The organism is Oceanimonas marisflavi, from assembly GCF_003049725.1.
Lineage (GTDB): Bacteria > Pseudomonadota > Gammaproteobacteria > Enterobacterales > Aeromonadaceae > Oceanimonas > Oceanimonas marisflavi.
This window is the reverse complement of record NZ_QAGM01000002.1, coordinates 57,546-231,773: the sequence shown is the minus strand read 5'-3', so window position 1 is coordinate 231,773 and position 174,228 is coordinate 57,546. Positions and strand designations below refer to the sequence as shown.

Annotated in this window: 154 protein-coding genes and 4 tRNA genes (1 of these 158 cut by a window edge); 104 read left to right on the top strand and 54 right to left on the bottom strand. The window is 60.3% G+C overall.

Features of this window, described 5'->3' with window-relative positions:
- The coding region (locus DA373_RS16610; RefSeq protein ID WP_157953674.1) for a transposase at positions 1-179 on the bottom strand (179 nt) is incomplete at its 3' end.
- A gap of 378 nt (positions 180-557) precedes the next feature.
- Between DA373_RS16610 and parE the strand changes: the two genes are divergently transcribed.
- Positions 558-2,453, top strand: coding sequence for a DNA topoisomerase IV subunit B (gene parE, locus DA373_RS02665; protein ID WP_107850807.1), 1,896 nt, complete (start codon positions 558-560; stop codon positions 2,451-2,453).
- A gap of 13 nt (positions 2,454-2,466) precedes the next feature.
- Entirely contained in the window at positions 2,467-4,713 is a 2,247-nt protein-coding gene (parC, locus tag DA373_RS02660; protein WP_107850806.1) for a DNA topoisomerase IV subunit A, read from the top strand.
- A 60-nt stretch (positions 4,714-4,773) separates the two neighbouring features.
- On the opposite strand, the gene mutT is transcribed toward parC, so the two are convergent.
- From mutT to DA373_RS02615, 9 genes are all read right to left on the bottom strand, one after another.
- Complete coding sequence (gene mutT / locus DA373_RS02655; RefSeq protein WP_107850805.1) at positions 4,774-5,187, bottom strand: 8-oxo-dGTP diphosphatase MutT; 414 nt, start codon at positions 5,185-5,187, stop codon at positions 4,774-4,776.
- Positions 5,177-5,368: a DNA gyrase inhibitor YacG gene (gene yacG, locus DA373_RS02650; RefSeq protein WP_107850804.1), complete on the bottom strand. Its 192-nt coding sequence runs from the start codon at positions 5,366-5,368 to the stop codon at positions 5,177-5,179. The genes mutT and yacG overlap by 11 nt, the downstream gene beginning before the upstream one ends.
- Entirely contained in the window at positions 5,365-6,099 is a 735-nt protein-coding gene (gene zapD, locus DA373_RS02645) for a cell division protein ZapD (protein ID WP_107850803.1), read from the bottom strand. The genes yacG and zapD overlap by 4 nt, the downstream gene beginning before the upstream one ends.
- Before the next feature lie 49 nt (positions 6,100-6,148).
- The gene (hemW, locus tag DA373_RS02640; protein WP_107850802.1) at positions 6,149-7,294 is read right to left on the bottom strand and encodes a radical SAM family heme chaperone HemW; all 1,146 of its coding nucleotides are present in this window, start codon (positions 7,292-7,294) and stop codon (positions 6,149-6,151) included.
- Positions 7,288-7,926 (bottom strand): XTP/dITP diphosphatase, encoded by a 639-nt coding sequence (locus DA373_RS02635; protein ID WP_107850801.1) that lies wholly within the window; start codon positions 7,924-7,926, stop codon positions 7,288-7,290. Before DA373_RS02635 ends, hemW begins: the two co-directional genes overlap by 7 nt.
- 93 nt (positions 7,927-8,019) lie before the next feature.
- Complete coding sequence (locus DA373_RS02630) at positions 8,020-8,433, bottom strand: DUF4426 domain-containing protein (RefSeq protein WP_107850800.1); 414 nt, start codon at positions 8,431-8,433, stop codon at positions 8,020-8,022.
- An 89-nt stretch (positions 8,434-8,522) separates the two neighbouring features.
- Entirely contained in the window at positions 8,523-9,074 is a 552-nt protein-coding gene (locus DA373_RS02625) for a YggT family protein (protein ID WP_107850799.1), read from the bottom strand.
- A gap of 9 nt (positions 9,075-9,083) precedes the next feature.
- Positions 9,084-9,908 carry a pyrroline-5-carboxylate reductase gene (gene proC, locus DA373_RS02620; protein WP_107850798.1) on the bottom strand — a complete coding sequence of 275 codons (825 nt, stop codon included), beginning with the start codon at positions 9,906-9,908 and terminating at the stop codon, positions 9,084-9,086.
- 10 nt (positions 9,909-9,918) lie between these two features.
- A complete protein-coding gene (locus DA373_RS02615; protein ID WP_107850797.1) occupies positions 9,919-10,611 on the bottom strand; it encodes a YggS family pyridoxal phosphate-dependent enzyme in 693 nt (230 codons plus the stop codon).
- A gap of 40 nt (positions 10,612-10,651) precedes the next feature.
- Here DA373_RS02615 and DA373_RS02610 point away from each other — a divergent pair, with 40 nt between their 5' ends.
- From DA373_RS02610 to yaaA, 3 genes are read left to right on the top strand one after another with little or no spacing between them, the layout of a single operon-like run.
- Positions 10,652-11,686: a type IV pilus twitching motility protein PilT gene (locus DA373_RS02610; RefSeq protein WP_107850796.1), complete on the top strand. Its 1,035-nt coding sequence runs from the start codon at positions 10,652-10,654 to the stop codon at positions 11,684-11,686.
- A gap of 26 nt (positions 11,687-11,712) precedes the next feature.
- Positions 11,713-12,822 carry a PilT/PilU family type 4a pilus ATPase gene (locus DA373_RS02605; RefSeq protein ID WP_107850795.1) on the top strand — a complete coding sequence of 370 codons (1,110 nt, stop codon included), beginning with the start codon at positions 11,713-11,715 and terminating at the stop codon, positions 12,820-12,822.
- Between the two features lie 7 nt (positions 12,823-12,829).
- Positions 12,830-13,609 carry a peroxide stress protein YaaA gene (gene yaaA / locus DA373_RS02600; RefSeq protein WP_107850794.1) on the top strand — a complete coding sequence of 260 codons (780 nt, stop codon included), beginning with the start codon at positions 12,830-12,832 and terminating at the stop codon, positions 13,607-13,609.
- Between the two features lie 379 nt (positions 13,610-13,988).
- Here the strand turns inward: yaaA and srmB are convergent, their stop codons facing one another.
- Positions 13,989-15,284, bottom strand: coding sequence for an ATP-dependent RNA helicase SrmB (gene srmB / locus DA373_RS02590; RefSeq protein WP_107850792.1), 1,296 nt, complete (start codon positions 15,282-15,284; stop codon positions 13,989-13,991).
- A 70-nt stretch (positions 15,285-15,354) separates the two neighbouring features.
- Here srmB and DA373_RS02585 point away from each other — a divergent pair, with 70 nt between their 5' ends.
- Both DA373_RS02585 and brnQ read left to right on the top strand, forming a co-directional pair.
- A complete protein-coding gene (locus DA373_RS02585) occupies positions 15,355-16,062 on the top strand; it encodes a tRNA1(Val) (adenine(37)-N6)-methyltransferase (RefSeq protein ID WP_107850791.1) in 708 nt (235 codons plus the stop codon).
- A 194-nt stretch (positions 16,063-16,256) separates the two neighbouring features.
- A complete protein-coding gene (gene brnQ, locus DA373_RS02580) occupies positions 16,257-17,531 on the top strand; it encodes a branched-chain amino acid transport system II carrier protein (protein WP_198650218.1) in 1,275 nt (424 codons plus the stop codon).
- Positions 17,532-17,715: 184 nt separating this feature from the next.
- Here the strand turns inward: brnQ and fldB are convergent, their stop codons facing one another.
- The gene (fldB, locus tag DA373_RS02575; RefSeq protein ID WP_107850790.1) at positions 17,716-18,231 is read right to left on the bottom strand and encodes a flavodoxin FldB; all 516 of its coding nucleotides are present in this window, start codon (positions 18,229-18,231) and stop codon (positions 17,716-17,718) included.
- A 74-nt stretch (positions 18,232-18,305) separates the two neighbouring features.
- Between fldB and xerD the strand changes: the two genes are divergently transcribed.
- Both xerD and recJ read left to right on the top strand, forming a co-directional pair.
- Positions 18,306-19,193 (top strand): site-specific tyrosine recombinase XerD, encoded by an 888-nt coding sequence (gene xerD / locus DA373_RS02570; RefSeq protein WP_107850789.1) that lies wholly within the window; start codon positions 18,306-18,308, stop codon positions 19,191-19,193.
- A 378-nt stretch (positions 19,194-19,571) separates the two neighbouring features.
- Complete coding sequence (gene recJ / locus DA373_RS02565) at positions 19,572-21,308, top strand: single-stranded-DNA-specific exonuclease RecJ (protein ID WP_107850788.1); 1,737 nt, start codon at positions 19,572-19,574, stop codon at positions 21,306-21,308.
- A gap of 9 nt (positions 21,309-21,317) precedes the next feature.
- Here recJ and DA373_RS02560 read toward each other — a convergent pair whose 3' ends face one another.
- The 4 genes from DA373_RS02560 to DA373_RS02545 form a co-directional block, all read right to left on the bottom strand.
- Positions 21,318-22,070: an amino acid ABC transporter ATP-binding protein gene (locus DA373_RS02560; RefSeq protein ID WP_456299510.1), complete on the bottom strand. Its 753-nt coding sequence runs from the start codon at positions 22,068-22,070 to the stop codon at positions 21,318-21,320.
- A gap of 12 nt (positions 22,071-22,082) precedes the next feature.
- On the bottom strand, positions 22,083-23,183 hold the full coding sequence (locus DA373_RS02555; protein WP_107850787.1) for an amino acid ABC transporter permease: 1,101 nt from the start codon (positions 23,181-23,183) through the stop codon (positions 22,083-22,085).
- 1 nt (position 23,184) lies between these two features.
- Positions 23,185-24,369, bottom strand: coding sequence for an amino acid ABC transporter permease (locus DA373_RS02550; RefSeq protein WP_107850786.1), 1,185 nt, complete (start codon positions 24,367-24,369; stop codon positions 23,185-23,187).
- A gap of 70 nt (positions 24,370-24,439) precedes the next feature.
- The gene (locus DA373_RS02545; RefSeq protein ID WP_107850818.1) at positions 24,440-25,453 is read right to left on the bottom strand and encodes an amino acid ABC transporter substrate-binding protein; all 1,014 of its coding nucleotides are present in this window, start codon (positions 25,451-25,453) and stop codon (positions 24,440-24,442) included.
- A 272-nt stretch (positions 25,454-25,725) separates the two neighbouring features.
- On the opposite strand from DA373_RS02545, the gene prfB reads away from it, so the two are divergent.
- The 3 genes from prfB to trmB all read left to right on the top strand — a co-directional run bounded on the left by prfB (position 25,726) and on the right by trmB (position 29,324).
- Positions 25,726-26,824, top strand: a protein-coding gene (gene prfB / locus DA373_RS02540) for a peptide chain release factor 2 (RefSeq protein WP_107850785.1) whose coding sequence is annotated in 2 segments (ribosomal slippage) — positions 25,726-25,800 and positions 25,802-26,824 — 1,098 coding nt in all. Because the reading frame shifts where the segments join, the coding sequence is not laid out codon by codon here.
- Between the two features lie 168 nt (positions 26,825-26,992).
- A complete protein-coding gene (gene lysS / locus DA373_RS02535) occupies positions 26,993-28,480 on the top strand; it encodes a lysine--tRNA ligase (RefSeq protein ID WP_107850784.1) in 1,488 nt (495 codons plus the stop codon).
- 127 nt (positions 28,481-28,607) lie between these two features.
- Positions 28,608-29,324, top strand: coding sequence for a tRNA (guanosine(46)-N7)-methyltransferase TrmB (trmB, locus tag DA373_RS02530; RefSeq protein WP_107850783.1), 717 nt, complete (start codon positions 28,608-28,610; stop codon positions 29,322-29,324).
- 137 nt (positions 29,325-29,461) lie between these two features.
- On the opposite strand, the gene coaE is transcribed toward trmB, so the two are convergent.
- From coaE to DA373_RS02495, 7 genes are all read right to left on the bottom strand, one after another.
- Complete coding sequence (gene coaE / locus DA373_RS02525) at positions 29,462-30,067, bottom strand: dephospho-CoA kinase (RefSeq protein WP_107850782.1); 606 nt, start codon at positions 30,065-30,067, stop codon at positions 29,462-29,464.
- Positions 30,064-30,918 (bottom strand): prepilin peptidase, encoded by an 855-nt coding sequence (locus DA373_RS02520; RefSeq protein ID WP_107850781.1) that lies wholly within the window; start codon positions 30,916-30,918, stop codon positions 30,064-30,066. Before DA373_RS02520 ends, coaE begins: the two co-directional genes overlap by 4 nt.
- Positions 30,919-31,270: 352 nt before the next feature.
- Complete coding sequence (locus tag DA373_RS02515) at positions 31,271-32,497, bottom strand: type II secretion system F family protein (RefSeq protein WP_107850780.1); 1,227 nt, start codon at positions 32,495-32,497, stop codon at positions 31,271-31,273.
- A 26-nt stretch (positions 32,498-32,523) separates the two neighbouring features.
- Positions 32,524-34,236 carry a type IV-A pilus assembly ATPase PilB gene (gene pilB / locus DA373_RS02510; RefSeq protein ID WP_107850779.1) on the bottom strand — a complete coding sequence of 571 codons (1,713 nt, stop codon included), beginning with the start codon at positions 34,234-34,236 and terminating at the stop codon, positions 32,524-32,526.
- A gap of 8 nt (positions 34,237-34,244) precedes the next feature.
- On the bottom strand, positions 34,245-34,661 hold the full coding sequence (locus tag DA373_RS02505) for a pilin (protein WP_107850778.1): 417 nt from the start codon (positions 34,659-34,661) through the stop codon (positions 34,245-34,247).
- A 301-nt stretch (positions 34,662-34,962) separates the two neighbouring features.
- Positions 34,963-35,817, bottom strand: a complete 855-nt coding sequence (gene nadC, locus DA373_RS02500) for a carboxylating nicotinate-nucleotide diphosphorylase (RefSeq protein WP_107850777.1) — start codon at positions 35,815-35,817, stop codon at positions 34,963-34,965.
- 50 nt (positions 35,818-35,867) lie between these two features.
- A complete protein-coding gene (locus tag DA373_RS02495; RefSeq protein ID WP_107850776.1) occupies positions 35,868-36,386 on the bottom strand; it encodes a retropepsin-like aspartic protease family protein in 519 nt (172 codons plus the stop codon).
- 73 nt (positions 36,387-36,459) lie between these two features.
- Here DA373_RS02495 and ampD point away from each other — a divergent pair, with 73 nt between their 5' ends.
- The 7 genes from ampD to acnB all read left to right on the top strand — a co-directional run bounded on the left by ampD (position 36,460) and on the right by acnB (position 49,575).
- Positions 36,460-37,002, top strand: a complete 543-nt coding sequence (ampD, locus tag DA373_RS02490) for a 1,6-anhydro-N-acetylmuramyl-L-alanine amidase AmpD (RefSeq protein WP_107850775.1) — start codon at positions 36,460-36,462, stop codon at positions 37,000-37,002.
- A 390-nt stretch (positions 37,003-37,392) separates the two neighbouring features.
- Positions 37,393-38,154: a pyruvate dehydrogenase complex transcriptional repressor PdhR gene (gene pdhR / locus DA373_RS02485; protein ID WP_107850774.1), complete on the top strand. Its 762-nt coding sequence runs from the start codon at positions 37,393-37,395 to the stop codon at positions 38,152-38,154.
- A 62-nt stretch (positions 38,155-38,216) separates the two neighbouring features.
- Positions 38,217-40,877 (top strand): pyruvate dehydrogenase (acetyl-transferring), homodimeric type, encoded by a 2,661-nt coding sequence (gene aceE / locus DA373_RS02480; RefSeq protein WP_107850773.1) that lies wholly within the window; start codon positions 38,217-38,219, stop codon positions 40,875-40,877.
- Between the two features lie 10 nt (positions 40,878-40,887).
- Positions 40,888-42,783, top strand: coding sequence for a pyruvate dehydrogenase complex dihydrolipoyllysine-residue acetyltransferase (gene aceF, locus DA373_RS02475; protein WP_107850772.1), 1,896 nt, complete (start codon positions 40,888-40,890; stop codon positions 42,781-42,783).
- Between the two features lie 152 nt (positions 42,784-42,935).
- Positions 42,936-44,363: a dihydrolipoyl dehydrogenase gene (gene lpdA, locus DA373_RS02470; protein ID WP_107850771.1), complete on the top strand. Its 1,428-nt coding sequence runs from the start codon at positions 42,936-42,938 to the stop codon at positions 44,361-44,363.
- 159 nt (positions 44,364-44,522) lie between these two features.
- Positions 44,523-46,763, top strand: coding sequence for a patatin-like phospholipase family protein (locus DA373_RS02465; protein WP_107850770.1), 2,241 nt, complete (start codon positions 44,523-44,525; stop codon positions 46,761-46,763).
- 214 nt (positions 46,764-46,977) lie between these two features.
- The gene (gene acnB / locus DA373_RS02460; protein ID WP_107850769.1) at positions 46,978-49,575 is read left to right on the top strand and encodes a bifunctional aconitate hydratase 2/2-methylisocitrate dehydratase; all 2,598 of its coding nucleotides are present in this window, start codon (positions 46,978-46,980) and stop codon (positions 49,573-49,575) included.
- A gap of 242 nt (positions 49,576-49,817) precedes the next feature.
- Here the strand turns inward: acnB and DA373_RS02455 are convergent, their stop codons facing one another.
- On the bottom strand, positions 49,818-51,212 hold the full coding sequence (locus DA373_RS02455; RefSeq protein WP_107850768.1) for a uracil-xanthine permease family protein: 1,395 nt from the start codon (positions 51,210-51,212) through the stop codon (positions 49,818-49,820).
- Positions 51,213-51,490: 278 nt separating this feature from the next.
- Here DA373_RS02455 and DA373_RS02450 point away from each other — a divergent pair, with 278 nt between their 5' ends.
- Complete coding sequence (locus tag DA373_RS02450; RefSeq protein ID WP_107850767.1) at positions 51,491-52,528, top strand: sterol desaturase family protein; 1,038 nt, start codon at positions 51,491-51,493, stop codon at positions 52,526-52,528.
- Positions 52,529-52,556: 28 nt separating this feature from the next.
- Positions 52,557-52,916: a YacL family protein gene (locus tag DA373_RS02445; protein ID WP_107850766.1), complete on the top strand. Its 360-nt coding sequence runs from the start codon at positions 52,557-52,559 to the stop codon at positions 52,914-52,916.
- 93 nt (positions 52,917-53,009) lie between these two features.
- Here the strand turns inward: DA373_RS02445 and arfB are convergent, their stop codons facing one another.
- Positions 53,010-53,426 (bottom strand): alternative ribosome rescue aminoacyl-tRNA hydrolase ArfB, encoded by a 417-nt coding sequence (gene arfB / locus DA373_RS02440; protein ID WP_107850765.1) that lies wholly within the window; start codon positions 53,424-53,426, stop codon positions 53,010-53,012.
- A gap of 176 nt (positions 53,427-53,602) precedes the next feature.
- Between arfB and DA373_RS02435 the strand changes: the two genes are divergently transcribed.
- The 6 genes from DA373_RS02435 (at position 53,603) to DA373_RS02410 (ending at position 60,147) form a co-directional block, all read left to right on the top strand.
- Positions 53,603-53,941, top strand: a complete 339-nt coding sequence (locus tag DA373_RS02435; RefSeq protein WP_107850764.1) for a P-II family nitrogen regulator — start codon at positions 53,603-53,605, stop codon at positions 53,939-53,941.
- Between the two features lie 13 nt (positions 53,942-53,954).
- Positions 53,955-55,181, top strand: a complete 1,227-nt coding sequence (locus DA373_RS02430) for an ammonium transporter (protein ID WP_107850763.1) — start codon at positions 53,955-53,957, stop codon at positions 55,179-55,181.
- A gap of 254 nt (positions 55,182-55,435) precedes the next feature.
- Entirely contained in the window at positions 55,436-56,449 is a 1,014-nt protein-coding gene (locus DA373_RS02425) for a Fe(3+) ABC transporter substrate-binding protein (RefSeq protein ID WP_107850762.1), read from the top strand.
- A 36-nt stretch (positions 56,450-56,485) separates the two neighbouring features.
- On the top strand, positions 56,486-58,108 hold the full coding sequence (locus DA373_RS02420) for an ABC transporter permease (protein WP_107850761.1): 1,623 nt from the start codon (positions 56,486-56,488) through the stop codon (positions 58,106-58,108).
- Positions 58,108-59,172, top strand: a complete 1,065-nt coding sequence (locus tag DA373_RS02415; protein ID WP_107850760.1) for an ABC transporter ATP-binding protein — start codon at positions 58,108-58,110, stop codon at positions 59,170-59,172. Before DA373_RS02420 ends, DA373_RS02415 begins: the two co-directional genes overlap by 1 nt.
- Positions 59,173-59,244: 72 nt before the next feature.
- Positions 59,245-60,147, top strand: a complete 903-nt coding sequence (locus DA373_RS02410; protein WP_107850759.1) for a Dyp-type peroxidase — start codon at positions 59,245-59,247, stop codon at positions 60,145-60,147.
- Positions 60,148-60,251: 104 nt separating this feature from the next.
- On the opposite strand, the gene argR is transcribed toward DA373_RS02410, so the two are convergent.
- Positions 60,252-60,752: a transcriptional regulator ArgR gene (gene argR, locus DA373_RS02405; RefSeq protein WP_408635739.1), complete on the bottom strand. Its 501-nt coding sequence runs from the start codon at positions 60,750-60,752 to the stop codon at positions 60,252-60,254.
- 133 nt (positions 60,753-60,885) lie between these two features.
- Between argR and DA373_RS02400 the strand changes: the two genes are divergently transcribed.
- The 5 genes from DA373_RS02400 (at position 60,886) to mdh (ending at position 64,761) form a co-directional block, all read left to right on the top strand.
- A complete protein-coding gene (locus DA373_RS02400) occupies positions 60,886-61,623 on the top strand; it encodes an ATP-binding cassette domain-containing protein (RefSeq protein WP_107850758.1) in 738 nt (245 codons plus the stop codon).
- Between the two features lie 15 nt (positions 61,624-61,638).
- Positions 61,639-62,379 (top strand): transporter substrate-binding domain-containing protein, encoded by a 741-nt coding sequence (locus DA373_RS02395; protein WP_107850757.1) that lies wholly within the window; start codon positions 61,639-61,641, stop codon positions 62,377-62,379.
- Positions 62,379-63,026 carry an arginine ABC transporter permease ArtQ gene (artQ, locus tag DA373_RS02390; protein ID WP_107850756.1) on the top strand — a complete coding sequence of 216 codons (648 nt, stop codon included), beginning with the start codon at positions 62,379-62,381 and terminating at the stop codon, positions 63,024-63,026. Before DA373_RS02395 ends, artQ begins: the two co-directional genes overlap by 1 nt.
- The gene (artM, locus tag DA373_RS02385) at positions 63,019-63,696 is read left to right on the top strand and encodes an arginine ABC transporter permease ArtM (RefSeq protein WP_107850755.1); all 678 of its coding nucleotides are present in this window, start codon (positions 63,019-63,021) and stop codon (positions 63,694-63,696) included. The genes artQ and artM overlap by 8 nt, the downstream gene beginning before the upstream one ends.
- A gap of 126 nt (positions 63,697-63,822) precedes the next feature.
- Positions 63,823-64,761, top strand: a complete 939-nt coding sequence (mdh, locus tag DA373_RS02380) for a malate dehydrogenase (RefSeq protein ID WP_107850754.1) — start codon at positions 63,823-63,825, stop codon at positions 64,759-64,761.
- A 429-nt stretch (positions 64,762-65,190) separates the two neighbouring features.
- Here mdh and DA373_RS02375 read toward each other — a convergent pair whose 3' ends face one another.
- From DA373_RS02375 to DA373_RS02355, 5 genes are read right to left on the bottom strand one after another with little or no spacing between them, the layout of a single operon-like run.
- Positions 65,191-66,093: a hydroxymethylglutaryl-CoA lyase gene (locus DA373_RS02375; RefSeq protein ID WP_107850753.1), complete on the bottom strand. Its 903-nt coding sequence runs from the start codon at positions 66,091-66,093 to the stop codon at positions 65,191-65,193.
- Entirely contained in the window at positions 66,086-68,053 is a 1,968-nt protein-coding gene (locus tag DA373_RS02370) for an acetyl/propionyl/methylcrotonyl-CoA carboxylase subunit alpha (protein ID WP_107850752.1), read from the bottom strand. The genes DA373_RS02375 and DA373_RS02370 overlap by 8 nt, the downstream gene beginning before the upstream one ends.
- The gene (locus DA373_RS02365; protein ID WP_107850751.1) at positions 68,047-68,838 is read right to left on the bottom strand and encodes an enoyl-CoA hydratase-related protein; all 792 of its coding nucleotides are present in this window, start codon (positions 68,836-68,838) and stop codon (positions 68,047-68,049) included. The genes DA373_RS02370 and DA373_RS02365 overlap by 7 nt, the downstream gene beginning before the upstream one ends.
- 8 nt (positions 68,839-68,846) lie before the next feature.
- Positions 68,847-70,451, bottom strand: a complete 1,605-nt coding sequence (locus DA373_RS02360) for a carboxyl transferase domain-containing protein (protein WP_107850750.1) — start codon at positions 70,449-70,451, stop codon at positions 68,847-68,849.
- A 9-nt stretch (positions 70,452-70,460) separates the two neighbouring features.
- Positions 70,461-71,624: an isovaleryl-CoA dehydrogenase gene (locus tag DA373_RS02355; RefSeq protein WP_107850749.1), complete on the bottom strand. Its 1,164-nt coding sequence runs from the start codon at positions 71,622-71,624 to the stop codon at positions 70,461-70,463.
- A 109-nt stretch (positions 71,625-71,733) separates the two neighbouring features.
- On the opposite strand from DA373_RS02355, the gene DA373_RS02350 reads away from it, so the two are divergent.
- The 7 genes from DA373_RS02350 (at position 71,734) to DA373_RS02320 (ending at position 79,998) form a co-directional block, all read left to right on the top strand.
- Positions 71,734-72,921: an acetyl-CoA C-acyltransferase gene (locus DA373_RS02350; protein WP_107850748.1), complete on the top strand. Its 1,188-nt coding sequence runs from the start codon at positions 71,734-71,736 to the stop codon at positions 72,919-72,921.
- Positions 72,922-72,930: 9 nt separating this feature from the next.
- Positions 72,931-74,424 (top strand): CoA-acylating methylmalonate-semialdehyde dehydrogenase, encoded by a 1,494-nt coding sequence (locus DA373_RS02345; RefSeq protein WP_107850747.1) that lies wholly within the window; start codon positions 72,931-72,933, stop codon positions 74,422-74,424.
- Between the two features lie 524 nt (positions 74,425-74,948).
- Entirely contained in the window at positions 74,949-76,100 is a 1,152-nt protein-coding gene (locus DA373_RS02340; RefSeq protein ID WP_107850746.1) for an acyl-CoA dehydrogenase family protein, read from the top strand.
- Positions 76,101-76,437: 337 nt separating this feature from the next.
- Complete coding sequence (locus DA373_RS02335) at positions 76,438-77,205, top strand: enoyl-CoA hydratase (RefSeq protein ID WP_269801404.1); 768 nt, start codon at positions 76,438-76,440, stop codon at positions 77,203-77,205.
- An 8-nt stretch (positions 77,206-77,213) separates the two neighbouring features.
- Entirely contained in the window at positions 77,214-78,326 is a 1,113-nt protein-coding gene (locus tag DA373_RS02330; protein WP_107850744.1) for an enoyl-CoA hydratase/isomerase family protein, read from the top strand.
- A 10-nt stretch (positions 78,327-78,336) separates the two neighbouring features.
- Positions 78,337-79,236 carry a 3-hydroxyisobutyrate dehydrogenase gene (gene mmsB, locus DA373_RS02325; protein ID WP_107850743.1) on the top strand — a complete coding sequence of 300 codons (900 nt, stop codon included), beginning with the start codon at positions 78,337-78,339 and terminating at the stop codon, positions 79,234-79,236.
- The gene (locus tag DA373_RS02320; RefSeq protein WP_107850742.1) at positions 79,237-79,998 is read left to right on the top strand and encodes an SDR family oxidoreductase; all 762 of its coding nucleotides are present in this window, start codon (positions 79,237-79,239) and stop codon (positions 79,996-79,998) included.
- Between the two features lie 211 nt (positions 79,999-80,209).
- On the opposite strand, the gene DA373_RS02315 is transcribed toward DA373_RS02320, so the two are convergent.
- Positions 80,210-81,853 carry an electron transfer flavoprotein-ubiquinone oxidoreductase gene (locus DA373_RS02315; protein ID WP_107850741.1) on the bottom strand — a complete coding sequence of 548 codons (1,644 nt, stop codon included), beginning with the start codon at positions 81,851-81,853 and terminating at the stop codon, positions 80,210-80,212.
- A gap of 130 nt (positions 81,854-81,983) precedes the next feature.
- Between DA373_RS02315 and DA373_RS02310 the strand changes: the two genes are divergently transcribed.
- Together DA373_RS02310 and DA373_RS02305 are read left to right on the top strand one after the other, a co-directional pair.
- Positions 81,984-82,736, top strand: coding sequence for an electron transfer flavoprotein subunit beta/FixA family protein (locus tag DA373_RS02310; RefSeq protein ID WP_107850740.1), 753 nt, complete (start codon positions 81,984-81,986; stop codon positions 82,734-82,736).
- The gene (locus tag DA373_RS02305) at positions 82,733-83,662 is read left to right on the top strand and encodes an electron transfer flavoprotein subunit alpha/FixB family protein (RefSeq protein ID WP_107850739.1); all 930 of its coding nucleotides are present in this window, start codon (positions 82,733-82,735) and stop codon (positions 83,660-83,662) included. Before DA373_RS02310 ends, DA373_RS02305 begins: the two co-directional genes overlap by 4 nt.
- Positions 83,663-83,845: 183 nt before the next feature.
- On the opposite strand, the gene tenA is transcribed toward DA373_RS02305, so the two are convergent.
- On the bottom strand, positions 83,846-84,514 hold the full coding sequence (gene tenA, locus DA373_RS02295; RefSeq protein ID WP_107850738.1) for a thiaminase II: 669 nt from the start codon (positions 84,512-84,514) through the stop codon (positions 83,846-83,848).
- Positions 84,515-84,816: 302 nt separating this feature from the next.
- Here tenA and pyrG point away from each other — a divergent pair, with 302 nt between their 5' ends.
- From pyrG to rpoS, 11 genes are all read left to right on the top strand, one after another.
- The gene (pyrG, locus tag DA373_RS02290) at positions 84,817-86,454 is read left to right on the top strand and encodes a glutamine hydrolyzing CTP synthase (RefSeq protein ID WP_107850737.1); all 1,638 of its coding nucleotides are present in this window, start codon (positions 84,817-84,819) and stop codon (positions 86,452-86,454) included.
- Positions 86,455-86,541: 87 nt separating this feature from the next.
- Entirely contained in the window at positions 86,542-87,837 is a 1,296-nt protein-coding gene (eno, locus tag DA373_RS02285; protein WP_107850736.1) for a phosphopyruvate hydratase, read from the top strand.
- Positions 87,838-88,113: 276 nt separating this feature from the next.
- Positions 88,114-88,404, top strand: coding sequence for a cell division protein FtsB (gene ftsB / locus DA373_RS02280; RefSeq protein WP_107850735.1), 291 nt, complete (start codon positions 88,114-88,116; stop codon positions 88,402-88,404).
- Entirely contained in the window at positions 88,401-89,093 is a 693-nt protein-coding gene (gene ispD / locus DA373_RS02275) for a 2-C-methyl-D-erythritol 4-phosphate cytidylyltransferase (RefSeq protein ID WP_107850734.1), read from the top strand. The genes ftsB and ispD overlap by 4 nt, the downstream gene beginning before the upstream one ends.
- Entirely contained in the window at positions 89,090-89,566 is a 477-nt protein-coding gene (gene ispF, locus DA373_RS02270) for a 2-C-methyl-D-erythritol 2,4-cyclodiphosphate synthase (RefSeq protein ID WP_107850733.1), read from the top strand. The genes ispD and ispF overlap by 4 nt, the downstream gene beginning before the upstream one ends.
- On the top strand, positions 89,563-90,606 hold the full coding sequence (gene truD / locus DA373_RS02265) for a tRNA pseudouridine(13) synthase TruD (protein WP_107850732.1): 1,044 nt from the start codon (positions 89,563-89,565) through the stop codon (positions 90,604-90,606). The genes ispF and truD overlap by 4 nt, the downstream gene beginning before the upstream one ends.
- Positions 90,587-91,333, top strand: a complete 747-nt coding sequence (gene surE / locus DA373_RS02260; protein WP_107850731.1) for a 5'/3'-nucleotidase SurE — start codon at positions 90,587-90,589, stop codon at positions 91,331-91,333. Before truD ends, surE begins: the two co-directional genes overlap by 20 nt.
- Positions 91,334-91,337: 4 nt before the next feature.
- Positions 91,338-91,967 carry a protein-L-isoaspartate(D-aspartate) O-methyltransferase gene (locus DA373_RS02255; protein WP_269801403.1) on the top strand — a complete coding sequence of 210 codons (630 nt, stop codon included), beginning with the start codon at positions 91,338-91,340 and terminating at the stop codon, positions 91,965-91,967.
- Complete coding sequence (locus DA373_RS02250; protein WP_107850729.1) at positions 91,964-92,545, top strand: YqaA family protein; 582 nt, start codon at positions 91,964-91,966, stop codon at positions 92,543-92,545. Before DA373_RS02255 ends, DA373_RS02250 begins: the two co-directional genes overlap by 4 nt.
- 203 nt (positions 92,546-92,748) lie before the next feature.
- On the top strand, positions 92,749-93,528 hold the full coding sequence (locus tag DA373_RS02245; RefSeq protein WP_232821168.1) for a peptidoglycan DD-metalloendopeptidase family protein: 780 nt from the start codon (positions 92,749-92,751) through the stop codon (positions 93,526-93,528).
- A 42-nt stretch (positions 93,529-93,570) separates the two neighbouring features.
- Positions 93,571-94,545, top strand: coding sequence for an RNA polymerase sigma factor RpoS (rpoS, locus tag DA373_RS02240; RefSeq protein WP_107850727.1), 975 nt, complete (start codon positions 93,571-93,573; stop codon positions 94,543-94,545).
- A gap of 202 nt (positions 94,546-94,747) precedes the next feature.
- On the opposite strand, the gene mutS is transcribed toward rpoS, so the two are convergent.
- From mutS to DA373_RS02215, 5 genes are all read right to left on the bottom strand, one after another.
- Positions 94,748-97,318, bottom strand: a complete 2,571-nt coding sequence (gene mutS / locus DA373_RS02235) for a DNA mismatch repair protein MutS (protein ID WP_107850817.1) — start codon at positions 97,316-97,318, stop codon at positions 94,748-94,750.
- A 166-nt stretch (positions 97,319-97,484) separates the two neighbouring features.
- Positions 97,485-97,859, bottom strand: coding sequence for a RidA family protein (locus tag DA373_RS02230; RefSeq protein WP_107850726.1), 375 nt, complete (start codon positions 97,857-97,859; stop codon positions 97,485-97,487).
- A gap of 93 nt (positions 97,860-97,952) precedes the next feature.
- Complete coding sequence (locus DA373_RS02225) at positions 97,953-99,515, bottom strand: BCCT family transporter (RefSeq protein WP_107850725.1); 1,563 nt, start codon at positions 99,513-99,515, stop codon at positions 97,953-97,955.
- A gap of 55 nt (positions 99,516-99,570) precedes the next feature.
- Complete coding sequence (locus DA373_RS02220) at positions 99,571-100,581, bottom strand: dipeptidase (protein WP_107850724.1); 1,011 nt, start codon at positions 100,579-100,581, stop codon at positions 99,571-99,573.
- 13 nt (positions 100,582-100,594) lie between these two features.
- The gene (locus DA373_RS02215) at positions 100,595-102,037 is read right to left on the bottom strand and encodes an aldehyde dehydrogenase family protein (protein WP_107850723.1); all 1,443 of its coding nucleotides are present in this window, start codon (positions 102,035-102,037) and stop codon (positions 100,595-100,597) included.
- A 94-nt stretch (positions 102,038-102,131) separates the two neighbouring features.
- On the opposite strand from DA373_RS02215, the gene DA373_RS02210 reads away from it, so the two are divergent.
- The 16 genes from DA373_RS02210 (at position 102,132) to DA373_RS02135 (ending at position 116,313) form a co-directional block, all read left to right on the top strand.
- Complete coding sequence (locus DA373_RS02210) at positions 102,132-103,022, top strand: LysR family transcriptional regulator (RefSeq protein WP_107850722.1); 891 nt, start codon at positions 102,132-102,134, stop codon at positions 103,020-103,022.
- 349 nt (positions 103,023-103,371) lie between these two features.
- Positions 103,372-105,093: a hypothetical protein gene (locus tag DA373_RS02205; protein WP_107850721.1), complete on the top strand. Its 1,722-nt coding sequence runs from the start codon at positions 103,372-103,374 to the stop codon at positions 105,091-105,093.
- Positions 105,093-105,842 (top strand): DUF3726 domain-containing protein, encoded by a 750-nt coding sequence (locus tag DA373_RS02200; RefSeq protein ID WP_107850720.1) that lies wholly within the window; start codon positions 105,093-105,095, stop codon positions 105,840-105,842. Before DA373_RS02205 ends, DA373_RS02200 begins: the two co-directional genes overlap by 1 nt.
- 80 nt (positions 105,843-105,922) lie before the next feature.
- Positions 105,923-106,657: a sulfite exporter TauE/SafE family protein gene (locus DA373_RS02195; protein WP_107850719.1), complete on the top strand. Its 735-nt coding sequence runs from the start codon at positions 105,923-105,925 to the stop codon at positions 106,655-106,657.
- A gap of 53 nt (positions 106,658-106,710) precedes the next feature.
- On the top strand, positions 106,711-107,217 hold the full coding sequence (locus tag DA373_RS02190; RefSeq protein ID WP_408635736.1) for a CinA family protein: 507 nt from the start codon (positions 106,711-106,713) through the stop codon (positions 107,215-107,217).
- Positions 107,218-107,291: 74 nt separating this feature from the next.
- Positions 107,292-108,362, top strand: coding sequence for a recombinase RecA (gene recA, locus DA373_RS02185; protein ID WP_107850717.1), 1,071 nt, complete (start codon positions 107,292-107,294; stop codon positions 108,360-108,362).
- A 204-nt stretch (positions 108,363-108,566) separates the two neighbouring features.
- Positions 108,567-109,031, top strand: a complete 465-nt coding sequence (locus DA373_RS02180; protein ID WP_107850716.1) for a regulatory protein RecX — start codon at positions 108,567-108,569, stop codon at positions 109,029-109,031.
- 102 nt (positions 109,032-109,133) lie between these two features.
- On the top strand, positions 109,134-111,761 hold the full coding sequence (gene alaS / locus DA373_RS02175) for an alanine--tRNA ligase (RefSeq protein ID WP_107850715.1): 2,628 nt from the start codon (positions 109,134-109,136) through the stop codon (positions 111,759-111,761).
- A gap of 263 nt (positions 111,762-112,024) precedes the next feature.
- Positions 112,025-112,216: a carbon storage regulator CsrA gene (csrA, locus tag DA373_RS02170; protein WP_019933193.1), complete on the top strand. Its 192-nt coding sequence runs from the start codon at positions 112,025-112,027 to the stop codon at positions 112,214-112,216.
- Positions 112,217-112,356: 140 nt separating this feature from the next.
- Positions 112,357-112,449: transfer RNA gene (locus DA373_RS02165), tRNA-Ser, on the top strand.
- Positions 112,450-112,459: 10 nt separating this feature from the next.
- Positions 112,460-112,536, top strand: a tRNA-Arg gene (locus DA373_RS02160).
- Between the two features lie 25 nt (positions 112,537-112,561).
- Positions 112,562-112,638, top strand: a tRNA-Arg gene (locus tag DA373_RS02155).
- A gap of 25 nt (positions 112,639-112,663) precedes the next feature.
- Positions 112,664-112,740, top strand: a tRNA-Arg gene (locus DA373_RS02150).
- Between the two features lie 333 nt (positions 112,741-113,073).
- Positions 113,074-113,322, top strand: coding sequence for an OadG family protein (locus DA373_RS02145; RefSeq protein WP_107850816.1), 249 nt, complete (start codon positions 113,074-113,076; stop codon positions 113,320-113,322).
- Positions 113,323-113,372: 50 nt separating this feature from the next.
- Positions 113,373-115,172 carry a sodium-extruding oxaloacetate decarboxylase subunit alpha gene (gene oadA, locus DA373_RS02140; protein WP_107850714.1) on the top strand — a complete coding sequence of 600 codons (1,800 nt, stop codon included), beginning with the start codon at positions 113,373-113,375 and terminating at the stop codon, positions 115,170-115,172.
- A gap of 10 nt (positions 115,173-115,182) precedes the next feature.
- Positions 115,183-116,313 carry a sodium ion-translocating decarboxylase subunit beta gene (locus tag DA373_RS02135; protein ID WP_107850713.1) on the top strand — a complete coding sequence of 377 codons (1,131 nt, stop codon included), beginning with the start codon at positions 115,183-115,185 and terminating at the stop codon, positions 116,311-116,313.
- A 369-nt stretch (positions 116,314-116,682) separates the two neighbouring features.
- Here DA373_RS02135 and DA373_RS02130 read toward each other — a convergent pair whose 3' ends face one another.
- Entirely contained in the window at positions 116,683-117,546 is an 864-nt protein-coding gene (locus DA373_RS02130; RefSeq protein ID WP_107850712.1) for a Tim44 domain-containing protein, read from the bottom strand.
- A gap of 169 nt (positions 117,547-117,715) precedes the next feature.
- Here DA373_RS02130 and dnaB point away from each other — a divergent pair, with 169 nt between their 5' ends.
- On the top strand, positions 117,716-119,110 hold the full coding sequence (dnaB, locus tag DA373_RS02125; protein ID WP_107850711.1) for a replicative DNA helicase: 1,395 nt from the start codon (positions 117,716-117,718) through the stop codon (positions 119,108-119,110).
- Between the two features lie 9 nt (positions 119,111-119,119).
- Entirely contained in the window at positions 119,120-120,208 is a 1,089-nt protein-coding gene (alr, locus tag DA373_RS02120; RefSeq protein ID WP_107850710.1) for an alanine racemase, read from the top strand.
- Positions 120,209-120,263: 55 nt separating this feature from the next.
- Here alr and DA373_RS02115 read toward each other — a convergent pair whose 3' ends face one another.
- A complete protein-coding gene (locus DA373_RS02115) occupies positions 120,264-120,470 on the bottom strand; it encodes a hypothetical protein (RefSeq protein ID WP_107850709.1) in 207 nt (68 codons plus the stop codon).
- Positions 120,471-120,509: 39 nt separating this feature from the next.
- On the bottom strand, positions 120,510-120,959 hold the full coding sequence (locus DA373_RS02110) for a transcriptional repressor (protein ID WP_107850708.1): 450 nt from the start codon (positions 120,957-120,959) through the stop codon (positions 120,510-120,512).
- A gap of 132 nt (positions 120,960-121,091) precedes the next feature.
- Here DA373_RS02110 and dusA point away from each other — a divergent pair, with 132 nt between their 5' ends.
- The 4 genes from dusA (at position 121,092) to oxyR (ending at position 124,331) form a co-directional block, all read left to right on the top strand.
- The gene (dusA, locus tag DA373_RS02105) at positions 121,092-122,081 is read left to right on the top strand and encodes a tRNA dihydrouridine(20/20a) synthase DusA (protein WP_107850707.1); all 990 of its coding nucleotides are present in this window, start codon (positions 121,092-121,094) and stop codon (positions 122,079-122,081) included.
- A gap of 30 nt (positions 122,082-122,111) precedes the next feature.
- Positions 122,112-122,348 carry a YdcH family protein gene (locus tag DA373_RS02100; protein WP_107850706.1) on the top strand — a complete coding sequence of 79 codons (237 nt, stop codon included), beginning with the start codon at positions 122,112-122,114 and terminating at the stop codon, positions 122,346-122,348.
- Positions 122,349-122,495: 147 nt separating this feature from the next.
- On the top strand, positions 122,496-123,224 hold the full coding sequence (locus tag DA373_RS16605) for a glutathione peroxidase (RefSeq protein WP_107850705.1): 729 nt from the start codon (positions 122,496-122,498) through the stop codon (positions 123,222-123,224).
- 213 nt (positions 123,225-123,437) lie between these two features.
- A complete protein-coding gene (gene oxyR / locus DA373_RS02090; protein WP_107850704.1) occupies positions 123,438-124,331 on the top strand; it encodes a DNA-binding transcriptional regulator OxyR in 894 nt (297 codons plus the stop codon).
- Between the two features lie 106 nt (positions 124,332-124,437).
- Here the strand turns inward: oxyR and DA373_RS02085 are convergent, their stop codons facing one another.
- Positions 124,438-126,819: a penicillin-binding protein 1A gene (locus DA373_RS02085; protein ID WP_107850703.1), complete on the bottom strand. Its 2,382-nt coding sequence runs from the start codon at positions 126,817-126,819 to the stop codon at positions 124,438-124,440.
- Positions 126,820-127,020: 201 nt separating this feature from the next.
- Here DA373_RS02085 and pilM point away from each other — a divergent pair, with 201 nt between their 5' ends.
- The 9 genes from pilM (at position 127,021) to DA373_RS02040 (ending at position 135,720) form a co-directional block, all read left to right on the top strand.
- Entirely contained in the window at positions 127,021-128,043 is a 1,023-nt protein-coding gene (gene pilM / locus DA373_RS02080) for a type IV pilus assembly protein PilM (protein WP_107850702.1), read from the top strand.
- Positions 128,031-128,585 carry a PilN domain-containing protein gene (locus tag DA373_RS02075; protein WP_107850701.1) on the top strand — a complete coding sequence of 185 codons (555 nt, stop codon included), beginning with the start codon at positions 128,031-128,033 and terminating at the stop codon, positions 128,583-128,585. The genes pilM and DA373_RS02075 overlap by 13 nt, the downstream gene beginning before the upstream one ends.
- On the top strand, positions 128,582-129,163 hold the full coding sequence (locus DA373_RS02070) for a type IV pilus inner membrane component PilO (protein WP_107850700.1): 582 nt from the start codon (positions 128,582-128,584) through the stop codon (positions 129,161-129,163). Before DA373_RS02075 ends, DA373_RS02070 begins: the two co-directional genes overlap by 4 nt.
- Positions 129,163-129,675: a pilus assembly protein PilP gene (locus tag DA373_RS02065; protein WP_107850699.1), complete on the top strand. Its 513-nt coding sequence runs from the start codon at positions 129,163-129,165 to the stop codon at positions 129,673-129,675. The genes DA373_RS02070 and DA373_RS02065 overlap by 1 nt, the downstream gene beginning before the upstream one ends.
- A 43-nt stretch (positions 129,676-129,718) precedes the next feature.
- Positions 129,719-131,752 (top strand): type IV pilus secretin PilQ, encoded by a 2,034-nt coding sequence (locus tag DA373_RS02060; protein ID WP_107850698.1) that lies wholly within the window; start codon positions 129,719-129,721, stop codon positions 131,750-131,752.
- 156 nt (positions 131,753-131,908) lie between these two features.
- On the top strand, positions 131,909-132,427 hold the full coding sequence (gene aroK, locus DA373_RS02055) for a shikimate kinase AroK (protein WP_107850697.1): 519 nt from the start codon (positions 131,909-131,911) through the stop codon (positions 132,425-132,427).
- Positions 132,428-132,442: 15 nt separating this feature from the next.
- The gene (gene aroB / locus DA373_RS02050; RefSeq protein ID WP_107850696.1) at positions 132,443-133,510 is read left to right on the top strand and encodes a 3-dehydroquinate synthase; all 1,068 of its coding nucleotides are present in this window, start codon (positions 132,443-132,445) and stop codon (positions 133,508-133,510) included.
- Positions 133,511-133,516: 6 nt separating this feature from the next.
- On the top strand, positions 133,517-134,830 hold the full coding sequence (locus DA373_RS02045; RefSeq protein WP_107850695.1) for an SPOR domain-containing protein: 1,314 nt from the start codon (positions 133,517-133,519) through the stop codon (positions 134,828-134,830).
- 62 nt (positions 134,831-134,892) lie between these two features.
- On the top strand, positions 134,893-135,720 hold the full coding sequence (locus tag DA373_RS02040) for a Dam family site-specific DNA-(adenine-N6)-methyltransferase (RefSeq protein WP_107850694.1): 828 nt from the start codon (positions 134,893-134,895) through the stop codon (positions 135,718-135,720).
- A gap of 41 nt (positions 135,721-135,761) precedes the next feature.
- Here the strand turns inward: DA373_RS02040 and DA373_RS02035 are convergent, their stop codons facing one another.
- The gene (locus tag DA373_RS02035) at positions 135,762-135,947 is read right to left on the bottom strand and encodes a DUF2970 domain-containing protein (protein WP_107850693.1); all 186 of its coding nucleotides are present in this window, start codon (positions 135,945-135,947) and stop codon (positions 135,762-135,764) included.
- 234 nt (positions 135,948-136,181) lie between these two features.
- Here DA373_RS02035 and rpe point away from each other — a divergent pair, with 234 nt between their 5' ends.
- The 4 genes from rpe to DA373_RS02015 all read left to right on the top strand — a co-directional run bounded on the left by rpe (position 136,182) and on the right by DA373_RS02015 (position 138,870).
- A complete protein-coding gene (rpe, locus tag DA373_RS02030; RefSeq protein WP_107850692.1) occupies positions 136,182-136,856 on the top strand; it encodes a ribulose-phosphate 3-epimerase in 675 nt (224 codons plus the stop codon).
- A complete protein-coding gene (locus DA373_RS02025) occupies positions 136,849-137,517 on the top strand; it encodes a phosphoglycolate phosphatase (protein ID WP_107850815.1) in 669 nt (222 codons plus the stop codon). The genes rpe and DA373_RS02025 overlap by 8 nt, the downstream gene beginning before the upstream one ends.
- 23 nt (positions 137,518-137,540) lie before the next feature.
- Entirely contained in the window at positions 137,541-138,548 is a 1,008-nt protein-coding gene (gene trpS, locus DA373_RS02020) for a tryptophan--tRNA ligase (protein ID WP_107850691.1), read from the top strand.
- A 109-nt stretch (positions 138,549-138,657) separates the two neighbouring features.
- Positions 138,658-138,870: a hypothetical protein gene (locus DA373_RS02015; protein ID WP_107850690.1), complete on the top strand. Its 213-nt coding sequence runs from the start codon at positions 138,658-138,660 to the stop codon at positions 138,868-138,870.
- Positions 138,871-139,007: 137 nt separating this feature from the next.
- On the opposite strand, the gene DA373_RS02010 is transcribed toward DA373_RS02015, so the two are convergent.
- The 3 genes from DA373_RS02010 to DA373_RS02000 are packed head-to-tail and all read right to left on the bottom strand — an operon-like array spanning position 139,008 to position 143,105.
- Entirely contained in the window at positions 139,008-140,957 is a 1,950-nt protein-coding gene (locus DA373_RS02010) for an acetoacetate--CoA ligase (protein WP_107850689.1), read from the bottom strand.
- Positions 140,954-141,946, bottom strand: a complete 993-nt coding sequence (locus DA373_RS02005) for a fumarylacetoacetate hydrolase family protein (RefSeq protein ID WP_107850814.1) — start codon at positions 141,944-141,946, stop codon at positions 140,954-140,956. The genes DA373_RS02010 and DA373_RS02005 overlap by 4 nt, the downstream gene beginning before the upstream one ends.
- A gap of 28 nt (positions 141,947-141,974) precedes the next feature.
- Positions 141,975-143,105: a homogentisate 1,2-dioxygenase gene (locus tag DA373_RS02000; RefSeq protein WP_107850688.1), complete on the bottom strand. Its 1,131-nt coding sequence runs from the start codon at positions 143,103-143,105 to the stop codon at positions 141,975-141,977.
- Positions 143,106-143,244: 139 nt separating this feature from the next.
- Here DA373_RS02000 and DA373_RS01995 point away from each other — a divergent pair, with 139 nt between their 5' ends.
- The 5 genes from DA373_RS01995 to bfr (DA373_RS01975) all read left to right on the top strand — a co-directional run bounded on the left by DA373_RS01995 (position 143,245) and on the right by bfr (DA373_RS01975) (position 146,689).
- Positions 143,245-143,706, top strand: coding sequence for a MarR family winged helix-turn-helix transcriptional regulator (locus tag DA373_RS01995; RefSeq protein WP_107850687.1), 462 nt, complete (start codon positions 143,245-143,247; stop codon positions 143,704-143,706).
- 46 nt (positions 143,707-143,752) lie between these two features.
- Positions 143,753-144,145, top strand: a complete 393-nt coding sequence (locus tag DA373_RS01990) for a SpoIIAA family protein (RefSeq protein WP_107850686.1) — start codon at positions 143,753-143,755, stop codon at positions 144,143-144,145.
- A 90-nt stretch (positions 144,146-144,235) separates the two neighbouring features.
- Complete coding sequence (locus DA373_RS01985; protein ID WP_107850685.1) at positions 144,236-145,396, top strand: CehA/McbA family metallohydrolase domain-containing protein; 1,161 nt, start codon at positions 144,236-144,238, stop codon at positions 145,394-145,396.
- 345 nt (positions 145,397-145,741) lie between these two features.
- Positions 145,742-146,206 (top strand): bacterioferritin, encoded by a 465-nt coding sequence (gene bfr / locus DA373_RS01980; RefSeq protein WP_107850684.1) that lies wholly within the window; start codon positions 145,742-145,744, stop codon positions 146,204-146,206.
- Between the two features lie 12 nt (positions 146,207-146,218).
- Positions 146,219-146,689 (top strand): bacterioferritin, encoded by a 471-nt coding sequence (bfr, locus tag DA373_RS01975; protein WP_107850683.1) that lies wholly within the window; start codon positions 146,219-146,221, stop codon positions 146,687-146,689.
- A gap of 205 nt (positions 146,690-146,894) precedes the next feature.
- Here the strand turns inward: bfr (DA373_RS01975) and putP are convergent, their stop codons facing one another.
- The 3 genes from putP to DA373_RS01960 form a co-directional block, all read right to left on the bottom strand.
- Entirely contained in the window at positions 146,895-148,391 is a 1,497-nt protein-coding gene (putP, locus tag DA373_RS01970; protein WP_107850682.1) for a sodium/proline symporter PutP, read from the bottom strand.
- A 161-nt stretch (positions 148,392-148,552) separates the two neighbouring features.
- A complete protein-coding gene (locus DA373_RS01965; RefSeq protein ID WP_107850681.1) occupies positions 148,553-149,323 on the bottom strand; it encodes a helix-turn-helix domain-containing protein in 771 nt (256 codons plus the stop codon).
- 105 nt (positions 149,324-149,428) lie between these two features.
- The gene (locus tag DA373_RS01960) at positions 149,429-150,298 is read right to left on the bottom strand and encodes a LysR family transcriptional regulator (protein WP_107850680.1); all 870 of its coding nucleotides are present in this window, start codon (positions 150,296-150,298) and stop codon (positions 149,429-149,431) included.
- Between the two features lie 247 nt (positions 150,299-150,545).
- Here DA373_RS01960 and DA373_RS01955 point away from each other — a divergent pair, with 247 nt between their 5' ends.
- Together DA373_RS01955 and fghA are read left to right on the top strand one after the other, a co-directional pair.
- Positions 150,546-151,670, top strand: coding sequence for an S-(hydroxymethyl)glutathione dehydrogenase/class III alcohol dehydrogenase (locus tag DA373_RS01955; protein ID WP_107850679.1), 1,125 nt, complete (start codon positions 150,546-150,548; stop codon positions 151,668-151,670).
- A 178-nt stretch (positions 151,671-151,848) separates the two neighbouring features.
- Positions 151,849-152,685 carry an S-formylglutathione hydrolase gene (fghA, locus tag DA373_RS01950; RefSeq protein ID WP_107850678.1) on the top strand — a complete coding sequence of 279 codons (837 nt, stop codon included), beginning with the start codon at positions 151,849-151,851 and terminating at the stop codon, positions 152,683-152,685.
- Positions 152,686-152,791: 106 nt separating this feature from the next.
- Here fghA and cysQ read toward each other — a convergent pair whose 3' ends face one another.
- The gene (gene cysQ / locus DA373_RS01945) at positions 152,792-153,589 is read right to left on the bottom strand and encodes a 3'(2'),5'-bisphosphate nucleotidase CysQ (protein WP_107850677.1); all 798 of its coding nucleotides are present in this window, start codon (positions 153,587-153,589) and stop codon (positions 152,792-152,794) included.
- A 148-nt stretch (positions 153,590-153,737) separates the two neighbouring features.
- On the opposite strand from cysQ, the gene DA373_RS01940 reads away from it, so the two are divergent.
- Genes DA373_RS01940 through DA373_RS01930 form a run of 3 tightly spaced genes read left to right on the top strand, consistent with a single transcriptional unit; the run spans position 153,738 to position 156,708 of the window.
- Positions 153,738-154,694: an HlyD family secretion protein gene (locus DA373_RS01940; protein WP_157953673.1), complete on the top strand. Its 957-nt coding sequence runs from the start codon at positions 153,738-153,740 to the stop codon at positions 154,692-154,694.
- Positions 154,691-155,617 carry an ABC transporter ATP-binding protein gene (locus tag DA373_RS01935; RefSeq protein ID WP_107850675.1) on the top strand — a complete coding sequence of 309 codons (927 nt, stop codon included), beginning with the start codon at positions 154,691-154,693 and terminating at the stop codon, positions 155,615-155,617. The genes DA373_RS01940 and DA373_RS01935 overlap by 4 nt, the downstream gene beginning before the upstream one ends.
- Entirely contained in the window at positions 155,614-156,708 is a 1,095-nt protein-coding gene (locus DA373_RS01930; protein WP_107850674.1) for an ABC transporter permease, read from the top strand. Before DA373_RS01935 ends, DA373_RS01930 begins: the two co-directional genes overlap by 4 nt.
- On the opposite strand, the gene yjeH is transcribed toward DA373_RS01930, so the two are convergent.
- Positions 156,653-157,957, bottom strand: a complete 1,305-nt coding sequence (gene yjeH, locus DA373_RS01925; RefSeq protein ID WP_232821167.1) for an L-methionine/branched-chain amino acid transporter — start codon at positions 157,955-157,957, stop codon at positions 156,653-156,655. The two genes, DA373_RS01930 and yjeH, sit on opposite strands and share 56 nt — an antisense overlap.
- A 139-nt stretch (positions 157,958-158,096) precedes the next feature.
- Between yjeH and DA373_RS01920 the strand changes: the two genes are divergently transcribed.
- From DA373_RS01920 to DA373_RS01890, 6 genes are all read left to right on the top strand, one after another.
- Positions 158,097-158,522 (top strand): Lrp/AsnC family transcriptional regulator, encoded by a 426-nt coding sequence (locus DA373_RS01920; protein ID WP_107850673.1) that lies wholly within the window; start codon positions 158,097-158,099, stop codon positions 158,520-158,522.
- Between the two features lie 9 nt (positions 158,523-158,531).
- Positions 158,532-160,538: a UvrD-helicase domain-containing protein gene (locus tag DA373_RS01915; protein WP_107850672.1), complete on the top strand. Its 2,007-nt coding sequence runs from the start codon at positions 158,532-158,534 to the stop codon at positions 160,536-160,538.
- A 121-nt stretch (positions 160,539-160,659) separates the two neighbouring features.
- Positions 160,660-161,520, top strand: coding sequence for an SH3 domain-containing protein (locus DA373_RS01910; protein ID WP_107850671.1), 861 nt, complete (start codon positions 160,660-160,662; stop codon positions 161,518-161,520).
- Between the two features lie 23 nt (positions 161,521-161,543).
- Positions 161,544-165,614 carry a peptidoglycan-binding domain-containing protein gene (locus DA373_RS01905; RefSeq protein WP_157953672.1) on the top strand — a complete coding sequence of 1,357 codons (4,071 nt, stop codon included), beginning with the start codon at positions 161,544-161,546 and terminating at the stop codon, positions 165,612-165,614.
- A gap of 118 nt (positions 165,615-165,732) precedes the next feature.
- Positions 165,733-168,495, top strand: a complete 2,763-nt coding sequence (locus DA373_RS16260; protein ID WP_157953671.1) for a hypothetical protein — start codon at positions 165,733-165,735, stop codon at positions 168,493-168,495.
- A 147-nt stretch (positions 168,496-168,642) separates the two neighbouring features.
- Positions 168,643-169,338, top strand: a complete 696-nt coding sequence (locus DA373_RS01890; protein WP_198650209.1) for a GntR family transcriptional regulator — start codon at positions 168,643-168,645, stop codon at positions 169,336-169,338.
- A gap of 27 nt (positions 169,339-169,365) precedes the next feature.
- On the opposite strand, the gene DA373_RS01885 is transcribed toward DA373_RS01890, so the two are convergent.
- Genes DA373_RS01885 through DA373_RS01875 form a run of 3 tightly spaced genes read right to left on the bottom strand, consistent with a single transcriptional unit; the run spans position 169,366 to position 172,939 of the window.
- Positions 169,366-170,145 carry an ABC transporter substrate-binding protein gene (locus tag DA373_RS01885; RefSeq protein WP_107850666.1) on the bottom strand — a complete coding sequence of 260 codons (780 nt, stop codon included), beginning with the start codon at positions 170,143-170,145 and terminating at the stop codon, positions 169,366-169,368.
- A gap of 59 nt (positions 170,146-170,204) precedes the next feature.
- Positions 170,205-171,677: a chlorohydrolase family protein gene (locus DA373_RS01880; RefSeq protein ID WP_198650208.1), complete on the bottom strand. Its 1,473-nt coding sequence runs from the start codon at positions 171,675-171,677 to the stop codon at positions 170,205-170,207.
- A gap of 56 nt (positions 171,678-171,733) precedes the next feature.
- Positions 171,734-172,939 carry an amidohydrolase family protein gene (locus DA373_RS01875; protein ID WP_107850665.1) on the bottom strand — a complete coding sequence of 402 codons (1,206 nt, stop codon included), beginning with the start codon at positions 172,937-172,939 and terminating at the stop codon, positions 171,734-171,736.
- Between the two features lie 280 nt (positions 172,940-173,219).
- Here DA373_RS01875 and DA373_RS01870 point away from each other — a divergent pair, with 280 nt between their 5' ends.
- On the top strand, positions 173,220-174,228 hold the 5' portion of the coding sequence (locus DA373_RS01870; RefSeq protein ID WP_198650207.1) for an ABC transporter substrate-binding protein. The gene runs 587 nt beyond the window's last position; the window shows 1,009 of its 1,596 coding nt (coding positions 1-1,009); it begins with the start codon at positions 173,220-173,222; its stop codon lies beyond the right edge, outside the window.

Below are 174,228 nucleotides of genomic sequence, written 5' to 3'. Positions count from 1 at the left end.
TCTGCTGGCTTGTCCGGCATGGGTATTCTCTGCGCTCCATCAATGGCTTGCTTACGCCAATCATACAGGGTCCACTTCGATATTCCCTCATCACGAGCCAGCTGAGCAATGGAAGGACAATCCGGAGGCAGCATCTTCCGGATCATGGCGTTTCTACGTTCTTCAGGGTACTGATTCATTCATGTCTACTTATCGCCCCTCCGTCTATGGTATTGGGTTTTAAAGAGGCGACAACTATCCTGACACGGGGGGGTTGTGAATGAGCGTAGCGAATTCCAACACCAGGCCGGCTGCGGAATGTTGGGATTCGCTGCGCTCATCGCCAACCTACGGCCCTTCACAGCCAGCTCCGGAATTGCATGAAGCAGCAGCAGGATTACCGGAGCCGACCGTCACCTGCCAGGGAGGGCAGGTGCCGAGCGTCCCGGGGAGGGGCCTGAAGCGTGTCGGCGCAGGTAATCCTGCTGATGCTTCGCGTGGCGGTTTTGCTTCCCGCTTCCCGCAATGGGCTGCGAGTAGTAAGATCTGCGGATAATCCCTGATTACCGAAGGTCAATATGACATCGAGTCAATATACTGCCGACGCCATTGAGGTGCTCAATGGTCTGGAGCCGGTGCGACGTCGCCCCGGCATGTATACGGACACCGCCCGCCCCAACCACCTTGGCCAGGAAGTCATCGACAACAGCGTGGACGAAGCCCTGGCCGGCCATGCCCGCAAGGTGGAAGTGATCCTGCATGAGGATCAGTCCCTTGAGGTGATCGACGACGGCCGCGGCATGCCGGTGGACATTCACCCGGAAGAAGGCATTTCCGGGGTGGAGCTGATCTTCAGCAAGCTGCATGCCGGCGGCAAGTTCTCCAACAAGAACTACCAGTTCTCCGGCGGTCTGCACGGAGTAGGGATCTCCGTGGTCAACGCCCTGAGTACTAGGGTGGACGTGACCGTGCGCCGGGGCGGCCAGGTGTATGAAATGGCCTTTGAAAACGGCAACAAGGTCAATGAACTCACCGTGACCGGCACCTGCGGCCAGCGCAACACCGGCACCCGGGTGCGGTTCTGGCCCGATGGCAGCTACTTTGACTCGCCCAGATTTTCCGCCACCCGGCTCCGGCACCTGCTGCGAGCCAAGGCGGTACTGTGCCCCGGGCTGACCATTCGCTTTGACGACAAGGTCAACAAGGAATCCCTGGAGTGGTGCTACGAGGATGGTCTCAAGGACTATCTGGTGGAAGCGGTCAAGGACTATCCCTGCCTGCCGGAAGCGCCCTTTACCGGCAGCTTCTCCGCCGAGCATTCGGCGGCGGACTGGGCCCTGTGCTGGCTGCCGGAAGGGGGCGAAACTCTGGGGGAAAGCTACGTCAACCTGATCCCCACGGCCCAAGGCGGCACCCACGTTAACGGTCTGCGCCAGGGGCTACTGGATGCCATGCGCGAATTCTGCGAATTCCGCAACCTGCTGCCCCGGGGCGTGAAACTGACCCCGGACGATATCTGGGAGCGCTGCGCCTATATTCTGTCGGTGAAAATTCAGGATCCCCAGTTTGCCGGCCAGACCAAGGAGCGGCTGTCGTCGCGCCAGTGCGCGGCCTTTGTCTCCGGGGTGGTGAAGGACGCCTTCAGCCTGTGGCTGAACCAGCATATCGAGCTGGCCGAGCAACTGGCCGAGCTGTGCATCAGCAGCGCCCAGCGCCGGCTGCGCCAGGCCAAAAAGGTGGTGCGCAAGAAGGTCACTCAGGGCCCGGCGCTGCCCGGCAAGCTCACCGACTGCGCCTGCTCCGATCCGCTGCAGGGCGAGCTGTTTCTGGTGGAAGGGGACTCGGCCGGCGGCAGCGCCAAACAGGCTCGGGACCGGGAATTTCAGGCCATTATGCCTCTGCGTGGGAAAATTCTTAATACCTGGGAAGTGGAGTCCGGCCAGGTGCTGGCTTCTCAGGAGGTGCACGACATCTCGGTGGCCATCGGCCTGGATCCGGACTCGGACGACCTGTCCGGTCTGCGCTATGGCAAGGTGTGCATTCTCGCCGACGCCGACTCCGACGGTCTGCACATCGCCACCCTGCTGTGCGCCCTGTTTGTGCGTCACTTTCGCCATCTGGTGGCGGCGGGACATGTATTTGTGGCCATGCCGCCGCTTTACCGCATCGATGTGGGCAAGGAAGTGTTCTACGCCCTGGATGAAGACGAGCGCGACGGCGTGCTCGAGCGCATTCGTGCCGAGAAGAAAAAGGGCAAGGTGCAGGTCACCCGCTTTAAAGGTCTGGGTGAGATGAACCCCAAGCAGCTGCGGGAAACCACCCTGGATCCCAACACCCGCCGTCTGGTGCAGCTGACCGTGGACGACGCCGAGGCTACCGAAAAGCTGATGGACATGCTGTTGTCCAAAAAGCGCGCCGGCGATCGCCGGGAATGGCTGGAAACCAAGGGCAATATGGTCGACCCCCTGGCCTGAGGATAACAATACAATGAGCAATCAAGACTTTACCATGGAAGGGGTGGAGCGCCAGCCGCTGCACACCTTTACCGAGCAGGCCTACCTCAACTACTCCATGTACGTGATCATGGACCGGGCCCTGCCGCACATCGGCGACGGCCTCAAGCCGGTACAGCGCCGTATTATCTACGCCATGAGCGAGCTGGGGCTGTCGGCCCTGTCCAAGCACAAGAAATCCGCCCGTACCGTGGGTGATGTGCTGGGTAAATACCATCCTCACGGCGACTCCGCCTGTTACGAGGCCATGGTGCTGATGGCCCAGCCCTTCTCCTACCGCTATCCGCTGGTGGATGGCCAGGGCAACTGGGGCGCGCCGGACGATCCCAAGTCCTTCGCCGCCATGCGCTATACCGAGGCGCGGCTGTCGCGCTTCTCCGAGCTGCTGCTGAGCGAACTGGGGCAGGGCACGGTGGAGTGGATCCCGAACTTCGACGGCACCATGAAAGAGCCGCGCATGCTGCCGGCCCGGTTGCCGCATATTCTGCTGAACGGCGTCACCGGCATTGCCGTGGGCATGGCCACCGACATTCCGCCCCACAACGCCCGGGAGCTGGCCAGTGCCTGTGTGCACCTGCTGGACCACCCCAAGGCCACGGTCACCGAGCTGATGGAACACGTGGCCGGACCCGATTATCCGACCCGGGCCGAGATCATTACCCCCAGAGCCGATATTCAGAAAATCTATGAAACCGGCAAGGGCAGCATCAAAATGCGCGCCGTCTACCATCAGGAGCAGGGCGATATCGTTATTACCGCGCTGCCCCATCAGGCCAGCGGAGCCAAGATCCTGGAGCAGATCGCCGGCCAGATGCAGGCCAAGAAGCTGCCCATGGTGGCGGATCTGCGGGACGAGTCGGATCACGAGAACCCGACCCGGCTGGTGATCATTCCCCGCTCCAACCGGGTGGATGTAGAGCAGCTGATGCAGCACCTGTTCGCCAGCACGGATCTGGAGAAGAACTACCGGGTCAATCTCAATATGCTGGGGCTGGATAACCGGCCTCAGGTGAAAACCCTGGATCGCATTCTGGGTGAATGGCTGCAGTTCCGCCGGGAAACCGTGCGCAACCGGCTGCAGCACCGGCTCGACAAGGTGGAAGCCCGGCTGCATATTCTGGCCGGCCTGCTGATCGCCTTCCTCAATATCGATGAGGTGATCGAGATCATTCGCAGCGAGGACGAGCCCAAGCCGGTGCTGATGGCCCGTTTTGGTCTGACCGAAACCCAGGCCGAGGCCATTCTCGAGCTGAAGCTGCGCCACCTGGCCAAACTGGAGGAAATGAAGATCCGTGGCGAGCAGGATGAACTCAGCAAGGAGCGGGACAAGCTGGCGCAGATTCTGGGATCCGAGCGCCGCCTCAGCACCCTGCTCAAGAAAGAGATCCTGGCCGATGCCGAGAAATACGGCGACGACCGTCGTTCTCCCCTGGTGGAGCGGCAGGAAGCCAAAGCCCTGAGTGAAAAAGAACTGATCCCCAGTGAGCCGGTGACCATAGTGCTGTCGGAAAAAGGCTGGATCCGCTCCGCCAAGGGCCATGAGGTGGACGGCGCCGGGCTCAGCTACAAGGCCGGCGACGGCTTTCTCGATGCCGCCCCCGGGCGCAGCAACCAGATGGCGGTGTTCCTGTCGAACACAGGCCGGGCCTATGGCCTGGACGCCCACAGTCTGCCCTCGGCCCGGGGCCAGGGCGAGCCGCTGACCGGCCGCTGCAGCCTGAGTCCGGGAGAGCAGGCCCGCTTTGTGCTGGCCGGCGAGGAGGAGCGGCTCTACCTGCTGGCGTCCGACGCCGGTTACGGTTTTGTGTGCCGTTACGGCGACATGGTGAGCCGCAACAAGAATGGCAAGGCCCTGCTCACCGTGCCCGCCGGCGGCGAGGTGATAAAGCCGGTGCCGGTTTCACAGGTGGACAGCGAGCTGTGCCTGGTGGTGACCAACGAGGGCCGCATGCTGCTGTTTCCGCTGAAGGACCTGCCCATGCTGGCCAAGGGCAAGGGCAACAAGCTGATCGGCATTACCGGGGCCAAGGTGCAGGCCCGGGAAGACTACATCAAGCAACTGGCGGTGGTGCCGGAAGGGGCTAGCGTGACCCTGCACGCCGGCAAGCGCAAGCTGACCCTGAAGCCCGCCGATCTGGCCCATTACCAGGGTGAGCGCGGTCGCCGCGGCGCCCTTCTGCCCCGCGGCCTGCAACGGGTGGACAGCCTGGAGATTGAATAAAAAACGTGAGGGGTGAGGTGAAAGGAGTGAGGTGAAGTGATTCCCCTCACTCCTCACCCTTTACCCCTCACTATTGTTCTGCAGTTTTTCCACTATCGGGCTGTTGGCGGCGGGAAAGTCGTAGTGGTGCAGCTCTGGCACCGGCACCCAGCGGCTGGGCTGGCCCTCGCGGCCGTGGGGCTCGCCGGTAAAGGCGCTGACCTTGCGAATATCCAGGGTGACCTGCTTGTCGCCATAGTCGTGCTCAATGCGCATAAAGGGCGCGCACCGGGTAACCTGTATGCCTATTTCCTCTTCCAGCTCCCGGGCCAGGGCCTGAGCCACGGTTTCACCGCTTTCTACCTTGCCGCCGGGAAACTCCCATTTAAAGGCCTGATGCTGGCTCTCGCCCCGGCGGCAGACAAAAATCTCGCCGGCGGCATTTTCAATCACGCCTACCGCCACCAGCACCGACTTTTTAACCTCAGTACTCATTTTCACCGTCCTGCTCCGGCAACCAGGCGGGCTCGCCGGGTATGCGTTTTTCCTCATCGGCCCATTCCCCCAGATCGATCAGCTGGCAGCGCTTGCTGCAAAAGGGACGAAAGGGGCTTTGCTCCCCCCATTCCACGGCGGTGCCGCAGGTGGGGCAGGGGACGGTTGTTATTGTGCTCATTTAATGCTCGCCAGTTCAAAGTCGATGTTGCCGATCTCGGTGTTGCCCACCGGCATAAAACGAATGGTAAAACGGTATTTATTGCCACTGACCACGGGATAAACGGGCTGTTCAATGGGCAGGCGCAGCCGGATCATGTCGGTGTGCTCGGCGCTGTCCTGAAAAAAACCGGCGTTGGCCTGCTGGGGGTGAAACTGACTGCTTTCCCGCCACAGGGTCAGCAGCAGGCTGAGGCCTTCCTTCAGCAAGGCAAGCTGCTCGACCCAGACATCCAGATCCCGCTGTTGCCGCTCTGCCGGCTGGTTAAGCCAGTGATGTAGCTGAGGCACATCAAAGGGGCAGAGACCACCGGGAATGGCAAAGCGGCTGCGTACCGCCGAAAGCAGCTTGTCTTCCCGCAGGGTCTGTCCCAGTCGGGCGCTGCGAGGCAACTGCTGGCTGATCGAGATCAGCTTTTGGGAAAATTGTTGCAGAGCCGCCGCATCCACCCCGGGTACTCGAGCCCAGGCTTCCAGCTTTTGGTTCTGCTGCTCCAGATCTTTCGCCAGATCGGCGCGCAGATCGCAGCGTTCCAGCAACTCCAGGGTGTCGAGCAGGGCCTTGAACAGGGCGGTGGCCTGACCGGGGGCATTCAGCGCCCGGCACTGTTCAATCTGTTTCAGCAGCTCACTCAGCCGCAGGTAGTTGCGGCACTTTTCATTGAGGGGAAATTCGTAAATCAGTGATGACATAACCTGCTTGGCCTGTGGTTAGGCAGTAATAACAGCAAGTGTAACTGCTTCACTCCTCAAGAAACAAATCGAGCAGGCGGTTAAGAAAACGCCGCCCCAGCGGCGTAACCTGCCAGTGGGTGCCGGTATCCTGCAGCAGCTCCAGCCGTTGCGCCTCGGCCAGCGGGGCGCTCAGCCGTTCAAGGGGCTGGCCGGTGAGGGCGGTGAAATCACACTTGGGAATGGGCTCGAACAGCCGCAGCCGGTTCATGAAGTATTCCAGCGACAGATCCTGTGCCGCTATGTGCCAGTGCTGATCCAGATAGGGGCGGGCCGGCTCCAGATAGCCACGAGGGTGCCTGACCTTGACGGTGCGCAGAATGCGTCCTTCCAGCGGCAGGGTGATTTTGCCGTGGGCACCGCAGCCGATGCCGAGGTAGTCGCCAAAACGCCAGTAGTTAAGGTTGTGTTTTGCCTCAAACCCCGGGCGGGCGTAGGCGGAGACCTCATATTGCTGATAGCCGTGAGCCAGCAGCAATTCGTGGCCGCGCTCATAAATTTCCGCCAGGATATCGTCTTCCGGCAGGGCCGGTGGGCGCGAGGCAAAGGGGGTATTGGGCTCTATGGTGAGCTGATACCAGGACAGGTGCGGTGGCGCCAGGGCCAGGGCCTGCTCGAGATCAAACAGGGCGTCTTCAAGGCGCTGCTCCGGCAGGCCGTGCATCAGATCGATATTAAAACTGTTGAGCCCGACGCTGGCGGCTTCTGTTGCGGCAAAGCGGGCCTGGTCGGGGTCGTGAATACGGCCCAACCGTTCCAGCTTGTCGTTCTGAAAGCTCTGCACGCCGATGGAAATACGGTTGACCCCGGCCTCGCGAAAGCCGCCAAAGCGGCCCGCTTCCACCGTGCCCGGATTGGCCTCGAGAGTGATTTCGATACCGTCTTCAAAGGGCAGGCGTTCCCGCACGCCGGCCAGCAACCGGCCGATGGCCTCGGGGCTCAGCAGGCTGGGAGTGCCGCCGCCGATAAAAATGCTGTGCAGCTTGCGCCCCTGGGCAAAGTGCAGGTCGGCGTCCAGATCCGCCAGCAGGGCGTCTATATACTCCTGCTCGGGAATCTCGGCCTTCAGGGCATGGGAGTTAAAGTCGCAGTAGGGGCACTTCTGCACGCACCAGGGAATATGTATGTACAGGCTCAGGGGCGGCAGGGTCAGCATTGATACGCTTCTTGCAGCAGTTGCAGCAGCTGTTGCAGGGCCTGGCCCCGGTGGCTCAGACGATTCTTCTCGGCGGGCGTCAGCTCGGCGGAAGTCTTGCCCGCTTCCGGTACCCAAAAGACCGGATCATAGCCAAAGCCCTGTTCGCCCCGGGGCGCCGTGGTGATTTCGCCCTGCCAGCGGCCGGCGCAGATCAGCGGCGTGGGGTCATCGGCGTGGCGCATATACACCAGCACGCACCAGAAGGTGGCCTGGCGTTTTTCTGCCGGCACGTCCTGCATTTGCTCCAGCAGCAGCTCGAGGTTTTGCTGATCCGTGGCATTCGGGCCGGCAAAGCGGGCGGAATAAACCCCGGGGCGGCCGTCGAGAGCCTGAACGGCCAGACCGGAGTCGTCGGCAATGGCGGGCAGGCCGGTCACTTTGGCGGCGTGGCGGGCCTTGATGATGGCGTTTTCCACAAAGGTGGTGCCGGTTTCATCGGCATCGGTCACGCCCAGCTCGGTCTGGGGCACCACGCTCATGCCCAGTCCGCCCAGCAGGGTCTGCAGTTCGGCTACTTTTTTGGCGTTGCCGGAGGCCAGTACGATTTGTTGGGTCACCTTTCGCTCCTGTGGATTACCGCGAGCGGGCATGATACCACCGTGACCGGGATAAGTGAGGGGGGAGGGGAAAGGGGGGAGGAGTAAAAAATGAGGTTTGTCTCCTCACCCCTCACCCTCGACACCTCACTCTGTGTAGAAGGTATGCCGGAAAGTCAGTTCGCCGCCCTGTTTGGGGCCACGAATATCGATGGTGAACAGCACGTTGTCTTCATTACGGTAGGGATACTGGGCGATGTAATAAACCGCGTCCCCTTCGCGAATGGTCTGAAACTCCAGCCGGCGCACATTGCCGAGCAGGTTCTTGCCTTCGCCGTTCAGGGCCACCTGTACCGACTTGCCCTCGGCATCGAGCACGGCAATATTGAGCAGGCCATTGTAACGACTGCGTTCAATATTATTGCTCTGAGCCACTTCCGGGGAAAGAAAGGTGGAAGGAAAGGCGCTGTAGTGCACCGTCCAGTCGCCGATGCGGGTTTCCTCGGCCGAAGCCTGAAAGGTAAACAGCAGGGCCAGTGCGGTGATGATTGCTTTGAACATAACGATTCCTTTTTCCTGTGGCGGTTACCAAAAGTTTAGGTCAGGAGCGCCGCCGCTCTCCAGCCGCGCACCCCGATTGCCTCGATGAATTAAAGCTGCCACCACAGCGGACCAAACAGATCACCCATCAGCCAGTTCAGGGCCTGAAGGGCGATAAAGGCCACCAGAATGCTCAGATCCAGTCCGCCCATGGGCGGAATAAAACGGCGCAGGGGAGCCAGCAGGGGCTCGGTGAGCTGGTACATAACATATTCAATCTGGCTTCGGCCCTGGCTCACCCAGCTCATCAGGGCGCGAATGATCAATATCCAGAACAGCATGACCCCGGCCTTTTTCAGCACGGTGATCAGCCCCACCAGTACCACTGTGCTCCAGTCGGCATACAGCAGGTTCATCGCCTTGAACAGGGCAAGCTTGACCGTGGCCACCACCAGCGCCAGCAGTAACGCCGCCATGTCGATACCGAAAAAGCCCGGGATCAGCCGGCGCAGGGGCTTGAGTACCGGGTTGGTGGCCTTGACCACGAACTGGCTGAAGGGGTTGTAGAAATCAGCCCTGGCCAGCTGCAGCCAGATGCGCAACAGCACCACCATGAGGTAAAGATCGAAAACGGTGTTGATCAGATAATAAGCGGTGTTCATGGTGCGTCCTTAAAGCTGGCTTTCCAGTTCCCGGGCCCGGGCCACGGCGGCGGCCATGGCGTCCGCCACCAGCCGGCCGAGGCCATTGTCGTTAAAGCTGCGAATGGCCTCGGCGGTGGTGCCGCCCCTGGAGGTAACCTGTTCACGCAGCTGCCCCAGAGACAGCTGCGGATTGGCGGCCACCATGTTGGCGGCGCCCAGCGCGGTCTGCTGCACCAGCAGGCGGGCCTCATCGGCGGTAAAGCCGTTGTTTTCCGCTTCTCTGGCCATGGCTTCCATAAACAGGAAGAAGTAGGCGGGCGCACTGCCGGCGGCGGCGATCACCTGATTGATGCCGTCTTCCTCGGCTACCCACAGCGCCTTGCCCACCGCTTCCATCATGTGCTGGCAGTAGTCCCGGTCGCTCTGTTCCACATGGGCTCTGGCGTAGAGGCCGGTCATGCCCAGGCCCAGCAACGACGGGGTGTTGGGCATGGTGCGCACAATGCGGTTATGGCCACCGGCCATTTCTTCCAGCCGGGCCACACTGATGCCGGCGGCAATGGAGATCAGCAGCTTGTCGTCAAAGTCGGCGCCGGCGGCGCGCAACTCGCTCAGCATGGTCGCCATCATCTGGGGTTTGACCGCCAGCACTACTGCTTCGGCCCGGGTGGCGGCCTCGAGATTGCTCTGAGTGGTGGCAATGCCGAAGTCGGCGGCAAGCGCATCCAGCTTGGGCCGGGACGGATTGGCGGCAATAATATGGTCGGCGGGGTAGCCGGACTGGATCAGCCCGGAAATCAGGCTGCGCGACATGTTACCCGCGCCGATAAAGGCGAGTTTTCTGTGTTCCATCAATGATCACTCAAGGGTTGCGGGAGCCGAAAATGGCAGTGCCCACCCGTACCAGGGTTGAGCCACAGGCCACAGCCAGTTCCAGATCGTTGCTCATCCCCATTGACAGGGTGTCCATCTGGGGGTGTTTTTTCTTCATTCTATCAAAGAGATGCTTCAACTCTAGTAATTGTACCCGCAGAGTGTCGGAATTGTCGGTTGCCTCCGGAATTGCCATCAGGCCGCGCAGACACAGTCTGGGCAGAGCCGCCACCTCATCGGCCAGGGCTTCGGCCTCGGCGGGCGACAGCCCCGACTTGCTGGCTTCGCCGCTGATGTTAACCTGCAGGCAGATATTGAGTGGATGCATATGAGGCGGGCGTTGATCATTGAGACGTTGTGCTATCTTAAGCCGGTCAACGGTCTGCACCCAGTCGAAGTGCTCGGCCACCGGCCGGCTCTTGTTGGACTGCAACGGCCCGATAAGGTGCCAGACAATATCGGGGCAGCGCTTTTTCAGGGTGGTGATTTTGTCGACCGCCTCCTGCACATAATTCTCGCCAAACCAGCGCTGACCGGCGGCAAAGGCGGCTTCCACATCGCCGGCCGGTTTGGTTTTGCTGACCGCCAGCAGGGTGATATCGTGAGGAGAGCGGCCGGCCTGGCTGGCGGCATCGGCCATGCGGGCGTGAACGTCTTGCAAATGCTGTGCGATAGTACTCATATGAATAAATTCGTTTAAGGCTCAAGCGACGGGGAATAATATGGATATTACGGAATTACTGGCGTTCAGTGTAAAGCATAACGCATCGGATCTGCACCTCTCTGCCGGCGTGCAGCCGTTGCTGCGGGTGGATGGGGAAGTACGCAAGATCAATCTGCCGGTGCTGGAGCACCGGGAAGTGCACCAGCTGGTATACGACATCATGAACGATCGCCAGCGCAAGGAGCTGGAAGAAAATCTGGAAGCCGATTTTTCCTTTGAGTTGCCCGGGCTGGCGCGCTTTCGTGTGAATGCCTATCACCAGGCCCGGGGAGCAGCAGCGGTATTCCGGGTGATCCCCAGCGAGGTATGGACCCTGGATCAACTGAACGCCCCGGAGATCTTTGAGCGCATCGCCGAATATCCCCGTGGCCTGGTGCTGGTCACCGGCCCCACCGGCTCGGGCAAGTCCACCACCCTGGCCGCCATGATCAACCACATTAACGACAGCGCCAACAAGCACATTCTCACCATTGAAGATCCCATCGAGTTTGTGCATGAAAACAAGAAATGTCTGGTGAACCAGCGGGAAGTGCACCGGGATACCCTGTCTTTTAATAACGCCCTGCGCTCGGCGCTGCGGGAAGATCCCGACATTATTCTGGTGGGGGAACTGCGGGATCTGGAAACCATTCGTCTGGCCCTGACCGCCGCCGAAACCGGCCATCTGGTGTTTGGCACCCTGCACACCTCGTCGGCGGCCAAGACCATTGACCGTATTGTTGACGTCTTTCCCGGCGCCGAAAAGGACATGGTTCGCTCCATGCTGTCGGAGTCGCTCAAGGCGGTGATCTCCCAGACCCTGCTGAAAAAAACCGGCGGTGGCCGGGTGGCGGCCCACGAGATCATGCTGGGCACCCCGGCCATCCGTAACCTGATCCGGGAAGACAAGGTGGCGCAGATGTATTCGGTGATCCAGACCGGCATGTCCCACGGCATGCAGACCATGGATCAATCCCTGAAACGGCTGGTCACCAGCGGCCAGGTGTCTCCCGCCGATGCCAGGCTCAAGGCGGTGGATCCACAGAGTATCTGATTTTTTATTCAGCAGCGGAGAAAGCAATGGAGCTGGCTTCATTACTGGGAAAAATGTGCGAGCTCAAGGGTTCGGACATGTACATCTCGGTGGGCGTGGCGCCCACCATCAAGTCTCAGGGCAAAATGTTGCCCGTCGGCACACATCCCCTGACCGAGCAGGAGGCACTGGCGCTGGTGGAGTCCAGCATGACCGAAGAGTGGAGGGAGCGCTATCACCGGGAGAAAGAGGCCAACTTCGCCATTCACGACGGTGAACACGGCCGCTTCCGGGTCAGTGCCTTCTGGCAGCAGGACAAGGCGGGCATGGTGCTCAGACGCATCGAGAGCCGCATTCCCACCTTTGAAGAGCTGTATCTGCCCGAGGTGCTGCGTGAGGTGGCCATGGCCAAGAAGGGACTGGTGTTGTTTGTCGGGGGCACCGGCTCGGGCAAGTCCACTACCCAGGCGGCCATGATCGGCCATCGCAACCGCCATGCCGGCGGCCATATTCTCACCATTGAAGATCCGGTGGAATTTGTGCATCAGCACGATCAGTCAATCATTACCCAGCGGGAAGTGGGCATCGACACCGAATCCTTTGATGCCGCCCTGAAAAGCTCGTTGCGTCAGGCGCCTGACGTGATCCTGATCGGTGAAATCCGCTCCGAGGAGACCATGGGCTATGCGCTGGCGTTCGCCGAAACCGGCCATCTGTGCATGGCCACGCTGCACGCCAACAACGCCAATCAGGCCATTGACCGCATCATGCATCTGGTGCCGGAAAACAAGCACCGCCAGCTGCAGTTTGATCTGTCGTTCAACCTCAAGGCCATTGTGGCCCAGCAGCTCATACCCACCCGGGATGGCAACCAGCGCCGGGGCGCCATTGAAATATTGCTGAACACGCCCACGGTGGCGGATGTGATCCGCCAGGGTGACATGCACCGGCTCAAGGACATCATGGCCAGGTCCCGGGAAGTGGGTATGCAAACCTTTGACCAGGCGCTGTTTGATCTCTACAGCCAGCAGCATATAGGCTACACCGAAGCCCTGGCCTATGCCGACTCCCCCAACGATCTGCGGCTGATGATCAAGCTGCAGGGCGGCGGCGGGCTCGACTCCGGCCTGTTTGACAACGTAACCATCGAATCCTGAGGATCCTATGCTGATAGTGGTGTCTCCCGCCAAGACCCTGGACTACGACACGCCGCCGGTGATCGCCGACTACACTCAGCCCGAGCTGCTGGAACATTCGGCCGAGCTGATTGAGCGGGCCCGGAAACTGACCCCGGCGGAGATCGGTAAACTGATGAAGATCAGTGACAAGCTGGCGGGGCTGAACGCCGCCCGCTTTGCCGACTGGCAACCTGAATTTACGCCTGATAATGCCAAGCAGGCGCTGCTGGCCTTTAAGGGGGATGTGTATACCGGGCTCGACGCCGAAACCCTGAGCCGGGACGACTTTGCCTTTGCGCAACAGCATCTGCGCATGCTGTCGGGCCTGTATGGGGTGTTGCGGCCGCTGGATCTGATGCAGCCTTACCGCCTGGAAATGGGCACGAAGCTCGATAACGCCAGAGGCAAGGATCTGTATGCGTTCTGGGGCAATATCATCACCGATGCCCTGAACAAGGCCATGGCGGAACAGGGCGACAATGTGCTGGTAAACCTGGCGTCCAACGAGTACTTCAAGGCGGTGAAGCCAAAGCAGCTGGAAGGGCAGATAGTGACGCCTGTGTTCAGGGACTGCAAAAACGGCCAGTACAAGGTCATCAGTTTTTACGCCAAAAAGGCACGGGGCATGATGGCCCGTTACATCATTGAAAACCGCCTGAGCGAAGTCAGTCAGCTGACCACCTTTGATGTGGACGGTTACTACTTCGTTGAAAGCGAGTCGACCGCTACCGAGCTGGTGTTCAGGCGGGAAGAGCAAAATGTCTGAAAAAAGTGAAAAAGGGCGGGAACCTTTCCCTGCTGCCGCCTCTCTATAAGGATGTGTCTACTGAGTTTCAGCAATTCCCTTTTTGACTCTCTCTTTTGTTTCCGGCCCTCTGGGCCGGTTTTTTTTATTGCCACTCCGGGGCCGGATCGTCTTGGCGACGGCCGTATGACTGGCGCCGGTCAGGCTTTTCCGGCTCCCAGCGTACTTTGGCCCGGCGGTCGACAATGTCACGGCGCTCTGTCATGCGCCGTTCCTGTACGCGCGCTGTTTCATTGTCCGGCGCTTGTGTCTGTGAATGTGCCATCGTCCTCGACTCCTTTCGTAAACAGGGTTACCGCCAGTATAGCGGGTGACGACAAGCGGCATGAACGGAGCGGACTTATTCCTTGTCCTGCTTGTTCTTCAGCCAGCGCGGCTGGCCCTTGGCCTTTTGGTCGCGCAGACGGCTTTTCTTCTTGGGTTGAGTGGCCTTTTTGCCCTTGCCGTCGGACTCTTTCTTCTTGCGCACCGTGACCGCCGCTTCCTTGTGTTTGGGACGCAGCTCATCGATGATGCGGCGCTTGAGCCTCTGATCGGTATAACGCTCCACCTTCGCCACCATGTCCATGTCGTGGGCTTCCACCAGGCTGATGGCAATGCCCTTGCGGCCGGCGCGGCCGGTGCGGCCGATGCGGTGCACATAGACATCGGCGGTGCGCGGCATGTCGTAGTTGATCACATGGCTGACCTCGGGCAGGTCGATGCCCCGGGCGGCCACGTCGGTGGCCACCAGAATGTTGACCTTGCCGTTGCGAAAGCGGCGCAGGGCCTCAAAACGCTTGTCCTGATCCATCTCGCCGCGCAGCCAGGCGTTGTCCAGCCCTTCCTGCTGCAGCCGGCTGGCCAGCTCCATCAGCCGGTCCCGGGTTTTGACAAAGACGATGCTGCGGGTCACATCGGGCTGGCGCAGCAGGTGCAGCAGCAGGGCGAACTTGTGCTCGGCATCGTCGGCCAGGTGCAGCCACTGGTTGATCTTCTTGCGCTCGCTGCGGGGCGGCTCGGCAGACAGCTCCACCGGCTCCTTGAGAATATCGGCGGCAAACTTCATCAGGCCCCGGCCTTCCAGGGTGGCGGAAAACAGCATGGTCTGGCGACGCCAGCGGGCCTCGGCGGCAATGCGGTCCACATCCTGAATAAAGCCCATGTCGAGCATGCGATCGGCTTCGTCCAGGATCAGCATTTCAATATCGCGGCTGTCAAAGGACTCTTCGTCTATGTATTGCAGCAGCCGGCCGGGGGTGGCCACCACGATGTCGGTGGTCTTGGTCAGGGCCGGCAGGTGCTTTTCGGCATTGACGCCGCCGGTGATGGTTTCCACCCGCAGGCCGGTATCTTTCAGCAGGGCCTTGGCGTCGTCGGCAATCTGTTTGGCCAGCTCCCGGGTGGGCGTGAGCACCAGCACCCGGGCCGGACCGGCCTGGCGACGGGGAAAGTCGAGCAGGTGCTGGCAGGCGGGCAGCAGAAAGGCCGCGGTCTTGCCGGTGCCGGTGGGGGCCGAGGCCATAATGTCCCGGCCGCTCATGGCTTCGGGTATGACCTGGCTCTGAATGGTGGTGGGTCTGGCATAGCCCATGCGGGCCAGGGCGCGAACCAGAATGGGGTCCAGCTCCAGTTGCTCAAAGGTCATACTGCTCATGTTCAATTCCGTCAGCCAAAATGGCCGAGTATTATAGGCGAACTTCCACCAAAATACTCACGGGATCACCATGGCCGGGCGCGGTTTTACCTTTAAGCAATTTCATATCAACCACGACCGTTGTGCCATGAAGGTGGGCACAGACGGCATTTTGCTCGGCGCCTGGGCGCCCCTGCAGCAGGCGAAACGCGTTCTGGACGTGGGTACCGGCTCCGGACTGGTGGCCTTGATGCTGGCCCAGCGGGCCGGTGACGGCGTGCATATTACCGGCCTGGAGCTGGATGAGGCGGCGGCGATTCAGGCCGCCGACAATGTGGCGGCCTCGCCCTGGCCCGGGCAGATAAGCATAGCCCGGGGCGCCCTGCAGCGGTTTGAGGCCTCGCCCTTTGATCTTGTCGTGTCCAACCCGCCCTATTTCACACCGGGGCAGACCTTTGACTGCGCCGCCCGGGCCAGCGCCCGCCACGGCGGCAGCCTGAGCCTGGCCGATCTGTTTGTTCACTGCAGCCGGTTGCTGAGCGAAAACGGACAGATCTGTCTGGTGCTGCCCTGGCAGGCGAGGGATGAGGCGCTGGCACAGGCAGACTCAAATGGCTTGTTTTTGCTGGAACAGCAGAAGGTGATCACGAAAGAGGGCAAAACCCCGGCGCGTTTTTTGCTGCGCTTTGGCAGGATCAAAAACTGTGTAATAGAAGATGAAATTGTCATAAATACTGCAGAAGGCGAATACGGCAACATATACAAAGGTATGGTGTCGCCCTTCTATCTTAAGATGTAAATTTTGCATTGAAGATAATTTTCACATCATTATGCTACTGCTCAGCTCGGGCGCTGTCAGTTTTTAGTATTTTACAAACCGTAAACGGCAGCGCATCGTCTTGTTAATTTCGTTAGTTTCCAAACGAAACTTTCGCCATGCGCTTTGCCGCCACGAGGTTTGCCTTGAAAAAACCACTGTCCACTTTTGATGTTATGGGCCTTGGCTTCATGACATTCGCCTTCTTTCTGGGGGCCGGAAACATCATCTTTCCGCCTCTGGCCGGCTTTCTGGCCGGTGAACACATGACCAGCGCCATGTTCGGCTTTCTGACCACGGCGGTGGGCCTGCCTCTGGCCGGGCTGGTGGCCGCGGCCCTGGCCGGTGGCGGCCTGCCCGCCATGGGGCGCTTTCTGCCTCCTCTGGTGATCACCCTGATGGGCAGCGCCATCTTTATTATTATCGGGCCGGCCTTTGCCGCTCCCCGTACCGGCCTGGTGGCCTATGAAATGGGCCTGAAGCCCTTTCTCGACAACCCCGGCCAGGGGGCGTTGACCCTCTATACCCTCGGGTTTTTTGGTGTGGCGCTGCTGCTTTCCTTAAGTCAGGGCCGGCTGCTGGAGGCGGTGGGCAAGCTGCTGACCCCTCTGTTGCTGATCCTGCTGGTGGCCCTGGCCATTGCGGTGTTTGTGAACCCGCAGGGCACCCAGCCGGCGGTAACCGAAGCCTATATGGCCCAGCCGTTTGTGAAGGGCTTTATCGAGGGCTACAACACCATGGACACCTTTGCGTCCCTGCTGTTTGCCATGCTGATCCTGGATGTGCTGCGCAAGAAGGGGGTGACCGATGCCCGCGCCCAGTCTCGCTATCTGATGGCCGCGGCGCTGATCGCCGCCGCCGGCCTGGGCTTTGTTTATATCTCCCTGTTTGTGCTGGGTGGCACCAGCCAGGGGGTGGTGCCGAATGCCAGCAATGGCGGCGAGATCATCAGCGCCTATGTGCTGTCGCTGTTCGGCGAGCCGGGACTGTGGATTTTGTCGGCCATCGTGACCCTGGCCTGTCTGACCACGGCGGTGGGGCTGGTGTCCTCCTGTGCCGATTATTTCCATAACCTGACCGGCAAGGGCAGCTACAAGAGCTGGGTGGTGGGCATTGCCACCGCCTGCATGCTGGTGGCCAACGTGGGTCTGAACACCCTGATCAGTGTGTCTGTGCCCATTCTGGTGGCCCTGTATCCGGTGGCCATTGCCCTGGTGGTGGCCACCTACCTGCAGCCGCTGATGCGCGCACCTGTGTTTGCCTTTCGTCTGATCATGAGCGTGGCCTTTTTCTTTGGTCTGCTCGACGGCATGCAGGCCGCCGGCCTCGATATGAGCCTGCTCGACTTTCTGCCCCTGTTCGGCGTCGGCATGGCCTGGACCCTGCCCACCGCCCTGGCCGCGGTGATTGGCCTGGTGGCGGGCAAGGGCAGACAAGCAGCCACCGCCTGAGCACCATTCGGTGAATACAAAAAAGCGGCTTGAAAGCCGCTTTTTTCGTGGAGCGCAGGCTGCCAGCCTGCATTAGCGCCGCCGGCGCTTCAAAAAGAGGGTACCTACAGCCGCAGCCGGCTTCACGTTGCGATTCGCTGCGCTCATCGGCAACCACGCGCTGAGCGAAAAATGAAGAAGGCGCTCAGAGCGCGGCAATCTCGTCCAGTATCTGCGCCACCCAGGTTTCGATACGGGTGTCGGTGTCGTCATACTGGTTGGCTTCGTCCAGGGACAGGCCCACAAAGTATTTGCCGTCCTCGGTGAGTGCCTTTGACGCCTCAAACTCATAGCCTTGGTTGGGCCAGTAGCCCACCACGCTGGCGCCCCGGGCGACCACCCGGTCGTGCAGCATGCCCAGTGCATCCTGAAACCATTCGCCGTAGCCCAGCTGATCGCCCATGCCGAACAGCGCCACCACGTGGCCGTCCAGATCCAGGCTGTCGATATCGTCCCAGTGGGATTCCCAGTCTTCCTGCAGTTCGCCAAAATCCCAGGTGGAAATGCCGAAGATCAGAATGGGGTAGTCCTGGGCACGCGCCAGGGGCACATCCCTGATATTATGCAGATCAACCAGCTCGGCACCGAGCTGGTCGCGGATTTTTTCGGCCGCGATCTCGGTGTAGCAGGTGGTCGAGCCGTAAAACAAACCGATATTCATGGGGCTCCGTTCGTTTTTTACAGAATGGCGCCATCATAACAGAAGCCGCCTGCCGGGCGGAGTAGGGAGTCAACATGAGTCATCCGCTGGTCGAGCAGTTTATCGATGCCCTCTGGCTGGAAAAGGGGCTGTCCGACAATACCCTGTCTTCCTACCGCAGTGATCTGAGCCACTTTGCCGCCTGGCTGGACGGCGAGGGCGGCAGCCTGCTGGCGGTGGACAGCCTGACCCTGCAGCAATACCTGGCTCATCGCATTGATCTCGGCTTCAAGGCCAGCAGCACGGCGCGCATGCTGAGCGTGCTGCGGCGGTTTTTTCAGTATCTGCACCGGGAGCAGCTGCGCACCGACGATCCCAGCGCGCTGATCGCCGGCCCCAAGTTGCCCAAACGGTTGCCGAAAGATCTGAGCGAGCAGCAGGTATCGGCCCTGCTCGATGCCCCCGAGCCGGACGATCCGCTGGAGCTGCGCGACAAGGCCATGCTGGAGCTGCTCTATGCCTCCGGCCTGCGGGTGACCGAGCTGGTGAGTCTGTCGATGGAAAGCGTGAGCCTGCGTCAGGGCCTGGTGCGGGTGACCGGCAAGGGCAACAAGGAGCGGCTGGTGCCCATGGGGGAAGAAGCCCTGTACTGGGTAAGCCGGTTCCTGAAGGAAGGGCGGGCGGCGCTGCTGGGAGAGCAGGCGTCGGACGTGGTGTTTCCGTCGCGCCGGGCCCGGCAGATGACCCGCCAGACCTTCTGGCACCGCATCAAGCATTACGCCCTGCGCGCCGGCATCACCCAGGAGCTGTCGCCCCACACCCTGCGCCACGCCTTTGCCACCCACCTGCTCAACCACGGCGCCGATCTGCGGGTGGTGCAGATGCTGCTGGGCCACTCGGACTTGTCCACCACCCAGATCTACACCCATGTGGCCACCCACCGCCTCAACGCCCTGCATGAGGAGCATCACCCTCGGGGATGACCCCTTCGGGGGAGCTTTAAGCCGTAAGCTGTCAGCTTTAAGTGGTGCCGCCTGCAGATGCAGCGTTGTGTCTGCTGGCTCATATAGTGACTGACAGTCGGTAAGCCGTAGATACTCTGTTTTGACGTAAATTCAAGCTTGGATGTGCTCTTCGCTCATTCGCAACCTACTCACTTCGGGGAGCCGTCAGCCGTAAGCCTGTAGCCCCACTTCAGTGGGGCAAGATGATCATCATCCGGCACAGTTGCCCCAATAAATTGGGGCCTACCAAAACAACATTCAGCTTACAGCTCCGCCGAAGACGGTCGGCGGTCATCGTTGCAAATTTCACCGTGCCCGGTTAGTGTTGTCCGCCTGTTTAAACAGCCAGTATTTTCCATGCCTGCTTCTTCTCCTCTGCCCATTCGCCGGCGTGAGCCGGTGGCTCATCGGCTGCCTTCCGATCTGTCTCCCATACTGCAGCGGCTCTACGCCAGCCGGGGTCTGACGTCGCCCGAACAGCTGAATCTGCAGGCGGGTGCCCTGCACAAGCCGGCGTTCAGGGGCATGAACGAAGCGGTACGGCTGCTGGTGCAGGCCCTGAGTGAGCAGCGCAGCATTTTGATCGTGGGCGATTTCGACTGCGACGGCGCCACCAGCTCGGCGCTGATGGTGCACGGCCTGCGGGCCATGGGCGCACAGCGGGTCAGCTATCTGGTGCCCAACCGCTTTGATTACGGTTATGGCCTGAGCCCGCAGGTGGTGGAAGAAGCGGTGGATCTCGGGGCCGAGCTGCTGATCACCGTGGACAACGGCATTTCCAGCATCAGCGGCGTGGCGGCGGCCAAGGCCGCCGGCATGCAGGTCATCGTCACCGACCATCACCTGCCCGGCGACGAAGTTCCCGAGGCCGATGCCATCGTCAATCCCAACCAGCGGGGCTGCGACTTTCCCTCCAAGAACCTGGCCGGGGTGGGCGTGGCCTTTTACCTGCTGCTGGCGCTGCGTTCGGCCCTGAGCGAGCAGGGCTGGTTTGAGCAGCAGGGCATTCGTCCGCCCAATATGGCGGATTACCTGGATCTGGTGGCGCTGGGCACGGTGGCCGATGTGGTGGCGCTCGACGGCAATAACCGGGTGCTGGTGCATCAGGGCCTGCAGCGCATGCGCGCCGGCCGGCTGCGCCCCGGCATTCAGGCCTTAATCGATATTTCCGGGCGCAATCAGCAGCGGCTGGTGGCGTCCGATCTGGGCTTTGCCCTGGGGCCGAGGCTTAATGCCGTGGGCCGGCTCGACGATATGTCCATGGGAGTGGCCTGCCTGCTGTGTGACGATATCAACGAAGCCCGGCGGCTGGCGGCCCAAATGGACGAGCTCAACCGGGAGCGCAAGGCCATTGAGACCAGCATGCAGCAGGAAGCCCTGGCCACGCTGGCGAAAGTGCGCATCAGCGACGGTGCGCTGCCGTCCGGGCTGGTGCTGTACCAGGACGACTGGCATCAGGGGGTGGTGGGGCTGGTGGCCTCGCGCATCAAGGAGCAGTATTACCGGCCGGTGATCGCCTTTGCCGAGGCCGGCGACGACGAGCTCAAGGGCTCGGGCCGCTCCATTCCCGGGGTGCATTTGCGGGATCTGCTGGAGGCGGTCAACAGTCGTCACCCGGGTCTTATTACCAAGTTTGGCGGCCACGCCATGGCCGCCGGTCTGTCGATAACCAAAAGCGCACTGGCGCCGTTCAAGGCTGCCTTTGAGCAAACGGTGGAGGAGTGGGTCAGCCCCGAGCTGCTTACCGGCGAGATCCTCAGCGACGGCGAGCTCACCGCTGCCGAGCTGACCCTGGAGTTGGCGGAGCAGCTGCGCTTTGCCGGGCCCTGGGGGCAGGCCTTTCCCGAGCCCTTGTTCGACGGCGAGTTTCGCATTATTCAGCAGCGGCTGGTGGGGGACAAGCACCTCAAGCTGGTGCTGAGTCCGGACGAGGGGCGCACCGTCATTGACGCCATTGCCTTTAATGTGGATCTGGGCACCTGGCCCAACGCCGCCATTCAGAAGGTGCAGCTGGTGTACAAGCTGGATGTGAACGAGTGGAAAGGGCGGCGCCAGCTGCAACTGCTGGTGGAGCGGCTGTCGCCGTTGTCGTGACAACAGGCATCAGTTGCCCAGGATCTGGCTGAGGAACAGTTTGGTGCGCTCCGACTGGGGATGATGGAAGAAGGTCTCGGGATCGTTTTCCTCGATGATCTGGCCCTCGTCCATAAAGATCACCCGGTCGGCCACGGTGCGGGCAAAGCCCATTTCGTGGGTCACGCACATCATGGTCATGCCCTCTTCCGCCAGCTCTATCATCACGTCCAGCACTTCCTTGATCATCTCCGGATCCAGCGCCGAGGTGGGCTCGTCAAACAGCATGATCTCCGGGTTCATGCACAGACTGCGGGCAATGGCTACCCGCTGCTGCTGACCGCCGGACAGCTGCCCCGGATACTTCTTGGCCTGGCTTTCAATCTTGACCCGGGTCAGCAGTTTCATGGCCACCTCTTCCGCCTGCCGCTTGGGGGTCTTGCGCACCCAAATCTGCGCCAGGGTGCAGTTTTCCAGCACCGTCAGATGGGGAAACAGATTGAAGTGCTGAAACACCATGCCCACTTCCCGGCGAATGGTTTCGATGTTTTTGACATCATTGGTGAGCGGGGTGCCGCGCACGATAATGTCACCCTGCTGGTGTTCCTCCAGCCGGTTGATGCAGCGGATAAGGGTGGACTTGCCCGAGCCCGAGGGCCCGCAAATCACGATGCGTTCCCCCTTGGCCACGGTCAGATCGATATCGCGCAGCACGTGAAAATCCCCATACCACTTGTTCACGCCGCGCAGGGTCACCATGGCTTCCTGTTGTTGTGCTTCCATGTACTTGCTCCACTAACGTTTCTTGTGACCGGTATGCAGCTTGCGTTCCAGATACTGGCTGTATTTCGACATGCCATAGCAGAACACCCAGAACACCAGGCCGGCAAACACATAACCTTCGGTGGCATAGCCCAGCCAGTCAGGATCCGCCAGCCCCGCCTGCACAATGGCCAGCAGATCGAACAGGCCGATGATCAGCACCAGGCTGGTGTCCTTGAACAGGGCGATAAAGGTGTTGACGATGCCCGGAATCATCATCTTCAGCGCCTGGGGCAGCACGATCAGCATCATGGTTTTCCAGTAGTTCAGCCCCAGTGCCGCGGCCGCCTCGTTCTGGCCCTTGGGAATGGCCTGCAGGCCGCCGCGCACCACCTCCGCCATATAGGCGGACTGAAAGAAGATAATGCCGATCATGGCCCGCACCAGCTTGTCGAGAGTCAGCTCCTCGGGCACGAACAGGGGCAGCATGACCGACGACATAAACAGCACGGTGATCAGCGGCACCCCCCGCCAGAACTCGATAAACACCACCGACAGGCTGCGCACTATGGGCATGTGCGAGCGCCGGCCCAGGGCCAGCAGGGTGCCGATGGGCAGGGCCGCGGTAATGCCCACCACCGCCAGGATCAGGGTCAGGGTCAGACCGCCCCAGTTGTGGGTGGGCACCTCGGTCAGACCAAACCAGCCGCCATAGAGCAGTACCCAGGCAATAACCGGAAACACCAGCACCATAAAGGGCGCCAGCCACAGCTTGCCCGGCAGCCGGGGCAGGGCCAGCCACAGCAACTGCACCACAAACAGCAAAAAGGTCAGGTTGATGCGCCACAGCTCGTCACCGGGGTAAAAACCATAGGTGAACTGCTGCAGCCGGTTGGTGATAAATACCCAGCAGGCGCCGCCGCTGGTGCAGGCGTCCCGGCTGCTGCCGGTCCAGTCGGCACTGATGAAGGCCCAGTCGATAATGGGCACCAGGATCAGGTAGAGGGCATACAGCCCCAGCAGGGTCACCGCCGTGTTCAGCGGGCCGGAAAACAGGTTGGCTCTCAGCCAGCCGGTCAGTCCCTTGCGCGAAACGGGGGCCGGGCGCTCCGGTGTCAGGGTGTCTTTGAACATGCTATCTCTCCACCAGCGCCATATGGCTGTTGAACCAGTTCATAAAGAAGGACACCGACAGGCTGATGCTGAGGTACACCAGCATGGTGATGGCGATCACCTCGATGGCCTGGCCGGTCTGGTTGAGGGTGGTGCCGGCAAATACCGACACCAGATCCGGATAACCGATGGCGGTGGCCAGGGACGAGTTCTTGGTCAGGTTGAGATACTGGCTGGTGAGCGGCGGTATGATCACCCGCAGCGCCTGGGGAATGATCACCAGCCGCAGGGTCAGGCTGTCCTTGATGCCCAGAGCGTGGGCCGCTTCGGTCTGACCGTGGGAAATGGCCTGAATGCCGGAGCGCACGATCTCGGCGATAAAGGCGGCGGTATACACAGTAAGCGACAGCCACAGCGCCAGAAACTCGGGAATAATGGTCATGCCGCCGCGAAAGTTGAAGCCGCGCAGCTCGGGATAGTTCCACTCCAGCGGGGCGCCCAGCGCCAGAAAGGTGAGCAGGGGCAGGGCAATGACCAGCCCGAACGACATCCACCAGACGGGCAGGCGCCTGCCGGTGGCGTCCTGACGGCGGTGATTGAAGCGCACCAGCCAGAACGCCACGCCCAGGGCCAGCAGCAGCGCCAGCCAGACCCAGTGAAAGCCACCGCCCGGCACGGGCTCGGGCAGATACAGGCCGCGCACGTTGAGAAAGAGGCTGTCATTGAAATTGAGGCTGTCGCGGGGGCCGGGCAGGGTGCGCAGCACCGCGAAATACCAGAAAAACATCTGCAGCAGCAGGGGCAGGTTGCGGAACAGCTCCACATAGGCCGACGCCAGCCGGGCGATCAGCCAGTTGGGAGACAGCCGGGCCACGCCGATGACAAAGCCCAGCAGGGTGGCGCCGATAATGCCGAGAAAGGACACCAGCAGGGTGTTGAGCAGCCCGACCACAAAGGTGCGGCCATAGGTGTCGGTCTCGGCATAGGGAATGAGAGACTGGGCAATGGCAAAGCCGGCGGGATCGTCGAGAAAGCCAAAGCCGGTGGTAATGCCCCGGGTGCTGAGGTTATGAAGGGTGTTATTGACAATAAAGGCGATAAAGGCGGCCACGGCACCCAGCAGCAGCAGCTGAAACAGCAGCGCCCGTTTGGCCGGATCGCGCCAGAACTTGACCGGAGGAGCGGAGTGGTGGGCCGGTAATGACATGGGCTTTATCCTTTCGGTGAGCTGAACAGGGGCTCGTCATCGGGCTGCCCGCAGGCAGCCCGGACAGACATCAGCGTACCGGCGGGGCGTATTGCAGGCCGCCTTCGGTCCACAGGGCGTTAAGGCCCCGGTCGATTTTCAGGGGCGAACCCTGGCCCACGTTGGCGTCAAAGACTTCGCCGTAGTTGCCCACCAGCTTGATGATGCGATAGGCCCAGTCCTTGTCCAGCCCCATGCCCTTGCCAAAATCGGCTTCCAGGCCCAGCAGGCGGCGAACATCCGGGGTTTCGCTGCTCTTCATGCTGTCCACATTGGCTTTGGTAATGCCCAGCTCCTCGGCGTTGACCATGGCGAAATGGGTCCACTTCACAACGTTAAACCACTGATCATCCCCCTGACGCACGGAAGGACCCAGGGGCTCCTTGGAAATGACCTCGGGCAGGGCCACGGCCTCATCGGGTTTGGACAGCTTGATACGCAGGGCATAAAGCTGGGACAAGTCCGAGGTGAGCACGTCGCAGCGCCCTGCCTCCAGCCCCTGCACGGTCTGCTCCGAGGTGTCGAACACCACGGCGCTGTAACCCATGCCGTTGCGGCGGAAGTAGTCGGCCACGTTCAGCTCGGTGGTGGTGCCCGACTGAATGCAGATGGCGGCGCCATCCAGCTCCTTGGCGCTGGTTACGCCCAGGCTTTTGTTGATCAGAAAACCCTGGCCGTCGTAATAGTTGATGCCGGTGAAATTGACACCCAGCTCGGTATCCCGGCTGGAGGTCCAGGTGGTATTGCGCGACAGCACGTCAATCTCTCCCGACTGCAGCGCGGTCAGCCGCTCCTTGGCGTTGAGCGGAATAAACTGCACCTTGCCGGCGTCGTTGAACACGGCGGCGGCAATGCCCCGGCACAGATCCACGTCCAGCCCTTTCCATTCTCCTTTGGCGTCTGGGTTGGAGAAGCCCGGCAGGCCGCTGTTAACACCGCACTTGAGCACTCCCCGTTGCTTTACGTCGTCCAGGGTGGCGGCCTGCAGGGGGCCAGCCATCAGGGTGCCGGCTATCAGAAGGGCTGCTGTTCCTTTGCCTGTCATAATCACGTCCTCTTGAATGGCGATGGGCAATAGCGTTATTCATTTGGGGCATAAAACAACGATGCCATTTAGAGTATTAGCACAAAGATTGACAGTGGCGGCTGGCAGGGAGGAATAAAGTCGTGGCCGGCAAGGATCGGCTGAGTAAGCTGGCTTTCCACTAAAATGAATGTGCATTGCTGCGTTCGGGGCCGGCTTTGGGTAGAATAACCGCCTCATTTTGGCGATGCGCCAAAACCACTCACATCAGTAAACAGAGAGTCTGTCAGTCCATGTTTGAAACAAACCCTGTGTACAACAAACTTAAGGAGCTGTCTGAACGGGCGCAGCTTCTTAGGGGGTACCTTTGACTATGACGCCAAAAAAGAGCGTCTGGAAGAAGTAAACGCCGAGCTGGAACAGCCGGATGTATGGAGCCAGCCCGAGCGCGCCCAGGCACTGGGTAAGGAAAGATCCGCCCTGGAAACCGTGGTGAACACCCTGGAAGAAATGGACCAGGGCATTGCCGACATTGGCGAGCTGGTTGAGCTGGCGGTAGAAGAAGAAGACGAAGACACCTTCGAGGAAGCCAAAGCCGACCTTTCCGGCCTTGAGAAAAAACTCGAGGATCTGGAATTTCGCCGCATGTTCTCCGGCGAGCAGGACGCCTCCGACTGCTACCTGGATCTGCAGGCCGGCTCCGGCGGCACCGAGGCCCAGGACTGGTGCAACATGGTGCTGCGCATGTACCTGCGCTGGGGTGAAGCCCGCGGCTTCAAGACCGAGATCATCGAACTGTCCGAAGGCGAAGTGGCCGGCATCAAGTCCGCCACCGTGCGCTTTACCGGTGAGTACGCCTTTGGCTGGCTGCGCACCGAGTCCGGCGTGCACCGTCTGGTGCGTAAATCTCCGTTCGACTCCGGCGGCCGACGCCACACCTCGTTCTGCTCCGCCTTTGTCTATCCGGAAATCGACGACGATATCGAAATCGAGATCAACCCGGCGGATCTGCGCATCGACACCTACCGCGCTTCCGGCGCCGGTGGTCAGCACGTTAACCGGACCGACTCGGCGGTGCGTATTACCCATGAGCCCACCGGCATAGTGGTGCAGTGCCAGAACGACCGCTCCCAGCACAAGAACCGCGATCAGGCGATGAAGCAGCTGAAAGCCAAGCTCTATGAGCTGGAGCTGCAAAAGCAGAATGCCGAAAAGCAGGCGCTGGAAGACAGCAAGTCCGACATCGGCTGGGGCAGCCAGATCCGCTCCTACGTGCTGGACGACGCCCGCATCAAGGATCTGCGCACCGGCGTGGAAACCCGCAATACCCAGGCGGTGCTGGACGGCGGCCTGGACAAGTTTATTGAAGCCAGCCTCAAGTCCGGGCTGTAACTTTTTTCAGTGCCGCTCAGCCAGGGGCTGGGTGCGGCCTAAGCCAACCGTCGATGGCAGGGATGCCATCGTCGAGCATACAGGGATGTACTTGCTGCGTGTTGGCGTGGTTGCTCCGGCCCCTGGCGGGCAGAGGGGCTCCAAACAAGATTCAAACAAGGCTTAATCATGACGACAGAGCAGCAACTAGACGAGAACAAGCTCATTGCCGAGCGCCGGGCCAAGCTCGAGCAGATCCGCAAGGACTGCCCGGCCAACGGTCACCCCAACGATTTTCGCCGTGAACACCTGGCCGCCGATCTGCAGGCCGAATTCGGTGAGCACGATAAAGAGACCCTGGAATCCCTGGGCAAGGTGGCCTCGGTGGCCGGCCGCATCATGGCCAAGCGCGGCCCCTTCCTGGCCCTGCAGGACATGTCCGGCCGCATTCAGGCCTACGCCACCAAGGATGCCCAGAAGCTGATCAAGGATCAGTACAACGGCCTCGACATCGGTGACATCATCGGCGTGACCGGCACCCTGCACAAGTCCGGCAAGGGCGACCTCTACGTCAACATGGACAGCTTTCAGCTGCTGACCAAGGCCCTGCGCCCGCTGCCGGAAAAATTCCACGGTCTGTCCGATCAGGAAACCCGCTACCGTCAGCGCTATCTGGACCTGATCACCAACGAAGACTCCCGCAAAACCTTTGTGGTGCGCTCCAAGGTCATGGCCGCCATTCGCAGCTTTATGAACAACCACGGCTTTATGGAAGTGGAAACCCCCATGATGCAGGTAATTCCGGGAGGCGCCTCGGCCCGTCCGTTTATTACCCATCACAATGCGCTGGATCTGGACATGTATCTGCGTATCGCCCCCGAGCTGTACCTCAAGCGGCTGGTGGTGGGCGGTTTCGAGAAGGTGTTCGAGATCAACCGCAACTTCCGTAACGAAGGCCTGTCGCCCCGGCACAACCCCGAGTTCACCATGATGGAGTTCTACTGGGCCTACGCCGACTACCGCGACCTGATGGACTTCACCGAGGAAATGCTGCGCACCGTGACCACCGAAGTGCTGGGCAGCGCCGAGGTGCAGTACGGCGAAGAGACCTTTGACTTTGGCAAGCCGTTCGCGCGCCTGAGCATGAAGGACGCCATTCTCAAGTACAACCCTGAGGTGACCCTGGATCAGCTGGCCACTTACGAGTCTGCCTGCGAAGTGGCCAAGGATCTCAAGATCAAGGTGGAGAAGACCTGGGGTTTGGGCCGGGTGATCACCGAGATCTTTGAAGAGACCGCCGAGCACCGTCTGATCCAGCCGACCTTCATCACCGAATACCCGGCGGAAGTGTCGCCCCTGGCCCGCCGTAACGATAACGATTCAAGCATTACCGATCGCTTTGAGTTCTTTATCGGCGGCCGCGAGATCGCCAACGGCTTCTCCGAGCTGAACGACGCCGAAGATCAGGCCCAGCGTTTCCGCGATCAGGTGGAGCAGAAGGACGCCGGTGACGACGAAGCCATGTTCTACGACGAGGACTATGTGACCTCCCTGGAGCACGGCCTGCCGCCCACCGCCGGCCAGGGCATTGGCATCGACCGTCTGGTGATGCTGCTGACCGACTCCCACACCATTCGTGACGTGATCCTGTTCCCGACCCTGCGTCCGCAGCGGTAATCACGGAAACCGTGCCAATACAAAAGGGCCTGTCGATGACAGGCCCTTTTTTCTGCCGGCGTTTTCGGCTTGCACCTTTGGCTTAACTTTGGATAATTCGCACTTCATTGCCAGCCGGAGAAACGAGATGACAGAACAGAAGCCGCCCGCCCAGACCGAAGAAGAACTGCGCAAGCGCAAAATTCGCAGCTTTGTGCGCCGGGAAGGCCGCCTGACCAAGGGGCAGGAAAAGGCCATGGCGGAGCAGTGGCCGGTGATGGGCATCGACTTTTCCGGTGAGCTGCTGAACCTGGACGCCGTTTTTGGCCGGGCCGCACCGCGGGTGCTGGAAATCGGCTTTGGCATGGGCGGCTCGCTGGTGGAAATGGCCGCTGCCGCCCCGGAGCAGGACTTTATCGGCATTGAGGTGCACACCCCGGGCGTGGGCGCCTGCCTGATGGGCGCCGCCGAGGCCGGCCTGACCAATCTGCGCGTTATGTGCCACGATGCGGTGGAAGTGTTTGAGCAAATGCTGCCCGAGCAGAGCCTGGACCGGGTTCAGCTGTTTTTCCCGGATCCCTGGCACAAAAAGCGCCACCACAAGCGCCGCATTGTGCGCCCGGAATTTGTGGAAATGGTGCGCAGCAAGCTGAAAATCGGCGGTGAATTCCATATGGCCACCGACTGGGAAAACTACGCCGAGCATATGCTGGAAGTGATGAACGCGGCCCCCGGCTATGCCAACGCCAGCACAGACGGCGACTATATGCCGCGCCCCGATTACCGCCCGCTGACCAAGTTTGAGCAGCGCGGCCACCGTCTGGGCCACGGCGTCTGGGATCTGATCTTTACCCGCATCGAGTAAGGCCATCCCTGTGGGCGCCGCTTTAGCCGGCGCAATCCAGGAAGCGACTCGAAAATATTCAGGCTTTGCGCATTATCTGCCGGTTCGGTGTTGTCGGTATTGCTCTGCTACGCAGAGCCTGCCGGCTAAAGCGGCAGCTACAGAACCCCGGCCAGCGCCAGATACTGCCGGTGCAGCCGCATCACCGCCTTCTGCAGCCCCGCTCTGTCGGGGCTGTTGTTGTCGATCACATCGTCGGCGGCGGCCAGGCGCTGCTCGCGGTTGGCTTGGGCGGCCATAATGGCCCGAATCTGGGTCTCGTTGCTGTTGTCCCGCTTTACCGTGCGTTCAAGCTGGGTGTCGGGGCTGACATCCACCACCAGCACCCGGTTGCACAGGCCGGTGAGGTTATTTTCCACCAGCAGGGGCACCACCAGCAGGCAGTAGGGCGAGGTGCTGGCGGCGCAGGCGGCCACCATACGCTCCCGAATAACCGGGTGCAGCAGGGCGTTAAGCCAGTCTTTTTCTTCCGGATGATTAAACACCCTTGCCCGCAGGGCGCGGCGATCCAGCTCGCCGCTTTCGGTGATAACGCTCGGGCCAAAGTGCCCGGCAATGGCGGCCAGCGCCGGCTCGCCGGGGGCGACCACTTCACGGGCGATAATATCGGCGTCGATAATGTCCACGCCCTGTTTAGCGAACAGCTCTGCCACCGTGCTTTTGCCGCTGCCAATGCCGCCGGTCAGGCCCACCACATAGCTCACAGCGCCAGTCTCCAGTAAAGGTTGACCACGTCGGTGCCCCACATCAGGTAACACCAGCCCCCCAGCGCCAGAGCCGGGCCAAAGGGCAGCACGCGGTCTTCCCCCAGCCGGCGCAGGGCCATCAGGCCGAGCCCCAGGGCGGCGCCGGTAAAGGAGGCCAGCAGCAGCACCGGCAGCAGGCTCTGCCAGCCAAACCAGGCGCCGATGGCGGCCAGCAGCTTGAAGTCGCCATAGCCCATGCCTTCCTTGCCGGTGGCCAGCTTGAACAGCCAGAACAGGCTCCACAAAATGCCGTAACCGGCGGCGGCGCCGATCACCGCCGACTGCAGCGAGACAAACAGCTCACCCACATTCAGCAGCAGCCCCAGCCACAGCAGCGGCAGGGTAAGCTGATCCGGCAGCAGCAGATGATCGAGATCGATCAGGGTCATGCACAGCAGCAGCCAGCCGAACACCAGCGCGGCCAGCAATTGTGGGCTGGCGCCAAAGCGCCACAGGGCGAGGGCGGCCAGCAGCGCCGAGGCCAGCTCCACCAGCGGATAGCGTTTTGAAATGGAAGCGCTGCAATAACGGCAGCGGCCTTTCAGCCACAGCCAGCTGAGCAGAGGAATATTGTCGCTGGCGGTCAGCCCGTGCTGGCAGTGGGGGCAGCGGGAGCGGGGCACGCACAGATTAAAGGGCGCTTCATCGGGCAGTGTCTGATTGTTTAATTCGGCACATTCCCGTTGCCATTCCCGCTGCATCATCAGCGGCAGCCGGTGGATCACCACGTTGAGAAAGCTGCCCACCAGCAACCCCAGCAGGGGGATCACAATATAAAGCAGAGCGGTATTGTTGAGCAGTTCGGTCATGAGGTTTCCAGTAGTTGTATTTGCTTGCTGGCGCGTGCAAAGCCGTCGGCCAACGCGCACTGCTTCTCCGGCACGCCGTGAATACCTCCCTGTAGGCTCCGCTGCGCCATCCCTGGCGCAGAGGGCGCGGCGAAGCAGTGCCCTTTGCCCTCCTCGGTTGAACACTGAGCTGTCTGTCAGTATTTGGCAGACAGCTCAATAGCTTACCGAAGCAGCAACAGGGATTGCCGTAGCCGACCGTCAAATGCCATGGATGGCATTTGCCGAGCGTCCCATGGATGGGCTCGAAGCGTGTCGGCGTAGGTAACCCTGTTGTGGCTTCTCCTGAGAGATTTCAGCCGAAGACGCGGGTTTATTTCACCACGCTGCCCAGGTTAAAGATGGGAAGATACATGGCAATGACCAGGCCGCCAACCAAAACTCCCAGCACCACCATGATCAAGGGCTCAATCAGGCTGGTGAGGCCATCCACGGCGTCGTCCACTTCCCGTTCATAAATGCCGGCCACCTTGTGCATCATATCGTCGATGGCGCCGGACTCCTCGCCGATCATCACCATCTGCACCACCATGTCCGGAAACAGGCCGGTGGAACGCATGGCCACGTTCATCTGCATGCCGGCGATCACTTCTTCGCGTATTTGTTTTACCCCCTGGCGGTAGACCACATTGCCCGAGGCGCCGGCGGACGACAGCAGGCCTTCCACCAGCGGAATACCGGCAGAAAAGGTGGTGGCCAGAGTACGGGCAAAACGGGCCAGGGCCGCCTTGTGCAGAATATTGCCCACAATGGGCAGACGCAGAATAAAGCGGTCGGTGGCGTCCCGCACCTTTTGCGAGTTGCGCCAGGCGCGCACATACAGCCAGACGGCGGCGATCAGGGCCAGCAATATATACAGCCAGTAGGCCTGCAGCCAGCGCGACAGGCTGATCACCATCTGGGTAAAGGCGGGCAGGGTGGCGCCAAAGCCGGCAAAAATCTCCTCGAACTGGGGAATCACAAACAGCAACAATATGGCGGTGACCACAAAGGCCACCAGCAGCACCATGGCCGGGTAGAACATGGCCTTCTTGATCTTGGACTTGATGGCTTCGGCTTTTTCACGGTAGATGGCGATCTGATCAAAAATATGCTCCAGTGCCCCGGTCTGCTCGCCGGAGTGCACCAGATCGCAGTAAAGATCGTCAAAATGGCGCGGGTGTTTTTTCAGCGCCTCGGAGAGCGGTGTGCCCCCTTCCACGTCGGCGGCAATGCCCGCGGCCAGCTCGCGAATGCTGGATTTCTCGTAGGAGCGGGCAATAATCTGCAGGGTCTGTACCAGGGGCACGCCGGCGCTCAGCATGGTGGCGATCTGGCGGGTGATGATGGCGATATCGGCGGGCTTGATGGCGTCCTTGTAGCGGCTCAGCACCCCCTGGCTTTTGCGCTTTATTTTAAGGGCGTTAACCCCCTGGCGCTGCAGCTCCAGCCGGGCCGCCTTGACATCGGCCGCCTGCACAAAGCCCGAGACCTTGTTGCCCTTGCGGTTTATGCCTTCCCATTTAAAGGGATAAACACGAAAGTCCTTTGCTGTTGCCATGATGCCTTCCTGTTATTCATCACGTTTTAGCCGGTGACCCGGTTGACCTCGGCCAGGCTGATAATGCCTTGGCGTGCCTTTTCCAGCGCCGCCTGGCGCAGGGTGATCATGCCTTCTTCTTCGGCAGCCCGGGCCAGGGCCAGGGAGCCGGCGTCTTCCATAATCAGGTTGGCCAGCCGCTCGCTCATGGCCATGACTTCATAGACGCCGGTGCGGCCCTTGTAGCCTTCGGTGCAGTGGTCGCAGCCCACCGCCCGGTACAGGGTAATGCCTTCCAGCTGCTGGGCGGGAGTAAACCCCAGCTGGTTCAGTTGCTCGGGGGGCAGCACCTCGGGGGCCCGGCAGTGAGTGCACAGCTTGCGGGCCAGCCGCTGGGCGATAATCAGGCTTACCGACGAGGCGATATTGTAGGCGGGCAGTCCCATGTTGCTTAGCCGGGTCAGGGTTTCGGCGGCGGAGTTGGTATGCAGGGTAGACAGCACCAGGTGACCGGTCTGGGCCGCCTTGACCGAGATTTCGGCGGTTTCCAGATCGCGGATTTCCCCCACCATGATAATGTCCGGATCCTGGCGCAGAAAGGCGCGCAGGGCGTGAGCAAAAGACAGCCCGGCCTTGGGGTTGATCTGCACCTGATTGATGCCGGGCAGGTTGATTTCTATGGGGTCTTCGGCGGTGGAGATATTGGCCGCCACCGTATTGAGAATGCTCAGGCCCGTATAGAGCGACACCGTCTTGCCCGAACCGGTGGGGCCAGTCACCAGTATCATGCCCTGGGGCCTTTTAAGGGCATTGAGGTAGAGGTTTTTCTGCGCTTCGCTGTAGCCCAGCTGTTCAATGTCGAGGCGGGCGGCGGAGCTGTCGAGAATACGAATCACCACCTTTTCACCCCACATGGTGGGCAGGGTGTTGACCCGCATGTCCACCGCCTTGGAGGCGGTGAGCTTGAGCTTGATGCGGCCGTCCTGGGGCAGGCGGCGCTCGGCAATGTCGAGCCGGGCCATCACCTTGAGCCGGGCGGCAAAGCGCGACGCCAGGTGCACCGGCGGGGTGGCCACCTCGTGCAGCATGCCGTCGATGCGAAAGCGAATACGGAAAAAGCGCTCATAGGGCTCAAAGTGCAGATCCGAGGCTTCCCGGCGCACCGCATCCAGCATGATCTTGTTGATATAGCGAACGATGGGGGCATCGTCTTCCCTGTTGCCGGGCTCGTCGTCCCGTTCGGAAGGGTCTTCTCCCAGCTCCAGATCGGCAATATCGTCATCGGCAATATTGTCCAGATCCAGCCCGGCGCCACTGTTCTGCTGCAGACGCTGCAGCAGCTGCTGCAGCTTGGCTTCGTCCACCAGCAGGGCGTCGGTCACCAGGTTGAAGCGAAAGCCGAAGTCTTCCAGCGCCGCCACATTGGTGGGGTCCGACATGGCCAGATACAGGGTCTTGCCGCGCAAATGCACCGGAATGGCGTGGTGGCGCTCGATCAGATCCATGCTCAGATACTGATCCGGCACTTCGTCCAGACTGAAGTCGTCCAGATCCACCAGGGGCAGGCCGAATTCTCGCTCGCAGAAACGGGCCAGCTCGCTGCCGGACAGCCAGCGCTGCTCCACCAGCACGGTACTCAGGGGCTTGCCTTCCTGGCCGGCCCGGGCGCAGGCCTGCTCCAGCAGGCCGGGATCCAGAATGGAAGAAGCGGCCAAGCTTCTGGCCAGGCCGCTTCGTGCTTGTTCAAAGGTATGGGGCATAGGCGCTATTAGCAGTACTCTACAGGGGAACATGAACTAACCCATGTAACCCTTCCATTAGCCGGTGTACCAGTTAGTGTATAGGTCGCACCAGAGAGATCACCTGTGCCACTTGCAATAATTGTAAAATCACTACCGGATTTATCTGCGTCAACACCTGAAACTAAGCCCGTAATAACAGCACCACTAGTAGCATTATCTGCTTTTGTTATGCAGCTATCTATATCTCCTCCTGATTGGTGACAAACTTCAATCGTGGTTTTAGCCGGACCAGTTGCAGCAATCACTTCACTAAATTTAGCTCTATTGGTATAGGTCTGATACGCCGGCAGTGCCACTGCCGCCAGTATGGCTACAATCGCCACCACAATCATCAGTTCAATCAGGGTAAAACCGCCCTGGCGGGAAAGAGAAGTCTTGTTCATAACGTCATCCTTGAGTGGCAATGAAATCTTCTTTTTAAGTGGGCTTCGATCAAGCCTGCCATTTATCTATAGCAAGATATTCTGGCCTTGCCCAGTGAATAATTGAAAAAGATAGCAGCATTTTCGCCTGTTTTAGCCAGGATCTTTTTAAATTATGAAATGGTTATTTTATGAACTTGTGCTACCAGTCTGAGCTGCGGAGCCGGGAGAGTCAGGCCGGGTGGCGCCAAAAGCGGTGAGCATAAAAAATGCCGGGCAGGCCCGGCATCAAACAATGCAACAAAAAGAATGTTTTTTGAGCTCAGTTTTCCACCCGCAAAGACAGGTCCAGGGCCTGCACATGCTTGGTGAGCGCCCCCACCGACACAAAGTCCACCCCGGTGGCGGCGTATTCGGCAATGGTCTGCAGGGTCACATTACCGGAGACTTCCAGTCTGGCCCGGCCGGCGGTGGTGGCCACGGCGGTGCGCATATCGGGCACGCTGAAGTTGTCGAGCATAATAATGTCGGCGCCGGCCGCCAGAGCCAGCTCCAGCTCGGCCAGGGACTCCACTTCCACTTCCACCGGTTTTTCCGGCTGCAGCCGGCGGGCCTCGGCCACCGCCTCGTGAATACCGCCGCAGGCAAAGATATGGTTTTCCTTGATAAGGTAGGCGTCATACAGGCCCATGCGGTGGTTGTGGCCGCCGCCGCAGGTGACCGCGTATTTCAGCGCCTGGCGCAGGCCGGGCAGGGTTTTGCGGGTGTCGAGCAGGCGGCAGTGGGTGCCCGCCAGCTTCTCCACATAGCGCCGGGTTTCCGTGGCCACCGCAGACAGGGTCTGAATAAAGTTCAGGGCGGTGCGCTCGCCGGTGAGAATGGCTCTGGCCGGGCCGGTGAGGGTCAGCAGCCGCTGGCCGGCGGCAATGGCGTCGCCGTCGTTCACCAGCCAGTGCAGTGTTACCTGGCCGCCCAGTTGGGTAAAGGTTTCGTCGGCAAAGTCCTTGCCGCAGAATACGCCGCTCTCGCGGGTGATCAGATGGGCGGTTACTCGCTGTTCTTCGGGCAGCAGCATGGCGGTAATGTCCTGCCGGGGATCCAGACTGCCGCCCAGATCCTCGGTGAGGGCGGCGGTCACATTAAAGCGAATTTCCCGGGCCAGGGTGGCATTGTGCATTGAGTCTACCTTTTTTCTCACATGGTTACTGGATAGCGTGCCTGCCGGAGCTATGGCTCCGGCTTCAGATAGGTAATGGTCATTTGTGCGCCCCGCTGCACCAGCTCGAAGTGGCGCAGGGCGTTCATGCCCAGCAGCACTTCGTCGTTCTGGCTGGGCATGATAATGGCGTCCAGATCGTACAGGGTGAAGGGCCCCAGCGACAACGATTTAATCCGAGTGCGGTAGCCGGTAACCTTTCCCGCCGCCGTGCTTATTTCCAGCGGCACGCCCACCGGCAGGCCCAGCCGGGCGGCCACCAGTTGTGGCACCGCCATCTGGGTGGCGCCGGTATCCAGCAGAAACACCACCGGCTGGCTGTTAACGCTGCCGCTGGCCAGGTAATGACCGTGACGGTCCTGATCCAGCACTATGCTGCCGGAGTCCAGCACGCGAATTTGCTGATTGGGATTGAAATCCTGCATCAGACGATGGTTGAAGTACCAGGTCAGCAACAGCAGACTCAGGCCCCAGGCCAGGATCCACATAATTCGGCCGGTACGGCGCACGGGATCATGTTGTTGCGCCATGGGGGCTCCTTGCAAAAAATGCCTTGTTAAACTGTTAGTATACGCACGCACTCCCTTGCCTACGGAACCATTCATGCCTTTTACCCTGCAAGAGGGCTGGCTGAGCCCGGCCCGCCATTGCGAATCGCCCCATCAGGATGATCGCCCCGATGCCGACATTTCCCTGCTGGTGGTGCATTGCATCAGCCTGCCGCCGGGGCGTTTTGGCGGCCCCTATATCGATGATCTGTTTATGGGCCGGCTGGACTCATCGGCCCATCCCTATTTTGAGGGCATTTACCAGTTGCGGGTATCGGCGCATTGTCTTATTCGCCGTGACGGCGAGCTGGTGCAGTATGTGCCCTTTCACCGCCGGGCCTGGCATGCCGGCCTGTCCTGCTTTGAGGGCCGGGACAAGTGCAACGATTTTTCCGTTGGCATCGAGCTGGAAGGCACCGATACCGGGGATTACACCCCAGCGCAATACCGGGTGCTGGCCGAGGTGACCAGAGCGCTGATGCAAGCCTATCCCGCCATTACGCCCAGCCGTATTACCGGCCACAGCGATATCGCCCCCGGCCGCAAAACCGACCCCGGCCCGGGGTTTGACTGGACACGGTTTCGCGCCTTGCTCTGAAAGCGCTCACCGCGCGAATCAGCAGTGCGGTTGCGCTCCGCCGACACGCTTCAAGTACCTCCCTGTAACGCTCGGCACATGCCGTCCATGGCATGTGACGGTCGGCTACGGCAATCCCCACTGCTGCTTCGGGCAACATCGGCGTTGCCTGCTACACCACCAATCCCCAGTCCCTAATCCCGACTCCCCTAGTTTTGGTTGGTCAGACCATTCCCCGTTTTCTTGTGTTTTCATGGGGCTGGACTAATTTTATGAGCCACCCCAAAAAAATCCCGGGCGCAAACGGCCTTTTGTATGCAGTGATCACAAAAATCATGGACAATTCCCTCCCGCTCTGATACCTTTTTTTAACAGTGTTAATTGGTATTACCAATTCAAAAAGCCGAGCGAATGACCTATCAGCGCATTAAACAACCCAAACTTGCCGAAACTATCGCCGCCAAGCTGGAGCAGATGATAGTGGAGGGCAGCCTGCAGCCGGGGCAGCGTTTGCCGCCGGAGCGCGAGCTGGCCGAGCAGTTTGCGGTGTCACGCCCGTCCGTGCGCGAGGCCATTCAGCACCTGGAGGTGCGCGGTCTGGTTTCCCGCAAGCAGGGGGGCGGCACCTATGTGCAGAACGCTCTCACCAAGGGGCTGGCGGATCCGCTGTTTCAGCTGCTGGCGGAACACCCGGAGTCCCAGTACGACCTGCTGGAGTTTCGCCACACCATGGAAGGCATTTCCGCCTACTATGCGGCGATGCGCGGCACCGAAACCGACTTCGACGCCATTCGCGCGGCTCAGCAAGCCATTATCAACGCCCAGGAAAAGGGCGATCTGGCCGCAGAGGCCAAGCATGCCGCCGAGTTCTACCTGGCGGTGGCGGCAGCCGCCCACAACGTGGTGCTGCTGCACCTGTTGCGCGCCATTCAGCCCATGCTGGAGTCCAGCATTCTGCGCAACATTCAGATTCTTAACCGGCGAGCCGGCATGGTGGAGAAGATTCGCAAGCATCGCGCCAATCTGATCCAGACCATTCTGTCACGCGAGCCGGAGCAGGCCAGGGACGCTTGTCATGAGCACCTGGCCTTTATTGAAGAAACCCTGTTAGACATTCAGCGCGAGGAAAGCCGCATTCAGCGCTCCCTGCGCCGGACCCGTCAGCAGGAATAATGAATGCCTTCGGCAGCGACGAAACCCATGGGCATCAGCCCCAAACGAGATAGGAAACAGCCATGTCTGATATCCTGAAAAACGATGTGGATTCAATAGAGACTCAAGAGTGGCTTGACGCCCTGGAGTCTTTGATCCGTCAAGAAGGACCTGAGCGCGCTCAGTACATTTACGAGCGCCTGACCACCAAAGCCATCAAGCATGGCGTTGCCGTGGCCCGCAATGCTCACTCAGATTACGTCAACAGCATCACCACCGACGAAGAACCTGAGTACCCGGGCAACTGGGATCTGGAACGGCGGATCCGCGCCATCATCCGTTGGAACTCAGTCATGATCGTGCTGCGCGGCTCCAAGAAAGACCTGGACCTGGGTGGTCACATGTCTTCCTTCTCTTCCAGCGCCACCATGTACGAAGTGGCGTTCAACCACTTCTTCCGCGCCCGTAACGAGAAAGACGGCGGCGACCTGGTATTCTTCCAGGGCCACATCTCTCCCGGTATCTACGCCCGCGCCTTTGCCGAAGGTCGCCTGACCGAAGCCCAGCTGGACATGTTCCGTCAGGAAGTGGACGGCAAGGGCATTCCGTCCTATCCGCATCCCAAGCTGATGCCGGACTTCTGGCAGTTCCCGACCGTATCCATGGGTCTGGGTCCGATCAACGCCATCTATCAGGCCCGCTTCCTCAAGTACCTGACCGACCGTGGCCTGAAGGACTGCTCCGAGCAGCGCGTATACGCCTATCTGGGCGACGGCGAGATGGACGAGCCGGAATCCAAGGGCGCCATCACCATTGCCGCCCGTGAGAAGCTGGACAACCTGTGCTTCATCATCAACTGTAACCTGCAGCGCCTGGACGGCCCGGTGGTGGGTAACGGCAAGATCATCAACGAACTGGACGGCCTGTTCACCGGCGCCGGCTGGAACGTGGTCAAGGTTATCTGGGGCCGTCGCTGGGACGATCTGATCGCCAAGGACACCTCCGGCAAGCTGGTTCAGCTGATGAACGAGACCCTGGACGGCGACTACCAGACCTTCAAGTCCAAAGACGGCGCCTATGTGCGTGAGCACTTCTTCGGCAAGTATCCGGAGACCGCCGAGCTGGTGAAGGACTGGACCGACGAGGAAATCTTTGCCCTGAACCGCGGTGGCCACGATCCGGCCAAGATGTTTGCGGCCTACAAGAACGCTGCCGACACCAAGGACAAGCCGACCGTTATTCTGGCCAAGACCATCAAGGGTTACGGCATGGGCGATGCCGCCGAAGGCAAGAACATCGCGCACCAGGTCAAGAAGATGGACATGTCTTCTCTCAAGCACTTCCGCGATCGCTTCAACATTGAAGTGAGCGACGAAGAGCTGCCGAACCTGCCCTACATCAAGATCGAGGAAGGTTCCCGCGAGCACGAGTACCTGCACGCCCGTCGCCAGAGCCTGAAGGGCTACCTGCCGACCCGCCTGCCGGAAACCACTGTCAAGCTGGACATTCCCGCGCTGGAAGACTTCGCCCCGCTGCTGGAAGAGCAGAAGCGTGAAATCTCCACCACCATGGCCTTTGTGCGCTCCCTGAACATCATGCTGAAGGACAAGTCCATCGGCAAGCGCATCGTGCCCATTCTGGCCGACGAAGCCCGTACCTTTGGTATGGAAGGTCTGTTCCGCCAGATCGGCATCTACAACCCCCACGGTCAGAAGTACGTTCCTCAGGACCGTGAGCAGGTGGCCTACTACAAGGAAGACAAGAAGGGTCAGGTACTGCAGGAAGGTATCAACGAGCTGGGTGCCATGTCGTCTTGGCTGGCCGCTGCCACCTCCTACAGCACCAACGACTGCCCCATGATTCCGTTCTACATCTACTACTCGATGTTCGGTTTCCAGCGGGTTGGCGATCTGTGCTGGGCTGCCGGTGACCAACAGGCCCGCGGCTTCCTGCTGGGCGCCACCTCCGGTCGTACCACCCTGAACGGTGAAGGTCTGCAGCACGAAGACGGTCACAGCCACATTCTGGCGGGCACCATTCCGAACTGTATCACCTACGATCCGACCTACGCCTATGAAGTAGCGGTAATCGTGCAGGACGGTCTGCGTCGCATGTACGGCGACAACCCGGAGAACGTGTACTACTACCTGACCACCCTGAACGAGAACTACCACCAGCCGGCCATGCCGGAAGGCGCCGAGGAAGGCATCCGCAAGGGTATCTACAAGCTCGAAACCGTGGAAGGCAGCAAGGGCAAGGTTCAGCTGATGGGCTCCGGCACCATCCTGGTGGGCGTGCGTGAAGCCGCTCAAATCCTGGCCGAGGAATACGGCATCGGCTCCGACGTGTACAGCGTACCCTCCTTTAACGAACTGACCCGCGACGGTCAGGACGCCGAGCGCTGGAACATGCTGCACCCGACCGAAGAGCCGCGCGTGCCTTACATCGCTCAGGTAATGGGCACCGAGCCGGCCATCGCCGCCACCGACTACATGAAGAACTACGCCGAGCAGGTTCGTGCCTTCATGCCGTCCGTGAGCTACAAGGTGCTGGGTACCGACGGTTTCGGTCGTTCCGACAGCCGTGAGAACCTGCGTCGTCACTTCGAAGTGAACAAGCACTATGTGGTGGTTGCCGCGCTGACCGAGCTGGCCAAGCAGGGCACTGTCGACAAGCAGGTCGTGGCCGACGCCATCGCCAAGTACGGCATCGATGCCGACAAGATCAACCCGCTGTACGCATAAGGGGTAACACATGTCTAAAGATATTCTGGTGCCGGATATCGGCGCGGACGAGGTTGAAGTTACCGAGATCCTGGTTGCCGTGGGCGACAAGGTCGAGGAAGAACAGTCCCTGATCACCGTGGAAGGCGACAAGGCCTCCATGGAAGTGCCTGCCCCCGCCACCGGCGTGGTAAAGGAAATCAAGATTGCCGTGGGCGACAAGGTCAACACCGGCTCACTTATCATGGTCTTTGAAGCAGAGGGCGGCGCTGCCGCCCCGGCTGCCGCCGAAGAAGCGCCCAAGGCCGAAGCCGCGCCGGCCGCTGCTGCTGCCTCCGCCCTGAAGGAAGTTCAGGTGCCGGACATCGGTGGTGACGAGGTTGAAGTCACCGAAATCGCCGTGGCCGTAGGCGACACCATTGAGGAAGAGCAGACCCTGATCACCGTGGAAGGCGACAAGGCCTCCATGGAAGTGCCTGCGCCCTTCTCTGGCAAGGTGGCCGAGATCAAGATCGCCGTGGGCGACAAGGTCAACACCGGCTCCCTGATCATGGTATTTGAGGTGGCGGGTGCCGCACCGGCTGCCGCCGCTGCCCCGGCCGAAGCCGCCCCGGCTGCGGCTGCCGCACCGGCCGCTGCCGCCGCCAAAGACGTGAACGTGCCGGACATCGGCGGTGACGAAGTGGAAGTCACCGAAGTGATGGTTGCCGTGGGCGACAAGGTGGACGCCGAGCAGTCCATTCTGACCGTGGAAGGCGACAAGGCCTCCATGGAAGTGCCTGCGCCCTTCGCCGGTGTGGTCAAGGAAATCAAGGTGGCCACCGGCGACAAGGTGACCACCGGCTCCCTGGTAATGGTGTTTGAAGTGGAAGGTGCCGCCCCGGCTGCTGCCCCTGCCGCCGCTCCGGCCAAGGCCGAAGCGCCGAAAGCAGAAGCACCGAAAGCAGAAGCACCGAAGGCTGCCGCTGCTCCCGCCAAGGGCGAGTTCGTTGAGAACAACGCCTATGTGCACGCCACGCCGGTGGTTCGCCGTCTGGCCCGTGAGTTTGGTGTGGACCTGTCCAAGGTTGCCGCCACCGGTCCGAAACAGCGCATTCTGAAGGAAGACGTACAGAACTACGTCAAGGGCATCATCAAGCGCGTTGAAAGCCAGCCTGCGGGTGTGGCCGTGGCCGGCAGTGGTATGGAAGTGCTGGCCTGGCCCAAGGTCGACTTTGCCAAGTTCGGTGAAGTGGAAGAAGTGGCCCTGACCCGCATTCAGAAGATCTCCGGTCCGAACCTGCACCGTAACTGGGTGAAAATCCCCCACGTTACCCAGTTCGACGAAACCGATATCACCGAGCTGGAAGCCTTCCGCAAGACCGAGAACGCCATTGCCGAGAAACAGAAGCTGGGTTACAAGATCTCCCCGCTGATCTTCATCATGAAGGCCGCCGCCAAGGCGCTGGAAGCCTTCCCCAAGTTCTGCTCTTCCCTGTCTGAAGATGGCCAGAGCCTGGTGATGAAGAAGTATGTACACATCGGTGTGGCGGTAGATACCCCCAACGGTCTGGTGGTTCCGGTGGTTCGCGATGTGAACAAGAAAGGCATTCGCGAGCTGGCCATCGAGCTGGGTGAAATTTCCAAGAAGGCCCGTGCCGGCAAGCTGACCGCCGCCGACATGCAGGGTGGTTGCTTCACCATCTCGTCTCTGGGCGGCATTGGTGGCACCCAGTTCACCCCCATCGTGAATGCGCCGGAAGTGGCCATTCTGGGTGTGTCCAAGTCCGGTATCAAGCCGGTGTGGAACGGCAAGGAATTCGAGCCTCGCCTGATCCAGCCGCTGGCGCTGTCCTATGACCACCGGGTGATTGACGGCGCCGACGGCGCCCGCTTCATCACCATGCTGAGTGGTGTACTGAGCGATCTTCGTCGCCTGGCCCTTTAATGTGACAAGGCAGGCATAAGCCTGCCTTTTTACTTTCTTTTTAATAACAGAACAGTAAACTTTTGCCCGTTTGCAATGTAGTGGCCGCCTTGAGTCTGGTGCTCTCGCCGCCACTGCCTGAACAGGGCTGAAAAATCATAATAGAGGTCACCATGAGTCAAGAAGTCAAAGCTCAGGTTGTGGTTCTGGGCGCGGGCCCTGCCGGCTATTCCGCCGCTTTCCGTGCCGCCGATCTGGGCCTGGAAACCGTTATCGTCGAGCGCTACTCCACTCTGGGTGGCGTTTGTCTGAACGTGGGCTGTATCCCCTCCAAGGCGCTGCTGCACATCGCCAAGGTGATTGAAGAATCCAAGATGATGGCCAGCCACGGTGTGACCTTTGGCGAGCCGCAGATCGATCTGGACAAGGTTCGCGCGCACAAGGAAAAAGTCATCGGTCAGCTGACTCAAGGGTTGGGCGGCATGGCCAAGATGCGCAAGGTCAAGGTAGTGAACGGCTTTGCCAAGTTCACCGGCGCCAACACCCTGGTGGTGGAAGGCGAAAACGGCAACACCACCGTTAACTTCGACAACGCCATCATCGCCGCCGGCTCCCGTCCGATCAAGCTGCCCTTTATTCCCCACGACGATCCCCGCGTATGGGACTCCACCGATGCCCTCGAGCTGAAGGAAGTGCCCGAGAAGCTGCTGGTGATGGGTGGCGGTATCATCGGTCTGGAAATGGGCACCGTGTATCACGCTCTGGGCTCCAAGATCGATGTGGTTGAAATGTTCGACCAGGTGATTCCGGCTGCCGACAAGGACATCATCAAGATCTTCACCAAGCAGGTGAAGAGCAAGTTCAACATGATGCTGGAAACCAAGGTGACCGCCGTTGACGCCAAGGATGACGGTATTCACGTCACCATGGAAAACAAGAAAGGCGAAAGCATCACCAACGTTTACGATGCCGTGCTGGTGGCCATTGGCCGTACTCCCAACGGCAAGTCTCTGGACGCCGAGAAAGCCGGCGTGAACGTGGACGAGCGTGGTTTCATCAACGTCGACAAACAGCTGCGCACCAATGTGCCGCACATCTACGCCATCGGCGACATCGTGGGTCAGCCCATGCTGGCGCACAAGGGTGTGCATGAAGGTCACGTGGCCGCCGAAGTCATCGCCGGCATGAAGCACTACTTCGACCCGAAAGTGATCCCGTCCATCGCCTACACCGAGCCGGAAGTGGCATGGGTGGGTGTGACCGAGAAGGAAGCCAAGGAAAAAGGCCTGAACTTTGAAGTGGCTTCTTTCCCCTGGGCGGCGTCCGGCAGGGCCATTGCTTCTGACTCTTCCTACGGCATGACCAAGCTGATCTTCGACAAGGACACTCACCGTGTTCTGGGTGGCGCCACCATAGGTACCAACGCCGGCGAACTGCTGGGCGAGATCGGTCTGGCCATTGAAATGGGCGCCGACGCCGAAGACATCGCGCTGACCATTCACGCTCACCCCACTCTGCACGAGTCCGTGGGCATGGCCGCCGAAGTATTCGAAGGCTCCATCACCGACATGCCGAACCCCAAGGCCAAGAAGAAGAAGTAAACGTCTTCTTGCTGTCGGTAATATTTGCGCCCGGTCTTTTGGCCGGGCGTTTTTTGTTTTGGGGAGTAGGGACTTGGGATTAGGGACTTCCCCATTCCCCATTCCCCATTCCCCGGCATACAATGCGAACATAATTTGCTCTGTTGCCGTTGAATCGCCATGCGCGCTTTTATTCTACTGTTAACCCTGTTGTTGTCGTTGCCGGTGCTGGCCGAGCGCCCGCGCGTGGCGCTGGTGCTGAGCGGTGGCGGGGCCAAGGGGGCTGCCCATGTGGGGGTGATTCGGGTGCTGGAACAGCACCGCATTCCGGTGGATATTGTCACCGGCACCAGTATGGGCGCCTATGTGGCGGGCATGTACGCCCTGGGGCTCGATGCCGGTGAGCTGGAGCAGCAGTTGCTGGCCCTGGACTGGAACCAGGGTTATCAGGACAAGGTAGGGCGGGACGAGCTGTCGCTGCGGCGCAAGCGGCAGAACGACGAATTTCTGCTGCGCACCGATATCGGCATAGATGAAAAGTGGCAGCTCAGCCTGCCCGGTGGCTTTTTTCAGGGCCAGGCGCTGGGCGCGTTGCTTCGGCGCAGCACCCTGACCATTCCCCGCCTGAAAAACTTCGATCACCTGCCCATTCCCTACCGGGCGGTGGCCACCGACATGGAAACCATGACCCCGGTGGTGCTTAAAAAAGGCCACCTGGCCACCGCCATGCAGGCGTCCATGTCGGTGCCGGGCGTGCTGCAGCCGGTGGCGCTGAATGGCAGGCTGCTGGCGGATGGCGGCGTGGTCAACAACCTGCCGGTGGACGTGGCCAGAGAGCTGGGGGCCGAGGTGGTGATCGCCGTGGACATCGGCGATGCCATGCTGCCCAGAGAGCAGCTCGACAGCGCCCTGGCCATGGTGACCCAGCTGACCAACTACCTCACCCGGGCCGGCACCGAGCGGCAGACGGCGCTGCTCACCGATAAGGATGTGCTGCTTGCCCCCAATATTGCCGGCATAGGGGTAGGGGATTTCGGCCGCATGCCCGAGGCCATTGAGCGCGGTGAGGCGGCGGCCAGGCTGATTTTGCCCAAACTGCAGGCGCTGGCCCTGAGCGAGCAGGACTACGCCGATTACCGCCACCGCAAGCTGGACCGCCGGGCCCGGCTGCAGCGCAGCGATGCGGTGTTTCTCGACCGGGTGGAAGTGGAAGGCAATGCCAGCCTGAGCGAGGCGGTGATCCGGGATGTGCTGGGGCTCAATCCCGGGCAGTTTCATCAGACCGAGGAGCTGGAGCGGGGTGTACGCCGGCTCTATGCCCTGGATGCCTTTGAACAGGTCAGTTACCGCATTGAGGAGCAGGACGACGAACAGGTGCTCACGGTGCACACCCGGGAAAAGGGCTGGGGGCCGGGCTTTGTGGACCTCAAGTTTGCCCTGGAAGACGACTTCACCAGCCGCACCAACTTTGAAATCGGCGCCCAGTTTCGTCGCACCAATATCAATATACTGGGGGGCGAGTGGCTGGCGGAGGTGACCCTGGGCAGCAACAAGCGGCTGGCCTCCGAGTATTACACGCCCCTGGACACCGACTATGACTTTTTCTGGAAGGCCCGGGGCGAATACGACAAGCGCCGGCGCACCTTTTTTGTCGAGCCGGGGGAAGAGAGCTTTGAGCAGTTTGGCAGGCTCACCACCCTGGATTTCGACTACGCCACCTGGCGGGGGCAGAGCGAGCTGGGTTACAACCTCAACCCCTGGAGCGAGCTGGCCCTGGGGGTGCAGGGGCTGACCGGCAGCATAGACGCCCGCAACCTGGACGGCAGTCTGGATGTGACCTCCATCGGCCCTTATCTGCGCTTCAGCCACGACACCCTGGATAACGTGTTTTTCCCCACCCACGGCGAGGCGGCAGAGCTGACGCTCGGGTATTATCAAAACCGGCTGGACGGGCAGGGCAGCAATGAAAGCGTGGACGGCCTGGACTACGAGCTGGATTGGCTGCGGCCCTGGAGCGGAGGCCGCCACACCCTGATCACCAAACTGGTGCTGGGCGGCTCTACCGCCGAGCAGTCACTGCCGGTGTTTGCCCGCAGCCTGGGGGGACTGTTCAATCTTTCCGGTTATCAGAGCGAGCAGCTCAGCGGCCGCTACAGTGGCCTGGCCGGCCTGCTGTATCACTATCGCTGGTTTGACAACGACTTCGGCGCCTTTCGTTCACCCGTGTATCTGGGCGGCTCGCTGGAGCGGGGCGGGGTATGGAATGCCGGCAGTGAAGTGGGCTGGGACCAGTCGCTCACCGCCGGCAGCATTTTCGTTGGCGTGGACACCAACTGGGGCCCGCTCTATCTGGCGTTTGGTCAGGCGGAAGGGAATAAAAACAGTGTTTACCTCTATTTTGGCAACCTGTTCAGCTTCTGATGTTAACGGCTTGTTGGTGGTCAATTTTGTGGTATATGCACGGAAATGCTTTTCAAAACATGGTGTTAGTCAAATATTAGACCAAAGGGCAAGGGGGCCTGATTTTAATTCAGGGTTAAAACTTATATACTTTCGCGGCGTCTCAGCGACGCGCAGAGCCCCCTACAAGGACATTTACGCCCACGGTGGCGAATGATAATAAGAGGATACAGTCGTGCTTGAAGCCTATCGTAAACACGTCGAAGAACGTGCCGCAGAGGGAGTGGTTGCCAAGCCACTCGATGCAGAGCAAGTTGCCGCCCTGGTTGAATTACTCAAGAACCCGCCCGCCGGCGAAGAAGCCTTCCTCTACGAACTCCTTTCTACCCGCATTCCCCCCGGTGTTGATGAAGCCGCCTATGTGAAGGCCGGTTTCCTCGCCGCCGTGGCCAAGGGTGAAGTCAGCTCGCCGGTAGTCTCTGCCGAGCAGGCCACCGAGCTGCTGGGCACCATGCAGGGTGGCTACAACATTGCCCCGCTGATCGAACTGCTGGAGGTGGATGCCCTGGCGCCCATCGCCGCCAAGGCCCTGAGCCATACCCTGCTGATGTTTGACGCCTTTCACGACGTGGACGAAAAGGCCAGGGCCGGCAATGAGTTTGCCAAACAGGTGATGCAGTCCTGGGCCGACGCCGAGTGGTTCCTGGAGCGCCCCAAGCTGGCCGACAAAATCACCATGACCGTATTCAAGGTGCCCGGCGAAACCAACACCGACGATCTGTCGCCGGCCCAGGACGCCTGGTCCCGCCCGGATATTCCACTGCACGCCCAGGCCATGCTGAAGAACGCCCGTCCCGGCATTGAGCCCGACGAAGACGGCACCATCGGTCCCATCAAGGCCATCGAAGCCCTGAAGGAAAAAGGTCACCCGCTGGCCTACGTAGGCGACGTGGTCGGCACCGGCTCCAGCCGCAAGTCCGCCACCAACTCCGTGCTCTGGCACATGGGCGACGACATTCCGTTCGTGCCCAACAAGCGCGCCGGCGGCATCTGCATCGGCAGCAAGATTGCGCCCATCTTCTTCAACACCATGGAAGACGCCGGCGCCCTGCCCATCGAGTGCGACGTGACCAAACTGAACACCGGTGACGTGATCGACATCTACCCCTACGAGGGCAAAATCTGCCGTCACGGCAGCGACGAGGTGCTGAGCACCTTCAAGCTGAAGACCGAGGTACTGCTCGACGAAGTGCGCGCCGGCGGCCGTATTCCGCTGATCATCGGCCGCGGCCTGACCGACAAGGCCCGTGAGTCCCTTGGCCTGGCCCCGTCCGAGGTGTTCAAGCGCCCGGCGCCGGTGGCCGACTCCGGCAAGGGCTACACCCTGGCCCAGAAGATGGTGGGCAAGGCCTGCGGTGTGGCCGGCGTGCGCCCAGGTCAGTACTGCGAGCCCAGAATGACCACCGTCGGCTCCCAGGACACCACCGGTCCCATGACCCGGGACGAGCTGAAAGACCTGGCCTGTCTGGGCTTCTCCGCCGATCTGACCATGCAGTCGTTCTGTCACACCGCCGCCTACCCCAAGCCGGTGGACGTGACCACCCATCACACCCTGCCCGACTTCATCATGAACCGGGGCGGTGTGTCCCTGCGTCCGGGCGACGGCGTGATCCACTCCTGGCTGAACCGCATGCTGCTGCCCGACACAGTCGGCACCGGCGGTGACTCCCACACCCGTTTCCCCATCGGTATTTCCTTCCCGGCGGGCTCCGGTCTGGTGGCGTTTGCCGCCGCCACCGGCGTCATGCCGCTGGACATGCCGGAATCCGTGCTGGTGCGCTTCAAGGGCGAAATGCAGCCCGGCATCACTCTGCGGGATCTGGTGCACGCCATTCCTTACTACGGCATTCAGAACGGCCTGCTGACCGTGGCCAAGGAAGGCAAGATCAACGAATTCTCCGGCCGGGTGCTGGAAATCGAAGGTCTGCCCCAGCTGAAGGTGGAGCAGGCGTTTGAGCTGGCCGATGCCACCGCCGAGCGTTCTGCCGCCGGTTGTACCATCAAGCTCGACAAAGAGCCGATCATCGAGTACCTGAACTCCAACATCGTGATGCTGAAGTGGATGATCGCCGAGGGTTACGGTGACAAGCGTACCCTGGAGCGCCGCATCAAGGGCATGGAAGAGTGGCTGGCCAACCCCGAGCTGATGGAAGCCGACGCCGACGCCGAGTACGCCCATGTGCTGGAAATCGACATGAGCGAGATCAAGGAGCCCATTCTGTGTGCCCCGAACGATCCCGACGACGCCCGTCTGCTGTCCGACGTGACCGGCGAGAACATCGATGAGGTGTTTATCGGCTCCTGCATGACCAACATCGGTCACTTCCGTGCCGCCGGCAAGCTGCTTGACCGCTTCAAGGGTCAGCTGCCCACCCGTCTGTGGGTGGCGCCGCCCACCAAGATGGACAAGGATCAGCTCACCAATGAAGGCTACTACGGCATCTTTGGCCGGGTCGGTGCCCGCATCGAGATCCCGGGCTGCTCCCTGTGTATGGGTAACCAGGCGCGGGTAGGGGACAACACGACCGTGGTGTCCACCTCCACCCGTAACTTCCCCAACCGTCTGGGCAAGGGCGCCAATGTGTATCTGGCGTCGGCCGAGCTGGCCGCCGTGGCCGCCATTCACGGCAAGCTGCCGACCGTGGCCGAGTACTTGGAATACGCCCAGGAGCTGAACGCCACCGCCGCCGACACCTATCGTTACCTGAACTTCGACGAGCTCGACAGCTACGTGGAAAAGGCCGAGACCGTGATCTTTCAGCAGGCCATCTGAGCCGCTGACGCCATAACGGCATAAACGCAAAAGCCAGCCTTCGGGCTGGCTTTTTTGGTTCTGGGGGATGGGGAGCAGGGATTAGCTGTAGGCGCCGCTTTAGCTGGCGCAAACCTGCAGACGACTGTGTCTTCAAGGCCTGTTGCACAGGCCCTGCCGGCTAAAGCGGCAGCTACAAATAAAAAAGGGACCGGAAACCGGTGTTAACCAGTCCCCAGTCCCTATTCCCCAGTCCCGATCTCTTACGCCTGCTGCGCCTCGGCGGCCTCTTCGGCCTCGGGCTGGTTCATCGGCATGATGATGTTCATCACAATGGCGGTGATGCCGCCGGCGGAGATGCCGGAGGCGAACACGTTTTTAATGATGTCGGGCATAAACTGCAGAATGTCCGGCTTCTGGGAGATGCCCAGGCCCATGCCAAAGGAGATGGCGATGATGAACAGGGCGCGGCGATCCAGCTTTTCCCGGGACAGAATGCGCACACCGGCGGCGGCGATGGAGCCGAACATCACCAGGGTGGCGCCACCCAGCACCGGCTCGGGAATGCGCTGCACCAGGGTGCTGATGGCCGGGAACAGGCCCATGATCACCAGAATACCGGCCACAAAGAAGCCCACGTGGCGGCTGGCCACGCCGGTCATCTGGATCACGCCGTTGTTCTGGCTGAAGGTCGACACCGGAAAGGTGTTGAAGATGGACGCCAGTGAGGAGTTCACGCCGTCACCCAGCACACAGCCCTTGAGGCGGCGCATGTATACCGGGCCGGAGACCGGCTCGCCGGACACTTCCGAGGTGGCGGTGGTGTCGCCGATGGCTTCCAGCGAGGTGATCACATAGACCAGCACCAGCGGAATAAACAGGGAAGCGTCAAAGCCCAGGCCATACTGCATGGGAATGGGCAGGGCCACCGAGGGCAGGTTGTCGGACAGCGGGGCCAGCTTTCCCATTTGCCAGGCCAGCAGAGTGCCGGCGACCATGGCCACCAGAATGGACGACAGCCGAATGTAGGGGTTACGGCTGCGGTTCATCACGATAATGATGCCGAGCACGGTGCCGGCCAGGGCCAGGTTCTCCAGGGAGCCGAACTCACCCGCGGCCATGGCGCCGAAGCCGCCGCCGATGGAGGTGAGGCCCAGCTGGATCAGGGTAAGGCCGATCAGGGTCACGATAATGCCGCTCACCAGGGGAGAAATGATGCGCCGGGCCAGGTGCAGAAAGCGGGAGATAATCATCTCGGTGGGAGCGGCCAGCAGGGCGGTGCCGAAAATGGCCGCCAGCATGGCTTCTGTGGTCACGCCGCCGTCCTTCATGGCCAGACCGCTGGCAATGATGGGACCGAGAAAGTTGAAGCTGGTGCCCTGAATGGACAGCAGGCCGGTGCCGATGGGACCGACCCGCTTCATCTGAATAAAGGACGCCACGCCGGTAATAAACAGCGACATGCTGATGATGTGCGCGGTATCGGCGGCGGGAATGCCCAGGGTCTGACAGATGATCAGCGGCGGCGTGATCACCGCCACAAACAGCGCCAGCAGGTGCTGAACGGCGGCAAACAGAGACTGCATAAACGGCGGCTTGTCATGAAGCCGGTACACCAGATCGCTCTGGTGCGAAGATTGCTGCGTGTGATTAGACATATTTTTTCCGGTGGTGTTGCTACGGGTGTTGTCGTTGTTATGGTTATTTTTGGCGAGCCGGTTTGAAACCGGGCCGCTGAAGGGCGCATAGGATACTGGATCTGCGCCCTTGCGACCAGTTATTGTGTGCAAAAATTGTGTGAATTGTGTTCACATTTCGTATGCAAAATATTCACCTGACCCGAAAATCAACCTGTGAAGACAAAATGGAACTGAGACTGACTTTCTTTTAGAATTGCGTCTTCTTCCTTGTGGTTTAAACGGGCAATCACGGCAACATGGAACAGTTTACGGCGCTGACCGATATTCTTTACAGCGAGATCTGGCTGCCTCTGTGGCACCGGTTTGCTGGTCTGTTTGATCTTAATGGCCGCCTGGGCGTGGTGTTCCTCGCCATTTCCTTTGCCGTGGCCTATGTGTTGTATCGCCGGCGCAACGATGGCCGCTATCGCAGCTTTGGTCACTTTCTCGGCGGGCGGGAGGTCTGGCTGCACCGCTCCGCCATTATTGACTATCAGTATTATTTTTTGCGGGTGTTGCTGCATATCGCTCTGGTGGCGCCTGTGCTGCTGTGGCTGGATCCTTACCTGCTGCGCTCGGGGGATGTGACCACCCGGCTCACCGAGTGGTGGGGCGAGCGTCCCTGGCAGGGGGAAAGCACCGGCCTGATGCTGGGTTATGGCCTGGGGGCCTTTCTGGTGTCGGACTTTGTGCACTACTGGGTGCACAGAGCCTTTCACGGCCGCTGGCTGTGGGAGTTTCACAAGGTGCACCATTCAGCCACTGTCATGGTGCCGCCCACCGCCAGCCGCATTCATATCGTGGAAAAGCTGATCGAGAAGCTGTGCAAGGGGGCGGCGCTGGCGCTGTTTGCCGGGCTGTTTTTCTATCTGAGCGGAGGCAAGATCAGCAAGTACACCCTGTTTGGCTCCAGCTATCTGGTGCTGCTGTTCAACTCCCTGGCGGCCAATTTGCGTCACAGCCATGTGTGGCTGTCGTTCGGCCCCGTGGTGGAGCATGTGATCAACAGCCCGGCCCAGCATCAGATCCACCACAGCCGGGATCCGAAGCATTTCAGCCTGAATTACGGCACCAACCTGTCTGTCTGGGACTGGATGTTCGGCACTCTGTATGTGACCACTTCCACGCCGGAGCCGCTGGAATTCGGCGTGGGGGAGAAGGACAACCTGCGTTACCAGCGCATGAGCACCCTGATCCTGCGGCCGTTCTGGGTAACCGGCGGCAAGCTGTGGCGGGCCCTTGCCGGACTCTGGCCGCAGGCGCTTGTGAGCCGTGGCCGGCGGCGGCTAGAATAGCGCTCTTTTGAGCGCCGGGAGTAAGGCTGTGGAATTTGATTTTTTGCGTGATCTGGACGGCCGTTGCCGGGCCCGGTGCGACATGGGCCATGAGGCCTTTGGTCAGTGGCTGACCGACGAGGTGGACGCCGCCGAAGCGAGTGTGCTGCTGGCGGCCATTGACGCGCTGGACGCTCAGCCGCAGGACGAATTTCGCAAGGAATATGCCGAGTTCACTCTGGCCCTCGGCGATGGCGAGGCCGAGCTTGTCGGCCATGGCCTGGCCTTTGACAGCGGCGAGCTGGAAGAGGGCATGAGCTACTACGACGACGCTCACTACGCCGGCTGCGGCCTGGACGATCTGGCCCGGCTGCTCACCCAGTGGCGGGAGTTTATTACCGGCCGGTGAGGGGTGGGGAGAGAGGAGTGAGGAGAGGGGGCTGACCCCAGGCTCGGTGTTTTTCTCCTCACGCCTCACCCTTTACGCCTCACAGGCGACAGCCTAGAACTTCACCTTCCCCCGTCCGCTCTTGATCTTGCCCCTGTGGGTCTTGCTGTCGGTGCGTTTTGCCTTTGCCGCCTTGCTGGGCTTGGTGGGGCGGCGCACCTTGACCGGTTTGCCCGCCTTTTGCAGCAGGGCCACCAGCGCCTCCTTTGCTGCTTCCTTGTTCATCAGCTGACTGCGCTCGCTTTCCACCCTGATCAGTATCAGGCCGCTGGGCAGCACGCGGTGATCCTTCATTTTTGCCAGCGCCTCTTTATAGACCCCGGGCAGGCTGGGGCTGCCGGCGTAGTCAAAGCGCAGCTGCACCGCCGAGTCGGTCTTGTTGACGTGCTGGCCACCCGGGCCGCCGGCCCGCATGGTGATAAATTCCAGCTCGCTGTCCGGGATATGCACCCGGGCGGAGACTTCCAGCATGGTTTTTTCCTTTGCACTCGATTGGTGCGAACTGTCTGACGATTGCACCAGCATAACATTTTGCCATCCCCCTTATCCACGCGCCTACATTTAAGTTGTTGAATATATTGAAGTAAAAAGTTGGCACGAAGCTTGTAACAGAGAGGGTGACTCAACAGGATGCGCGAGGAGCCCCCATGAAAATGATTTGCGCCATTATCAAACCCTTCAAGCTCGACGATGTGCGTGCGGCCCTGGCCGGCATGGGCATCGACGGCATGACGGTGAGTGAAGTAAAGGGATTCGGCCGCCAGAAGGGCCACACCGAGCTGTATCGGGGAGCCGAATATCAGGTGGATTTTCTGCCCAAGATCAAGCTGGAAATCGCCGCCCAGAGCGACGAGGTGGAACAGGTGATTGAAACCATTACCGAGGCCGCCGGCACCGGCAAAATCGGCGACGGCAAGATCTTCGTATATGACCTGCTGCAGGCGGTGCGCATTCGCACCGGCGAGCGGGATCTGGAAGCCATTTAAGGGAGACACCGTCATGGATGCACTGACCGAAGTGAAATTTGCCCTCGACACCTTTTATTTTCTGATGTCGGGCGTGCTGGTGATGTGGATGGCTGCCGGCTTCGCCATGCTGGAAGCGGGCCTGGTGCGGGCCAAGAACACCACCGAAATACTGACCAAGAACATTCTGCTGTTCGCCATTGCCTGCACCATGTATCTGCTGGTGGGCTATTCCATCATGTATGTGAACAACCCGGAAGGCGGCGTGCTGCCCAGCCTGGGCAGCCTGATCGGCAGCCCGGCCGACGGTGCGGATCACGCGCTGGAGTCGGACTTCTTCTTTCAGGTGGTGTTTGTGGCCACCGCCATGTCCATCGTTTCCGGGGCCGTGGCCGAGCGCATGAAACTGTGGGCGTTTCTCGCCTTCAGTGTGGTGATGACCGGCTTTATCTATCCGGTGGAAGGTTACTGGACCTGGGGTGGCGGCTTCCTCTCCGAGTGGGGTTTCACCGACTTTGCCGGCTCCGGCATTGTGCACATGGCCGGCGCCGCCGCCGCTCTGTCCGGCGTGTTGCTGCTGGGCGCACGCAAGGGCAAATATGGCAAGCACGGCGAGGTTCATCCCATTCCCGGATCCAACATGCCGCTGGCGACCCTGGGCACCTTTATTCTGTGGATGGGCTGGTTCGGCTTTAACGGCGGCTCCCAGCTGCTGGTGTCCGATGTGGAGAACTCGACCGCCGTGGCCAAAATCTTCGTTAACACCAACGCGGCCGCCGCCACCGGTGCCATCGGCGCCCTGCTGGTCACCAAGCTGACCTGGGGCAAGGCGGATCTCACCATGATCCTCAACGGTGCTCTGGCCGGACTGGTGGCGATCACCGCCGATCCGCTGTCGCCGGGTCATTTGTGGGCGGCCTGCATCGGCCTGCTGGCCGGCGTGCTGGTGGTCTATGCCATCGTGGGGCTGGACAGACTGCGTATCGACGATCCCGTGGGTGCCATCTCGGTACACGGTGTGTGCGGCATGCTGGGCCTGCTGCTGGTGCCGGTGGCCAACGGGGACGCCTCCTTCCTGGCTCAGCTTGCCGGCATTGTAGTGATTGGCGGCTGGTCGTTCGGTGTCAGTCTGCTGGTGTGGTATGGCTTCAAGCGCACCATGGGCATTCGAGTGGGTGAGGAAGAAGAGCTGTCGGGCATGGATCAGATCGACTGTGGTATCGATGCCTATCCCGAGTTTGTCACCCTTAAGCCGCGTTAAGCCAGCTGTGTCCCCCCGGTGTTCACGCCGGGGGACCTGTTGAGCAGTGCAGTGATACGTCTTACTTACGTCACGAGACTTCGCGTCTTGTTTTTGAGGAGCCTGGTGCTCCTCTTTTTTTGATCAGGCTCAATGAAGCTGATTGAAGATGAAAATTTTTCGTATTTGAGTATGCCCTGGCTGTTGATTCCCTCTTTGAGCCGGCTATACTGCTGAACGTTAATTATTCTCAATCAACCTAATGGAACCGGATGATGACCAAGAAATTTGTCCTGACCGCCGCCGCTTTGCTGGCGTCCAGCTTCACAGCCCAAGCCTTTGCCGAAGAAGTGAACGTCTACTCCAACCGCCAGGAATTTCTGATCAAGCCCATTCTCGATACCTTTACCAAGGAAACCGGTATCGATGTGAATCTGGTGTTCATCAAGGATGGCATGGGTGAGCGTCTGGAGCGGGAAGGACGCTTGTCTCCGGCCGATCTGGTGCTGACCGTGGACGTCAGCCGGTTGATGGATGTTGTGTCCAAGGATCTGACTCAAGCCGTGCAGAGCGAGGTGCTGGAAGCCAACATTCCTGCCCAGTACCGCGATGCCGATGGCAAGTGGTTTGCGGTCACTACCCGCGCCCGGGCCATTTACAGCTCGGTTGAGCGGGTGGGCAAGCGTGACGACATCACCTATGAAGAGCTGGCCGATCCCAAGTACAAGGGCAAGCTCTGCACCCGCAGCGGCAAGCACCCCTATAACGTGGCGCTGACCGCCTCCATGATTGCCGAGCACGGCAGCGAGTACACCAAAAACTGGCTGCAGGGCCTGAAAGACAACCTGGCGCGCAAGCCCCAGGGCGGCGACCGGGATCAGATCAAGGCCATCAATGACGGTGTGTGTGACTACTCCCTGGGCAACAGCTACTACTATGGCGTGATGCTGACCAATGACGACCAGCGCGAGGCTGCCGAGTCTGTCTACATCAACTTCCCCAACCAGGAAGATCGCGGTACTCACGTTAATATCTCTGCCGTGGCCATGACGAAGCACGCCAAGAACAAGGACGCCGCCGTCAAGCTGATGGAATACCTGGCCGGTGATGAAGCCCAGCACCTGTATGCCTCTGCCAACAACGAGTATCCGGTCAAGCCGGGCGTGGAGCCTTCCGAGCTGGTGAAAAGCTGGGGTGAGTTCAAGGCTGATACTCTGCCGCTGACCGAAGTGGCAAAACATGCCAAGGAAGCGATCAAGCTGGTAGACGAAGTGAAATACGATCTGTAAAAAGACGGGGGCTTGTCCCCCGTTTTGGTTTTTTACATGAAAAGATTTGGTTGGACGGTCAGCAGCTGGGTCATCGCCCTGGCGCTGACCTTGCCGATTCTGGCACTGATAGTTGAAGCCCTGTTGCCCGCAGAAGACATCTTTCGTCATCTGTGGGCTTCTGTGCTTCCGGCCTACATAGGCAACACCTTCTGGCTGGTGCTGCTGGTGATGGCGCTCAGCCTGTTGTTCGGCCTGCCCGCCGCCTGGCTGATGGCCATGTGCGAGCTGCCCGGCCGCCGCTGGCTGCAGTGGGCGCTGATATTGCCCCTGGCCATGCCGTCCTACATAGTGGCGTTCGTTTATACCGATTTGCTCGACTATTCCGGTCCGGTGCAACAGGTGCTGCGGGAGCTGTTTGGCTGGCAGTCGGCAAGCGACTACTTTTTTCCGCCCATTCGCACGCTGGGGGGCGCCGCCCTGATACTGGGGCTGGTGCTTTATCCCTACGTTTATCTGCTGGGGCGAACCGCCTTTCTGGAGCAGTCCACCAGCCTGATTCAGTCCAGCCGGCTGCTGGGCTGCTCGCCCTGGCAGAGCTTTCGCCGGGTCAGCCTGCCCCTGGCCCGGCCGGCGCTGGCAGTGGGTCTGTCTTTGGTGGCCATGGAAACCCTGGCCGAGTTCGGCACCGTCAATTTCTTTGCGGTGAATACCCTGACCACGGCGGTGTACGACACCTGGCTGGGCTATGGCAGTCTGCAGGCGGCGGCCAAGATTTCCGCCATCATGCTGCTGGTGATAATGGTGCTGCTCAGCCTGGAGCGCATGAGCCGCAAGCGTCAGCAGGTGTTTCAGAAGAGCATGGGCCACGAGCAGGAAGGCGGCTATCAGCTCAGCGGCGGCCGCAAGTGGGCGGCGCTGGTGTTTTGCTGGGGGCTGGTGGGGCTGGGCTTTTTGCTGCCCTTTGTCATTTTGTGCTATCACGCGGTGCGTTATTTTGGCCAGGCCTGGAACAGCCGTTTCTTTGAATACAGTTTCAACAGCCTGCTGTTGTCGGCGGTGGTGGCGGTGCTGGCGCTGGCCATTGCCCTGTTGCTGGGCATGACCCACCGCCTTAAAGGCAAGCGCCATACCGTGCTGCCCCTGCGGCTGGCTTCCATGGGCTATGCCCTGCCGGGTACCGTGCTGGCCATTGGCGTGCTGGTGCCGCTGACCATGATGGACTTTGCCATTAACGATCTGGCCTTGTGGCTGAATCTGCCCGAGCCGGGGCTGCTGCTGACCGGTACCATGACCGCCATCGCCTTTGGCTATCTGGTGCGCTTTGGCGCCATGGCCATTGGTGCGGTGGAAAGCAGTCTGAACAAGGTGTCTCCGTCTCTCGACATGGTGACCCAGACCATGGGCTATGGCCCGGCGGCCATGATTCGGCGGGTGCACCTGCCTCTGATCCGCAAGGGCATGCTGGCCGGGGCCCTGCTGGTGTTTATTGAGTGCATGAAAGAGCTGCCGGCGGCGCTGTTGCTCAGGCCCTTTAATTTTCAGACCCTGGCCACCTATGTGTATCAGTTTGTGTCCGACGAGCAGCTGGAGCTGGGCGCCCTGCCCGCCGTGGTGATTGTGCTGGTGGGACTGATACCGCTGATTTTTCTGAACCGTTCACTGGAGCAACATCACTGATGGCGGCACTGACTATTCACGACATTTGTTGCAGTTACAACGGCAAGCCGGTACTGGATGGCCTGTCGCTGAAAGTGCAAAGCAACGAGATCATGTGTCTGCTGGGGGCCAGTGGCTGTGGCAAGACTACTCTGCTGAAAGCGGTGGCCGGGCTGCTGCCGGTGACCCGGGGCGAGATTGCCATTAACGGTCAGGCGGTGAATGGGCATGGTCTGGCGGTGGTGCCGGAAGAGCGCAATATTGGCATGATTTTTCAGGATTATGCCCTGTTTCCCCACCTCAATGTGGCCCAGAACGTGGCCTTTGGGCTGCAGAGCAAGGAAAGTAACAAGGCCTTTATTCAAAAGCGGGTGGCTGAGGTGCTGGAGCTGGTCAATCTGGTGGGGCTGGGCGATCGCTATCCGCACCAGCTCTCCGGTGGCCAGCAGCAACGGGTGGCCATTGCCCGGGCGTTGATCTGCCAGCCTCAGCTGATGCTGCTGGATGAGCCCTTTTCCAATATCGATACTCAGGTGCGCATGCGGCTGATTGGCGAAATTCGCGCCTTGCTGAAAGAGCAGGGCATCAGCGCCATTTTTGTGACTCACAGCAAGGAAGAAGCCTTTGCCTTCTCCGACAAGCTGGCGCTGTTCCGCGAAGGCCACATTGAGCAGGTGGGCCGGCCGCAGACCCTGTATCAGCATCCGCAAACCCCCTTTGTGGCCGACTTTCTCGGCCAGAGCAACTATGTGCCGGCCACGGTGCACGACAGCCATACCCTGCTGACCCCCATAGGGAGCATTCCCAGCCTGGTGCCCATCGACGCCGAGCCCGGCAGCGAGGGCCGGCTGTTGCTGCGCCCGCGCCAGATCCACCTGACCGAGGCCGAGCAGGGCAATGGCAGGGTACTGGAGCAGCAGTTTCTCGGTGCTCATACCCGCTGCCTGGTGGAGTGTCAGGGCCTGACCCTGGAGGTGAGCATCAACGAGCCCCTGCCGGCGGTGAGCGGCGTGCAGGTGAGCGTGGCGCCCCATGCCCTGACCTTTTTTCCCGGTGAAGGCGAGCGCCGCCGGGAAGTGGCCTGACATTAAAAGGGGTCGGAGTCATTTTTTCTTTAAGATAAAATGACTCCGACCCCTTTTAATGGATGAGCAATAATGACAGCACAAGCCGGCATTTGCGCCGAACCCAACCTTCACGCTTATTACCTGTTTTTCAATATTCTTCCCGGTCGTCATGCCGAGGTGCGGAACAAGCTGAAAACCGTGCCGGCGCTGTGGCGGGAGCTGGCCTCAGGCTTTCCCGATGCCGCCTTTTCCGGCCTGGTGGCCATTGGCAACGAGAGTTGGGACGAACTCTACCCTCAGGCCCGTCCGAGTGAGCTGACCGCTTTTCCGGCTCAGGGAGAAGGGGAGCGTTCTGCGCCGGAAACACCCTTTGATTTGTTCTTTCAGCTGCGCGCCGACCGCCTCGATGTGGCCTATATCGGGGTGCAGCGGGTGATGACGCTGCTGGCCGGTCTGGCGGAACTCAAGGACGAGCGCCAGGGGTTTCGCTATCTCGACAGCCGTGACATGACCGGCTTTGTGGACGGCACCGAAAACCCTCAGGGCGAAGACAGGGCGGCCGTGGCGCTGGTGGCCGACGGCCCCTTTACCGGTGGCAGCCATCTGCATGTACAGCGCTATCATCACCGCATGGCCCGCTGGCAGAAACTGGCATTGAAGGCCCAGGAAGACATATACGGCCGCACCAAAGATGACAACATCGAATATGCCTCGGCCGACAAGCCGCTCACCGCACACACCAGACGCACCAGCCTGAAGGACGCTGAAGGCCGCAGCATGGAGATATTGCGCCAGAGCATGCCCTGGGGCAGTGCCACCGAGCAGGGCCTGGTTTTTGTTTCCTGCTGCCGTACGCCGCTGCACTTTACCCGCATGCTGGAGAGCATGTACCAAAAGGACGGCGACGGGCACTTCGACCTCCTGACGCTGTTTACTCAGCCCCGCACCGGTGCGGCGTTTTTTGCGCCTTCAGAAGAATGGCTGTTGTCCTAGGGAGATGTGTAACGCTCTGCCTGAAGCGTAAGGAGCGAGGGGAGAGGAGTGAGGGGAAAAGCGAAAGACGCCTCACCCCTTACTCTTCACCCCTCACGGAGTATTTAAACGTATTGCTCGAACAGCTCCAGTACACTCTGATACAGCTCTTCGATGGGGGTTTCCTTGGTGGGGGTGATAAAGATGGTGTCGTCGCCGGCGATGGTGCCGAGAATGCCCTCGGCACGGCCAAGAGAGTCGAGCATGCGGGCGATGAGCTGGGCCGCACCTGGGCTGGTGTGAATGACGATCAGCGCGCTGTTGTGACCCACATCCAGCACCAGATTCTTGAGCTGGCTGCTGGAGGTGGGAACACCCAGCTCCACCGGCAGGCAATAGACCATTTCCATCTTGGCATTGCGGGTGCGCACGGCGCCGAACTTGCTCAGCATGCGCGAAACCTTGGACTGGTTGATGTTCTCGAACCCCAGTTCCTGCAGGGCATTAACGATTTCCGCCTGAGAGCCGAAACGCTCTTCCTTTAGCAGCGCCTTGAACGCCTTGACCAGCTGTTCCTGTTTTTCGTTCATTTTTTGCAGTCGACCAAGCGTGAGTGAATGGGACATATTGTCTATCCGTTATGGGGTTTTATCAAGGAATAGTCATTTATCTTGCATAAAGATGCAGATTTAGCTTGCATTAACAATAATGCAAAATAAAATCAGCCAAAGACTCTGACAGATGAAGTGAACATAGCGCATGGGCATAGAATTCAGCGGCATAAGCAAGTCCTGGTCCGGTCAGGAAATTTTAAGCCAGGTTTCGCTGCAATGCGATGCCGGAGAGACATTAGTGCTACTTGGCCCCAGCGGCGCAGGAAAAAGTTCTCTGCTCAGGCTGATGAACCTGCTGGATATTCCGGATGCCGGCAGCCTGGCCATTGCCGGGGAACAATTCAGCTTTCCCTCCGATAACAACGGCCGGTTGTCAAAGCGGGCGCAGGCCCTGCGGAGCAAGGTGGGCATGGTGTTTCAGCAATATCACCTGTGGCCCCACCTGACCGTGGAGCAGAACCTGCTGGAAGCGCCCCTCAAGGTACTGGGCATGAACAAGGCCGAGGCGCAGCAAAAGGCGATGCAACTGCTGACCCAGCTCAAGCTGGCCGACAAGCGCCATGCCTGGCCCGGGGCCTTGTCCGGCGGTCAGCAGCAGCGGGTGGCCATTGCCCGGGCGCTGATGATGAACCCCGAGGTATTGTTGTTTGACGAGCCCACGGCGGCGCTGGATCCGGAGATCACCAAAGAGGTGGCCGAGATCATTGCCCAGCTGGGGAAAACCGGCATTACTCAGGTGATTGTGACCCACGAAGTGAACTTTGCCCGCCGGGTGGCCACCAGAGTGGCCTATCTGGAGCAGGGCAAACTGGTGGAATACGGTGACGCTTCCTTGCTTGACCACCCTCAGACAAAACGTCTGGCGGAATTTCTGACTCATTAAAATAAGGACATACCCATGAAAAAGACCCTGTTGTCCCTGGCCCTGCTGGCCGCCGCCGGCAGCACTGCCGCCGTGGCAGACGAAGTAAAGTTCGTGACCAACGCCGCCTATCCTCCCTTTGAATTCGTTGACGACAACAACGAAATGCAGGGCTTTGACATCGATCTGGCCAAGGCCCTGTGCGAGGTGGCCGAGCTTGAATGCAGCTTTCACAACCAGGCCTTTGACAGCCTGATCCCCAGCCTCAAGTTCAAGCGCTATCATGCCGCCATCGCCGCCATGGACATCACCCCCGAGCGCGCCGAGCAGGTGGACTTCAGCGACATCTACTACGAAAACTCCGCGGTATTTGTGGCGCCCACCGGCCAGTTCACCGCCATTGACCAGCTCAAGGGCCAGACCGTGGGCGTGCAGAACGGCACTTCCCACCAGAAATACATTCAGGACAAGCTGGAAGGGGAAGGTCTGAAGCCCCGTCCCTACCAGAGCGTGCAGGATGCCCTGCTGGACATGACCAACGGCCGTATTGAAGCCGTGTTTGCCGACACCGCCGTGGTGGGTGACTGGCTGGCCAAGTCGGAAGGCTATGAAGTGGTGGGCGAGGCGGTGACCGACGACAACTACTTCGGCACCGGTTTCGGCATTGCCGTGACCAAGGGCAACCAGGAGCTGCTGAACAAGCTGAACCAGGGGCTGGCCGAGCTCAAGGCCAACGGCACCTACGACAGTCTCTACGGCAAGTACTTTCCCCACTGATGATGACGCATCTGTTTAATGCCGGCCTGATGACCCTCGGGCTGGCATTGGTCTCGCTGGTGGTGGGCATGGTGCTGGCCATGCTGTTCTGCGGTGCCGAAATGAGTCGCTGGCGGCTGTTGCGGCTGCCGGCGTCTGCGCTCACCACAGTGCTGCGGGGCCTGCCGGAAATTCTGGTGGTGTTCTTTATTTATTTCGGCTCCACTCAGGTGTTGTTTCTGCTCACCGGGGAATACATAGAGTTCAGTCCCTTCTGGTGCGGGGTGACCGCGCTGTCGCTGCTGTTTGCCGCCTATTCGGCCCAGACCCTGCGCGGCGCGCTCAACGCCGTGTCGCGCGGTCAGCGTCAGGCGGCCCAGGCTCTGGGGCTGCCGCCCCTGTACACCTTTTTTCATATTGTGCTGCCGCAAACCTGGCGTCATGCCCTGCCGGGGCTGAGCAATCAGTGGCTGGTGCTGCTGAAGGACACGGCGCTGGTGTCGCTGATCGGCGTGCATGACCTCATGCACCAGGCCAAGTCGGCGGCGGCCAGTACCTACGAGCCCTTTACCTGGTATGCGCTGGCGGCGCTGATCTATCTGGCCATTACCCTGGTCAGCCAGCAAGGGCTGAAACGTCTGCAGGCGAGGGTGACCCGTTATGACTAAATGGCTTGAATATGCGCTGACCCTGCTGGAAGGCCTGCAAATTACCCTGTTGATCACCGGTTCCGGCCTGCTGCTGGGGTTGTTGATCGCGCTGCTGCTCACCTGGATCCTGGACAGGCGAGTGCCGGTGCTGAACTGGCTGGCGGAAGGCTATCTTCTGCTGATCACCGGCACGCCCCTGCTGGTGCAGATCTTTCTTATTTACTATGGTCCGGCCCAGTTCGACTGGATCAAGCAAAGCTGGGTCTGGGAGTATCTGCGTGAACCCCTGTTCTGTGCCATTCTGGCGCTGGGCATGAATGCCGGTGCCTATACCTGCCGGCTGTTCAAGGGCGCGCTGGATGCGGTGCCCAGGGGTGAAACCCTGGCCTGCCGGGCACTGGGCATGAGCGAGTGGCAGACCCTGAGCGTGAAGCTTCGTCACGCCATGCGCCGGGTGATCCCGGCCTATTCCAACGAGGTGGTACTGGTGCTCAAGGGCAGCTCCCTGGCCAGCACCATTTCCATTATGGACATCATGGGCCTGGCCCAGCGCATCAACGGCCAGACCTACGACACCCTGGCGGTGTTCGGCGTGGCCGGTGCCATGTATCTGCTGATGAACAGCCTGCTGACCGGCCTCTTTCGCCTGCTGGAACGGCGTGCGCTGGCGTTTCAGCAGCAGGGGTAACGAGCTGCGTTGGCTCACATAACCATTACATTTGATGGGCCTGGGCATTGTGTTTGCACGGCGGTTTCGCTATTTTGCATAGGCCCAGGAAACGTATAACTATTCAATAATAAACGGAGTTCAGTTATGAAAGTTGCCGTACTCGGAGCTGCCGGTGGTATCGGTCAGGCTCTTGCCCTGCTGTTGAAGAACAACCTGCCTGCCGGCTCTGAACTGAGCCTGTACGATATTGCTCCCGTTACTCCCGGTGTTGCTGCCGATCTGAGCCACATCCCCACTGCCGTTAACGTGGTTGGTTTCGGTGGCGAAGACCCCACTCCGGCCCTGACCGGCGCCGACATTGTGCTGATCTCCGCCGGTGTGGCCCGCAAGCCGGGTATGGACCGTGCCGACCTGTTCAACGTGAACGCCGGCATCGTCAAGAACCTGATCGAAAAAGCCGCTGCCGCCTGTCCCAAGGCCTGCATCGGTATCATCACCAACCCGGTGAACACCACTGTGCCGATCGCCGCCGAAGTACTGAAAAAGGCCGGCGTATACGACAAGAACAAGCTGTTCGGCATCACCACCCTGGACGTGATCCGTGCCGAGACCTTCGTGGCCGAAGCCAAGGGTCTGAACGTGGCCGATGTCAAGGTTCCCGTTATCGGTGGCCACAGCGGCGTGACCATTCTGCCGCTGCTGTCCCAGGTGGAAGGCGCTTCCTTCTCCGACGAGGAAATCGAGAAGCTGACCTACCGCATTCAGAACGCCGGCACCGAAGTGGTTGAAGCCAAGGCCGGTGGCGGCTCCGCCACCCTGTCCATGGGTCAGGCTGCCTGCCGTTTCGCCCTGTCTCTGGTGAAAGCCATGCAGGGTGAAGCCAACGTGGTTGAGTGCACCTACGTCGACGGCGGCAGCGAGCACGCTGCTTTCTTCGCCCAGCCGGTACTGCTCGGCAAAAACGGCGTGGAAAAAGTCCTGCCCTACGGCGAAATCAGCGCCTTTGAACAGGCCGCAATGGACGGCATGCTGGAAACCCTGCGTGGCGACATTCAGAAAGGTGTGGAGTTCGTTAACCAGTAAGGTTGTCGAATCAAACACTAAAAAGGGAGCTTCGGCTCCCTTTTTTCGTTCAGGGATGGGGGAATAGGGACTGGGGATTAGAGGGGAGTAGGCTGGAATGAGCGCCTTGCGAAGCATCAGTGCGGTTGCGCTCCGCTGACACGCTACAAGACATCCATGTAACGCTCGAAATGCCATCCATGGCATTTTATGGTCGGCTCCGGCAATCCCCACTGTTGCTTCGGGTAACATCGGCGTTGCCTGCTTGCTTTTAATCAGCGCCGAGCGTGCCGTGAAGGAAGTAGGCTGGAATGAGCATAGCGAATTCCGGTGTTGCTGTGGCCGCACTTTCGTTGGGATTCGTTTCGCTCACCTCAACTACGCAGTGACAACCTCCCGCTTTTCATACAAGCACAGCTTAGCACCAGTCCAAGCGACACCACTTACAGCTTACGGCTTAAGGCTGTGGTTGCTCCAGGCGCGCCCTGTCTTCGAACCGTTTTCCCGGCCCAGCTGTTGGCTTATCCAGTGGCCGGTGTGCACCAGTTGGTTGAGATTAACGCCGGTTTCCAGGCCCAGGCCGTGCAGCAGATAGACCACGTCTTCGGTTGCCACGTTGCCGGTGGCGCCTTTGGCATAGGGGCAGCCGCCCAGGCCCGCCACCGAGCTGTCGATAATACGCAGGCCCTGCTCCAGCACTCCATAGAGGTTGGCCAGCGCCTGGCCGTAGGTGTCGTGAAAATGAGCCGCCAGCCGCACCAGGGGCACCTCCTGCCGTACCGCCGACAGCATGGCGATGGCTTTTTTCGGCGTGCCGGTACCTATGGTGTCGCCGAGGGAGATTTCATCGCAGCCCAGACGGTACAGCGCGCCGGCGACCTTGGCCACGGCGGCGGGAGCGATGTCCCCTTCATAGGGGCAGCCCAGCACGGTGGAGACATAGCCCCGTACCCGCAGGCCGCGTTCGCGGGCCAGCTGCAGTACCGGGGTGAAGCGCTCAAGACTTTCCGCCACCGAACAGTTGATGTTCTTTTGGCAAAAGCTTTCCGAGGCGGCGGTAAACACCGCCACCTCATCGGCACCGGCGGCCAGGGCGGCTTTCAAGCCCTGCAGGTTGGGGGTCAGAGCCGAATACACCACGCCATCTTTACGGTGAATACCGGTTAACACCTCACCACCATCGGCCATTTGCGGCACCCATTTGGGGGACACAAAACTGGCTGCCTCGATATGCGTCAGGCCGCAGTCCGCCAGCCGCTCCACCAGCCCGATTTTGATATTGGTAGGCACGCGTGCCGGCTCGTTCTGCAGGCCGTCCCGGGGGCCCACTTCCACCAGTCTGACGCTATCCATCATCGGCCTCCAGCCGTAACAGCTCATCGCCTTCACTCACCTGCTCTCCGGCGCGAAAGTGGATTTCTGTCACTGTGCCGTCCATGGGGGCGCGAATGGGGTGCTCCATTTTCATGGCTTCCAGCACCAGCAGGGTCTGGCCCTCGGTAACTTCGTCGCCTTCGGCCACGTTCAGTTCTCCCACCAGCCCGGGCATGGGGGCGGTGAGGCTGCCACCCGTGTTATGCCGGGCGGTGCCGGCCTCGTCAGTTACCCTGCGCAGATCGAAGCGCTGGCCTTGATGGAACAGCCAGAGATTGTCGTTGTCACCGGCCAGATGCAGGCTGATCCGGCGATCATTCAGCATTACCCGCAGCTGTTCACCGGCCAGCTCGCCTTGCAGGTCAAACTCTTGCTCATTCACTCGTGCACGCCAGCCGGCCTCGGCGGTGGTCAGGGTGACATCATGCAGGTTACCGGCATAGTCCAGACGCAACGGGTATTCCGCCGGCTGGTTCAGCCGCCAGCCGGTGGCGGCAGCAAAGGGAGAGGCGCCACGTTGTGGCAGACGCAGAGCATAAGCCAGCGCCCCCAGCGCCAGCACCTCGCCGGCAGACAATTCAGGAGCCGGAAAAAGGCTGTGCTCGTGCTGCTCAATAAACTGAGTGTGCAGCTCGCCGGCTACAAAGGCGGGGTGACGGCACAGGCGATGCAAAAAGCCGATATTGGTTTTGGCGCCGCCGATGCGGTACTGCGCCAGTGCTCGGGCCAGTCCGGCCAGGGCGGCATCACGGGTTTGATCGTGCACGATCAGCTTGGCGATCAGCGGATCGTAATAAATGCCCACCTCATCGCCTTCACGCGCCCCGGTATCGAGGCGCACCCGGCTTGAGGTGGCTGGCTCACGCAGCACATGCAGGGTGCCGGCGGCGGGCAAAAAGCCGTGCTCGGCGTCCTCGGCGTAGATACGGGCTTCCACTGCATGACCGCTCAGGGTGACTTCTTCTTGAGTGAGCGGCAGGGGCTCGCCCGCCGCCACGCGCAACTGCCATTCCACCAGATCCAGCCCGGTAATAAACTCGGTCACCGGATGCTCCACCTGCAGCCGGGTATTCATCTCCATAAAGTAAAAGTAGCCGTCGTCGGTATAGAGAAACTCCACGGTGCCGGCACCGCGATAGTCGATGGCCTGAGCGGCGCGCACCGCCGCTTCCCCCATGGCGGTGCGGGTGGCCGGGCTCAGTCCGGGGGCGGGGGCTTCTTCCAGAATTTTCTGATGCCGACGCTGTACCGAGCAGTCCCGCTCGGAAAGGTAAAGGCCGTTGCGGTGGGCATCGCAGAATACCTGCACTTCCACATGGCGGGCGTCGGGCAGATAGCGTTCCAGCAGCATGGCGTCGTTGCCAAAGGCGGCCCTGGCCTCGCGGCGGGCAGCGGCCAGCGCCTCATTAAACTCACCGGGCTCATGCACAATGCGCATGCCCTTGCCGCCGCCGCCGGCCACCGCCTTCAGCAACAGCGGATAACCGCAGGCATCGGCCTCGGTTTTCAGTCGTTCATTGCTCTGCTCCTCACCGTGATAGCCGGGCACCAAGGGTACACCGGCAGACGCCATCAGCGCCTTGGCGGCGGCCTTGTCGCCCATGGCGGCAATGGCGGCAGGGGGCGGCCCCACAAACACCAGGCCGGTGTCGGCACAGGCCTGCGCAAAACCGGCGTTTTCCGAGAGAAAGCCGTAACCCGGGTGCACGGCATCGGCCCCGCAGGCGGCGGCAATCTCCAGCAGTGCCGCCTGATTAAGATAACTTTTCACTGCCGGTGCCGGGCCCAGACGCCAGGCCTCGTCGGCCAGCTCCACATGCAGGGCGTGGCGGTCGGCATCGGAATACACGGCAATGGTGTGCAGCCCCAGCCGGCGCGCGGTGCGCAGCACCCGGCAGGCAATTTCGCCCCGGTTGGCCACCAGCAGTCTGGTCAGCATAAATCGTCCTCCCAGTCCGGCGTGCGCTTTTTCATAAAAGCGGCCAGCCCTTCCCGGGCTTCATCGGTGACGCGCAGGGCGGCCAGGCGCGCTGCGCTGTCAGTTACCAGGGCCCGGTTGAGCGGTTGGCCGGCATAGTCCCGAATCAGGGTTTTGGCTGCGATTTGCGCTTGAGGGCCGCCCCGCAGCAGTGCCTCAATAATGGGGGCGGCGGCCTGCTCAAGGGAAGAATTTGCCACTTCATGCACCAGCCCCAGCTCCCCGGCACGGTGAGCGTCGATCACTTCCGCACTCAGCATATAGCGCCGGGCCTGACGGGCCCCCAGCACCCGCAGTACATAGGGGGAGATGGTGGCGGGAATAAGCCCCAGACGGGTTTCACTCAGGCAAAAGCGGGCGTCATCGGCGGCAATCACAATATCGCAGGCGCACACCAGCCCCAGCGCGCCGCCGTAGGCCGCCCCCTGCACCAGTGCCAGGGTGGGTTGAGCAAAGCGATCCAGCCGCCACAGCAGCTCGGCGAGCCGGGCGGCATCGGCGCGGTTTTGTGCCGGGCTTAATTCGGCAGCCCGCTGCATCCAGCCCAGATCCGCTCCGGCGCAAAAGTGCCTGCCCTCGGCCTTCAGCACCAGCAGGCGTAGGCTTGTCTCGGCTTCGGCCTCGCTCAGGCGGGCATGAAAGGCATCGATAGCGGCTTCGTTCAGCACATTGCGGCGCTCGGGGTTGTTCAGTACCAGCTCCCACACGCCCTTGCCGGAGGGTTGCAGCAATACGGGGTCAGACATGACACCTCCTACATACGAAACACGCCAAAGCGGGTGGGGGATTGTTTGCGATGACTTGCCAGCGCCAGGCTCATGGCCAGCACGGTGCGGCTGTCCTTTGGATCGATCACGCCGTCGTCCCACAGCCGGGCGCTGGCATACCAGGGGTGGCCCTGCTGCTCATAGCGTTCGATAATGGGAGCCTTGAAAGCGGCCTCGTCCTCGGCGGACCAGTCCTTGCCGGTTTTTGCCAGTGCATCCCGGCGAACCGTGGCCAGCACCCCGGCGGCCTGCTCGCCGCCCATCACCGAAATGCGGGCATTGGGCCAGCACCACAAAAAGTCGGGGTCATAGGCCCGGCCGCACATGCCGTAGTTGCCGGCGCCAAAGCTGCCGCCGATGATAAGGGTGATTTTCGGTACGCTGGCGCAGGCTACCGCCGTTACCAGCTTGGCACCGTGTTTGGCAATGCCCTCGGCCTCGTACTTTTTGCCCACCATAAAGCCGGTGATGTTCTGCAAAAACAGCAGCGGAATATGTCGCTGGCAGCACAGCTCGATAAAGTGCGCACCCTTCTGGGCCGACTCGCTGAACAGAATGCCGTTGTTGGCGATAATACCCACCGGGTAGCCGTGCAGGTGGGCAAAGCCGGTGACCAGCGTGGGGCCATAGTCGCGCTTGAACTCGTCCAGCACCGAATCATCCACCAGCCGGGCGATCACTTCCCGCACCTCAAAGGGTTTGCGCAGGCTGGTGCCGACAATGCCGTAGAGCTCATCAATGGAATAACGGGGCGGACGAGGTTCGCGGGGGGGCGGTGGCACGGTGGAAATATTAAGGTTGTCCACTAGCCGGCGGGCCAGCGCCAGCGCCTGGCGGTCGTCGTCGGCGGCATGATCCGCCACCCCGGACTGCTGCGTATGCACGCCGGCCCCGCCCAGCTCCTCGGCGCTGACCACCTCGCCGGTGGCGGCCTTGACCAGAGGCGGGCCACCCAGAAAAATGGTGGCCTGGTTGCGCACCATAATGGACTCGTCCGCCATGGCCGGCACATAGGCGCCGCCGGCGGTACACAGCCCCATGACCACCGCCAGCTGGGGAATGCCGGCGGCAGACATGCGTGCCTGATTAAAGAAGATGCGGCCAAAGTGCTCCCGGTCCGGGAAGACTTCATCCTGGCTGGGCAGGTGCGCGCCGCCGGAGTCCACCAGATAAATGCAGGGCAGCCGGCAGCGCTCGGCAATGGCCTGTGCCCGCAGGTGTTTTTTCACCGTGAGCGGGTAATAGGTGCCGCCCTTGACCGTGGCGTCGTTGGCCACAATCATGCACTCCACCCCCTGCACCCGGCCAATGCCGGTGATGATGCCCGCCGCCGGCACCGGCTCGTCGTAGACGTTCAGCGCCGCCAGTTGTGACAGCTCAAGAAAGGGCGAGCCGTCATCGAGCAGGGCGGCAATGCGCTCCCGGGCCAGCAGTTTGCCTCTGGCTCGATGGCGCTTCGTGTTTTCGGCCCCGCCGCCTTCGGCGATGGCGGCCACCTGCTCGCGCAACGCCGCCACCTCGGCGGCCATGGCGCGATGGTTGGCGATAAACTCCGGTGACGCCGGCTGTACCCGGCTGACAAACTGGGTCATAACGGCTCCTTAAGATTCACGCACCAGCTCCCGGCCGATCAGCATGCGCCGAATCTCCGAGGTGCCGGCCCCGATTTCATAGAGCTTGGCGTCCCGCAGCAGGCGGCCGGCGGGATACTCATTGATATAGCCGTTGCCGCCCAGCAGCTGAATGGCGTCGAGAGCCACCTGGGTGGCGGTTTCGGCGGCGAGCAGAATGACGCCGGCGGCGTCCTGGCGGCTGAGCCTGCCTCTGTCTGCCGCCATGGCGGTCATGTAGGTGTAACAGCGGGCGGCATTCATGCGGGTATACATGTCGGCCAGCTTGCCCTGCACCAGCTGAAACTCGCCAATAGCCTGGCCAAACTGCTTGCGCTCGCGCACATAGGGCACCACCAGATCCATGGCCGCCGCCATAATGCCCAGCGGCCCGCCGGCCAGCACCAGCCGCTCGGTGTCCAGGCCGCTCATCAGCACCTTTACGCCGTCGTTCAGCGGTCCCAGCAGGTTGGCGGCGGGCACCCGGCAGTCCTGAAACACCAGCTCGCAGGTGTTGGAGCCGCGCATACCGAGCTTGTCGAGCTTCTGTGCCGTAGAGAAGCCGGGGGTGCCGGCTTCCACAATAAAGGCACTGATGCCTTTTGCTCTCGCCTGGGGATTGGTCTTGGCATAGACCACGAATACCTGAGCATCGGGGCCGTTGGTGATCCACATCTTGTTGCCGTTCAGCACAAAGTGATCACCGTCTTTTTTTGCGCTGAGTTTCATGGCCACCACATCGGAGCCGGCCCCGGGCTCGGACATGGCCAGCGCGCCTATCTGTTCGCCGCTAAGCAGCGCAGGCAGATAGCGGCGTTGCTGCTCCTCACTGCCGTGACGGTGGATCTGGTTCACGCACAGATTGGAGTGAGCCCCGTAAGACAGCCCCACCGAGGCCGAGGCCCGGCTGATCTCCTCCATGGCCAGCACATGAGCCAGATAGCCCATGTTCACGCCGCCCATTTCCTCTGACACGGTAATGCCAAACAGCCCCATGCTCCCCAGCTTTGGCCAGAGCTCGGCGGGAAAGCGGTTGTCCCGGTCGATGGCCTCGGCCAGGGGGGCGATTTCCTTTTGCGCAAAGGCGGCCACCTGTTCGCGCAGCAGGGTATGAATGTCGCCGAGATCAAGATTGAGGGTGGGGTAAGGGGCCATGTGATCTCCTGTGAAGCCGGTAAACCGGGTTCGTTTGAATGCATTAACTATAGTCAGTGGAAGCCACTAAGCTTTAACGGACACAAGCATTTTCAGTGACGAGGCCAGCATGAGCACAGGAAATCAGATTGTGATGGTTGCCGCCGCCCGTACCCCCATGGGCGGGCTGATGGGGGCTCTTGGTCAGGAGCCCGCCCACCGGCTGGGCGCGGTGGCCATTAAGGCGGCACTGGCGCGCAGCGGCGTGAGCAGCGAGCAAGTGGATGAAGTGATTATGGGCTGCGTGCTGCCTGCCGGTCAGGGCCAGGCTCCGGCCCGGCAGGCGGCGCTGAGGGCGGGTCTGCCGGTGTCGGTACCCTGCACCACGGTCAACAAGATGTGCGGCTCGGGCATGAAGGCGCTGATGCTGGCTTATGATCAACTGCTGGCGGGCTCGGCCTCGCTGATGGTGGCCGGCGGCATGGAAAGCATGAGCCAGGCCCCTTATCTGGTACCCAGAGCCAGAGCCGGATTGCGACTGGGTCACGGCCAGCTGCTGGATCACATGTTTCTCGATGGCCTGGAAGACGCCTATGAAGGCGGCCTGATGGGGTGCTTTGCCCAGCGCACCGCCGATGGCTTTGGTGTTACCCGCCAGCAAATGGATGACTTTGCCATTACCTCGCTGCGACGGGCCCAGCGGGCCATTGATGAAGGGGACTTTCACGAGGAAATTGCCCCGGTCACGGTAAGCAGCCGTGGGGGCGACACCGAGATCGACACCGACGAGCAGCCCGGCAGGGCAGACCTGAAAAAAATACCCACCCTTAAACCCGCTTTTACCAAAGACGGCACTGTGACCGCCGCCAATTCCAGCTCCATTTCCGACGGCGCCGCCGCCCTGGTGCTGACCACCGAAAGCAAGGCAAAAGCGCTGAGCCTCAAACCCCTGGCGCGCATTCTTGGGCATGCCACCCATGCGCAAGCGCCTGCCGAGTTTACCCTGGCGCCCATCGGTGCCATTCGAAAGCTGCTGACGCAACTGGAATGGTGCGCGAATGATGTGGATCTGTTTGAAATCAACGAAGCCTTTGCGGTGATGACCCTGCTGGCCATTCAAGAGCTGGGGCTCGACCCGGACAAGGTGAATGTGAACGGCGGTGCCTGTGCCCTCGGGCATCCCATCGGTGCCAGTGGCGCGCGCATTGTGGTGACCCTGCTTCATGCCCTGCGCCGGCGCGGGCTCAGGCGCGGGGTGGCGGCTCTGTGCATTGGCGGTGGCGAGGCCACGGCGCTGGCGATTGAACTGTGTGAATGAGGTGAATCCATGGCCTATCAGGTTCCGCTGCTGATCAACGGCAGCATGGTGCAGAGTCAGACTCAAACCTGGCTGGAGGTGACCAATCCGGCCACCCAGAAGGTGATTGCGCGTCTGCCCTGTACCACCGGTGAGGAAGTCAATGCGGCGGTGGCAGCGGCAAAGACCGCCTTTGAACAGTGGCGGCATGTGCCGGTGCCGGAGCGAGCCCGGCTGATGCTGCGCTACCAGACCCTGCTCAAGGAGCGGCATGATGAGCTGGCGCAACTGCTCAGCCGGGATACCGGCAAAACCCTGGAAGATGCCAGAGGGGATGTCTGGCGGGGCATAGAGGTGGTGGAGCAGGCTGCCAACGTGGCGTCACTGACTCTGGGTGAAACCCAGGCCGATGTGGCCGCCGGCGTAGACTGCTACAGTTTCAGCCAGCCGCTGGGTGTGTGCCTGGGCATCACTCCCTTTAACTTTCCGGCCATGATCCCGCTGTGGATGTTCCCGCTGGCCATCGCCTGCGGCAATACCTTTGTGCTCAAGCCTTCCGAGCAGGATCCGCTGGTGCCCATGGAGCTGGCCAAGCTGTTTCGGGAAGCGGGGGCACCCGATGGCCTGCTCAATATTGTGCACGGCGGTGCCGAAGTGGTGGACCGGCTGCTGACTCACGATGATATTGCCGCCGTCTCCTTTGTGGGCTCGGTGACGGTGGGGCGGCATGTGTACCGCACCGCCACCGACCGGTTAAAGCGGGCGCAGGTGTTTGCCGGCGCCAAGAACCACATGGTGGTGATGCCCGATGCCAACAAGCAGCAGGCCATCAACAATCTGGTAGGTTCTTCGGTGGGCGCTGCCGGTCAGCGCTGCATGGCCATTTCCGTAGGGGTGCTGGTGGGCGAGGCCCAGGAGTGGATCCCTGAAATCAAGGAAGCGCTGGCGAAGGTGCACCCCGGTGCCTGGGATGACCCGCAGGCGGGGTACGGGCCGCTCATCAGTCAGGCCGCCAAAACCCGGGTGCTGGGGCTGATTGAAGCCGGCAAGCAGGAAGGGGCCGACTGCTTGCTGGATGGCAGCCAGTGCACGGTAAGTGGCCACCCGGACGGCAACTGGGTGGGGCCCACTCTGTTTGCCGGCGTCACTCCTGACATGCGCATTTACACCGAAGAGATATTCGGCCCCGTGTTGCTGCTGATGACCGCGGACACCCTGGATGAAGCCATTTCGCTGGTCAACGCCAACCCCTATGGCAACGGCACCTCCATTTTTACCGCCTCGGGGGCGGCGGCGCGCAAATACCAGATGGACATACAGGTGGGGCAGGTGGGCATCAATGTACCCATACCGGTACCACTGCCATTTTTTTCCTTTACCGGCTGGCGCGGCTCCTTTTACGGCGATCTGCACGCCTACGGCAAACAGGCGGTGCGCTTTTACACCGAAACCAAAACCGTCACCGCCCGCTGGTTCGACGACGATGTCGTGGCTGGCCCCAACCTGTCGATTCACCTGAAATGAACACCAGAGCTGGAGTTTAGAAAGGTGTCTGCTGGGACGTGCCACATCGTCGGGCAAGGCGTACTACTTCGCCGACACGCCGTGGAGCAGGCCACTCGCCATTTCAGCCCGCTGCGAATATTCACCGGATATTCGGTCGAGCTGAAATGGCTCGTTTTGGCGAGCAAGCTCGCCCCATGGAGGCTCCGCTGCGCATCTGACCGCCAGGGATGGCGGGAATGCCGAAAATGCAGGAGCAATTTTCGGCCCTGGCGCAGAGGGTGCGGCGAAGCAGACACCCCTTGCCCTCCTGTTTTGACACCGAGTAGCCGGCAAACCGTTATCAGGCAACTCCAATGTGGCGCGAAGCAGCAGCAGGGATTACCGGAGCCGACCGTCACATGCCATGGACGGCATGTGCCGAGCGCTACATGGATGTACTCGCAGCGTGTCGGCGGAGGTAACCCTGCTGATGCGTCGCTTTTTATGGCCTGTCAGACAGGTGTTGGCAGGATTTTAGCTTCCAGCTTTAGCGGGGAGGGCTCATGGATTTTGAACTGAATGAGGATCAGCGGGCCTTTGTGGCGCTGGCGGGGGAGTTTGCCGACAAGGCGCTGGCGCCCCATGCGGCCCAGTGGGACAGAGACCATCACTTTCCGGTGGAGACCCTGCAGCAGGCCGGCGAACTGGGCCTGTGCGCCCTGTATACCCCCGAGGCCGCCGGTGGTCTGGGGCTGTCCCGGCTCGATGCCAGTCTGATCTTTGAACGGCTGGCCATGGGCTGCACCTCCACCACCGCCTTTCTCACCATTCACAATATGGTGACCTGGATGATTGCCAGCACCGCAGAAAAAGCGGTCTGGGAGAAATGGCGGGAAGGCATGATCAGTGGCCGTTTGCTGGGCTCCTATTGCCTTACTGAGCCCAATGCCGGCTCCGATGCCGCATCCCTTAAAACTCAGGCGAAGAAAGTGGGCGACCACTATGAACTGACCGGCAGCAAGATGTTTATCTCGGGAGCGGGCAGCACTCAGGTGCTGGTGGTGATGGCCCGCACCGGCGGTGAGGGTCCCGGCGGCATTTCCGCCTTTGCCCTTGATGCCGACAGCCCCGGCATTGAAGTCGGCCGGCCGGAAGACAAGATGGGCTGGCACAGTCAGCCCACCCGCAGCGTGACCTTTGACGGCGTGCGGGTGTCCGCCCACCAGATGCTGGGGCAGGAAGGCGAGGGCTTTAAACTGGCCATGAAGGGGCTGGACGGCGGCCGCATCAATATCGCCAGCTGTTCCCTGGGCACGGCGCAACAGGCGCTGAACCTGGCGTGCAATTACCTGCAGGAGCGCAGTCAGTTTGGCCGCAAGCTTGCCGAGTTTCAGGCGCTGCAGTTCACCCTGGCCGACATGGCCACCGAGCTGGTGGCGGCCCGCCAGCTGGTGCGGCTGGCCGCCAGCCGGCTGGATGCCGGGCATGCCGACGCCACCACCTATTGCGCCATGGCCAAACGTTTTGCCACCGACGTGGGTTTTAGAGTCTGCGATCAGGCGCTGCAGCTCTATGGCGGCTATGGCTACATTCGGGAGTATCCGCTGGAGCGTCATGTGCGCGATACCCGGGTGCACCGCATTCTGGAAGGCACCAACGAAATCATGAAACTGCTGATCGCCCGCCGGTTGCTGGCGGAAGGTGGTGAACTGTGAGGCCAGAAGCCTCGCAGTGCGAAGCAACAGCAGGGTTACCTGCGCCGACACGCTGCGATATTGGCCACTCACCGATGAAGCCTGCTGCGAACATTCGCAGGATGTTCGGTCAGGCTTCATCGCTTCGTCACGGCGAGCAAGCTCGCCCCATGTACGCTCGGCAAATGCATCTGACCGCCATGGATGGCGGGAATGCCGAAAATGCAGGAGCAACTTTTCGGCCATGGCATTTGACGGTCGGCTCCGGCAATCCCTGCTGCTGCTTCGTCTTGCTCCGGTGTTGTTTGCAGAGCGTAGGCAGACCTGGAGTCGGCGGCAGACAGAGAAGGGGGGAGCCGTGATTGATTATCAAAAACAAGGGCGAGTGGCGCTGTTGACCATGAATAACCCGCCGGCGAACACCTGGACGGTGGACAGCCTGAACCGGCTGGCGACGTTGGTGGAGGAGCTGAATGGTGACGACGATATTCGCAGTCTGGTGCTTACCGGTGAGGGCGAGAAGTTTTTCTGTGCCGGGGCCGAGCTCAGTCTGTTTGCCGATGGCGACAAGGGCCAGGCCCACGCCATGGCCCGAGCCTTTGGCCGGGCCTTTGAGGCACTGAGCACATTTCGCGGGCTGTCGGTGGCGGCCATTAACGGCTATGCCATGGGGGGCGGGCTGGAAGCGGCCCTGGCCTGTGATCTGCGTATTGCCGCCGAGCGGGCGGTAATGGGCCTGCCCGAAGCCAGGGTGGGGCTGTTGCCCTGTGCCGGCGGCACCCAGCTGTTGCCCCATCTGGTGGGAGAAGCCTGGGCCAAGCGGCTGATTTTATGCGGCGAGCGGCTGAACGCCGGGCAGGCATTGCATATTGGTCTGGTGGAAGAAGTGATGCCCAAGAGTGAGCTGCTGGCCCGGGCGATGGCGCTGGCCGAAAGTGCCGGGCGGCAAAGTCCGGGCTCGGTGGCCGCCTGCAAGACATTGATTCAGTCGGCCCGGCAGCGGCCGCTGAACGAGGGCAGAGTGCGGGAGCGGGACGCCTTTATGGCGCTGTTCGACACCGAAGATCAGCGAGAAGGCGTCAATGCCTTTCTGGAAAAGCGCGAGCCCACATGGCGTAACCGTTAGGAGGTGGCATGAGTATCATCACAGACAAGTTGCCCACCGCCGATGGCTGTTATATCGGCCGGCTGGTGCTGGATCGGGAAGCTCAGCTCAATGCCCTGACACTGGATATGATTGAAACCATGCTGGCGACCCTGCAGGACTGGCAGCAGGACGACAGCCTGGTGGCGGTGGTGCTGGAAGGTGCCGGTGACAGAGCCTTTTGTGCCGGCGGTGACGTAGTGGGGCTGAATAACGCCATTACCGACGCCCGGGCCGGTTGCGCTGACCGTGAGTTTGGTCCGGTGCCGGCCCCGGCGGCGCGCTTCTTTGAACGGGAATACCGGCTCGACTTTTTGTTGCATACCCTTGGCAAGCCGGTGCTCTGTGTGGGAGCCGGCATTGTGATGGGTGGCGGCATGGGGCTGTTTACGGCGGCCGGCCAGCGCGTGGTGAGTGAACACAGCCGGCTGGCCATGCCCGAGGTCACCATCGCGCTCTATCCGGACGTGGGCGGCAGCTGGTTCCTTAACCGGTTGCCACCGGGGCTGGGGGAATTTATTGCCCTCACCGGCTGCTCCCTGAACGCCGCCGACAGCCTCTGGCTGGGGCTGGCCAACCGTTTTGTGGCCAAAGACAAGCTGAGTGAACTCTGGCCTCGCCTGCGGCAGGACAGCGGCGGCCTTGCAGAGGTGCTCAGAGAGCTGGAAGCCGAATCGGCCACTCAACTTGTCGGGCTCGATTCGCCCCTGCGCCGGCATCAGGATTTGATCCGCCGGCTGATGGACAAGGACAGCCTGGCCGACAAGGTCTCGGCCATACTTGAGGCAGACATGCACGACGCCTGGTTTACGCGCGCTCAGCAAACCCTGGCGGCAGGCAGCCCCCTGGCCATGGCGGTGATCCACCGGCAACTGGCCCGCTGCCGGCATCGGTCGCTGGCGCAGGTGTTTCAGGCCGAGCTGGATCTGTCGGTGCAGCTTTGCCGTTTTCGGGAATTTGCCGAGGGCGTACGCGCCCGGCTGATTGACAAGGACAACGCCCCCGACTGGACCTTTGTCAGCCTGAACGAAGTGGATCCGGCCTTGCTCGATACCCTGTTCACATCCCCCTGGGGCCTGAGCCCGCTCGCGGACCTTAAATAGGAGACACTCTATGGCAACCATCGCATTTATCGGCCTGGGCAACATGGGCACGCCCATGACCGCCAATCTGGTGAAGGCCGGGCACCGCGTGCAGGCCTTTGATCTGCAGCCCGAGGCGGTCAGCCGGGCCGCGGCCCTGGGCGCCATTCCCGAGACCACGGCGGTGGCCGCGGTCAAACACGCAGCCGTGGTGATCTCCATGCTGCAAAGCGGGGCTCAGGTAGCGGGACTCTACGGTGGCGATGACGGTCTTTTTGGCCACCTGGCGCCGGGTACCTTGGTGATCGACTGTTCCACCATAGAAGCAGACATAGCACAAACCATGGCCACCCGGGCCACCGGGCATGGTCTGGACTTTGTGGATGCGCCCGTGTCCGGCGGCGTGGCCGGGGCCGAGGCCGGCACCCTGACCTTTATCGTGGGGGGCAGCGAGGATCAGTTCGCCCGGGCCGCTCCCGTGCTGGCACACATGGGCAAAAAGGTGCTCCATGCCGGCCCTCACGGCGCCGGTCAGGTAGCCAAGGCCTGCAATAATCTGGTGCTGGCGGCGCAGATGGCAGCCAGCTGCGAGGCCCTCAACCTGGGTTTGAATCACGGTCTGGATGCGGCGGTGCTGTCGGAGATCATTCACCAGAGTTCGGGCAACAACTGGGTGATGGAGCACTACAATCCGGTGCCCGGGGTAATGGCGAACGTGCCTGCCAGCCGTGAGTATCAGGGCGGTTTTCAGGTCAACCTGATGTGCAAGGATCTCAATCTGGCCATGACCCTGAGCCAGATCAGCGGCTCGCCGGTACCCATGGGCTCGGCCGCCCGGGCCCTGTTCAGCCTGCATCAGGTGGCGGGCCATGGCGGCCTCGATTTTTCCAGCCTGTTTCGGCTCTATCGCAAACCCGAAGGAGACGAGTGAATGGACATCAGGAACAAGGTAGTGGTGATCACCGGCGCCGGTCGCGGCCTGGGCCGGGCCATGGCTCATCATCTGGCCCGGCAGGGGGCGGCGCTGGCCCTGCTCGACACCAATGAGCAGGATCTGGCCAAAAGCGGCGAAATGGTGGCGGCCTCCGGCGCCCGGGTGGCGGTGCACCTTTGTGATGTCTCCGACGAAGCCCAGGTCACCGACTGTTTTGGTCATATTGTGCGCGAACTGGGTGGTCTGGACGTACTGGTCAATAACGCCGGCCTGTTGTGCGACGCCCTGCTGGTCAAACTGGAAGACGGCAAGGTCAGCCGCAAACTGAGCCTGACAGACTGGCAGCGAGTGATTGACGTTAACCTCACCGGCAGCTTTCTCTGTGGCCGTGAAGCGGCGGCCATTATGGCCGAACATGGCCAGGGAGGGCTGATTGTGAATATCTCCTCGGTGGCCCGGGCCGGCAATCCCGGACAGAGCAACTATGCCGCCAGCAAGGCCGGCGTGGCGGCGCTGGTGGTGTGCTGGGCCGGTGAGCTGGCCCGTTACGGCATTCGGGTGGCGGGCATAGCGCCCGGTGTGATTGCCACCGAAATGACCGCGCAAATGAAACCCGAGGCCATGACGCGTATTACCCAGCGCATTCCCCTGGGCCGGCTGGCGGAGGTGAACGAACTGATACATAGCCTGCAATACATTATTGAAAACGACTATTTCAATGGCCGCATACTGGAAATGGACGGCGGCCTTCGTCTGTAACCGAGAGTTTTGTGAGCTGTGTCCACATGGGTAACACTAAAGTCTATCTTGTTGCCGGCAGGTTAAAGGCGTATTGTTTTTTGCAACGCACAGCAACGGAACGTGCCCTCGCGTTAACAGAGCCAGAAAACAACATAATCAATAATCACTGCCCTGCCCCTGAACGCATTGCTCCCTCGCAAGGGAACACTGCCTTCAGGGTTTTTTTTCATTACATGCCCGAGTAATTGGGTCCGCTGCCCCCTTCCGGTGGCACCCAGGTAATGTTCTGGGCCGGATCCTTGATATCACAGGTTTTGCAGTGCACACAGTTGGCGGCGTTAATGCGGAATACCCGTCGGCCGTCTTCTTCCACCACCTCGTAGACGCCGGCGGGGCAGTAGCGCTGGGCCGGCTCATCATAAAGGGGCAGGTTGTCGCGCAGCGGCAGGGCCGGATCGGTAAGGCGCAGGTGGCAGGGCTGATCCTCATCGTGGCCGGTGCTGGCCAGGTGCACCGACGACATGCGATCAAAGGCCAGCACGCCGTCGGCTCTGGGGTAGGTGATGGGGGTGCAGTCCGCTGCCGGCTTCAGGGCGGCGTGATCCGGAGTATGGTCACGAGGGGCAAAGGGCAACCGGCCTCCCAGCAGGGTCTGACTCAGCCAGTTCAGCGCCCCTCCGGCCCAGGGGCCGAACTTGTGCAATGTGGGCACAAAATGCCGGGCGCGTTGTAGTTCTTCCTGCAGCCAGCTTTCTTCCATCAGTGTTTCAAATTCAGTCAGCCGGTCGCCGCTGCGACCCGCCGCCAGTGCCGGCACCAGTGCCTCGGCGGCCAGCAGGCCCGACTTCATGGCGGTGTGAATGCCCTTGATGCGCGCGCCGTTTAATGTGCCGGCATCGCAGCCTAGCAGCAGGGCGCCGGGCAGGGTCATTTGCGGCAGGGAGTTGAGCCCGCCCTTGGTCAGCGCCCGGGCGCCCCAGGCCAGGCGCTTGCCGTCCCACAGGTGGCGGGCCAGCAACGGATGGTGCTTGAGCCGCTGACATTCACGGAACGGATCCAGATGCGGATTCTGATAGTTGAGATCGACGATCATCCCCAGCGACGCCAGGCCATCGTCACCATGATAGAGAAAAAAACCACCGCCGTTCTGTCCAAGGGGCCAGCCGCCACCGTGCACCACCAGGCCGGGGTGGTGCCGCTCGGGTGTAAGCCGCCACAACTCCTTGAAACCGATGGCGTAATGCTGGGGATCCCGTCCTTTGTCCAGAGCAAAGCGGTCGATCAGGCTTTTGCCAATGTGGCCCCGGCTGCCCTCGGCAAACAGGGTGTAGCGGGCACGCAGCTCCATGCCCGGCACATGGCCGGCTTTGGGCGTGCCATTCGCCGACAGGCCCATGTCGCCGGTGAGTACGCCGCACACGGCACCCTGTTTGTCGAACAGGGCTTCAGCTGCGGCAAAGCCGGGAAACACCGCCACGCCCAGGTTTTCTGCCTGCTGTGCCAGCCACCGGCACAGTTTTCCCAGACTGACGATATAACTGCCCTTGTTATGCAGTGACGCCGGTGTCATAAAGGCGGGCAGTTCCATGCCCCCCTGATCGCTGCTCAGCATATAGAAATGCTCCCGAGTGACCGGTGTGGTGACCGGCGCGCCCAGTTTCCGCCAGCCGGGAAACAGCTCGTTCAGGGCTTGAGTGTCGAGCAGGGCGCCGGAGAGAATATGGGCGCCCACCTCGGCGCCCTTTTCCACCACGCACACATTCAGCTCAAGGCCGTTCTGCTGTGCCTGCTGCATCAGGCTGCAGGCCGCCGACAGCCCCGCCGGGCCGGCCCCGACGATGACTACATCAAACTCCATTGACTCCCGTGTCATGCCCTGTCTCCTTCTTCTGCCATGGCTAAAGTATTGTATTGGCGGCGGTATTTAACAAACCAAGACGGCCCGTGGCAGGGCGGTCAAATCGTCTAGTATTAAGTCGAATTCATCAATTCCGGGAGTGGCCATGAAAGTACTGGTGACGGTGAAACGGGTGATCGACTATCACGTGCGGGTTCGCGTGCGTGCCGACGGCAGTGACGTGGATCTGAACAACGTCAAGATGGCGGCCAATCCCTTTTGCGAAATCGCGGTGGAAGAGGCGGTGCGCATGAAGGAAAAAGGCTGGGTGTCCGAAATAGTGGCGGTATCAGTCGGCCCCGCCGAGGCCAGCGAGCAGCTGCGTGCGGCGCTGGCCCTGGGTGCCGACAGCGCCATTCTGGTGGAAACCACCGGATCGGCCGAGCCGCTGACCGTGGCCCGCTTGCTGGCGGCCCTGTGCGAGCGGGAAAACCCCGATCTGGTGCTGATGGGCAAGCAGTCCATCGACACCGACCATAACCAGGCTGGACAGATGCTGGCGGCCCTTAACGGCTGGCCCCAGGCTACCTTTGCCTCGGCCATTGAGCGGGACGGCGACGAGCTGAGGGTAACCCGGGAAGTGGACGGTGGCCTGCGCACACAAAGTCTTGTGCCGCCGGCAGTGATCACCACGGATTTGCGCCTGAACGAGCCGCGTTTTGCCTCTCTGCCCAATATCATGAAGGCGAAACAAAAGCCGCTGAAGACCCTGACTCCCGATGAGTTGGGCGTCACCCCCGAGCAGCATGTGCGCCTGCTGGGGGTGAGCGAGCCGCCGGCACGCAAGGCCGGGATACGGGTGGCCGACGTGGCCGAGCTGGTGAACAAACTCAAGAATGAAGCCAAGGTGATCCCATGAGCATACTGGTGGTAGCCGAACACGATAACGCCCAGCTGAGCGCCAATACCCGCAAGGTGCTGGGGGCGGCGAGGGAGTTGAATACCGAGGTGCACCTGCTGGTGATGGGCCATGGCTGCGCCGCCGTGAGCGAGCAGGGCTGCCGGCTGGATGGGGTGGGCAGAGTGCTGCTGGCCGATGATGCCCTCTATCAGCATCAGCTGGCCGAGCCCTGTGCGGCCCTGGTGTCGCGCCTGGCTACGCAATACCGCCATGTGCTGGCGCCGGCCACCACCTTTGGCAAGGATGTGTTGCCCCGGGCCGCCGCCCTGCTGGGGGTGGGGATGGTGGCGGACGTGGTGGAGGTGGAAAGTGAAGATACCTTTGTGCGTCCTATTTACGCCGGCAACGCCCTGGCCCGGGTACAGTCACTGGACCCGGTTACCCTGCTGACCGTTCGTCCCACCGCCTTTGACCCCGTGGCCGAAGGCGGTGAACCGGCGCCGGTGGAAACCGTGGCGGCGGTGGCGGTGGATAACAGCAGTCGCTTTGTGGGTGACGAACTGAGCGCCAGTGAACGACCCGAGCTGACCTCGGCCCGGGTGGTGGTGTCCGGCGGCCGCGGCCTGGGCAGCAAGGAGCAGTTTGCGCTGCTGGAGCAGCTGGCCGACAAGCTGGGCGCGGCGGTGGGCGCCAGCCGGGCGGCGGTGGACGCGGGCCTGGCCGACAATGATCAGCAGGTGGGGCAGACCGGCAAAATCGTGGCGCCGGAGCTGTATATTGCCGTGGGCATTTCCGGCGCCATTCAGCACCTTGCCGGCATCAAGGATGCCAAAATTATCGTGGCCATCAACAAGGACGAAGACGCCCCCATCTTTGAGATGGCCGACTACGGCCTGGTGGCGGACCTGTTCGAGGTGCTGCCGGAGCTGATTGAAAAGCTTTGAAGGGCGGGGACTGGGGATTGGGGAATAGGGATTGGTAGGCCGCGCTTTATGCGCGGCAAATATGCTCACATGGGGTCTGATTTGCCCGGGATAAACCCGGGCCTACCATTTCCCGAGTCCCGAGTCCCGAGTCCCGAGTCCCGAGTCCCGAGTCCCGAGTCCCGAGTCCCGAGTCCCTGACACTCACATTCTCTGCTCGAGGCCCATGCCCCAGAAGTCGATTTCCAGCCGGGTGGCGTCGTCGAAAATGCGGCACAGCTGCCTGAAGCGGGACGGGGAGACTTCCGCCAGGCGTTCGTTCAGCCAGGCGATTTCGGCCTGGGCGGCGGCCTGAAACTCGGCGCTTTCATACATGGCGATCCAGGCCTCATAAGGATTGGCTTCGCCGCGCACGGTGGCGGGCTGCTCCACCAGCCAGCGGGCGATTTCGGCATAGCCCACCAGGCAGGGCGCCAGGGCCACGTGCAGATCCAGCAGATCGCCCCGGTTGCCGGTGTCCAGCACATAGCGGGTATAGGCCAGGGTGGCGCGGGCTTCCGGCAACTCGGCCAGATCCTGCTCGCTGATACCCCACTGGTTGCAATAGTCAATATGCAGGCCCAGCTCCAGATCGATAATGGCGTCCAGGCCGGCCTTGGCATGGCGCAGATCGCCAAGAGTCGGGCTCTTGTAGGCGGCCAGGGCAAAGGCACGGCCAAACTGAATCAGAAACAGGTAATCCTGCTTCAGATAATGACGAAAGGCCTCCGGCGCCAGTGTGCCTTGCCCCAGCTGGCGCACAAAGTCGTGCTCCAGGTAGGCGCGCCAGTTGTTCTCACAACTGCTTTTCAAATCATTGAAAGTAAAACTCATTTCATGTCCTTATTGGTGAGAGTTGTGGATGCCGGTGCAGCAGTGGCCGGCTGCCGCCATTCTGACCAAAACGACGGCAATGACAAGCCGGTAAATGTTATTCTGTTGTAATAAAACTACGGTAAAGAGTATAGTCATCGCCATTAATGGAACGAATGACGATGACTCACCGCTGGCGGGCCATGACAGCCGGGTGGGTTGGGAGCGCTATTGTTTCATTGTCGTAATCGGCCTTCTTGCGTATAATGTGACCCCGTCTTGAATTCCACATTTCATTCGTTCCCAAGCTTTTCAGGTTCAGCATGACGACTAAATATATTTTTGTTACTGGCGGGGTGGTCTCCTCCCTGGGCAAAGGCATTGCAGCCGCCTCATTGGCCGCCATCCTCGAAGCCCGCGGTCTTAACGTGACCATCATGAAGCTGGATCCCTATATCAACGTGGATCCGGGCACCATGAGCCCCACCCAGCACGGTGAAGTCTTCGTGACCGACGACGGCGCCGAAACCGACCTGGACCTGGGCCATTACGAGCGTTTCATCCGTACCAAGATGACTCGCCGTAACAACTTCACCTCCGGCCGTGTATACGCGGATGTGCTGCGCAAGGAACGACGCGGCGACTATCTGGGTGCCACCATTCAGGTGATTCCGCACATTACCAACGCCATCAAGGATCGGGTGATCGCCGGTGCCGAAGGCCATCAGGTGGCCATCGTCGAAATCGGCGGCACCGTGGGCGACATCGAGTCGCTGCCGTTCCTGGAAGCCATTCGCCAGCTGGCGGTGGAAGTGGGCCGGGAAAACACCCTGTTTATGCACCTGACCCTGGTGCCCTACATGGCCGCCGCCGGCGAGGTGAAAACCAAGCCGACCCAGCACTCGGTGAAAGAGCTGCTGTCCATCGGCATTCAGCCCGACATTCTTATCTGCCGCTCCGATCGGGTCATTCCGGCCGTTGAGCGCGGCAAGATTGCCCTGTTCTGCAACGTGTCCGACAAGGCCGTTATCTCCCTGAAGGACGTGGACTCCATCTACAAGATTCCGGCCCTGCTCAAGTCTCAGGGCCTGGACGAGCTGGTGGTCAAGCGCTTTGGCCTGAGCTGTCCGGCCGCCGATCTGTCCGAATGGGAACAGGTGATCTACGAAGAAGCCAACCCGGTGGGCGAAGTAACCATCGGCATGGTGGGTAAATACATTGAGCTGCCCGATGCCTACAAGTCGGTCAACGAGGCGCTCAAGCACGGTGGTCTGAAAAACCGTCTCACCGTCAACATCAAGTACATCGACTCCCAGGATCTGGAGAGCAAGGGCGTGGCCCTGCTGGAAGGCCTGGACGCCATTCTGGTGCCCGGCGGCTTCGGCGAGCGCGGTGTGGAAGGCAAGATCATGGCCGCCCGCTATGCCCGGGAAAACCGTGTGCCTTATCTGGGCATCTGCCTCGGTATGCAGGTGGCGCTGATCGAATACGCCCGTAACGTGGCCGGCCTGGAAGGCGCTCATTCCAGCGAGTTTGATCCCAAGAGCCCCTATCCGGTAGTGGGCCTGATCACCGAGTGGGTGGACGAAGAAGGCAACGTCGAAGTGCGTGATGAAGAGTCCGATCTGGGCGGCACCATGCGCCTGGGCGCCCAGTTGTGTCACCTGGAGCCGGGCTCCAAGGTGCATGCGATGTACGGCTCCGACACCATCTACGAGCGTCACCGCCATCGCTACGAAGTGAACAACCGCCTGCTGCCCAAGATTGAGGCGGCGGGTCTTAAGGTGACCGGTCGCTCCGCCGACAAGAAACTGGTGGAGATCATCGAAAACCCGGATCACCCCTGGTTCGTGGCGGCCCAGTTCCACCCCGAATTCACCTCCACCCCCCGCGACGGCCACGGCCTGTTTGCCGGTTTCGTGAAAGCAGCCGGCCAGCACCAGCAGGGAGAGCTGGAGTAACCAGTATCAGCGGCTGACCCTTTGGGGTCGGCCGTCTTTTTTAGTGCGTTAGTTAGGTTTTACGTTCAACTCAAGAGGAAACTGAGAATGGCTAAGATCGTTAAAGTGATCGGTCGTGAGATCATCGACTCCCGCGGCAACCCCACCGTGGAAGCCGACGTTTACCTGGAAGGCGGTTTCATGGGCCGTGCCGCTGCGCCGTCCGGTGCGTCTACCGGCTCCCGCGAGGCACTGGAACTGCGTGACGGCGACAAGTCCCGCTTCCTGGGCAAGGGCGTACAGACCGCCGTGGCCAACATCAACGACCGCATCGCCGCCGCTCTGGTAGGCAAGGACGCTACCCAGCAGGCCGAAATCGACCAGATCATGATCGATCTGGACGGTACCGACAACAAGGCTACCCTGGGTGCCAACGCCATTCTGGCCGTGTCTCTGGCCAATGCCAAGGCCGCTGCCGCCGCCAAGGGCCAGCCCCTGTACGCCTGGATTGCCGAGCTGAACGGCACCCCGGGCCAGTACTCCATGCCGCTGCCGATGATGAACATCATCAACGGTGGTGAGCACGCCGACAACAACGTCGACATTCAGGAGTTCATGATCCAGCCGGTGGGCGCCAAAAACATCAAGGAAGCCCTGCGCATCGGCGCCGAGGTGTTCCACAACCTGGCCAAGGTACTGAAGGCCAAGGGCCTGTCTACCGCCGTGGGTGACGAAGGTGGTTTCGCCCCCAACCTGGAGTCCAACGCCGCCGCTCTGGCCGCCATCAAGGAAGCCGTGGAAAAAGCCGGCTACACCCTGGGCAAGGACGTGACCCTGGCTCTGGACTGTGCCTCTTCCGAGTTTTATGAAGACGGCAAGTACAACATGAAGGGCGAGGGCAAGGTGTTCACCTCCGAGCAGTTCTCCGACTACCTGGCCGAGCTGTGCGACCAGTATCCGATCGTTTCCATCGAAGACGGTCAGGACGAGTCCGACTGGGACGGCTTCGCCTACCAGACCAAGATTCTGGGCGACAAGGTACAGCTGGTGGGTGACGATCTGTTCGTGACCAACACCAGGATCCTGAAGGAAGGCATCGAGAAGAACATTGCCAACTCCATTCTGATCAAGTTCAACCAGATCGGCTCCCTGACCGAAACCCTGAACGCCATCAAGATGGCCAAGGACGCCGGTTACACCGCCGTTATCTCTCACCGCTCCGGCGAGACCGAAGACGCCACCATTGCCGATCTGGCCGTGGGCACCTGCGCCGGTCAGATCAAGACCGGCTCCATGAGCCGCTCCGACCGTATCGCCAAGTACAACCAGCTGATCCGCATCGAGGAAGAGCTGGGCGACAAGGCCCCGTTCAACGGCCTGTCCGAGGTAAAAGGCCAGGCGTAATGCCTGCCCTGAGCTGAATGAAAGCTCCGCTCCCGAGCGGGGCTTTTATTTTTGGACCGGAAAAGTCGCGTAGGTTGGCGATGAGCGAAGCGAATCCCAACGCTTAACAACCGCCTGCTGCAGCATCAAACCGGTGCCAACGTCAGTGCTCCATGCTCTGGATATCCGCCTTCGCGGACATGACGAGTGTGTAAAGTTTGAAACCCCGCCCCGTGCGGGGTTTCTTTTGTTCGGCCGGCGAATATGGGAAACTAGCTGCCTTGTTCCGGAGGATAAATGCGCACCCTGACGCTGATACTGCTGGCCTTGCTGGCCACCCTGCAATACCACCTGTGGCGGGGCAAAAACGGTCTGGCCGAATATCATGAAGCGGCCGCCAATGTGGAGCGCCAGCTCGCCGACAACGAACGGCTGGTGGAGCGTAATGCCCTCTTGTACCGGGAGATCGAGGATCTCAACCAGGGGCTGGCGGCGGTGGAAGAGCTGGCGCGTAATGATTTGGGCATGATCAAGCCTGGTGAGACTTTTTACCGTCTGTTGCTTCCGGAAGACAAACTACCACAATGACAAGCTTAACTTTTACCGCCGTGGTGCCGGCTGCCGGTGTCGGCAAGCGTATGGGCAGCGCCGTGCCCAAGCAGTATCTGAAGCTGGCGGGCAAAACCGTGCTTGAACACACGGTCGGACGCCTGCTGGCCCACAGCGCCATTGCCCGGGTAGTGGTGGCCGTGAGCCGTGAAGATGAATGGTTTGCTTCCTTGCCGCTGGTTCACGATGAGCGAGTGCTGCGGGTGGAAGGCGGCCGGGAGCGGGCCGATTCCGTGCTGAATGCCCTGGAGTTTGTCACCAGCGAGCGAGTGCTGGTGCACGATGCCGCCCGGCCCTGTCTGGCCATGAGCGATCTCGATGCTCTGCTGACGGCGGCTGCACAGCCGCAGGGCGCCATTCTGGCCTGCCGGGTGCGGGATACCATGAAACGGGGTGATGGCCGAGGCGCCATTCATGAAAGTGTGCCACGGGACGAACTCTGGCACGCGCTCACGCCCCAGTGTTTTGAAACGCAGGCTCTGCGTCGGGCCCTGTCCGCTGCCCTGGCGGCGGGGCAGAGCGTGACCGACGAGGCCTCGGCCATGGAGCTGGCCGGCTTTCATCCCTTGCTGGTGGAAGGCCGGGCCGACAATATCAAGATCACCCGGCCGGAAGATCTGGCGCTGGCCGGCTTTTTTCTGCAGCAGCTGAAAGAGAATAACCAATGATGCGAATCGGGCACGGTTTTGACGTGCATAAATTTGGCGGGGATGGCCCCTGTATTCTGGCCGGAGTGGCAGTGCCGTATGAGCAGGGGCTGCTGGCCCATTCCGACGGCGACGTGGTGTTGCATGCCCTGAGCGATGCGCTGCTGGGCGCCATTGGCGCCGGCGATATCGGCCGGCACTTTCCCGACACCGACGCCGCTTATGCGGGCATCGACAGCCGCATTCTGTTGCGGGACGTATTTGCCAAGGTGCGGGCTGCCGGTTATGTACTCGGCAACGCCGATATCACCGTCATGGCCCAGGCGCCGAAGCTGGCCCCCTTTGTGGACGCCATGGCGGCCAATATTGCCCAGGATCTGCAGGCCAACCTTTCCCAGGTCAACGTCAAGGCGACCACCACCGAAAAACTCGGCTTTGTCGGCCGTAAAGAGGGCATGGCGGCAGAAGCCGTGGTGTTACTGGTAAAAGCATGAACAACAACTGGCATTATCTCCATGGCGAGCCCACCGTCGGCGGCCGGCTCAAGGCCGCCCCGGAACACTTTGTGGTGCGTGAGGATCTGGGGTTTGCCCCGGGTGGCGAGGGCGAGCACATCTTTCTGCATATTCGCAAGCGCGGCCAGAACACCCAGTGGGTGGCGCGGGATCTGGCGCGGCTGGCGGGCGTGGCCCAGCGCGACGTGACCTGGGCCGGCCTCAAGGACCGCCATGCGGTGACCGAGCAGTGGTTTGGCGTGCACCTGCCGGGCAAGGAGATGCCCGACTTTTCACCACTGGAAAGCGACGATGTGCAGATCCTCGCCATTGCCCGGCACAACAAAAAGCTGAAAACCGGGGCACTGAAAGGCAACTGGTTCGAGCTGACCCTGAGCGAGCTGGAAGGCGAGGGTGACCTCGAGAGCCGGCTGGCGGTCATTGGTGATCGGGGCGTGCCCAACTATTTCGGCGACCAGCGTTTTGGTCATCAGGGCGGCAATATCGAGCAGGCCAAAGCCATGTTTGGCGGCAAGCGCATCAAGGATCGCAACAAGCGGTCGATGTACCTGTCTGCGGCCCGCAGTTACCTGTTCAACCTGGCGGTCAGCCACCGGCTGGCGCAGGGCAAGGGCGAGGAGTTGCTGGACGGCGACTGCGTCATGCTGGCGGGCAGCCAGTCGTTTTTTACCCTGAACGAGGACAACCCTCTCGATGAGACCATGCAGGCCCGCTTTGCCGAGGGCGATATTCGCCTGAGTGCGCCTCTGTGGGGCCGGGGTCGGTTACCGGCCGAAGGTGAAGCGGCGGAGCTGGAGCAGACGGCCCTGGCCGATATGCAGGACCTGCAGCAGGGCCTGGAAGCCAACGGCCTCAAGCAGGAGCGGCGCGCTCTGTTATTGAAACCGGAACAGCTGAGCTGGCAGCGGAGTGGGGACAGTCTTAAGCTGTCTTTCTGGCTGCCGGCAGGCAGTTATGCCACCAGCCTGGTCCGTGAAATCATCAAGGAAAAGGAGAGCCATGAAAATACTGGTGAGTAACGACGACGGCGTTAATGCCCTCGGTATTCGGACCCTGAGCCGGGCGCTGTCGGAATTTGCCGAAGTGGTCACGGTGGCGCCGGATCGCAACCGCAGCGGCGCCAGCCATTCGCTGACGCTGGAAGTGCCGCTGCGGGTCGACAAGCTGGACGACTCCGGCTTTTATTCGGTCAAGGGGACGCCTACCGACTGTGTGCACTGGGCGGTGAACCACCTGCTGGAGCCGGATCCGGATCTGGTGGTGGCCGGCATCAACCACGGCGCCAATCTGGGTGACGACGTGCTCTACTCGGGCACGGTGGCAGCGGCCACCGAAGGCCGGCACCTGGGGTTGCCGTCTCTGGCCATGTCCCTGTGCGGTGATCGTCATTTTGAAACCGCCGCTCATTTTGCTTGCATGCTGGTACAGGGCCTGTTGCGTGCACCGCTGTACTCCAACCAGATCCTGAACGTGAACGTGCCCGACTTGCCCCTGTCCGATATTCAGGGTATCAAGGTGACCCGTCTGGGTAACCGTCATCGTTCCGAGGCGGTGCTGAAAGAGTTCGATCCCCGGGGCCGGGCCATTTACTGGATTGGTCCTCCCGGCGCCATTCAGGACGCGGGCGAGGGCACTGACTTTGATGCGGTGGAGCGGGGCTTTGTGTCCATTACGCCGTTGACCATAGATCTCACGGCACATGATCAGATGGCGGCCCTGTCCCGCTGGATCAAGGATGTGGAGTAAAAGCGTGCGCACGTTAGCGGGAGAGCAGCTTTATCGCCTGCTGAAACAGCAGGGTATTCGTAATGAACGGGTATTGAGTGCCATTACCGGGTTGCCGCGCGATGAATTTGTGGATGAAGCCATGGCCCACAAGGCCTGGGATAACAGCGCCCTGCCCATTGGTTTTGGCCAGACCATCTCCCAGCCCTATATCGTAGCGCGCATGACCGAGGCGCTGCTGCAGGGCCCGGCGCCGCGCCGGGTGCTGGAAATCGGCACCGGATCCGGCTTTCAGACCGCGGTGCTGGCTCAGCTGGTGGAGCAGGTTTACACCATAGAGCGCATCAAGTCGCTGCAATACCAGGCCCGGCGCCGGCTGCAGCGGCTGGATCTGCACAATGTGTCCACCAAGCACGGTGATGGCTGGCAGGGCTGGGCCAGCAAGGCTCCTTTCGATGCCATTATGGTGACGGCGGCGGCCAGCTCGGTGCCCACGGCGCTGCTGGAGCAGCTGGCCGATGGCGGCCGCATGGTGGTTCCGGTGGGCGGAATGCACCAGACCCTGTGGCTGTACCGGCGTCAGGGCGATAATTTTGTACGAACCGAGCTTGAAGCGGTGCGTTTTGTTCCTTTGATTCAGGGTGATCTCGAGTGAAGCTGTTTTCCCGTTTATACCGGCTGGTGATGATGTGGGCGGTGCACCGCCACGCACCGGTTTATTTGTCCATGAACAGTTTTGTGGAGTCCATTTTCTGGCCGGTGCCGGTGGATGTGATGCTGGCCCCCATGGCCCTGGCCAAGCCGGAACGAGCCTGGCGCTATGCCGCTCTGGCCACGGTGTTTTCGGTGCTGGGTGCAGCCTTTGGCTACCTGCTGGGCTACGCCATGTGGGAGCCACTGGTGGAGCCCTTTATTCACGCCATGGGGTATCAGGACAAAATTGAGGTGGCCCGATACTGGTTTGATGAGTGGGGCGTCTGGGTGATCTTTATCGCCAGCTTTACCCCCATTCCCTACAAGGTGTTTACCGTTACCGCCGGCCTGCTGCAAATGGCCTTTATGCCGTTTTTGCTGATCTCCCTGGTGGGCCGCGGCCTGCGCTTCTTCCTGGTGTCCGGGCTGATGGTGTGGGGCGGCGTAAAAATGGAACGCAAGCTCATTCGTTACATTGACCTGCTGGGCTGGCTGTGTGTGGCCGCGGCCGTGGCCGCCTATCTGCTGCTGAGAAACTGATGGTGTGCCGGAGACAGTTTGTTGAAGCGGTGACGGTTGGCATTACGCTGACGTTGCTGCTCTCGGCCTGCTCCGCACCCCGGCCGGCTCCCGTGCGGGGAGTCGGGCTCCATGCCCAGGGGCATATTGAAGCCAACGGCCGCCACTATGTGGTGGCCCGTGGCGACACCCTTTATTCCATTGCCTGGCAGGTGGGCACCGACGTGGCCACCCTGGCCCGTCATAACGGTATTCTTCCGCCTTACAATATCTATCCCGGCCAGACACTGAAACTGGATGTGCCCGGGCGCAAGCTGGGCGTCTATCAGGTACGCCGTGGAGACACCCTGAGCGATATTGCACACCGGACTCATCACTCGGTGGCGGATCTGGCCAGTCTGAACGGCCTGCGCCCGCCTTATCGCATTTATGTAGGGCAAAAGCTGGCCCTGCATATTGCCGCTCCTCCGGCTTCCGCCTCTGCCGCAACTGTCGCCAAGAGTGAACCCAGGGCGAAGCCGGCTCCGGCCCTTTCCGGTGCGGCTGCTGCAAAATCGTCCAGAGCTGTTGCACCGGTTAAAGGAAAAGCATACGCTGGGTCTGAAGTACAAAAAAGCGCGTCTGTCAATGCGGCCATTGCCTGGCAATGGCCGGTAACAGGGCCGGTAATTTCGGAGTTTTCACTGTCTGAAACCGGCAACAAGGGCATCGACATACGCGGCAGCAGGGGGCAGGCTGTCAAGGCTGCTGCTGCAGGAAAGGTAGTTTACGCAGGGAATGCGCTACGTGGTTATGGCAACCTGATCATCATCAAGCATAACGATGATTACTTGTCGGCCTATGCCCATAACGAAGTGCTGCGGGTCAAGGAGCAGGACTCAGTGCGGGCGGGCCAGCACATAGCGGATATGGGAAGCAGTGATGCTGCTGATGTCCGGCTACATTTTGAAATCCGGCATCAGGGCAAATCGGTTGATCCGAGAAAGTATCTGCCAAAGCGATAGTCACCGGGAGTCGGGTAGTACCCGGTTTTAGGGAGAGCTGCCATGAGCCAGAAAAAAAACAGGAATCAGGACGCAGAAACAGGCTTTGACAAGGATTCTGAGCTGGACAGCGCAGAGGTTGAAGCTGAAGTAAAACAGGAAGAGCAGGCGGAAGAAGTGCTGAACACCCCAACTCAGCGCAGCCTGGATGTGACCCAGCTTTACCTGGGTGAGATTGGTTATTCGCCCTTGCTCACCGCCGAAGAAGAAGTTCACTACGCCCGTCGCGCCCTGCGTGGCGATCTCGCCGCCCGCAAACGGATGATAGAGTCCAATCTGCGGCTGGTGGTCAAAATATCCCGCCGTTACAACAACCGGGGCCTGGCCCTGCTTGATCTGATCGAGGAAGGCAACCTGGGGCTTATTCGCGCTGTGGAGAAGTTCGACCCCGAACGGGGCTTTCGTTTTTCCACCTACGCCACCTGGTGGATTCGCCAGACCATAGAGCGGGCCATCATGAACCAGACCCGTACCATTCGGCTGCCCATTCATGTGGTAAAAGAGCTTAACGTCTATCTGCGCACCGCCCGGGAGCTGGCCCACCGGCTGGATCACGAGCCCACCGCCGACGAAATTGCCGAGGCTCTCGACAAGCCGGTGGAAGACGTGTCGCGCATGCTCAAGCTGAACGAAAAGATCAGCTCGGTTGACACGCCCATTGGCGGGGATGGCGACAAGGCACTGCTGGACGTGCTGGCCGACGAGAACGACAAGGATCCGGAGCTCGAAACTCAGGACGACGACATGAATATCAGCCTGGTGCGCTGGCTGGAGGAGCTCAATCCCAAGCAGCGGGAAGTGCTGGCGCGCCGTTTCGGCCTGCTGGGTTACGAAGCCTCCACCCTGGAAGACGTAGGCCGGGAAATCGGTCTCACCCGGGAGCGGGTCCGCCAGATCCAGGTGGAAGCCCTGCGCCGGCTGAAGGAGATCCTCACCCAGCAGGGCCTCAATATCGATACCCTGTTTCACAGTGAATAAACCCCTTCGGGGAGCTGGAAGCCGTCAGCCGTCAGCTGTAAGTGGTGGGGCTTGAAAGCCATCGACCGTGCTTGTGACTTCGGCAGGCACTGAAAGGCAGTAGTAGGTTGGCGATGAGCGTAGCGAATCCCAACAAAGCAGTAAACCCCGGCAGAACCTCTTGTTCTGCCGGGGTTTTTACTTCCAGCTTCCAGCTGTTTTTTCAGCTGTCTTTTCTGGCTTGTTTCAACCGGTACAACTGCTCCAGCGCCTGGCGGGGGGTGAGGTCGTCCGGGTTCAGCTCGTCCAGCAACTCCAGCGCCGGATTCACCGGCTCGTCAAACAGCGGCAGCGAGCCCTGGGGCTCGGCGGCGGGCGCAGGTGTGCTCACTTCCCGGCCGCTCTCCAGCTCGGCCAGTTTTTGCCGGGCCAGGGTCAGCACCGGTCTGGGCACCCCCGCCAGCGCCGCCACCTGCAGGCCGTAGGAGCGGCTGGCGGCCCCTTCCTGTACCGCATGCATAAAGGCGATGGTGTCGCCGTGCTCCACCGCGTCCAGATGCACATTGGCCACCGCCGGCCACAGCGCTGCCAGCCCGGTGAGCTCAAAATAGTGGGTGGCAAACAGGGTATAGGCGTGCAGCCGGTTGGCCAGGGCGTCGGCGCAGGCCCAGGCCAGGGCCAGGCCGTCGTAGGTGCTGGTGCCCCGGCCGATTTCATCCATCAGCACCAGGCTGTGACGGCTGGCGTTATTGAGGATATTGGCGGTTTCGGTCATTTCCACCATAAAGGTGGAGCGGCCCGAAGCCAGATCATCGGAAGCGCCGATACGGGTAAAGATGCGGTCCACCCGGCCGATGCGGGCCGATTGGGCCGGTACGAAGGAGCCCATATAGGCCAGCAGCACGATCAGCGCCGTCTGCCGCATATAGGTGGACTTGCCGCCCATGTTGGGGCCGGTGATAACCAGCATTTTGCGCTCATTTGACAGCGACAAGGGGTTGGCGATAAAGGGGTCCGTCATCACCTGCTCCACCACCGGGTGGCGGCCTTCCTCAATGTCGATCACCTCGTCGTCGGTGAGCTCGGGCCGGCAGTAATTCAGGCTTTCGGCCCGCTCTGCCAGATTGGCGAGTACGTCCAGCCGGGCCAGGGCGGCGGCGCTGTGCTGCAGCGGCGCCAGATGCTCCAGCAGCCGGTCGAGCAGCTGTTCGTACAGACGCTTTTCCAGCGCCAGCCCCTTGCTCTGGGCGTTGAGCACCTTGTCCTCGTATTCCTTCAGCTCGGGAATAATATAGCGCTCGTTGTTCTTCAGGGTCTGGCGGCGCACATAGTGGGTGGGCACCAGGTGGGAATTGGCCCGGCTGACGTCGATATAAAAGCCGTGCACCTTGTTGTAGGCCACCTTCAGGGTACTGATGCCGGTGCTGGCCCGCTCCCGGGCTTCAAGCTCTTCCAGATAACGGTGAGCGCCGGCGGCCAGCTCGCGCAGCTCGTCCAGTTCGGCGTTGTAGCCATCGCGGATCACGCCACCATCGCGGATCACCACGGGGGGAGTGTCCACCACCGCCACTTCCAGCAGTTCCGCCAGCTCGGGAAACTCGCTGATTTGTGTGGAAAGCGGCTGCAGGCACTCGGCCTCAGCCTCGGCCAGCACTGCCTGAATATCCGGCTGGGCCTGCAGCGCGGCGCGCAGCCGGCTCAGATCCCGGGGCCGGGCCGAACGCAGCGCCAGCCGCGCCAGCACCCGTTCCACATCACCCACCTGACGCAGCAGTGGATGCAGTTCTTCATGACGGCCGTTCTCCATCAGGGTGGCGATAATGTCCTGGCGCTGTGCCAGTTCCTCCCTGTTGCGGCTGGGCTGGTGGATCCAGCGCTTGAGCAGCCGGCTGCCCATGGGGGTGGCGGTGCCGTCCAGCACCTCGGCCAGGGTATTTTCCACCGTGCCCGAGAGATTCAGGGTCAGCTCCAGATTGCGGCGGGTGGCGGCGTCCATGATCACCATGTCCTGGCGGCGCTCCAGCCGCACACTGTTGATATGGGGCAGGGCGGTACGCTGGGTATCCTTTACATACTGCAGCAGGCAGCCGGCGGCACACAGGGCAGTGGTGGACTGCTCGACGCCAAAGCCCACCAGATCCCGGGTGCCGAACTGCTGGCACAGCAGATGGCGGGCGGTGCCCAGATCGAACTCCCATTCCGGCCGGCGACGCAGCCCCTTGCGCTGCTCGATAAGCGCAAACCATTCAAAACCTTCCGGATACAGCAGCTCGGCAGGCTGGGTGCGCTGCAGCTCGGCGGTGAGGGTTTCTTCCTGCTCGAACTGGTTGATCACAAAGCGGCCTGTGCTCACATCCAGAATGCCGTAACCAAAACGTTCGCCGTCGTGATACACAGCCGCCAGGCAGTTGTCCTGGCGTTCATTGAGCAGGGCCTCGTCGGACAGGGTGCCGGGGGTGACGATGCGCACCACCTGGCGTTCTACCGGCCCCTTGCTGGTGGCCGGGTCGCCAATCTGCTCGCAGATGGCCACCGACTCGCCCATCTGCACCAGCCGCGCCAGGTAGTTTTCCGCCGCATGATAGGGCACCCCGGCCATGGGAATGGCGGTGCCTGCCGACTTGCCGCGCTTGGTCAGGGAGATGTCCAGCAACCGTGATGCCTTTTTGGCGTCGTCGTAGAACAGCTCGTAAAAATCCCCCATGCGGTAAAACAGCAGTATGTCCGGATGCTGGGCCTTCAGGGCCAGATATTGCTGCATCATGGGCGTATGCGGGGAATTTTCCTGACTCATAATCAACTCGATGCCTTTTGTCGTGATTGAAAGCGTGACGTAACAAAACCGGCAGCATGATACCAGTATCCGGAGGCAAGGGATAAGCGGGAAGAGAAGGGGAGCTGCGGCCTGCGTAAAATCACAGGCCGCGGGGGATTAATGCATTATGTCTGTGCGGCAGGCCTCAGGGCTTTGCCGCGTAAGCCACGATTTCGCAGAGCATTTCTTCCCGGGCCAGGCCGGCCACGATCATGGCGGCGCGGTTGGGGTAGGGGGCCTCAAAGTACTCGGCATAGACCTTGTTGAACACCGGCAGCTGCTCCCGGGCGGTCACGTAGATCAGCACCTGGGTCACGTCGGCCATGGTCAGGCCGGCGGCTTCCACCGTGTGCCTGAAGTTGTCCATGGTCTGGCGGGCCTGGGCTTCAATGCCACCTTCCACCACCTGGCCGTCGGCATCGATGGGGATCTGGGCGGTATAGAACTGGCCGTTGGCCATCACGGCCCATTCCAGCGGTGCCTTGGAAGCAAAAAGGTTGGTTTTGACGGCGGTTTTCATAAGTGTTTCCTTGATTGAACAGTGAAAAAAAGAGCGGCTGCCGCCGCTCAAAAGTAGTGCCCAGCGATATAACCGGGCGCGTGCCATGACGGCTTAAAGCCCTTGTTCAGCTGCCATTCGTTTAATGATTTGCGGTGCCGTCCACAGGGTGGGCAGCAGCACCAGGGAGACCGGCACGGCGGTGACCACAATAAAGGACTGCAGGGCGCTGATGCCGCCGGAGCCGATGGAGATCAGAATGGCGGCCACCACCCCCATCATGATGCCCCAGAACACCCGTACGCTGGCGTGAGGGTGGTCTGTGCCGGTCATCACCATGGAAACCGCATAGGTCATGGAGTCACCTGTGGTGGCTACGAAAATGGTGGTCAGCACCAGAAACAGCACCGAAATCACAAAGCCCATGGGCAGTTGTTCGGTGATGGCCAGCAGGGCGGCGGGCAGGTTGAAGCCGGTAAAGGGCTCGGACACGCTGCCGGGGGTAGCCAGCTCAAAAGCCAGGCCGCTGCCGCCCATGATGGTGAACCAGAAGCAGGTGATCACCGGCGCTATGATGGAGATCAGCATGATCACCTGGCGCACCGTGCGGCCGCGGGAAATGCGTGCCACAAACATCGCCATCAGGGGGCCGTAGCCCAGGAACCAGCCCCAGAAAAACACCGTCCACCAGTCCAGCCAGGCCGGATCGGCGCGGAAGGTGGCCATGGGAATAAAGTTGTCCAGGTAGAGGCCAAAGGCGTGCAGGAAGGTGTCGACGATAAAGGCGGTGGGTCCGAACAGAAAGATGAACAGCATCAGGAAGGCGGCCAGCACCACATTGGTGTTGCTCAGGATCTGAATACCGCGGGTCACACCGCTCACTGCCGACAGGGTATAGATGGCGATAAGACCGATCAGAATGGCGACCTGGGTGCTGTAGACATCGGGAATGCCGAACAGTTTTTCCAGGCCAAAGCTGACCTGCAGACCGAGAAAGCCGATAGGGCCCACGGTGCCGGCCACCACCGCCAGTACACAGCTGGCATCCACCAGGGCGCCCAGCCAGCCTTTCATCACTCTGTCGCCAAACACCGGATACAGCAGGGTGCGGGGTTTCAGCGGCAGGCCCTTGTCGTAGTGCAGGTGCATAAATACCACGCCGGTCAGGCTGCCGAGAATGGCCCAGGCCAGAAAGCCCCAGTGCATAAAGCTCTGGGCCATGGCATTGATGGCCATGTTCATTTTGTCGGTTTCACCGGCATAGAGCGGCGGCGGCGACATAAAGTGGGCCATGGGCTCGGCGGCGGCCCAGAATACACCGCCGCCGGCGAGCAGGGTGCACATGATGATCGACATCCACTGAAAGGTGGACATCTCGGGTTTGCTCAGGTTGCCAAGGCGAACCCGGCCTCCGCGGCCGATGGCCATGACCAGACCGATCAAAAAGGTCATCAGCAGCAGCACCTGCCAGTAGGCACCGAACAGCCGGGTTGAGGTGGCAAAGGCGCTGTTAACCAGCTGTGAGACCAGCTCGATGTCGTACAGGGCGGCGGCCACAAACAGCAGCAGAGCGCCGCCACTGATTGCAAACACCGGTAAATCGAGACTGGAAAGAAGGGTGGGCTTGCCGTTGATATCCTTATCCATGGCCAGGGTTGCCTCGGTTGAATTGCTCATGTTCGCCTCCATAGCGGTACATCATGCGAAGGGGAGCCGGGGCTCCCCATGATCCTTATCGAGCAGTGGCCTGCGGCTGCAGGGCCTCGTCCAGAAAGTTGAGCCAGTTCAGGCCCATGATTTTGGCCACGTCGTCCTTGCCAAAGCCCCGGGCCAGCAGCCCCCGGGTCAGGTTGGGGAAGTCGCGGCTGTCGCGGAACCAGGACAGCGGGCGGGGCCAGTCGGCATTGGACTTGGAGCCTTCACCGTAATCCATGGTTTTGGACCAGCGACCGTTGCGCATCCATTCCAGTACCGACAGCGGCTGGTTCTGGCACAGATCGGTGCCGATGCCCAGTCGCTCTACCCCCATCAGGTCGGCGGTGCGGGCGATCATGTCGCAGTAGTCTTCCAGGGTGCAGTCCGGGCCGTTTTTCAGGTGGAACGGATAGGCACTGAAACCCAGCAGGCCACCGGACTCGGCCAGTGCCCGCAGCACGGTATCCGACTTGTTGCGCTTGGCGGCGTGAAAACTCAGCGGGTTGGCGTGGGAGATCACGATGGGGCGCTCCGAGATCTCGATGGCTTCAAGGGTGCTGCGCTCGGCGCTGTGGCTCATGTCCACCACCATGCCTACCCGGTTCATTTCCCGAATCACCTGGCGGCCGAAGCGGGTCACGCCGCTGTCTTCTGCCTCATAGCAACCACAGGCCAGCAGGCTCTGGTTGTTGTAGGTCAGCTGCATGATCATCAGGTTCAGATCCCGCATCACCTCCACCATGCCGATGTCGTCCTCGATGGGCGAGCAGTTCTGTGCACCGAACATGATGCCGACCTTGCCCTCGGCCTTGGCGCGGCGAATGTCATCGGTGCTGCGCACCGGCATGATTAGGTCGCCGTGCTGTTCGAACTGACGATTCCATTCGGCAATGCGCATCAGGGTTTCACGGATCTGCTCGTGATAGACGATGGTGGCATGCACCATGGTCACGCCGCCTTCGCGCAGCTGTTCGAAGATCTCCCGGCTCCAGTTGGAATACTGCAGTCCGTCGATCACGATCATTTCGTTATGCAAGTCTCTGCTCATGATCCCGCCTCCGTTATGCGCGGATGTAGGTGGTTTTCACGACGGTGTAGAATTCCTTGGCGTAGGTACCCTGCTCGCGGGGACCGAAGCTGGAATCCTTGCGGCCGCCGAAGGGCACGTGATAGTCGGTGCCCGCGGTGGGCAGGTTGACCATCACGCAGCCGGTCTTGGCGTTGCGCTTGAAGTCGCTGGCGTACTTCAGTGACTGGGTGCAGATGCCGCCGGTCAGGCCGAAGTTGGTGTCGTTCAGGGTGGCCAGGGCCTCGGCGTAGTCCTTCACCTTGATCACACAGGCGATGGGGGCAAAGGCTTCTTCCCGGTTGATGGTCATGTCGTTGGTGGTGTCCACGAACAGCGCCGGCTGCATGTAGTAGCCTTCGGTCTCTTCGTTGATCACTTCACCGCCATACACCAGCTTGCCGCCTTCACGCTTGGCCAGCTCCAGGTACTTGAGGTTGGACTCCATCTGGCGGCCATCAGCCACGGCACCGATGTGCACGCCTTCCTTCAGCGGGTGGCCGATCACCAGCTTCTTCATGCGCTCAACCACGGCTTCCACAAAGCGGTCGTGAATGCCTTCGGTGACGATCAGGCGGGAAGAGGCGGTGCACTTCTGGCCGGTGCCGCCAAAGGCGCCGTTAACGGCACATTCCACGGCGTTGTCCAGATCGGCGTCATCCAGCACGATCAGAGCGTTCTTGCTGCCCATTTCCAGCTGGCACTTGACCAGATTGCCGGCGGTGGCGGCGGCTACCCGACGGCCGGTTTCCAGCGAGCCGGTGAAGGTCAGGGCATTCACCTGACGGGAGTTGATCAGCACGTCGCCCACTTCGGCGCCCGGGCCCATTACCAGGTTGAAGGTGCCGGCGGGCAGATTCTGGCGGGAGATGATCTCGGTCAGCGCCCAGGCGGAGGCGGGTACCTGATTGGCGGGCTTCCACACCACGGCGTTGCCAAAGGCCAGGGCCGGAGCGATCTTCCAGGCGCCGGTGGCGGTGGGGAAGTTCCAGGGGGTGATAATGCCCACTACGCCCACCGGCTCGCGGCGGGTTTCAATTTCAATACCGGGGCGCACGGAATCGGCGGTTTCGCCCATCTGGCGCAGTACTTCGGCGGCATAGTAATGGAAGAACTGACCGGAGCGGTAGACTTCACCGGCACCTTCGGCCAGGGTCTTGCCTTCTTCCCGGGCCAGCAGCCGGCCCAGCTCGTCCTTGCGGGCGATCAGCTCGTCACCAATGGCCATCAGCACGGCGTAGCGCTGCTCCAGACCGCTTTTGGCCCACTCCTGCTGACCCTGCTCGGCGGCTTCGATGGCGGCCTGGGTCTGGGCGGCGTCGGCCTGGGCGTAGTGGCCAATCACATCGCTCAGATCGGCGGGGCTGATGTTGGCAATGGTCTTGGGGCCTTCAACCCATTCACCGGCGATATAGTTACGAAATACGGAATCAGACATGAGGGACCTCCTTTACTTGGTTGGAGTCATGATAGGAGCTGTGTTTTAATAATAAAAATTAATTAATGATATTAACTGATAAGGAAGACTTATCATGTTGCCGGAGTTCAAGGTAGCGCAGTTGCGCCACTTCGTCTGGGTGGCCGAGCTGAAGGGGTTTCACCTGGCGGCGGAAAAGGCCCACCGTACTCAGCCCGCCATTTCCCTGTCGATTCGCGATCTGGAAAGCAAGCTGGGCGAAGCCCTGTTTGAAAAGCGCAACAGCCGCACCGCCAAGACCGAGCTGACGCCCTTTGGTCGCCAGTTTCTTCCCCGGGCCAAGGAGCTGCTGGCCCATCACGATCGCATTGCTGAAGACATGGCGTTGCTGGCCGAGCACAAGACCGGCCATCTGCGGCTGGCCTCGGTGCCCTCCATTGCCAGCCGGTTTCTGCCGGGTCTGCTGCTCGACTTTATCGGTGACAGCGAGCTGCACGTCAGCGTGTTTGACGACAACTCCCGCGCGGTGCTGAAGATGGTGGAAAACCAGCAGGTGGACTTCGGCATCGCCAGCCTGTTTGATGATCAGGACCAGAGCGAGAAACGCTATACCCCGGTATGGAAGGACAAGCTGGGGGTGGTGTGCCTGAAGGAGCACCCGCTGGCGGCCAGCCAGGAGCTGCACTGGCGCGAGCTGAAACCCTACCGGCTGATCCGCAACGGCACCTCCAGCCTGCTTAAAGGCAGTGCGGCGGAGTCGCTGCTGGCCCACTCCCAGTATTATATTTCCAACATGATTTCACTGGTCGCCATGCTGGAGGCGGGGTTTGGCATTACCACGCTGCCCTGGTACGCCTTTCCCCAGGGAAACACCCGGCTGACCTTTATTCCCCTGCATACTCCCGAGATCACTCGCCATGTGGGCATCATTCAGCTCAATAACAAGTCGCTGACGCCGCCCGCCCAGGCGCTGGTCGACTTTATTCTGGCCAGTCGCAAGGACTGAACCACATCCCCCTGCCGGCTTCGCGCCGGCAGTATGCTTCTCACAAACCTGCACAACCTCTCATTTTTGTTGATTGATTGTTTCCGTCCGGTAAGTCAGTTTTTAACGCTGCCATCAGTATTTATGCGGGTTGGCAGCACCTTGATAAACTTTCCTTATCAATTGATATAACCATTTAACTTGTCGGGTTTTATTGACCTGGTTGATGATTCGCTGCATGAGGCGGGAGGAAGGAGCGCAGGCGCGGCGGTAACCGACCGGTGTCTGCCCCTCCGGGCCCTGTGCCGTTCCGGACCCTGTCCGGTTTACGGCGCAACAAGGATATGTCGCAATTATCGAGGGTAGAAACATGATGAGGTTGGCTGCGATCAAGGCCTCGCTGCGGGGACCGAATGCACTACCGCTGCGCCCGGCAGAGCAGGTGATGGATCTGGAGCGACTGGGTGCCATGCATCAAAGCCGGTTGAGCTTTATGCGTACCCTGGTACGCCGCATTATGCTGGAACGCTGGCAGGTGAACATTGCTCGTCAGGAGCTGTGTGCCGAGGGCTATGGCACTCTTGTCTATGAAATCAACACCCCCCAGGGCCTGTTCAGCTTTGTTATTTTTTCCGATTACCTGAGCCCGGAAGAGCGTAACGACCGGGTGATCGCCAGCAAGTGGGATCTGACCATGGCGCTGGTGGAAGGCCGGGTCGAAGACGACTACCTGGCCTTTCTGCGTCAGAATGTTCCCCTGCAGGAAGCCGGCCGGGTGGACTCCCGAGTGTTTGTATTGTCTCGTGCCAATCGCAGTGCCCGCAATTTCGATTATGTGGTGGAGCAGCTGAGCAGGGGGGAGCAACCCGATGTCGCCTGCATTGCCAAGGTGGGTTATCTGTATCGCACCACCGCCGTTTACGGCAGCGGCAAGCTGGGCATGGCCGACTGGGACAAGGTCAGCAGCCGCTATTCAGACTTTGCCCGCCCGTTTGCGGCCGAGATGTTTGCCTGCTTTATGCTGCGCAACTTCAGTCTGCTGCAGGTCGAACACATCGCCCGACAGCGGGATCCACAGCGCTTCACGGCCATGCAGCCCGAGATCAAGCGTTACTTCGGCATCGGCAACTCCACTGGCCTTGGCATGGCGCCCTATCTGATCAATCACCCCATACTGATCAACCGCTGGATCGAAATGCGCGAGCTGGCCCTGGCCCAGGTGCGGGCGCTGGGGCATATCGATGAAGGAGTGCGCTGGCGTCTGGATGAATTGCTGGGCCGCTGCTCTCGGCATATTGCCGAAACCGTGACGGAAGATGCCTGGCAGAGCGATAACAATCGCCGGGTGATCGAGGATCTCGCGGCGTTGCGGGAGCAGGCCGCTGTGGGTCTGGAAAGCTGGAACGAGCTGCTGGCCTGGAGCGAGCAACATTGCTCGCTCCAGGGGCAGGAGCTGCTGGTGTCGGTGATGCTGGAGCTCTACCCGCAGCTGGTGGACGGCCTGGATGAATATTACTGCGCGGAAGAGTTTCTTGATCTGGATCCACTGATGCCGCTGCAGCAGCTTAAGGAAGTGATTGAACAGCGCTATGCCTGGGCGCTGAAGATCGACTTCAGCGATCCGAAAAACCGGGATATTTTCTGGTATCGCTCGGAAGACAAAATGGAGCCCCGCCTGGGCAAGTGCGAGCTGGACGATGGCCGGGAAAAACAGATGGCATTGGGTGTGGGCTATGCCGTATACCGCTGTTACCAGCTGCTGTGTCAGTATATTGAAGAGTTCCCGGAGCACACCACGGCCCGCTTTATGGTGGCCCGCCCCAAGCTACGCGGCATCGTGCGCCGTATTCAGAGCATGAATCGCTGTGTGTATGGTGACATTCAGGCCAACCTGCTGGCCCATGACGTGCTGCCCATGCACCTGCTGCGCTGCAAGCTGTCGTTTTTCGGAGTGAGCAAGTTCGATCCGCGCTCCAAGCTGTGGGTTCGCAACACCATGTATCAGGGGGCTCCGCTGATCGAGGACATCGGCAGAACCTATAACGACGACTGGTTTATGCCTCTGGCACCGACTGTGGGAGGAAACGACTGATGCAGGTTTCAATGAATGAGCTGAAGGCGGCCCTGCGCCGCTGCTTTGAAGCATGCGGCTACTTTGTGGGCAACTATGAAGATGCCGCCAACATGGTGCTCTGGCTGGAAAAGCACGGTCTGGGTGGCCTGGCGGAGCTGGAGCGGGCGCTGCCCTATCTCACCCTGGACGCCGACAAGCCCCTGAGCACAGTCGTGTATGAAGACAGCACCTCGGCCATTATCGACAGCAATGGCCGCAGTGCCCTGAACTGCATTGCCGCCTCGGTGGATCTGGCCCACGCCAAGGCGCTGGAAAGCGGTATTGCCACCATTACCGTGCACAACTGTCACAACCGCATGTTTGCTCTCAAGGCCCTGACCGACTGCGGCCGGCGCGGCATCAGCGTGACCGCCTACTGGCAGAATGGCAGCCGTACGGTGAAGGAATATGCCGCGGCCATCAAGGCGGGAGAGCGCTACCCCAGTTTCAGCGAGGCGGCGACCAATCTGGTGACCACCCCGGAGGAGCAGCAGGCGCTGACCATCGTCTGCAGCTCCCGGGTTAATCTGGCCGGCTCACTGCAGCGCTCCAAGGGCAACCGCCATGCCCGTTACCTGAGCCCCGAGGATCTGGCGGAGAACAAGGAATACGTGATCGACAACGGTATCGAGATCGACGAATCCCTGTGGGCCGAGATCAACCGCATCGGTGCCGCCATTCTGGTGGAAAACAGCGAACGTTCCCGCCTGGGGGCGGGGGCACAATAACGCTCCCTTGTCACCGGACGGGTGATCCGGCCGGTGGCTATCTCCCTTTTTTGCCATCAACGTCTTTGCCAACAACATCCATGCTGTATTCCATCCCCGAGCTGCTGGCGCTGTTAATCGTCACCGGCGGTATTCTGGTGCAGGCCTGGGTGGGCATCGGCTTTGGGCTGCTGGCCGCGCCCCTGTTGTATCTGCTCGATCCCGCCTATGTGCCGGGGCCGGTGCTGATGCTGGGCTGGATGCTGTCGCTGCTGATAGCGCTGAAGCAGCGCCACCGGCTGAACTGGCGACGGGTGTGGCCGGCCATACTGGCCCGCTTGCCCGGCTCCTGGTGTGGCGCTCTGCTGCTGGTCACCCTGACCGGCTGGCAGCTCAGCCTGTTGTTTGGTAGCGCCCTGTTGCTGGCGGTCTGGCTGAGCGGCCGTCGCTATCATCTGGCACTCACGCCCCCCGGTCTGATGGTAGCCGGTTTTTTCTCCGGCCTGCTGGGCACCGCCACCTCGGTGGGAGGCCCGCCCATGGCCCTGCTTTACCAGCATCAACCCCGCCTGACCACCCGAGACGAGCTCGCGGCCTTTTTTCTGGTGGGCACACCGCTGTCGCTGCTGATGCTGATGGCCGAAGGGGGCACTGGCCTGCTTGCCCTGCCGCTGGTGCTGAAGCTGCTGCCAGGTGTGCTCCTGGGCTTCAGCTTGTCCCGGTGGCTTGAGCGCAGGGTGCACAGAGACAGCGCCCGGCCGGCCATTTTGCTGATCTCCCTGCTGTCGGCACTGGGGGTGCTGTGGCAGGGCATTCGGGCCGCACTGACCGGTTAGTCATTGGCGTCACCCTTTTGCCCCGGCATAATACCGGCATGCGTATTCGGCAAATGAGGAAAGCGATGAGCACCGAGACACTGGCGCAGCAACTGGGAGCAGCCCTGCTTGCCCGCGGCATTATGATGACCACTGCCGAGTCCTGCACCGGCGGCGGCATTGCCGCCGCCGTCACCGACATTGCGGGCAGCTCGGCCTGGTTTGACCGGGGCTTTGTCACTTATTCCAATGCCGCCAAAACCACCATGCTGGGCGTTGACCGAGCACTGATTGACCGCCACGGTGCGGTCAGCCGGGAAGTGGCCGAGGCCATGGTGCGCGGCGCCTGTGCCGCCTCGGGCTGCGGCCTGGGGGTGGCGGTGACCGGGGTGGCCGGCCCCGGTGGCGGCAGCCCGGAAAAGCCCGTGGGCACCGTCTGGCTAGCCTGCTACTCGGCAACCCATGACCGGCTCGACTGCCGGCTGCTGCGGCTGGACGGCGATCGGGCCGCCGTGCGCCGACAGACAGTGGTGCAGGCCCTGCAAGGCTGCCTGACGCTGCTTGAACACACCGCCACTTGATACTGTACGAATAAACAGTATACTCAATTTCAGTTTCCTGCATTACGCACCAGCCAATTTCAGCGGAGCATCTTATGGATCAGAACAAAGAAAAAGCCTTGGCCGCCGCCCTGGGCCAGATTGAGAAACAATTTGGCAAGGGCTCCATCATGCGTTTGGGCGACAACAAGGCTTTGAATGTTGAAGCCATCTCCACCGGCTCCCTGTCGCTGGACATCGCCCTGGGCATCGGCGGCCTGCCCACCGGCCGTATCGTGGAAATCTACGGTCCCGAGTCTTCCGGTAAAACCACCCTGACCCTGCAGGTGATTGCCGAAGCCCAGCGCGCCGGCAAGGTCTGTGCCTTTGTGGACGCCGAGCACGCCCTGGATCCTGTCTATGCCGCCAAGCTGGGGGTGAACGTGGACGACCTGCTGGTGTCCCAGCCCGACACCGGTGAGCAGGCGCTGGAAATCTGCGACATGCTGGTGCGCTCCGGTGCGGTCGATGTGATCATCGTCGACTCGGTGGCGGCGCTGACCCCCCGCGCCGAAATTGAAGGCGAGATGGGTGACTCCCACGTCGGTCTGCAGGCCCGTCTGATGTCTCAGGCGCTGCGCAAGCTCACCGCCAACATCAAGAGCGCCAACTGCCTGTGTATCTTTATCAACCAGATCCGCATGAAGATAGGTGTGATGTTCGGCAGCCCGGAAACCACCACAGGTGGTAACGCCCTCAAGTTCTACGCTTCCGTGCGCCTCGATATTCGTCGTATCGGCTCCATCAAGGAAGGCGACGAGGTGGTCGGCAACGAAACCCGGGTCAAGGTGGTCAAGAACAAGGTGGCGCCGCCGTTCAAGCAGGCCGAGTTCCAGATCATGTACGGCGCCGGCATCTCCAAGGAAGGCGAGCTGATTGAGCTGGGCGTGAAGAACAAGCTGATTGAAAAGGCCGGTGCCTGGTACAGCTACAAGGGCGACAAGATTGGCCAGGGCAAGGCCAACTCCATCAAGTATCTGCTGGAGCACAAGAACATCTCCGACGAAATCGAGCAGCAACTGCGCCAGATGCTGCTGCTGGCGCCGGGTGCCGCCAAGGATGAGGGCAACGGCAAGGGCGAAGCCCTGCCGGAGCTGGATGGTCCCGACGGCAACGCCGAATTCTGATATCAAGGCCGGGCAATGCCCGGCCTTTGCTTTTCATGTGAATGACATCATTCAATGAGCGACTCTGGCTGCCAGTTGTAGCTGCCACTTTAGTCGGCAGGGCCTGTGCAACAGGCCTTAAACGCTGTGCAATTTTCCGGTTTGCGCCAGCTAAAGCGGCGCCTGCAGATAATTCGGTATTTAATCTTATTGATAAAGGCTTCGATGTTGTTTGAATCATCCAACCCGGATCAGGCCGTGTGGGACTGCGCCCTGCGGCTGTTGTCGCGGCGGGATCACAGCCGGCGGGAGCTGGAGCAAAAGCTGCGCCAGCGCCAGTTTGGTGACGACGAGATTGCCCGCACCCTGGACCGGCTGGAGCAGCAGCAATGGCTGCAGGACGCCCGCTTTGCCCAGGTACAGGTGCGCCAGCATATTTATAAAAAGCACGGTCCAATGCGTATTCGCACCGAGCTGCAGCGCAAGGGAGTGAAGGCAGAAGATATTACCGCCGCTTTGGAAGAGCAGGACACTGACTGGTTTGAACTGGCCCGGGAATGCTACCGGGCCCGGTTTGGCGAGGCCCCCATCACCGATTTCAGGGAGCGGGCCAAACGCATGCGCTACCTGCAGGCGAGGGGCTTTGGCCCGGATCACATTCGTTATGCCCTGGAAAGTGGCGACGAATAGCGCCTTTTCACCCCCGCGCGCTCGATGGCGCGTTTTACATTGCTGTCCATTCCTTTTAAATTATGCCTGTAAACGCCTACCAAGCTATCAACAGGATTTTCCATGCGAATGACCACGTCTGAGTTACGCAACGCGTTTCTCGAGTATTTCCGCCAGCAAGGACACCAGGTGGTGGCGTCCAGCTCGCTGGTGCCCCACAACGACCCGACCCTGCTGTTTACCAATGCCGGCATGAACCAGTTCAAGGATCTGTTTCTGGGCCTGGAACAGCGGGCCTACAACCGGGCCGTGAGCTCCCAGCGTTGTGTGCGTGCCGGCGGCAAGCACAACGATCTGGAAAACGTGGGTTACACCGCCCGTCACCACACCTTCTTTGAAATGCTGGGCAACTTCAGCTTTGGTGACTACTTCAAGCAGGACGCCATTCGCTTTGCCTGGGAATTCCTGACCGATGTGGTCAAGCTGCCCAAGGAAAAACTCTGGGTGACCGTGTACGAGACCGACGACGAGGCCTTTGGCATCTGGTCCCAGGAAATTGGTGTACCGGTGGATCGCATTGTGCGCATCGGCGACAACAAGGGCGCCCAGTATGCCTCAGACAACTTCTGGACCATGGGCGACACCGGTCCCTGCGGCCCCTGCACCGAGATCTTCTACGATCACGGCGAGCACATCTGGGGTGGTCCTCCCGGCAGCCCGGAAGAAGACGGTGACCGCTACATCGAGATCTGGAACCTGGTGTTCATGCAGTTCAACCGTCATGCCGACGGCACCATGGAGCCGCTGCCCAAGCCGTCCGTCGACACCGGCATGGGTCTGGAGCGTATCGCCACCATCTTGCAGGGCGTGCACTCCAACTATGAAATCGACCTGTTCCAGGCGCTGATCAAGGCCGCCGCCGACGCGGTGGGCACCAGCGATCTCGATAACAAATCCCTGCGGGTGATCGCCGATCACATTCGCTCCTGCTCCTTCCTGATTGCCGACGGCGTCATGCCCTCCAACGAGGGCCGGGGCTATGTGCTGCGCCGTATCATTCGTCGCGCCGTGCGCCATGGCCGCAAGCTGGGCGCCGACAAGACCTTCTTCCATACTCTGGTGGGTGCCCTGTGCGAGCAGATGGGTGAAGCCTATCCCGAGCTGCACACTCAGCGCCCGATCATCGAGAAGGTGCTGCGGCTGGAAGAAGAGCAGTTTGCCCGTACCCTGGACCGGGGCCTGCAGCTGCTGGAAGACGCCATTGCCGAGCTGGGCGAGGGCACAGTGCTGCCCGGCGAGGTGGTGTTCAAGCTGTACGACACCTACGGTTTTCCAGCGGATCTCACCGCCGACGTGCTGCGGGATCGGGATCTCAGCATTGACGAGGCCGGCTTTGAAACCCTGATGCAGCAGCAGCGGGAGCGGGCCAAGGAAGCGTCCAACTTCGGGGTGGACTACTCCAAGGTCATCAAGGTGGACGGTGAAACCGCCTTTACCGGTTACGAGCATCTGGCCCGGCCGGGCAAGGTGACCGCCCTGTTCAAGGACGGCGAGCCGGTCAATGCGCTGATCGCCGGTGAAGAGGGCGCCGTGGTGCTCGACACTACCCCCTTCTACGCCGAGTCCGGTGGTCAGGTGGGCGATGCCGGTGTGATACGTATGGACGACGGCCTGTTTGTGGTAAAAGACACGCAAAAGGCCGGTAACGGCATTCTGCACCTGGGCTACCTGGAGCTGGGTACCCTGGAAGTGGGCGAAGATGTCTCCGCCGCTGTCGACGGCGCCCGCCGTCAGGCCACCGCCCTCAACCACTCGGTCACCCACCTGCTGCACGCCAGCCTGCGCAAGCTGCTGGGCGAGCACGTGACCCAGAAGGGCTCGCTGGTTGAACCCGAGCGGCTGCGTTTTGACTTCTCCCACCTGGAAGCCATGAGCGCTCAGGAGCTGCGGGAAGTGGAAGACATGGTCAACCGCGATATTCGCGCCAACCTGCCGGTGTCCACCCGGCTGATGGATCTGGAAGGCGCCAAGCAGGCCGGCGCCACCGCCCTGTTCGGTGAGAAGTATGATGAAAACGAAGTGCGGGTGGTGGCCATGGGCGAGGTGTCCACCGAGCTTTGTGGCGGTACCCACGTCAACCGCACCGGCGACATCGGTCTGTTCAAGATCCTGTCCGAAAGCGGCATTGCCGCCGGTGTGCGCCGCATCGAGGCGGTGACCGGCGAAGCGGCACTGGCCTATCTGCACCAGCTCGACCACGAAATTGGTCAGGCCGCCAGCCTGGTCAAGGGCGATACCTTCTCGGTCTCGGCCAAGGTGCGTCAGGTGCTGGATCGCAGCCGTCAGCTGGAAAAGGAAATCGAACAGCTCAAGGGCAAGCTGGCGGCTCAGGCCGGTGCTTCCCTGCTGGAGCAGGTGGTTGATATCAACGGCAACAAGGTGCTGGTGGCCAACCTGGAAGGGGTGGATGCCAAGTCACTGCGCGGTACCCTGGACGATCTCAAGTCCAAGCTGCAGTCCGGTGTGGTGGTGCTGGGCACCGTCAGCGGCGACAAGGTCAGCCTGATTGCCGGGGTCACCAAGGATCTCACCGGCAAGGTCAAGGCCGGCGAGCTGGTCAACATGGTGGCCCAGCAGGTGGGCGGCAAGGGCGGTGGCCGCCCCGACATGGCCCAGGCCGGCGGCAGCGAGCCGGCGGCCCTGCCGGCGGCGCTGGAATCGGTCACTCCCTGGCTGAGCGAGCGTCTCTGATCGGGTGTCCCTTGACCCTGGAGCTTCCCGACAGACTCTGTCGGAAATGAGCGTTCAGGGTCCGGTGCTGCTTTTACAGCGTCTATAATTTGAATCGGCAGCGAGACGCCGAACGTGCAAAAGAGGCCTGTCATTGACAGGCCTCTTGATTTTGGTGCGGTATCACCCCATTTCATGCCAAAGGAAGGCTGGGTTTTCCGTCGCCTTTATCGGATAATAAACAACATTTTTTACTAATACATTGCCATAACAGGAGCAGCCTTATGCTGATTTTGACTCGTCGAGTAGGGGAAACCCTGATGATCGGTGACGAAGTAACCGTGACCGTGCTGGGTGTGAAGGGGAACCAGGTGCGCATTGGTGTGAATGCACCGAAAGAAGTGTCCGTTCACCGTGAAGAAATCTACATGCGTATCCAGGCCGAGAAGGGTACTGGCGACGACAGCCAGTATTAATTCTTGAGTTTTTGGGGCGTTTTTTATTCATTTTGATGGCTTTGGAAGCGAAATGCTCAAAGTCTGTTCGAACGGAAAAATCGGGTTGGAAAAGTGTTTGACTTATTTTGGCCCGGCGGTAATATACGCCCCGCAAACACGGTGAGGTGGCCGAGAGGCTGAAGGCGCTCCCCTGCTAAGGGAGTATGCGGCTTATACCCGCATCGAGGGTTCGAATCCCTCCTTCACCGCCATTTTTGCAGCGCATCCGTAGCTCAGCTGGATAGAGTACTCGGCTACGAACCGAGCGGTCGGAGGTTCGAATCCTCCCGGATGCGCCATTTTTTAAAAGCGTTTTTCAGAAAAGCATCCGTAGCTCAGCTGGATAGAGTACTCGGCTACGAACCGAGCGGTCGGAGGTTCGAATCCTCCCGGATGCGCCATCTGAAAATTAACGCAACATAACATGCATCCGTAGCTCAGCTGGATAGAGTACTCGGCTACGAACCGAGCGGTCGGAGGTTCGAATCCTCCCGGATGCGCCATACAGTGAAAAGCCGGCCTTGTGCCGGCTTTTTGCTTTTTCCGGCCCGGCTCGCCACTCCCTCCCTGTCTCTGTTATTACAAGTCTCTTGCAACACCTTCTTCATATCTGGCCACTGTGTCACCGCCTTTCATTTTTTGTATACAGGTTTCACGTTTTCATGGTCCCAATAGCAATTTTGTGGATTTTTTATGCTTCCATAGCGTGATCCAGTCATCGAAACGCAAACTTTTTTAGGATCATTACAACAGTTTTGATGATGTGGCGTTGTCACTGCCGGGCCGGGCTGGATATGCTCGTGGCCCTGGACCACCACAGCAAGGATAACGCTGATATGAACACCCTCTCTGCGCAACTGCTGGAGGCTGCCAGCCTGATGGGGCTGGGCATGGCCTTTGTGTTTGCCTTTCTCTCTCTGGCCATTGTGGCCGTCAAGCTGCTGGCCCGCCTGGCAGGGGAAGACGCGCCCGCACCCGTGGCGGCGGCAGCGCCGGCCGTTGCCGCCGATCAGGGGCCGGGCCCGCAGACCCTTGCCGCCATCGCGGCGGCCATTACGCAATATAAAAATAATCACAAGCCCTGAGTGGCACATTACGGAACCCTTAAACGGAAACCAGAACGGAGCTCTTACTCATGACCAAACCTCTCGCCATCACCGACGTGGTGCTGCGTGACGCGCACCAATCCCTGCTGGCCACCCGCCTGCGTCTGGAAGACATGCTGCCCATCGCCGAAAAGCTGGATGCCATCGGCTACTGGTCGCTGGAAACCTGGGGCGGCGCCACCTTTGACGCCTGTATCCGCTATCTGGGAGAAGATCCCTGGGAGCGGCTGCGCGCCCTGAAAAAGGCCATGCCCAACACTCGCCAGCAAATGCTGCTGCGGGGTCAGAACCTGCTGGGCTACCGTCACTACGCCGACGATCTGGTGTTCAAGTTTGTGGAGCGGGCCCGGGCCAACGGCATGGATGTATTCCGCATCTTTGACGCCATGAACGACGTGCGCAACCTGCAGAGCGCCATCAAGGCCACGGTGGAAATGGACGGTCATGCCCAGGGCACCATTTCCTACACCACTTCCCCGGTGCATACCCTGGACACCTGGGTCGACATGGCCAAACGGCTGCAGGATCTGGGCTGCCACTCCATCTGTATCAAGGACATGGCGGGCCTGCTCAAGCCCTATGAGGCGGAGACCCTGATCAAGCGCATCAAGGCCGAAGTCTCCCTGCCGCTGGCGTTGCACTGTCACGCCACCACCGGCCTCAGTCTGCCCACCCACATGAAGGCCATTGATGCCGGCATCGACATTCTCGACACCGCCATCTCCTCCATGAGCATGACCTACGGCCATTCACCCACCGAAACCGTGGTGGCCATGGTGGAAGGTACCGAGCGGGATACTGGCCTGGATCTGACCAGGCTGGAAGAGATCGCCGCCTACTTCCGCGAGGTGCGCAAGAAGTACGCCAAATTCGAAGGCAGCCTCAAGGGCGTGGACTCCCGCATTCTGCTGGCCCAGGTGCCCGGTGGCATGCTGACCAACATGGAAAGCCAGCTGAAAGAGCAGGGGGCCGCCGAGCGCATGGACGAGGTGCTGGCAGAGATCCCGCGGGTGCGGGAAGATCTGGGCTTTATTCCGCTGGTGACCCCCACTTCCCAGATTGTGGGTACCCAGGCGGTGATCAACGTGCTCACCGGTGAACGCTACAAAAGCATCACCAAGGAAACCGCCGGCATTCTCAAGGGGGAATACGGCGCCGCTCCGGCCCCGGTCAATGCCGAGCTGCAAAAGCGGGTGCTGGACGGTGGTGAAGCCATCACCTGTCGCCCGGCAGACAAGCTGTCCGACGAGCTGGAGCGCCTGACCGGTGAGTTTCAGAGCCTGGCCAAGGAAGAAAAGCTGCGGGTGGCCAGCGACGAGGTGGACGACGTGCTCACCTACGCCCTGTTCCCGCAGATTGGTCTCAAGTTCCTGCGCAACCGCGATAACCCGGACGCCTTTGAGCCGGCGCCGGGCACCGAGCCTGCACAGGCACCTGCCGCAGCCGCATCTGCCAGTGCCCCTGCGGGCGCTCCCGAAACCTATGCGGTCAAGGTGGACGGCCGTGTGTATGAAGTGGAAGTGGGCCCGGCGGGCAGCATCAGCGCCGTGCGTGATGCCGCTGCACCTGCCGCCGCCCCGGCGCCTGTCACCCCCGCTGCGGCGCCTGCCGGCAGCGGTGAACCGGTGGCGGCGCCGCTGGCGGGCAACGTGTTCAAGGTTCTCGCCAAAAAGGGCACTCAGGTGGCTGCCGGTGAGGTGCTGCTGATCATGGAAGCCATGAAGATGGAAACCGAGGTGCGTGCCGCCCGCAGCGGCCAGGTGGTGGACGTGCTGGTGAAGGAAGGCGACGCCGTGTCCGTGGGCGATGCCCTGGTCAGCCTGGCATAAGGAGCGTGGAATGGACTCTTTGATGACCCTGTGGCAGGAAACCGGCATCGCCAACTTCCACTGGAAGCAACTGGTGATGATCGCGGTGGGCCTGCTGCTGCTGTACCTGGCCATTGCCCGGGGATTTGAGCCCCTGCTGCTGCTGCCCATCGGCTTTGGCGGCGTACTGGCGAATATTCCCAACGCCGGCATGGCCGAGCCCGGTGGGCTGCTCTACTACGTCTATGAAGTCGGCATCGGCAGCGGCGTGTTCCCCTTGCTGATCTTCATGGGAGTGGGGGCCATGACCGACTTTGGGGCCTTGATCGCCAACCCCAAGACCCTGTTGCTGGGGGCGGCGGCGCAGTTTGGCATTTTCGCCACCCTGTTTGGCGCCATTGCCCTCAATGCACTGCCCGGTTTTGACTTTACCCTGGCGGACGCCTCGGCCATCGCCATTATCGGCGGTGCCGATGGTCCTACCGCCATCTTCCTGGCATCCCGGCTGGCGCCGGATCTGCTGGGGGCCATCGCCGTGGCGGCCTACTCCTACATGGCGCTGGTACCCATTATTCAGCCGCCCATCATGAAGCTGCTGACCACGCCGGAAGAGCGGGCCATCAAGATGGATCAGCTGCGCCACGTGAGCAAGCGCGAGAAGGTGATCTTTCCGCTGATGATCCTCACCCTGACCCTGCTGTTCCTGCCCTCGGCGGTGCCTCTGGTGGGCATGTTCTGCTTGGGCAACCTGATGAAGGAATCGGGTGTGGTGGACCGGCTGTCGAAGACCGCCCAGAGCGAGCTGATCAACGTGGTCACCATCTTTCTGGGGCTGGCGGTGGGCTCCAAGCTGTCGGCCGAACAGTTCCTGACCCTGGATACCCTGGGCATTCTGGGTCTGGGGGCGGTGGCTTTCTCCATTGGTACCGCCGCCGGCGTGCTGATGGCCAAGCTGATGAGCCGGCTCACCGGCGGCAAGGTCAACCCGCTGATCGGCGCCGCCGGCGTGTCGGCGGTGCCCATGGCCGCCCGGGTGGTGAACAAGGTGGGCCTGGAAGCCAACCATCAGAACTTCCTGCTGATGCACGCCATGGGCCCCAATGTGGCCGGTGTGCTCGGCTCGGCGGTGGCCGCCGGTGTGCTGCTGGCCCTGGTGGGCTGAGTCTTTTTATCCCTGTGTACCAAGGCGCCTGCGGGCGCCTTTTTTTGGATCGGGGCTGCTGCTCAGCACTTTGCCCGGATCGGTAGGTTGGCGATGAGCGTAGCGAATCCCAACATGTCACAGCCGCCTGCCTTTGTTGCGATTCGCTGCGCTCATCACAACCTACAGCATGTTCTCGTTTCTCCGCAGAGCGTGGGAGCTAGAAAGGTGGAGCGCAGGCTGCCAGCCTGCATTAGCGCCGTGAGGCGCTCAATGACCTCGGGTTGCCGCTTCGCGCCAAATAGCGGGCAGGCTGTCCGCGCTCCAAAGGGGGGCGTAAATAAAAAGGGCTGCCCATGGCAGCCCTTTGATTTGGCAAACAAAGAATGATCAGGCCAGGTCTTCCAGGCCCACGATCAGCCAGGGGGCGTTGGCCTGGGTCAGGTCCCGCTCCAGGTGCCAGATTTCGTTGATGTCCTGCTCCACGTTTTCCACGCTGTCGCGGTAGCGGCCACTGAACTTCAGGCTGACCTGAGCCTGGTAGGAAGTGTGGTCGGCACGTACCAGCTCGGCATCCACAAACATCACTTCGGTATGCTGATCACCGCTCAGGGTGGCGCGCTCCCGGCTCAGCTCGGCAAACAGCTCCGGCGACAGGTATTCACGCATTTTCTCCAGATTGTTCTGGTTCCATGCTTCCTGCAGAGTGCGGTAATGCTCGCGGGAGCCCTGCAGGAAGGCCTGCATGTCAAAGCCGGGGGGCAGGCTGAAGGGCACGTCGCTCTGGCCAAAGCCGCCGGTGGCACTTGCAGCCGCACCGGTCGCCGGGGCGGACTGCGGCGCTTCAAAGCGCTGCGGGCCATTGTAGGCCGGTTGCTGCGGCTGTTGCCGTGCCTTGCTGCCTTTCAGCGCCCGGATCAGGAACACGGCACCGATGGCCAGACCGGCGATCAGCAGAAAGTCCATAAACTGAAAGCCTTCAAAGGCGCCGGAGCCGAGCAGCCAGGCGAACAGGCCGCCGGCCAGCAGGCCACCCAGAATACCGCCCATCAGGCCGGATTTCTTGGACTTGGGCTGGGCCTGGCTGGTGGTGGTGTTGTTGATATTCTGCTGGGCCGGTTGCGCCGGCGCGGTCTTGTAGGACTTGCCGACAGAGCGGCTGCCGCCACCCATCTTGCGGGCTTCGGCGTCAAAGGCGGTGGTGGTCAGCCCCACCGCGAAAAGCAGGGTAAACAGGGCAAGCAGTTTGCGCATGATGATTTCCTTGAGTTACAGACTGGCAACATCCTAAAGCAGCGACATGTTATGTCAACTGCTGTTTAATCATTCGCCACTCTCTTTTAGGGGCCCGGGCCAGATTGAACCTTTCAGTCGTACCCAAAAATTCCGATAATGGCGTTTTGGTCAATCAGCGAGAGTTCCGATGACAGACAAGACCGCCGCCAGGTCCGATCAGGCCGTGGCCCAGCTTAAAATGCCGCCCCATTCCTTTGAAGCGGAGCAGTCCGTGCTGGGCGGTCTGCTGCTGGACAACAACGCCTGGGACAGGGTAGCGGAAAAGGTCTCGGATACCGACTTTTACAGCCGCCCCCACCGGCTGGTGTTTCAGGCCATGCAGCGGCTCAGCCAGAGTGGCAGCCCCATTGATCTGATCACGGTGCAGGAAGAACTGGAGCGCCATGAGGCGCTGGAAACCGTGGGCGGTTTTTCCTATCTGGTTGAAGTGGCCAAGAATACCCCCAGTGCCGCCAATATCGGTGCCTATGCGGATATTGTGCGGGAACGGGCGGTGGTGCGCGAAATGATCGCCGTGGCCAACGAAATTGCCGAAGCCGGTTTTGACCCTCAGGGGCGCAATTCCTCCGACCTGCTGGACCTGGCCGAAAGCAAGGTGTTCAAGATCGCAGAAAGCCGCACCAGCGCCAACGAAGGGCCGCAACCCCTGCGCAATCTGCTCGAAAAGACGATCGATCGCATAGAAGATTTATTCAAAAATCCTCATCAGGGCATCACCGGCGTCTCTACAGGATACAATGATCTAGATAAAAAAACTGCAGGACTGCAACCTTCCGATCTGATTATAGTGGCAGCGAGACCCTCTATGGGTAAAACCACTTTTGCAATGAATCTTTGCGAGCACGCTGCACTAACAAATGACAAACCAGTGCTCATATTCTCCTTGGAAATGCCATCTGAGCAGATTATTATGCGGATGCTTGCTTCCCTCGGACGAATCGATCAAACCCGCATTCGTACCGGGCAACTGGATGATGAAGACTGGGGCAGGTTGTCTTCCACCATGGGCATGTTGCTGGAAAAAGGTCAGCTTTATATTGATGACTCTTCCGGTCTGACGCCCACCGAAGTGCGCTCCCGGGCCCGGCGTGTGGCCCGCGAACACGGCGGTGTCAGCATGATCATGATCGACTATCTGCAACTGATGACGGTGCCGAGTCTGTCTGACAACCGGACCCTGGAGATCGCCGAGATCTCCCGTTCGCTCAAGGCGCTGGCCAAGGAGCTGGAAGTGCCGGTAGTGGCGCTGTCCCAGCTGAACCGAAGTCTGGAGCAGCGGGCCGACAAACGGCCGGTAAACTCGGACTTGCGGGAATCCGGCTCCATTGAGCAGGATGCGGACCTCATCATGTTTATCTATCGGGACGAGGTCTATCACGAAGACAGCCCCGATAAAGGCATCGCCGAAATCATCATCGGCAAGCAGCGTAACGGACCCATAGGCAAGGTGCGGCTGACGTTTCAGGGACAGTTTTCCCGTTTCGACAACTACGCCGGACCGGATTTCGATGATGATTACTGAGGAGCGAACATGGATGCACGGGGAGCGGTGGCCCGCATCAGTCTGGAGGCGGTTCGGCACAACCTGAAGGTGGCCAGACAACAGGCGCCCAATGCCAAGGCCGTGGCGGTGGTCAAGGCCAATGCCTACGGTCACGGTGACCTGCGGGTAGCGGCGGCGCTGGAGGCTGATGCCGACCTGTTCGGCGTGGCCCGTTTTGAAGAGGCGCAGCGCCTTCGTGCCGGCGGTATTCAGCGGCCCATCCTGCTGCTGGAAGGTTTTTTCAATCTTGAACAGCTGCACTATGCCGCGCGCCACGACTTTCACCTGTGCATTCACGGCCACGCTCAGCTTGATGCGCTGGAGCGCACGCCGCTGGCCGCCCCGGTGACCGTGTGGGTCAAAATCGACTCGGGCATGCACAGAGTCGGCTTTGCCCCGGAAGAAGCCGACGAGGTGTTTGCCCGCCTGGCGAAACTGCCCCAGGTGGTACAGCCGGTGAACGCCATGACCCACTTCGCCCGGGCCGACGAGCCCGATCAGCGTGCCGTGACCGAGGCCCAGATCGCCCGTTTCAGGGCCGCCACCAACGGCAAAGTGGCGGCCACCGCCCTGTGCAACTCCGCCGGCGTGCTGGCCTTTCCCGACGCCCATGCCGACTATATTCGCCCCGGTGTCATGCTCTATGGCATTACTCCCTTTGGCGATAAACAGGGCACCGACTTCGGCCTGCGCCCGGCGATGAATTTTACCACCACCCTGATCGCGGTGCGCGAGCACAAGGCCGGCGAGCCGGTGGGCTATGCCGGCAGCTGGGTCAGCCCGCGGGATACCCGCATTGGCGTGATTGCCGTGGGCTACGGCGACGGTTATCCGCGTATGGCGCCGGCAGGCACGCCGGTACTGGTGAACGGCCGCAGAGTACCCCTGGCGGGCCGGGTGTCGATGGACATGGCCACGGTGGACCTGGGGCCGGACGCCACCGACAAGGTAGGGGATGAAGTGCTGCTGTGGGGCGAAGGGCTGGCCGCCGAGGAAGTAGCCCGCCATGTGGGCACCATTGCCTATGAACTGGTTACCCGCATGACCGCCCGCCCTAGACTGGAATACGTGGATTAACGGGGATATTCCTCAGGCAACCCGGTGATCAGCCATCGGGTTGCCTGATACTGCTTCACGCTTCACGCCCGGGTATCCCCAGTTTTTGCTCAAACTCTTCCTTTGCCGGGTTCCATTTCATGTAGTACCAAGGCTTGTCCGTTTGCCAGACCGGAAAGGTCAGCTCGATTTCGTTGTCTTCGTAATGATACAGCGAGGTGCTGAGGTTAACCTCGCTGGCCAGATAAAACACGGCCAGCAGCAGCAATAACAGTTTGACCATCCCTGGCACTCCTGTGTGGTTGGTAGTGATACAACTATATCAGTTGCCGGCGGTTTCGGCCCTACAGCGCTGGCATTGGCCATGAGCCTCAATGGACTGGCTGGTAATGGCAAAGCCGTGCAGCTCGGCCTGGTGCTCAAACGCCCGGTTAATGGCCTGATCATGCAGCTCGATCACCTTGCCGCACTGGGTGCAGATAAGCAGCTGCATGGGGTGATGTTCGGCAAAATGATCACAGAACAGAAAGGCGTTGAGTGATTCCACCTTGTGCACAAAGCCCTGAGCCAGCAAAAAGTCCAGCGCCCGGTATACGGTGGGGGGTTTGGCACTGGGCTCCAGTTCCTTGAGCTGATCCAGCAACTCGTAGGCGCTGACGGCGCCTTTGTGGCCGGCGATCAGGGTAAACACGTGGCGGCGGGTGGGGGTAAAGCGTACGCCGCGCTGTTCACACAGTTGTTCGGCACGCTCAAGTTGTTGTTGTATGGACATTAATCAGGCTCATCACTAGGGCTTCTGAACGCATATTAACACAGCCGCAGAGGCCTTCCCTTGTTCAGGGTTGGGTCTGTGAGCGTGCTTGGGTATAATGCGCGCCCTGTTGTTCAAAAAGTCATCACGCTAATGAGTCATTACCCCAGCGCCCGTTTTTCCGTTGCCCCCATGCTCGACTGGACCGATCGTCATTGTCGTTATTTTCACCGGTTGATGAGTCGTCACGCCCAGCTTTATACCGAAATGGTGACCACGGGCGCCATTATTCACGGCAAGGGTGACTACCTGGCCTATAACGAAGAAGAGCACCCGCTGGTGCTGCAGCTGGGGGGCAATGATCCGCAGGCGCTGGCCCATTGTGCCCGGCTGGCCGAGCAGCGCGGCTATGACGAAATCAACCTGAACGTGGGCTGTCCGTCCGACCGGGTACAGAACGGCCTGTTCGGCGCCTGTCTGATGGCCCATCCTAAAACCGTGGCCGACGGCGTGGCGGCCATGAAGGCGGCGGTGTCCATTCCGGTGACGGTCAAAACCCGTATCGGCATCGACGAGCAGGACAGCTATGCGTTTCTCTGCAACCTGGTGGACAGCGTGGCCGAGGCCGGCGTTGATGCCCTGATTGTGCATGCCCGCAAGGCCTGGCTGCAGGGACTGAGCCCCAAGGAAAACCGGGAAATTCCGCCCCTGGATTACGACAGGGTCTACCAGCTCAAGCGGGACTATCCCGGGCTGACCATCGCCGTGAATGGCGGCATCAAGAGCCTGGAAGAGGCACATGCTCATCTGCAGCAGCTGGACGGGGTCATGCTGGGCCGGGAGGTGTATCAGAATCCCTATCTGCTGGCCCGGGTAGACGCCGAGCTGTTTGGTGAGAATAAAGAAGCGCCCAGCCGTCATCAGGTGATCCGCAATCTGCTGCCCTACATTGAACGGGAGCTGAGTCAGGGGACTTATCTGGGCAATATCACCCGCCATACCCTGGGGATTTTTCAGGGCATGCCGGGAGCCCGGGCCTGGCGTCGTCATCTCAGTGAAAACGCCCACAAGCGCGGTGCCGGCCCTGAGGTGGTGGAAGCCGCCATGGCACGGGTACCCGAGGAGTCCGTCGTCTATAGTTAAATCATCCCCTGTTGCCGAGGAGATTGAACCATGACACACACGCTTGCCGAAGAGTTTCCCGAGCACGCCGATCACATCACCGCGCTCAAGCTGAACGATGAGGAATTTGCCCGTCTGGCAAAGGAATATCACAAGGTAAACCACGAGATTGAAGGTCTTGAAGCCTGCAACCTGCCCATCTCCGATGCTGAATTTGAGGGGCTCAAGCTGCGCCGGCATCAGCTGAAGGAGCAGATCTACAACGGCTGGTTTAATGGCAAGGGGTAGGCTGTTTTATCAAACGGGCAATGAGGCATCATTGCCCGTTTTTGATTGTTAAAGTCTATCAGTCTGAGTTGATTAAACGATTTCAACTTGAGTGCAAGCCGGGTAATACTGAGTCCAACAGCAAACAGGCAATACAAGGACTCAACGATGATGACAGACAAAACCGGCCAGCACGTGCCTCAGGTAACCTTCCGCACCCGTCAGCAGGATCAATGGACAGACGTCACCACCGACGAGCTGTTCAGCGGCAAGACCGTGGTGGTGTTTTCACTGCCAGGCGCGTTTACCCCTACCTGTTCTTCCACTCATTTGCCCCGTTACAACGAGCTGGCGCCGGCGTTGTTTGAAAATGGGGTGGATGACATTATCTGCATGAGTGTCAACGACACCTTTGTGATGAACGCCTGGCTGGCGGATCAGGAAGCCGAGCACATTCGGGTGATCCCCGACGGTAACGGCGAGTTTACCGAAGGCATGGGCATGCTGGTCGACAAGCGCGATCTGGGCTTTGGCAAGCGCTCCTGGCGCTACGCCATGCTGGTAAAAGATGGCGTGATTGAAAAAATGTTTATCGAGCCTGAAAAGCCCGGCGACCCCTTTGAAGTGTCCGACGCCGATACCATGCTGGCTTATATTAACCCCGAAGCGGTCAAGCCCTCGGCCATTACCCTGTTTACCAAGCCGGGATGCCCCTTCTGTGCCCGGGCCAAGCAGATGCTGCTGGAGCGCAACATGCGTTACGAAGAGGTGATTATCGGTCAGGATGCCACCAGTATCAGCCTGAAGGCGGTGTCCGGTCGTTCGACCGTGCCTCAGGTATTTATCGACGGCCGTCATATTGGCGGCAGCGATGAGCTGGCCGCCCACCTGGGTTAACCTCCGGAGCCACGCGAAGCATCAGCAGGGTTGCTTCCACCGACACGCTGCAAGTACTTCCATGTAGCGCTCGGCAAATGCCTTCCCTGGCATTTGACGGTCGGTTACAGCAATCCCTGCTGCTACTTCGCTGAGCTGCTGATAACGTACCTTCCCATTCTTATCCAGATCGGGGATCATGACCGAAAAGGGATTGATAACCATGGTGAAAAGGTGAACTTACGGGATCTGGAATATCTGGTGGCGCTCGCCGAGGAGCGCCACTTTCGCAAGGCGGCGGAAAAGTGCTTTGTCAGTCAGCCCACTCTCAGTGGCCAGCTGCGCAAGCTGGAAGACGAGCTGGGCGTGTTGCTGATGGAGCGGACTTCCCGCAAGGTGCTGTTTACGCCGGCCGGCGACGCCATTACCGCTCAGGCCCGCAGAGTGCTGGCCGCCACCAAGGAGCTGCGCGACATTGCCCGCACCTTTACCGAGCCCATGTCGGGCGAGTTGCATATCGGCCTTATTCCCACGGTCGGCCCTTACCTGCTTCCCCATATTATTCCCGCACTGAAACAACATTTTCCCGAGCTGCATATCTTTCTTTACGAAGCCCAGACCCAGGTTCTGCTCAAGCAGCTGGCTGACGGTGAGCTGGACTGCCTGATCCTGGCCCAGCTCGACAACATGGATAATTTCGGCTCGCTTCCCCTTTACGATGAACCCATGTTGCTGGCGGTGCCAGTGAGTCACCCCTGGGCCGGACGTGAACAGATACGGCTTGACGAGCTCAAGGGAGAGAAGCTGCTGATGCTGGAAGACGGTCATTGCCTGAGAGATCAGGCCATGGGGTTCTGCTTTGCCGCCGGCATCGGTGAAGACAGTCACTTCAAGGCCACCAGCCTGGAAACCCTGCGCAACATGGTGGCGGCGGGCTCGGGACTGACCCTGATCCCGCAGCTGGCGGTGGGGGAGCGCAACGGTGAAACGGGCGTCAGTTACCTGAGGGTAACGGATCCCGAGCCCAGTCGCGCCATTGCCCTGCTGCACCGGGCCCACTCGGTGCGCCGTCCCTGTTTTAACGAAATGGCCCGGGTGATCAGCAAGCTGCTGAACGAACGGCTGTAAAATAGGGACTGGGGACTGGGGACTGGGGACTGGGGACTGGGGACTGGGGACTAGGGACTGGGGGCTGGCTCCCCGTTGTACAGGGGAGCCAGGGTGACGTTTTTTCTTAAAACAACTCGTCGGTGACGCTGGTGCCGCCAAACTGCTGGTGGCTTTCAGGGCGGCTGTAACGGCGAGGTTCACTGCCCTTTACAAAATACTCGGTGCGGCCCTGGCCATTGCTCAGCAGGCCGGTGGCGGTATCTATGGTTGCCGTGACCAGGCCATCGGGCAGGGAGCGTTCCCGCTCCGGAAAGTGTGACAGCGCCACTTTCATGTAATCGGCCCAGATGGGCAGCGCCGTGCTGCCACCGAACTCGCCGCCGGCGACCTGATCCCGGCCCAGGTTGGGGTTGTAGGCGGTGCGTCCAAGGGGCCGGCCGAAGTCGTCAAAACCGACCCAGGCGGTGGCCACCCGATCCGGTGTAAAGCCCGAAAACCAGGCATCCCGGGAGTCGTTGGTGGTCCCCGTCTTGCCGGCAATGTCGGTCCGTTCCAGCGCGCGGCCGGCGCGCCATCCGGTGCCGTTCCAGCGCCGGGCACCGCTGACGCCGCCCTGAATGGCGGAGCTCAGGGCCGAGCTGATCAAAAAGGCGTTTTCCTCACTGATAATCCGCTTTTGCTCCGGTGCAGCCCGGTACAGCACCACGCCCTGTGAGTCCTCAATACGGTCTATCACAAAGGGCGAAATCTTGTTGCCGCCATTGGCAAAGGTGGCGTAACCGGTGGCCATTTGCAGCGGGGTAGCCGACGGCGAGCCCAGCGCCAGGCTTTCGGTAGCCGGAATGCTGGCTGTGTCGAAGCCAAAGTCGTTCAGGCGCTGCATGGCGTTGGCAATACCGCTGTCCCTGAGCAGGCGAATGGACACTACGTTTTTGGAGCGGGCCAGGGCCTCACGCACCCGAATGGGACCGTCATAGACGTTGGGGGAGTTGCGGGGTTTCCAGGCGTTGCCGCTGCCGGCATCCCAGTGGTTGATGGGCGCGTCATTCACCAGGCTGGCTAGGGTAAAGCCCCTATCCAGGGCAGTGGAATAGATAAAGGGCTTGATATTGGAGCCCATCTGGCGAGAAGCCTGCTCCACCCGGTTGAATTTGTTGAGGGTGAAGTTAAACCCGCCAACCAGAGCCGTCACGGCGCCGGTAGCCGGCTCCAGTGCCACCAGGGCGCCGTTGATTTCGGGCTGCTGGCCCAGCATCCAGCCATCCCCCTGAGGGCGAACCCAAATCTGTTCGCCGGCCTTGAGAATATCGGCGGCCCGCCCGGGCGCCTGGCCCTGACGGTTGTCGGCTATGTATTTTCGGGCCCACTTCAGGCCGTCCCAGTTCAGGGTGGCGGTGCCCTTATCCTTGATCACCACGGTGGCGCTGCGTTCGGCTACTCCGGTCACCACCGCCGGCTTCAGCGGCCAGTAAGCGGGCTGATCTTCCAGGTGCTGCTCAATACGCTCGCTGCTCCAGGTCTGGCCGCCCTGCCACAGGGTGACTACAGGTCCACGGTAACCGTGACGCAGGTCATAAGCCAGCAGGCCATTAATCAGTGCCTGATTGGCAGCCTGCTGTTCATCGGCATGCACTGTGGTGTAAATATTCAGGCCCCGGGTGTAGGCTTCATCGCCAAACATGGACACCGCGAACTGATGAGCCATCTCTGCCAGATAGGGGGCGCTCAGAGTAATTTCGGCGCCGTGATAGCGGGCCCGCACCGGCGCCGCCATGGCCTCGTCATACTGGTCTTGAGTAATCTTGCCGGTGTCCAGCATGCGTCCCAGCACCACGGCACGGCGTTCGCCGGCCCGGCTGGGATTGCTGATGGGATTGAGGGTGGAAGGCGCCTTGGGCAGGCCGGCGATCATCGCCATTTCCGCCAGGGTCAGATCGGCCAGCTCCTTGCCATAATAGACTTGGGCTGCCGCACCCACGCCATGGGCACGATGTCCCAGAGGGATTTTATTGAGGTACAGTTCAAGAATTTCGTCCTTGCTCAGTTGACTTTCAATGTGCAAAGCCAGAACAATCTCTTTTACCTTGCGCACAATGGTTTTTTCCCGGCTGAGGAAAAAGTTGCGGGCCACCTGCTGGGTAATGGTACTGGCACCCTGACGTTTTTCACCCGTGGTCAGCCATACCAGGGCGGCCCGGGCGATGCCCACCGGATCAATACCCGGGTGCTCGTAAAAACGCGCATCCTCGGTGGCAAGAAAGGCGTCAATGAGCGGCGGTGGCATCTGGCTGATGGTCACGGGAGTGCGGCGTTGCTCTCCATACTGGGAAATCAGCTCGCCGTCCTGGCTGTAGATGCGCATGGGGGTTTCCAGACGCACATCCCTGAGGGTGGACACATCCGGCAAATCGGCGCTGATTTGCTGGTAGAGTACAAAGAGTGCAACCGCGCCGGAAAGACCAAGAAAAAAGGCCAGGGCAAGCAGGCGAACGAGCCATTTGAGCATGTAATAAAACCCGGTAAATCATTTTTTAACCAATAGCCGGAAAGTATATCCTGTGAGCGCCGTCATGTTCGAGTGCTTTTGGTTATATTTCATTAAAACAAGAAACTACATTTGAGTCTGTGTTAGTTTACAGATACCAACAAAAAAACAGTGGTATGGATGCCTATGTTGAGTCTTTTCGGAAAAAGGGACGCGCAGTGGATGGTTGGGGTGGACTTTGGCGTCGGCAGCCTGAAGGCGGTGGTGCTCAAAGGCCAGAAAGAGCATATACAGCTGGCAGCCATGGCCAGCGTTCCCACACCTGCCACCAGCATCAGTGACCACCAGTTGCAGGATATAGAAGCGGTCGGTGAGGCGCTGAAGCTGTTGCGGCGCCAGCTTGGCTGCCGCATCGACAAGGTTGCCACGGCCGTTACCGGCAGCAGCGTAACCACCAAGATTATTTCCCTGCCCCGGGGGCTTTCCGACGAGGATCTGGAAAGTCAGATCATGCTGGAGGCCGGCCAGCACATTCCCTTCCCGATGGAAGAAATCAGCCTCGACTTTGAACGGCTTGGCGTCAGCCAGCTGCGCCCGGATCGGGAAAACATACTGCTCAGTGCCGCCCGCACCGACAGCATTTCCACCCGGCTTGCCGCCCTGCAGATCGCCGGCTGGGAAGCCCGGGTGGTCGATATTGGTGTGCATGCCCTGGCCCGGGCCGCTCAGGCCCTGATGGCGGCGGAGCAGGTCAATGTTGAGTTGCTGGCGCTGGCCGATATCGGCACCGAATGTCTTACCTTTGCCGTGGTGGAGCAGGGAGAGGTGATTCACAGCCGGTTGCAAAACTTTGGCGGCGGGCATTTTACCCGTGAACTCAGCCAGCAGGCCGGCATGCCGGAAGGCCAGGCCGAAGCCGGCAAACTGCAGAATACCCTGCCGGGCCCATTGCGGGAGGAGGCAGAGCAGCAGCACATTACCAGCATTCTTCAGCATATTCGCCGTAACCTTCAGATCTTTCAGAGCAGCGCCGGCTCTCAGCAGCCTCAGGCCCTGTTTCTCAGCGGTGGCGCCAGCCAGTTGTCGCAGCTGATGCCGGTGCTGGAGCAGGAGCTCGGCATGCCGGTGTTTGTGCCCCGCTTTGAGCGGCTGCTTGGCGGTGAGGAGCAGCAATATCCGGATGCAGCGGCTTACACCACTGCGCTGGGACTGGCCCTGAGGAGTTTTAGCCCATGTCCAATATAAACCTGCTGCCCTGGCGAGAAGGGCTGAAAGTCCGGCAAAAAAAACGTTTTTTCGTGCAACTGGCCACCGCAGCCGGGGTGACGATCACCGTGATGTTGCTGATCAATCTGCGCATCGGACAGCTGGTGGATCAGCAACAGGAGCGTAACCGCTTTCTGCAGATGGAAACGGTCAGACTGGATCAGGTACTGGGCGAGATCAGCGCCATTATCGAGCAGCGGGAAAAGTTGCTGAAGCGTGTGCGGCTGATTGAACAGCTGCAGCAAAGGCGTACTTTTTCGGTGCACCTGTTTAACCAGATGCCGGGGCTGGTGCCGCCCGGTGTATATCTCAGCTCCCTTGATGTGGCCCGGGATCATATTGAGCTGGTAGGCAAAACCGAAGCGTATCCGCGTGTGGCCAACATGTTGCGCAGCATGGAAGCCAGCCGCTGGCTGACCGAGCCCAGACTGGGCTCCATTTACGCCACAGACAGCCGGCCCATTGCCCTCAGCCAGTTTTCCATGAGCGTAAAGGTGTCCACCGAAGGAGAGCAACCATGAACTGGCAAGAGCTGAATGAGCTGGACTTTGAAAACATTGGCCAGTGGCCGAAGCCCGCCAGGATCGCTGTGGTGGCCGTGGCCTGCGTGCTGCTGGCCGGCTTCTGCGGGCAGTTTCTTATCCGCGCCAGCCTTGAGCGGCTGGATCGGGCTCAGGCGGAGGAAACACATCTCAAGGGCATATTTGAGGCCAAGTCTTATCAGGCATCCCTGTTGCCGGATTATGAACAACAGCTGTTGACATTAAAGCAGCAACTGGAGAACGAGTTGCGCAAACTGCCCAGCCAGCTGGAAATTGCCGGCCTGCTGGACGACATCAGCTATATCGCCACCGACAATGGCCTGCGTATCGAGCGCATCAACTGGGAGTCGGAGCAGCCCGGTGAGTTTTCTACCGAACTGCCCATGCGCATCATTGTCAGCGGCGATTATCATCAGCTGGGCCGGTTTGTGGCCGATGTGGCGGCACTGCCGCGTATCGTGATTCTCGACAGCTTCAGCCTCAGCAGCAAGGGCAATGAACAGCTCAGCATGAGCATGCTGGCCAAAACCTACAAATACAATGAGCGGGGGGGCTGATGAGAACCACACTGACATTATTGCTGGTGCTGGGCCTTGGCGCCTGTACCGATCAGGAAGATCTACGCCAATATGTGGCCGAGGTGCGCTCCCGGCCGTCGACTCCCCCCGAGCCCATACCTGCAGTCAACGAGTATGTGCCCGAGTCCTATGCACCGGTCGAGCAGCGCAGTCCCTTTGCAACGCCCCGGCCGGAAACGACCGCCAGTCAGGAACTGTTGCCGAAAGACTGCGAGCAGCCCGATACCGCCCGTGAAAAGCAGCCCCTGGAACGTTATTCCCTCGGTAACCTGTCCATGCGGGGAACGCTGAAGAACGCCGGTGGCATCAGGGCGCTGGTGCTGGCCCAGGACGGTGAAACCCACCTGGTGGCTGCCGGCGACCGGCTGGGGCTCAACTACGGCGAAGTCACCGCCGTCAGCGGTGAGCGCATCAGGCTGAAAGAATATGTGCCCGATGGCCGGGGGTGCTGGAACACGCGGGAAACCACCCTGGAGCTGGTCGCCGAATAACAATGAAGTATACCTAACAACAATTTTGCAGGGAGTGCGCCTCATGGTGAACACAACGGCCACAAGGCTGAAGCAATGCATGGTCGCCCTGCTGGCATGGCTGATCGCCTTGCCGGCACTGGCGGTCAGTCTGGAGCAGTTCAGGGTGAACCCGCTGGCCGGGGATCAACTGGTGCTGGAAATGGAGTTTGACATGCCACCGGCAGTCACCGAGCAGCTGACTCAGGAGCCTGCCAGCCTGGTGCTGCGTTTGCCCGGCGCCAGCTCGGCACTGGCGAAAAACCAGATCCCCATTGAACGCCAGGGCATTTCCACCATCGATATTCGCCGGGCCGGCTCGGCGCTGGAAGTGGTGATCCCCATGGAGCGGCTTCAGCCCTACCGGGTGCAGCGTGATAACAAAATGGTCATGGTGCTGCTGGGCGCCGGTATTACCGGTAGCAGCAATGCGGGCACAATGTTGCCGCCAGGCACCATTAACACACTGGCCGGTATCGATTTTCAGCGGGGCGCCAAAGGGCAGGGACAGGTGGTGGTTGAGCTTGAACAGTCGGCGGCCGCCATGGATCTGCAAAAACATGGCAACCGGCTGGATATCAGCTTTTACAACACCCATATTCCCGACCGGTTACTGAAAACCTACGACGTCAACGACTTTGCCACCGTGGCCAACCGCATCAAAACGCGGCGGGATCGGGAAAATGTGGTGCTGGCGGTCGAGACTGCCGGTGACTTTGAATACCAGTATGATCAGAACGGGCGCCGGGTGGTGATAGAGCTGGTCAAGCCCGCCGCCAGGGTCAGCGCCAAAAGCACCGGCAAGCGTTACGGTGGCAAGCCCATCTCCATGAATTTTCAGGATATTCCGGTGCGAACCGCGCTGCAGCTGATCGCCGATTTCAACAGTTTCAACCTGGTCACCACCGACTCGGTACAGGGCAACCTGACCCTGCGCCTGGACGGTGTGCCCTGGGAGCAGGCCCTCGACACCATTTTGCAGGTGCAGGGTCTCGACAAGCGGCTGGACGGCAATATTCTGCTGGTGGCGCCGGCATCAGAGCTGGCGCAGCAGGAGCAGCAAAAGCTGGAAAGCCGTCAGGCCAAGGAAGTGTTGGCGCCCCTTGAAACCGAGTTTCTGCAGGTCAACTACGCCAAGGCCGTGGACGTGGTGGCCCTGCTCACCAACGAAAGCACCCGTTTGCTTTCCGAACGGGGGGCCATCGCGGTGGATGAGCGCACCAATATGCTGGTGATCAAGGACACCCGGGACAACATCGAAAGCATTCGCCGCATGCTGACCCTGCTTGATATTCCCATCAAGCAGGTGGTGATTGAGGCGCGCATAGTTACCATAGACGATGGTTTTGAGGAGGCATTCGGGGTGCGCTGGGGGTTCACCAATGACACTTCTGGAGGACATAATAATACCGCTATCGGTGGGACAACCGAGGGACTTAGAGCCCGAGACGATGATGGTCGTAGGATTGATGACTCCTTTAACGTCAACCTGCCGGTAAAGGACGCCCCCGGCAGCATCGCTTTTCAGATTGCTAAGCTTGGCGGTGGCCGTATTCTCGATCTGGAATTATCTGCACTGGAAGAGGAAAAGCGAGCCGAAATTATCGCCAGCCCCCGGGTGACCACCTCTAATCAGATGGCGGCTGAGATCAAACAAGGCCTCCAGATCCCTTTTCCGACCACTTCAGAACAGGGGACAAATACCGAGTTCAAGGACGCTTTTTTGAGTCTCAATGTTACTCCCCAAATTACCCCTGATAACCGGGTGGTGCTGGATTTGATAGTGACTCAGAATTCGGCCGAACCCATACTTGTTCGTGGGGAGTTTGAGATCGCTATCAATACCCAGTCGATCACTACCCAAGTGTTGGTAAACGACGGTGAAACTCTGGTATTGGGGGGTATCTTTCAGCAGGATATCATCCGTAACGTGAGCAAGGTTCCTGTGCTCGGGGATATTCCGGTGGTGGGTCGGCTGTTCAAAAGAACATCGGACAATAATAGAAAGCGGGAATTGATTATCTTCGTTACCCCCCGTATCGTGCACGACAGCATCTGAGCATCCGCCGCCGGCAAGGTGCCGGCGGCGTGCTTCTTGCCAGCCGCCGGCGCAGTTGCGATAATCCGGCGTCCAGTTTCAGAAAATCAAGGTTAGGTTCATCGTCGACCCCGCGGTGTTCGTGGGGCGCATTTGTTTGTGAGAATTTCGTGCAACATGGCTGAGAAACGCAATATCTTCCTAGTAGGGCCCATGGGTGCGGGCAAGAGCACCATCGGTAAATACCTGGCGCAGCAACTGCATATGGAGTTTTATGACTCCGATCAGGAAATCGAGCGCCGTACCGGTGCCGATATCAGCTGGGTGTTTGATGTAGAGGGCGAAGAAGGCTTCCGCCAACGCGAAGAAAAGGTCATTAACGAGCTGAGCGAGCTGCAGGGTATAGTGCTGGCCACCGGCGGCGGCTCCATCAAGAGCCGGGAAAGCCGTAACCGGCTGTCGGCCCGGGGCATAGTGGTATACCTGGAAACCACGGTGGAAAAACAGCTGGCCCGGGTGCAGAAAGACAAGCGCCGTCCGCTGCTGCAAACCGAAGAAGCCCCCCGCGATGTGCTGGAGCGTCTGGCCGAAGAGCGCAATGAACTTTATCGGGAAGTGGCCGACTATGTGGTGCGCACCGATGAGCAGAGCGCCAAACTGGTGGCCAACCAGATCGTTGAACTTATCGGCCTGTAAGCCCGGAGAAGCGCCATGGAAAGGTTAACCGTCAACCTGGGGGAGCGCAGCTACCCCATACTGATCGCCGAAGGACTGATGTCTGATGGCGCCTTGCTGAAGGACGCGGTCAAGGGAAAAAAGGTGCTGGTGATCACCAATGAGGTGGTGGCCCCCCTGTATCTCGAGCGCCTGCTGGCGGCGCTGGCACCGCTGGAGGCTGAAAGCCTGGTGCTGCCCGACGGCGAGCAGTACAAAACCCTGGATACCTTTAACCGGGTAATGGGCAAGCTGCTGGAAAGCGGTCATGGCCGGGATACCACCCTGGTTGCCCTGGGAGGCGGTGTTATCGGTGATCTCACCGGCTTTGCCGCCGCCTGCTATCAGCGCGGCGTGCCCTTTATTCAGGTGCCCACCACCCTGCTGGCCCAGGTCGACTCTTCGGTAGGGGGCAAGACGGCGGTTAACCATCCGCTGGGCAAGAACATGATCGGTGCCTTTTACCAGCCGGAGCTGGTGCTGATTGACACTCTTTGCCTGCAGACCCTGCCACAACGGGAGTTTGCCGCCGGCATGGCCGAGGTGATCAAGTACGGCATTATCTGGGACGCCGGCTTTTTTACCTGGCTGGAGCAAAATCTGACCCGGCTGCAGCAGCTCGACACCGGTGCCCTGTCTTACGCCATTCGTCGCTGCTGCGAGATCAAGGCTGAAATGGTGGCCTGCGACGAGCGTGAACACGGCGTGCGTGCCCTGCTCAACCTGGGCCACACCTTTGGTCATGCCATTGAGGCGGAAATGGGCTACGGCAACTGGCTGCACGGCGAAGCGGTAGCGGCCGGCACCATTCAGGCCTGTCATACCGCCCGGCTGCGCGGCGATATGAGCGATGCCGAGGTGGAACGGGTCAGGGCGCTGCTGGTACAGGCCGGCCTGCCGGTCACCGGGCCCGGGCAAATGACCATTGAGCACTATTTGCCCCACATGCTGCGGGACAAAAAGGTACTGGCCGGCAAATTGCGGCTGGTGTTGCCTCAGGGCATTGGCCGGGCTCAGGTGGTGGACGACGTGACCGAAGCCCAGCTGGCGCAAGTGCTGAGTTAAGGCCGCGTGGCTGCCGGTTCCCCGCTGACACTCTCATCCCAGCAGCAGTTGCTTCAGCAGCTGCTGCATCTCTCCCGGCTTGAGCACGGACTGGTGCTGGTTTCCGGCCCCAAGGGCGCCGGCAAGACCACCCTGGCCGGCATGCTGGCGCAACAGAGCGGGCTGCTTACACCCGCGGTGCTGGATGCCCGTCTTATTACCAGTCAGACTCTCTTTCGTGAAACCCTGCTGGCGCAGTGGTTTGCCGGCGCCGCATTCGACACCGAAGACACCCTGCTCAATGCTATTACCCGGCTGCTGCCGGCAAAGGCGGGCAGACGTTTGCTGATTGTTGACAATGCCCAGTGGCTGACCGATGTCCAGCTGCAGGAGCTGGCCGAACTGAGTCTGGAGCTGCCGGCGGAGCAGCGGCCCTTTATGGTATTGCTGGGCCTGCCGTCCTGGGTGGGGGGCGTGCGCAGCCTGTTCAGGGGGGAGCGGGAGTTGTCGGTGCCGGTTCTGGATATCCCCGGCCTGAGTACAGAAGATAAACGGCAGTTGTGTATCAGTCTGGGAGTGGAGCCGGCGGCGGAGCAACTGGAACGGCTGCATTTCCCGGGGGATGTGGCAGTGAGCACGGAGTCGACCATGAGAACACCTGAATACCGGCAGTGGCTGGAGCAAAAAACGGTCAAGGTTCTGCTGACCGGGCTTATTCTGCTTGGCCTGGTGGTGCTTGTTACCTGGCTGCTGGGCAGAGCAACACCCGTGCCCGAGGTCACGCAGCCGTTTCAGAGTGAGCAGCCGTCCGCTGCGGTGGCGCCGGTGCCGCCTTTGGTACCGGAAGAGCAGGAAAGCGGCAAGCAGGCAGCAGCCTGGCCGGCAGAGCCGCTGCCCGAAGCGCCTCAGGTGGCTACGCAGATCGCAGAATCTCCCGACGACAGCAGCAAGGAGCGGGTGGTGATCGACGATGAGGTGGTGAGCCGGCTGATGGAGCGGGAGCGGGGAGTGCCGCCGAAGCCGGAAGCTGGGCAACAGGAGCAGCTGGCACTGGGCTCGCTGGCAACGCTTGCACAAAAACCGGTGGATCACTACACACTGCAGCTGATGGCGGGCCGGGATAAGCAGGTGCTGCAGCAGCTGGCCGCCCGTCATACCCTGACACCGGCCTGGATTTACCCGCGCACCATCAAGGAAGAACCCTGGTTTGTGCTGGTGTTTGGCGATTTTGAGTCGGCGGAGCAGGCGCGGCGCGCCATTGACATACTGCCGGCCGAGCTGCGTGCCGCCAGGCCCTGGCCCAAGCCCTTTGGTCAGGTGCAAAAAGAAGCCGGCCCATAGCCATGAGCGCGGCATGGGGGTACAATGCGCGCCCTTCACACGGTTCGGCAAGCATGGCAACAATGACGAAAACCCGCGCCTTCCTTAAATGGGCTGGCGGAAAATACGGTCTGGTAGACAACATCAACCGCCGCCTGCCCGAAGCGGGCACTCTGGTGGAGCCCTTTGTGGGTGCCGGCTCGGTGTTTCTCAACTCCGACTTTGATGCCTATGTACTTGCCGATATCAATGCCGATCTGATCAATCTCTATCAGTTGCTGAAAGCGCGCCCCGATGCCTTTGTGCGCGAGGCGGCCGGACTCTTTGTGCCGGGCAACAACGACAAGACGGTGTATTACGGCCTGCGCACCGAATTCAATCAGGAGCGGGAAAGCTGGCGCCGGGCCTTGCTGTTTCTGTACCTGAACCGCCACGGCTACAATGGTCTGTGTCGCTACAACCGCAAGGGCGGCTTCAACGTCCCCTTTGGTGCCTATAAAAAGCCCTATTTTCCCGAGAAGGAGCTGTGGTTTTTCGCCGAAAAGGCGCAGAAGGCCACCTTTGTGTGCAAGAGCTACGCCGAGGTGTTTGCCAGTGCCGGGCCGGATCAGGTGTTTTACTGCGATCCGCCCTATGCGCCGCTGTCGAGTACCGCCAGCTTTACCACCTATGCCGCCAACGGCTTTACCCTGGACGATCAGGCCATACTGGCGCGGCTGGCCCGGGAAACCGCCGCCAAAGGGGTGCCGGTGCTGATCAGCAATCACGATATTCCGCTGACCCGGGAGCTGTACCGGGACGCCAGCCTTGACGTGGTGGCGGTCAAGCGCACCATCAGCCGCCACGGCCATAACCGCCAGAAAGTAGACGAACTGCTGGCGCTGTTCGCTCCGAAGGCCGGTGAGGAGTGAGGGGAGAAGAGTGAACAGACCATCACCTCACTCCTTACGTTTTACCCCTCACCGCCGAGCACCAGTTTCACCACGCCCACCAGCGCCAGCACCAACAGCAGAATAAACACCACCCCCAGCGCCATCCAGGGCCACGGGCTGCCGCTGAACTGCGCCTGGCGGTTATGCTCCGATTGCACCCCGAACATCGCCGCCAGCACCCCCTGCATTCTGTGTTTCCATTTCATTATTTACTCCTTTCCCCTTCGGGGAGCTGTCCCCCTTCGGGGAGCTGTAAGCTATCAGCTTTAAGCTATAAGAAAACACCAACGGCCTGAAGACACGACGCTGTGCCTGCAGGCCAGGATCTTGAACTTACAGCTGACAGCTTACGGCTGAAAGCTCCCCGAAGGGGTAGGGGTATAGAGAATCCCCCCCCGCTGGGGTAGAATCGGTGCGTTTTTTGCGCTCAAGGTAACCCCATGAAAGACTTTTTGATAGCTCCGTCCATTCTTTCTGCCGACTTTGCCCGTCTGGGTGAAGACGTGTCGAAAGTGCTGGAAGCCGGTGCCGACGTCGTCCACTTCGATGTGATGGACAACCACTATGTGCCCAACCTGACCATAGGTCCCATGGTGTGCCAAGCCCTGCGCGACTATGGCATTACCGCTCCCATCGACGTGCACCTGATGGTCAAGCCGGTCGACAGCCTGGTGCCCCAATTCGCCAAAGCCGGCGCTTCCATCATCACCTTTCATCCGGAAGCTTCCGAGCATATCGACCGCACCCTGGGGCTGATCCGCGAGCATGGCTGCCAGGCCGGCCTGGTGTTCAACCCGGCCACGCCGCTCAGCTATCTCGACTATGTGATGGACAAGGTGGACGTCATTCTGCTGATGTCGGTCAACCCGGGCTTTGGCGGCCAGTCCTTTATCGCCGGCACCCTCGACAAGCTGCGTGAAGCCCGCCGCCGCATCAATGAAAGCGGTCGCAACATTCGCCTGGAAATCGACGGTGGCGTCAAGCCAGACAACATTCGTGACATCGCCGAAGCCGGCGCCGATATGTTTGTGGCCGGCTCCGCCATTTTCGGCAAGCCCGACTACAAGGCGGTGATCGATGAAATGCGCCGGGAGCTGGCTGCCGCTCATGGCTGAGTTTGAACTCATTCAGTTCGATCTCGACGGTACCCTGATCGACAGCGTGCCTCAGCTGGCCGAGGCCATCAATGACATGCTGGGCCAGCTGGGCCACGCTACCCAGCCGGTGGATGCGGTGCGCTGCTGGGTGGGCAACGGCGCCGACATGCTGGTGCAGCGGGCGCTCACCGCTGCCGCGGGGCAGGCGCCAGAGGCCGGACTGCACCGTCATGCCCGCACCTTGTTCGATGAGGCTTACGCCGGCCATGCCGACGGCGCTCTGGTGTTTTATCCCGGTGTGCTCGACACCCTTGAGCGGTTGCGCAGCGCCGGCAAACGCCTGGCCCTGGTCACCAACAAGCCTTATCGCTTCGTGCCCGGCATTCTGGCGGCAGCGGGGCTTGCCGACCATTTTGAGCTGGCTCTGGGCGGCGACAGCATGGCCGAGAAAAAGCCCAGCCCGGCGCCCCTGCTGCATGTGTGCGAGCGGCTGGATGTGAGCCCGGCCCGCAGCCTGATGGTGGGCGACTCGGAAAACGATGTGCTGGCGGCAAAGGCTGCGGGCATGGCGGTGGCGGCGCTCACCTACGGCTATAACTACGGCCGGCCCATTGCCGACAGCCGGCCCGATTGGGTGCTGGACGACTTTGCCGGTCTTGCCTCAATACTCAAGCTTTAACCAAATACACCACAAGGAATATCATGGCTAAACCCATCGTACTCAGCGGCGCCCAGCCCTCGGGCCAGCTGACCATTGGCAACTACATGGGCGCCCTGCGCCAGTGGGTGAAAATGCAGCAGGACTACGACTGTCTGTACTGCATCGTGGACATGCACGCCATTACCGTGCGTCAGGATCCGCAGGCCCTGCGCTCGGCCTGCCTCGACGCCGCTGCACTGTATCTGGCCATTGGTCTGGAACCGGAGCAGAGCACCATCTTTATTCAGTCTCATGTGCCCGAGCACGCCGAGCTGGCCTGGGTGCTCAACTGCTACACCCAGTTTGGTGAGCTGTCGCGCATGACCCAGTTCAAGGACAAGTCCAGCCGCTACGCCGAAAACATCAACGCCGGTCTCTTTACCTATCCGGCGCTGATGGCGGCCGATATTCTGCTCTATCAGGCCAATCAGGTGCCGGTGGGCAACGATCAGAAGCAGCATCTGGAGCTGACCCGGGACATCGCCTACCGCTTCAACCAGCTCTACGGCGACGTCTTTACCGTGCCCGAGCCCTTTATTCCCGAAGACGGCGCCCGCATCATGAGCCTGCAGGAGCCCACCAAGAAGATGTCGAAGTCGGATGACAACGCCAACAACTTCATCGGCCTGCTGGAAGATCCCAAGAAGATCACCAAGAAGCTGAAGCGGGCGGTAACCGACTCGGATGATCCGCCCCTGGTGCGCTTCGACACCGAAAACAAGCCCGGTGTGTCCAACCTGCTGACCCTGATGGGCGGTGTCAGTGGCCGCTCCATTGCCGAGCTGGAACAGCATTTTGAAGGCAAAATGTACGGTCATCTCAAGACCGAAACCGCCGAGGCGGTGCTGGAGATGCTCACCCCCATTCAGCAGCGTTTTCACGAACTGCGGGAAGACGAAACCGAGCTGCGTCGGGTACTGACGCTGGGGGCCGACAAGGCCCGGGCCAAGGCGGTACAGACCCTCGACAAGGTGTATGATGTCATCGGCTTCGTGCCCCGGGCTCGCTGAGCCTGATATTCCCGCGCTGCCGGCGCGGGAACTATTTTGAGTTTTTTACCGTCTTATTTTCAGGCTTCGGCCATTTTTGCGTCCTTCCTTACCGGAATTAACTTCTTTGATGACAGAACAGAAGGTTTCAGAGCAGGATCTGAAAGACAAAATGTACTGGCTGCGCAAGTTTCGCATGGCCAAGAATGACAAGACCCTGGAGCGTATGGTGTCCCGGGCCATTGACGAATATCACAATATGTCGACCGTCGCCGCCGCCATTTATCTGGCTGAATGCCAGCGCGAACGGGAGCTCACACTCGGTCGCTACCTCGACAGCTGACAGCGGTAAGCAGCCCGATATGGTCCGTAGGTTGGAATGAGCTTCAGCGAATTCCAACATTCCGCCGTCGCCTGTATGAGTTGGGATTCGCTTCGCTCATCACAACCTACTCGTAGTGATAGCTCACAGCTGTTTTTTTAGTCCAGCTCCGGCCTGTCCTTGAACTGCGCCAGCGCTTCCGGGTTGGCCAGGGCTTCCAGATTTTTGACTGGCTGACCGTGCACCACGTTGCGTACCGCCAGCTCCACCAGCTTGCCCGAGCGGGTGCGGGGCACGTCATTTACCGCCAGGATCACCGCCGGTACATGACGGGGGGAACAGGCTTCTCTCAGCCGTGCGCGAATGGCCTCACTCAGCTCATCCGTTAATGCATGGCCCGGAGCCGGCTGCACAAACAGCACCAGCCGCTCGTCGTTGCCCCGGCGCTGGCCAATCACCACCGACTCGGCGATTTCCTCAAAACGCGCCAGCTGCCGGTAAATCTCGGCGGTGCCAATGCGCACGCCCCCCGGGTTGAGCACGGCGTCGGAGCGGCCGTGAAACACCATGCCGCCTTCGGCCGTCTGAGTCACAAAGTCGCCGTGATGCCACATCCCCGGCCAGCGGGCCCAATAGGCCTGGTGATAGCGGCTGCCGTCTGCGTCGTTCCAGAAGCCCACCGGCCGGTTGGGAAAGGCGTTGCAGCACACCAGCTCGCCCGGCTCTTCGACAACGGCCTGGCCGTTGTCATCAAACACTCTGACGTCCATGGCCAGCCCCGGGCCCTGGCACTGGCCCCGGTATACAGGGCTGAGGGGGTTGCCCAGCACAAAGCAGCCACAGATATCGGTGCCGCCGGAAATGGAGGCCAGCAGCACATCGCTTTTGATATGCCGGTAGACGAAGTCGAATTGCTCCGGCGCCAGTGGCGAGCCGGTAGAGCACAGGGTACGCAGTGCCCCCAGGTGATATTCACGGCCCGGCTGCAGGCCGTTTTTCTCCAGTGCTTCCAGGTATTTGGCCGACGTACCAAACAGGCTTACCCCTTGCTCTGCGCACCACTGCCACAGCCGGCCGGCATCGGGATAAAAGGGGGCGCCGTCATAGAGCAGCAGGGTGGCGCCGCTGCCAAGGGCCGACGCCAGCCAGTTCCACATCATCCAGCCGCAGGTGGTGAAATAGAACACCCGGTCCCGCGGGCGAATATCGCAATGCAGCATGTGCTCTTTAAGATGGTTGAGCAGGGTGCCGCCGGCACCGTGCACCATGCATTTGGGCTTGCCGGTAGTACCCGAGGAATACAGCACATAGAGCGGTGCGTTAAAGGGCATGGAATGAAACGTCTGTGGCGCATGTGGGTGTGTGGCCAGCATGGCGGACCAGCTGGTTACGCCATCGGGGGGCGGTGACTCATTCAGGCAGGGCACTTCCACCCGGTGAGTGAGGCTGGCAATGGCCTGCATAATGGCAGCAGCCCGGGCCCGGCTGTTATGAGCCTTGCCGTTATAGCGGTAGCCATCGGCGGCAAACAGCACCTTTGGCTGAGTCTGGCCAAAGCGCTCAATCACCCCCTCGGCGCCAAAGTCGGGGGAGCAGGAAGTCCATATTGCCCCCAGGCTGGCGGTGGCCAGCATGGCCACCAGGGTTTCCGGAATATTGGGCATAAACCCCGCCACCACATCGCCGGGAGTCACTCCGGCGTCATCCAGCCAGGCGGCCGTTGCCGCCACCTGTTGCTGCAGCTGATGCCAGCTCAGCGTGCGTGTGGTGCCGTCTTCGGTAAGGGCGATAATCGCGGGCTCACTGGCCGGCACCCGCTCGTGAGTCAGCAGGTTTTCGGCGAAATTGAGCCGGGCCTCGGGAAACCATATAGCATGCTCGGCATCATCGGGACTGGTCACCGTCACGCTGCCACGGTGGCCAGTCACACCGGCAAAACGCCACAGCTGGTGCCAGAACAGATCGGGGTATTTCACCGACCAGGCATGCAAGGCGGCATAGTCATCAAACTGCAGGCCCAGCTCCCGCTCCAGCCGTTTTATAAAGGCATGCAGCAGGCTTTGCTGCACCCGCTCGGGCGAGGGTGTCCACAGGGGAGAGTTGGTCATGCGCCGGGCCCTTTGTAGGGCACCAGCTGCTGCTCGATGGTACCGAAAATTGATAGCCCCTGTTCATCGAGCATTTCCATGTGCACGCGATCGCCAAACTGCATAAAGGGCGTGCTGGCGCTGCCGGTATCGATGACTTCCCGGGTGCGGCGCTCGGCAATACAGCAGCAGCCGGTGGTTTCATCCCGGTTTGATACCGTGCCCGAGCCGATAATGGTACCAGCCCCCAGTCGCCGGCTCAGGCTGGCGTGAGCGATCAGGCGATCAAAGCCAAAGGTCATGTCGGTGCCGGCATGGGGCTCGCCAAACAATTTGTCGTTAAGCCTTACCCGCAGGCGGTGGTGTACCCGGCCGTTTTGCCAGTGCCGGCCCAGCTCGTCGGGGGTCACCGCCACCGGCGAGCAGGCGGTGGCGGGCTTGGACTGAAAGAAACCAAAGCCCTTGGCCAGCTCCCCCGGAATCAGGTTGCGCAGCGACACATCGTTCACCAGCATCAGCAGCCGCACATGAGAAAGGGCCTGGCGCTCAGCGGTGCCCATGGGTACATCGGAGGTGATGACCGCCACTTCTCCTTCAAAGTCGATGCCCCAGGCTTCATCGGCCAGCTCAATATCGTCGCAGGGGCCGAGAAACCCGTCGGACATGCCCTGATACATCAGCGGATCGGTCCAGAAACTCGGCGGCATCTCGGCGCCTCTGGCCTTGCGCACCAGCTCGATATGGCTGACATAGGCACTGCCATCGGCCCACTGATAGGCCCGGGGCAGGGGGGCGGCGCAGGAGTGTGGGTCAAAGGCAAAGGTGTCGTTGTGATCGCCCCGGTTCAGCTGCTGATAGAGCGCCTGCAAGGCCCGCTCGCAGTCGTCCCAGTTATCGAGGGCGGCCTGCAGGGTGGGGGCCACCCCTTCGGCGCTGCAGACCCGACGCAGATCCCGGGACACCACCACCAGGCTGCCGTCGCGTCCTTCCTTGAGAGAGGCCAGTTTCACCATTACCTCCTTGTTTGCGTTATGTGGCTCAGGTCTTGCCTTGCCAGGAATTCACGTAACCGGTGTTTTCCACGCCCGCCGGCAGCTCCGCCAGATTCAGGGGCTGGCGGCTGTCTATCATGACCGCCACCTCGTCGGTTTCGGTGCGGCGGGCCTGGCTGCCGGCGGCCAGCGCCTTGGGGTGAGGACCATGGGTAAAACCGCAGGGGTGCCAGGTGATCATGCCGGCGTCGATGTTGTCGCGGCTGAAAAAGTTGCCCTGATGATAGAAAATGACTTCGTCATAATCGTCGTTGTTATGAAAAAAGGGCACCTTGAGCGCACCGGGATCCGACTCCATGGGCCGGGGCACAAAGGTGCAGATCACAAAGTCGTCGGCCACCCAGGTGCTGTGGGCCGAGGGCGGCAGATGGTAGCGATGGCTCATCAGCGGCCGAATGTCCCGCCAGTTGAGCCGGAGCACGGTGAGATCGCCCTTCCAGCCAAGCGCATCCAGCGGGTTGAACGGATAGGTAATGGTGTTCATCTGGCCTCGTGCCTTGAGCCGTACCCGCCACTCGCCGGGCGCCTCGGCCTGGCGGGCAAAGGCATGGTCAATGCGGGGATGCTCCAGCACACCCGGGTCAAAAATGGCGTGCCGCCCCGCCGGGCCCCGATCCGCCAGCCGGTAGCTGCCGTGGGTGGCTTCCATCATCAGCAGGGTTACCGGCGCCTTTGGCTCAATACGCCAGCTGGTGGAGCGGGGCAGCACCAGATAGTCGCCTTCACTAAACGGCAGCCGGCCATAATCGCAATACAGCTCGCCATGGCCCTGATGCACAAACAGGCATTCGTCGCCGTCGCCGTTGCGCACCAGATGATCCATGGCGTTCTGGCAGCGCCACAGACGAATGCACAGGCGATCGTTATACAACAGCGGAGCGGCATCCCAGGGAGACGGGCCCATGTCCGGCAACCGACGGGTGTCGAGGGCGCGGGGGCGCAGCGGCCCTTCCCAGTGGCTCCAGCCGGTGGGCGGATGGCGGTGATACATATGGCTGGTCGGCCCGAAAAAGCCGTCCTTGCCTATTTCCCGTTCAAAGCTGCCGGCGGGCAGATCGCAGTGGGCCTGGCGGGAATGCTCACCTTCGCGCAGGGGAAAGGAAACCCCGTTTTTCATGCTGTGCCTCCCCTGTCGGATCAGGCGGTGTTTGTTACCTTTATCACTATAGCCGCCCCGCCATATTGTGGCGGCCTCTTCAAAGGCCCATGGCAAAATGGTTACACTTCCCGTCTGGATGGATTGCAAGGAATCAAACATGGATGGCAAGGACGATCTGGCGCTTGAGCGCTTTCTTCCCTACAAACTGATGCAGGTGGCCGAGCAGGTCAGTGGTGAGCTGGCGAAGTTTTATCGCAGCGAGTTTGGCATCACCCGGCCCGAGTGGCGGCTGCTGGCCGTGCTGGGACAAGGAAAAGCCCTGATCGCCCGGGAGCTGGCCGAGATGACCTGCATGGACAAGGTAAAGGTGTCGCGAGCCCTTCAGGGCATGGAAGACAAGGGGCTTATCCGGCGTACCCCCAACCCGAAGGATCAGCGAGCAGCACGTATTGTGCTTACTGCTGAAGGCAAGGCCCTGTACCGGCGCATGGTGCCCCGGGTACTGGAATGGGAACGCCGGCTGGCGCAGGGCCTGCCCGGGGAAAAAACGCATTCTCTGATAGACAGCCTGAACTGCCTGCTGACACAGCTGGAACGAATGGACGGCTCCCGGGGCTGAGCGGCTCTATACTTACTCCCACAGTCACAGACAGACGGGAGGAAACATGCTTGAAGCACATGGCATGGAAGTGGAGATGAACCGGCAAAACAGCCACACCCTGCGCCTGCATCTGCGCATTTTTGGTGATATTGCCTACGACGACTTTCGCGAGATGGAGCAGCGGCTGGAACAGGAGCTGGCCGCCATGGACAAGCCGCGTATTCTCGCCCTGATTGATCTGACCGGATTTAACGGCTGGGAGGCCCGGGCCTTCTGGGAGGATATTCGCTTCACCCGCAAGCATGGCGATGAGTTCAGCAAGCTGGCCATAGTGGGCTGCAACCTCAAGGAAAAAATCATGGCCACTCTGGTGGACTGGTTTATGCTGGGCAGCGAGGTGAAATATTTTGAAAGCCTCACCGAAGCCGAGGCCTGGCTCGATGACAAGGCCGCCTGACAGCCGGCGGCTTTCTCGAGCGTGCTATTGAGATCCGCCGCCAAACTGTCAGAATCACGGCGACTTTGTTTCTCTTTCGGGGTTTTCACTATGCGCTTTTATCAAACCGGGCTGACCTTGCTGGCGGCCCTGGTGCTTTCTGCCTGTGCCTCAAAAAACGGCTCCGATCTGGCGTCCGCCGGGCTGGATGTGACCCGCGGCCCCACCTTTATCAAGGATGGCAACGCCACCGGCAAGCAGGACATTACCGTCAGATCTCCCTACTTCGCCTTTGCCATCAGTGCCGACACCGGCGCCCTGGTGGATCTGGCCATTGCCAGCAACGGCCGTTACGGCCCCGATCTGGTGCGTTCTCTCGACTTTGTTCCCGGTGAAGGCCAGCATGTGCCGACAAAAATTGACGTGGTCGAGCAAACCGGCGAACGCGTGGTGATAGAGCTGGAGCGCCAGTGGCAGGGGCAAACCCTTAAAAGCCGCTATGAAGTTAACCGCGACAATGCCGGCATTCGCCTGAGCAGCTCGCTGGCAAATGGTGGCCAGGCGAATTTCTCGGGCTACCGGCTGGAGCGCAATCAGGGGCCGCTTGAGCAACCCGACTACAACGACATGCCCAATATGGTGCAGGCACACTGGACCGCCGCCAGCCTGCAGAACGAACTGGGCATTTTGTATGAAAGTGACGATCTGCGTAAAAACCGCAAGGGGGGAGACGTCAGCGCCTGGCTGAGCGCCGGCTCGCTGGACGTGCTCAGCACCGACAAGCCCCTCTATGCCGGCCAGGGACAGGCCCGGCTGGCGCTGCTAGAGCTGGCCCCGGTCACGCCGGGCTTTGATGCTCAGCTCAAAGAACTGCGGCAGCGCTGGAGCCGGGGCGAAAAAGTGTACCTGGGTGGCAACAGTGGCAAGCTTTATGCCTATACCCCCAACGGTCGCCTCAGCACCGACTATGCCAGCGCCGCCGTCAAGGGACACAGCTTCCTCAGCTTTGGCCCTCAGGTTTATCCCGTGACCACCAACTTTGGCGGTACCGCCAGGCCCTTCAGCGAAAGCCAGGTGGAGTTTCGCTCCGAGGTGGGCCTGGCCAAAGCCGAAGTGTGGCTGGATGGCAAGCAGGTGGCCGGCTGGAAAATTAACGGCGCCAAGTGGTTCAGAACCGGTGTGCCGGTGCCCCCCAACCACACCTGGATGCAGTGGGTGGTGGAAGATCGCAACGGCAAGCGCGCCTATTCCAACCCCATCTGGATAGAGTAATACCAATGACATGAAGCAAGCGATCTGTTTTCGGCCCTGCTGTAGCTGCCACTTTAGCCGGCAGGGCCTGTGCAACAGGCCTTGGAGACACCGTCGTCTGCAGGTTTGCGCCAGCTGAAGCAGCGCCTACAGCTCAGGTACACAATGAGTAAGTGTTTAATCCGGTTGGTATAACGCCCGGTCCAGCAGGGCCGGCATATTCAATGCGGCAAAAAAGGGCAAATGCCACTCGTTCTCGTTCACAGTTAAATTTAATTAAATCAGACACTTAAGTTTGGTTTTAATTTGAAAAAAACGGGGTTGGCGTCTATCCTTATGGCCATCATCGAGAGGGGGAGAGTGGTTATGCAAGGCGACAAGAAGGTCATTGAGTACCTCAACCAGGTGCTCAGCATCGAGCTGACATCCATCAACCAGTATTTTCTGCACGCCCGCATGTTCAAGAACTGGGGGCTGCACCAGCTCAACGAGCGGGAATACAAGAAGTCCATTAAAGACATGAAACAGGCCGACGATCTGATCGAGCGTATTCTGTTTCTGGAAGGGCTGCCCAACCTGCAGCACCTCAACCGGCTGCGCATCGGCGAAAACACCGAAGAAATGCTCGGCTGTGACCGGCAGCAGGTGGAAGAGCAGCTGCAGGTGCTGAAAGAAGCCATTGCCTACTGCGAATCGGTGCAGGATTTTGTGTCCCGCGAGCTGCTGTGCGAGCTGGAAGAATACGAAGAAGGCCACCTCGACTGGATAGACACCCAGCTCGATCTGATCGGCAAAATTGGCCTTGAGAATTACCAGCAGTCACAACTGTAACGGAGCTGAATAATGAAAGGTAACCAGAAAATCATTACCGCGCTGAACGAGCTGCTGGCCGGCGAGCTCAGCGCCATGGATCAATACTTTATCCATTCCCGCATGTATGAAGACTGGGGGCTGGCCAAGCTGTATGAGCGCATTGACCATGAGTTTGAAGACGAAAAGGGCCATGCCTCCAAGCTGATTGAGCGTATCCTGTTTCTGGAAGGCACTCCCGACATGGTCACCCGGGTGCCGCTCAATATCGGCAAGGACGTGCCCTCCATGCTGCAGAGCGACCTGGATCTGGAATACAAGGTGATCAAGGATCTGCGCAAGGTCATGGCCCTGTGCGAGCAGGAGCAGGACTACCAGACCCGCGACATGCTGCAGGTGCTGCTGGCAGACACCGAGAACGACCACACCCACTGGCTGGAGCAGCAGCTGGGCCTGATCCAGCGCATCGGTCTGCCCAACTATCTGCAGTCCCAGATGGGCTGACAGACAACTTCACGCTTAATATAAAAAGGCCGGCAATTAATTGCCGGCCTTTTGCTTTGTGTACCTGAGCTGTAGGCGCCGCTTCAGCTGGCGCAAACCTGCAGACGACGGTGTCTCCAAGGCCTTTTGCACAGGCCCTGCCGACTAAAGTGGCAGCTACAACAGGGCCGAAAACAGATCACTTGCTTAATGTAATTGGTATCGATCAGTCCAGGGTTTCCAGGCTTTTCTGGTACTTGTCGAAGGTGGCCGTTACCGAGCGGCTGGCGCCACCGGTCAGGCTGCTGACCAGCACAATGGCTACCGAGGCCAGCACAAAGCCGGGCACGATTTCGTACAGGTCGAACAGGCCGCCGGACAGCTGCTTCCACACCACCACTGTGATACCACCCACTAGCACGCCGGCCAGGGCGCCGTTGCGGTTCATGTTGCGCCAGTACAGGCTGAACAGCAGGGCCGGGCCAAAGGCGGCGCCAAAACCGGCCCAGGCGTAAGACACCAGACCCAGCACTGTGCTGTCGGGGTTAAAGGCCAGCACCAGGGCGATGACCGACAGAGCAACCACCGCAAAGCGGCCCACGTTGACGATGCTTTCCGAGCTGGCGTCGGGTTTGAACACCCGCTTGTAGAAGTCTTCCGCCAGCGCCGAGGACGACACCAGCAGCTGGGAGTCGGCGGTACTCATGATGGCGGCCAGAATGGCGGCCAGCAGAATGCCGGCAATCACCGGATGGAACATGGCGTTCACCAGCACCATAAAGATGGTTTCACTGTCGGCCAGCTCGCCGCCCAGCTCCTTGTTCACATAAAGCAGGCCCACCATGCCCACCATAACGGCACCGGCCATGGACAGCAGGCTCCAGCTCACCGCAATGCGGCGGGCGGTGCCGATGTCCTTGTTGCTGCGGGTGGCCTTGAACCGCGCCAGAATATGAGGCTGGCCAAAATAGCCCAGGCCCCAGGCGGCCAGAGACACAATGGCAATCAGCGACAGCGGCTCGCCCTGCATGTCGTTCCACAGGGTCAGCAGCTCGGGGTTGATGGCAGACAGATCCTGACTGAACTGACCGAAACCACCTTCCATGGCGGCAATGGGTACGAACATCAGGGCGGCCGCCATCAGCAGGCCCTGTACCAGATCGGTCCAGGATACCGCCAGAAAGCCGCCGAACAGGGTGTAGGAGACGATGCACACGGTGCCGAGCACCACGGCAATCTGGTAGTCCAGGCCGAACACGGTTTCAAACAGCTTGCCGCCGGCCACCAGCCCGGAGCTGGTATAAAACAGGAAGAACAGCAGAATGAAAAACGCAGCGATGGATTGCAGCAGTTTGGAGTTGTCTTCAAACCGGCGCGACAGATATTCGGGAATGGTCAGGGCGTTTTCGGTCTCAATGGTGTAGGTGCGCAGGCGTTTGGCACAGAACTGCCAGTTGGCCCAGGTGCCCAGCAGCAGGCCACCGGCCAGCCACAAGGACTCCATGCCCGCGGCATAGGCGTAGCCGGGCAGGCCGAGCAGCAGCCAGCCGCTCATGTCTGAAGCGCCGGCAGAAATGGCCGCGGGCCAGGGGCCGAGTGAGCGTCCGCCCAGAAAGTAGTCCGACGAGTTGGCAGTACGCTGATAGGCGTAATAGCCAATCGCCAGCATGCCGATAAGATAAACAATAAAAGTGCCGGTAATGGCAAAGCTGGGTTCAATCATTCCCCGTTCCTCCAGGATGAATTCCTGACATACACGCGTGAGTTGCGTGGTCCTTGGTTACTGTATTGTTACAGCCAAGGATAGTAGGGCCTGACTGAATACGCGTCTTTTGGAATGCTCCGGTTTTTTTTAGTAAAACTCCGGTTTTGGTGTGGTTGTGATCACCCGTGCAGTTTGCGATAACGGGCTGGCGTCACACCAAGGTTCCGACTGAATACCTGAGTGAACAGGCTCTGACTGGAAAAACCGCAACGCTGGGCAATGTCGGCCAGGCTGTGCTGGCTGCTGGTCAGCAGCCGGCAGGCCTCGGTCAGCCTTTTCTGCAGTACATACTGATAGGGGGACAGCCCGGTCTGCTCCTTGAACAGCTGGTGAAACTGGCTTTCGCCCAGAAACACGCAGCCGGCCAGCTGGGTGACGCTGATCTTGCGGTGCAGGTGCTGGCGAATGTAATCATCGAGCAGATCCAGGTTAAGTTGTGTCCGCCGGGGCCGGGAGGGGTTAAAGGCCATGTGCCGCTGCAGGGCGCATATCAGGGTATGAGCACAGGCCTGACCGAGCAGCTCGTCTTCCGGGTTGCTGCTGATTTCCTGGCTGAGCGCCGACACCAGTTGCCGGGCCTGGGATGGCAGCTGGAAGTAACGGGGTTTATCGAACAGGCCCGACAGCCGCGTTTCTCCGTTGGGTACCCAGGGGGTGGAGAGGGGAGGCAGATTGACCACCAGTATGCTGTTGCGGCCCAGGCCGCCAAAGGCGTGATCCAGCTCAGACGCCACCAGGCAACCCTGGCCGGGGCCGAGCAGGCTGCCGTTGCCGTCAATATCAAACTCGGTTTGTCCGTTCAGGCCGATGACCATCTGGTTGTAGTGATGCTGGTGGGTGGCCATTTCGGCGGGCAACGTCAGAATTTCGCAAGGCTTGAACGAGGGCATGCTGGCTTCCTTCCGGCAGGGCAGGCGGTCTGGAATTTTGCCAATTGTATACCCGGCACCGGGTAAAGTCAGTTGGGCGCCACGCGGCACCGAGCCGGAGTGCGCCTAGCCCAGTTGCTCCACCAGGTAATCCACCAGCAGCCGTACCCGCGGTGACAGATGCCGGTTATTGGGATACACCACCCAGACGCCATCGTCCGGAACCCGGCATTCGTCCAGCAGGCTGACCAGCAGGCCTTTTTCCAGCTCCTCGGTAACGTAATAGTCGGGCAGTTGCACGATGCCAAGCCCCTTGATGGCGGCGTCTTTCAGTGCCAGCCCGGAGTTGCAGTGCCAGCCCGGTTGCAGCCGAAAGGCGCGGGGCTTGCCCTGCTCCAGAAAGCGCCAGTGATCCACGGTGCCGGCCAGGCAGCGGTGCCGCCCCAGCGCATGAATGCTTTCCGGAATGCCGTAGCGGGCCAGATAAGCAGGGGCGGCACACAAAAACTGGGTGCGCCGGGCCAGCTTGCGGCACATCAGGCTGGAGGAGTCCAGGGTGCCCAGGCGAATGGCCAGATCAAAGCCTTCCTGCACCAGATCCACCGTCTGATTGGTGAGCACCATGTCGAGCTTCAGCTCCGGGTAGCGCAGCAGAAAGTCGTTCACCAGCGGCGCCAGAAACTGCTCGCCATAATACACAGGCGCGGTAATACGCAGCTTGCCCGCCGGATTGCCCTCCATCGCCATCACCTGCTCTTCCGCGGCCTGCAGCTCGTCCTGCACCCGGCGTACCTGGCGGTAGTAGATGCGTCCGGTTTCGGTAAGGTGAAGCTTGCGGGTGGTGCGGTACAGCAGTTTGGCCCCCAGCCGCTTTTCCAGCTGGTTGATGCGCCGGCTGACGTGGGCCACCGACACATTCAGCCGGCGGGCGGCGGCGGTAAAGCTCTCCGTTTCCACTACACTGATGAACTCGTTAATGCCTTCCCAATTGGTCATTATTACTCACAGGTAAAAATCATTTGCCTTGTGGAGCATTATCATGGGAAACAGCCGTATTACAATAGCCGGCATACAAAGCGTAGGGCTGCATATGCTTGGCCTGTAGCTGCCACTTTAGTTGGCAGGGCGTGCGAAGCGCGCCTTACACCCGCAGGTGCCGGCAGATTCGCGCCAGCTAAAGCGGCGCCTACAGCCGCCTCGCGCTTCACTTAAAGACAACACCGAAAGCAAACAGGAGCAAACCATGGAAATGATGAAAACCCGCGCCGCCGTCGCCTGGGAACCGGGCAAGCCGCTGAGCATTGAAGAAGTGGATCTGATGCCGCCCCAGAAGGGTGAAGTGCTGGTTCGCATTGTGGCCACCGGTGTTTGCCATACCGACGCCTACACCCTGTCCGGCGACGACGCCGAAGGCGTGTTTCCGTCCATTCTGGGCCACGAAGGCGCCGGCATTGTGGAAGCCGTGGGCGAGGGCGTAACCAGCCTGCAGGTGGGCGACCACGTGATTCCGCTGTACACCGCCGAATGTGGCGAGTGCAAATTCTGCAAATCCGGCAAAACCAACCTGTGCCAGGCCGTGCGCGCCACCCAGGGCAAGGGCCTGATGCCCGACGGCACCACCCGTTTCTTCAAGGACGGCAAGCCGATTTTCCACTACATGGGCTGCTCCACCTTTGCCGAGCACACCGTGGTGCCGGAAATCTCCCTGGCCAAAATCAGCAAGGAAGCCCCGCTGGAAAAAGTGTGCCTGCTGGGCTGTGGCGTGACCACCGGCATGGGTGCGGTCAAGAACACCGCCAACGTGCAGGAAGGCGACACAGTGGCCGTATTCGGCCTGGGCGGCATTGGCCTGGCGGTGATCATCGGTGCGGTGCAGGCCAAGGCCAGCCGCATCATTGCCATCGACATCAATGAAGACAAGTTCGAGATCGCCAAAAAGCTGGGCGCCACCGACTGCGTGAATCCGAGCAAGTTCGACAAGCCGATCCAGGACGTGATCGTGGAAATGACCGACGGCGGCGTGGACTACTCCTTTGAGTGCATCGGTAACGTCAAGGTGATGCGTTCTGCGCTGGAAGCCTGCCACAAGGGCTGGGGCGAGTCGGTGATCATCGGTGTGGCCCCGGCCGGCGCCGAGATCTCCACCCGTCCGTTCCAGCTGGTGACTGGCCGGGTCTGGAAAGGCTCCGCCTTCGGCGGCGTAAAAGGCCGCTCCCAGCTGCCCGGTATTGTTGAACAGTACATGAACGGCGAATTCGAGCTGGACACCTTTATCACTCACACCATGGGCCTGGACGACATCAACCACGCCTTTGACCTGATGCACGAAGGCAAGTCCATCCGCTCCGTGATCCTGTACGATAAGTGATAGCTGTAAGCTATCAGCTTTAAGCTGTAAGACGAACATCATGGCTGCAGGCACAGCGCTGTGTCTGCAAGCCGTGCCGGGGCGACTTACCGCACCTGTAGGCCCCGTTTTAACGGGGCTTTGTTGCTGTATTCAGCACGCTTTGCCCGACTTGAAGTCGGGCCTACAAGGAGAAAGAATGAAACTGGTACAAGAGCAAAAGTGTTTTGGCGGTCGTCAGATCCGCTATCAGCACGACGCCAAAACCCTCAACTGCAGCATGCAGTTTTCCGTGTTTCTGCCGCCCCAGGCCGAGCAGGGCCCGGTGCCGGCGGTGTACTGGCTGTCGGGCCTCACCTGCACCGACGAGAACTTCTCCGCCAAGGCTGGCGCCCAGCGGGTGGCCGCCGAGCTTGGTCTGGCGCTGATTATTCCCGATACCAGCCCCCGGGGCGACGGCGTGGCCGACGACCCTGAAGGCGCCTACGATCTGGGCCTGGGCGCGGGTTTTTATGTGAACGCAACCCAGGCACCCTGGAATGCGCACTATCACATGTACGACTATGTGCTGAATGAGCTGCCGGCACTGGTGGAAAGCGAGCTGCCGCTCAATGGCAAGCGTGCCATCAGCGGCCACTCCATGGGCGGCCACGGCGCCCTGGTGCTGGCGCTGCGCAACCCCGAGCGGTTTGTGTCGGTATCGGCCTTTGCGCCCATCTCCAACCCCACAGACTGCCCCTGGGGCCACAAGGCACTGGGCGCCTACCTGGGTGAGAACAAGGCCGCCTGGGCCGAGTACGACGCCAGCCTGCTGCTGCAGGCAAAAGGCTGCTCACTGCCGGTGCTGGTGGATCAGGGCGAGGCCGACAACTTCCTGGCCGAGCAACTCAGGCCCCAGGCGCTGAAAGCGGCCGCCGAAGCCGCCGGCGCCGAGCTCGAGCTGCGTCTGCAGCCCGGCTACGACCACAGCTACTACTTCATCGCCAGCTTTATTGAAGACCACCTGCGTTTTCATGCCCGGCATCTTGAGGCATAAGTAATACTGGAGCGCGGGCAGCCTGCCCGCAATTTGGCGCGAAGCGGCAACCTTTAATCAAGCGCCCTTACGGGCGCTAATGCAGGCTGGCAGCCTGCGCTCCAATTCAGCCAAACATCCCCGGCCAGTTCAGGTTGTTTTTGCCCAGCACCAGAAAATACGGATTCAGCACTTCCTTGGTATTGGCGTAGCTCAGTGGCTCGCCGTTCAGCTGCAGCACCCGGCCGCCGGCCTGCTCTACCACACACTGGGCGGCACCCGTGTCCCACAGCGAGGTGGGCCCCAGGCGCGGATACACATCGGCCTTGCCTTCCGCCACCAGGCACAGCTTGAGTGAGCTGCCCATGGCCACCAGCTCGTGCTCGCCCAGCTTCTCCAGCAGGGCCGGCAATTCGCCACCAGCGTGAGATCGGCTGCCCACCACCCGCCAGGGCTGGTCACTTTTATGCTCTGCCACGCCAATAGCCACCGGGGCTTCATCGCCTTTATACCTGAACGCCCCCAGTCCTTCAGCGGCCATATAGCCCACGCCCAGGGCCGGCGCATACACCACCCCCAGCACTGGCTTGCCGTGCTCAATAAGCGCGATGTTCACGGTGAACTCGCCGTTGCGCTTGATAAACTCCTTGGTGCCGTCCAGGGGGTCCACCAGCCAGTAGCGGCCCTCGGCATCGGCACCGGCAAAACAGGTTGTGTCTTCTTCCGACAGCACAGGCGCCTGCAGCGGCAGCTCAGCCAGGCCGTTCACAATAATGTGGTGGGCGGCGGCATCCGCCTCGGTGAGGGGAGAGCTGTCTTCCTTGTGCTCAACGGTAAAGTCCCGGCCATAGATTTCCATAATGGCGGCGCCGGCCTCACGGGCCAGGGCATCGGTCTGGTTAAGCAGTTCCTGAGTGATGGGCATTGAATAATTCCTTTTCCTGAAGGCGGGGCACATATGGCCGGCTATGTTACCCGGATTGCTGCTGAACTGCATGCCGGGCTGATTTGGCGCAAGTCATTAGCATCCCTTCTCGGCTAAGCTGAAGCCATCAATCTCAATGGAATCCGTTATGTCTGTTTTCTGCCGCATGCTGCTGTGCGTCTGTGCTCTGTTGCTGCACGGCTGCAAACCTGCCGACAGCCATCGCTGGCTGGGCACGCTGGAGCGGGATCGCATTGAGCTTATTGCGCCCGCAAGTGAGCGGGTGGTGGCGCAACCGGTGGCGGAAGGAGGCAAGGTGAGCGCCGGTACCCTGCTGGTGCAACTGAACCCGGAGCGCCTGCAGCTTGAGGTAAACCGGCAACAGGCTCATTTGCGCCAGGCCGAGGCGGAATTGTCGTTGTTGCGGGCGGGCAGCCGGGCGGAAGATATCGCCGCAGCAAAGGCGGAGCTGGAACAATTGCAAGTGTTGTTGCCGGAAGCCGGCCGCAATCTGGAGCGTGTGCGGATACTGGCCAGGCGTGAGCTGGCCAGCCAGGCAGAGCTGGACAGAGTGCAGGCGGCGTTTGATCGATTGCAGGCGCAAGCGGCGGCGGCGCGCCAGCGGTTAAGCCGGGCCGAGGCGGGCAGTCGCTCACAGGAGATAGATGCCGCCGAGGCGGCGCGGGATGCCCGTCAGGCCGGGCTGGCGCTGGCCCGTTTTCATTTGAATGAACTCGCCATTGAAGCCAGTCGCGATGGCGTGGTGGAAAGTCTGCCCTACCGGGTGGGCGACAGGGTGGCGGCGGGCGCCGTGGTGGCGGTGCTGGAAACCGGCACCGCGCCTTATGCCGAGGTGTATGTGCCGGCGCCGGCGCGCACCGGGCTGCACACTGGAGATGCCATGCGGGTATGGGTGGAAGGCGAGCCTGAGTCCTTTGCAGGAAAGCTAAGCTGGATGGCCAGTGAGCCGGTATTCGGCCCTTATTACGCCCTGAGCGAGGGCGAGCGCAGCCGGCTGATGTATCTGGCCCGGGTGCAGTTGCCGCCAGAGGCCGCGGACTTGCCTTCCGGTGTGCCCGCTCAGGTGTGGCCGGTGTCGCCATGAGTGAGCTGGCCATTGAAACGCATGAGCTCACCCGCCGTTTTGGCGAGCTGGTAGCGGTGAACCGCCTCGAACTCGCCATTCCCGCCGGCACCATTTACGGCTTTCTCGGTCCCAACGGCAGTGGCAAGTCTACCTGCCTGCGCATGCTCACCGGCCTGTTGCTGCCCAGCGATGGCCGGGTAACCGTGCTGGGGCTACCGGTGCCCCGGCAGGCCGAGGCCCTGCGCCGGCGGGTGGGCTACATGACCCAGCGCTTTTCCCTCTATGAAGACCTGTCGGTGCAGGAAAACCTGGCCTTTGTGGCCCGGGTGCAGGGCCTGGGCGGCCGCCAGGCACGACAGCGCATTCATGAATTGCTGACTGCTCACGATCTTACGGCGCTGTCGGGTCAGCTGGCGGGCTCCTTGAGTGGCGGCCAGCGCCAGCGGCTGGCACTGGCGGCGGCTGTGGTGCACAGGCCCGATTTGCTGTTTCTGGATGAGCCCACCTCGGCGGTGGATCCGGAAAACCGCCGCGACTTCTGGGAAAAGCTGTTCGACTTGTGCGACAGCGGCACCAGCATAGTGGTGAGCACCCACTATATGGACGAGGCCGAGCGCTGCCATGGCCTGGCCATTCTGGAGAATGGCATCAAGCGGGCCGACGGCTCGCCGGAGCGGCTGATGAGCAATTTGGGCGCCACCGTGGTGGAAGTGCTTACCAGCGACCTGCGTGAGCTGAAGCGGGAGCTGCTGGCGCTGCCAGAGGTGCAGTCTGCCGCCCAGCTGGGCCTGCGACTGCGGGTGCTGGTGGATGGCCGCATTGAACAGCCGGTGAGCTGGCTGCGCGAGCAACTGCCGGAGCGTTTGAGTGAGGCCGAGCTGACCCAGGTGCGGCCTAGCCTGGAGGATGTGTTTGTCAGCTGCACCGGAGGCCATTCATGAGCCTGGCCGTTCGTCTGCGCCGTATTCAGGCCATTATGGTCAAGGAGTTCCGCCAGCTGTCCCGGGACCGGCTCACCTTTGCCATGGTGATCATGGTGCCCCTGTTGCAGCTGCTGTTGTTTGGCTATGCCATCAACACCAAGGTACGGCATATTCCGGTGGCGCTGGTGGATCAGGCACAAACCGGCAGCAGCCGGGCGCTGGCGGCACGGCTGGAAGCCGGTGGTCTGGTGATGTTTACCGAGCGTCTGACGCACCCGGCCGAGGCCGAATCGGCCATAGTGGCCGGGCGGGTGAGGGCGGCGCTGGTGCTGCCGGCGGATCTGGCACGCCGGCGTCAGGATGAGCGCCCGCTGGGGCAATGGCTGGTGGACGGCACGGATCCGCTGCTGGCAAGCGTCCTGCTGCGCCAGGCTGCGCTGCCGGAAATCCCGCCATCGCCCGGGCTGAAGGCGCCCTTTGCCGTCACCCTGTTGTTTAACCCGGAACAACGGGCGGCGGTAAACATTATTCCCGGGTTGATTGGGGTGATACTCACCATGACCATGGTGCTGTTTACTGCCCTGGCGGTGGTGCGGGAGCGGGAGCGGGGCAACCTGGAATGGCTGATCACCACCCCGGTCACGCCCATGGAGCTGATGATCGGCAAAATCGTGCCTTACATCTTTGCCGGACTGGTGCAGCTGGTGATCATACTGGCGCTGGGGGTGGCGCTGTTTGATGTGCCCGTCAACGGCAGCCCGCTGCAGTTGCTGCTGGCCACCCTGCTGTTTATTGCCGCCAGCCTGGTGCTGGGGCTGGTGATCTCCACTCTGGCCCGCAACCAGCTGCAGGCCATGCAGATGACAGTGTTCGTGCTGATGCCGTCCATTTTGCTGTCGGGTTTTATGTTCCCCTACGAGGGCATGCCGGTGGCCGCCCAGTGGCTGGCCGAGGGCCTGCCCGCCACTCACTATATGCGCCTGGCCCGGGGCATTTTGCTGCGGGATGCCGACATTGCCACCCTGGCCCCCGATGCCCTCTGGCTGGCCGGCTTTACCCTGCTCGGCCTGGTTGTTGCCGCCCGCCGTTTTCACAAGCGGTTGGATTGAGGCGCGCACGGCGTTTGTGCCAGCGGCGCATCACCACAAACCCCATTCCCATCACCAGGGCGTAGCCCGCTTCCAGCCCCAATGATACGAACACCCCGGCACACAGCAGGGTGGCCGCCAGGGCAACCATGCGCCAGAGCCCCTGCAGCAGTTTCACTCCGGCGATCATCGCCAGCAGATACACCAGCACAAAGTTGCCGTTGGCGTAGCGCATCAGGGTTTCCAGCGGCATGTGAAACAGCCAGGCGGCGAGCACGCACAGTGCGCTGGCACCCACTACCCAGCACAACGCCTTAAAGGGCGCGCCGTGGCGGTTTAGCCGGCCGAGAGATGCCGGCAGCTTGCCCTCGTCGGCCAGGCTCCACAGCAGCCGGCCAAAGCCCTGCACATAGAGGTTGAGGCCGGCAAAGCAGGCGGCGTAGCCCACCAGCGCCGCAGCCCAGCGGCCGGGCTCGCCAAACAGCATGGCCAGCAGCACCGGGAAGGAGGTGGTGTTGGTGCGCTCGTCCCCATACAGACCAAACTTCACCACCGCCATGGCGTAGGCAAAATAGATAAAGCCCGCCAGCAGCACCCCGAACAGCAATGCCAGGGGAAAATCCCGCTCCGGGCGGCGAAACTCCTCGCCCATATGGGTAAAGGCTTCCAGCCCCACAAAGCACCAGAACATGACCGCCAGCACGGCGGGCAGTGCGCTCCAGCTCACCGCAGACGGGGCGGGCAGGGTAGCGGCGGCGCTGGATGCCAGATCCCCCGCCAGCCATACCGCCACCAGCAGGCCGACTATGGTCACCGCAATCAGCAACTGCACCAGTCCGGAGGCCCCGCTCGGGCGGCTGCCCAGCACCAGCACCAGCCCCAGGGTGCCCAGCTGCACCAGCAGATCGCCGGTGTTATTGAGCGGAAACAGCGCATGCCAGAAACCGGTGGTCAGGGTGAGCATGGCGGGCAGGCCCACCGGCAGCACCGCCAGAAACAAAAACGCGGCCAGCTTTTCCATCGGCAGTCCCAGGGCCCGGCCAATCAGGTGGGGCGCACCGCCGGCATGAGGGTAGGCCCGGCCCAGACGGGCGAAGGTAAAGGCCACCGGCAGCACCAGCACCATGAGTAACAGCCAGGCCCATAACGAGTCTGCTCCCGCCAGGCCGGCGGCCACCGCCGGCACCACAAAAATGCCACTGCCCAGCAGTGAGGTGGCCATCATGCCGGTGCCGTAGCCCAGCCCCAGTTGTTTATGCAAACGTCCCATCGAGTTTCAAATCCGTATTCAGTAATTCTGATATATTACCGCCACACAATAACAATCAGACTCGGCACTATGACGCTTTCATTCGGCGAAACGTCGCTTTTGCCCGACGTTTGTCCGGCAGCGTGGAGATGAAGTAGCAGTGGACAAGTTCGACCGTAAAATCCTGTCTTTGTTAACGGAAAACGCCCGCATGGCGGTGGCCAGCATTGCCCGTGAGGTGAGCCTGTCCCGCTCGGCGGTGTCGGAGCGCATCAAAAGCCTGGAGGAGCGGGGTATCATCAGGGGCTATCATGCCCGGCTGGGCCGGCCCCAGGGGCTGGTGCGGGCCTATTTTGCCCTTTGTTACCATGTGCGCCAGTGCGAGCAATATGCCGAGTCTCTGCGCGCCGTGCCCGAGATCAAGCTGTGCTATACCATCAGCGGCGAGACCGATATGCTGGTGTACGTGGAGGCGGAGTCCATGGAGCGGCTCGACGCCATTCGCCATATTATTGAGCACACTCCCCATATCAAAACGGTGCGCACCCACATGATACTGGGCGAGGTGATCAACACCCTGTCCTGAGGCGTTATTATGCCCATCTGCAAGGCCCACTGGCTGGGCCAGCTGTTTAATCACCCCTTTGTGGCGGTAGAGCCCACGGAAAGCGGGCCGGTACTGCACCTGAAGCGCGAGCGGCATGCGCTGGCGTGGAACGAGTTGCTGGCGCCGCCGTTCCTTGAGCACGGCCGGCTGTTCCGCCAGCTGGTGCTTGACTGTCGTCAGGGGCAACTGGTGTGTGCCTGGCTGCCTCAGGCCCGGGCAGAAGCCGTGCAGCAACGGCTGGAACTGGGCTGGTTTGAGCACCATGCCGCCCGGGTGGTGCCTCTGGCCGAGCGCTGTCTGGCGCTGCTGGAAGCAGGCTATCTGCGAGCTTCACGCTGGCAGCAACTGCAGGGCTGGCTGGAGCAGGAGCCGGTGCACTGGCCTGAGCTGGCCTTGCCCGAGGGCTTGAACGACCGCGCCCGGGCCGCCTTTGAGCTGGTGGCTACCCTGCAGCAGGCTGACGACCACTGGCGCGAGCAGTGCCTGAAGGAATACTGCGAGCAGGCCCAGCAGGAATACCAGCCGCTGTTTGATACTCTGGAAGCTCATCCGCTCACGGCAGCCCAGCGCCTGGCCTGCGTCACCGATGAGGATCACAATCTGGTGCTGGCCGGGGCCGGCTGTGGCAAAACCAGTGTGATGGCGGCGCGCACCGCCTTTTTGCTGGCATCCGGCCAGGCCGAGGCACACGAGCTGCTGCTGCTGGCCTTTGGCAATGAGGCGGCGACGGAAATGCGCGAGCGGCTGGCCCGCCGGCCTGAAAGCGCCAAAGTGCAGGTGAGCACCTTTCACGCCCTGGGGCTGAGTATCATTACTCGGGCCACCGGGGGTGCGCCGGCGTTGAGTGAGCTTGCCCGGAACGAGCAGGCCAAACAACGCACCTTTGCCCGCTGGCTGGAGCAACTGGCGGAGGATGACAGTTATGGTGTGCCCTTGCTGGCCTGGCTGCGTCAGCACCGTTTTCAGACCGTGCCTGCGCCGGACTTTGCCCGTCTGGCCCGGGAGTGGTCGCCCCTGGTGGCGGCGCTCAAGTGCCATGGCGAGCCGGATCCTGTGTCTGCGGAGCAGGAAGCACAGCTGGCGCTGGTGCGGCCGCTTTTGCACCGCTATCAGCAGCATTTGCGCGAGTCCGGTGAAATCGACTTCGACGACATGATAGAGCAGGCCACCGCCCTGGTGCGCAGCGGTCGCTTTGTGGTGCCCTGGCGCCATGTGCTGGTGGACGAGTTTCAGGATATCTCTCAAGACAGGGCCGGACTGCTGCTGGCGCTGCGCAATGCCGCTCCCGGGTTGTCGCTGTTTTGTGTGGGTGACGACTGGCAGGCCATTTACCGCTTCAGCGGGGCCGATGTGTCACTCACCACCGGTTTTGCCGGCTTTTTTGGCGCCACCGCCATCACCGCCCTCGACACCACCTTTCGCTTTAACAATGTGATAGAGCAGGTCGCCAGCCGTTTTGTGACCCGCAACCCGCAGCAGCTGCCCAAGTCTCTGAGCACCCTTGAGCGCAGCGACGGCCCCTGCGTGCATGTGCTGCCGGTGGCCGACGATGAGTCCATGGATGTGGTGGCCCGGCTGCTGGGACAGATTGCCACTCAGCGGCCCAATGCCTCCGTGTATTTGCTGTCCCGCTTTCGTTTCAGCCTGCCCGACGACGGTCTGCTGGCGGGCTGGCGCAAGCGTTTTGCCGGACTGAAAATTGATGCCCAGACCCTGCACGGCGCCAAGGGCAAGGAAAGCGACTGTGTGATCCTGCTGGGCCTGAGCCGGGGCAGCTACGGTTTTCCGCCGGAAAAAAAGCAGGCCTCACTGCTCGACGCCCTGCTGCCTGCCGAAGAAGACTTTCCCCACGCCGAAGAGCGCCGGCTGTTTTACGTGGGCCTGACCCGCGCCCGGAAGCAGGTGTTCCTGCTTGCCGACAAGCAACTGCCGTCGCCTTTTGTAAAGGAGCTGCTGGAAGGGGGCTATTCGGGCGTGAGCCGGTGGCAGGGGTGACTTTGGTCTGACCTTGTTATTCTGGCTAGCTGAACAGCTGGTGATAAGTTGTTTATGGTTTGTCTGTTTTTTGAGCAGTTACTATCTTTGTGTAACCAGCGGCAGAAAAGAGAGCACCGCCATGAACGATAAAAACTCACAGCTTCCTTACCTAAATATCAAAACATTCAGAACAGCCGGCGTAGTGGTGCTTGTTGTCAGCTTGCTGGGGTGCGGCTCCACAGGTGACGGAGGTTTTACCGGAAGCGATGCCTTTGGCAGCCTTATTGGTGGCGCTACCGGTGCATTGATCGGTTCGCAAATTGGCAGTGGCCGTGGCCGGCTTCTGGCCTCGGGAGCGGGGGCCATTGCCGGGGCCTTTATTGGTCGTGAAATTGCCCGTCAGCTCAGCCGCTCGGGTCAGCAGCAGTTGGCGCAGGCCAATACGCGGGCACTTGAAACCGGCCAACCTCAGGTATGGCGGGATCCTGAAACTGGCGTAACAGGACGAACCGAAGTTACTCAGCGTACTACCGCACGTGAGCAGGTTCCTGTCCGGGTTAAAAAAGATCGCATTGATCAAATGCCCCCTATTGATCTTATTGGCTCTACTTATATCGCGACGGCCGGTAGTAATGTGCGTGGCGGACCGGGTACCGACTATCGTAGTGTGGGCGGCTTAAGTGCAGGGCAGCGGGTTCATGTTATCGGAAAGGTACAAAACAAAAACTGGTACCTGATTTCCGAGGATGGTGCTGCCAATGGCTTTGTTGCTACTCAGCTTCTTAAAGCGGCTCCCGCCGAGCAGCAGGCTCCACCAGCTACTGCATCAGCTACTGCATCAGCTACTGCATCAGCTACTGCTGGTGATACCGTGATGGTCGATGCCAATCGTACCTGCAGCCTTAATACCACCAAAGTGACTCAGCCCGATGGTTCGGTAACGGAAGATCGTATTCGCATTTGCGAAGGGCCGGATGGTTATGTGATTGAAGATGCCTGACATCATTAAAAAGAGTAATGATTATGAAAGCGGTAAATCACTCTTTATTCTGTTGCGTCCTAATTCGCACATTTATACTGCTTGCTTTTATTTTCTCTGTACCAGCCACCGCCGCTGAGCGTAACGTAGCTAGCTTTGGTGATATGCAAGCCACCACGGATGCTGAAAACTGGTGCGGCACTACCATAAATGTAAAGATCAGTGCGCCTTCTCGGACATCATTGACGGCGTCAGATCGTGATCTTCAGCTGCTGGCAGGAGGCGTCCGGAAAATACTGAGCTTTGAGTGTCCACAACTGCAGGTATTACGGTTAACCGGTTATATTAACGGCTCAATCGTGGCTCGCTGGATGCAGTATGCAGATGGCAAGTTTAAGAGTATTGAGCTGGCTGCCGACAGCACACCGCCTTATTCTGACTCTGCCTCATCGGTTTCACCACAGCTTACCAAACGCCAGAAAATTAAAGAAGCCCAGCAGTTACTTGCCCGTCTGGGGTATCAGCCCGGTCCTGCCGATGGCATTATGGGCAGCCGTACCCGTAATGCCATTCGCGATTTTCTGCGCGACAACGATATGCCACAGACTCGTGAGGTGAATGATAATCTGCTTGCCAGTCTGCGATATTCCAATGAACATGATTCATCAACTGATGTAGCTACATCGGTTGTGAACACGCCACCGGCCATTAAGATTTCCAAAGCATTGCCAAAAAAACTGCCAGTTCGTGAAGGCAGGCTTCTGGCCAAAGGTCGGGGAGTATACAGAGAACTGGTTCCTGATTTAGCTTCTGAGTGGCTGGGGAAAGCCGGTCTGCTGATGGCGTTGAAGCTGGAGCCTTCATTACTTGATAAAGACAGCAGAGCCTTTGGATACTTCCAGCTTTTGGATGAGATGGAACAGGAGCAAGTTTCCAGAAGAGCCGGGGTTTCACCGAATAAAGTGATTGGTAAAGATTTGGTTTCTTACGGTGGAAGAGGGCTTGATGAGTTTGAGCGCCGCGCACTGTTAAAAATAATCAGAGAAGAAGTTCCGGCAATGTTAAGCGCACGAACGCCACTACTACCTCTTCCCATTTTTTTAGTATGCCATACAGCATTTAAAGAATATGATTTCAATAAGGAAGTTTTTCCTATGCACTCTGCTTCTTCTTTTTGTAATGCTGTGCACTTGGGGCGAAGTGGGAGGGTTGATGCAACACTTGATGATATTACCATATCGGCTCCCTTGCCACTGTACCGCCTTCCTGATGAAATTCCTGTTCCAGTTAAAGAGGCTAAGGGTTATAAGAAAACATATTTGGAATACACTCCACCTGCACGGCGTCATTATGATCCAGCAAGCTTTGGTGTGGAGGATAGGTATATTTACGGTGTTGAAGCCATGCTTACAGGAATAAAGGCGTTGCCAGCTTCCAGACGTGGAAAGTCTTATCGTTTTGAGGTAAGCGTTGAAGGAGTACAGCTATTTCGTCCAGACAGTAATTTATCAGCGTCCTTCCTTCGCCTTGAACCATTGCCACTTCCTTCCCTGGAGACGGTGTCTGCAACTCCTGGCGGTGAGGTATACGCAGACAACCCGGATACACTCGGTTTGTTGCTATTGGCTAATGAACAGCTTGATCTGGTTGGCAATGGAATTCGTCAGTGGATAAGGGGCCGTATGCATGAGGAAGCCATTCAGCGGGAAAGAGTGAAGCGAGGTGAGCCGCCTACTCCCTGGGCTGCATTCTTTCCTCCGGATTTAACGTTGGCCTTGCGAGATCGCGATGCGGTAGTGCCTTCATGGCTGATTACCAATTTTTCCGAGTGGACCCGGGCCCGGGCAGCAGCGTTGCCGGACACTCTGTGGATTGAGACCCATCATGCGAGCAGAGGCTACCTGACAGGCAAGGAGAATGGCAGTCAGGTTTTTGTGTTTGCCAAGCCCGGCACCAGCAATGTGAAAAAGTACGAGGAATTCTCCAGGCGTTTGCAGGTGTCTGAAGACCGTCTGGTTATCCCGCGCCGCTGGGGGAAGGGGCAGGTTTTCGGACTTGATGAGGAAGTAGAACTGGTGCTGGTACTGCCTGAGCCAAGAGACACATATACCCTTGTGCTGGCACCAAAGACGACAGAGAAGGAAGATTTTCTGACACTGGCCGCCAGCCTTGAGGTGGGCAGTATTCGTCTTGAGAGAGCCTCATCCGGCACGCCTTTGATTGTGATTGAAGCTGTACCCAGGTCAGCGAAAGCTTTTGTCAAAACTGTTGGCCAACAGAGGCAGTCGCTTGCATCAATCACCTTTGAGGTTATGCCCACAGAGCCGGTATCTTCCGGACCCGCTGTAGTTAAGCCAGCGAAAACCGATAGTCCGCAACCGTTTTCTGCCGAGGTGGCTGACCTGCTGCAGTTGAAATATTTGCCGGACACAGTAGATGACGCCATGCTCAGGCGCATGATGCTCAGTCGTTTCAGTTATGAGAAAGCAGCCCCGGCACCTGTTCCTGGTGGACGTTTTTTCACCGACTTTTCTCAGCCGCCTGCACCGGCTCAACTGACGGAGCGGCTGGCCGAGTTTAAAGCATGGAGTATGAAACGCATTGCGCAGTTGCCCGAGCGATTCACCGTAAGGCTCCGTTTCGATAATGGCGTGGCACAGAACGAGGTTTATGGTAATCAGTCTCACCGTATTACCTGTGATCAGGCACGGCGAAGCAAGGAGCGTGGCGAAGCGCTGACTGAAAGCTTGAGCATGCAGCTCAGACTATGTGATTTTCTGGATGCCGCCTGGTCGCGCTCAGATTCGGTATTGTGGTTGCGTAACTTGCAGTACAGCCCTGATTTTATTGCTAACCGTGGTAACGGACCTCGTGCTGAATGTAATGGTTATGAAGATCCTTACTGTCGAGCAATAGGGCAGGCGCTTAAGCAGGGTGCCGGTAACAAGGCTATTTATTATCGAGATTTGCTCCGCATTGACCGCCTGCCGGTGCTGAAAGCCGAGCACCGAAAAGTAAGCAGTGGTCTGGTGCTGGAGATTGAGCTGCAGCCAACCGGTGCCAAAGTCCCCGAGGTCTGGCCGGATACTTCCTGGAATGAAGCCCTGCGTGAGGCACAGCCCTTTGCACAGCGTTTTGGGTTGCAGTTATCTATTCCACCAAAGCCGGTGTCCAATCCGTCTCATACCCTGTTGTTTGAAGCCAGCACCCTGGCAGCCCGGCTGGTCGAACGCGATACTGGTGAGGTGCATGCTGAGCTTGAACTCGTCAGGCCGCTACCTTTACCGGTAGCCCTGTTGTCGGCACCGGTTCCGGAGTCAAATCAAGCACTGGATATACTGGGTATTGATCTGGGAATGAGCTTTGATGATGCTGAGAAGCTCATCCGAAAACACATGAAGGTAGGACGCATACTGGTTGCAGATCGTGTGCACCAGACCACCACTCTGGCAGGAAAATTGGAACCTTACAGCTCTGGTCGAATGTATGTTTCCGAGGACGAACAGGAAATGATCACCCTGTTTGATGAGCCCCCGGCGGCATCTGATAAGGTGGTAGCCATTCGCCGGCAAATGCGTTTTTCTCCAAAAAGCCTTAATCTGATTGAAATTAAGTCGTCTCTGGAGCAGCGCTATGGAGCACCGGTGTTTTCTCGTCCCACCAATAACTTTGGGCGTAGTGGGCTTGATTTTATCTGGGCTGAACACCAGCCCACTCAGAGCTGTCAGGGAATTACGGTACGTAATGAAAGTTTCTGGCTGGATGGCGATAAACAGGCTAATCCACCCAGCTCGATTGGTCAGCATCGGTACCCTGATATAGCCACGAGTCACTTCAGATTTATTGGAAGTGATGATGAGATAAGTCAAATGTACGGGCAGCAAAGTTTTTGTCCGCTGATGCTGGGAGCCAGTATTGCTCAGCCCCTGAACCCGGTAACACCAACTAGGCAGACCCGTTATTCCAACCCTACTCAGGACCATGACGAAATAGTGATCTGGCTGCATGATCAGCGTCGTTATGCCAAGTTATTCTCGGAAAGTTACGAGCGTAGTGATGAGTTGCTAAGTGAAGCATCATCCGAGGGAGAGGAGGCGAGCAGTATCGCTTTTTGATACTGATACACACTGCTTACTTTTTCGAAATAACCGATGTGGAGTAAATGTTATGTCAGTTATCCGGTGTGGGCTACTTTTATTTAATCGGCTTGTTTTGGTTTGCTCTGTGTGGTGCTTGCTGGCACTGGCATGTGCCCTATTATTCGTCAGGGCGGCCTCGGCAAGCGAGCTGACAGGTCGCTGGGCAGGAACTTACGACTGTGGTTCCATTTCTGATAACCCGTTTTCATTGCTTATTGATGATCCTGATAATGAGCAGAGTGGACTACTGAAAGGAGAGTTTCGTTTTTCCGTTCCAGGCACGGTCAATGAGGAGGGCGCTTTTCGGGTATTAGGGCGCTTTGATAAAGCATCGAAGGAGTTTCGCTTTACTCCACGAGAGTGGATTAAGCGACCAGAAGGCTATACAGCTCTTGGCTTTGATGGAAAACTTCACAGTAATGGCTTTTACATCGAAGGAAAAATCAGAGGAGGCTGCGGTAACTTTTCGGCTCAGCGTGATGATGCCCCCTCCTTTCTGCCTGCTCAAGTCAGCATCACACCAGCCAGCGGGGGAAGCTGGCAAGGAGTCTGGGAAGGCAGTATCAGCTGTAAAAATGATGCTCAGTGGCCATATCGGTTGACACTGTTTCAACATGGTAATGAGTTGATTGGCAGTTACTTTATTGACTGGCCACAGCGTAAGGAAGTTGTTCGGCTCCATGGGCTTACATCTGGTCAGGCGGAGCCTGGCGGACACCTTTTTCTTGGTCATCGCATGTGGCTGACCAAGGGGCGTTTCGGCGTTGATCTCAGCATGTCGCTCATTGGCGACCGGCTCTCGGGTCAGGTGGAAGGTCTGCCGGCTAACTATCACTGCAATAGCATCAGTCTGCGGCGTAGTGGTGACGCTGTGCCTCCGAGTACCCATGAAGAGGCAATTGAAGGCGCCTGGGCTGGTTATATTGATCGCAGAACTCCGCGGCAAAATTTACCTGCTTCAGAGTGGGTGAGCGAATTGCCCAATGCAACACAAATAACCCTGTCCCTGGTGGCCTCTGATAATCATGTGCCGGTTGGGATTTATACCGCCTCGGCACCGATGGACAAGCCACCCGTTCAGCAAGATCGTTATGTTTATCGGTTGCAGCCGCTGACCACACTGGCCGATGGGAAAATCGCTTATGTTCCACTGGGAGCTGATCGGGCCGAGGGGCGCTTCCGCAATCTTCCCAAACGTTACTCACGCGATCCTTTTGTTATATTGTTGGAGCTTGATGGAAATCAGGTGCTGAATGTTACACGCCGCAACCGGCATCATCAGGATAATACCTTTCAGCTTTTGCCATTGCAGGGCGAAGCCCTTGCTGCCGTTCATCGTGGCGAAGCACCGGCGGTTCCTTTAGGTAGTTTGAGTGGCACACTGGCGCAGGTGCATTCTCTCGATCAGCAGTGTCAGGTTCTGGTTGACTGGGCAAGTCCTTTTGGCTCTGAGGATAAACTCAGCAGAATGACAGGAACTGACATGCAGATTGCCGCGTTACCGCTGATGGATGATGCAGTATTTGAACCGGTATTCGGGCTTCCCTTGATGTTGACCACAGAGGTGGAGCGTATGACCATTTACAAGCTGGCCCAGAGTTGTTCACGGCGAGTGAATGACCCGCGCCCATTCAAGTTGGCCGGTGTTTTTGAACGCGACTTTGAATATGACCGGTTGCAGGCACAAATAATGAACCGCGAACAGACCGCGCTGTGGCTGAAAGAAAAGCTGGCCGAGATATTATCACTGAATGATAAGCGGGCTTCACTGGCACCGATTAATATCATTGAGCGGGAATTACTCAGGCGAAAGACTGAGCTGAATCCTTCAGATCTTGAAAAGATAACCCGCATGATCCGTGATAAGCGGCGCTCAATTACACTGGCTGAATTTATGCAGCGTGTAGACGGTATTCCCGGCATGGTGCAGGATGACTCAACCCTGGTGCGGCTGAAAATGTTTTATGACGAAGCCGAAGTACTGCGCCTTCCCGCAGATTTACAACAAAGATTAACCCAGTTGGCCAGTGATAAGGCCTCACAGATCCTGAAGCCATTATTGCTGCAGGCGCAGAAGGATCTTGCTGAAAACAGTATATCACTGGAGTCTCTGGCTGCCTTGACTCATCACCAGCGGCGACTTGGCCAACTCAGAAATAATCTTCCGCTTGCGATTAAACAAGGCATTGATTTCGACATCATTCCTGCACTGGACAAACGGCGCAGAGTCATGATTGAAAACGATCAGATTCAGAGCGCAATCAATGCCACGCTCCTGGAGGTCAAGCCGGGAGATGGCAGCCCCGAAAGGATGATTCGTCGTGTTGCACTGCGTTATGTCGATGAGCAGGATCTGATGGGAACAACGCCATTGGCAATGGCAGTCAGGAATGCCACCGAAAAACTGGAATTGCGTGCGGTAGGGCTGGTTGACCATTCAACAGAGCAGACACCCGGTTCGCCCAGTGCAGAAGAGATGTTCTTTGCTGTAAAAGCGAAATTTGATCAGGTCAACAGCAATTTGCAAAGCCAGTACGAGCGCTGCCAAAGAGGAGACTTTCAGAACGATCCTTTAAGGGCCATGAGTTGCCTGACCATTATGGCGGCCGGTCATGGGCAGTCGGTGAGTGCACGTATCACGCGTTTTGAAAAACTGGGCTGTGCAGACGGTAGAGGGCAGGCCGGGTATGTATGTGATTATGTGATGGCCTTTGAAACCAGCAGTCCCTACACCAGAGACACCATGCTGGGAGATTTAATGGCTTCAGGCGAAGTCAGTCAGGGGCGCTTTATGGCTTTGCGTGGTGGCTGGATGTTTACTCCTCTTCGCAGAGTCCGGTTAGAGGTAGTACCTTAACCCGTTTAAGCCATGCATTGAGTGGCGTTTTTGCACTTGGTCACGCTGTCTATGGGTCTGCATATCAAGATGCAGGATAGGAACTTTTTCCATCATTTGTTAACATTTCCACACCCTACACAGTGACGTGGAGTGCGAGAAGCGCCCTTGACCACAGCAAAAAAGAAGGAAATCCGTCGTATTGTCGACGCCGTTGGCCGCGCCATTGTTGAGCAGCGGCTGGCGCCGGGCACCCGCCTGGTGGAGCTTAAACTGGCCGAGGCCCTGCAGGCCAACCGCAACCATATACGTGATGCCCTGCTGGAACTGAGCCATCAGGGGCTGGTGAGCATGGTGGTCAACAAGGGCGCCATGGTGGCCTGCCCCAGCCAGAAGGAAGCAACGGATGTTTTTGTGGTGCGCCGGCTGCTGGAAGCCGAGGCAGTGGTGCTGGCCGCGAAGCGGATCGACAAGGCCGGTATTGCTTCACTCAGGGCATTGATCGAAGAAGAAAGACAGGCGGTCAACGAGGGCCGGCGCTCGGCGGCGGTGCAGCTGGCCGCTCGCTTTCATCTTGAGCTGGCACGCATTACCGATAATCAGGTGTTGCTGGAGATGCTGGAGCGGCTGCTGGCGCGCTGCTCGCTGATTGTCAGCATGTACCAGAAGGACAGTCAGGAGCATAATTCTCATTGCAGCGAACATGGCCGGCTGGTTGATCTGCTGGCCGCTGGTGAGGTGGACGAGGCCGTACGCTTAATGAAGCAACATCTTACGCACCTGGAATCCAATCTGGACCTGAGCGAAAAAGAAGAGCAGAGCCTGGATTTTATGGCGCTGTTCTCTGAGCAAAGACCGGCCTGATAAGCCGGTCTCCATCCTTACACCTGTTTATTCTCCGTAGATATCGAAGTCGAAGTACCTGGCGTTGATTTTCTGATACTCACCGTTTTGGCGCAGAGCCAGTATGGCCTGGTTCAGCCGCTCTTTAAGACGGGTATCCTGCTTGCGAACGGCAATGCCCGAGCCTTCTCCAAACCAGCGAGAGTCGGTGACAAGCGGCCCTTGCATGACGAAGTCCTCTCCACCAGCCCGCTTCATAAAGCCTTCCTGAATGGCCAGCACATCGGAGAACACAGCATCAACCCGGCCTGAACGAAGATCCAGGTAGGCTTCATCGGTGCTGCCATAACGAATGATCCGGAGATCCTCGCCATAGTTGTCGGTGAGATATTTATCGTGGGTGGTCGCTCGCTGAACACCGATTTTCTTGTCCTTGAGATTTTCCGCTTTAATTTCAAAAGCAGAGTCGGCGGGCATAACGAAACGATTCGGCACTCTTGAATACTTGTCGGTAAAGTCAATCACCCGTTTGCGCTCATCGGTAATGGCCATGGCCGCAATGATGGCATCGTATTTGCGTGCCAGCAGGCCGGGAATGATGCCGTCCCAGTCCTGGGCGACCAGCTTGCATTTGACTGCCATTTCCTGGCACAGGGCATGGGCCAGATCGATATCGAATCCTGCCAGAGTACCGTCCTGCTGGGTATAGGAGAAGGGGGGATAGGCCCCCTCCACGCCAAACCGGACGGTTTCTTTCTGTTCGGCAATCGCCGGCGAGGTGAGCATGGCGGCACCCAGCAGCCAGCTGGCGTACAATGTTTTTTTCATGTCGAGTTTCCTTTCCATTTTCTTCGATTCCATCGTATTGGCCGCTTGATGGCGGCCCTTTACCGGGTTCGCTTGCTCAAGGGAAAGCTGGGCGGAAAGATCTCGGCCAGCGGCGGATGCTGGTGGCAGCGCTCCGGGTAGCTGGCGATAAAGCCTTGGAACTGTTGCTGGGCCTGCTGGTGCAGTTGCTGCAGATCCAGTCCGGACTTCACCAGCTTGCCGTCCCATACCACCTTGTCACCATTGACGATCACCCCTTTCACGTCCCGGCCGTTGCCGTTGATCACCATGGTGGTGATGGGATCGAATACCTGACCGGTATGGATGCTGTCGAAGTCGAACACCATGATATCGGCTTTGGAGCCCGGGCACAGACGACCTATGTCCTCCCGTCCCAGCGCCCGGGCGCCGCCCAGGGTGGCCATGTTGTAGTAATCGGCGGCGGAGGCGGCGGTGATGTCGTTGCTTTCCACCCGGCTCAGAATGGTGCCGATGTGCATGTTTTGGATCATGTCCGGCGGAAAGGTATCCGTGCCCAGACTGAGGTTGATGCCGGCCTGCTGGAACTGGCGCACGCCATGGAAATACTTGCTGTGGCGACCGGCCACGATGGGGCAGATCACCGCATTGGCTCCGGCCTGACCCAGCAGGGCCAGCTCCCGCTCCACCTTTTCCGGTGTGCTGTGCTTGCCGCCCAGGTATTGCAGATGAGGCAGCAGCAGGCGGTGATCCAGCAGGCCGTTTTCGGCCATCAGCTCTACCGATGACATGCCATTGTGCAGCTCATGCACCATGTCCAGCTCAAATTGCCCCTGACAGCTGTGCAGCCGCACCGGGCAGTCCAGCGCACGCATGGCGCTGGCGGTCTGGCGCAGCAGCTCCGGGGTGCAGCCCTCAATGCGATCCGGCGCCAGCATGCCCCTGATGGTATCGCCATACTGATCCAGCTGCTCTATGTAGCGCACCGCCTCTTCCAGCCCCTTTAGCCCCTTCTGCTCGTCAAAGCGCATGTCAAAGCTGCCATCCGGGTTCACCACGCCGTAGCCGGACATATAGGCCGGCCCCAGGTAGGCGCGCACGCCCAGGCTGGTGGCGATCTCGGCGGCCCGGTGAAACTCGTCGGCGGTTTCCGCCCATTCCCGGTACAGAATGGAAGTGATGGGCGCTATGGTGGTAATGCCGTTAAGCAGCAGCTGGCTGAAGGCATAGCGCTTGTTGAAGTCGAGCTGGGCGTCGCTGTAGGTCTCCCGCCGTTGCCAGTCGCTGGCGGGCAGGCGGCCCTTTTTCCAGCCGGGCTGATGATCAAAGGCCAGCACGGTGGAGTCCAGATCCGAGACTGCATCCAGATCGATAAAGCCGGGGCCGACCAGGGCGTTGCCCATGTCCAGGGTTTCGTCCACCGGTTCCTGATAGTCGTGGCCCACAAACAGCACGGTGTCGCCGCGGTAGACCAGCTCGCCGTCTTCGTAAATATGGTGGCCGCCATCCTGAAAGCCGACAATGTACCTGGCGGTGATTTTGGTGGTTTTCATTCGTATTGTGCTCCTCGGTGCCCGCATACGGGCAGAATGTGATTGAACAAACGGGCTCAGAACAGGCACTCGCCCCGATCGGCCACCATGGTGCCGGCCTTGAACACGGTGCGATCCCTGGGCGGTTCAACAATGGCTTCGGCTGGCACTCTGGCATCCAGCAATACCAGATCGGCCTGGCAGCCTTCCGCCAGGCCATAGTTGGCAAGGCCCATCACCTCGGCGCCGCCCTGAGTAATGGCATGCAGCGCCTGATCCAGCTCCCTGTCCTGACGCCAGCGGTATTTCAGGCCCATCAGCATGGCCCGCTGCAGCATGTCGGCATTGCCATAGGGGCTCCAGGTGTCGCGAATGCCGTCGTTGCCGGCGGTTACCCGAATGCCGGCGGCGCGCAGTTTTTCATAGGGGGGCACAGCGCGGTTGGCGGGGGCCGTGGTGGCAATGGCGATATCGGCCCGGGCCAGTCCCTCGATCAGTCTGTCCTGATAGCCGGCATCCACTTCGCCCAGACAGAAGGCGTGACTGATGGTCACCTTGCCCTGCAGGCCCAGGGCAAGGGTGCGCTCCGTTATCAGCTCCACGGAAAAGGCGCCCAGATCCCCGGCCTCATGCAGGTGCAGGTCAATGCCCTTGCCATGACGGCAGGCCAGATCGAACACCGCATCAATATGGGCCACCGGGTTGCGCTCAAAGCTGGAGGGGTCAATGCCGCCCACGTAATCGGCACCCAGTTTGAGCGCCTCGTCCATCAAGGCCAGGGTGCCTGGCCGGCCCAGCAGGCCGCTCTGGGGAAAGCAGACCGTCTCTATGTACACCTGGCCGGCCAGCTTTTCTTTGGTGGCCAGCACCCCTTCCATGTGTTTGAGGCCGATTTCGGTATCCACATCGATATGGGTGCGGATATGGGTAGTGCCCAGGCGGATGGCCTGGCGGGCAATGCGCTCGGACTGCTGACGGGAGTCGAAGTCGTTATGGCGGCGAAAATGGCGTTCGTTTTCAATAATGGCCGGCAGCTCCCGGGGCACCTGATTTTCATACCAGTCCATGCCCCAGAGGGACTTGTCGATATGGGCGTGACCGTCGATAAAGCCGGGCAGGGCCAGGCGGTGATGGCCTTCCACTATGTTTGCATTGGATGGGTCTGCATGGGCAGGCGCCGAAAGCGCACGGCCAATACGGGTGATCTGTCCCTGCTCAATAAGAATATCCTGACTGCCTGTCTGCCCGTGCAGGCGCACGTTTTTGATCAATGTGGACTTCATGGTTTCTCCCAACTGGCCCTACCGGGGGCGCATGCTCTGTGGTTGTTTGAGTGCGTAGCGAATCGCTCACCATCTCATGGATATACCTTCTTAACTTCCTTCTCAGATTGTTAGCACTCTCACGTCACAAAGTAAATAATTAGTAAAAAAAGTGTTAGCATTTCGTTTACTTTTCGTCTGTTTTGCGGTTGGATATAGGTGCTTCAGTTGTTGCAATGCCGTCGGATACGGCCAGACAGCCGGGTTTGATCGGTGTGTTTACTTACAGGGAAGGAAACTGATGATGAAGATGAAGACGCTTACCGCCTGCCTGATGGCGGCATCCTGTACTCTGCTGGCGCAGCAGGCCCAGGCCGAAAACGTGGTGCGCTGGGCTCAGCAGGGCGACATACCCACCCTTGACCCCTATGCTTTTGCGTCCACCCCGGCGCTGGCGTTCCAGAACCATATCTATGAAGGCCTGGTGCAGTGGAACGAGCAGCTGGAAATGTCGCCGGCGCTGGCTACCCGCTGGGAGCAGGTGGACGAAACCACCCTGCGCTTCTATCTGCGGGAAGATGTCCGCTTTCACAATGGCAACGGCTTTAATGCCGACGACGTGGTAGCGTCCATCGCCCGGGTGACCCACCCGGATTCGGGCATTCGCGGCAATGCCTCTTCCATCAAGGACGCCGTCAAGGTGGACGACTACACGGTGGATATTCGCCTGAATGGCAAGTCACCCATTGCCCTCAACGAGCTCACCGGCATTCTGATGATGGACAAGGAGTGGCTGGAAGAGCACAAGGCCACCGAGCCCACCAGCATGAGCAAGGGCACCGAAGGCTACGCCACCAACCACACCAATGGCACCGGTCCCTTTATTCTGGAAAGCCGCCGCCGCGATGCGGAAATGGTGCTGGTCAAAAACGAGAACTGGTGGCAGGCCGAACAGGCCAAGCACAATATCGACCGCATTGTGTTCAAACCGGTAGCGTCCGAGTCTACCCGTCTGGCGGGCATGCTGTCCGGCGAGTTTGATCTGGTCAGCGACATTCCCCTGCAGGACTTGCCCCGGCTGGAGCGTGAAAAAGGCATCGACGTCAAGGTGCGGCCCTCGCTGCGGGTGATGTTCCTGACCCTGAACATGAATGACGAGCTCAACGCGGGTAATGTGGACGGTAAAAACCCGCTGCAGGATCAGCGGGTGCGCCAGGCCCTGCACATGGCCATAGACCGGGACGCCATCGTCAAAAAGATCATGCGCGGCATGACCGAGGTGGCCAACACCTATGTGGCCCCGGCCATCG

Coding starts and splice junctions, on each gene's coding strand:
- parE (WP_107850807.1), top strand. CDS start 558: ATGACATCGAGTCAATATACTGCCGACGCCATTGAGGTGCTCAATGGT.
- parC (WP_107850806.1), top strand. CDS start 2,467: ATGAGCAATCAAGACTTTACCATGGAAGGGGTGGAGCGCCAGCCGCTG.
- mutT (WP_107850805.1), bottom strand. CDS start 5,187: ATGAGTACTGAGGTTAAAAAGTCGGTGCTGGTGGCGGTAGGCGTGATT.
- yacG (WP_107850804.1), bottom strand. CDS start 5,368: ATGAGCACAATAACAACCGTCCCCTGCCCCACCTGCGGCACCGCCGTG.
- zapD (WP_107850803.1), bottom strand. CDS start 6,099: ATGTCATCACTGATTTACGAATTTCCCCTCAATGAAAAGTGCCGCAAC.
- hemW (WP_107850802.1), bottom strand. CDS start 7,294: ATGCTGACCCTGCCGCCCCTGAGCCTGTACATACATATTCCCTGGTGC.
- DA373_RS02635 (WP_107850801.1), bottom strand. CDS start 7,926: ATGCCCGCTCGCGGTAATCCACAGGAGCGAAAGGTGACCCAACAAATC.
- DA373_RS02630 (WP_107850800.1), bottom strand. CDS start 8,433: ATGTTCAAAGCAATCATCACCGCACTGGCCCTGCTGTTTACCTTTCAG.
- DA373_RS02625 (WP_107850799.1), bottom strand. CDS start 9,074: ATGAACACCGCTTATTATCTGATCAACACCGTTTTCGATCTTTACCTC.
- proC (WP_107850798.1), bottom strand. CDS start 9,908: ATGGAACACAGAAAACTCGCCTTTATCGGCGCGGGTAACATGTCGCGC.
- DA373_RS02615 (WP_107850797.1), bottom strand. CDS start 10,611: ATGAGTACTATCGCACAGCATTTGCAAGACGTTCACGCCCGCATGGCC.
- DA373_RS02610 (WP_107850796.1), top strand. CDS start 10,652: ATGGATATTACGGAATTACTGGCGTTCAGTGTAAAGCATAACGCATCG.
- DA373_RS02605 (WP_107850795.1), top strand. CDS start 11,713: ATGGAGCTGGCTTCATTACTGGGAAAAATGTGCGAGCTCAAGGGTTCG.
- yaaA (WP_107850794.1), top strand. CDS start 12,830: ATGCTGATAGTGGTGTCTCCCGCCAAGACCCTGGACTACGACACGCCG.
- srmB (WP_107850792.1), bottom strand. CDS start 15,284: ATGAGCAGTATGACCTTTGAGCAACTGGAGCTGGACCCCATTCTGGTT.
- DA373_RS02585 (WP_107850791.1), top strand. CDS start 15,355: ATGGCCGGGCGCGGTTTTACCTTTAAGCAATTTCATATCAACCACGAC.
- brnQ (WP_198650218.1), top strand. CDS start 16,257: ATGGGCCTTGGCTTCATGACATTCGCCTTCTTTCTGGGGGCCGGAAAC.
- fldB (WP_107850790.1), bottom strand. CDS start 18,231: ATGAATATCGGTTTGTTTTACGGCTCGACCACCTGCTACACCGAGATC.
- xerD (WP_107850789.1), top strand. CDS start 18,306: ATGAGTCATCCGCTGGTCGAGCAGTTTATCGATGCCCTCTGGCTGGAA.
- recJ (WP_107850788.1), top strand. CDS start 19,572: ATGCCTGCTTCTTCTCCTCTGCCCATTCGCCGGCGTGAGCCGGTGGCT.
- DA373_RS02560 (WP_456299510.1), bottom strand. CDS start 22,070: ATGGAAGCACAACAACAGGAAGCCATGGTGACCCTGCGCGGCGTGAAC.
- DA373_RS02555 (WP_107850787.1), bottom strand. CDS start 23,183: ATGTTCAAAGACACCCTGACACCGGAGCGCCCGGCCCCCGTTTCGCGC.
- DA373_RS02550 (WP_107850786.1), bottom strand. CDS start 24,369: ATGTCATTACCGGCCCACCACTCCGCTCCTCCGGTCAAGTTCTGGCGC.
- DA373_RS02545 (WP_107850818.1), bottom strand. CDS start 25,453: ATGACAGGCAAAGGAACAGCAGCCCTTCTGATAGCCGGCACCCTGATG.
- lysS (WP_107850784.1), top strand. CDS start 26,993: ATGACGACAGAGCAGCAACTAGACGAGAACAAGCTCATTGCCGAGCGC.
- trmB (WP_107850783.1), top strand. CDS start 28,608: ATGACAGAACAGAAGCCGCCCGCCCAGACCGAAGAAGAACTGCGCAAG.
- DA373_RS02520 (WP_107850781.1), bottom strand. CDS start 30,918: ATGACCGAACTGCTCAACAATACCGCTCTGCTTTATATTGTGATCCCC.
- DA373_RS02515 (WP_107850780.1), bottom strand. CDS start 32,497: ATGGCAACAGCAAAGGACTTTCGTGTTTATCCCTTTAAATGGGAAGGC.
- pilB (WP_107850779.1), bottom strand. CDS start 34,236: ATGCCCCATACCTTTGAACAAGCACGAAGCGGCCTGGCCAGAAGCTTG.
- DA373_RS02505 (WP_107850778.1), bottom strand. CDS start 34,661: ATGAACAAGACTTCTCTTTCCCGCCAGGGCGGTTTTACCCTGATTGAA.
- nadC (WP_107850777.1), bottom strand. CDS start 35,817: ATGCACAATGCCACCCTGGCCCGGGAAATTCGCTTTAATGTGACCGCC.
- DA373_RS02495 (WP_107850776.1), bottom strand. CDS start 36,386: ATGGCGCAACAACATGATCCCGTGCGCCGTACCGGCCGAATTATGTGG.
- ampD (WP_107850775.1), top strand. CDS start 36,460: ATGCCTTTTACCCTGCAAGAGGGCTGGCTGAGCCCGGCCCGCCATTGC.
- pdhR (WP_107850774.1), top strand. CDS start 37,393: ATGACCTATCAGCGCATTAAACAACCCAAACTTGCCGAAACTATCGCC.
- aceE (WP_107850773.1), top strand. CDS start 38,217: ATGTCTGATATCCTGAAAAACGATGTGGATTCAATAGAGACTCAAGAG.
- aceF (WP_107850772.1), top strand. CDS start 40,888: ATGTCTAAAGATATTCTGGTGCCGGATATCGGCGCGGACGAGGTTGAA.
- lpdA (WP_107850771.1), top strand. CDS start 42,936: ATGAGTCAAGAAGTCAAAGCTCAGGTTGTGGTTCTGGGCGCGGGCCCT.
- DA373_RS02465 (WP_107850770.1), top strand. CDS start 44,523: ATGCGCGCTTTTATTCTACTGTTAACCCTGTTGTTGTCGTTGCCGGTG.
- DA373_RS02455 (WP_107850768.1), bottom strand. CDS start 51,212: ATGTCTAATCACACGCAGCAATCTTCGCACCAGAGCGATCTGGTGTAC.
- DA373_RS02450 (WP_107850767.1), top strand. CDS start 51,491: ATGGAACAGTTTACGGCGCTGACCGATATTCTTTACAGCGAGATCTGG.
- arfB (WP_107850765.1), bottom strand. CDS start 53,426: ATGCTGGAAGTCTCCGCCCGGGTGCATATCCCGGACAGCGAGCTGGAA.
- DA373_RS02435 (WP_107850764.1), top strand. CDS start 53,603: ATGAAAATGATTTGCGCCATTATCAAACCCTTCAAGCTCGACGATGTG.
- DA373_RS02430 (WP_107850763.1), top strand. CDS start 53,955: ATGGATGCACTGACCGAAGTGAAATTTGCCCTCGACACCTTTTATTTT.
- DA373_RS02425 (WP_107850762.1), top strand. CDS start 55,436: ATGACCAAGAAATTTGTCCTGACCGCCGCCGCTTTGCTGGCGTCCAGC.
- DA373_RS02420 (WP_107850761.1), top strand. CDS start 56,486: ATGAAAAGATTTGGTTGGACGGTCAGCAGCTGGGTCATCGCCCTGGCG.
- DA373_RS02415 (WP_107850760.1), top strand. CDS start 58,108: ATGGCGGCACTGACTATTCACGACATTTGTTGCAGTTACAACGGCAAG.
- DA373_RS02410 (WP_107850759.1), top strand. CDS start 59,245: ATGACAGCACAAGCCGGCATTTGCGCCGAACCCAACCTTCACGCTTAT.
- argR (WP_408635739.1), bottom strand. CDS start 60,752: ATGTCCCATTCACTCACGCTTGGTCGACTGCAAAAAATGAACGAAAAA.
- DA373_RS02400 (WP_107850758.1), top strand. CDS start 60,886: ATGGGCATAGAATTCAGCGGCATAAGCAAGTCCTGGTCCGGTCAGGAA.
- DA373_RS02395 (WP_107850757.1), top strand. CDS start 61,639: ATGAAAAAGACCCTGTTGTCCCTGGCCCTGCTGGCCGCCGCCGGCAGC.
- artQ (WP_107850756.1), top strand. CDS start 62,379: ATGATGACGCATCTGTTTAATGCCGGCCTGATGACCCTCGGGCTGGCA.
- artM (WP_107850755.1), top strand. CDS start 63,019: ATGACTAAATGGCTTGAATATGCGCTGACCCTGCTGGAAGGCCTGCAA.
- mdh (WP_107850754.1), top strand. CDS start 63,823: ATGAAAGTTGCCGTACTCGGAGCTGCCGGTGGTATCGGTCAGGCTCTT.
- DA373_RS02375 (WP_107850753.1), bottom strand. CDS start 66,093: ATGGATAGCGTCAGACTGGTGGAAGTGGGCCCCCGGGACGGCCTGCAG.
- DA373_RS02370 (WP_107850752.1), bottom strand. CDS start 68,053: ATGCTGACCAGACTGCTGGTGGCCAACCGGGGCGAAATTGCCTGCCGG.
- DA373_RS02365 (WP_107850751.1), bottom strand. CDS start 68,838: ATGTCTGACCCCGTATTGCTGCAACCCTCCGGCAAGGGCGTGTGGGAG.
- DA373_RS02360 (WP_107850750.1), bottom strand. CDS start 70,451: ATGACCCAGTTTGTCAGCCGGGTACAGCCGGCGTCACCGGAGTTTATC.
- DA373_RS02355 (WP_107850749.1), bottom strand. CDS start 71,624: ATGGCCCCTTACCCCACCCTCAATCTTGATCTCGGCGACATTCATACC.
- DA373_RS02350 (WP_107850748.1), top strand. CDS start 71,734: ATGAGCACAGGAAATCAGATTGTGATGGTTGCCGCCGCCCGTACCCCC.
- DA373_RS02345 (WP_107850747.1), top strand. CDS start 72,931: ATGGCCTATCAGGTTCCGCTGCTGATCAACGGCAGCATGGTGCAGAGT.
- DA373_RS02340 (WP_107850746.1), top strand. CDS start 74,949: ATGGATTTTGAACTGAATGAGGATCAGCGGGCCTTTGTGGCGCTGGCG.
- DA373_RS02330 (WP_107850744.1), top strand. CDS start 77,214: ATGAGTATCATCACAGACAAGTTGCCCACCGCCGATGGCTGTTATATC.
- mmsB (WP_107850743.1), top strand. CDS start 78,337: ATGGCAACCATCGCATTTATCGGCCTGGGCAACATGGGCACGCCCATG.
- DA373_RS02320 (WP_107850742.1), top strand. CDS start 79,237: ATGGACATCAGGAACAAGGTAGTGGTGATCACCGGCGCCGGTCGCGGC.
- DA373_RS02315 (WP_107850741.1), bottom strand. CDS start 81,853: ATGACACGGGAGTCAATGGAGTTTGATGTAGTCATCGTCGGGGCCGGC.
- DA373_RS02310 (WP_107850740.1), top strand. CDS start 81,984: ATGAAAGTACTGGTGACGGTGAAACGGGTGATCGACTATCACGTGCGG.
- DA373_RS02305 (WP_107850739.1), top strand. CDS start 82,733: ATGAGCATACTGGTGGTAGCCGAACACGATAACGCCCAGCTGAGCGCC.
- tenA (WP_107850738.1), bottom strand. CDS start 84,514: ATGAGTTTTACTTTCAATGATTTGAAAAGCAGTTGTGAGAACAACTGG.
- pyrG (WP_107850737.1), top strand. CDS start 84,817: ATGACGACTAAATATATTTTTGTTACTGGCGGGGTGGTCTCCTCCCTG.
- eno (WP_107850736.1), top strand. CDS start 86,542: ATGGCTAAGATCGTTAAAGTGATCGGTCGTGAGATCATCGACTCCCGC.
- ftsB (WP_107850735.1), top strand. CDS start 88,114: ATGCGCACCCTGACGCTGATACTGCTGGCCTTGCTGGCCACCCTGCAA.
- ispD (WP_107850734.1), top strand. CDS start 88,401: ATGACAAGCTTAACTTTTACCGCCGTGGTGCCGGCTGCCGGTGTCGGC.
- ispF (WP_107850733.1), top strand. CDS start 89,090: ATGATGCGAATCGGGCACGGTTTTGACGTGCATAAATTTGGCGGGGAT.
- truD (WP_107850732.1), top strand. CDS start 89,563: ATGAACAACAACTGGCATTATCTCCATGGCGAGCCCACCGTCGGCGGC.
- surE (WP_107850731.1), top strand. CDS start 90,587: ATGAAAATACTGGTGAGTAACGACGACGGCGTTAATGCCCTCGGTATT.
- rpoS (WP_107850727.1), top strand. CDS start 93,571: ATGAGCCAGAAAAAAAACAGGAATCAGGACGCAGAAACAGGCTTTGAC.
- mutS (WP_107850817.1), bottom strand. CDS start 97,318: ATGAGTCAGGAAAATTCCCCGCATACGCCCATGATGCAGCAATATCTG.
- DA373_RS02230 (WP_107850726.1), bottom strand. CDS start 97,859: ATGAAAACCGCCGTCAAAACCAACCTTTTTGCTTCCAAGGCACCGCTG.
- DA373_RS02225 (WP_107850725.1), bottom strand. CDS start 99,515: ATGAGCAATTCAACCGAGGCAACCCTGGCCATGGATAAGGATATCAAC.
- DA373_RS02220 (WP_107850724.1), bottom strand. CDS start 100,581: ATGAGCAGAGACTTGCATAACGAAATGATCGTGATCGACGGACTGCAG.
- DA373_RS02215 (WP_107850723.1), bottom strand. CDS start 102,037: ATGTCTGATTCCGTATTTCGTAACTATATCGCCGGTGAATGGGTTGAA.
- DA373_RS02210 (WP_107850722.1), top strand. CDS start 102,132: ATGTTGCCGGAGTTCAAGGTAGCGCAGTTGCGCCACTTCGTCTGGGTG.
- DA373_RS02205 (WP_107850721.1), top strand. CDS start 103,372: ATGATGAGGTTGGCTGCGATCAAGGCCTCGCTGCGGGGACCGAATGCA.
- DA373_RS02200 (WP_107850720.1), top strand. CDS start 105,093: ATGCAGGTTTCAATGAATGAGCTGAAGGCGGCCCTGCGCCGCTGCTTT.
- DA373_RS02195 (WP_107850719.1), top strand. CDS start 105,923: ATGCTGTATTCCATCCCCGAGCTGCTGGCGCTGTTAATCGTCACCGGC.
- DA373_RS02190 (WP_408635736.1), top strand. CDS start 106,711: ATGAGGAAAGCGATGAGCACCGAGACACTGGCGCAGCAACTGGGAGCA.
- recA (WP_107850717.1), top strand. CDS start 107,292: ATGGATCAGAACAAAGAAAAAGCCTTGGCCGCCGCCCTGGGCCAGATT.
- DA373_RS02180 (WP_107850716.1), top strand. CDS start 108,567: ATGTTGTTTGAATCATCCAACCCGGATCAGGCCGTGTGGGACTGCGCC.
- alaS (WP_107850715.1), top strand. CDS start 109,134: ATGCGAATGACCACGTCTGAGTTACGCAACGCGTTTCTCGAGTATTTC.
- csrA (WP_019933193.1), top strand. CDS start 112,025: ATGCTGATTTTGACTCGTCGAGTAGGGGAAACCCTGATGATCGGTGAC.
- DA373_RS02145 (WP_107850816.1), top strand. CDS start 113,074: ATGAACACCCTCTCTGCGCAACTGCTGGAGGCTGCCAGCCTGATGGGG.
- oadA (WP_107850714.1), top strand. CDS start 113,373: ATGACCAAACCTCTCGCCATCACCGACGTGGTGCTGCGTGACGCGCAC.
- DA373_RS02135 (WP_107850713.1), top strand. CDS start 115,183: ATGGACTCTTTGATGACCCTGTGGCAGGAAACCGGCATCGCCAACTTC.
- DA373_RS02130 (WP_107850712.1), bottom strand. CDS start 117,546: ATGCGCAAACTGCTTGCCCTGTTTACCCTGCTTTTCGCGGTGGGGCTG.
- dnaB (WP_107850711.1), top strand. CDS start 117,716: ATGACAGACAAGACCGCCGCCAGGTCCGATCAGGCCGTGGCCCAGCTT.
- alr (WP_107850710.1), top strand. CDS start 119,120: ATGGATGCACGGGGAGCGGTGGCCCGCATCAGTCTGGAGGCGGTTCGG.
- DA373_RS02115 (WP_107850709.1), bottom strand. CDS start 120,470: ATGGTCAAACTGTTATTGCTGCTGCTGGCCGTGTTTTATCTGGCCAGC.
- DA373_RS02110 (WP_107850708.1), bottom strand. CDS start 120,959: ATGTCCATACAACAACAACTTGAGCGTGCCGAACAACTGTGTGAACAG.
- dusA (WP_107850707.1), top strand. CDS start 121,092: ATGAGTCATTACCCCAGCGCCCGTTTTTCCGTTGCCCCCATGCTCGAC.
- DA373_RS02100 (WP_107850706.1), top strand. CDS start 122,112: ATGACACACACGCTTGCCGAAGAGTTTCCCGAGCACGCCGATCACATC.
- DA373_RS16605 (WP_107850705.1), top strand. CDS start 122,496: ATGATGACAGACAAAACCGGCCAGCACGTGCCTCAGGTAACCTTCCGC.
- DA373_RS02085 (WP_107850703.1), bottom strand. CDS start 126,819: ATGCTCAAATGGCTCGTTCGCCTGCTTGCCCTGGCCTTTTTTCTTGGT.
- pilM (WP_107850702.1), top strand. CDS start 127,021: ATGGTTGGGGTGGACTTTGGCGTCGGCAGCCTGAAGGCGGTGGTGCTC.
- DA373_RS02075 (WP_107850701.1), top strand. CDS start 128,031: ATGTCCAATATAAACCTGCTGCCCTGGCGAGAAGGGCTGAAAGTCCGG.
- DA373_RS02070 (WP_107850700.1), top strand. CDS start 128,582: ATGAACTGGCAAGAGCTGAATGAGCTGGACTTTGAAAACATTGGCCAG.
- DA373_RS02065 (WP_107850699.1), top strand. CDS start 129,163: ATGAGAACCACACTGACATTATTGCTGGTGCTGGGCCTTGGCGCCTGT.
- DA373_RS02060 (WP_107850698.1), top strand. CDS start 129,719: ATGGTGAACACAACGGCCACAAGGCTGAAGCAATGCATGGTCGCCCTG.
- aroK (WP_107850697.1), top strand. CDS start 131,909: ATGGCTGAGAAACGCAATATCTTCCTAGTAGGGCCCATGGGTGCGGGC.
- aroB (WP_107850696.1), top strand. CDS start 132,443: ATGGAAAGGTTAACCGTCAACCTGGGGGAGCGCAGCTACCCCATACTG.
- DA373_RS02040 (WP_107850694.1), top strand. CDS start 134,893: ATGACGAAAACCCGCGCCTTCCTTAAATGGGCTGGCGGAAAATACGGT.
- DA373_RS02035 (WP_107850693.1), bottom strand. CDS start 135,947: ATGAAATGGAAACACAGAATGCAGGGGGTGCTGGCGGCGATGTTCGGG.
- rpe (WP_107850692.1), top strand. CDS start 136,182: ATGAAAGACTTTTTGATAGCTCCGTCCATTCTTTCTGCCGACTTTGCC.
- DA373_RS02025 (WP_107850815.1), top strand. CDS start 136,849: ATGGCTGAGTTTGAACTCATTCAGTTCGATCTCGACGGTACCCTGATC.
- trpS (WP_107850691.1), top strand. CDS start 137,541: ATGGCTAAACCCATCGTACTCAGCGGCGCCCAGCCCTCGGGCCAGCTG.
- DA373_RS02015 (WP_107850690.1), top strand. CDS start 138,658: ATGACAGAACAGAAGGTTTCAGAGCAGGATCTGAAAGACAAAATGTAC.
- DA373_RS02010 (WP_107850689.1), bottom strand. CDS start 140,957: ATGACCAACTCTCCCCTGTGGACACCCTCGCCCGAGCGGGTGCAGCAA.
- DA373_RS02000 (WP_107850688.1), bottom strand. CDS start 143,105: ATGAAAAACGGGGTTTCCTTTCCCCTGCGCGAAGGTGAGCATTCCCGC.
- DA373_RS01995 (WP_107850687.1), top strand. CDS start 143,245: ATGGATGGCAAGGACGATCTGGCGCTTGAGCGCTTTCTTCCCTACAAA.
- DA373_RS01990 (WP_107850686.1), top strand. CDS start 143,753: ATGCTTGAAGCACATGGCATGGAAGTGGAGATGAACCGGCAAAACAGC.
- DA373_RS01985 (WP_107850685.1), top strand. CDS start 144,236: ATGCGCTTTTATCAAACCGGGCTGACCTTGCTGGCGGCCCTGGTGCTT.
- bfr (WP_107850684.1), top strand. CDS start 145,742: ATGCAAGGCGACAAGAAGGTCATTGAGTACCTCAACCAGGTGCTCAGC.
- bfr (WP_107850683.1), top strand. CDS start 146,219: ATGAAAGGTAACCAGAAAATCATTACCGCGCTGAACGAGCTGCTGGCC.
- putP (WP_107850682.1), bottom strand. CDS start 148,391: ATGATTGAACCCAGCTTTGCCATTACCGGCACTTTTATTGTTTATCTT.
- DA373_RS01965 (WP_107850681.1), bottom strand. CDS start 149,323: ATGCCCTCGTTCAAGCCTTGCGAAATTCTGACGTTGCCCGCCGAAATG.
- DA373_RS01960 (WP_107850680.1), bottom strand. CDS start 150,298: ATGACCAATTGGGAAGGCATTAACGAGTTCATCAGTGTAGTGGAAACG.
- DA373_RS01955 (WP_107850679.1), top strand. CDS start 150,546: ATGGAAATGATGAAAACCCGCGCCGCCGTCGCCTGGGAACCGGGCAAG.
- fghA (WP_107850678.1), top strand. CDS start 151,849: ATGAAACTGGTACAAGAGCAAAAGTGTTTTGGCGGTCGTCAGATCCGC.
- cysQ (WP_107850677.1), bottom strand. CDS start 153,589: ATGCCCATCACTCAGGAACTGCTTAACCAGACCGATGCCCTGGCCCGT.
- DA373_RS01940 (WP_157953673.1), top strand. CDS start 153,738: ATGTCTGTTTTCTGCCGCATGCTGCTGTGCGTCTGTGCTCTGTTGCTG.
- DA373_RS01935 (WP_107850675.1), top strand. CDS start 154,691: ATGAGTGAGCTGGCCATTGAAACGCATGAGCTCACCCGCCGTTTTGGC.
- DA373_RS01930 (WP_107850674.1), top strand. CDS start 155,614: ATGAGCCTGGCCGTTCGTCTGCGCCGTATTCAGGCCATTATGGTCAAG.
- yjeH (WP_232821167.1), bottom strand. CDS start 157,957: ATGGGACGTTTGCATAAACAACTGGGGCTGGGCTACGGCACCGGCATG.
- DA373_RS01915 (WP_107850672.1), top strand. CDS start 158,532: ATGCCCATCTGCAAGGCCCACTGGCTGGGCCAGCTGTTTAATCACCCC.
- DA373_RS01910 (WP_107850671.1), top strand. CDS start 160,660: ATGAACGATAAAAACTCACAGCTTCCTTACCTAAATATCAAAACATTC.
- DA373_RS01905 (WP_157953672.1), top strand. CDS start 161,544: ATGAAAGCGGTAAATCACTCTTTATTCTGTTGCGTCCTAATTCGCACA.
- DA373_RS01885 (WP_107850666.1), bottom strand. CDS start 170,145: ATGAAAAAAACATTGTACGCCAGCTGGCTGCTGGGTGCCGCCATGCTC.
- DA373_RS01880 (WP_198650208.1), bottom strand. CDS start 171,677: ATGAAAACCACCAAAATCACCGCCAGGTACATTGTCGGCTTTCAGGAT.
- DA373_RS01875 (WP_107850665.1), bottom strand. CDS start 172,939: ATGAAGTCCACATTGATCAAAAACGTGCGCCTGCACGGGCAGACAGGC.